The organism is Oceanobacillus saliphilus (assembly GCF_023522835.1).
GTDB classification, from domain to species: Bacteria; Bacillota; Bacilli; order Bacillales; family Amphibacillaceae; genus Oceanobacillus; species Oceanobacillus saliphilus.
The window spans coordinates 1-230,686 of record NZ_JALCZU010000002.1 but is presented as its reverse complement, the minus strand read 5'-3'; the positions used below and the strand labels follow the sequence as shown (position 1 = coordinate 230,686).

Genomic DNA, 230,686 nt, shown 5'->3' with positions numbered 1-230,686 from the left:
AAATGGCATTGCAGATGATATGCTCTCCACTACCTTACTTGCCACTCAGGCCGAAGTTTATATAGCTCCAGCAATGAATGTACATATGTATGCACACCCAGCTGTAATAAAAAACATGAAACAGCTTGAGCAATGGGGATACCATTTTATAGAACCAGGGGCGGGCTATTTGGCATGTGGCTATGTTGGAAAAGGACGTTTGGAAGAACCGGAAAGCATTATTAAAGTAATCGAATCGCATCAGCAGCGTGAACCATTCCTTTCAGGCAAGAAAGTACTTATTTCGGCAGGACCTACAAGAGAACAGATTGATCCCGTACGTTTTTTTACAAATCGATCAACTGGGAAAATGGGCTTCGCACTTGCCGAAGCGGCAGCAGAATATGGAGCAGATGTCACGCTTGTAACAGGTCCTGTTGCAGAGAAAGTGACACACTCTGGAATTAAGATAATCGATGTTACAACTGCTGAGCAGATGTATGATGCTATGCATCTTCATTTCAAGGATCAGGATATCGTTATAAAGTCCGCTGCAGTGGCTGACTACAGACCAAAACACATATATGGTGAAAAAATGAAGAAGCAGGATGGTAACTGGCATATTGAGATGGAACGAACGAAGGATATCCTTCAATCGCTCGGTGAAATAAAATCAGGACAGTATTTGGTCGGCTTTGCGGCTGAGACTACAAATCCTTTGGAATACGGAAAGAAAAAGCTTGTAAAAAAGAATTTGGATGCGATTGTCATTAATGATGTATCTTCTGAAGGGGCTGGGTTTGGAGGAGATACGAACGTCGTTACTTATGTAAATAAATTAATGAAACAAGATGAAGTTGCATTAGCATCGAAAAAGGAAATAGCAGAAAAGATTCTTACATTTATAGACAGGGATATGAAGGATGAAGTGCAGTGAATATAGCTAAAGTTATTGTTGATGTGCCGGCAAGTTCCACGAATCAAACATTTGATTATATGATTCCAGAAAAATTCATGGATATGCTTTCTGTTGGCATGAGGGTGATTGTTCCATTCGGACCTCGTAAAATAATGGGCTTTGTAGTGGATATAACTTCCGAGTCCAGCTTCAGTAAATTGAAAGATATTATCGATGTGCTGGATGTAACCCCTGTATTGACTGAAGAACTGCTTGAACTTGGAAAATGGGTGGCAGAAGAAACATTAAGCCTGTCAATTACCGCATTGCAGGCAATGCTTCCCCAGGTTTTAAAATCACACTATAAGAAAGAGCTGGTTCGTCTTTCGGATGAAAATTTACCCGATGAGATGGAACATCTTTTCGCGGGCAGGGGGTACATCCCTTTTGAGGAATTTGAAGCATCATCAATCAGTTATTACCAGCTTCAAAAACGGATAGAGGCCGGGGATATTTCAATCGAATATCTGGTGAAATCGAGAATTACTAAAAAACAGGTTACAATGGTCAAACCGGCCAAAGAGATTCATTTGTTGGAGGAGGCCGTTGGTGATTTACCCAAATCAGCTAAAAAACAGAAACAACTGCTTTTATTTTTCATTGACTATGAAAAAGAAGTAGAACAGCAGGAATTATTGAAGAAATTAAACACTACTGCAACTACTGTAAAGGCACTCGTTGAAAAAGGTCTTTTGGAGACATCCTCAAAAGAAGTGCTGCGAAATCCCTATAATGATGAAGACTTTCCAAGAACATCACCATTGGAATTAACCAATGAGCAAAGGGAAGCAATTCAGCCAATTAATGAATCGATTGAAACAAATAATCACGATGTCTTTCTGATTCACGGTGTTACCGGAAGTGGCAAAACAGAAATTTATCTGCAGGCAATCCAAAATGTGTTAAATAAAGGGAAAGAGGCAATCGTCCTTGTTCCGGAAATTTCACTGACACCACAAATGGTGAAACGGTTTAAAGGAAGGTTTGGCTCCAATGTTGCGGTCATGCACAGCGCACTCTCTGCCGGAGAAAAGTTTGATGAATGGCGTAGAATTCTCCGTAAAGAAGTGAAGGTAGTTGTGGGCGCAAGATCTGCCATATTTGCTCCCTTTGAAAACCTAGGTATCATTATCATTGACGAAGAACATGAGACAACCTACAAGCAGGAAGACCAGCCTCGCTACCACGCACGCGATGTAGCCATTCATAGAGGACAAAAAAATAGCTGTCCCGTTATACTGGGAAGTGCTACGCCTGCCCTGGAATCGTACGCAAGGGCCAGTAAGGGTGTATATAAGCTTTCCATCTTGAATGAAAGAACGAATGGAAAAGCAATGCCTGAGGTGGAAATCATAGATATGAGAAATGAACTTCATGCAGGTAATCGGACAATGTTTTCGAGAACGCTTAAGGACAAAATCCAGCAATGTCTGAATAAAGGTGAACAAATTGTTCTGATGTTAAACAGAAGGGGCTACTCTACTTTTGTCATGTGCAGAGATTGTGGACACGTTAAAGAATGTCCGCATTGTGATATTGCTTTAACGTTTCACAAAAACAGCAATCAGCTCAAATGCCATTATTGTTCCTATGAAGAAAAAGTTCCGGTTGTATGTCCGGAATGTGAGAGTGATTTAATCCGCTATTTTGGGACGGGCACACAAAAAGTGGAAGAGTCATTGACAAAACTGATTCCTGAGGCAAGGGTCGTACGTATGGATGTTGATACTACTAGAAGGAAAGGTTCCCATGAAAAACTTCTGAAGCAATTTGCCGAAAGAAAAGCGGACATACTATTGGGTACACAGATGATTGCCAAAGGTTTGGATTTTGAAAATGTTACCCTCGTGGGCGTGCTCAGTGCTGATTCTATGCTGCATCTTCCTGATTTCCGATCATCCGAAAAAACATTTCAATTGCTTACACAGGTGAGCGGACGTGCTGGAAGGCATGAACTTCCAGGCGAGGTTATTGTACAGACCTATACGCCTGACCATTACAGCATCGAGCTAGCAAGTGAATATAATTTCACTGATTTTTATAAAAAGGAAATGGCAATGCGGAAAACGTTTCACTATCCTCCATACTTTTATCTGGCTCTCATAACAGTTTCACACGAAAATAATGTGAAAGCTGTTCAAACAACGCAGCAAATAGCACAATTATTGATGAAATCAGTTGGGAATAATACGGTTGTACTAGGTCCGACTCCATCCCCTATACCGCGCATCAAAGATAGATATCGCTATCAATGCATGATAAAATACAGAGATGAGCCGCATTTACGTCATTATATCAATAAAATAAAGAATGTTTTTGCTGATGAAGTAAGGAAAAATGATTTACTGATTACGGTTGATATGCAGCCCTATCACATGATGTAGCTGTATATTTCCGTCAGTAGCGAAAGAAGGTTTTTATGATGAAGCGAATAGTATTTATGGGGACACCGGATTTTTCAGTTCCTATATTACGAACACTTGTTGAATCTGAATATGAAATAGTGCTTGTTGTAACGCAACCAGATCGTCCCAAGGGGAGGAAACGTGTCATCACACCTCCACCCGTTAAAGTCGAGGCAGAAAGAAACAATATACCCGTATTTCAACCCGAGAAATTAAGGATTGATTATGAAGAAATTTTGAAATATGAACCAGATTTGATCGTTACAGCTGCCTATGGGCAATTACTTCCAAACGAAATTCTAGAAGCGCCTGAATTTGGTTGCATCAATGTTCATGCATCACTGCTTCCGGAATTACGTGGAGGAGCACCGATTCATTATGCAATCATGCAGGGCAAAAAAGAAACTGGAATTACCATTATGTACATGGTTGAAAAACTAGATGCAGGAGATATTTTGACGCAATGCTCCGTGCCCATTGAAAAAGGAGATCATGTAGGCAGTATGCATGATAAACTGTCGGCAGCAGGTGCAGAGCTGTTAACCGGGACATTGCCTAAACTCTTCGCAAAAGAACTTCACCCGAAGAAACAAAATGAGTCAGAAGCCACATTTGCCTCCAATATCAAGAGGGAGCAGGAAAAAATAGATTGGAATAAAAGCCACACTGAAATATACAATCATATTCGCGGATTGCATCCATGGCCGGTAGCTTTTACTACTTATGAGGGAAAGGTTATGAAAATCTGGTGGGGAGAACCCATTGAAACGACATATAATGGAATGGAACCTGGCGAAATTGCAACAAAGGATACGAATAATTTCATTGTAGTCTGCGGTGATCAAAAAGGGTTAAAAGTCACAGAAATTCAGCCAGCAGGTAAAAAGAGAATGTCAGTTAAAGATTATTTACAGGCGTCACAGGATCGTATAAAAACTGGGATAATATTAGGTGGATAATATGAAATATCAATTACGAAACACAATTCTGGATTTGCTGCTCCGGATAGAGAAGGATAGTGGATTCAGTCACTTATTGATCGACAGTGAAATAAAATCCAAACGGATCCCTCAGAAAGATGAAGGTCTTCTGACTGAAATCGTCTACGGGACAATCCAGAGACAGATTACTTTGGACTTCTATTTGGATAGCTATGTAAAAAACAGTAAAAAAATGGATCTTTGGGTAAGAATGCTTTTACGAATGTCACTATATCAAATGGTTTATCTTGATAAAGTACCAGATCATGCAATCATTCATGAGGCGGTCGAAATTGCGAAACAGCGTGGACATAAAGGAGTAGCTTCACTCGTCAATGGTGTTCTTCGGAATGTTCAGCGTAATGGTGTAACTGAAACAGATTCAATTGAAGATTCAGTTAAACGGTTGTCAGTTGTAACAAGTCATCCAGAATGGCTTGTGGAACGATGGATTGGTATTTACGGATATGAAACGACGAAGGCAATGTGTGAAGCAAATACCACAAAAAAACGTAGCTCTGTCCGGATTCAACCACTGAAGATTACACGGCAAGAAGCAATGGAAGCATTGCAGAAACAAGGGTTTGAAGTAAGAGAATCCAAATTTTCAGCACAAGGTATCATTATTGACAAAGGCAACATTCTGAATACAGAGCTATTTAAACAAGGTTATGTGACCATTCAGGATCAAAGTTCCATGCTTGTTGGAGAAATGCTTGATGCAAGACCTGGTATGCACATTTTGGATGGGTGCAGTGCACCTGGAGGGAAAGTGACCCATATTGCTGAAAAGATGCAAGATAAAGGTGAAATACACGCCTATGACTTGCATGACAAGAAAGTGAAACAGATTAATGAAAAAGCAGCATTGTTAAATTTGTCCATTATTAACGCGAATGCTTTTGACGCAAGAAAGCTTGATGAAATTCATGAAAATGAAAGCTTTGATCGAATATTGATTGATGCCCCGTGTTCAGGGTTAGGGGTAATAAGAGGTAAGCCTGAGATCAAATACCATAAAAAAGAAGATGACATTAAGCGACTTTCCAAAATTCAATTGGACATTCTTGAGAGCACCGCTCCTTTACTAAAAAAAGATGGTTTATTAATCTATAGCACATGCACAGTAGATGTCGAAGAGAATGAAAATGTTGTCAAGCAATTTCTGGAAAAAAATCACGATTTTCAAGTAGATATGGAGTTTTTTGAAAAACTGCCAACGGAATTAATAAAATCATCTGGCATAACAGAAATTGGACTACAATTATTCCCTCAGGATTATCAGACAGATGGATTCTTTTTGACACGCCTCAAAAAAAATGTATAATTTGGTTCTTTTATTGGCAAAATTGTGCAATACTTTATGTATAGTATGGTATGCAAACAATTAATGAAACAAACGATAACTTGCTAAAGAGCTGGGGGGGAAAAGCATGGAAGGTCATTTTCTGACTGACCGTGGTCAAGTTAGAAGCCATAACGAAGATTCCGGTGGGATATTTTATAACAAAGACAATCAGCTCATAGCTGTTATTGCAGATGGGATGGGTGGTCATCAGGCTGGAGATGTTGCAAGTAAACTTGCAACAGATTTAATCCGTGATAAATGGGAGCCACAATCTGGACTGAATACTTCAGAATCTCTGGAATCATGGTTATCAGCTTCTATTTCTGAGATCAATCAGTCCATCTACGAACATTCTCTTAAAAATAAGGAATGTAAGGGTATGGGCACAACAGTTGTAATTGCAATATGCACGGATGAATTTGTGACAGTAGCACATGTTGGTGACAGCAGGTGCTATATATCAGGAGAAAACGGCTTGAAGCAAATTACAGAGGACCATTCACTTGTAAATGAGCTGGTCCGAACGGGACAAATTACGGAGGACGATGCAGAACAGCATCCAAGAAAGAATGTTCTGCTGAAAGCGATGGGTACAGAACAATCTATTTCGGAAGATATCAAGACCGTGGAATGGGAGAAGGAAAACAGACTGTTACTATGTTCTGATGGATTATCCAATAAATTGAATGTTGAAGAACTGGCCGCATTTACACAGAAGCCTAATCCTTTGGCACAAATAGGACAAGAAATGATAGACCTTGCCAACGAACGGGGAGGAGAAGATAATATTTCTCTGATTCTTATCCAGCATGAATCTTCTTCGGAAGCAGGTGAAAATACATGAACAGTGGTCACCTCTTGAATGAACGCTATAAAATAAAAGCAAAAATTGGCGGGGGTGGGATGGCCAATGTATTTTTAGCCAGAGATATCATTCTGGACCGTGATGTTGCAGTAAAGGCTTTACGGATGGAATACATTAATGACCAGGAATTCATTGCGCGTTTTGATAGAGAAGCACAATCCGCAACGAGTTTATCGCATCCCAATATTGTAAATATCTTTGATGTCGGTGAAGAAGATCAATTACTTTATATGGTTATGGAATATGTGGACGGTATGACTTTAAAAGAATACATACAGCATTATGGACCGATTGATGTTCAGGAAGCTTTGGACTTTATGAAACAAATCAGTTCAGCAATTGCTCATGCGCATGCAAATGACATTGTTCATCGTGATATAAAGCCGCAGAATATTCTGGTTAACAGTTTTGGGCAGGCAAAGGTAACGGATTTTGGTATTGCTATTGCATTAAGTGCGACTTCTTTGACCCAGACAAATTCTATACTCGGATCTGTACATTACTTATCTCCTGAACAGGCAAGAGGTGGAATGGCTACTAAAAAGTCAGATATCTATTCAATGGGTATTGTTTTATTTGAGCTGCTTACAGGACGTCTGCCATTCTCTGGTCAGTCTCCAGTTTCCATTGCTCTAAAACATTTGCAGAGCAATACACCGTCTGTTAGAAGATTTAATCAGGACATACCGCAGAGCGTTGAAAATATAGTGCTGAAGGCAACAGCCAAGGACCCATTCCACCGGTACAACAGTATTTATGAATTGGAAGAGGCAATCGAAACAGCTTTGGATCCAGATAAGCTACATGAAGCCCCCTTTTCACCACCAATCGAAGTGGGTGAAGAAACGAAGGCCATCCCAATCATTACAGATCGTCAAATGGAAGAAGATATGGAACAGGCAACATTGGTCCATCAAGTAAATGAAGGAACCAAAAATTTCCCTGAGGAAAAAGAGGTAAAACAATCCTCCCAAAAGTCAGCAATGCCTGTAAAAAAGCAGCAAAAACAGAAAAAGAAATCAAAACCGGTGAAAGAGAAGAAGGGCAAGAAAAAATGGATAGCAATGTTCATTACGTTGTTTATTTTACTTGTAGCCACTGCAGCCGCACTTTTTCTGATTCCTGGTTTAATACAGCCACAAGATGTTATCGTAGAGGATGTCACAGAGCTGGAATATGAAGAGGCTAAGGAAATACTAGAAGCAAGTAATTTAGTTGTCGAGCGCGAGGATACTTACTCTGAAGATATAGAGGAAGGATTTGTAGTCCGATCGACTCCAAGGGCTGGCAGAACTGCTAGCGCGGGATCCACTGTTACGCTTTTTGTCAGTCAAGGTAAAGAGCGAGTTGCTTTTAATGATTATGTCGGACGGGATATTGGACAAGTAAGCAGACTTCTTGATGAAGCAGGGTTTACAGATGTGACGACTTATGAACAATATTCTAATAGACCAGTCGGAGAAATTATTACACAAATTCAGCCAGCTGCTGGCACTGAAGTGGTGCCAAGTGAAGAAAAGGTTATTTTCGAAATCAGTATGGGACCAGAATTGGTTAACTTGAACAATCTTACGGGAATGACTGAACAGGAAGCGAGATCCTATCTGGAAAATAATAATCTTTCGATGAGAGTTAATCAAGTAAACTCGGAAAATGTTCCGGCAGGATATGTGGTAAGGCAGGATCCAGCAACAGGTACGGAACTGGGAGAAGGCTCGACTGTTGATGTATATATATCGATTGGTCCCGAAGAAAGGCCACCCCGTTCGCATACAATCACTTACTCGGTGACATACAACCCTGAAACTGCTCCTGATGAAGGAAATGAAGAAGAGGGGGAACAGGTGGAACAAGAGGAACCTGTTGAGCAAATTATACGTGTATACATTGATGATGCAGAGAACGATATATCAAATCTATATGACGAGCAAATCATTACGGAAGACACTGATATTACTTTCACATTGACAATTGCTCCTGACAGTACAGCGGAATATATAATCATGAGAGACGATGAAGTCGTCAGAAATAAAACAGTATCCTATGAAGGGGAAGAGGTTGACTAAATGGCAGAAGGCAGAATTGTAAAAGCTTTAAGCGGATTTTATTATGTACAATCGGGTGACAAGATCTATTCCTGTAAAGGAAGAGGAGTTTTTCGTAACAGAAAGATTACTCCGCTTGTAGGTGATTTTGTTCAATTTGAAGAAAGCAATCCTGGTGAAGGATATATCATGGAAATTGAAAAAAGAACAAATGAACTAGTCCGGCCGCCAATAGCAAATATCAATCAAGCCATTATAGTCAGCTCAGCAGTGTCTCCCGATTTCAGTACTTTATTGCTCAATCGGTTTCTAGTGTTGATTGAATCAAAAGATATTGAACCATTAATATTTATTACGAAGATTGATTTAATTTCAGATGAAAAACGAGAGGAAATGGAGAACTATAGGCAGCTATTTGAAAAAATTGGGTATTCGGTTGAATTATTATCCTCAAAACAACCCGATAATATACCAGAACTGGAGCATTACTTTGCGGGTAAAGTGTCTGTTTTTGCAGGTCAATCCGGGGTGGGGAAATCTTCCCTTTTAAATGTTTTGAAACCTTCTCTTCTTTTAAAGACAGCCGAAATTTCAAAAAGCCTTGGAAGAGGAAAACATACAACAAGGCATGTGGAGCTTATGGAGATTAATGGAGGACTGGTAGCAGATACGCCTGGTTTCAGTATCCTCGAATTTAGTGAAATAGAAGCAGAAGAGCTGACAGATTGTTTTCCTGAAATGAGAGCAATAAAGGAGAATTGTAAATTCCGGGGCTGCATGCATCATAAAGAACCGAAATGTGCAGTTAAGGAAGCAGTAGAAAACGAAGAAATTCCGAGGTTCCGATATGAACATTATTTGAGCTTCCTGGAAGAAATCCAAGATAGAAAGCCGAGGTATTAACATATGACAAAGATTGCCCCATCAATATTATCAGCAGATTTTTCAAAATTGGGTGAGGAGATAAAGGATGTAGAAGCAGGTGGTGCGGATTATATCCATGTTGATGTAATGGATGGACATTTTGTTCCAAATATTACAATTGGACCGTTGATTGTAGAAGCAATCAAACCGGTCACTTCATTACCATTGGATGTACACTTAATGATTGAAAATCCCGATCCTTTTATCCCTGAATTCGCAAAAGCTGGTGCTTCCATCATTACGGTACATCAGGAAGCCTGCACACATTTGCATCGCACCATTCAACTGATTAAAGCTAATGGCTCAAAAGCAGGAGTTGTCATTAATCCGGCAACACCGGCAGAAATGATCAAGCCAATTCTTCGGGAAGTCGATCTCGTCTTAATTATGACTGTGAATCCAGGTTTTGGGGGACAAACATTTATCCAAGAAACGCTAGAAAAAATTAGCCAGGTTGATACTTGGAGAAAGGAATTGAACCTTTCATTCGAAATAGAAGTAGATGGAGGGGTCAATACCGATACGGCAAAACTATGCACAGATGCTGGAGCAGACGTGCTTGTAGCCGGTAGTGCTGTTTTTAATCAATCTGATCGACATCAGGCGATTAAAGATATTCTTACATCAACGAAAGGATAGTATGAATGAAATCAGTAGGAATTGTAGGTAATGGACCGGCCAATTTGCTTCCGGATCTCCTTCTATTTAAGGGAAAAATAGATATATGGATTGGAGCAGATCGCGGTGCATATACACTGACTGAGAAAGATATCCCGGTTGAATATGCAGTAGGTGATTTTGACTCCATAACTGACAATGAAAAATTATTAATGGAGCAAAACACAAAATATATGGAGGAATATCCCTCCGAAAAAGATGAGACAGATATAGAAATTGCTTTAAACAAGGCTTTTGAGCTGGAACCTGAGAATATTTATCTGTTTGGAGTCACTGGGGGTAGGATTGACCATGAACTTATCAATATCCAGTTACTGTACTTAATCAGAAATAAAGGAATCAATGGTTATGTTGTTGATAAATCCAACTCAATCGAAATGGCATTCCCTGGCACCCATACAATTTTAAAAAATGAAGCCTATCCATACATTTCTTTTATTCCATTCACAAAAGTGGTGGAAGGTATTAACCTTAAAGGGTTTTACTATCCTTTGGAAAATGCAAACGTCTCTTGGGGGTCTACACGTTGCATCTCGAACAAGCTTCTTTCAAAAAAAGGTACTTTTTCTTTTGAAAAAGGCATACTATTACTAGTAAAGAGTTGTGATACGATTCAAGCATAGTTTGAATTGTAGAACAGGAGGGGTCCCTGCTTATGAAATTTTATACTATTAAACTTCCAAGGTTTGTTGGTGGATTTGTTAGGGTTGTAATTGGGATGTTCAAAAAAGATAAATAATTATTGCCACGCTTTTGTCACAGGTTGACAGAAGCTTTCTTTTTTATGAGCTCTTTTCGTAATCTTTGTTGGTTTATAACAATCGGAGTAGAGATAAACTGCTTCTTTTTATTGGAAAATATTTTCCCAGGCAACCGCTCTGGGAAATACAAAAGCGCAGTGTATACGGGCTGCGGTTGCCGAAGTAACTTGTTCCATTAACAGGGAAGTTACGTCGGAGTTTACTTAAAATGTTGAGGCTTATAAAGTAACATAAATTACGAAAACAGTCTTACCTTTTTCACGTCAGCAAGGTGATTATTAGTGGCTTTCTAAGTTTAACTCAGTTAAATATTTGAACTTATTTTATTGGGACGAAAGTTGCGTTAAGTATATATTAAGGAAATATAAAAAAACACCTGATGCATGCATCGGGTGTTTTTTGGCTCAACAACTAATGTTATTTACGTTATATTAAACGCGCTCTACTTTACCTGATTTAAGGGCACGTGCAGAGACATAAACTTTTTTAGGTTTGCCGTCTACCATAATACGTACTTTTTGCACATTAGCTTTCCAATTACGCTTGTTGGAATTCATAGCGTGAGAGCGTTGGTTTCCACTGCGAGTTTGACGTCCAGTTACAACACATTTTCTAGCCATGTTAATCCCTCCTTACTCTATCATGTGTCATTATTACTTATATAATTTATCATAACTAAGCTTAGAATGCAATGAATGTTTTTCCTGATATCGTTATTTTAGCAGTCTGTATACAGCTTGATAAAGAATAAGTACTTGACAGATGAACCAGTATCGTCCATTGTAATAAGTGGAATTTTTTGTTTCCCTTTATCACTAAATATTAGTAGTTGCTTTTAAATATAATCAGGCTATAGTATAATTTGCTTATATTATGTTTCCGAGTTTAAGAGGAACTTTTGACAGGAATTAAGGAGGATTATGATGTCCATTGAACTTAATACAAATGATGGTCAAGTAACAATTACAAATGAAGTTATTGCTACCATTGCAGGTGGAACGGCAGTAGAGTGTTATGGTATTGTTGGGATGGCATCCAAAAGTCAAATCAAGGATGGTATCGCCGAAATCCTGAGAAAAGAGAATTACTCCCGAGGGATTGTAGTTCGTCAGGAAGAGGAGAAACTGCATATTGATATGTATATAATCGTCAGCTATGGTACAAAGATATCTGAAGTGGCAAACAATGTACAATCACAGGTAAAGTATACGTTAAGTCAATCATTAGGATTATCAATTGACTCAGTAAATATATATATTCAAGGAGTCCGTGTAGCAAAAGATTAATTTTGCTTCAGTTTGGAGGAGGAAATACAGTGACGGTTGTAAAGTTAGATGGAGCAATGTTAACACAAATGATTCTTTCCGGAGCACATCATTTAACAAACAATGCTAAAAAAATTGATGCACTAAATGTCTTTCCGGTACCAGATGGTGATACCGGCACAAATATGAATTTATCGATGACATCAGGAGCGAATGAAGTAAGAAAGCTGACTAGCAATAATGTTTCTGAAGTCGCAAATGCTTTTGCAAAAGGTTTATTAATGGGTGCCAGAGGAAACTCAGGTGTCATACTGTCGCAAATATTCCGGGGCTTTGCAAGAGGTATGGAAAAGAAACAAGAGCTGACAGTAACTGATTTTGCCCAGGCCTTTGATGCTGGAGTGATTACTGCCTATAAGGCTGTTATGAAGCCTGTTGAAGGTACCATTTTGACTGTAGCAAAAGATTCAGCAAAAAAAGCAGTAAGTGAGTCTAAAAATGAAAAAGATGTTATCGCCTTCATGGAAAAGGTATTGGTTGAAGCAAAAGCTTCACTCCGAAGAACTCCAGATCTGCTGCCTGTATTAAAAGAAGTTGGCGTAGTTGATTCAGGTGGACAAGGCCTTGTAACAATCTATGAAGGGTTCTTGGCTGCTCTAAAAGGTGAGGAGCTTCCAGAGGATGCAACTGATGTAAGAATGGAAGAAATGGTTAATGCCGAACATCATAAAGTAACACAGGATTTCATGGACACTTCTGATATTGTCTTTGGATATTGTACAGAGTTCATGGTAAAGTTTGAAGATGAAAAATTGGCAAAGAATCCATTCAGTGAAGAAGATTTTCGTAATGAACTGAGTGAACTTGGCGATTCTTTACTTGTTGTATCTGATGAAGACATTGTGAAAGTCCATGTCCATTCTGAAACTCCAGGAACATGTCTTACACTAGGACAGCGATTCGGAAGTTTGATCAACATGAAAATTGAAAACATGCGTGAACAACATACGGCACTTGTTGGAGATCATCAAAAGAAGTCAACTCCTAAAGACAGAACCGAATATGCCATTGTAACAGTTGCAATGGGAAGCGGTCTTAAATCATTGTTTGAGAGCCTCGGGGCATCAGTGGTCATAGAAGGCGGACAAACAATGAATCCTAGTACACAGGATATTACAGACGCCATCAAAAAAGCGCATGCGAACAACATACTTATTTTGCCAAACAACAAAAATATTCTGATGGCTGCAGATCAGGCTGCAGAACTTGCGGAGGAGAATGTCAAAGTAGTCCCTACCAAGACAATACCTCAAGGAATTAGCGCGATGCTTGCATATCATCCGGAATCTGCTATTGATGAAAACAGAGACAGGATGGATGAAGCCCGCAAGCAAGTGAAAACAGGGCAGATCACTTATGCTGTCAGAGATACACAAATTGATGGCATTACAATTGAAAAAGGCAACTTCATGGGGATTGATGAGGGTAAAATCGTTGCAACCCATAAGGATAAAGCAGAAGCAACAAAATTATTGTTGAAGGAAATTATGACAGATGATGATGAAATACTGACCATTTTATATGGCAATGATGTGAATGATGAAGAGGTTGAAAAACTTGTCTCATTCGTTGAAGAAACATATGAAGACGTTGAAATTGAAGTTCACAATGGCAACCAGCCTATATATTCCTATATCTTCTCTGTAGAATAAGATAAGTGACTATGCGAATAATTGCATAGTCACTTTTTCTTTTTAGCAGATAGGGAAAGTATAAAACTTTCCAAACGTTACAGTCCAGCAATCTTTAAAATAAAACTGAGTAAAAATAAGACCGATATTGCTATTAGTGGTTTGGAGAGGTCCCTTTGTTTACCTAAAGCTGCTTTAACCAGCGGGTAAGCAATGAAACCGAAAGCCATGCCATCACCTATACTGTATGTGAATGGAATCATCACAACAATCAGGAGAGCTGGAATACTCTCCGACAAATTGCTTAACGGTAAGTGACGTATATTTTGCGCCATCAAAAAGCCAACGATAATTAATATAGGGCTTATTGCTGAATTTGGAACGATTGATATCCAAGGAATAATAACGATCGTAGCCAAAAACAATAGACCAGCCGTAATGGCAGCTCTTCCTGTCTTTCCACCTGAAGCAATGACCGCAGCATTTTCCGCTCCGGAAACAGTTGGTGAAGTACCAAAAAATGCGGAAGCGGTAGCAGAAATAGCCGTAATTCGATATGCTTTGTTATAGCTTTTATCCCTGTCCAGCATTTGTAGTTGTCCAGTCAAAATACCCATGTTCTCAAAAATGAGAATTAATGCTAATGGAAATACTGCGACCCAGAAGGAAAATTCCCCTGCTGCGGAAAAAGACGGCATAAAGAGAAGTTCGCTGAAATTTATACTGACTGTAGTCATTTCAGCTTTTGGAAGACCGAAAAGCATTGCAAGTAATGTTCCAACGACCATTGTAATTAAAAAGTTCGCAGGCACATTCTTAACGAATACATAGATGGCAAAAAATAAAGTGAGAAGACTAACAATGACAGTGGTTGATGTAAAATCACCAATCTCAATGATGGTACTTTCCCCACTCGTTATAAGACCGCTATTTTCTAAGCCAATCAGTATCAGGAAAAAACCGAGTCCAACGGTAATTCCGTGTTTCAAAGATTCTGGTATGGAATCTTTTAAGATTACACCAAGTTTGCTGAATGCTGTAAGGATGAAAATAAGTCCAGCAACGAGAACGACAGCTAAGCCTTCCTGAAACGTAAATCCGTTGTTGCCAACGATGGAATAGGCAAATAGAGCGTTGATTCCCATTCCTGGTATTAGTATTAAGGGTAGCTTACCGTATAATCCCATCATCATTGTACCTACGAAAGTAGCCATTATCGTAGCAATCATGCCAGCTTCAAGGGAAATACCCGCATCACTTAGTATCGATCCATTGACGATAACAATATATACTGTTGTGAAATAGCCTATTACTCCAGCAATTATCTCATTTCCTAAAGGGACTCTTTGTTTATCGCCAGGTTGTTTCATCTGAATTCCTCATCTGTTCTTACATCCCTCTCCCACCCGAATATAGAAAAAGCTGTTATATATTTTCAGCTATCAATCATGTACTATTTATTAAAAAGATAGGACAGATTTATAAACAAATGCTAATTCTATAATCCACAAATGATTATTATAGTCTTTTTTGTTATACTTTACAATAGAGTAAGATTTATTCGAAATGAAAAGGCGGTGAGTCGCATGAAATATAATTCAGTCTTTGATATTATTGGTCCGGTCATGGTCGGGCCATCAAGCTCACATACGGCAGGAGCAGCACGGATAGGAAAGGCAGCACGAAATTTATTTGGAAAACAACCAAAATGGGCAAAAATCCATTTATATGAATCCTTTGCCAAAACATATAAAGGACATGGAACAGATTTTGCATTGGCAGGAGGATTATTAGGTTTTGAAACAGACGATCCACGGATGAGCAAGGCATTGGATATTGCCAAAGCCAATGGACTTGAAATCGAATTTTTTGAAGACAGCGCCTCCGTAGATCACCCAAATACAGCCCGTCTTGTTATTGGTGATGAAACAGATCAGCTGGAGCTTGTTGGGATTTCAATAGGTGGAGGAAAGGTCGAAATTACAGAACTCAATGGTTTCGAACTTCGACTTTCCGGTAACCACCCTGCTATTCTGATTATGCATACAGATCGGTTTGGAGCAATCGCTTCTGTTACTCGTATTCTTGCCAAGCATGAAATCAATATCGGTCATATGGAGGTCAACAGAAGAGATGTTGGTAAGGAAGCATTAATGGTCATTGAAGTGGATCAGAATGTGGAAGATACCATTTTAAAGGAACTGGAAGAAGCTGACCATATTATTCAAATTAGTAAAATTGTCAGCTGATACCGGAGAGGAGTTTTATGATGTTCAGAACAGTTGCCGAATTGGTTGAGATAGCTCAAAAGGAAAACATTTTAATTTCTGAAGTGATGATACGCCAGGAAATGGACGTTAAAGAGAAAACGCGTAAAGAAGTATTTGCAGAAATGGAAAAAAACCTGCAAGTAATGGAAAGAGCCATCGATGATGCAATGCAAGGTGTCGAATCGGTTACAGGCCTTACTGGCGGTGATGCAGTTCGCATACAAAAATATATGAAAGAAAAAACACCGTTATCGGGCCATCTTATGATGGATGCGGTAAGTAAAGCAATGGGGACAAATGAAGTAAATGCAGCGATGGGCATTATTTGTGCTACCCCAACTGCTGGGAGTGCAGGTTGTGTACCAGGTACGTTGTTTGCCGTTAAAGAACAGCTTCATCCTACACGTGAACAAATGATACGTTACCTGTTCACGGCAGGGGCCTTTGGTTTTGTAGTAGCCAATAATGCATTTATTTCAGGTGCTGCCGGAGGGTGTCAGGCTGAAGTTGGATCTGCCGGTGCCATGGCTTCAGCAGCAATTGTCGAAATGGCTGGTGGTACACCTCAGCAATCAGCCGAGGCATTTGCCATTACGTTGAAAAATATGCTGGGACTTGTTTGTGATCCAGTTGCTGGTCTTGTTGAAGTACCATGTGTTAAAAGGAATGCAGGTGGCTCGTCTTTGGCAATTGTATCTGCTGACCTTGCCCTGGCAGGGGTCACAAGCAAAATACCATGTGATGAAGTAATTGGTGCAATGTACCGTATTGGTAAACAAATGCCTTCCAGCTTACGTGAAACTGGAGAAGGTGGATTGGCAGATACCCCAACCGGCAGATTGCTAAAAGAAAAAATTTTTGGAATGACTATGTAGAGAGAGTGATTTGCTGTGCTTAGCGAGCCCGTAACAAAGTTAAAAGGAGTGGGACAAAAGGCTGCTGAAGATCTGGCATCGATGAATATTCACACGATTGCAGATCTTCTATACTACTTCCCATATCGATATGATGTATATGAAATAAAGCCACTTAGTGAACTGATACATGATGATAAAGTTACTATTGAGGGAAGGGTGGTTCATGAACCTTCCCTTACTTTTTATGGCAGAAATAAATCAAGGCTATCCTTTACGTTAGAAGTGGAAGGCATAGCGGTAAAGGCAGTAATGTTCAACCGGGCATTTGCCAAAAAGCAAATTATTCCCGATAACATGATTACGCTAACAGGTAAATGGGATGCCCATAGGCTGCAGATTACGGTTAGTAATTATAAATTGGGCCCTGCTGAAGACCAAGCTAATATCAATCCGGTCTATTCGTTAAAAGGAGATTTTACAAACATAAAACTAAAAAAAATAATCAAGACAGCATGGAGCGAACATGGAGATGACATTCATGAACTATTGCCCATTCATTATCTTAAATCCTATAAAATACCAGGACGCAAAGATGCAGTGTTTTCCATGCATTTTCCACAGAACAGAAGCGTACTAAAACATGCACGGCGCAGATTTACATATGAAGAGTTCTTGCTTTTTCAACTGAAAATGCAATTGCTGCGTAAGCTAAAACGTGAATCAACACAAGGCAATACCCAGCATTACGAAGCTGTGAAAGTACAGGAGTTCATAGAGGCATTTCCTTTTTCACTTACAACTGCACAGCAAAAATCACTCAATCAAATACTGGCCGATTTAAAATCCCCTTATCGTATGAATCGACTGCTGCAAGGTGATGTTGGGTCAGGGAAAACAGCGGTGGCTGCAATAAGTCTATATGCTTCCATTACAGCCGGAAAGCAGGGGGCATTAATGGTTCCAACTGAAATCCTCGCTGAACAGCATTATCAGTCTTTAACAGAACTATTTGGAGACCTGGCAACAATTGTCCTGCTAACTGGTTCTGTAAAAGGAAAAAGAAGAAAGGAAATACTTTCGACCATTCAAAATGGTGATGCAGATATTATAGTTGGAACACACGCACTGATTCAGGATGAGGTCATATTCAATGATTTGGGCTTTGTGATTGTTGATGAGCAGCACCGGTTTGGTGTAGAACAGAGAAGAACCCTTCGAGATAAAGGGCTGAATCCCGATGTATTGTTTATGACAGCAACACCTATACCGAGGACGCTCGCAATTACTGCTTTTGGTGATATGGATGTATCCGTCATCGACGAAATGCCAGTTGGCAGAAAAGAAATTGAAACGATTTGGACAAAGGAAAACACGTTTGAAAGAATACTAGATTTTATAGCTAAGCGGGTTGCAGAAGGTGAACAGGCGTATGTCATCAGTCCTTTAATTGAGGAATCGGACAAACTGGATATTCAAAATGCAGTTGATCTTTTTCATCAGCTACAGGAATATTACCCTCCGGAAGTTAACGTCGGTTTAATGCATGGCAGGCTGCCTGCTGCCGAAAAGGATGGGATAATGAAACAATTTGCAGCCAACGATATTCAAGTTCTTGTTTCGACCACTGTTGTGGAGGTTGGTGTAAATGTACCAAACGCAACAATTATGGTTATCTATGACGCGGAAAGATTTGGATTATCACAGCTTCATCAGTTGAGAGGAAGGGTTGGCAGAGGAGACAAGCAAAGCTACTGTATTCTTATTGCAGAACCAAAAGGCGAAGTGGGAAAAGAACGAATGCGGATTATGACTGAAACAGCTAATGGTTTTGAATTGTCAGAACAGGATCTTAAATTGCGGGGACCAGGTGATTTCTTTGGGAAAAAACAGAGTGGGATACCAGAATTTAAGGTGGCTGATATGATACATGATTACCGAGCATTGGAAACGGCAAGAAATGATGCCCAGGAAATCATAGAAATGAACTTGTTAGAAAATGACAAGAATTACGATTCATTAAGGAAGTATTTGGAGCAGGAATTTTCCTTTGTAGATAAACTGGATTGATTGTTAACTTGCATAATTATAGATGGTATTATATATTACTATTAGTACCAAGTCTTAAATAACAAAGATTGTGGATGGTGCCATGATGAGGAAAACAAAAGCGGAGCGTCAGCAACAGTTGAAAGAGCGGATTGAGCAGACTCCATTCATAACGGATGAACAGCTTGCCAAAGTATTTAACGTTAGTATTCAGACGATACGACTTGATCGAATGGAACTCGCCATACCCGAATTGAGGGAACGCATCAAATATGTTGCGACTAATCAATGGAATGAAACCGTAAAAGCATTACCACTCGATGAAGTAATCGGTGAAATAATAGATTTGGAATTGGACAAGCGTGCGATATCTATACTGGATATCACAACAGATCTTGTTTTTTCGAGAAACAAAATAGCTAGGGGACATCATTTGTTTGCTCAGGCCAATTCACTGGCTGTGGCAGTAATAAATGATGAACTGGCTCTAACTGCAAAATCAGAAGTTAAGTTTACCCGTCAGGTTATTGAAGGGGAACGTGTGATAGCAAAGGCGATTATTGAAGGTAAAGATGAAAAAGGACGTACGGTTGTAAATGTGGATAGTTTTGTAGATAATGAGAAAGTTTTTACCGGTCTCTTTTTTATGTATCAATCAAGTGAGAATAAAGGGGAGAATGAAAATGAGATTAGCAATTGATGCTATGGGAGGCGACCATGCTCCAAAGGAAATTGTTCTAGGCGCAATGGACGCAGTGTCAGAAATCGATAATCTGACAATCACTCTTTTTGGTGATGAAAATCAGATTAAACCGCTTCTAACGGATACCAAAAATATAGAAATTATACATACGGATGAGGTTATCACTAGTGATGATGAACCAGTTCGTGCGGTGCGCAGGAAGAAAAATTCCTCACTTGTACGAATGGCTAAAGCTGTTAAAGAAGGCGAGGCAGATGCCTGTATATCAGCTGGGAATACCGGGGCATTAATGAGTGCCGGATTGTTTGTAATCGGAAGAATTCCAGGAATCGACCGGCCGGCATTAAGTCCTACACTTCCAACCATTGACGGCAAAGGTTTTTTGATGCTGGATGTAGGTGCAAATGTGGATGCCAAGGCGAGTCACCTTGTACAATATGCGATTATGGGGTCCATCTATTCCGAAAAAGTGCGCAAGATTTCAAACCCAACTGTTGGATTGCTTAATGTCGGAACAGAAGAAGGAAAAGGAAATGAACTGACAAAAAAAGCGTTTGAACAATTGAAAGACGCCCCAATAAACTTTATCGGAAACGTGGAAGCAAGAGATATTCTGAATCGTGCTGCCGATGTGGTCGTTACGGATGGATTCAGTGGAAATATTGCTTTAAAGACCATTGAAGGTACAGCACAAACTATTTTCACATTGTTAAAAGATACTTTCATGTCATCCACAAAAACAAAAATCGCAGCAGGTCTTGTTAAAAATGATCTGAGAGGGCTCAAAAATAAGCTGGATTACTCTGAATATGGAGGTGCCGGTCTTTTTGGACTTGCTGCTCCAGTCATCAAAGCACATGGATCATCGAACAGAAGGGCAATTTTAAGTGCAATAAAGCAGGCTGATCATATGGTGAAGCATCATGTGACGGACACGATTAAAACAACAGTAGAATCAATTGAATTAGGTAAGGAGTGATTGTATGAAACGGGTGGCATTTATGTTTCCTGGACAAGGTTCACAGGCCGTTGGGATGGGCAAGGAATTTCATGATGAATTCCCATTGGTACAGGAACTTTTCCAAAAGGCGAATGATGTATTAGATAAAGATATAAAGGGAATTATGTTTGATGGCCCTGCAGAAGTACTAACAGAGACTGAAAATGCCCAACCGGCACTTCTATTGACAAGCATCGCTATACATAGATTATTACAACAGGAAAAAGTAGAAGCTGTTATGACAGTCGGTCACAGTCTTGGTGAATATAGTGCACTGGTTGCTGCCGATGCCCTCACCTTGGAAGACGCACTTCCGCTTGTTGCTATCCGCGGTAAGTTGATGGAAGAAGCGTTTCCGAAAGGTCAGGGTACGATGGCCGCTGTTCTTGGCTTGAGTGAACAAGAAGTTTCAGATACGTTGAAGAAGATTACGGATGAAGTGGTGGACCTTGCCAATTTAAACTGTCCAGGCCAGCTAGTTATATCCGGTTCCAAAGAAGGAATCGATGCAGCTTCCGGTTTATTGAAGGAAAAAGGAGCAAAACGCGTGCTTCCCTTGAATGTAAGCGGACCTTTCCATTCAAGATTGATGAAGCCTGCCAATGAGGAGTTTGGGCGCTATTTGGATCAAACACCTATAAAAGACGCAACCATTCCGGTGTTTGCTAATGTATCAGCGGAAGCTGTCACATCAGGCGAGGAAATACAGGAGTTGCTTCTTAAACAGCTTTACTCTCCGGTACGATTTGAAGAGTCGATCAATCATATGATTGAAGCGGGTGTTGATGCATTTGTAGAAGTAGGAAATGGAAAAGTGCTTTCTGGCTTGCTTCGAAAAATCAACAAAAAAGTCCCTACTTTTGCCGTGCAGGATATGAAGTCAATGAATGAATTTATTACATGGTATAGGGAGGATTCATAATGCTGAAAGGAAAAAATGCACTTGTAACCGGTGCTTCACGGGGAATCGGAAGAGCAATCGCTTTGGAACTTGCAAAACAAGGAGCAAACGTAGCTGTTAACTATGCCGGAAGTGAAGCGAAGGCACAGGCAGTCGTTGAAGAAATCCAAGGACTTGGTGTGAAGTCATTTAAGGTTCAAGCTGATGTGGCCGATGAAGCAAATGTAAAAGAGATGGTAAAGCAAGTAATTACTGAATTTGGAAGTCTGGATATTTTAGTGAATAATGCTGGTGTGACAAGAGATAACCTACTCATGCGTATGAAAGTAGAAGAATTTGATCAGGTTATTAATACGAATCTGAAAGGCGTCTTTGTTTGTACAAAAGCTGTCACAAGACAGATGATGAAGCAAAAGTCCGGAAGAATTATAAATGTTGCATCTATTGTCGGAGTCAGCGGCAATCCGGGACAGGCAAACTATGTGGCGGCCAAAGCAGGTGTTATTGGTCTGACAAAAACTACTGCTAAAGAGCTTGCATCTCGGAATATCCTGGTAAACGCGGTAGCTCCAGGATTTATCTCTACTGATATGACTGATGAACTGACCGATGAACAAAAGGAAGGCATGATAGGCCTGATTCCATTGGCAAAACTAGGTACACCAGAAGACGTAGCAAAAGTAGTCCGCTTCCTCGCAACAGATGACGCCAACTACATTACCGGCCAAACGATCCATATCGATGGCGGAATGGTGATGTAAAATTAAAGAAGCGGAACTGTCTGTTGAGGGACGAACAGACTACACTAGAATTCAGAATCAATATCTTTTATACTACTTGAAGGGAGGTGAAGTATGATGGCAGACGTATTTGATCGTGTAAAAGCTATTATCGTAGATCGTCTTGATGTTGATGAATCAAAAATTACCATGGAAGCCTCTTTTAAAGATGACTTGGAAGCAGATTCTTTAGATGTTGTGGAACTCGTAATGGAATTGGAAGATGAATTTGACACCGAAATCGCAGACGAAGATGCTGAAAAAATAAATACAGTTGGTGATGCTGTGAATTACATAAACAGCAAAGCTTAATCTGGTGGAAAATACGCTTTACAGAAAGTCTCGCAAATGCGAGGCTTTCGCTATATATGGAAGAGGAGGTGACAACTATGGATTTGGACCGATTACAGAAACAATTAAATATCAACTTTAACAATCCAGATTTGATAAAGCAGGCATTTACACATTCATCGTATGTGAATGAGCATCGGAATACTGTACTTTCGGATAATGAACGTCTTGAATTTCTCGGTGATGCAGTGCTGGAATTAGGTGTATCACAGTATCTGTTCCTTAAAAATGAAAATATGCCTGAAGGCGAGATGACAAAATTGCGTGCAGCTATCGTATGCGAGCCTTCTCTGATGAACTTTGCCATGGAGCTGAATTTTGGAGAATGTCTTTTGCTAGGAAAAGGTGAAGAGCAAACTGGTGGCAGGCAAAGACCCGCAATTTTGGCAGATGTGTTTGAGGCTTTTCTTGGAGCTCTATATTTGGATCAAGGTTTTGATTCAGCATTGAAATTCCTTGAGGAGCATGTATTTCCGAAAATAAACACTGGTACTTTTTCGCATGCGATGGATTATAAAAGTCAGCTGCAGGAACTGGTGCAGCAGAAAAATGATTCCATCGAATATAGAATTGTAGAAGAAAAAGGTCCTTCTCATAATAGAGAATTCGTTGCCCAGGCAGCTATTAAAGGCAGTATTGCTGGTGAAGGTACTGGGAGAACCAAAAAAGAAGCAGAGCAACGTGCCGCCAAATACGCATTGGATAGCTTACTAAATCAGTAAGCAAAAAGGCTGTACTCAATAGGGAGTTACAGCCTTTGCTTTGTTAGTAAGAAAGTATTAAATTCTTTTGGCAGCAATTAATTCTAACACCTAAACGGCCACGTCCAGCTCCAGCACCCAGGGACTAGCGAGACTTCCCTCACCTCCGTACGATAAGTCAACATCGGCTCTGGTGCTTAAGGAAGGCCGACTAAGAACGGGCTAGGCCCAACGCCGGCATACCCCTACAGTGCAAGGGGCATGTTTCCTTTATCTCCTACGTAGGAATGTTCGACAAGTCGAACCACCCCACAGTTCGGGGTGCAGTCCGTACGTCCTAAACGGGCGCTTGCGCTTTTGTTATGCAATCGATGTTATTTTCTTATAGCTGCAAGCTCCTGTACGAACGCTTGTGTTTCAGATGCACTCAGCTGGCCTTTTTGCACAACCATGTCATACATGAATTTTAAATCATCATATTTACTTAGATCGTAGTCTTCAGGATCCATGATGGAACGATTAACGACATTCAACCGCTGTGCTAATTCATCAAGTATTATTTTCATATTTTCCTCATTTGCATTTTCCAAATTCATCTATTTCCCCCCTTAATCTTCAGAACATTGGAATACTCATGTTTGAAGAGGTTCTGCTCTTCTTTTGTGACTCACTTTATGATAAAATAAATAAGTTAAAAAGCCAAATTATATTATGATATTAATGATAAGGAACATATGATAAGGAAAGGTTTCTTTTTAAAATAGGAGAATGTATATGTATTTAAAACGATTGGAAAGTGTGGGCTTCAAATCATTTGCGGAGCGGATAAATGTAGAATTTGTACCTGGAGTAACAGCGGTTGTTGGTCCGAACGGAAGCGGTAAAAGCAATATAACCGATGCAATACGCTGGGTACTTGGTGAACAATCGGCTAAATCATTACGTGGCTCTAAAATGGAAGACATTATTTTCCAAGGAAGTGATACGAGGAAAGCTTTAAACGTTGCTGAAGTAACACTTGTACTGGATAACGGGGATAAACGGGTACCACTTGACTATGATGAAATCAGTGTCACTCGCCGTGTATATCGTTCTGGTGAAAGTGAATTTTATATCAACAAACAATCCTGCCGTCTAAAAGATATTATTGATCTTTTCATGGATTCCGGTCTGGGACGGGAAGCATTCTCCATCATTAGCCAAGGAAAAGTCGAAGAAATTCTCAGTTCCAAAGCTGAAGAACGAAGGACCATCTTTGAAGAGGCTGCAGGTGTTTTAAAATATAAACAACGGAAAAAGAAGTCTGAATATAAATTAGCGGAAACACAGGAAAACCTGAACAGGGTTGAAGATATCGTACACGAAATCGAACAGCAGATCAATCCATTGCAGGAGCAAGCGGAAACTGCCAAAAAGTATTTGGAATTAAAGGATACATTAAAAAAGCAGGAAATATCCTATCTGATTACAGAAATCGAAGAGCTATACACCGAATGGCAGATGCTTCTAGGTGAGCTGGAAAAAGATAAAGCTGCTGAAGCAAATGGGAAAGCTGCTATACAAAAGAATGAGACTGAATTAGATAAGTATAAGAAAACTGCATTAGAGCTTGATCATGATATGGAGGAACTGCAGGCAACCCTTTTGACTGCAACCGAGCAATTGGAAAAGTATGAAGGAAAAAAACAATTGCTAGATGAACGTTCCAGACATTTTGGAGAAAATAAGGAAAAGCTCCAACAGCAACAAGAAGCGACCGCTGAAAAAATCAGTGAAATGCAATGTGCACTTGTAGAGGGAAAGAAAAAACTGGATGATCTGCAAGCAGAAAGAAAAAGAACGAAGGAAAAGGCGAGTAAGCTGCATTCCCAATTGACAATGAGTAAAGAGAGTATATCGGAACAGATTGAAGAATTGAAATCAGATTATATCGAATTACTTAATCAGCAGGCTGCAAAGCGTAACGAAAAACAATCCATTGCCCAACAATTATTACAAATAAATGGCAAGAAAGATAAACAGGTCGAAAAATTCCAGGATCTTATATCATTGAGGGAACAATTATCGGTAAAACTGGACCAATTGCAAACAGCATCCAGTGAAAAGCAAAAACAGTTTACAGCTAAAGAAAACCTGATAAAAAAAATAAAAAAGGATTTGCAGTCTGAACGTAATCATTTTCAGGATTCCCAGGCAAAATTATATCAAGGTTATCAATATATCGAGAAACTGAAATCTAAGAAAGAAATGCTGGAAGAGATGAAAGAGGATTTTCAGGGATTTTTCCATGGCGTAAAATCAATTTTAAAGGCACGGGAAGAGAGAAGACTTGAAAATATATATGGTGCCGTTATTGAATTGATTGACGTGCCGGCAGATTATATTACAGCAATCGAAACAGTTCTCGGTGGACAAGCTCAGCATATTGTCGTTCAAGATGATCGTTCAGCAAGAAATGCGATCGCATGGCTTAAGAAAACAAATAATGGACGGGCAACATTTTTACCGCTCGGATCTATACAGGAACGATTTATCTCAAAAGACATTTTGCACAATGTTGCAATGCATTCAGGATACATAGGGATAGCCTCTGAACTTGTGAAAACCAGCAAACCTTACCAAAAAGCAGTGAATCATCTAATGGGTCATGTGATTATTGCGAGGTCTTTAAAAGATGCTAATGAAATAGCAGCACTTGTTAGTCGGAGATTCCGTGTCGTTACACTGGAAGGTGATGTTGTAAACCCAGGCGGATCTATGTCCGGGGGAGCTCAAAAGAAAACAAATCAGTCACTTTTTACACGGGAAAAAGATTTGCAGGAAATGACAGATCGGTTGAAAGAGTTTCAGGAGAAGGCACTCCAATTTGAATCGATGGTCAAAAAACGTAAAAACAATGTAAAAGAATTGGAAAACAACCTACTAACTGAAGAAAGTGAAATCACGATGCTTCAGAATGAATTACAAGAACTACGAAGTGAAAATAAGCAAGTGGAGATGAAGTTATCCTCTATAAATGATAATCTTTCCATCTATGATATGGATAAAAAGCAATTTATGCAGGACAGTGAAGAACTTACTAATCGCGAAACGATCTTGACAGATGAATTAGCTAATCTAAAACAACAACTTGAAGCCATTCAGAAAGACATTGATTCGCTTTCAAATCAGGATGCAAAGTATAAAGAAAATAAAGAAATCATGCAAAGTGACTTGCATAAGCTTCAGATTACACTTGCCGAGCAGGAAGAAAGAGTAAAAAATCAACGTGAAAAGACGAAATCTCAAGATCAGGAATTAAGCAGTTTACAGGAACAATACAACAAGTATGATAAAGAAATAAGCAATCTCCTAGAATTCGAGAATTCCGATGAGACAGAAGCTGATATTGATCGAATGATTTTGGCTGCTAAAGGAGAGAAAGAATCTTCCGCTGAAAAAATCCAGCAAAAACGGGATGAAAGATTAAAACAAAACGAGCTCGTTCAGAATATGGAAAAGAAGCTGAAAGAAGAAAAGGAGAATCATCAGCAATTTCTCGAAGCTATTCAGCAAAAGGAAGTAAGAGTTAATCGTCTCGATGTAGATCTTGAAAATCGTCTAAACCATATACAGACAGAGTACACAATGACGTACGAGAAGGCGCAACAACTGTATGAAAAAGTGGAAAATATCGAGGAAGCAAAGGCAATCGTTAGTAATTTGAAGCTTACTATTGAACGCCTGGGAAATGTCAATCTTGGAGCCATAGAAGAATATGAAAGGGTATCGGAACGTTATTCATTCCTGACAGAACAAAGGGATGATTTAGTAGAAGCCAAAGCGGTACTTTATCAGGCCATCGCTGAAATGGATGTAGAGATGGAAAATCGCTTTGGTGCGATATTCACTAAAATAAAAGATGAGTTTGCTGTCGTATTCAAACAATTATTTGGTGGTGGTCATGCAGAGCTTAAGTTAACCGACCCTAAAAACCTATTGGATACTGGTGTTGATATAATTGCGCAGCCTCCTGGAAAGAAGCTGCAGCATTTAGGCTTGCTATCGGGTGGAGAACGAGCCTTGACTGCCATAGCGTTGCTTTTTGCAATATTAAGAGTGCGTCCCGTACCTTTCTGTATATTGGATGAGGTGGAAGCAGCACTAGATGAAGCAAATGTTGCCAGGTTTGCAAAATATGTTAAATTATACAGTGACAACACGCAATTCATCGTGATTACACACAGAAAAGGAACGATGGAAGAAGCTGATGTTCTATATGGCGTAACCATGCAGGAATCGGGAGTATCCAGACTCGTATCTGTAAGGCTGGAGGAGACGAAAGAATTAATAAAATCCTAGGAGGTACACAAGAATGGGTTTCATGGATAAATTAAAGAATAAATTTAAACAAAACGAAAAAACAGAAGAAGTATCCCAAAAATATCAAGAAGGTATGAAGAAAACCCGTAATTCCTTTTCAGGGAAGTTGAATGATCTGATTGCCAGATACCGTAAAGTCGATGAGGATTTCTTCGAAGAATTGGAAGAGGTTCTTATTACAGCAGATGTAGGTGTAACAACCGTTATGGATTTGGTGGAAGAACTCAGAATGGAAGTAAAGAGACAAAATATTAAAGATACGAACGGTATCAAAGATGTCATATCCGAAAAGCTGGTGGAAATTTATTATGGAGATGCCAACGAGGATAGTGAAAAGTTGAATCTGCAGAATGATGGACTTTCCGTTATACTTGTCGTCGGGGTGAATGGGGTAGGAAAAACTACCAGTATCGGAAAACTGGCACATCAATTAAAACAGCAAGGTAAAAATGTAGTATTGGCCGCAGGTGACACCTTCCGAGCAGGAGCTATAGAACAACTTGAAATCTGGGGAGAACGTGCAGATGTTGCGGTTATTAAACAAAGTGCAGGAAGTGATCCGGCCGCAGTGATTTTCGATGGCATTCAGGCAGCGAAATCCCGTAATGCAGATGTGCTAATTTGTGATACAGCGGGGAGACTGCAGAATAAGGTAAACTTAATGAATGAACTTTCAAAGGTAAAACGTGTGATTGAAAGGGAAATTCCAGGTGCGCCGCATGAAGTATTGCTTGTCCTTGATGCAACGACCGGACAAAATGCACTCAGCCAGGCTAAAACATTTTCTGAAAGCACAGATGTTACAGGAATTGTACTGACGAAGCTGGACGGAACAGCAAAGGGCGGCATTGTGCTAGCAATCCGCAATGAACTAAACATCCCTGTGAAATATGTAGGGCTCGGTGAACAGGTGGGAGATTTGCAGGAATTTGATGCAAATGCTTTTGTGTACGGGCTTTTTGCAGACATTGCAATAGAAGATTAGAATTTGTAATTCCTTGACAATTGTAAAGGTCTCTGCCTATGATATTGTAAAGGTAATTCACTTAACAAGGGGTGTGGAACTTGCTGGAAAAGACAACGCGCGTTAACTATCTATTCGATTTTTATCAAGAATTACTAACACCCAAACAGCAGAACTATATGGAAATGTACTATCTGGAAGACTATTCCCTTGGAGAAATATCCGAGTTATTTCATGTGTCAAGGCAAGCTGTGTATGATAATATCAAACGTACCGAAGCAATGCTTGAAACCTATGAAAAGAAATTGCACCTATATAGTAAGTTCGAACAAAGAGCAGCTCTCATTCGACAAATGGAGAAAGTAATTACAGATGAGCCGTTGCTCGAAATGATTAAAAAACTAAAAGAATTGGATTAGGGGGACACCTTCTATGGCATTTGAAGGACTGGCCGACCGTTTACAAAGTACAATCAAAAAAATTACAGGTAAAGGGAAGGTTTCTGAACAAGACGTAAAAGAGATGACCCGTGAAGTTCGATTGGCCCTATTGGAAGCCGACGTTAACTTTAAAGTGGTTAAAGACCTTATTGCACGTATTAAGGAGCGCGCTGTAGGCCAAGAAGTTATGGAAAGCTTAACACCTGGACAGCAGGTTATTAAAGTTGTTAAGGAAGAGCTTACCTCATTAATGGGGGGCGAACAAAGCAAGATTGCTGTTGCAGATCGTACCCCTACTGTCATCATGATGGTAGGTCTTCAAGGTGCAGGTAAAACGACTACTTCCGGCAAGCTGGCAAACCTGCTTCGAAAAAAACATAATCGCAAACCATTATTGGTAGCATGTGATATTTACCGACCTGCTGCAATCAAACAACTTGAGACGCTTGGTGAACAGCTAGAGATGCCTGTTTTCTCAATGGGTACAGAAGCGAATCCGGTTGATATTGCATCAAAAGCTATCGAAAAGGCAAAAGAAGAACATCATGATTATGTCATTATCGATACGGCTGGTCGTTTGCACGTAGATACAGATCTTATGGAAGAACTGCAGCATATAAAAACGGCAGTAAAACCCGATGAAATATTCCTCGTGGTAGATTCAATGACTGGTCAAGACGCGGTAAATGTTGCGGAAAGTTTCAATGAGCAACTTGATATCACCGGTGTAGTCCTTACAAAACTCGATGGTGATACACGTGGAGGAGCGGCGCTTTCCATCAAGGCTGTTACGGATAAGCCTATTAAATTTGCCGGTATGGGAGAAAAGCTTGATCAGCTGGAGGCATTCCATCCTGAACGAATGGCATCAAGAATTCTTGGTATGGGTGATGTCCTGTCGTTAATTGAAAAAGCACAAACAAATGTAGATGAAAAGCAGGTCAAAGAACTCGAAGAAAAGATGCGTACGATGTCGTTTACTTTCGATGATTTTCTTGAACAGATGGGCCAGGTTAAAAAAATGGGTCCACTTGATGATCTGATGGCCATGATTCCAGGTGCAAGCAAAATGAAAGGCCTCAAAAATGCACAATTGGACGACAAGCAGCTATCACATGTTGAAGCGATTATCCAATCAATGACGAAAAAAGAAAGACACGATCCAAGCATCATAAACGGCAGCCGCAGAAAGCGAATTGCAAAAGGTTCAGGAACATCCGTTGCCCAGGTGAACCGTTTAATTAAACAATTTAGTGAAATGAAAAAAATGATGAAACAAATGTCCAGCATGCAAAAAGGAAAAAAAGGCAAAGGCAATATGAAATTCCCATTTATGTAATATCAAAAGCGGAGGCGACTGTTTAGAAACGTACGCATAAGCAAGGGGGACTGTAGTACAGGTGAACTGTCCTGTACGAAATGCCCACTGCTTATGCCGGGAGTTTCTAGTAGCCCTAGCTAGCCGAATCAAAAGCGGAGGCGACTGTTTAGAAACGCACGCATAAGCAAGGGGACTGTAGTACAGGTGAACTGTCCTGTACGAAATGCCCACTGCTTATGCCGGGAGTTTCTAGTAGCCCCAGCTAGTCGAATCAGAAACGAAGGTCTTTGCCAATGGCGAATTTAGCCCCAAATGTCAGCTTTTTTTGCATATTAATCAGTCAATTTTTAACAAAAATATCATTGTAATGTAAAAACACTTTACAGACCTATCTTTTTCTGATAGAATTTAAACTTGTGAAAAACATTTTATTGGAGGTGCAAATAATGGCAGTAAAAATCCGTTTGAAACGTATGGGATCTAAAAGAAACCCATTTTATCGTATCGTTGTAGCTGATTCACGTTCTCCTCGTGATGGACGTTCTATTGAACAAATTGGAACATACAATCCAGTAGTTAATCCAGTTGAAGTTAAAATAGATGAAGAAAAAGCACTTGATTGGATGACAAAAGGTGCAAAACCAAGTGATACAGTTCGTAATCTTTTCTCAAATGAAGGCATCATGAAAAAATTCCACGATCAAAAAAATACTAAATAAGTAGTGTGATATCATGAAAGCCCTAATAGAATCGATTGTTGCCTCGTTAGTTGATTACCCGGAAGACATCGTTGTAACGGAAACAGAAGAAGATGCTAAGATTGTTTACCATCTTACAGTCAATCCAGAGGATGTTGGAAAAGTAATAGGAAAAAATGGACGGATTGCAAAAGCGATTCGTACGGTTGTCTATGCAGCTAAAATAGAAGGTAGTAAACGTATTTATTTGGATATAATGTAAAGGGAAAGCGGACCCCCTTCAAGAGGGTTCTTCTTTCCCTTTTACACATTTTATACTGTTGAGCAGCAGAAAGTTCAATCTCTCTATCAGGTCAGTAGCCGTTGAATGGCATTATAAAAAGATTTTGGCAAGGCTTAGCAAGTATAAACTTACCAAGCCTTACATAAGTGCAACGAAAGCTGTCACCGAAAAGCTTGGTGACAACCAAGTTTTCTAACGGGAGCGAGGAGATCCAGTGAATATCATTAAAAAGGTTCTGATCAAGCAAATAGTTACCGAAAAAAGTAAAGAAAAAATATACAGCAATTTCTATAATCATAAATTGCGGCTTGAACAAGAGTGTCAACAACTCCTATTTGAAAAAAGGAAAATGCAAAATAAGCCAGGTGTCTCCAAGCAGGAAGTTGAACAGCGTTTCCAACAGGAAATTAATAATCGCAAGGAGAAAATCAAGCTCATTGACTTTAAAATAGACCAATTGGAAACACTTGAAATTGGGAGTGAAATTATTGAATCTGAAGTTGAAGCTCTTGTTGAAGTGGAAGTAGGCTCAAACTGGAACGACATTATGGAAGAACAGGCAATCGTCATTAAAGATGATATTATTATAAGAATTGAGAAATAGTAGGTGATATTGTGATTGGAAAAATGTTCAATGTAGGAAAGATAGTGAATACACACGGAATTAAAGGAGAAGTTAAAGTATTGCGAATAAGTGACTTCGAAGAGCGCTTTAATCCAGGAGAAATCGTCTATGTCATGAAAGATGAACAGCCGATTAAGCTGACCATTTCGGGTCATCGAATGCATAAAGGCTTTGACCTCATTCAATTCGAAGGCTACGAGAACATAAATCAAGTGGAATCGTTTAAGGGCTGTAAATTGAAAATACATGAAGATCAGTTGACGGACCTTGCAGAAGATGAATATTATTACCATGAAATCATTGGCTGTGAAGTTTACACCAATGATGATCGGAAACTCGGGAAGATTACAGAGATCTTATCACCTGGAGCGAATGATGTGTGGGTAATTAAGCAGGAGACGGGTAAAGACCTGCTTATTCCTTATATTGATGGTGTAGTTACAGAAATAAATATTGATGAAAAAAGAGTGGTCATCGAGCCGATGGAAGGGTTGCTGGACTGATGCATATTGATATACTGACTCTTTTTCCAGAAATGTTCTCTGGTGTATTTCATTCCTCCATCTTAAATAAAGCAATCGAAAGAGACAAATTCAGTTATGATCTCATTAATTTCCGAGACTTTACAGAGAATAAACATATGAAGGTAGATGATTATCCATATGGTGGTGGAGCAGGAATGGTGCTTACGCCACAACCAGTTTTTGACGCCGTGTCAGCTGTGAAAAAGAAAAGGCAGGCGAACCCCCGCGTAATCCTGATGTGTCCTCAGGGTGAAACGTTCACACAGCAAAAAGCAGAACAACTGGCAAATGAAGACCACCTTATTTTTATCTGTGGCCATTATGAAGGTTATGACGAAAGAATAAGAGAGCATCTTGTTACAGATGAGATCTCTATTGGTGATTATGTGCTCACCGGTGGAGAACTGGGGGCTATGGTCGTGGTCGACAGTGTTGTTCGTTTGCTTCCTGAAGTACTTGGTAATAAAGAATCTGCACCGGAAGATTCTTTTTCTACAGGCTTACTGGAACATCCGCATTACACAAGACCTGCTGATTTCCGCGGCATGAAAGTACCTGATATTCTTATGTCAGGCGACCATGCGAAAATCAGAGGTTGGCGCAAAGAAGAATCATTAAAACGTACTTACAGGCGACGCAGGGATCTTCTGAATAATTACTCACTGAGCAAAGAAGAACAGGAAATCTTAGAAAGAATAAAAGAAAGTGAATAAAAATGATGAAAACTTCCTTTTTCTTGAGGAAATAGAGTTGAACTATTAATTTCAATATGATATATTAATTATTGTGCTTAAGTACGTTTAAGTACATATAAACGATGTTCCGCTGTTCACAAGTAGAATAATGAACATTGGTTTGGAAGGAGTGAAGTAAAATGCAACAACTTATTGCAGACATCACAAAAGATCAGCTTCGTACAGATCTTCCCGATTTTCGTCCTGGTGATACGCTAAAAGTTCACGTTAAAGTAGTAGAGGGAACTCGCGAACGTATCCAGTTATTCGAAGGTGTTGTCATCAAACGCCAAAACGGTGGAATCAGTGAAACATTTACAGTAAGAAAAATTTCTTACGGTGTGGGTGTTGAACGTACTTTCCCAGTACATTCACCAAGAATCGATAAAATCGAAGTTTCTCGTCGTGGTATTGTACGTCGTGCGAAACTATACTATCTTCGTAAACTACGCGGAAAAGCAGCTCGTATTAAAGAACGTCGATAATTCTTTAGGGCTGAATAATAAACGCATTGGAAAGGAGCTTGGCAAAAAAATTGCACAAGCTCCTTTTTATTTGGTTGCTTAGGAGACTATAAAATTTTAATGATGTGGATAACTTAGTTACCGAAACAGCCACGTCCAGCTCCATCGCCCAGGGACTAGCGAGACTTCCCTCACCTCCGTACGATAAGTCAACATCGGCTCCCTTCAGTCGCCGTGTTTCCTTTATCTCCTACGGCTCAGTCCAGTCCGTTCGTCCCTAACCGGGCGCTGGAGCTTTTGTTCTTGGTTATATGGAAAATTGGCATAGTGGTTACTCAAAATATCCTTTTATTTTTATCACACCTTTTTATTTGAGTTGTATGAATGTAAGGTTCTGGCTTACAATAAAATAACATATAGAGTTGGCTCGGAGGGGAATACATGGCAAAAAAGAAGAAAAATGAATGGTTTGACTGGATTAAAGCACTGCTTCTTGCATTTGGATTGGCATTCGTAGTCCGAATGTTCCTTTTTGCACCAATCGTGGTAGACGGACCATCCATGTTGCCGACGCTTCATGATCGAGACCAAATGATTGTAAACAAGTTTGCATATCATTTCCAGGAACCAGAAAGATTCGAAATCGTTGTTTTTCATGCTTCCGCTCAAAAGGATTTTATTAAACGAATTATTGGTCTTCCTGGTGAACATGTAGCAATGGAAGATAATGTGTTGTATATTGATGGGGAAGAAATAGAAGAGCCATTTCTGAATGAACAAAAGGATCAAATAAAGTCCTATCAGACACTGACAAATGATTTTACACTTGAGGAGCTTCCCGGGGGACATGAGCAAATTCCTGAGGGTCATGTGTTTGTTCTAGGAGATAATAGAGGGAATTCGACCGACAGCCGAATGCTGGGTGTGATTCCAATTGATGAGATTGTAGGGAAAACGAGATTGATTTATTGGCCGTTTGACCGTATACAAATTGTTGGAAAGGAGGATTAATGTATTATGACGATTCAATGGTTTCCTGGACATATGGCGAAGGCCAGACGTCAAGTGGAAGAAAAATTAAAACTAGTTGATTTTGTTATGGAATTAGTGGATTCCAGAGCCCCTCTATCCTCGCAAAATCCAATGCTACAACAAGTAATGCAAAATAAATCCAAAATGATCGTCCTTATGAAAAAGGATTTAGCTGATACTCGTGAAACAGACAAATGGATTAATCACTTTAAAGAAATGGAAATTCCTGCTATAGCCGTAGATGTTAATAACAAGTCCGATATTAATCGAGTTATTCAAATGGCAAAAGAACTGGGCCAGGTAAAAATGGAGAAACTGTTGAAAAAAGGGATCCAACCGAGGGCTGCCAGGGCGATGATTGTAGGTATACCAAATGTTGGGAAATCGACACTCATTAACCGTCTGGCGAATAGAAAAGCAGCAAAAACCGGTGACCGTCCCGGAATAACGAAGCAGCAACTTTGGATTAAAGTCAAAAAGGATTTCGAGCTTCTTGATACTCCTGGAATCTTATGGCCAAAATTTGAAGATGAAACAGTCGGTTACCGTCTGGCAGCAATAGGCACCATTAAAGATCAGCTTCTTTCGTTGCAGGACATAACTGCATTTGTCATTAATTATATGAGAGAATATTATCCGGATCAGTTGGAAGAACGATATAATATCGACCGGACAATGGATGATATGCTTGAAATATTCAATGCAATTGGAAAGCAAAGAGGTGCACTGGAAAGTGGGGGTCATGTAAACTTTGATAAAGTATCCGATATCTTTATACGTGATTTACGAACAGGGAAATTGGGAAAGGTAACACTGGAAACACCGGGGGTAAAATAAACATGCATCCATGGATGTGTGTTTTATTTTTTCCTTCTATTATAGTAAATATAGTCCGATATAAGAAAGAGAGTATGGTGGATCTTATGGAGAAACAATCGATTGCAGTCATTAAGAAATTAATAAAGGACGGGGAATTAAGCGAGGAAGTAATTTCACAACTAAAAATGGATGAACGGAAGGGAGTCCAATCATTATTGAAGCGTTACGAAAAGCAAATGATGAAAGAAAAATTGCTTGAAGAAAACTTTTTTAGGATGACAGAGTATGAGCGAATTGCCTATTCAAAGGAATGCAAATATATTGCAGGAATTGATGAAGCTGGAAGAGGCCCGCTTGCTGGCCCCGTAGTCGCTGCTGCTGTCATTCTCCCGGAAGACTTTAGGCTACTTGGGTTAAATGACTCCAAGCAATTGAATGAACAAACGAGAGATAGATTTTGTGCCATTATCAAGGAGAAATCCGTTAGTTATGGGATATCAATTATCGACAATAAAAAAATAGATGAAATCAATATTTTTGAAGCAACCAAACTTGCAATGCGTGAAGCATTTGATAAATTAATACCAGTTCCAGATCATTTGCTCATTGATGCAGTCCATCTAAAGCAATTACCATGTACATCCGAATCTATTATCAAAGGCGATGCCAGAAGCATCTCTATCGCAGCTGCAAGCATTCTTGCAAAAGTAACCCGTGATAACATCATGAAAGCTTTACATAAGGAATTTCCGGATTATGATTTCGCTTCGAATATGGGGTATGGCACGAAACATCATATGGAAAAGCTGCAGGAAGTCGGAGCATCACCATATCATAGAAAATCCTTTGCGCCAGTAAGGGAAGTACAGGTTTAACAAATTATGTGAAAGAGGGGGTACAAGAAGTTGAGTATACAAAAAATGACCGGAGATAGAATGACGAAAATTTTCCAAGCACAGCAAACCTTGAGGCCAGGCCAAATTATTCAAGGCAAAATTTTGAAGATCTATCCCGAAAATAAAGCTCAAATTCTATTAGGTGGTCAAACGTTAGTAGCTCAGCTGGAGGCCTCTCTCTCTATCGAAGGCAAGTATCATTTTCAAGTGCAATCATCAGAAGAGATGATTCATCTGAAAGTTCTTGGCGAGGAATTAAAAGCTCAATCTGGAACCGCTGTCGCTAACCTTATGATCCAGCTTGGAATAAAAACAACGAAGCACAATATGGCTTTTGTTCAAAAGATTGTTCATGAGAATATTCCTTTTGATAGCGTACAATTGAGAAAAGCAATGCAGATTCTGGATAGGTTCAAAAATAAAGAGCAGCCAGCACAAACGTTAACAGAAATGATTGCACGCAAGTTGCCTATAACGGATAATGTGTTCCAGGCATTGCATGCGAATAACAATGGTAGCCTATCCGTTCAAATGTCGGAAATGCTTGAGCAGTTGAAAGCTCGATCCATAAATACAGAGCTTACATTAAGACTGGAACAAATGATAGGAACTCCTCATAATGAAAAGACAGCATTCATCAAACAAATCATAACAACGAATCATACCGGCAAACAGGAGCTGTTCCATGTGTTGAAAGCAATGGGGTTAATAGACAACCGTATTGATTTTATAACATGGAAATCCGAATGGAAACAACTGCAGCCCCTTTTAGCACAAAACACAGTATCAACACCTTTAAGTAAGGACATTAAAATGCCATTCCAGTTAAATCACCATACCGTTTTTCAACTTATGGAAAATTTTAATGTTCATCGACAAGCGTTACTTACACAATCCCAGGAAGTGATGTATACATGGGGAGATAGAATAAGGCAGGCAATTGCTTCTGGTTCTGTATTAGAACAGGGAGAATTTACTGATTTTAAAAAGCAATTGATACAAAGAATCGTTCCGTTTCTCTTACATGAGCAAGGTCAATTTATGAAGTTGCTTTCAAATAATACTAGCCAATTAAAACAGGTGATGCGCATGCTTGATACACTCAGCAATAGGCAAACATATACGCAACTGGATACGGCCCTCGCATCTAATTATTCGGACAAATTATTCATGTCAAACACTTCACCAAAGGAACAATTTTTAAAGCAGGTTGATCATGTTCTGAAACATACTGGTTTATCGTATGAAAATCAAATTGCGAACAGGACATTGGAAGAAAATCAGACGATAAAATCGATGCTGATTCAACTGATGAAACAAGGTGATGGAGCCATACAGGAAAAGGCGGGACAGCTTTTACATTTCATTAATGGTATGCAGCTGAATTCTGTCAATGAATCTGGAAGTTTTATTCACGCTTCCCTCCAAATACCAGCAGAGAAAATTGGACTCAATAAAGATTTGGAACTTGAATTTGAAAGTAGGAAAACAGCCGATGGAAAAATAGACCCCGATTATTGCCGGATTATGTTTTACTTGAACTTGGAATATCTTAAACAAACTGTCATTGATATGAATATTCAGAAGCGATCCGTCTCCATAACGATTTTCAATGATCTGCCAAATCTTAAAGAAAAAACACGAGCGGTTCAACCTGTACTAATACAAGGATTGAAAGCTTTAGATTATCATCTGTCATCCATTCATTTTAAACCTTTGCATGAACAAATTGCTGCAAGTCAACATGCACATGTGAAATCTTACCAGTCTACTTCCTATCAAGGAGTTGATTATCGCGTATGACAGAAAAACGGAAAAAGGCCGCTGCACTTCGTTATGATTTAGAAAAGGATTTCGCACCAAAGATTACCGCAACAGGCAAGGGTCTTGTGGCTGATGAAATACTCAAGACAGCCAAAGAAAATGACGTGCCAATCCTTAAGGACCCATCACTCATTGAACTGCTGGCAGAGCTTAACATAAACGAAACGATACCAGATGAATTATATCAGGCTGTAGCAGAAGTGTTTGCGTTTGTCTATCAATCTGATAAAGAGATGAAGCTGAAAGAGTGATTGTTTCAAGCCAAAAACTATCAAAGGTGAATAACTTTCGCTAAATCTTGTTAATTATTAATTTTTTTAATACAATAGAGTTGCATTTAATTTGATAGGAGGATGGAATATGAACATTCACGAGTATCAAGGTAAAGAAGTTTTACGCCAATTTGGTGTAAAGGTTCCTAACGGCTATGTAGCTTATACAGTTGATGAAGCTGTTCAGGCTGCAGAAAAGCTTGGCACATCTGTAACCGTTGTCAAGGCTCAGATTCATGCTGGTGGCCGTGGGAAAGCTGGAGGAGTAAAAGTTGCTAAGAATCTAGAAGAAGTTCGTACATATGCGGATGAAATTCTTGGGAAAACCCTGGTGACGCACCAGACAGGTCCAGAAGGTAAAGAAGTTAAACGTTTACTTATCGAAGAAGGCTGTGACATCAAGAAAGAATATTATGTAGGTGTCGTTCTTGACCGTGCTACGTCACGTGTTGTATTCATGGCATCTGAAGAAGGCGGAACAGAGATTGAAGAAGTAGCAGAAGCTACGCCTGAGAAAATCTTTAAAGAGGTTATTGATCCGGTTGTCGGTCTATTACCCTTCCAAGCTAGAAGATTAGCATTTAATATTAATATTCCTGATGAATTAATAGGACAAGCTGTTCAATTTATGACTGCTTTATATAACGCATTCGTTGAGAAAGATTGTTCCATCGCGGAAATTAACCCACTTGTAACTACAGGTGATGGTCAGGTTCTGGCATTGGATGCAAAATTAAACTTTGATGATAATGCACTGTATCGCCAAAAAGATATTATCGAACTTCGTGATCTAGAAGAGGAAGATGAAAAAGAAATCGAAGCATCCAAATATGACTTAAGCTATGTATCTTTAGATGGAAATATTGGATGTATGGTAAATGGTGCAGGCCTTGCGATGTCCACAATGGATATTATTAACCATTATGGCGGCGATCCGGCAAACTTCCTTGATGTTGGGGGCAGTGCGACAGCTGAAAAAGTAACAGAAGCATTCAAAATCATCTTGTCCGATCCGAATGTTAAGGGTATTTTTGTTAATATTTTTGGTGGAATCATGAAATGTGACGTAATTGCTGATGGTGTTGTCGAGGCAACAAAACAAGTAGGATTGGAAATTCCGCTTGTTGTACGTTTGGAAGGTACGAATGTAGAAAAAGGTAAACAAATTCTGAATGAATCAGGATTGAATATTACTTCAGCAAGTTCAATGGCTGATGGTGCACAGAAAATCGTTTCCTTAGTCGGCTAATTTTATGAAAAACCATATCTTTAATATAGAAAGGACGGACAAAAATGGGTGTTTATGTAAATAAAGATACAAAAGTAATTGTCCAGGGAATTACAGGTGGGACAGCTAAATTCCATACGAAACAGATGCTTGAGTACGGCACAAAAATCGTTGGTGGAGTAACTCCTAAAAAGGCTGGATCGGAAGTAGAAGGAGTTCCAGTATTCAATACCGTTAAAGATGCTGTGGATGCTACGGATGCGACAGTATCTGTAATATATGTACCTGCACCATTTGCAGCAGATGCAATTATTGAAGCAACAGATGCAGGATTGGATCTTGTCATTTGTATTACTGAACATATTCCTGTATTGGATATGGTTAAAGTGAAACGTTATATGGAAGGTAAGAAAACGCGTCTGATTGGACCGAACTGTCCTGGTGTCATTACAGCTGATGAGACTAAAATAGGGATTATGCCTGGATATATCCACAAAAAAGGGCATATTGGTGTTGTATCAAGATCTGGAACGTTAACGTATGAAGCGGTTCACCAATTAACAGAAGCAGGTTATGGCCAGACATCTGCAGTTGGAATTGGGGGAGACCCTGTCAACGGTACAAACTTTATTGATGTTTTAAGTGCATTCAATGAAGATCCTGAAACGGAAGCAGTTATCATGATTGGTGAAATTGGTGGTACTGCTGAGGAAGAAGCAGCTGAATGGGTAAAAGCCAATATGAAAAAACCAGTTGTTGGCTTTATTGGCGGAGCAACTGCACCTCCTGGAAAGCGTATGGGACATGCTGGCGCAATCATCTCCGGGGGCAAAGGAACAGCTGATGAAAAAATCCGAGTGTTGGAATCATGCGGAATTAAAGTAGCCGAAACTCCTGCAGTAATGGGAGAGACAATGATTAAAGTACTCAAAGAAAACGGTTTGGATGAAAAATGTAAAACACATTAATTGTCAATACCTAAACTGGAGCCTGGTGAATATAATCCCAGGTTCCAAATTTATTTATGAAAGGGTAGATGTTTGGTTGGAAACAGTACGAACAAAATTAGTCCATTTGCATCAATGTCGTGGTATAACCCGAAACTTTATTCGAAATCTCCTACAGTTTGATCCTGCGCTTCATGAAATCTACAACCTTCCTCAAGCAGAAATTATCAGACAATACTCCCTACAAGGAAAAAATACCGCATTTTTCTTTTCAGATCTTCATAATCTAGCTTTAAGACAGAAGGTACTTCGAGATATGGAAAGATTTAAAATCATCACAATAGTTGACGAAAGTTATCCACCTATGTTAAATACAATTAAAGATGCTCCACTGGTTATTTATGCGCTTGGAGATACTTCATTGCTGTCTGATTCTCCTGCATTAAGTGTTATTGGTACAAGAAATCCTTCCCGGGATGCAGGACAAAAGACGGAACTGATTGTGAAACCACTTATAAAAGATAATTGGCTCATTGTCAGCGGCATGGCGAAGGGAATTGATAGCATCGCACATCAAATTGCCCTAAACTCCAATGGCAAAACAATAGCTGTACTTGGTGGTGGTTTTTATCATATTTATCCGAAGAACAATATAAATCTTTTCAAACAAATCGTTAAACAAGGTTTGGTGCTATCGGAATATCCTCCAGACGTGCGCCCTGCCAGGTATCATTTTCCTGAAAGAAATCGGATAATCAGTGGATTAAGTTTTGGTACACTGGTCATCGAGGCTACAGAACGGAGTGGAACCCTGATTACTGTTGACCAGGCACTTGACCAAGGGCGAGAGGTATTCGCTGTTCCTGGGTCCCCACTCCAACCTCAGACTAAAGGATGTCACCGAATGATCCAGGATGGTGCGAAACTGGTCCATGAAGCAGGGGATATAATCGAAGAATGGCTAGGAATTGGCAAGTCGGTACGAAATTAACTTTCATTAATTTATCAGCTCAACTTTCGCTAGTGAGATTGACAAATAAATCTCAATGGAATTAGGAGCCTTGAAGATACACTGCAAAATAAGTTGACTTTTGATTAACGGTTAGGCTATCATCGCATTTGATATAAAATGCGACGTAAGATAATCATCTTCGGCGACCGCTCTGGGAAATACACTGCGCTTTTCGCGGGCGGCTGGTGAGCCATCTTGCGCTAAAGCGCTACGCTGTCTCACCGATGCCTCTGCTCCCGCAGAAGTCTCCGTGTATTTCCCAGAGCTGGTTAGAAGATTGCTACGTAAAATAGCATCATACAGCTCACCAGTCCGGTTGAGGAATTCTTTGTTACTTGTTATAAAAATGTTTGGTGCACTAATAATCGACCCAAAAGTTATTTTTGCTAAGAATTCTATTATTGAAAAATCCATACCAGCAGCCCGTATACACGTAGACTCCTGCGGGAAGAGAGGCATAGGTGAGACACTAAAATGCGTTAGCATGAAGGGGCTCACCAGCCGCCCTAAGGTGCGCGAAGTGTATACGGGCTGCGGTTGCCGAAGTAACTTATTTCCATTACCAGGTCAGAGTCTAACATAGATGGAAGTTATTTCGCAATTCACAGAAAATGCTAGGCTTATAAAGCAACAATAATTACGAAAACCAGCCTTAATTTTTCAAAGCTTAGCAAGATAATTATTAATGGTATTCTAAGTTTAACCCAGTAAAATGGTTCCACTTATTTTATTGGTGCGAAAGTTAAGTAAACAACAACAAAAATGAAAGTAAGTTTGACAAATTTAAATTATAAACTTAGTATTAGGAAAGATTTCCAATCGTAAATTGTTAAACCTCACTCTAGGAGGCACTATCATGTCAGATTATCTGGTAATCGTTGAATCGCCTGCGAAAGCAAAAACGATTGAACGCTATTTAGGAAAAAAATATACGGTAAAAGCATCAATGGGTCACATTCGGGACTTACCTAAAAGTCAAATGGGTGTAGACGTCGATGATAACTATAAACCAAAGTATATTACCATTCGTGGTAAAGGTGATGTACTTAAAGAATTGAGAAAGTCAGCGAAAAAAGCGAAAAAGATTTATCTCGCAGCTGACCCCGACAGAGAAGGGGAGGCAATAGCTTGGCACTTGGCTCATATACTTGATGTCGATGAAAACTCGAATTGCCGCGTTGTATTCAATGAAATAACCAAGGATGCAATACAAGAATCATTTAAAAATCCAAGAGCAATTGACCTCGATCTTGTGGATGCGCAACAGGCCAGGAGAATCCTGGACAGGCTTGTAGGGTATAATATCAGTCCATTACTTTGGAAAAAAGTTAAAAAAGGATTAAGTGCAGGGCGGGTTCAGTCTGTTGCTCTTAAAATGATTCTGGACAGAGAAAAAGAGATTGAAAAATTTGAGCCTGAAGAATACTGGTCCATGGATGCTCTTTTTCAAAAAGATACGGAAGTTTTTGATGGCTCTTTTTATGGAGTCGATGGTAAAAAGAAGGAACTGAAAACAGAAAAAGATGTTAATGAAATAAAAGCAAAATTAGACGGAAATAAGTTCACAATAGACAAAGTAAATAAACGGGAACGCAAAAGAAATCCTGCTCAGCCTTTTATAACATCTTCCCTGCAGCAGGAAGCAGCAAGAAAGCTAAACTTTCGAGCGAAAAAAACGATGATGATTGCCCAGCAACTATACGAAGGAATTGACTTAGGCAGAAAGGCTGGAGGAATAACCGGGCTTATTACGTATATGCGTACAGATTCAACCCGTATTTCGGATACAGCTAAGCAAGAGGCTAAATCCTATATTGTAGAAAACTATGGGGAACAATTTCTTGGCACTTCAAAAGCTGTAAAAAACAAAGAAGGTGCACAGGATGCCCACGAAGCAATACGGCCGACATCAACTCTAAGAGATCCTAAGGTGTTAAAGGACATCCTATCACGTGACCAATTACGACTGTATAAATTAATTTGGGAACGCTTTGTTGCGAGTCAAATGTCTCCAGCGGTCATGGATACAATGACTGTACATCTGCTCAACAATGATGTAGAATTTCGTGCCACAGGTTCAAAGATTAAATTCAAAGGTTTTATGCGGGTATATATTGAAGGAACAGATGACAATAAAAAGATAGAAGATAAATTACTACCGGATTTGTCGGAAGGAATGACTGTTGAATCAAAAGAAATTAAACCAAATCAGCATTTCACCCAGCCACCTCCACGCTATACAGACGCCAGGCTAGTACGAGCGATGGAAGAACTCGGTATAGGTCGACCTTCAACATATGCACCAACATTGGATACCATCCAGCGCAGGGGTTATGTTTCGATGGATAATAAGCGGTTTGTCCCTACAGAACTTGGTACAATCGTTTGTGAATTGGTAGAAGAATTTTTCCCTGAAATCATCGATGCAGATTTTACAGCAAAAATGGAAAATGACTTGGACTCCATCGAAGAAGGCAAAATAGAATGGATGAAAATTATTGATGAATTCTACGGAGACTTCAGTAAGCGACTCGATAGAGCGGAAAAAGAGATGGAAAAAATCGAAATTAAAGATGAACCTGCTGGAATTGATTGTGAAAACTGTGGGAATGAAATGGTTTATAAAATGGGAAGATATGGTAAGTTTCTAGCGTGTTCCAACTTTCCCGAATGTAGAAATACAAAACCAATTTTAAAAGAAATTGGAGTTAAGTGTCCAAAATGCAAGGAAGGGAATGTAGTAGAAAGGAAGTCCAAGAAGCGTAGAACATTCTATGGCTGTGACCAATTCCCGGAATGTGACTTTGTATCCTGGGATAAGCCGATCGCCAGACCTTGTCCGAAATGCGATTCTCTACTTGTTGAAAAGAAAGCCAAAAAAGAGACACAGGTTCAATGCACAAGTTGCGAATACAAAGAAGTAGCACAAAGTTAGCTGTTCATTAAATGGACAGCTTTTCCTTTTGAATCCATTCCTATTAGATAGTTTCAATTGTCTGTCAGAAGGGAAATGCCTACTAAACAAAGGAGGCAATTTAAATGACAGCTAAAAAACATTACTTTGTAGCAGTAGACACGAAAGATATAAGGGAAATCTCCATACAGGACAATCAGGTGGAATATGAGATTATTGCGGATGATAATGATTTATTACAAATAGAGCAGCTATTCCATAAGATGGAGAATGAATCTAAAAACGCAATCGAAGATATTCATGTTAGGCCTTTTGATGAAGCGAAGGTTGAAGAAGAAAGAGATACTTACGAAGGTATGTTAATGAACGTTTATAAAATGATCTATATGCTTGGAACAGATGAGACGAAAGAAAAAATAAAGAAATTGGGAATAATTGATTCGTAATTTGGCTATAAAGATATTAGAGTGTTCACAAAAATTTCATTGTATTCCATTTTTACAAAAACTTTACTATTAGTTTATTGACTAACCTTATTCAAATCGATATAATTACGCTTTGGTAAGTCAAATTACTTGATAGTGTGAATTCAGGGAAGCTATTAGAAAATTGGTCTTGGCCAACAAAGAGTTTCAGGCACTTATCATTTGGTGACTTTTTGAACATCCACTTATAGGTTTTTACTAGTATGATGGGTCATAGCATCATATATCATGACAATTTATTTTGTTATGATATAATAAGTTTGATTACGATTCTGAATTTTGGTACAATTTAGTTAAATTTATTGCTTTCTCTTTTGGAATGTGCTATGATTTATCCGCTGTTCGTCGAGGTGAAATATTGGGTAATTTTGTGAAGTATAGTGAAGCATTTGTAGAGTACTTACAGATTGAAAAAAACGCATCCCCTTACACCGTGAAGTATTATCGGAATGATCTGGAAATTTTTTTTGAGTTTCTCGATCGGGAAGGGATTCGTGACTTGAATGAAGTAGGACAACGAGACATTAGGATCTTTCTTACTAATTTATACGATAAGCAGCTTGGCAGAAGATCTGTTTCAAGGAAGATTTCTTCTTTAAGAAGTTTTTACAGATTTCTGGAACGTGAAGAAATGGTCAACGACAACCCGTTCGTTAACATATATTTACCTAAGGCAAGCAAGACAGTACCTGGTTTTCTGTATAAGGAAGAATTGGAAAAACTGTTTGAAGTAAATGATATGACCAAACCACTCGGTCAGCGTGATCAGGCGATACTTGAATTGTTGTATGGTACAGGGATCAGGGTCAGTGAGTGTCAAGGGCTGTCGCTTCGGGATGTAGATTTTTCTATCGGTACTATATTTGTGAAGGGTAAGGGTCGTAAAGAGCGTTACGTCCCGTTTGGCCGATTTGCGGAAATTGCTTTGGAGACATACATACATGATGGAAGGGTGAAGTTACTGGAAAAAGCGGACACCTCTTCTGAATCGGTTTTTTTGAATGCTCGTGGCAAACCGCTCACAACAAGGGGCATACGTACGATCCTAAATAAAATAGTTGAAAGAGCTGCTTTAACCGTTCATGTACATCCACATAAATTGCGACATACGTTTGCAACACATATGTTAAATGAAGGTGCTGATCTTCGTACGGTGCAGGAATTGCTGGGTCATGAAAGTTTATCCTCAACACAGATATACACGCATGTAACAAAAGATCATCTGCGGGATGTATATATGAAAAGTCATCCAAGGGCAAATGGTAAAAACCTGGATTTGTGAGGTGAAATGAATGACGAATGAAATGCACGCAACTACTATCTTTGCAATTCAGCACAATGGACAATGTGCAATGAGTGGAGACGGCCAGGTCACGCTTGGCAATGCGGTTGTGATGAAACATAAAGCAAAGAAGGTCCGAAAATTGTATAACGGAAAAGTATTGGCGGGATTCGCAGGCTCTGTGGCAGATGCCTTTACATTATTTGAGAAATTTGAAGGTAAACTGCAGGCATTTAATGGAAACTTAACGAGAGCTTCTGTAGAGCTTGCCAAGGAATGGCGATCCGATAAAGTGCTTCGAAAATTGGAAGCAATGCTGATCGTCATGAATAGGGAAAATATGTACTTGGTTTCAGGTACCGGTGAAGTAATTGAGCCGGATGATGGAATTTTGGCGATTGGATCTGGTGGGAACTATGCACTAAGTGCGGGAAGAGCCCTTGTCAGACATTCTGGGGATTTGACGGCAAAAGAAATAGCCCAAACAGCCTTGGAAGTTGCCGGGGAAATTTGTGTTTACACAAACGATCATATTACATTAGAAGTACTTGATTAATGAAGGAGGTTTTTCCTAAAGATGGGAATAAGTTATACTCCAAAGGAAATTGTTGGTCAATTGGACAAATATATTATTGGGCAGCAGCAGGCAAAAAAATCTGTAGCGGTAGCATTAAGAAATCGGTATAGACGCATGCAACTCGATGACGCAATGAAAGAGGAAATTGTTCCAAAAAACATCTTAATGATTGGGCCTACAGGTGTTGGTAAAACAGAAATTGCGAGAAGACTCGCAAAACTAGTAGGAGCTCCTTTTGTGAAAGTGGAAGCGACCAAGTTTACGGAGGTCGGTTACGTTGGCCGGGATGTAGAATCGATGGTTCGGGACCTTGTAGAGATGTCTGTCAGAATGGTGAAAGAAGAGAAAATGAAAGACGTAATGGGAATGGCAGAACAGGAAGCAAATAAAAAACTTGTGAAACTGTTGGTACCTGGTGCAAAAAAACAATCTGGTGTCAAGAATCCTTTTGAAATGCTTTTCCCAAACCAGTCTTCCAATATAGAGTCATCTTCAAATGAACAGGAAAAAGATGACGAGATCAGAACCAAGCGACAACGAGTGGAACATCAATTAGCCTTGGGTGAGCTAGAAGATCACATGGTCACCGTTGACATTGAAGAAATTCCACCATCCATGTTTGACATGTTGCAAGGATCGGGTATGGAGCAGATGGGAATGAATATGCAAGATGCACTCGGTCAATTCATGCCTTCAAAAAAGAAAAAGAGAAGACTTCCAGTATCTGAAGCAAGAAAAGTTCTAACCCAGCAGGAAGCAGGGAAGCTTGTTGATATGGATGAAGTGGCTCAGGATGCAGTCAGACGGGCTGAGGAAACAGGTATACTGTTTATCGACGAAATCGATAAGGTTGCAGGAAAACAGGATTCTACTGCAAATGTATCTAGAGAAGGTGTACAACGCGACGTTCTTCCAATTGTGGAAGGGTCCACTGTTGTAACAAAACATGGTCCTGTCAAAACGGATCACATGCTTTTCATTGCGGCTGGCGCATTTCATATGGCAAAACCATCTGATTTGATTCCGGAACTTCAAGGCAGATTTCCGATTCGAGTTGAACTAGAGAAACTGTCGGTGGACGATTTTAAACAAATCCTCACCGAACCATCCAATGCATTAATCAAGCAATATCAAGCTTTATTGAAAACAGAAGGTATAAATGTTGTTTTTACAGACGAAGCTATAGAGAGACTGGCAGAAATTGCCTATCAAGTTAATCAGGATACGGATAACATTGGTGCCAGAAGACTTCACACGATACTGGAAAAACTTCTGGAAGATTTATCATTTGAAGCCCCTGATATTACGATGGATCAAATAGACATCACAAAAAACTATGTGGACCAAAAACTGAACACAATTGTACAAAATAAGGATTTGAGTCAGTTTATATTATAATTAATTATTGAAATGGAGGATCATCATGGATCTATTAAATCGCGCAAGAAAAATCAACGCAATGTTACAAAAAGCAACAGGTAAGTCAGTTAACTTTAACGAAATGTCTGCATCATTAAGAGACGTAATCAAAGGGAATGTGTACATTGTCAGTAGACGAGGTAAGTTGTTGGGGTTTGCTGTAAACCAGGAAATCGAAAATGAACGCATGAAATCAATGCTTGAAGAAAGACAGTTCCCTGAAGAATATACACAGGGGCTTCACGATATCCGTGAAACAACTGCTAATCTCGATATCAACAGTCCTCATACTGTTTTCCCTGTTGAGAACAAGGAACTATTTAAAGAAGGCCTAACAACAATAGTACCAATCATTGGTGGAGGAGAACGTCTAGGAACATTAATCTTAGGAAGAGTTGACGACGACTTCAATGATGATGATCTGCTTTTGGCAGAATATGGTGCAACAGTTGTCGGAATGGAAATTCTGCATGAGAAAACGGGAGAAATTGAAATGGAAGCCAGAAGTAAAGCAGTTGTACAAATGGCAATCAGCTCACTTTCTTACAGTGAATTGGAAGCAATTGACCATATCTTTGAAGAGTTAAATGGAAATGAAGGTTTACTCGTTGCTAGTAAGATTGCTGACAGAGTTGGAATCACGAGATCAGTAATCGTTAATGCATTAAGAAAACTTGAAAGTGCTGGAGTAATCGAATCACGTTCACTTGGAATGAAAGGTACTTACATTAAAGTTCTAAACGATAAATTCCTTGTAGAGCTTGAAAAACTTCGTTCAAGATAAGTTCTCCATTATAATTTAATCAAAAAGCGAAAGGAAGCTGGCATATGCCAGCTTCCTTTCATTTGCAGTTAGAAACCAACATGGCGGGAGAGAACGGTCCAGCATTGTTGGTTTCCTATGTGCATACGTGTATATAGCTGTCACTGAAAAGTATGATAAGGATTAAGTTGATGTATGGGTATTTGTACTTAGTGGTTAGGAAGGTAAGAATTTACATTTGCACCAAAAATGAAATAGTATTAAAGTATTTTCCATTTTAAATAGTACTTAATTAGTCATATTTACATTTTACCATCCTTTTTTTACATAAAAAGGATAATTGCTGATGATAATAGACTAGTAATTTTTAACTATTTTGTTTTCATATAGGAGAAAATGTCGAAAAGTAATAGACTTTGACAATTTTATAACTTACAATATTCGTAGAAGGAACTGCGTTTATGACTGTTAGATTAAATTTAATTTTAAAAGGAGTTATCATGGATGAATTTATTTGGAGGAACAATTAACAAGTTGGAACGATCACTTGATTATGCAGCTGCAAAAAATAATGCGATATCAAATAATATATCCAATGCAGATACACCAGGTTATAAGGCACAGAATGTTGTCTTTAAAGATGCTTTACATGATGCATTATCACTACAGGCAAAGCAAACCAACGAAAAACACATTCCTTTTAGCACTAGTCATAATTATTCTTATCTTATTACAACAAATTCCAATACTACATATAACCATAACGGAAATAATGTCGATATTGATCGGGAAATGACAGAACTTGCAAAAAACCAGATCTACTATAATGGTTTAGTCGATCGGATTAATGGTAAGTTCGGGAGCCTGCAGACAGTAATAAGAGGAGGTAACTGATAATGTCGATCTTTAACGCCATCAATACTAGTGGAAGTGCCTTAACGGCTCAAAGACTTCGGATGGATGTGGTCTCTTCCAATATTGCCAACGCACAATCAACGAGAGCTGTCTTGAATGAAAATGGCGAATTTGAACCGTATCGTAGAAAAATGGTAGTTATGCAGCAGGCGGACAGCAGTTTTAAATCATTTCTGCAACATGCCCAGAATGCGAATTCGGTATCAGGTGTAAAAGTTGCTTCCATTGTAGAAGATGAGCAGCCGTTTAAACTCGTTTATAATCCAGACCACCCTGACTCCAACGAAGCTGGCTATGTAGAAATGCCAAATGTGGACCCTCTACGTGAAATGGTGGATCTAATGAGTTCAACAAGATCTTATGAAGCTAATATTACGGCATTGAATGCAAGTAAAAGTATGCTTATGAAAGCTTTGGAGATTGGAAAATAGACAATAAGGAGCATCAGTGATGACTATCTCAATGAATGATGTATCACAGGTATTGAATACAGCACAAATGACTACCAGACCTTCTGTTACTCCAGGAGAAGCGCAGGCTTCGTTTGCAGATACACTAAAAGGTGCCATTGAAAATCTTAATCACATACAAAATGAATCTGACAGTAAAACAGTAGCATTGGCCAATGGTGAAATTGATGATCTTCATGATGTGATGATTACAGCCCAGAAGGCAAGTATTACACTGGAGACTACCGTGCAAGTTCAGAAAAAAGTTATCGATGCATATAACGAAATAATGAGAATGCAAGTATAGATCGAAAGCATACATAGTCAACAGAATAATCAGTAGTCGATAACTTATTGCGCTTTGGTGGGGGAAAATATGAAGGAAAATCTTTTGAAATGGAAAGAAAAAGCAACTACTTTTTGGATAAGTCGTTCGAAAAGTCAGAAGGGGATCTTTCTGGGCACAATTATAATAGCAATTTTATTGATTGCGTTTTTATCATTATTAAACACGAATAAACAATTTGTACCACTTTATAATAATTTATCATTACAGGAAGTCGGACAAATCAAAACAGAGCTGGATGCCAGAGGAGTTCCATATGAATTGAATAATGGTGGAACAACAATAACTGTACCGGAGGAACAAGTTGAATCGTTGCTCGTAGATTTGGCTGGGATGGGTTTGCCAAACAGCGGAAATATTGATTATTCGTTTTTTAGTGAAAACACATCATGGGGCATAACGGATAACGAATTTAATATTATGAAGCTCGATGCCATGCAGACGGAGCTTGCCAATCTGATTAAAAGTATTGATGGGATCGAGAATGCACAAGTGATGATTAATATGCCCGAGGATCCCGTATTTGTTAGTGAAACGGTTGGTGAAGCCAGTGCTTCCATTGTGTTGAATACGTTGCCCGGATATCAGTTTCAAGGCAATCAAATAGAGTCGCTTTACCATTTAGTATCAAAAGCGGTACCAAATTTGTCTGCTGATAATATTGTTATTATGAATCAGTACTTTGAATATTTTGACCGCAATAATCAAACAGGATTTGGTTCACAGGATACTTATACATATCAACAAACTGTAAAAAAGGATATCGAGAGGGATATTCAAAGAAGGTTGCAGCAAATGCTTGGAACAATGGTCGGTGCTGACAATGTACTTGTTTCAGTGACAGCTGATATCGATTTCACCCAGGAAAATCGAACCGAAGAACTAGTGGAACCTGTCGATATTGAAAATATGGAAGGCTTGCCTGTTAGTCTAGAAACCATTCAGGAATCCTATAGTGGAGATGGGACAGGCGGTGTAGTGGGAGTTGGTGACGAAGATATCACGAACTACCCAGGAGGTGCAAACGGTAACGGAGAGTATGAACTCGATAAAGAAACAATCAACTACGAGTTTAACCGTATTCGCAGGGAAATTGTTGAAAGCCCTTATAAAGTAAGGGATCTTGGAATTCAGGTTGCAGTAGATAATGTAACCAATAGTAATGGCGACGGTATTGAATATTTGACACAGCAGGAACAGATTGCAGTGGAGGAAGGATTTTATTCTATTCTGGATTCCATCGTTGGTACAACAATTGATGCAGGTTATGGAGAAGTCGTTCCTGAAGAGAAAATATCAATTGTGTTCCAGGAATTCAGTGAAAGTCCGTCATTGATTGAAACAGCTCCATCTCCGGCCATCCCTATATGGATGTATATTGTCGGTGCTGTTCTTTTAATAGTTATCATCGTTTTAATCATTTTATTAATCCGCAATCGAAACACCGAAGAGGAAATAATAGAAGAGACAGTTATAGAACCTGTTATGACTGAAGTTCCAGACATACCTCAGGATGAGGAATCAGAATCGGTTGTTAGAAGAAAGCAATTGGAGAAAATTGCTAAAGAAAAGCCGGAAGACTTTGCAAAATTATTGAGAAGCTGGATCGGAGAAGATTAGGGGGAAATTAAATGGTAAGACAGAGAGCTACATTAACCGGAAAACAAAAGGCAGCAATTCTTTTAATCTCCTTAGGTCCAGATGTTTCAGCTCAAGTTTATAAGTATTTGTCAGAAGAAGAAATTGAAAAGCTGAGCTTGGAAATTTCTTCTGTTAAAAAGGTAGATTCTAGTTTAAAGGAAGATGTAATTGAGCAGTTTCATCAAATTGCTGTAGCGCAGGATTATATTACACAGGGAGGAATTGGTTATGCCAAAACGGTATTGGAAAAGGCTTTCGGTAAACAGGAAGCATCCAATATAATTAACCGACTGACTTCTTCGTTACAAGTGAGGCCATTTGATTTTGCCAGAAAAGCGGATCCACAGCAGGTTCTCAATTTTATACAGGGTGAGCATCCTCAAACAATTGCATTGGTTTTATCCTATTTGGACCCCGAGCAGGGTGGACAAATCCTGTCTTCTTTGCCGCAGGAAATGCAGGCGGATGTCGCCAAAAGAATTGCAACAATGGATTCAACCTCTCCTGAAATTATCAGTCAAGTGGAACAGGTTCTGGAAAGAAATATTTCTGCTTCTGCCACTGAAGATTATACACAAACCGGTGGCATTCAAGCTGTTGTTGAAGTGTTAAATGGTGTCGATCGAAGTACGGAACGAACAATATTGGATGCACTTGAGATTCAGGATCCTGAATTGGCAGATGAAATTAAAAAACGGATGTTTGTATTTGAAGATATTGTTATTCTTGATAATCGTGCGATACAGCGCGTTATTAGGGAAGTTGAAAACGAGGATTTGAGACTTTCCCTTAAAGTTGCAAGTGATGAAGTGAAAGCCGTTGTATTCCAGAATATGTCCCAACGTATGGCAGAAACGTTCAAGGAAGAAATGGAATATATGGGGCCTGTCAGGTTACGGGATGTGGAGGAAGCACAAACAAGAATTGTAGCCATCATCCGCAGGCTGGAGGATATTGGGGAGATTGTTATCGCCAGAGGCGGGGGAGACGATATCATTGTCTGATGCACAATCGAAACAATCAAATCAGAAACTGATTAAAATCAAGCCTTTCGAGCAGTTGCGAAAGGTACAAAATCAGGAACCTGTTCACTTTGAAATGGACAAGGAAGTTATTCAGCAAAGAATCCATGCATTACAGCAAGAACTGACAGATCTAACTAATACAAAACAAACGTTAATAGAACAGACGAATCAAACGATTATGCAGGAAAAAAAGAATTGGGAAACAGAAAAGGAACAATGGATTGAACAGGCTAAAAAGGACGGTTTTACAGCAGGATTTCAACAAGGGAAAAGGGAAGGACAAGCTGAATACGAAGAAAAACTACTGCAGGCAAATCAAATTATTGAGTCCACTACAAAGGACTATCACGCTACCATTGAAAAAAGTGATGAAGCCATATTACAGCTTGCAGTCAGTGTTGCCAGTAAAATATTGAACAGCAACATTTCTGACGATGCTAGTTCTTTTATGGGAGTTGTCAGAGGTGCAATTAAGGAAATTAAAGATCAGTCTGTCATAACCATTAAACTTCATCCAGCTAATTATGAATTGGTAATGCAACATAAAGAAGAGTTGCATCGAAGTCTGGAAAGTGACACAAAGCTTTCCGTTTATATTGACCAGAATCTATCAGAAAATGCTTGTTTGATTGAGCATCCATTTGGACAGATTGATGCAAGTATCGACACGCAATTATCAAAAATCAGGGAAGCGTTACACGACTACCTAATGGAGAACAAATCATGATACTGACAGATTATCTTACCGTCATCGAGAAGGCTGATACATATAAACGATATGGTAAAGTTCTGCGTGTAGTGGGACTGATGATAGAATCGGAAGGTCCAGCGGCTAACATTGGTGAGGTATGCTATATACACGCTTCTTCAAATGACCGAAAACCAATTCTATCCGAAGTTGTCGGCTTTAATAATGAAAAAATAATTCTGATGCCTTATGGAGAAGTGACAGAAATCGGACCAGGCTGTTTGGTTGAATCCACTGGCAAGCCGCTTACTGTTAAAGTTGGACGAGCGCTAATTGGAAAAGTAGTCAACTCTCTTGGTATGCCACTTGATGATGAAGCATCATTACCCAAAGGGTTAACAAGGTATTTGACAGATCAGTCCCCGCCAAATCCGATGACGCGCCCTCCTATAAGGAAAACGATTCAAGTAGGAGTAAAAGCAATTGATTCCTTATTGACAATGGGAGAGGGGCAGCGAATCGGAATATTTGCGGGGAGTGGCGTCGGTAAAAGTACATTACTTGGCATGATTGCCAGAAACAGCAGTGCAGACATCAATGTCATCGCAATGATTGGTGAACGGGGACGTGAAGTCAGAGAATTTATTGAAAATGATCTTGGTGATGAGGGTTTAAAGAAATCGATAGTAGTTGCTGCTACATCTGACCAGCCAGCATTGATGCGGATAAAAGGTGCTTATACGGCAACGGCAATTAGTGAGTATTTCCGTGATCTGGGCTATAAAGTTAATCTCATGATGGATTCAGTTACAAGAGTAGCGATGGCTCAAAGGGAGATAGGTTTGGCAGTTGGTGAACCTCCAACGACAAAAGGATATACGCCATCTGTTTTTTCTATCCTCCCTAAACTACTCGAAAGAACTGGTACAAATTTAAATGGAACAATTACTGCTTTTTATACGGTGCTCGTTGATGGGGACGATATGAATGAGCCAATAGCAGATGCAGTTCGCGGTATTCTTGATGGTCATTTTATCATGGACAGGAAGCTGGCGGAAAGGGGACAGTTCCCGGCAATCAATGTCCAAAAGTCGATCAGTCGTGTAATGAATATGGTTGTAGATCCAGAACATAAGGAAATAGCTCAGCAGATTCGCAAGCTTATCGCTGTTTACGAAGAAAATAGTGAATTGATTAACATAGGCGCATATAAACGGGGGTCAAATCAGGAAATCGATCGGGCAATTTCCTATTATCCGAAAATACAGGAATTCTTAAAACAGGATATATATGAATATAAATCCTTGGAAGAAACGGTTGAATTATTGAAAAACCTGCTTAATGGAGGATTGAGTTAATGGCTAGAACGGTTGCATTATCAAAAATCTTGGATATACGTGAAAATGAGAAGAAAATAGCCCAAAAAGCATATCACCAATCTATGGATTCTTTTGAAAAAATAGCGACAGAATTATACACCCTTCTAAGAAAGAAAGAAAATGCAGAAGTGTCTTATGATCGTTATATTCACTCAACAGCACCAATCGATATGATAAAGGAGCAGGCAGTATATATCGAAAGGCTGAATACACAGATTAATGAGTTGCAAAAGCTTGTGCAAAAAGCAAGAAACGATATGGATTCCAAACAAGTAAAACTTTCGGATGCGCATATAGAAGTAAAGAAGTTTGAAAGAATCATAGAGAATCGAAATGATATCGAAGAAAAATATAGGAAAAAAGTGGAAAATAATTTTATGGATGAAATTTCCATCACGCAATATTTAAGCCACAAAAACAGGTGAAACAAATGAAAGAAAATACGAAAGATCAAAGTAAGAAAATGAATCCTATACTATGGTTTTTGTTTGCAATCGTGATTCCTCTAATTATTGTAGTGATACTTGCAGTTATTATTATGGGAGTTGCCGGCTTTAATGTCATGGATTGGGCAAAAGATAAAGGGAATACTATTCCGATTATTTCCGATATGGTTACGACAGATGACGAGAAAGCTGCAGAACGTGATGAACAGCAAGTCAAGGCGGCCTTGGATAGTAAAGATAATGAAATCATCGAATTAAATCGAAATATCAGTGATTTGGAAGCTACCATCCAATTATTAGAACAAGAGATTTTAAAGCTGGAAAACAGCCAGCAAACCGCTGAGGATGTAGAAGATACGTCAACTGAAGAAAATTCTGAAGATGAGCGAATAGATATCGTTATACGTTCCTATGAAGAAATGAAAAGTAAACAGGCAGCATTAATCCTTCAAAATATGGAAAACGATACGGCTGTGTTGATTTTACAAGGAGTTTCCAATGAAGTTCGGGGGGATATTCTCGAAGCAATGGCCCCAGAGAATGCTGCTGAATTTACACAGCTCCTTCTAACAGAAGAAAATTAAAATGTATCGCTTGAAAGGAGGTGAAAAAATGAACAACGTAGATATGCTTCTACAGGTACTACCTACCCAAGGGTTAATTGGTCATTCAAAACAGGCTTTAAGGGAAACAGCAAATCCTTTTCAAGGCATCTTGAACGAAAAAGAAAATGCAGCACTTCCTGTAACAGTCGGTCAGGAACATCCAGCCATGCCTAGTAAAGAAGCTGTTTACACCATGTTGAACGTAGATGAAATACCCGAAGAACTTCACCATTTACTATTTAATAATCATACGGAGGATACGCACGTGCTGGATGAGCGTCATGAGGAAGAGACAGCCATCATCAAATTATCTGAGCCTGAGCTTGAATCCCTTTCTGAAGAGCTGAAACCATACGTTAATCAAATCACTTCCTCCAAACAAGTTATGACGAATGGAGCAGAAGATGTCGAAACAGATACGAAGGTGAATGAAAATCCTTTCTTACTTCGTGATTTCATTCCTAATCCGATCAAGACGACCTTCAACACGTATGGGATGACTGAAATAGAAAAATATAAGGATTTCTACCAGAAACAGTTTACATCCATGATAGCTCAGGCAGAGGAATTGTTGTCCAACGTTGTGACCCGGGAAGATGTCCGAAAAGCTTCTCCCAAAATGCTGGAATTACTACAGCAATGGCAGGACTTAAGCAAAGGCTCTCTTCATCATTCGCAATCACAGATGCTTGACAAGAATCAAGGAAGCAGTGAACTGGGGATATGGAAAAGTGTATTGGAAACTTTTCAAAAAAGAGAGCATTTTGCTGGGAAACAGTTATACAATGCTGATTCAAAAGTTACTGTCACCGATGTCTCGAAGTGGATCGTTAAAGCAATGGAAGTGGACAAGGCGTCTAATGTGCCAGTCACTTTAAATACTGCCATGCCAATCACGAAATTGGAACAGTTTGTAATTTACATGAACCAGTCGCAAAACATCCAATCTCCAGATGAGCAATTAATGGAACAATTTCAAAAAATCATGAACGCAAACAAGTTATCGACGTTGCCAAATGGAGCCAATCAATTATCAATAGCACTTCGGCCAGATAACTTAGGGGAAATGATGGTTCGATTCACACAGATAAATGGGGAAATAACAGTGAAAATTCTTGTTACATCGGCTGTTGCCAAAGAAATGCTGGAATCAAATATGCATCAGTTGAGAAATATGTTCTCTCCACATCAAGTTGTTATCGAAAGGCAGGATCCAACCGTTCAGTCAGCGAATACGCAGAAAGAACAGGAAAATGGTCAATTAAAAGATCAGACACAGCAACAATCTGGCGAATCAGATCAAAAGGATAACCAGGGCAGCGATAATAGTTTTGAACTGCAATTTGAAGAAATGTTAATGAATGAGAAAGTGTAGGTGAAATCAATGACAACCATTGATCCCTCGTTATATCTAAGTAATTTGCCAAAAACAAGGACACCAAGTTCAACGCTTGGCAAAGATGAATTTCTGAAAATATTAATGACACAACTGCAAAATCAGGATCCGACAAGTCCAATGGATGACCGTGAGTTCATTTCACAAATGGCAACATTTTCCTCATTGGAACAAATGATGAATATGTCGAGTTCCATTGATACGCTCGTCCAGAGTCAATTAATCTCACCAGTCATTCAGTATAGCCATATGATTGGTAAAGAAGTGACCTATCCGTTGAACGATGAAGTAGCAGGCAAAGAAACAGGGCTACATTCCAGTAAGGTAGTAGCTGTTAGCCAAAATGAGGGATGGGCAGTTCTCGAGCTGGAAAACGGTGAAAAAATTTATGCGGATGCAGTTACACAAGTCAGAGATTCGAACCGACCAGAAGAGGCAGGAGAAGCATAATTGAATAAAGGGAGTGCATTGTAATGGATCATCGAATTCATCAAGTCCCACAGCATGCATTACAATACCCATCGCAAGCAAGACAAAAGCAACATGTTACGTCGCGTAATTTTAAGGATGTTTTAGCTGGTGAGCAGCAGCCATTAAAAATAAGTAAACATGCTACACAGCGCTTAACAGAAAGGAATATCCATATCGGTGACCGACAGTGGCAAAAGATTGGAGAAAAAATGCAGCAGGCAAAGCTAAAAGGTGTAACCGATTCACTTGTAGTCATGAACAATGCAGCATTGCTTGTAAACACGAAGAATAACACGGTAGTTACAGCTATGGATCTTAAAGAAGCTACAAGTAGGATTTTTACAAATATAAACGGTACTATTTTAATAGATGAGTAGGCTGGACCCTTATTTATGGGAGGCCAATAATTGCTGTTGACTGACAGATACAGCAATCCAAAATTAAACCTTAAAGGGGATAACAAATATGTTACGTTCAATGTATGCAGGTATTTCTGGTATGAAAAACTTTCAAACCAAACTAGACGTTATCGGAAACAATATCGCCAATGTAAATACGGCAGGCTATAAAAAAGCAACGGTAACATTTCAGGATCTAATGAGCCAAACAACTTCCGGAGCACAGGGAGCAACAGATACACGTGGAGGTATCAATGCCACACAAGTAGGTTTAGGTTCAAAGCTTGGGACCATCAGCAATATCCATACACAAGGATTTCAGCAAACGACGAATAACCCACTTGATTTAGCTATTGAGGGGGATGGAATGTTTGTATTAGAGGAAACAGATGGCGCCACATACTACACTAGATCAGGGAATTTCTATCTGGATGATAATGGTACTATCGTTAATTCAGATGGTCTGTATTTGCAAGGTCTTGCCGGCAACATCACAATTCCGACAGAAGCTCAAAGTTTTAGTATTCAAACAAATGGAACAGTCAATTATATTAATGCAGCTGGTGGAACAGAACAAGCTGGTCAAATTGGTCTTGCTGGTTTTTCAAATCCAACCGGGTTGCAGAAAGCCGGAAGTAACTTATATTTAGATTCACCTAACGCTGGACTTATGGAAGCACTTGTAACTCCAGAAACAGATGGCGCAGCATCAATCGTAAGTGGCTCTTTGGAAATGTCGAATGTGGATCTTGCAGAAGAATTCACTGAGATGATCACTGCACAGCGTGGATTCCAGGCAAATACTAGAATTATCACGACATCTGATGAAATTCTGCAGGAGCTTGTTAACTTAAAACGATAACAGGGAGGTAGGGAGTACTTATTAGTTTATGTACTCCCGCCATATAACTATGATTAATTTAAAAAGGCTGAATGATGAACCATTTACGCTTAATGCAGTTTTAATTGAACAAGTACAGTCCCTACCCGATACTACGATATCGCTCCTGAACGGTAAAAAGATCGTAGTAAAAAATGAGGCTTCTGAGGTCATCAAACTGATAACAGAATATTATCAGTCAATTGGTTTGCAGAGAGTACATAAGGAGGCAGGTGAAGAAGATGAGTAGGTTAGTGAAAACAATGATTACATCATTAGTGATATTATTGATAGGTGCTATCGCAGCGTTGGTAGTTGTACTGAATGTTGCAGGGCAAGGCAATGAAGGCGATGCCCAAACGATCGATGACATTGTGGAATATTCATATAAATCACCTGAAATAACGACAGACTTAGAAGATGGTACTTTTGTCAGAATTCAGTTTCAGATAGTAACCGATGGAAAAAAAGCAAGGCAAGAAATTGAAAAACGCGATTTTCAGCTGAAAAATATTTTAATCAAGGAGTTGGCTACCAAGACGGAGGAAGATTTTAAATCTGGACTTAGTAACTTGGAGGAAGTGGTCATGACTGAGCTGAACGGACTGATGACAGAGGGACAAGTAACAGAAGTATATACGATAAATAAAATACTTCAATAGAATTTATACTCCTACGGGGAGGTGAGTATGGTCAATGGATGAAGTTCTTTCACAAAATGAAATAGATGCCCTGTTATCTGCAATAACTTCAGGAGAAATGGATGCTGAAGATTTAAAGAAGGAAGAACAGGAGAAAAAAGTCCGTGTCTATGATTTTAAACGGGCGTTACGGTTTTCAAAAGACCAAATAAGAAGTATTTCAAGAATTCATGAAAACTATGCCAGAATGCTGACAACGTTTTTCTCTTCACAATTAAGAAGCTATGTAAATATTACGGTTACATCTGTTGACCAGGTGCCATATGATGAATTTATCCGTTCGATACCAAAAATGACAGTGCTAAATGTATATAGTGTTGCTCCATTGGACGGTAACTTGATTATGGAAGTTAATCCGAACATTGCGTATGCATTGCTTGATAGAATTCTAGGTGGTAAAGGAAATACGATAAAGAAAAGTGATAGTTTAACAGAAATTGAAAAATTGCTTTTAAGTCAGATCTTTGAAAAAGCAGTCAGTACGTTGCAGGAAGCATGGAGTTCAGTTATCGACATTGACCCCGTCCTGGAGGAATTCGAGGAAAATCCACAATTTTTACAAATGGTAGCACCTAATGAGACGGTTGTCGTTGTGTCCTTAACAACGGCAATAGGAGAAACAACGGGTATGATTAATATTTGCATCCCACATATTATCCTAGAACCAATTATTCCAAAGCTCTCTGTGCATTATTGGATGCAATCAGCCAAGAAAAGCCGGGATGATCAATCATATACAAAAATGTCGAAAAACCTAAAGCAAGCAGAAGTGGAATTGAGGACAATTCTGGGGGAAACCACGATTTCCGTTAACGATTTCCTGAGGTTCCATAAAGACGATGTCATCGCTTTGGATCAGCAAATAGATATGCCGCTTAAATTGGCCGTTAACAATGAACCGAAATTTTATGTGCAGCCTGGAAAACTCAAAAATAAAATGTCTGTGCAAATTTTAGAAGAAATAAATGGGGTGAATGAAGATGATGAATGATGGAATGCTTTCACAGGATGAAATTGATGCTCTTTTAAATATATCCGATGATAGTGACACATCAAAACCCGCCGACGAGCAGAACTATCTTTCCAGTTTGGAAATCGACGCATTAGGCGAAATTGGCAATATTTCCTTTGGCAGTTCTGCTACAACCTTATCGACACTATTAAATCAAAAAGTTGAAATTACCACTCCTGTAGTAGATGTAATTGAAAAAGATAAACTGGGAGATGAATTCACCTTTGAACCTGTTAGTGTTCAAGTAAATTACATAGAAGGATTTTCAGGGAAAAATATATTCGTAATTAAAGCAAACGACGCTGCAATCATTGCCGATATCATGTTGGGTGGAGACGGTACCAACCCGGACACCGAATTGAATGATATTCATATTAGTGCTGTTCAGGAATCGATGAATCAAATGATGGGTGCAGCAGCGACAAGTATGTCAACCGTTTTTAATAAGCGTGTCGATATTTCACCACCTTCCATATTGGATGGAGAGCTAAGAGATGATGAATCAATTTTTGAAGAAGATGTATATGTAAAAGTTTTCTTTAAGCTGACAGTGGGCAATTTAATAGATTCCAATATGATGCAGCTAATACCGTTACAATTTGCAAAACAATTAGTAGGTCAGCTTCTAGATGTTTCGGATGGAGAAGTCGCAGCGGCCCTGGAGATGGAAATTCCACCTGTAAGCCAGAATGAACCGGTCGCTGCTATACAAGAACCAATATCCAAGTCCTATCACGAAACGTCAAATCCGTACGACACGAACAAGGAAGTATCCCATCCCCACTATATTGGTAATGGAAATATTTCGAAGCAGGCACAAGTACAACAGGCAACCTTCTCTAATTTTGAAAAGGTGGAGCTTACAAACAATGAGCATAGAAACCTGGACATGTTGCTTGATATTCCGTTAAAAGTCACTGTAGAACTCGGCCGCACGAAAAAATCAATCAAAGATATATTGGATCTCTCGTCCGGTTCCATCATCGAACTTGATAAGCTTGCAGGTGAGCCAGTTGATATATTGGTAAATGAAAAGCTTGTGGCTGAAGGTGAAGTTGTTGTAATAGAAGAAAACTTTGGGGTGCGGGTAACAGATATTATCAGTCAATCTGACCGTATCATGAAATTAAAATAAGTGATTAATGGAGGAAATATAAATGGGAAAACGTATTTTAATTGTAGATGATGCAGCATTTATGCGAATGATGATTAAGGATATTCTTACTAAAAATGGATATGAAGTTGTTGGAGAAGCGCAGGATGGTGCACAGGCCATTGAAAAATATAAAGAATTGGAACCAGATTTGGTGACCATGGATATTACAATGCCTGAAATGGATGGAATCACTGCATTAAAGGAAATAAAGAAATTTAATGCAGATGCCAAAGTCATTATGTGTTCTGCCATGGGGCAGCAGGCAATGGTTATCGATGCTATACAGGCCGGAGCAAAAGACTTCATTGTAAAACCATTTCAGGGAGACCGAGTAATCGAGGCAATCCAAAAAGCCTTAAGTTAAGAAACGAGTGAGTAGTTTGAAGAAAAATATTCTATACATTTTTTGTATTAGCCTTTTTGCTATTGCGGTTCTTTTTGTAAGTGAGGTAGCTGCAGTACCTGCAGTACCTGCACCGAATGTTACCGATTGTCTCGCAGGTGAAGCTGACTGTGAAGATGATGCAGTTGTTGATGCCCAAGAAACGAATAACGCGTTATTAACAGAGTCAGAAAGCCCAGGATCATTAATATTTGAACTGATTAAAATGTTTTTTGCTTTATTGTTGATACTCGCCCTAATCTATCTTTTAATCAAGTTTCTGAACAAAAGAAACAAGCTTTTCAATCAGGTTAAAGCATTGGAAAATTTGGGTGGTATATCTGTAGGACAAAACAAGTCCATTCAAATTGTCCGCATTGGAACACAGCTTTACTTAGTTGGTGTCGGTGATAATGTACAAATGCTGCAGGAAATAACAGATGAAGAAATCAAAAAAGATATTATGGCTAGTAAAGAACGAAGCCCTGATGATTTTCCAGGAGGAGCTTTATTGACTTCTCTCACTAAGAAACAGCAAGCAGGAAAAAATGATTCCACCGACAGCAATTTTAAAGCACTCTTTTCGAAAGAGCTGGAAAACTTGAAGCAAAACAGAAAAAAAATGATTAACAAACACAAGGAAGATACACATGAATGAATTTATAGATATGTTTTCCAGTTCTGATCCAGCGAATGTCTCAACGTCTGTTAAATTATTATTGTTATTGACTATTTTTTCGCTGGCTCCAGGAATTTTAATTCTAATGACGAGTTTTACCCGAATCATCATTGTTCTATCATTTGTCAGAACATCATTAGCTACCCAACAAATGCCACCAAACCAGGTATTGGTAGGGATGGCGATGTTTTTAACCTTTTTTATTATGGCTCCGACATTCAGTGAAGTGTATGAACAAGGTTTACAGCCACTGTTCAATGAGGAGATTACACTTGATGAAGCCTATGAAAATGCGAGTGCGCCACTGAAGGAATTTATGGCCAGGCACACGCGGCAAAAAGATCTGGCTTTATTTCTGAATTATACACAGGCAGAAACACCTGAAACTGTTCAGGATATTCCTCTTACAACACTGGTGCCTGCCTTTGCAATCAGTGAGCTGAAGACAGCATTTCAAATGGGTTTCATGATATTTATTCCATTCTTGATTATTGATATGGCTGTTGCGAGTGTTTTGATGTCCATGGGGATGATGATGTTGCCACCTGTTATGATTTCACTGCCGTTTAAAATTCTATTGTTCGTATTGGTTGATGGATGGTATTTGATCACGCAATCATTACTTGGTGGTTTTTAGATGTTATTATAGGATGTTCAAAAAGTCCGGTAAAAATGACACATCGAATTTCTTCGTTAGCTTGCTTTTCCGTTGCTCATGTATTAAAAGCATACATTCCGCTACTCAAAGCTACGCTGCCTCGAACTTTCGACGCACAGGACGTGCTAGTGTCGGCGTTGCAACAAAGCTTTTCGATGGAGCGAGTAATCGCAGCTCCAGGACGTTGCGTTCTTAGCCGACCGGTCCTTTTTATCCTCCTTTTTGAACCGCACTACTAGTGAAGGGAGCATGTTCAAATGAGCAATGAATTCGTATTAACGCTGGCTGAACAAGGAATTTATACGATATTGCTTGTTACAGGACCATTGCTTTTATTGGCTCTTGCTGTTGGTCTTTTAGTAAGTATTTTTCAGGCTACCACACAAATTCAGGAGCAGACACTGGCCTTTGTACCAAAAATTGTAGCTGTGCTTGTTGGTCTTATTTTCTTCGGTCCATGGATGCTTACAACGATGGTGGAATTTACAGCAAATATATTACAAAATATAAATCAGTTTGTAGGGTAAAACATGCTTGAATTAGTTAATATCAATAGTCTTCCAGTATTTTTGCTAATATTTGTCCGCGTTTTGGCATTCTTTGTTACGATGCCATTATTTTCCTATCGGACGGTTCCATTGCAATTCAAAATCGGTTTCAGTTTCTTTTTGGCAATGATTATGTTTTATACCGTTGATTCTACTGGACTTGTCATGAATGAAATGTATATTTTCTTACTTGTTAAGGAAGCTATGGTCGGACTGCTTATAGGTCTGATTGCATTCATCATCGTTTCCGCGCTTCAGATTGCCGGTGGATTTATAGATTTCCAGATGGGATTCGCCATTGCAAATGTGATGGATCCTCAGACAGGAGCGCAGACGCCATTGACTGGTCAATATTTATACATTATTGCCCTGTTATTTTTATTATCGGTAGATGGTCACCATTTAGTAATAGACGGAATAGTTAATAGCTATCATTTTATTCCACTTGATACGTTTATACCTTTTGGGAATAGCTCTATTGCAGATTTTGTCATAACTACATTTAATAGGATGTTTTTGATAGCTTTTCAGATTGCTATACCGATCGTCGGTTGTTTGTTTTTGGTTGACGTTGCAATGGGGATTATCGCACGAACCGTACCGCAGATAAATGTATTTGTTGTCGGCCTTCCGTTGAAGATATTGGTCAGCTTCGCAGCACTTTTAGCATTTCTACCTTTATACATAACGCTAGTACGAAGTCTATTCCATTCAATGTTTGAGGCAATGCGAGTTCTCATGCAACTTTTTGGAGGTGCTTAAGTTGCACTTGAAACTGGATTTGCAATTTTTCGCAGGTGAAAAGACAGAAAAAGCCACTCCAAAGAAGCGGCAGGATGAACGAAAAAAAGGAAAAGTCGCTAAAAGTCAGGACATTAATACTGCTGTTTTACTATTGTTTTGTTTGATTGCTTTATTTGTCTTTGGTGGATTCATGGTGGGGAAAATGACTGGTATTTATCAGCACTCCTTTACCGAATTAATCAATTGGGAACTAACAGAACTAACCGTGCAGCAGATTTTTACAAGTCTGACATTAGAAACCGCAACGATACTTGCGCCCATCATGGTAATAGCCATGATTGGAGGAGTGACTGCAAATTTAATGCAAATAGGCTTTCTCTTTACAACAAAGCCATTGAAGTTTGATTTAAAAAAGATTGATCCCATTCAAGGGGCAAAAAGGATTTTTTCAATTCGGGCTATAGTGGAGCTACTTAAGTCATTATTTAAGATTGTGTTTATCGGTACGATTACATTCACCATCATTTGGATATATAAAGATGAGATGTTGATGATGGCCTTTACGAACGCAGAAAATGCGCTTGGGTTTTTCGGCAGGGTAACCTTCATTATGGGAATAGCATCCATCATCGCATTATTGTTTCTTTCTGTTTTCGATTATACCTATCAGCGTTACGATTTCGAGAAAAATATGCGAATGTCAAAACAGGATATTAAGGATGAATACAAGAATGTTGAAGGAGATCCTTTAATCAAATCCAAAATCAAAGAAAAACAAAGACAAATGGCTACGAGAAGAATGATGAGCGAAGTGCCAAATGCGGACGTTGTTATAACCAATCCAACGCATTATGCTGTTGCTATCAAATATGATGAAGAAAAAGCAAGTGCACCATATATTCTAGCAAAAGGAACAGACAAAACCGCACTGAAAATCAAAGAAATTGCCAAAGCAAATAATATTATAACCGTGGAAAACAAACCACTAGCCAGAGGTCTTTCCAGTGCTGCTGATATTGGTGATGTCATTCCGGAAGAATTTTTTAAGGCGGTCGCGGAAATTTTGGCTTATGTTTACCGTTTAGAGAAAAAAGTTTGAGCAATAGGGAGAGACAGTTATGAAAGCGCGGGATTTATCAGTACTTTTAGCAGTAATTTTAGTAGTAATCATGTTGGTCATTCCGCTTCCTGGATGGCTGTTAAGTTTTTTAATTTTAGTTAATATTTTATTGGCGCTAATTGTGATATTGGTTTCTATGAATACAACAGAGCCACTGCAGTTTTCGGTTTTTCCAACATTAATATTGCTATTGACATTGTTTCGACTCGCGCTGAACGTTTCAACTACAAGATCAATTTTATCCGATGCAGATGCGGGTGGGGTAGTTGATACATTTGGAACTTTTGTAATTGGCGGTAATCCACTTGTTGGATTTGTTGTTTTTATTATCCTCGTTATTATTAACTTCCTTGTGATCACCAAGGGTTCAGAGCGTGTATCTGAAGTTGGAGCACGTTTCTCTCTCGATGCAATGCCTGGGAAACAAATGAGTGTTGATGCAGATTTAAATGCAGGGCTCATTTCAGAGAAACAGGCAAAAGAAAGAAGACAAAAAATTGAAAGAGAGGCTGACTTCCATGGATCCATGGATGGGGCTAGTAAATTCGTAAAGGGTGATGCAATCGCCGGAATTATTATTGTACTAATCAACATCGTTTTCGGTCTTATTATTGGAATGGTTCAGATGGGAATGTCTTTTGAAGAGGCCATTAATACATTTATGAGATTAACTGTTGGTGATGGGCTGGTTAGTCAGATTCCAGCACTTCTAATTTCCACTGCCACTGGTATTGTAGTCACCAGATCTGCCGGTTCGGGAAATCTCAGTTCAGAAGTGACCGATCAGCTACTGCAGTTTCCAAAGATGTTATATATTGCTGCTGGTACGATTTTTCTGCTTGGGTTGACACCTATAAACTTCTTTCTCACTTCATTGCTTGCAGGAATATTAGCGATAAGTGCTTATGTGATGCAAAAGAAATCGGAAGAACCAGAAATTCCCGATATTGAGGAAGAGGATCAGTCGGAAAGCTCAGCCATGAAGGCACCTGAAAATGTCGTCAGCCTCTTGAATATGGACCCTATTGAGTTTGAATTTGGTTATGCACTTATTCCTTTAGCAGACACTAGCCAGGGCGGGGATTTATTGGATCGGATTATTATGATAAGGAGACAATTGGCTATTGAACTTGGTATTGTAATTCCTGTTGTTCGAATACGCGATAATATCCAACTTAACCCAAATGAATACCGATTAAAAATTAAAGGGAATGAAGTGGCATCAGGTGAACTCATGCTTGACCATTATTTAGCGATGGCTCCTGATTTCAGTGATGATGAAATTGAAGGTATTGATACAAAGGAACCCGCATTCGGTTTGCCTGCAAAATGGATTAGTGAAGTGATGAAGGATGAAGCAGAGTTATCAGGGTATACCGTTGTTGACCCACCTTCTGTTGTTTCTACCCACATTACTGAAGTAATCAAAAAGCATGCCCACACACTGTTAGGCAGAGAAGAAACAAAGCAGTTAATCGATCATCTGAAAGAAAGTTACCCCATTTTAGTCGATGAAGTAACACCGGAGCCACTGGCGATTGGAGATATTCAAAAAGTGCTCGGAAAGCTGCTAAGAGAAAATATATCGATACGGAACCTGCCAATTATTTTTGAAACATTAGCAGATTTTTCAAAAATGACGAATGATACGGAGCTGCTTGGGGAATATGTGAGACAAGCTCTTTCATCGCAAATTACCAAACAATATGCAAATGATGACATGTCACTCAAAGTAATCACCGTTTCAGGAAAGGCAGAAAAACGGATTGCTGAAAATATTCAGCAGACAGAACATGGCAATTATCTTTCCCTTGACCCTGAAACACAGCAGGAAATAATCAAGACGATTCATGCAGAAGCAGAAAAACTTGCACTTCAAGAAGAATCTCCTATTATTCTCTGTTCTCCAGCTGTGAGAATGTATTTGAAGCAATTGCTTGATCGATTTCTGCCACAAGTGGTCGTATTATCCTATAACGAACTCGAACCAGATGTTCAAGTACAAAGTGTTGGGGTGGTGAATGTAGCATGAAAGTAAAAAAATATGTAGCACCATCCATGCCGGAAGCTATGAATCTAATTCGGAAAGACCTCGGATCGGAGGCTGTTATTCTCCATTCGAAAGAGGTTGTACAAGGTGGTTTTTTTGGTTTCTTCAAAAAGAAGAATATTGAAGTTGTAGCTGCCATTGATCCACAGCCCCTACCTTCAAGAAAAACACAAAGCGCGAAACCAACTGTACATGAGAAAATTCAATTACGTCCAAAAAATGAAGATAGGGAACTGCTCTACGAAATTAAAAACTTAAAAAAGATGTTTGAACTACAAACTAGACCGGAACATCAAAAATTTCCCTCTCTCTATCAGTTGGCATATGAGCATTTACTAGATCAGGAAGTGGGAAAAAACATTGCAGAGGAAATTATCCAGCAAGTAATCGATGAAACGGATAACTCTGAGAAGGACCTTGATCTCGATTTGATTATGGGCGAGGTTAAGTCGGTTATAGAAAGAAAGCTAAACGATCAACGTTCCCATGGTATGAAATATGATAAGAAGGTCATTCAATTTGTTGGACCGACCGGTGTTGGTAAAACAACAACAATTGCTAAAATCGCAGCAAAAATGATACTGGATGATCAAAAGAAAGTAGCCTTTATCACTGCAGATACGTACCGAATTGGTGCAGTGGAGCAGTTGAAAACCTATGCGCGTATCTTAAACGTTCCGGTTGAAGTAGCTTATACAATTGGTGATTACCATCAGGCCATCGAAAAATTTTCTTGCTATGATGCGATTCTTGTTGATACAGCAGGAAGAAATTACAGGGATAAACAATATATAGAAGAACTTACATCCATGATGGACATGGAAATGATGAAAACGTATCTCGTCTTGTCACTGACAACAAAACCAAAGGATATAACGGAGATTTATGACCAATTTCAGCATCTTTCTATTCGGGATGTTATTTTTACAAAACTGGATGAAACTAGCCAATATGGCACCATGCTAAATATTTCACTGGGAAGACAGGTTAACATTGCCTGTATTGCAAATGGCCAGGATGTACCAGAGGATTTAATGCTGGCAAAACCTGAAAATATTAGCAAACTTTTGGTGGGTGACGGAAAATGAAACATGACCAGGCTGAAGGATTGAGACGTAAACTCAATTCCATACACACACCAAAAGAGGCAAAAACGATCTCCATTATCAGTGGAAAAGGTGGAGTGGGGAAATCCAATTTCGCATTAAATTTTTCCCTAACGTTAATGAGCAAGCAAAAAAAAGTATTGCTGTTTGATTTGGATGTTGGAATGGGCAATATCGATATTCTTATGGGAGTAAGGGCTAATAAGACAATCATCGATATGTTTGAAAGAAAATTATCTGTCCATCAGATAATAGAGACAGGACCAAATGGATTATCCTACATTGCAGCAGGTACGGGATTGACCAATTTTTTTAAGCTGAGTGAGGGCGATAAATCCCATTTCTATGAACAATTTAAGGAACTATTACAGATGTATGACTATATTCTCTTCGATATGGGAGCGGGGGTCACAGAGGATGGGTTGTTCTTTATCCTGGCATCAGATGAATGTATTGTAATTACCACACCTGAACCGACATCTCTAACGGATGCGTATGGAATGATTAAACATGTCATTAACAATCAGAAGACGATGCCGGTTCATATCGTAATGAACCGATCTTCAACTTATCAGGAAGGTCTCAAATCACTTACACGTTTTAAAGAGGTGGTAATAAAATTTTTGGATGTGCAGATTACCCCATTGGGGATTATACCGGATGATAAAGCAGTTACCCAAGCCGTAATTAGGCAAGTGCCGTATGTTTTATACAATGAAAAATCCAAAGCTGCAAAAGCGATAAAAGAACTTACCTTTAATTATCTTTCCAATTCAAAAGAAATTGAGAGAGCCTCGCCCTTTTATTTTGTACGGAAATTAAAACAATTCATAGAGAGGTGATTAGAGATGCAGCCGATCCGGGCTCTAGTTATAGACGATTCAGCATTTATGAGAAAGGTAATTTCAGACATCCTTAATAACGATTCCCGGATTGAAGTCATAGGTACTGCTCGGAACGGTGAAGAGGGAATTAAAAAGGCAAGGGAACTGGCGCCCGATGTGATTACAATGGATATTCACATGCCAATCATGGATGGAATGGATGCATTACAGGAAATTATGAAGGATAATCCAACTCCTGTTGTGATACTTTCCAGTGTTACGCAGGAAGGTACTGCAAAAACGATCCAGGCAATATCGAATGGTGCGATTGACTTTATTACAAAACCCTCTGGTTCCATATCACTTGATATTCAAACCATTGAGGATGAAATCACTTCCAAAGTGTTTACAGCTTCACAGGTAAACATGAACAAAAATAAAAAAATAAAAAAACTGTCCGCTAAAAAGCCCCATTCAATTCTTGAAAGCAGCTATGACAAAACAGTGGTAACCATTGGAACTTCAACAGGCGGTCCGAGAGCGCTTCAGCATGTACTGACTAAATTACCTGCTAGTTTTTCAGCACCAATTTTAATTGTTCAGCATATGCCAAAAGGATTTACAAAGTCATTGGCCAATCGTCTGAATACATTAAGTCATCTTCATGTGAAAGAAGCCATACACGGTGAAATGTTAGAAAAAGGCACTGCGTATATTGCACCTGGAGATTACCATATGACAGTCAAAAAAGTCGGCAAATCGATGGCAATCCACTTAACGGATGATGCACCAATTAAAGGTCACCGCCCAGCTGTCGATGTCCTGCTTGATTCTCTAGCAACTGTGAAACAAGTCAATAAAATTGCTGTTATTTTGACTGGTATGGGAAGTGATGGTTCAAAAGGATTAATAAAAATGAAAGAAACAGATTCTAAATCCACCGTTATTGCTGAGTCTGAAGAAACATCTATCGTATATGGAATGCCAAAATCTGCTGTTCATACAGGATATGTGGATTACCAATTACCAATACATGAAATAGCCGAATTGCTTGTTAAGTTAATGAAATAACTTGAAGGTGGGTTCAGGAACACATAAATGTAAATGAAAGAGGAGGAGATTAGAATGGAAAGCGTCCCTACAGCAACAAGAAAAATGATTATTTTTCAATTGGATGAAGAGGAATATGCGATACCAGTAAATCAAATTGGATCTATAGAAAGACTTATGCCAATTACAAGAGTTCCTCAAACTGCCCCTTTTGTAAAAGGCGTTATCAATTTGCGAGGAGTGGTTATTCCTGTCATTGATTTAAGGCTGAGATTTAACCTGCAGGATTCGGATTTGGATGGGAATAAGCGAATCATTATCGTTAACATTCATGACATGGAAGTGGGGCTGATCGTTGATTCGGCAAATGATGTAATCGATATAGCTGAGGATAAGATAGAACCAGCACCAGAAGTCATCGATACGGTTGATGTGGGGTATATTGATGGCGTTGCGAAAATAGAATCTCGTTTATTAATTTTATTAAATTTGCATAAAATTCTATCCTTACAGGAACTAAATGAAATGCACGCACTGGAAGGTTAGAATATGGACTACAATAAATTGACCTTTAAACAAAAAGATGTTCTAAGGGAAATCGGCAATATTGGTGCAGGAAATGCTGCAACATCTCTATCAACATTACTGAATAAAAAAATAGAAATGAACGTTCCTTCAGTAAACATTATTGGCTATGATGAGATTATGGAACTAATAGGTGGTCCTGATGAGGTAATCGTCGGCCTGATGTTCCGTATTCACGGGGAAGCCCCTGGCACCGTTTACTTCATTTTAAAAGTGGAAGAGGCAGAATATCTCGTAAGGCAGCTTACCAATGATCCAAATTTTTCATTGTTTGATGATATAGAAGATAAGGAAATGGCATTCTCTGCACTGCATGAAATTGGTAATATTGTCACAGGCTCCTATTTAACTGCATTATCAGATTTCACGAAGATTAATATGCAGCCATCTGTACCATATTTGGGAATCGATATGGCTGGTGCGATTCTTACAGTAGGACTTTTGGAAATATCACAGTTAACAGATTATGCAATTATTATAGATACTGAAATCAAGGGAGAGAAGCAATCAAAAGAAGGAATTAAAGGGAATTTCTTTTTATTGCCAGATCCTGAATCATTCTCCAAAATCTTTAAAGCATTGGGAATAAACGATTATGAGTGATAAAAGCAATATTATTAAAGTGGGGATCGCTGATTTAAATATAGTGAAAGCTCCGGACAAGATAAGAACATCAGGGCTTGGTTCATGTGTGGGAGTTGTCATTTATGATGCTTCCAAAAAAATCGCTGGATTGTCACATGTCCTGCTTCCTGATTCAAGCGCCACCAAGCAGGTTAAATTAAATCAGTATAAGTATGCGGACACCGCCATTCCATCACTGGTAGATTTACTTCTTGAAAATGGTGCGAGAAAATTTGCCCTAAAAGCGAAAATAGCAGGCGGAGCCCAAATGTTTCAATTCAATTCTGGTTCCGACATTATGCGAATTGGTCCAAGAAATACCGAAGCAGTCGAACAAAAACTGATGGAACTGAAAATACCAATAATTGCTTTGGATGTAGGTGGTAATGTAGGGAGAACAATTGAATTTGATCCGGAAACCTGTGATTTAAATATAAGAAAAGTCAATAAAGAAGCATTTATTATTTGAGAAGTAAATGACCTTATACGGAAGGGGGAGCACAATTATATGAATTCAAAAAGCACTCCTCTTGAACAGGAGCTTTGGAATGATTGGATTACAAATAAGAGCAGTGAGGCTGCCAATGAATTGATCTCCAATTATATGTATCTTGTAAATTTTCATAGTGAGCGAATTTCAAGTCACCTTCCAAGCAGTGTCAGTAAGGACGATATTAAAAGCTTCGGCCTTTTGGGGCTTTATGATGCTCTCAAAAAATTCGATCCGGCTCGTGATCTAAAATTTGATACGTATGCTTCTTTTAGAATTAAAGGATCGATTATTGACGGCCTTAGAAAAGAAGACTGGCTGCCAAGATCCATCAGAGAAAAGACGAAGAAAGTGGAACAGGCTGCAGAACGTTTTGAGCAGAAAAATCAAAAAGAAGCAACTGCCAAGGATATAGCTGAAACGATAGGAATGACCGTAGAAGAAGTAGAAACTACCATGAAGGATTCTCTTTTCGGAAATATTCTTTCTATTGAAGAAAAACCAAAGGGAAGTCATAGCGATCTGAAAGAAGGGATTGGTTACTCGATTCCAGATGAATCAGCGATTCTGCCAGATAGGCATATCCTGCAGAATGAAATAAAAGGGGAACTTATAGAAGGTATAAAATCTTTAAATGAAAAAGAACAGCTCGTGATCAGCCTTTTCTATAATGAAGAATTGACTTTTACCGAAATAGGCCAAATTATTGGTTTAACTACTTCAAGAATTTCTCAAATTCACAAACGATCTATTTTCAAGTTAAGAAAAACATTGAATAAAATGCAAGTTTTATATTAGTATTTATCTAAAGTTATGTCATACGTCCAGCGGGGGAAAAGCCATGAATCAACTAGAAGATTACTTTCACATTGAACTATCCCATGATCAAATGTCAGCTCAATTGCATTATAAAGAAAGCTATGAAGAAAGAGACATGTCACTAGACGAGTCTACTTTCAGAAGTTTTCTGGATGCTCATCATATTGTCTATGGAATCGTACAGGAGAAAGTAGCTCAGCTGCTCTCCAATCTAATTGAATTGGAATTCCCACTAGTGATTGCAAATGGACTTCCGGTAATAGACGGAGAAGATGGTAAGATACAATATGAGCTTAATTTAAACACGAAATTGGAAAAAACATCAGATTGGGATTTCCGTAATGTAATGCGGATACCAAGTGTTGTTAAGGGACAGAAATTAGCTACTATTTTCGCACCAACAGAAGGTGTGGAAGGAATTAATGTAAAAGGCAACCCGGTACCGGCAAAACCAGGGAAGCCGGTCGCAGTAAAAGCAGGCAAAAATGTAGTGTTCCGTGAAGAAAACATGTCTTTCTATGCTGCAACAGACGGTCAAATCAGTATTGTAGGCAACTATATTCATATTCAGCCAGTCTATCAAGTTCCGGAAACGTTATCAATGAAAACTGGCAATCTGGATTTCACTGGAACGGTAATTATTCATGGGGACGTGCCCACAGGGTTTCACGTAAAAGCTGACGGAGATGTTAAAATTTTTGGAATGGTAGAAGCAGCGGAAGTAATTGCAGGAGGGTCTGTCTATGTATCCGAAGGGATGGCAGGACAGGGAACTGGATTTATAAAGGCAGGAGAAAACATTACAATCGGGTATATTAACCAAGGGAATGTGCATGCAGAAAATGATCTCTATGTAGAAAATTCAATTTTACATAGTGAATGTGTTGCTGATGGGCATATATTTTGTCAAAAGGGAAACATAATTGGAGGATCCTTGTCTGCTGGGAAAGCGGTTGAAGCAAAAGATATAGGCAATCGCCTTAGCACAAAAACAGAAATTATCTTTGGATTAAATAAGAAAATCTCCAACAAGGAAGATGAATTATTAGCTAAACAAAAAGAACTGAAAGAAACCCTACGTAAACTTGCATTAATCGGCAGTAAACTGGAAAAACAGGATATGGTCTCAAACCCCAAATTACGAATATCATTTCTCCGGCAGAAAAACTCCGTTAGAAAGACAGAAGGAAAATTAGAAATGATTGAAGGAATTCTAGAAAAAATGAATTCCAGTATCGGCAGTGAAAAAGAAGCATACCTAATAGTCAGAAATTTCATTCACCAAAATACGATTGTAGCTTTTGGTAAATATCAAAAGAAAATTACCTCTAGTCACCATTATGTTAAGATGAATCTAGTAAATAATGAAATTAAGATACATCCTTTATTTGATTAGTAAAAAGGAGATGATCTTTCTGACCTGGAAATCCATTGAAATGCAGGTAGCACTCCCAAGGGTACAGGATGCCGGAAAAGTTCAGGAAAATATCATGAAGCAGGGTCAGCATTTTCAGGAATCGTTGGGACAAATACAGATGAAACAAGAAGAACGAAAGCGAAAAAAGGTAAATGAATCTGAAGAAACAACGAAAATCAATGCAGATAAAGAAAATTCTGAATCAAAGGTTGAACGTAACTCGAAGCGAAGCGATAAAGAAATTGAAATCGATCATCCCTTTCTGGGGAAGCAAATCGATTTTAATGGTTAGAGGAGAAATTACATGGTATCTTTCTTATTAATAATCAGTTTTTTACTGCATTTGACGGCATTGACAGCAATATATAAACTACATCAGCAGCTTGATTCAGTTAAATCACAAGACTCAAAGGAAATAGAAGGTTTATTTGAAGCTTATTTGCAGGAAATCAAGAACGAAAATAGCCGCTTGCAGGCCCAACTGCAAACGGTAGAAGATAACAACTCTAAAAGATTAGTTTCTGAGGAACCTGCCAATAAGCAAGAAGGGAATTCCGCTGATTGGACCGAAGCATATCAAGATCTACCGATCAATGTGGGCGAAGCAAAAGATACAATCGAAGCTTCCCTAGAATCAAGAGTCCTTCAGTTGCATCGTGAAGGGTATCCAAACAGCGATATTGCACGTAGACTAAATTGCGGAAAAACAGAAGTGGAAATTATTCTAAAATTACATAACGCAACATTCGCATAGTGAAAGTGACAAATTATCGTATAAGCAACAAAAAATACGAAAAGCAACCTTACTTTTTTCAAAGCTTAACAAGTCGATTATTAATGGCCTTTTAAGTTTAACCCAGTTATACAGTTGTACCTATATTAATGGTGCAAAATGTTGTGTCACATAAAAAATAATGGAAATACTTGCTTACAGTATTTCAATGTGGTATAGTAACTTTTGGTGTAAATACTATGTTCACATCGATTTGGATGGAACAGGTCTATAAAAACACACGTCCAGTGATTTGTATATGTGGTGCTGTTCTTATTGGATAGTCTATATGCAGAAATGACCCGGACGGAGGAAAAAAACCATTAGGAGGAATTATTCATGGGAGCAATATCAATGAAACAATTGTTGGAAGCTGGTGTACATTTCGGACATCAGACACGCCGTTGGAACCCAAAAATGAAGAAATATATCTTCACTGAGCGTAACGGCATCTACATTATCGACCTGCAAAAAACGGTTAAGAAGGTTGATGAAGCATACAACTATGTAAAAGAAATCGCAGCAAACGGCGGTACAATTCTTTTCGTAGGAACAAAAAAACAAGCACAGGATTCAGTAAGGGATGAAGCAATTCGCTCTGGTATGTACTATGTTAACCAACGTTGGTTGGGTGGCACACTTACCAATTTCCAAACAATCCGCAAACGTATCAGCCGTTTGAAATCCATCGAAAAAATGGAACAGGATGGTACTTTTGAAGTACTACCTAAAAAAGAAGTTGTTAACTTAAACAAAGAAAAAGATCGTTTAGTTAAATTCCTTGGTGGAATTAAAGAAATGACTAAACTACCTGATGCTTTATTCGTAGTTGATCCTCGTAAAGAGCGTATTGCAATTGCTGAAGCACACAAATTAAACATTCCTATCATTGGAATTGTAGATACGAACTGTGATCCAGATGAAATTGACTATGTTATCCCAGCGAACGACGATGCAATTCGTGCCGTTAAACTTTTGACTTCAAAAATGGCAGATGCTATTTTAGAAGTGAAACAGGAAGAAGAAACGGAAGAAGTAGAAGTACAAGCAGAAGAATCATCTGAAGAAGCTGCTGAATCAACTCAAGAGTAATCTTAAAAAGGTGAGGGTGATAAGAGGATATGAACCTTTTATCACCTTTTTTAGCAGATAAGAAAGTTTAAAAATTTCAATCTGCATAAGTGCAACTAAGGCTGTCACCGAAAGTCTTGGTTAAACCATCGTTTTCTAAAAACAAAAATGACTTTTGCTTAACTATTCAAAGGAGGATCTCTAAATGGCTATTACTGCTCAAATGGTTAAAGAACTACGTGAAAAAACTGGCGCTGGTATGATGGATTGTAAAAAAGCACTTCAAGAAACAGATGGCAACATGGATGCTGCTATCGATTACCTTCGTGAAAAAGGTATTGCAAAGGCTGCTAAAAAAGCAGACCGTATTGCTGCAGAAGGATTAACACATATTGAAGTTGATGGCAATAAAGCTGCAATTATTGAAGTGAACTGTGAAACAGATTTCGTTACGAAAAACGAACAGTTTAAAAATCTTCTATCTGACTTAGGTAAACATATTGTAAGTCAACAACCAACAACCGTTGAAGAGGCATTACAGCAAAAACTAAACGGTGAGGGAGAAACTGTTGATACAGTTATCAACTCTGCAGTGTCAACAATTGGAGAAAAAATCTCACTTCGTCGTTTTGCGACAATGGAAAAAACAGATAACGATTCATTTGGTGCCTACCTGCATATGGGTGGACGTATCGGTGTGTTATCTTTACTTGAAGGAACTACGGACGAGCAAGTTGGAAAAGATGTTTCCATGCACGTTGCAGCAGTGAACCCTCGTTATGTATCTCGTGATGCAGTATCAGAAGAAGAAGTAAATCATGAGCGTGAAGTTTTGAAATCACAAGCATTAAATGAAGGTAAACCTGAAAAAATCGTTGAGAAAATGGTTGAAGGTCGTCTTGGTAAATTCTTTGAAGAAATCGTTCTTTTGGAACAAAGCTTTGTAAAAGATCCAGATCAAAAAGTGAAAAAATACGTGGCTGATAAAGGTGCTTCGGTTAAAGCATTTGTTCGTTACGAAGTCGGCGAAGGAATGGAAAAACGCCAAGAAAACTTCGCTGAAGAAGTTATGAGTCAAATTAAAAAATAAGGTATTCCATCCTGTAAATAGGGAACATTCATTTGTTCCCTATTTTACAACCATTCTGAATAAATCTCTGTATCTACAAGACAACGTTTAAAAATATAAAATTTCTATGGAGGTTATTATGACAACAGCACGGTACCGTAGAATTGTGTTAAAATTAAGTGGAGAAGCTCTAAGTGGTGAACAAGGTTATGGCATAGACCCGAAAGTCATCAAATCAATCGCCGAACAAGTGAAAGAAGTAGCGGAATTAGGTGTAGAAGTAGCTATTGTTGTCGGTGGAGGAAATATATGGCGTGGTAAAGTTGGAAGTGAAATGGGAATGGATCGTGCTTCTGCTGACTATATGGGTATGCTGGCTACAATCATGAATTCACTTGCACTGCAGGACGGTTTGGAGACGATCGGAATTCAAACGAGAGTACAGACATCTATCGAAATGCGCCAGGTCGCTGAGCCATACATAAGGAGAAAAGCAATTCGTCATTTAGAGAAAAAGCGTGTTGTCATTTTCGCAGCCGGTACAGGGAATCCTTATTTTTCAACAGACACAACAGCAGCACTCCGAGCAGCAGAAATTGAAGCGGAAGTTATATTGATGGCTAAAAATAATGTTGATGGTGTGTATACGGATGATCCGAAGCTTAATAAAGACGCAAAGAAATACAGCAGTCTGACTTATATGGAAATGCTTAATGAAGGTTTGGGAGTAATGGATTCTACAGCTTCTTCATTATGCATGGATAATAATATCCCATTAATTGTATTTTCTATTACTGAAGAAGGCAATATTAAACGAGTTGTCGAAGGTGAAACGATCGGCACAACAATAAGGGGGAAATAATGATGTCTGAAGCAATTATGAATCAAATGCAGGAAAAAATGGAACAGGCAGTACAAGCTTTTTCTAAGAACTTAGCATCAGTAAGAGCAGGCAGAGCAAATCCAAGCCTATTGGATAGTATATATGTCGATTATTATGGTGCATCTACTCCATTGAATCAGCTGGCCACTATTGGCGCTCCGGAAGCGAGACTACTCACTATTACACCTTATGATAAAACAGCGCTTTCTGATATTGAAAGAGCTATTCAGATTGCAAATCTAGGATTAACACCGTCAAATGATGGAAATATGATTCGAATCAATATACCAGCTCTAACAGAGGAAAGACGTAAGGATTTAGTTAAAGTGGTAGGTAAATATGCAGAAGAATCCAGAGTTCAAATACGTAATATCCGTCGAGATACAAATGATAGCTTGAAGAAGATGGAAAAAAGTGGAGATATGACGGAAGACGATTTACGTGGATTTCAGGATGATGTCCAAAACGCAACGAATGAAAATATTTCAAAGATTGATGACCTTGCTAAGAATAAAGAAAAAGAAATAATGGAAGTCTAAGAATAAAATTATACAATTCTTTATACATTAAATGTCTCAGCGGTTCATATATTGCAGAGTAAGATGCAAAAGCCCTCTTATTTAAAGGGGGCTTTTGTAATCTATAGCAATAATCGTTATAATAAGAAAGTATTATCATGATATAATGTAGATTCATCCTGTTGGGGATAAGGCTTTCAATCCTTGACCATAAAAGAACTACGTTAAAGAGGTTGATCAAAAAGACCGGTAAAAATAGCGCATTGATTTTCGAACGAAGGCTTGCTTTTCCGCTGCGGGGAGCTATGTCGCTTCGAACTTAACTTTCGACGCACAGGACGTGCTAGTATCCACGTAGCAACAAAGCTTTTCGGTTGTGCGAGTAATCACATCCGGGATGTTGTGTTCTTAGCCGACCGGTCTTTTTTATCCTCCTTTTGAACACGCACGTAAAGGATTGCAAGTCAACAACATTTCGGGGGACAGACTATGTCGATGAAAATTCCTTTTTTTAATTATAAACAAACAAAAGAGCTTGAGGTGCAAAGGGTGGAAAACACTCCGGACCATATTGCGATTATAATGGATGGAAACGGACGTTGGGCGCAGAAACGTGGGTTACCACGAATAGCAGGACATAAAGAAGGTGTCTCAGCAGTCAATAAAGTCGTTAAAGCCGCAGTGAATTCAAACGTTAAGATTCTTACTCTATACACGTTTTCAACGGAAAACTGGAAAAGGCCGAAGTCGGAGATTGATTTTATTTTACGATTGCCTAAAGAGTTTCTACATATTTACTTGCCGGATTTGATTTCCAATAATGTCAGAATCGAGACGATTGGTGATTTTGATTCTCTTCCGAGTTATACAAGAGAAGCTGTTCAGTATGCAATTGATAAAACAAAAGATAATGATGGTCTTTTACTGAACTTTGCACTGAATTATGGAAGCAGACTGGAAATTGTCCACGCTGTAAAGCAAATAATCAGCGACATCGATAATTCCAAACTGTCGATTGACGCGTTAGATGACAGCCAGTTTTCTAACTATTTATTTACGAATGGTTTATCTGACCCCGATCTGCTTATCCGAACCGGTGGTGAACAAAGATTAAGCAATTTCCTGTTATGGCAGCTTGCATATACCGAGTTCTGGTTTACAGATGTATTGTGGCCTGATTTTACTGAAGAGAACTTTTTGAGCGCCCTTGAGGAATATCAACAGAGGAAAAGACGGTATGGAGGTATTTAAGGTGATGATAGGCTTATGAAACAGCGAACGATAACAGCATTACTTGCATTAATAGTATTTCTGCCCTTCGTCATTATAGGAGGACTTCCATTTACAATACTGATTTATGCCATAGCTACTATAGGGCTGTTGGAATTAATCAAAATGAGGGGTATTGGGAAGTACATCTTACCTAATATATTGGTGATTATTTTATTATGGTTGTTTTTAATACCAAGCACATCTTCCATTTTGAATCACAGCTGGTTTACGAAATTTGAGATGATTGCCCTTATCATTCTTTTGCTGTTAACATATACAGTACTGGTCAAAAATAAATTTACTTTTGACCATGTTGGTTTTATTCTTTTGGCGGCTTTTTATGTAGGGCTTGGATTTTTTTATCTGCTGGAAACAAGAGCAGGAAGCAATGCACTCAGTAATATTCTTTATGCATTTTTCATCATTTGGGCTACTGATACCGGTGCATACTTTTTCGGGCGAGCATTTGGCAAGAAAAAATTATGGCCTACTATCAGTCCAAATAAAACGGTTGAAGGCGCCCTCGGTGGAATAATGCTCGCGATTGCTGTCGGAATTGTTTTTCACTTGGTGAGTCCATTCCCTCATTCCTTATTGGCTGTTATTGTAGTAACTATTCTAGCATCCATATTTGGTCAGATAGGTGACCTGGTTGAATCCGCATTTAAACGGAATTATGGTGTAAAGGATTCGGGTAAATTACTTCCGGGACATGGAGGAATTTTGGACAGGTTTGACAGTTTACTGTTTGTTCTGCCATTGCTTCACCTCATCAATTTCATCTAACTATGTTGTGGTCGCTACCCACTTACAACAAAAATACTTGAACATATTATTATAAACAGGTTAAACTTATTTAAAGTTTGAATATAATTTTATCGGGGTACACGCTTACGTTTAATTCACTAGACAATACCTGCTTCAATAAAAGGAAGGTGTTTTTATTGACCACTGTAATCGCATTTATTTTTATGTTTGGGTTGCTCGTCTTTATTCATGAGTGGGGCCATATGATATTTGCAAAACGCGCAGGTATGCTTGTTCGTGAATTTGCAATTGGTTTTGGTCCAAAGGTATTCTCATTTACGAGAAACGAGACATTGTATACCATCCGCCTAATACCGGCAGGTGGATATGTGAGGGTTGCTGGAGAGGACCCGGAAATTATTGAATTAAAACCAGGACATCATATTGGGCTTGAATTTAATGATGCTGGCAAGGTCTCTAAAATAATCGTAAATAACAAATCTAAACATCCAAATGCCAGAGTCATTGAAGTTGAACATGCTGATCTTGATCATGAGCTTCTAATTGAAGGCTATGAAATTGACGAAGAAGACAATAAGTTGCGGTTTGATATTGATCGTAAGGCGTTTTTCGTTATGGACGAACGGGAAACGCAAATTGCACCATATGACCGCCAATTTGCTTCCAAAACAGTAGGACAACGGGCAATGCAATTATTTGCCGGTCCAATGATGAACTTCTTCTTGGCTATTGTCATCTTTATTATTTTAGGGTTGGTACAAGGTGTTCCCGTTGAAGAGGCAAAAATGGGTGAAATCCAACCTGACACACCGGCAGAAGAAGCAGGATTCCAGCCGGATGACGTCGTTATTCAAATCGGGGACAATTCCATTTCAACATGGGAAGAATTTACTTCAATCATAAGAGCGAATCCCGGTCAGGAATTGAATATGGTTGTTTTGCGAAATGGTGAAGAACAGCCAATCTCCGTTGTCCCAGGTGCTGCTGAATTGGTAGACCCACAAGGTGAGCCAATTACAATAGGTCAAATTGGCGTATATCAAGGATTTGAAAAATCAGTCATAGGAACTTTTACATATGGTTTTGAACGAACATATGAAACGACCAAACTGATTTTAACAAATCTGTTGATGCTCGTTACCGGTCAAGTCTCTATCGAAATGCTTTCGGGTCCTGTTGGTATTTATGACGCGACAGACCAGGTGGTTCAGACCGGATTTATGAATTTAATGTTATGGACCGCGATGCTAAGTATAAACTTGGGGATTATTAACCTGGTACCACTGCCGGCACTTGATGGAGGAAGATTAGTGTTCGTAGGAATTGAAGCATTGCGTGGGAAACCAATTGCTCCGGAAAAAGAGGGTATATTTCATTTCGTGGGATTTGCATTTCTGATGCTATTAATGATTGTTGTCACATGGAATGACATTCAGCGTTTATTCCTTTAAGCTTTATAGTTAGAAAGCAATGCCCTTGTCTTATAACTGACAAGGGCTTGCATTATTATTGCATTTTTTTAGACGCAGGAGGTGTAAAAATGGACATATCCAAAAAAGAAAAGATGGATTTGTTATTGAAACAGCTAGAAATTCCGAATGAACAGATAACGAATTATTTCAATGGTAGTTACTTAGAAAAACTGGAAATCTTTAAAAATACAAAAGTTTGGCATTTTCATATACATGTGAAATCTATACTTCCTATTGATATTTACCAACAGTTTATCTCAAAACTTCAGCAAGCTTTTCAGCAGATTGCCAATGTGGAACTGACAATTAAAGCTGAGGACAAAACGTGTAATGATGAAACGATTCGTGGTTACTGGAAGCATTTTATTACATCACTCAATCAATTATCTCCTGCCTACAGAGACTTAGTCCATAACCAGATTCCTGAAGTGAACAATAACAAGATTATGTTAACAGCGAGAAATGAGGCTGAGGCAAGTGCTTTGAAAAAAAGGCTTGAGGCAGATTTCAGACATTATTGCGACAAAATCGGTGTACTTGCTTATGGTTTGGATATCCATGTCAAAACGGATGCAGCCGACATTCAAAAATTTAGAGATCAAAAAGCACTGGAAGATCAGCAACTTGTTTTAAAAACAGTACAGGAAAAAGAAAAGCGGGATAAAGAAAAATCAAGTCATGAAAATAGACCGCTATCGATTGGATATAAAATACCGGAAGAAGCAATCACGATGGATCAAATTCTTGAGGAAGAGCGAAGAGTTACTGTCCAGGGTTACATATTTGCTTCAGAGGTTAGAGAACTGCGCTCAGGCAGAAGTCTTTTGATTATAAAAGCTACTGATTATACAGATTCCCTGCAGATTAAAATGTTTTCTAAAGGTGATGAAGATGCAGCTAAATTTGCGGGTGTGAAAAAAGGAATGTGGATCAAAGCCAGGGGAAGTATACAAACAGATATGTATACCAATGAGCTGGCAATGATGGCAAATGATATTCATGAAATAAAGGTAGCCAGCCGTATGGATGAAGCCCCTGAAGATGAAAAACGGGTTGAGCTTCATGCCCATACGACGATGAGCCAGATGGATGCTGTCGTTTCCCCAGAAGTTCTGGTGACACAGGCTGCAAAATGGGGACATAAAGCTGTTGCAATTACAGACCATGCCGGTGTGCAAGGTTTCCCAGACGCTCATGCTGCAGGTCAGAAGCATAATATCAAAGTGTTGTACGGTGTGGAAGTAAACTTAGTTGATGATGGTGTACCAATCGCCTTTAACGAGGCCGATCGGAAACTGGAAAATGAAACATATATCGTCTTTGATGTGGAGACAACCGGACTTTCTGCAGTATACGATACGATTATTGAACTGGCAGCTGTCAAGATTCATCAAGGTGAAATTATTGACCGTTTTGAAGCATTCGCAAACCCTCATCATCCATTATCACAAACTACAATTGATCTAACCGGCATTACGGATGATATGGTAAAGGATGCGCCAGAAATTGAAGAGGTATTAAGGGATTTCCGCGAATGGATGGGAGACGATATTCTAGTAGCTCATAATGCAAGCTTCGACATGGGATTTCTAAATCAGGGATTTAAGCGTTTCGGTTATGAAAAGGCGAAAAATCCCGTTATAGATACATTGGAACTTGCCAGATTCCTGATTCCGGAGTTGAGAAACCATCGACTTAATACGCTATGTAAACATTTGGATATTGAATTGACACAACATCATCGAGCTATTTATGACGCTGAAGCTACTGGTTATTTACTATGGAAGCTTGTCCAAAAGCTTTTAAATAGAGAAATTAAGAACCATAATGAATTAAACAATCATATGGGAGAAGGTAATGCTTTTCAGCGTTCCCGTCCATATCATTGCACTCTGATTACGCAAACACAGGAAGGATTAAAAAATCTGTACAAGCTCGTCTCAAGTGCTCATATTGATTATTTCTACCGTGTACCGCGAATTCCAAGATCACTTCTGAAAAAACTCCGTCAAGGGATACTTGTTGGAACTGCTTGCGATAAAGGAGAAGTATTTGAGACAATGATGCAAAAATCAGCGGAAGAGGCTGAACAGGCAGCGGAATTCTATGATTATATAGAAGTACAGCCCCCTGCGAATTATGTACATTTAATCGAGAAGGATTTAGTGCAAAATGAATCGCAAATCTTGGATATTATAAAAAAATTAGTAGAACTTGGTAAGCGAATGAATAAGCCGGTCGTTGCAACAGGCAATGTACATTATATTGATGATCGTGATAAACAGTATCGTCAAATTTTGATTGGAGCACAAGCCGGAAACCCATTAAACAGGCAGACACTTCCTGACACGCCATTCCGTACTACAAATGAAATGCTAGAATGCTTTAAATTTCTCGGTAAAGATGTGGCATATGAAATTGTTGTAAAAAACACAAATGCTATTGCGGATGCCGTGGAAGAAGTATCTCCTGTTAAAGATGGTCTATTTACTCCAACTATTGAGGGTGCAGAACAGGAGATGCGTGATTTATGTTACAACCGCGCGAAAAAAATATATGGTGAACCAATCCCAAAGATTGTCGAGGATAGACTTGAGAAAGAACTGGACAGTATCATCGGAAATGGATTTTCAGTCATTTACCTTATCTCTCATAAACTTGTTAAAAAATCTCTGGATGACGGGTACCTGGTTGGTTCTAGGGGGTCAGTCGGATCGTCCTTTGTAGCAACAATGACTGAAATTACGGAAGTAAACCCGTTGGTTCCACATTATGTTTGTGAAAAATGCCATTATAATGAATTTATAACAGACGGTTCCGTTGCCAGTGGGTTTGACTTGCCAGATAAAAATTGCCCTGAATGTCATGCGGAATTGACAAAAGATGGACAGGATATTCCATTTGAAACGTTCCTTGGATTTAAAGGGGATAAAGTTCCTGATATTGATTTGAACTTTTCCGGTGCATATCAGCCAAGAGCGCATAACTATACAAAGGAACTGTTTGGAGTCGATTATGTATATCGTGCAGGAACAATTGGAACCATCGCAGAGAAGACCGCCTATGGGTATGTCAAAGGCTATGCATCGGATAAACAGCTTGTGTATAAAAATGCTGAAGTTGATCGTCTAGTTCAAGGGTGTACAGGTGTCAAGCGAACAACCGGTCAGCATCCTGGTGGGATCATTGTTGTTCCGGAAAATATGGAAATTTATGATTTCACACCAATACAATTTCCAGCAGATGACCGGAATAGTGAATGGCGGACAACTCATTTTGACTTCCATTCCATTCATGATAACTTGCTGAAACTTGATATTCTTGGACATGATGACCCAACTGTAATCCGCATGCTGCAGGATTTAAGTGGTATAGACCCAAAAGATATTCCGACCGATGATCAGGAAGTTATGAAAATATTCTCTGGTACAGAGTCATTAGGCGTAACTCCCCAACAAATCAATTGTAAAACAGGGACCTTAGGTGTTCCAGAGTTTGGAACCAAATTTGTTAGGCAAATGCTTGAGGATACAAAGCCAAGCACTTTTGCTGAACTATTAATCATTTCGGGTTTATCCCATGGTACCGATGTATGGTTGGGAAATGCACAGGAATTAATTAATGATGGGATATGTGAATTACCGGATGTTATTGGTTGCCGGGATGATATTATGGTTTATTTAATGCATAAAGGACTGGAACCATCACTTGCATTTAAAATTATGGAATTTGTTCGTAAAGGAAAAGGACTTCAAGAAGAATGGATTATCGAAATGCGGAAACACAATGTACCGGATTGGTATATTGAATCCTGCAAAAAAATCAAATATATGTTTCCAAAAGCTCATGCTGCAGCCTACGTATTAATGGCAGTGCGGATTGCTTACTTTAAAGTCCATTATCCAATACTTTTCTATGCGGCATACTTTACGGTTAGAGCGGATGATTTTGATTTGGACACAATGGTCAAAGGTTCAAGTTCAATTCGAAGCCGAATTGAAAGCATTTCAGTAAAAGGCAATGAGGCATCACCTAAAGAAAAAAGCTTGCTAACAGTTCTTGAACTTTCTCTTGAAATGTGTGAACGTGGATTTCATTTCAAAAAAGTGGACTTGTATAAATCAAGTGCAACGGAATTCATCGTGGATGGCAATAGTTTGCTCCCTCCTTTCAATGCAGTCGATGGATTGGGAACAAATGCAGCACTTAACATTGTAAAAGCTCGTGAGGAAGGTGAATTCTTGTCTAAAGAAGACCTTCGCGAAAGAAGTAAAATATCAAAAACTGTTCTCGAATTTTTGGATAATCACGGATGTCTGGATGGAATGGCTGAGAAAAATCAATTATCATTATTCTAATTTAGCTCAGCATGAACGGATATGTTGACCCCCACTTCACAATTTGAAAGGAAAAGAATAGGAACTGGGGAGTCAACTTCCCGAAAAAGGCTAATTCTGTTTAAGTGGTTCTGGTTCGGGTAATAACTTGAGTGGAAGTTTTCTAAATGATTAAGGCACGCTTGCATTTTTGTTCTGTAAAGCAATGTTATCGGTGCAGATAAACGCGATATTATACTATAATAGTATTAGTTTTTTAAAAAATAATTTCTTATTTTATTATTTAGGGGATGATTTCATGCAGTTGCATTATGATGGAGATCAAGGGATGAAAGAATTTATTATAGATAATAGAAAACAATTCGAGCAGCTGCTTCTTGATGAGGCGGTACAGGTTCGCGATAAAATTGAGCAGATAAAATTGATTGGGAATATTAATTTGCTTGATAATGCATATAACCTTGTATTAAGTGTTGTGCAAAATAGAAGGGAAGACGTGACGGCCCTTGGTACAAGAGAAGGTATCGCCTGGGCCGGCCATAGTCTCACACTCGCTTTTAAACTGGAGTGGATTCAGGCAATCCGGAAAACACTTTGGGAATTTATTTATAAATATGATAGATTGGGTGGGGAACTGGGAGAAAAGGAAGAATTTCACAAGCTGCAAATTGAAATTAATAGTCTTGTTGATGAATTTTTCCGTTCCTTCTTCTTAAGCTATTCATCGTATAAGGATAACCTGCTTGAATCAAAAAACGAGTTGGTAGAGAGTCTCTCTGCTCCAATCATCCCAATTACAGAAAAAATCAGCATTTTACCGTTGATCGGTATGTTGGACGAGTTTCGTGGAAACATTATTGAGGAGAAAGTTTTGAATGATATTAGTAATAAAGGTGTTCAAACCTTGATATTGGATCTTTCAGGCCTAGCCCAATTGGATGACAATGCATTTCAATTGTTCAGGAAACTTATAGACGGCATAACGATGATGGGCTGTAAAGCAATCATCACAGGTATGCGTCCGGAAGTAGTAGCACACTTTATTGAACATGAGCACCCCTTCGGTAATAACATAAAAACAAAGGGAACACTTCAACATGCATTAAGAGAATTTATTCATGAAAAGTAGGTAATCAGTACATATCTTGCACTGGGAATGCTTTTATGGTATACTTTTTTTTGGAAAGTAACGATACGGACGGTTGAAAGAGTGGGTTCTTGCCCACTCTTTCTTCATACTGTTTTCGATTTTAAAAAGCTTCCCCTAGCCACAACATCCGGCAGGGGTTTTATATTGATTAAGGGTGTGCAAAATTAAAATGTGCATGTTGGTTTATAATAAGAAATAAATACTGTTATTTAAAGGAGGACGAATTTTGAGCTCCCATGTAATTAAAATTGCAGAAGAATTAGTAAATCCCATCTTAGAGGCAAAGAATCTGGAACTTGCAGATATCGAGTATGTTAAAGAAGGGAAAAATTGGTTCCTGAGAGTTTATATTGACAAAGAAGGCGGAGTCGATATAGTTGAATGCGGTGAAGTTTCCGAACAATTAAGTGAGAAATTGGATGAGACCGATCCGATTAAAGAGCCTTACTTTCTGGAAGTTTCCTCACCTGGAGTGGAACGACCACTGAAGTCAAAAGAAGATTTCATAAAAAATATTAATAATAATGTTTTCGTGAAACTGTATGAACGTATTGATGGTGAAAGGGAATTTGAAGGAATCCTTAAAGCATTTAAAGATGATACGGCAACAATTGAATACAAAATTAAAACAAGAAAGAAGACAGTGGAAATTCCATATGACAAGATAGCTAAAGCTAGACTTGCTGTTATGTTTTAATTAAAGGGGGAAAATAAAAGTGAGCAGTCAGTTGTTTGACGCGATTGATAATTTGGCAAAGGAAAAAGGGATTGATAAGGACATTCTAATGGAAGCTTTGGAAGCCGCCCTAATTTCTGCTTATAAGAAAAACTTCAAATCTGCAACAAACGTCAGGGTCGAGCTTAATGAAGCAACCGGGAAGATGAGCGTCTTTTCCAGAAAGGCTGTTGTGGAAGAAGTGGAAGATATCCAACTTGAAATTTCGTTGGAAGAAGCAAAAAAAATAGACCCGAATTACGAACTGGAAGATATTATCGAAGTCGAAGTAACACCTAAAGATTTCGGGCGTATTGCAGCCCAGGCAGCAAAACAAGTTGTTACACAACGAGTACGTGAAGCTGAACGCGGTGTTATATTCTCAGAATATATTGATCGTGAAGAAGATGTGATGACAGGTATCATTCAACGCAAAGATCCACGGTTCGTATATGTCAATCTAGGGAAAATAGAAGCGAAGCTAGCTGAAGCCGAGCAAATGCCGGCAGAGGAATATAATGTTCATGATCGTTTGAAGGTATTTGTTACAAAAGTGGAAAACACGAGTAAAGGACCACAAATATATATTTCAAGATCACATCCAGGTTTGTTAAAACGCCTATTTGAAATGGAAGTTCCTGAGATTTTCGATGGAACAGTTGAAATAAAATCAGTTGCGAGAGAAGCTGGAGACCGATCAAAAATCTCTGTCTTTGCACAAGATCCTGAGGTTGATCCGGTTGGTTCATGTGTTGGCCAAAGAGGACAGCGGGTCCAGGCAATTGTCAATGAATTGAAAGGCGAAAAAATTGATATCGTAGAATGGTCCCAAGACCCTGTTGTTTACGTATCAAATGCATTAAGCCCTTCTAAAGTGGTTGATGTTCTCGTAAAAGAAGAAGAAAAAGCAACGACTGTCATCGTTCCAGATTATCAATTATCACTTGCTATTGGTAAACGTGGTCAGAATGCAAGACTTGCTGCGAAACTTACAGGTTGGAAAATAGACATAAAGAGCGAAACCGAAGCAAGAGAAGAAGGACTATTAACAGCAGCATCTGAAAACGACGAATCCCATTCTAACAATGATGACGATCTGTTTGAATAAGGGGGGCTATGAATGGTTCAAAAAAGAAAGGCACCTGAACGTAAATGTGTCGTAACCAATGAAATGAAACCGAAAAAAGAGCTAATCCGCATCGTGCGCAACAAAGAAGGAGTGGTCTTTGTTGATCCGACGGGTAAGAAAAATGGTCGGGGTGCATACTTATCCCGTGATTTGGATGTCATTACAAAGGCGGAGAAATCAAACGTACTTAATCGGACATTAAATGCAGAAGTGGATGCTTCCATTTATGAAGAATTAAAGCAGATTATTAGTGGTAAGACACATGAAAAGTAATTATTTAAATATAATCGGACTCGCTTATCGTGCAGGTAAGTGTACCCTTGGAGAAGAGTCTATCTTAAAGGACATTCGTTCAAACAGGGCTAAACTAGTAATACTTGCAAATGATATTGGTCCACAGACGAAGAAAAAACTAACGAACAAATGTATCTACTATGAAGTACCTTTTATAATCGCAGATGACAGAGAAACATTGTCAAATGCAATTGGAAAATCCCATAGAGTAGCTATTGCTATCTTGGATGCAGGTTTTGCTACTAAGATTGAGTCGTTACTCGGGTAATCAAATTCGGGGGTGAACGTATGAGTAAAATGCGTGTATATGAATATGCAAAATTAAACAATACGACAAGTAAAGATGTAATTAATTTTTTAACAGAACAAAATGTGGAAGTTTCCAACCATATGTCAACGATTTCTGATAATATGGTGAAAAAATTAGATGAGAAATTCAAAGCCAAGCCCGTACAATCAAATGCAGAAGCTCCAAAGTCTGTGAATAAAAGCAATCCTAATAATGTATCCAACAATCCGAAAAAACAGAACAATCAGGCCAAAAATGGCAATCAAAATGCCGGATTCAGAAACAACAATCAGCAAAACAGACCGAACAACAATAAGAGGCAAAAAGGTCCTAAAAAAGGGAACCAACAAGCTCCAAATCAACAAAAGGTAGTAAAAGAAACCCCTAAAAAAATCACATACAGTGATACATTGACAGTACACGATCTAGCTTTAAAATTGAATAAAGAATCAGCCGAACTTATTAAAAAGCTTATGTTTATGGGAGTTATGGCTACTAAGAATCAGGATTTGGATGACGATGCAGTAGAATTAATCTGTTCTGAGTATGATGTTGAAGTAGAAAAAGAAATCATTTTGGAAGATACAGACTTTGATAAGTATGTTCAAGAAGAGAAAGAAGAAAACCTGATTGAAAGACCGGCTGTTGTTACCATTATGGGACATGTTGACCATGGTAAAACAACATTGCTTGATTCGATTCGCCATACGAAAGTAACAGCAGGAGAAGCTGGTGGTATTACACAGCACATCGGTGCATATCAGGTTGAAAATGACGGCAAGAAAATTACATTCCTGGATACACCTGGCCATGCTGCATTTACAAGCATGCGTTCCCGTGGTGCACAGGTTACAGATATTGCTATTCTTGTAGTTGCAGCAGATGACGGTGTTATGCCACAGACTGTAGAAGCAATTAATCATGCGAAAGCGGCAGAAGTACCGATTATCGTTGCTGTCAATAAAATGGATAAAGAAGCGGCAAATCCCGATCGCGTTATGCAGGAACTGACAGAATACGAATTGATTCCTGAGGATTGGGGTGGATCTACCATCTTCGTAAACATTTCCGCCATCAAAAGTGAGGGAATTGATGATTTACTGGAAATGATCTTGCTTATAGCAGAAGTTGAAGAGTTAAAAGCAAATCCAAATGCCAATGCATCCGGTACAGTAATTGACGCACAATTGGACAAAGGAAGAGGATCTGTTTCCACATTACTGGTACAAAATGGTACATTACATGTCGGAGACGCTATCGTAGTCGGTAATACGTTTGGCCGTGTTCGTGCTATGGTGAATGATATTGGTAAACGTGTAACGGAAGTTGGTCCTTCTACCCCAGTTGAAATTACCGGATTACATGATGTACCACAGGCCGGAGACCACTTCCTCGTCTTTAATGATGAGAAAAAAGCCCGTCAAATTGGTGAGGCACGTCAACAGAAACACATTGTTGCAAGCCGTGGAGAACAGTCTAAAGTCAGCTTGGAAGATCTTTTCGATAAAATTAAACAAGGTGAAATGAAAGAGTTGAATATCATTGTAAAAGGTGATGTTCAAGGTTCGGTCGAGGCACTTGCTGCTTCCCTACGTAAAATCGAGGTCGAAGGTGTTAACATCAAAATCATCCACACAGGTGTAGGTGCAATTACTGAATCGGATGTTATTCTTGCTTCAGCTTCGAATGCAATCGTTATTGGTTTCAATGTCCGCCCGGATGTGAATGCAAAAAATGCTGCTGACTCAGAAAAAGTCGATATTCGTCTTCACAGAGTCATTTATAATGCGATTGAGGAAATAGAGTCAGCAATGAAAGGCTTGCTTGATCCTGTGTTCGCAGAGAAAGTAATTGGGCAGGCAGAAGTTCGTGAAATATTTAAAGTATCTAAAATTGGTACGATTGCAGGAAGCTATGTAATTGACGGCAAAATAACTCGTGATTCCAAGGTTAGACTCATTCGTGAAGGTGTAGTTCTCTATGAAGGTGAATTACTGGCACTTAAACGTTTTAAGGATGATGTTAAAGAAGTTGCACAAAACTATGAGTGTGGTATAACAATTGCCAACTTCAACGATATTAAAGAAGGCGACGTTATTGAAGCATTCGTTATGGAAGAAATTGAACGCAAATGATTGTATATGCTGAAGTAGAGTGTCTCCTCTATGAGGGGCATTCACTTAAGGCAAAGCGTTCCGTCATAAAAAAGCTATTAGCGAAATTGCACCATAATTTTAATGTTGCGGTTACAGAAATTGCGTATCATGATTTGTGGCAACGGACTAAAATAGGTATCGTGGCAATTTCCACAGATTATGTCCATGCAGAAAAAATAATTAATCGTGCATTGAAAACAATCGATGGATTTACAGAGCTTGAACGCACCATAACAAATGTGGAGCGGTTATAAAACTCTCATTTTAACTGAGGTGAATAAAATGGCTGAATTAAGGGCAAACAGGGTAGCTGAACAAATGAAAAAGGAATTGAGTGATATCCTGACTCGAAAAATAAAAGACCCAAGAGTGGGGTTTGTTACCGTTACGGATGTAGAAGTTACCGGTGATTTGCAACAGGCAAAAGTTTATATCTCTGTTTTGGGTGATGACAAGAAACGGCAGGATACACTGATGGGTCTTGCTAAAGCGAAAGGATTTATACGTTCGGAAATTGGAAGTCGAATCCGTCTTCGCAAAACACCCGAATTGACTTTTGAGTTTGATGAAGCATATGAATATGGAAACCGCATCGAATCCATTCTTAAAGATTTAAATAAATAGATGCATGAGAATCTGACCTGTTTATCAAGTATAAAAGTGGGTCAGATTTTTCATACACTCATTTACATCATATCTACCCATTGGAGGCTAGTTAAATGGATGGAATTTTACCATTATGGAAGCCAAAAGGATTTACATCACATGACTGTGTCATGAAATGCCGAAGATATTATAAAACAAAAAAAGTAGGGCATACCGGAACGCTTGATCCCGAAGTTGAAGGAGTGCTACCTATCTGTATCGGACAAGCAACGAAAATTGTCCCTTTTCTTACAGATACGAAAAAAACATACATTGCTGAATTAAAGCTCGGTTCAGCGACAGATACGGAAGATGCTCATGGTAGTATGGTTGAGCAGAAAGACGTTCGTGAAATGCCCCAGGAAGCTGAAATTGATTCGGTACTCCAGTCATTTAAAGGGAAGATTGTGCAAATTCCCCCAATGTACTCCGCTGTGAAAGTTAACGGTAGAAAGCTCTACGAATATGCAAGGGCGAATGAGAAAGTCGAACGGCCGAAGCGGGAAGTGACTATCCATGAACTCGATAAATTATCCGTTAATATGTCGAACCATACGATTCGTATGAGAGTTGTCTGTTCAAAAGGTACATATATTCGAACATTATGTGTGGATATTGGAAAACAATTAGGCTATCCAGCTCATATGTCTGGACTAGTTCGGACAGAAACCGGTACATTTTCTGAGAAAAATACCGTAACTTTTGATACTATAGAAGAAGCTGTTGAAAAAGGTGAACAGAATCAATTGCTGCGACCAATAACGGAAGGATTGAATCATCTTGATACACTTCAAGTTAATCATGAAGTAAAAGGCAGAGTTCTGAATGGACAGAAGCTTCCATTGCCTACGGAGAGACTTCATACGGATCCTTTTGTTATGATGTATAATGAGCAATTATTAGCAATCTATCAACAACACCCTGATAACCCCGAACAAATTAAGCCGGTTCGAGTTTTCAGCGAATGAATGATAAAAAGTGCAGGTGAGTGATTATGAGGACAATTGAATTGACATATCCACATACGTTAGGATTAGAAGAACTGCCAGAGACAGTTTGTGCTATTGGTTTTTTTGATGGTATACATAAAGGACATCAACGAGTTATCAAGACTGCTGTGGAAGAAGCAGGGAAAAGTAATATCGATAGTGCAGTAATTACATTCCACCCTCATCCATCCGTAGTATTGAAAAAAGGTGTACAGCACGTAAAGTATATAACCCCAATGAAACAAAAACAGGAATTGCTGAAGCAAATGAATGTGGATCGTTTATATATAATTAATTTCAATGAGGAATTGTCCAAGCTGTCACCACAGGAATTCATCGATCATTTTATTATCGGTCTGAATATAAAACATCTTGTAGCAGGATTTGATTATTCTTTTGGGCATAAAGGCAAGGGAAACATGGAGAATATTCACCAGTATTCCCGTAACAATTTCGATTTCACAACAATAGATAAAGTTACCATGCAAGATGATAAAATTAGTTCCACAAAAATTCGCCAGCTTTTGAAAACCGGAAAAGTTGACGAAGCAAATGCTCTACTTGGCCGGCCATTAGTAACTGGCGGGATTGTAATCAGAGGCGATCAACGAGGAAGAGAATTGGGATATCCAACTGCAAACCTCGGTTTACATGATGATGTACTGCTTCCGAGGAAAGGTGTTTACGCAGTAAAAGTCATATATAAAAATGAAATTTACGAAGGCATGGCAAACATTGGAACCAATCCCACTTTTACTGAAGATAGAGAGGATCTATCTGCTGAAGTAAATATATTCGATTATAATAATGATTTGTATGGGGAAGAATTGCTTGTAGAATGGCATAAATATATTCGCGATGAAGAGAAATTTGACAGTGCACAAGCATTGATAGAGGAAATGGAAATGGATGAGAGAATTATCCGAGCATATTTTTCTGAGCAAAGTTAAATGTAAATTTCCCAGAGAGATTGCCGAAGTTGCTTATCAAACGTCGCAGTTTATGTCAAATGCGAGAAAGCATAACAGTTAATTTAAAGTAACTTGAGCAGTAATCTCTAGATCTCCTAATTGTACCAATGGCTATTTGTCAATTTAACTATGCAAAAGTTGTATGAAAATGTATTGTGGGACTTGATTTTTTTCAGCGGAAGCGTTATGCTTGTAAACGTAAAACCATCCCTTGGCAAATCGTAACTCCGACGTTTGCTAGGAGATAGGGGCTATAATTATATTACCAGGAGGTGCGCCACATGGCTATTACACAAGAACGTAAGAATGAAATCATCAATGAATACAAGGTTCATGAAACTGACACTGGATCTCCGGAAGTACAAATCGCTGTACTTACTGAAGATATCAATGCATTGAACGAACATTTGCGTGTTCATAAAAAAGATCACCATTCACGTCGTGGTCTTTTGAAAATGGTTGGTAAACGTCGTAACTTGCTTACTTACTTACGTAACAATGACGTTACTCGTTACCGTGAACTAATTAAAAAACTTGGCCTACGCCGATAATTTTTTTTCAAAAAGCAGGAGAAATCCTGCTTTTTCTAATATCATTAATTATTCAGACTTACATAGTATACTTCTATCACGCATTAATAGGCTGTAATATCCCCACTGAATGAAGTTTCACTTGATCCTGCATGCACAGACATGTTGAACTCCTATTCAAGTGGAGGATTGACTGTCCTTAGATAGTCCGATTCTACTAAAGGTGCCTTTAGGACATACCTATATCACTGAAATTACGAAGCGGTATATACCTGAAGTTTGATTCCTGTACGGCTATCGTTTATTCTATAATAAGGAATTCATGTGTATAACCAAGCGGGGTAGAATTTACATATAGTTTTATAAACTATAAAATGAAAATAGAAAGTTGTAATGAAAGGAGCACTATTACTAATGGCAGAAGAAAAACAAGTATTCTCCACAGAAATTTCAGGACAGAAATTTACGATAGAGATTGGAGAACTGGCAAAACAGGCAAATGGTGCATGTATGGTACATTATGGAGATACGTCTGTATTGTCTGTAGCGACAGCATCGAAACAACCAAAGGATTTACCGTTTTTTCCATTAACCGTTAATTATGAAGAACGTTTGTATGCTGTGGGTAAAATTCCTGGAGGGTTTATTAAACGTGAAGGACGCCCAAGCGAAAAAGCTATTCTTTCGTCTCGTTTGATTGACCGTCCAATCCGACCACTATTTCCGGATGGTTTCAGAAATGAAGTACAAGTAATCAGTACCGTAATGAGTGTTGATCAGGACTGTCCTTCCGAAATAGCGGCAATGATTGGATCATCAATCGCACTCAGCATTTCCAATATTCCTTTTGCTGGGCCCATTGCAGGCGTAAATGTTGGACGGGTTGATGGGGAGTTTATCATTAATCCTACCATTGAACAGGAAGCAAAAAGTGATATAGAGTTAACTGTTGCTGGAACAAAAGATGCTATTAACATGGTGGAAGCTGGAGCAGATGAAGTAGCTGAAGAAGTGATGCTTGAAGCGATTATGTTTGGCCATGAAGAAATAAAACGTCTTGTTGCATTCCAGGAAGAGATTGTGAAAGCTGCGGCAGTGGGAAAATCGGATATCATCTTATTCGAGCTTGATGAAGAATTGACTGTTAAAGTAGAAGCTGAAGCAAAAGATAAATTAATTGAAGCAATCCAAGTTCAGGAAAAGCATGCTAGAGAGGAAGCAATTTCCGATGTGAGAGAAGCAGTACTTGAAGCATATGAAGAAGCTGATCCAGAGGAAATCAAACAAGTAAAGTCGATTTTGGATAAAATGGTAAAAGAAGAAGTACGTCGTTTGATTACAAAAGAGAAAATCCGTCCAGATGGTCGTAAACCGGAGGAAATCCGTCCACTTTCCTCACGTATCCGCGTACTGCCAAGAACACATGGATCTGGATTATTTACACGTGGACAAACTCAAGCCTTGAGTATATGTACATTAGGGGCTTTAGGAGATGTTCAGATTTTGGATGGTTTGGATCTTGAAGAGTCCAAACGATTTATGCACCATTATAATTTTCCGCAATACAGTGTAGGGGAAACAGGACCAATCAGAGGACCAGGGCGTCGTGAAATTGGCCATGGTGCATTGGGTGAACGTGCACTTGAAAAAGTTGTTCCTAATGAAAAGGATTTCCCTTATACGATTCGTCTAGTATCTGAAGTGCTCGAATCGAACGGTTCCACTTCTCAGGCAAGTATTTGTGCAAGCACCCTGGCAATGATGGATGCAGGTGTACCGATTAAAGCTCCTGTAGCAGGAATAGCTATGGGTCTTGTGAAATCAGGGGAGGACTATACGATTCTCACCGACATTCAAGGAATGGAAGATGCTTTGGGTGATATGGACTTTAAAGTTGCGGGAACTTCTGAAGGAGTAACTGCTCTTCAAATGGATATAAAAATAGATGGTTTATCAAGAGAAATCCTTGAAGAAGCATTGACACAAGCAAAAAAAGGGCGTATGGAAATCCTTGATTCCATGCTTGCTACGATAAACGAGCCTAAAGCCGAGCTGTCGGAATTTGCACCGAAGATCCTGACAATGTCCATCAATCCGAATAAAATCCGCGATGTTATCGGACCGAGCGGTAAACAAATCAATCAAATCATTGATGAAACTGGGGTTAAAATTGACATTGAGCAGGATGGCAGTGTGTTCATATCGTCTACAGATCCATCCATGAATGAAAAAGCGAAGAAAATTATCGAAGATCTCGTTCGTGAAGTTGAAGTTGGTCAAATGTATCTCGGTACGGTTAAACGTATTGAAAAATTTGGTGCCTTTGTTGAATTATTTAAAGGAAAAGATGGTTTGGTACACATATCCGAACTTGCTGAAGAACGTACAAACAAAGTTGAAGACGTTGTTTCCATTGGTGATCAGATCATGGTCAAAGTTAAAGAAATCGATCGTCAAGGGCGCGTTAACCTTTCTCGTAAAGTTGTATTGGCTGAAGAAAAGGAAAGAGCTGAAAAAGCTAAACAACAATAACAACTACATTTTAAAAAGAAACTGATTTCCAGTTTCTTTTTTTCTTTTAAATTAAAACATACTTGTCCTTCCTTTGCATAAATTGTAAGGGGAGGGGTACGTATGGGCAAATACCGAAAGTATGTTAATTTATGTGTTTTTTTATTACTTGTTGCGATGGTATATGATGTTGAATATAATCCTTTTGATATTAATTCAGAGACAATGGGAATACAGACTGTGAATCAAAGTGATACATTATACATGGAAATCAGGGAAAAAAGTGAAGATTTATTTGAGGAACCCCAAAATGCTTATATTGATGAGGTATGGAAGAAGACAGCGGGAAGAAATGGTTTAAGAGTAAATGTCGAAAAGTCTTATGAAAAGATGAAAAAAGAAGGGATCTTTGACGCGTCTTTACTCGTTTATGAACAAGTTCCACCTGAGGTTAAATTAAAAGATTTGCCTGCTTCTCCGATATACCGTGGTCATCCGGAAAAAGAAATGGTTGCATTTTTAATCAATGTTTCATGGGGGGCAGAATTTATCCCGGAAATGTTACGTATATTAAAAGAAAATAAAGTTAAAGCTACCTTTTTCATTGAAGGTAAATGGGCTAAGGACAATGCTGAGCTTGTCAAGATGATCGATGAACAGGGTCATCTGATTGGAAACCATGCGTATAACCACCCGGATATGGCAAGATTGTCTGATCAGGAAAATATCGATCAAATCGATCAAACAAATCAGATCCTTAAAGCAATTACTGGTGAAAAACCAACATGGTTCGCTCCACCGAGTGGAAGTTTCAATGATCGGGTTGTACAGGCTGCAAGTAATCTTGAAATGGAGACGATTCTATGGACTGTCGATACGGTTGATTGGAAGAATCCCTCCGTTTCTGTTATGATTAACCGGGTAAAAGGAAAAATCCACCCGGGCGCAACGGTGCTTATGCATCCGACATCTTCCACTGCAAATGGGCTGGACCAACTCATAAAATTAGTTAAAGACAGCGGATACAGAATAGGAACGATTGATTTACTTCTCAGTGAAGAGCGATAATATGTAAAAGCCTGGATTCATTTACTTTAGGAGGAAAAATTTTGATAGAAAAGCATACGAGCAAAAATGGATTGCGTATTGTATTAGAAAAAATACCTGCAGTTCGATCCGTGACCATTGGTATATGGGTATTAACCGGTTCAAGAAATGAAACCGTAGAAAATAATGGAATTTCCCATTTCTTGGAGCATATGTTTTTTAAAGGAACGAAGACACGCTCCGCACAGGATATAGCTGAAGCTTTCGATTCTATTGGTGGGCAAATTAATGCCTTCACATCAAAAGAATATACGTGTTATTATGCAAAGGTATTGGATACACATAAGGATTATGCTTTGGAAATTCTCGCTGACATGTTCTTTAATTCCACATTTGACGAAGAGGAATTAGAGAGGGAAAAGAAAGTAGTTTATGAAGAAATAAAGATGTACGAAGATACACCTGATGATATTGTGCATGACTTATTGGCAAAAGCATCCTATGGCAGTCATCCGTTAGGCTATTCTATTCTTGGGACGGAAGAGCATTTAAAGACGTTTAACCCAACAATACTTAGAAATTATGTGAATCAACGCTATACTCCTGATAACGTAGTAGTCTCGGTTGCTGGAAATGTGGAAGAGTCCTTTATGCGTACTGTTGAAAGTTATTTTGGAGGGTATGAAGCCCTTTCAGATAACAGTCAAATTATAAGACCTTCTTTTCTTGCCGACTCCATTGAGCGCAATAAAGATACAGAGCAGGCACACCTTTGTTTAGGGTTTGAAGGTCTGCCGCAGGGCGATGAAAATATTTACAGCCTTGTTATAATGAACAATGTTCTCGGTGGCAGTATGAGTTCCAGGTTGTTTCAGGATGTCCGAGAAAAGCAGGGACTTGCTTATTCTGTTTTCTCATACCATTCCACATTCCTTGACAATGGATTGCTCACTATCTATGCAGGTACTGGTAAAGACCAGCTCGCGTTGCTCAGGGATACAATTAAGAAAACAGTAGACACACTGATTAAAGATGGCCTTTCTGACAAAGAACTGCGAAACAGCAAGGAGCAACTTAAAGGAAGTTTAATGCTCAGCCTGGAAAGCACGAACAGCAGAATGTCGAGAAACGGAAGAAATGAACTGCTGCTTCAACGGCACCGAACACTGGATGAAATCATTCGTGAAATCGATGCAGTTAATCATGATTCCATTCAGCAAGTCATTAAGCAAGTTTTCAATAATCCTGCATCAAGTGCCTTAATTGCGCCGGCACATACAAACTAAACTAACCAATAAAAGCAAGCCAAACCAGCAAAGGTTCAGGGCTTGCTTTTTAATTTGGACAGTATTGTTCTTCATACATAGGTTTTAAAAGCCTTACATATATATGTAGTATACAAATTGGCAGGAGGTAGAAAAATGCGATTTAGAGATATGAGTGATAAGGAAATCATCAATGTCAATGAAGGTACAAGACTTGGAATACTTGGGCAGACGGACTTGGAAATTGATGAGAGTACCGGACAAATCGAATCTTTTATCATTCCTAACTATAAGTGGTTCGGATTGGTAAAAGAAGGCGAAGAAACAAAAATCAGATGGAAGTCTATAAAGAAAATAGGCGAAGATATGATTATGATCGATACAAATCTTTCTGAATAAAACATATTTGAAAAGGCAAGTGTCACTGTTGTGATACTTGTTTTTTCCTTTTTTTAGGATATTTTCAAAAAGATTCCGAATCCCGCACGGATCGTACGAACAAAAATGCAGTTTTGAACGTTAATCTGTAGACTGCGACATAACTGATATTTACCGTAGACCTGCAGACGATACTGGAGCAAGTTACTTCCGCTACCGCTCTGGGAAATACACGCAGGAACATGGGTGGCTGCCGAAGTAACCTGTTTTCATAACCAGTTCTACATGTCTTACCCAGTTAGAAGTTACGTCGCAATTTATATCAACTCCAATGATAAAAGCAGCAAACATTTTGAAAAGGGCTATTTTTTTAAAACTGACAATCACTCCTAGGGTACTATCACATAAGCTATAAAGAAAATGAATAAAGGTAATGGATGTCTGGAGGGTAAAAACAAGAATGAGTCAATTAATAGCTGTGATTGGTGGAGATGCACGTTATTTGGAACTAATCAGGCAACTGAAAAAATTACCTGACACTAGAATTATTCTCGTTGGGTTTGACAAGCTGGAACAGGGATTTACTGAGTTGAATCAAGTCGACCTGGAAGAATTGGATCAATCCAAGTTAGATGCAATCATTCTGCCGATTACAGGTACGGATATGGTCGGTAACCTTGAAACGGTATTCTCGGTAAGAAAAGCAAATCTTAGTAAAGCATGGTTTAAAAAACTAAAGAAGTCTTCCATTATTTTTACTGGTATAACCAATGATTATCTATCGTCTGCGGTAAAGGAAGCTGAAGTTACATTAATTCCTTTACTCGACCGGGATGATGTCGCCATTTATAATTCAATACCTACTGCAGAAGGAGCCATAATGATGGCATTTGAACAAACAGATCATACGATACATTCTTCACGGGTAATAGTGACAGGATTCGGGCGGGTAGGAAACACTGTTGCAAATAAATTCTCTGCCTTGGGAGCGAAAGTATCTGTATGTGCAAGAAGCATTAGAGACTTGGCCAGAATTACAGAAATGGGCCTTCATGCTATCCCAATGGAAAAACTGTCTGAGCATACCCATAACTGTGATGTTCTCATTAATACAATACCGGCTCCTGTTGTAACGAAGGAAGAAATTCAGAATCTACCGACGAATGGTATCATCATAGATTTGGCATCAAAGCCTGGTGGAACAGATTTTGACTATGCCCAGAAACGTGGCATAAAAGCAATACTGGCGAGGAGTTTACCTGGAATTGTTGCTCCAAAAACGGCAGGTAAAATATTGGCCGATGTGATTACACAAATTTTAGAGGAAAAGAGGGAGTCCGTATGAGTCTGGCCGGAAAACGAATCGGTTTTGGGTTGACAGGATCCCATCATACCCATAGTCAGGTGTTTCCGCAGATAGAAAAATTGGTAGCTGAGCAAGCTGAAGTCATTCCAATCGTTTCCTATACGGTCCAAAACACAGATACGAAGTTTGGCAGAGCTTCTGAACATATGGAAAAGCTGGAAAGCATCACAGGTAAAAAGGTTATAAGAACCATTCCGGATGCAGAACCCTTCGGACCAAAATATCCTCTCGACTGCATGGTTATCGCACCATTAACCGGAAATTCATTAAGTAAATTGGCAAATGCACTTACCGATAATCCTGTATTGATGGCAGCTAAATCCACGATGCGAAATCAGAGTCCGGTTTTGCTTGGTGTAACGACAAACGATGCACTAGGTTTAAACGGTTCCAATTTAATAAAGCTCATGAACAGTAAAAATATTTATTTTATACCATTTGGTCAGGACAATCCATATACCAAGCCTAATTCGATGGTTGCCAAGTTGGATTATTTAGTTGAAAGTGTAGAATTTGCTTTAGAGGGTAAACAATTACAACCAATTATTGTTCCTTATCACCCTAAAAATATGTTAAAATAATAAATTAGAAGCTTAATTTTTTCCATATTGAAGGGAGTTATTACAAATGACACAAAAAACAGCTTACAATATAGCAATAGTCGGTGCAACAGGGGCAGTTGGTCAAAAGATCATGCAACTATTAGAAGAAAAGAATTTTCCTATAAATGAATTGAAATTACTCTCTTCCAAGAGGTCTGCAGGGAAGAAAGTATTATTTGGAACAAAGGAAATAACGATTGAGGAAGCAAAACCTGAAAGTTTTGCGGGAGTGGACATTGCGTTATTTTCTGCAGGCGGCTCTGTTTCCAAGGAGCTGGCACCGGAAGCAGTGAAACATGGTGCAGTAGTGGTGGACAATACAAGTGCATACCGAATGGATGAGAATGTTCCACTTGTTGTTCCAGAAGTAAATAATGAAGACATTGCAAATCATAAAGGAATTATTGCCAATCCAAACTGCTCAACGATTCAAATGGTTGCTGCACTTAAACCAATTAAGGATACGTTTGGAATAAATCGAATTATCGTATCAACCTATCAGGCTGTATCAGGTGCAGGCGCACAAGCAACAGAGGAGCTTAAAGCACAGGCACAGCAATTTTTAAATGGGGAAGAAATGGAGGCAAATCTGCTTCCGGTAACAGGTGATAAAAGACATTATCCAATAGCTTTCAATGCACTTCCACAAATCGATGTTTTTGGAGAAAATGGATATACCTTCGAAGAAATGAAAATGATCAATGAAACTAAAAAAATTATGCATGATGAGAAACTATCTGTAGCGGCTACATGTGTTCGGTTACCTTTCTTTACGTCACATGCAGAAAGCGTCTATATTGAAGTCGATAAAGATGACGTAACTGTAGCTGACTTGTGGAAAGTATTGGAAACTGCTGATGGAGTTGTACTTCAGGATGATCCGGGAGCTCAACTCTATCCAACACCTTTAAGTTCTGCAGATAAAGAAGACGTTTTTGTTGGCCGTGTTCGCAAGGATCTTGATAACCCTAGAGGATTCCACTTATGGGTTGTATCTGATAATCTCCTTAAAGGAGCTGCGTGGAATACGGTACAGATTGCACAATCATTAATTAAAAATAATTGGCTATAATAGGATGTTTATAAAGGGAGCACATGGGTTTCCTTTATAAACATACAGTATCCGGTAATAATAGAGGTGTTATGATGCAAGTGTTGGTTCAAAAATTCGGTGGAACCTCCGTTCAAACTGAAGAAAATAGGGAACATGTAATAAAACACATTAAAGATGCCTTGGTTAAAGACTATAAGCTAGTTGTAGTCGTATCTGCATTAGGAAGAAAGCCTGATCCATATGCAACGGATACTTTGTTAGGTCTTGTAGATTATCCCGCAAATCAGAACTCTGCACGTGAACTGGATATGTTAATGTCTTGCGGGGAAATAATCTCTGCAGTGGTTCTGTCAAATGAACTTCAAAAGAACCATATAGCTGCAACAGCATTAACCGGAGCACAGGCAGGTTTTTTGACAACTGATGATTTCAACAAGGCTAAGATAAAAGAAGTAAATCCAACTAGGATCTTGAAAGAATTTGAGAAGCATGATGTTGTCGTTGTTGCTGGTTTTCAGGGTGTGAGTGAATCAGGTGAGATGACGACTATTGGTCGAGGTGGCAGTGATACGAGTGCTGCCGCGCTTGGTGTAGCATTGGCTGCAGAGCGGATTGAAATTTTTACAGATGTTAATGGTATTATGACAGCAGATCCGAGAGTAGTTAAAACTGCTCGCCCATTGGATATTGTCACATATAATGAGATCTGTAATTTGGCATATCAGGGTGCAAAAGTAATCCATCCACGTGCAGTAGAGATTGCGATGCAAGGAAAAATACCAATGCGTATAAGGTCAACCTATTCTCAGGAACTTGGTACATTGGTTACTTCCTCGCGGCTTCTTGAATTAGGGATGGATATTCCTGACAGAATGATTACTGGGATAGCACATATGTCATCGATTACCCAAATTAAAGTTCAAACAAAAGAATCTGCCTATCGTCTTCAGTCTGAAGTTTTCAAGGCAATGGCTGAAGCCGGAATATCAGTGGATTTCATTAATATTTCCCCTACAGGAGTAGTGTATACAGTTCCTGCTTCTCTTACTGAAAGAGCGGTCCATATTCTTGAAGTTCTCGGATTTAATCCAGAGATTACGGAAGGATGTGCGAAAGTTTCTGCAGTAGGAGCCGGAATGACTGGTGTACCTGGAGTTGCCTCAAAAATTGTTCAAGCATTAACGAATGCAGGGGTGCAGATATTGCAATCTGCTGATAGTCATACTACAATCTGGGTCCTGGTCCATGCTAATGACTTAATTACTGCAGTAAATGCTTTGCATGAAGTATTTGGGTTAAGTGATATAAATGAGCCGTTGTGATCAAGAGCCTTAACGAAGGTGTTCAGAAATCCCTGAACACACGTATAGAAGAAAGGTGATTATGTATGAATTTTGGGCAAGTCCTGACCGCTTTGGTCACTCCATTTGATAATGAAGGAAAAATAGATCTTGAACGAACGAGCATTTTAATTGAATATTTACTTGATAATGGAACGGATGGTTTGGTGGTAGCAGGAACAACCGGGGAATCACCGACACTGACAAACGAAGAAAAGGTCGTCCTGTTTACACATGTTGTAAAGCAAGTGAATAAGAGAGTACCTGTTATAGCTGGAACTGGAAGCAATGATACAGCCGCATCCATACAACTTACAAAAGAGGCCGAAAGATGCGGTGTGGATGGAATTATGCTGGTAGCCCCTTATTACAATAAGCCAAGTCAGCAGGGAATGTATGAGCATTTTGCGGCAATTGCGAAAGAAACTAATTTGCCAATTATGCTTTATAACATCCCTGGTCGCTCGGCTGTAAATATGACAGCAGAAACAATCATTCAGTTGAGTATGCTTGATAACATTGTTTCTGTGAAAGAAGCAAGCGGAGATCTTGATCAAGTTTCAGAAATTATCAACAGCACAGCGGATGATTTCAGTGTATACAGTGGAGACGATGGATTAACATTACCGATGCTTGCACTTGGTGCGGATGGTGTCGTTTCTGTAGCTTCCCATATTATAGGGAATGAAATGAAAGCAATGGTCAACCATTTTCTTAACGGCAATACAAGGGAAGCTGCCACCATTCACCGAAATATGCTTCCAGTGATGAATGGACTCTTTACAGCGCCAAATCCTAGCCCGGTCAAAGCTGCATTGCAAATGAAAGGGATTGAGACAGGTGGTGTAAGGCTGCCTCTCGTCAGACTTACGGATGAAGAAATGGAGAAATTAAAGCTTCTTCTTGAAGGGTAGAACCATTTATGACCTAGCCTAGAACACTCGTCACTTAGCTGCGAGATGTTCAGACTAGGTCAGTCCAACTTCTTATATGTCTATATAAAATGTTATCGTAGTAACCGCAAAAATATCGGCTGTTTTCAGCCGGTATTTTTTGTGTATTTACGTTCATACTACGTTTATAGTCATTTGAAATAAAGGAGGTCCGTAAATGAGCAATAATTCAGAGCAGAAAGAAGAACAGCAACAGGATAATCAACCAAATTCATCAGCCCTTGTAGAAAGAATTCAGCAGCTGGGACAATCCAATATTCCTCAGGCACCTGATTCTAACATTCATGTTCTTTCCATAATTGGACAAGTGGAAGGTCATTTGCAACTTCCACCACAAAACAAAACAACAAAATATGAGCATTTATTGCCACAGTTAATCGCTATTGAGCAAAATCCGAAAATTGAGGGACTAATCATCCTGTTGAATACGGTCGGTGGAGATGTCGAGGCAGGGCTTGCACTTTCGGAGATGATTGCATCTATTTCAAAGCCAACTGTATCCATCGTACTTGGTGGAGGTCACTCTATTGGAGTGCCAATTGCAGTAGCAACGAAGCATTCATTCATTGTACCGACTGCTACAATGACGATTCATCCTATACGACTGACAGGACTGGTAATCGGGGTGCCGCAGACTTTTGAATATCTGGATAAAATGCAGGACAGAGTCATTCAATTTGTTGTGGAGCATTCAAATATTAAAGAAGAAAAATTTAAGGATCTAATGTTTGCAAAAGGTAACCTGACGAGAGATATCGGGACAAATGTTATCGGGAAAGATGCTGTAGCGTATGGTTTGATAGATGAGGTAGGCGGCGTTAAAGAGGCGATGAATAAATTGAATGAATTTATAGGTCCAAAGGTGTCACCTGAAAGTGGTGTTGTCCAATGATCCTCTATACTCCTATGGCCCATAGCGATATTTTCCCCGTGGAGATGGATAGTTACTCTAATTTAGAAAGTGTTTCCTATAAGGGCAGAACAGTATATGCAGAAAGAATGCCGGATGGTTCCTATCAAATTCAGCAATTACTCTCATCAGATCCAAACGATTTTTTAAACGCAGAATTTTCCCCTGGAAGAATCTTATCGTGAATCAATAATTTACCATGTTTTATGATATAATTGCATGTAGTAATAAAACCCTTGCCAATATGTAGGCAAGGGTTTACTATTCGTATATGCTGGTAAGAGATAGAGGTGATAAGAATGGCTAGAAAAAGAAAATCGAAAAGAACAAGTGCAAAACAAACAAAACTATTAAAATTTGAATTACTGGGACTATTATTTATTTTTCTATCTATATTCGGAAGTGGGACAAGTGCCATTAGTGATGGAGCAATACCAGGATGGCTCGAACATTTTTTCCAACTATTTCTTGGTATCTGGTACTTTGTTGCCTCGGTATTCCTCCTGATAACTGGCGTGTTGTTACTCGTCAAACGTAAGTTTCCCAATTTCCGGAGCAGGAAAATGGTAGGCTTTTATATTTTGTTTGCGGGAATATTGCTCTTCACCCATATTCAGACATTTGAAAGCCTACTAGTTTCGGCAGAGAATGCTTCTATTATTGGAACAACATGGAATAATTTCCTGGGCTATGCAAACGGAACAGGCACAGTAGTGCAGACTGGTGGAGGGATTCTTGGAGCGATTATATTCGCATTCTGCTTTTATATGTTCTCATTGGCAGGTTCGAAAATAGTGGCTGTTTTCTCCATGTTAATTGGTCTGATATTTATAACCGATTTATCAGTGGGAGATATTTTTTCCAAGTTATTTTCTAAGATGAAACAGATTACTACGAAACAAGCTGCAAGGTGGAAAGAAGCAAGAGCTGACAGAAAGCAACATAGAAAAGAAGAAGTAATCATTCCGGAAGATACGGCTGTAGAGGATCTCAAGCTTCAGCATGAGGAGCCATTTATAAATGACTTCACGGAAGTTGCCTATGCAACGGATGAACTGGAAACAGTAGTTAAACCAAAGGCAAAATCATCTCCCGAAACAGAACAGACGGAGGAAGATATTGACCAACCAATGCCAATGACGGCCACCGAAAACTATGATTATGTATTACCTTCACCTGATTTATTGGCAGAACCTGCACACAACTCTCAAACGCAGGAAAAATCACAAATTCAGGCAACTGTAAGAAAGCTAGAGCGTACTTTTAAGAGCTTTGGTGTCAAAGCGAGAATTACGAAAGTACATGTAGGACCAGCCGTAACGAAATATGAAGTTTATCCGGAAGCTGGCGTTAAAGTAAGTAAAATCGTAGGGCTACATGATGATATTGCACTGGCACTTGCTGCCAAGGATATTCGAATTGAAGCACCGATTCCTGGAAAATCGGCTGTTGGCATTGAAGTGCCTAACCAGGAAATTGCCATGGTATCACTGCGGGAAGTGCTGGATAAAACGTGGAACAATAAATCTTCCAAACTACTATATGCTTTAGGAAGGGATATATCGGGTGAAGCGGTAGTGGGGGAATTAAATAAAATGCCGCATCTGTTAATTGCCGGTGCAACTGGCAGCGGTAAAAGTGTCTGTGTAAATGGGATCATTACAAGTATTTTAATGCGTGCGAAGCCTCATGAAGTTAAAATGATGATGATTGATCCCAAAAAAGTAGAGTTGAATGTCTATAACGGAATTCCACATCTGCTCGCACCAGTTGTCACCGATCCGAAAAAAGCATCAAGAGCTTTGAAAAAGGTCGTATCAGAAATGGAAAGAAGATATGATCTGTTTTCGGATACTGGTACACGAAACATAGAAGGATATAATGAATATATTAGAAAATATAACGTTAACTCCGATGAAACGCAGCCGAATTTGCCATATATTGTAGTATTGGTAGACGAGCTGGCTGATTTAATGATGGTAGCTTCCAATGATGTGGAAGATTCGATAACCAGATTGGCTCAAATGGCCAGAGCTGCTGGAATACACTTGATTATTGCAACCCAAAGACCTTCTGTAGACGTCATTACTGGTGTAATCAAAGCCAATATCCCATCAAGAATTGCTTTCAGTGTTTCTTCTCAAACCGATTCAAGAACGATTCTTGACTCCGGCGGGGCAGAGAAATTACTTGGAAGAGGAGATATGCTGTTTATGCCGGTAGGTTCATCAAAGCCTACCCGTGTTCAGGGAGCATTTTTGTCAGATGAAGAGGTTGAACGAATTGTGGATCATTGTATCGACCAACAAAAAGCTTCTTATCAGGAAGAAATGATACCTGAAGATACAAATGAAGTTGTGGAAGAAGTTGATGACGAACTATATGATGATGCAGTACAGATGATAACAGAATTACAGAGTGCAAGTGTTTCCATGCTTCAGCGGAGATTCAGGATTGGCTATACGCGGGCAGCACGATTAATAGATGCGATGGAAGCAAGAGGAATTGTGGGTCCTTATGAAGGAAGTAAACCAAGGACAGTATTGGTATCCAAATCAACGGAAGAGCAAACAACCTAAGTCGCTGGAAGCTATTAGAGTGTGCTGGCAAAGGATAGTTTATAAGAGGCAGGCATATATGATGATATATGCCTGCCTCATTGTGTCTATATTTGTCATTTAAGAATGACTTTTTTAAGAAATTTATCCTAATTCTATTTATTTATTTTATTAATAATGGTAATATTAATGACGGACAAATAGTCATACGTCAGAGGTCAGATCTCTTTAAAGCAGCTAAAGGGAAAAGGGGGAATTTTGTGTCGATTAAAACGGATTCTAGGCACCTATATTTACGGGTCATCGATGAAATTACAAGAGATATTGAAAATGGCACATACAGTGAGAATGAGAAATTGCCATCCGAATATCAGTTGTCTAAGGACTTGGGCGTTTCCAGAGCTACGTTAAGAGAGGCTTTGCGAATTCTTGAGGAAGACAATATTGTAACTAGGCGACATGGTGTTGGTACCTTTGTTAATTCGAAACCGATTTTTTCATCAGGGATTGAAGAACTGAAAAGTGTCACACAAATGATTGAAGAATCTGGCAAAATTGCCGGTTCCCAGTATTTGTCGGCAGAATTAGTAGAAGCAACCGATGAAGATAAAGCAAAGTTTTCCCCTAGAAAGATTGATACCTTGGCAAAAATTGAAAGAGTTCGAACTGCTGATCATAAACCTGTAGTATTTTGCATTGACAAGGTGCCTGCAAAATTGATACCGCTGGACCATGTGCATGAAGAAGACTCTATCTTCGACCTATTAGAAGAATATGCAAATAAGAGGATTTCTTATGCCGTTACCTTTATCGAACCAATAAGTTACCATGACCGAATATACAGTATATTAAATTGTGTGGCGGATCAATCACTTCTCTTATTGAAACAGGTCCACTACACAAATGAAGATGAAGCTGTACTATATTCTGCTAATTATTTCCGCTCAGATGTTTTTAGTTTTCACGTTTTGAGAAAACGCGTTTAAGAGCTGGAAATAATCGAAGTCGACAGGTACATAAAAAGATTCTATGGGTTTATAGTGATTCTTTTGTCAGAATAAGTAACAATAAATGATGTTAAGGGGGGCTTTTAAATGAGAAATCGTAAATTTATTTTATTGTTTGCGTTATTGTTGACTCTTGGATTGGTTTTAGCAGCTTGTGGTGGAGCCGATGAAGAGGAAACAACGGATACGAATAACAATGCAGATGATTCCGGAGCTGAAGACGAAGGATCTGCAGATTACAGCATCGCGATGGTTACAGACCAGGGTGGTGTAGATGATAAATCATTTAACCAATCTGCATGGGAAGGTATCCAAGCATGGGGTGAAGAAAATGGTTTATCAAAAGGAAATGGCTTTGACTATGCACAATCATCGTCTCAAGCAGATTTCATGCCGAACATTACGCGTCTCGTTCGTGATGATTACAATTTAATCTTTGGTACAGGATTTCTTTTAAAAGAGGATATTCAAAAGGCTGCTGAACAATTCCCTGATACGTATTTTTCAATCGTTGATGATATTGTTGAGGCACCAAATGCATTGAGTGTTACGTTTAAAGAGCATGAAGGCTCATTTTTAGCAGGTGTCGCTGCTGCAAACAAAACGAAAACAAATAAACTTGGTTTTATTGGTGGAATTGATTCTCCGTTAATCACTAAATTCGAAGTTGGATTCATTGCTGGTGCAAAATCAGTTAATCCTGCTATCGAAATAGATGTTCAGTATGCTGAAACATTTGATGATGCATCAAAAGGGAAAATCATTGCATCGAATATGTACGGAAATGATATTGACATCATTTACCATGCTTCTGGTGGAACTGGTAACGGTGTGTTTAACCAAGCAAAAGATATTAAGCAAAATGATTCAGATCGTGAAATTTGGGTAATCGGTGTTGATGCAGATCAACACGAAGAAGGAAAAATTGGAGATCACAATGTAACATTGACTTCGATGATTAAACGTGTAGACGTAGCTGTAAAAGATGTTGCTCATATGCTTCAAGATGGTGAGTTCCCTGGTGGAGAACATTTACAGTTTGGAATTGAAGAAGATGGAATCGCTATTGCTGAAACAAATACGGAAGCAATGACCGAGGACATTGTTAATGCTGTTAATGAATGGAAAGAAAAGATTCTTAATGGTGATGTGGAAGTCCCGCAAACACGTGATGACCTAGAAAATTATTTAGATTCACTTTAAGTGAGGGAAGAAGGCTATCCTTTTAGCCTTCTTCAATCATGTTTATAACATCTTCAACTAAAGAGGATCTGGATCATCCGGTCCTTTTTATTTGGTGATTTTATTAAAAAACGAAGGTTTAACCAGCCTTTTAGTGACAACTTTAGTTGCACTTATGTAGATTGGTAAGTTTATATTTTACTGCCTGCTAAAAATAAACACTTGCAGTGAAGATAACTAGATAAAGGGGTGGATACCGGTGGAATACGTGATTGAAATGTTGAATATACGAAAAGAATTTCCAGGAATCGTAGCAAACGATAACATTACAATCCAGCTTAAACAAGGTGAAATCCATGCACTTTTAGGAGAAAATGGTGCAGGGAAATCAACTTTGATGAATGTTTTATTTGGTTTGTATCAACCGGAGCAAGGTGAAATCCGTGTCAAAGGAAAAAAGGTTAACATAACGAATCCAAATATTGCTAATGAATTAGGGATTGGAATGGTGCATCAGCATTTTATGCTTGTCGAACCTTTTACGGTAACGCAAAATATTATCCTTGGAAGTGAACCGACAAAGAAGACAGGCGTTATAAATGTTGAGAAAGCTAGAAATGAAATTAAAGAGATTTCGGATCGATATGGTCTGAAAGTTGATCCAGATGCGAAAATCAGCGATATTTCTGTTGGAATGCAGCAGCGTGTTGAAATTTTGAAGACATTATACCGTGGTGCAGAGGTACTCATTTTTGATGAACCAACTGCGGTGCTGACACCCCAAGAGATACATGAATTGATTGGGATAATGCGCTCGCTGGTTAAAGAAGGAAAGTCAATTATTTTAATTACACATAAGCTAAAGGAAATAATAGAAGTTTGTGATAGATGTACAGTTATTCGTAAAGGTAAAGGTATTGGAACCGTAAATGTTGCGGAAAGCAATTCAAATGAACTTGCATCGCTTATGGTTGGTAGAGAGGTTCATTTTAAAACAGAAAAAACGATAGCGCAGCCGAAAGAAGTCGTTTTAACGATTGAAAACTTAGTTGTTAAGGATACTAGGAAGGTAGACTTAGTGAAAGGGTTAAATCTCGAATTACGTGCTGGAGAAATCGTAGGAATTGCCGGTGTTGATGGTAATGGACAATCGGAATTGATAGAAGCTATCACAGGTCTCCGTTCAGCCGTATCTGGAAAGATTAAACTTAACAATAAAAATATCACGAATAAAAGTCCAAGAAAGGTAACGGAGAGCGGGGTCGGTCATATACCTCAGGATAGACACCGATATGGTCTTGTATTGGATTACTCAGTAGGTGAAAATATTGTTCTTCAAACCTATTATAAAAAGCCGTATTCAAAAGCGAAAGTATTGAATTATAAAGCGATTTATGACAAAGCTGAAAAAATAATCCAGGAATATGATGTACGTACACCGAGTGTATTTACGAAGGCGAGAGCATTATCTGGAGGAAATCAGCAAAAAGCAATCATTGGTCGTGAAGTAGATCGTTCACCGGATTTATTAATTGCTGCACAGCCTACTAGAGGTCTTGACGTAGGTGCAATTGAATTTATTCATAAGAAATTGATCGAGGAACGAGATAAAGGAAAAGCGATTTTATTAATTTCTTTTGAATTGGATGAGATTATGAATATTAGTGATCGAATTGCTGTCATGTTTGACGGGAAAATAGTTGCTGAAGTGAAGCCGGAAGAAACAAGTGAACAGGAGCTCGGATTGTTGATGGCAGGAAGTCAGGTTAAGGAAGGTGATCCGAATGTCATCGAATAAATTATTTACGTTGCTTGTGCCAGTTATTTCTGTTGTCATGGGTTTGCTTGCTGGTGCAATTATCATGTTGGTTTCTGGTTTCAATCCAATAGAGGGATATACGGCTCTGTGGAATGGTGCATTTGGAGATTCCTACACGGTAGGGGAAACAATTAGAAGGTCGACACCTTATATTCTGACGGGTCTATCCATTGCATTCGCCTTTCGCACTGGATTGTTTAATATTGGTGCAGAGGGTCAAGTAATTGTAGGCTGGCTTGCGGCAGTTTGGGTTGGCGTTGCAATTGACGCACCAATGTATATCCATTTACCTCTTGCAGTTATTGCGGCAGGTATCGCAGGAGGGTTATGGGCATTTATTCCTGGTATTTTAAAGGCGAAGCTTGGAGTACATGAAGTAATTGTCACGATTATGATGAATTATATTGCTTTATTTACAACAAACGAAATCATTAGAAAAGTATTAACGAGTGGTCAAACAACAACGGAATCAATCTCTCCATCTGCTTCATTGGCGTCAGAATGGATGCAAAGTATGACGTTTTACTCTCGGGTCCACTACGGAATTTTTATTGCATTATTTGCTGCGGTTATCATGTGGTTTATTATCCAGAGAACGACGGTTGGGTATGAGTTGAAATCTGTTGGCTTCAACCAACACGCATCGAACTATGCAGGAATGAATGTAAGTAAAAATATTGTTTTATCTATGGTTATTGCAGGTGCGTTTTCAGGATTAGCAGGTGCAATGGAAGGCTTGGGAACCTATGGGAATATTTCAGTCATGGCAAGCTTCTCGAATTTAGGATTTGATGGAATCGCTGTTGCCCTACTTGGTGCTAATACTGCGTTAGGGGTTGTTTTTGCGGCATTCTTGTTTGGGGCTCTGAAAGAGGGAGCAGGCGAAATGCCAACCGGAGCAGGGATCCCAACCGAGCTTGTAGACATTATTATCGCATTAATTATTTTCTTTGTAGCATCTAGCTATATGATTCGATGGGTAATTCTTCGCTTTAAAAAGGAGGGGAAATAAATGATTGATATATTGCAATCTGTCATCCCTACAGCTTTATTTTATTCCGCTCCTCTAATTTTTACAGCATTAGGCGGCGTATTTAGTGAGCGTTCTGGTGTTGTAAATATTGGTCTAGAAGGTTTAATGGTGATGGGCGCATTTGTAGGTATTGTATTTAATTTGACTTTTTCAGATGTATTTGGTGCATGGACACCTTGGGTCTCTATAATAGTTGCTATGGTTGTTTCTGCTATTTTCTCGATTATTCACGCAGTTGCATCGGTTACTTTTCATGCAAGCCAAGTTGTTAGTGGTGTAGCAATCAATATGCTTGCTTTAGGTGTCGGGGTTTATTTGACAAAACAGTGGTACGGAAAAGGACAAACAGATATGGTTGATCAACCTTTCTATACAACCAATTTCCCGTTCCTATCAGATATTCCAGTTCTGGGACCGATCTTCTTCCAAGGAATATATATCACATCCTATTTGGCAATTTTTGTTGCATTTATAGCTTGGTTTGTTCTGTATCGTACCCCATTTGGTTTAAGGTTACGAGCTGTCGGTGAACACCCGATGGCGGCAGATACAAACGGAATCAATGTAAGTAGAATGCGTTATATCGCTGTTATCCTGTCAGGAGCACTTGGCGGATTAGGTGGTTCCGTATTCGCACTTACCATTGCTTCTAACTTCTCACATTCAACAATTGTTGGCCAAGGGTTTATGGCATTGGCTGCAGTTATTTTTGGAAAATGGCATCCGCTTGGAGCAATGGGGGCAGCATTATTTTTCGGTTTTGCACAAAGCTTAAGTGTTGTTGGCTCTAGTATCCCGATTCTTCAAGGTGTTCCACAAATTTTCCTATTAATCGCGCCTTATGTGCTAACGATTCTTGCTCTTGCAGGTTTCATAGGTCGCGCTGATGCACCACGAGCAAATGGTGTTCCGTATATTAAAGGAAACAGATAAAAAGTTTTTGAAAGTGAAGGTTGATGATCAGCGGACTTGCTTATAATAGCAAGTCCGTTTTTTTTGCCGTATAATGGATGACAACTGGTAAAATTGTGCAAAATACATGTGAAGAACCAATATTACATCGTATCGGAGGATATATATGGATACCATTCAGGGAAAGCAAGAAAATGAAAACGGCCTAAACTTACATTTTATTCAGAGTAAAAAATACAAAACGATAAACATTGTCGCAAAATTAAGGGCGCCACTTGAAAAAGATACGATTACAAAAAGAGCATTACTTCCATATATTTTGAAGCAGGGTACTAAAAATTATCCAAGCAGAAGTGAATTTCAATTAAAATTGGATGATTTATATGGTGCCGTTCTATCTGTTGATGGTGGGAAAAAAGGGGAGAACCACATTATTACCGTTCGATTGGAATTTGCCAATGAGAAGTTTATTCCCCAAGAGTCATCCATTATAGATGATGCAATTAGCTTATTCCATGAAGTTCTGTTTCAGCCGAATGTGAAGGAAAATGGTTTTGATGAATCTATATTTAAGCGTGAAAAAGATACATTGAAGCAAAAAATTAATGCGATCCAGGACGACAAAATGAGCTATGCGAATATGCGCCTTATCGATGAAATGTGTGAGAATGAACCGTATCAGCTTCATGTACATGGTTATGAGGAAGATTTGAATAAGATGACCAATGAGAATCTGTACGATTATTATAAAAATATGATACAGCAGGATGACATGGATATTTATGTACTTGGAGATTTTGATGAAAAGACGATAAAAGAAAAAATCACTTCCGAAATGAAGCGAGATCAATCAAATTCAATCCAATATAATGCTTCAAAGGCAAAAAAATCTGCAGGTGAATCAAAAGAGATTATCGAAAAGCAGAATGTTCAACAGGCTAAGCTTCATATAGGCTATCGTACGAATATCGTATTTCAGGACGAAGATTATTTCGCATTACAAGTATTTAATGGATTATTTGGCGGTTTTCCAAGCTCCAAGCTATTCATTAATGTAAGAGAGAAGAACAGTCTGGCTTATTATGCTTCATCCCGTGTGGAAAGTCATAAAGGGCTGTTGTTTGTATTCAGCGGAATAGCTCCAGAGGATTTTGAAAAAGCGAGGGATATCATTCGCGTTCAAGTTACTGCAATGAAGGACGGAGAATTTTCAGAGGATGAATTGACTGAAACAAAGGATCAAATTGTTAATCAATTTAAAGAAACAATGGACCACCCACAGGGGCTTATTGAAATGATGTACCAGCAAGTAGTTGGAAATAAGAAGTTAACGCCCAACCAATTAGTAGAGGGAATACGGAATGTTACGAAAGAGGATGTTATTCAGGCTGCCAGCAAAATAGAAGAGGATACGGTGTACTTATTAACGAGTGAAGGAGGGTCAAAAGATGAATAAGCAGACGTACAAGAATATAAATGAAACAATCTATTCGGAAAAGCTGGCTAATGGATTAACGGTGTTTTTGTTGCCAAAACCGGAAATGGCGAAAGCATATGGGATATTTTCAACAAATTATGGATCGATTGACCAGACCTTTGTCCCAATAGGTGAATCCGAGGAAATTAATGTGCCAGAAGGGGTGGCTCATTTTCTCGAACATAAGCTTTTCGAAAAAAAAGACCGGGATGTGTTTGCTGATTTTGGAAAACAAGGAGCTTCTCCAAATGCATATACATCGTTTACCAAAACAGCTTATTTATTTTCTGCAACAACTAACATCGAACAAAATGTTGAGACATTAATCGATTTCGTACAGGAGCCATATTTCTCAGAGCAGTCAGTGGAAAAGGAGAAAGGCATTATTTCCCAGGAGATAAAAATGTATGATGATCAGCCTGATTGGCAATCGTTTATGGGTACAATCAAGAGCATGTTCAAGAACCATCCAGTGAAAATCGATATAGCCGGAACCGTTGAATCAATTACATCTATTACAAAGGATGATTTATACACCTGTTATCATACGTTTTACCATCCGGAAAACATGTCATTATTTGTTGCGGGGAATTTCGACCCTGAGACAATGATGGATATGATTACGTCCAATCAGCAGAAAAAGAGCTTTAAAGAAATGGAAGAACTGAAGCGTAATTTTCCAAAAGAGCCGGAAGATGTAGCAATGAAAGAAAACAAAATTACAATGCCTGTTTCGATTCCTAAATGTACAATCGGGATTAAAGAGTCAAGTGTCGAATTAAGCAAAGAAGCGTTTCTCCGCAAAGATTTGCTTGGGAGTATGGTTATCAGTCATTTCTTTTCCACTGGTGGAGAATTCTATCAAGAACTGTACAAAAGCAATCTGATTGACGACAGTTTTTATTTTGAGACAAATCTGGAGAAAAACTTTGGCTATTCTATGATTGGCAGCAATACAGATAACCCGGATGAATTTTCAAAAAAAGTGATGGAACAATTGCTTTCCACGAATGACATTCAGCTTACCGAAGAAGTTTTTTCGCGAATGAAGAAAAAGAAAATCGGTCAGTTGCTTCGGTCGATGAACTCACTTGAATTTATTGCCAATAAGTATACGTCCTATCATTCAATGGGCATTAATTTATTTGAGATTATTCCTGAGATTCAAAAATTAACAGTGGATGATGTCAACAGTTTTATAAAAAGTTGGATTAGTGAGAATCGCCTGGCGGTCTGTACGATTTCAGCGCAATAAGGAGATAGATATGGGGAATAACGTTCTAATCATAGGTGCCAGCGGAGATATCGGTCTTGCTATCTCAGAACGCCTTGTTAACGATGGTTTCAATGTTTTGCTTCACTACAATGAAAACAGGGAAAAAATAGATGCATTTAGAAACAAATTAAACGGGGAAGCAGTTCTTGCCGTCATGCAGGCAGATTTAAGCAATAATGATGAAATTAAAAGATTTCTTGCGGAGCTTGTCTTACCTGTAGACAATATTGTTTTTGCAAGCGGGGCTGGACATTATGGATTATTGCAGGATACATCGGAAATGGTAATGGATGCCATGCTGACATTAAATGTGAAAGCACCTTGGATGATTACAAAACATCTTCTGCCTCGTATGATACAAAATAGAAACGGAAAAATTGTCTTTATTACCTCTATATGGGGCAGTTCCGGCGCGAGCTACGAAGTAATATATTCATCTGTAAAAGGTGCTCAGAACAGCTTTGTCAAGGCATTGGCAAAGGAAGTAGCGCCTTCAGGCATTACAGTAAATGCAGTAAGTCCAGGATATATTGAAACGAAAATGAACAGTCACCTGTCAATGGATGAGAAAGTGGCAATTTTAGCTGATATTCCAGTAAACAGGGCTGGCCTCCCAACCGAAATAGCGCATTCCGTCAGTTTTTTGCTTGATGACAGATCGAGCTATATTCAGGGCGAAATAATTAATATTACCGGCGGTTGGTAAGAAACTCTAATGTTTTCTGCATAAATAATTTTTAAAATCAAATACTATGCAGGATAAAATGAATAGAGGAGGCATGCCAATGTCAGTTCTTGATAATTTTGAAACATGGAAAGGTTTCTTGGCTAATCGACTTCAACAGGCACAACAGCAGGGGATGGATCAACAAACCATTTCAAATGTAGCTGCTGAGGTAGGCGATTATCTGGCTCAAAGCGTAGAGGCAAAAAACGGTGAAGAAGCTGTTTTAAAAGAGCTATGGAATGCTGCAACTGAACAGGAACAGCAAGCTATAGCCAATATCATGGTGAAACTTGTTCAAAATAAGTAAATAGCGGTTTTAAAAAATGTACATTGTAAAAAGCTGTATAGGATACTCTATGCAGCTTTTTACAATGATTAAATAAATTTAATGGAAACATACGGTAATTCCTATTTAGAAAAATAAAAAATATGTTATATTACTAGTAGAGGTTCATGCACTAGCAAATTTTTTAAAAACGGATAAATAAATCCAAACGGGTATTTAATTGCTTAATATGTATAAAGTATGTAAAATTAAGGAGTTAACTATGGAGAGAACAGAATGGTATTTGGAATATGAGATTCAAATGAACCGTCCCGGATTATTAGGCGACATCTCTTCTTTATTAGGTATGCTTTCAATTAATATCATTACAATCAATGGAGTAGAAAATTCCAGAAGGGGAATGCTGCTTCTTTCTAAATATGATGAAAATATTATGAGGTTAAAATCAATTCTTCAGACAATGGATACGATAAAATTGTATAAATTGAGAAAGCCTAAGCTAAGGGATAAGATGGCTGTTCGACATGGGAAGTATATACACACCGATAGTGATGATCGAAAGACAATTCGCTTTGTGCGGGATGAATTAGGGCTCCTTGTTGATTTCATGGCTGAGCTCTATAAACAGGAAGGACATAAGCTGATTGGTATACGTGGCATGCCGAGAGTTGGAAAGACGGAATCGGTTGTAGCTGCCAGTGTATGTGCCAATAAACGGTGGTTGTTTGTTTCAAGTACAATGATTAAGCAGACGGTACGGAGCCAATTGATTGAAGGAGAATATAATCCAGACAATATCTATATTATTGATGGTGTAGTTTCCAAAAGAAAAGCGAATGAGAAACATTGGCAATTGATTCGTGAAATTATGCAGCTTCCTTCGATAAAGGTAGTGGAGCATCCGGATATTTTCGTGCAATCCACAGAATATAGTATGGATGATTTTGATTATATTATTGAGTTACGTACAGATGAAGATCAGGAAATAACGTATGAGTCAGTAGAAAAACAGCAGTTTAGCGAACAGGGCGGTTTTTCTATGTTTGATTTCTAAAATGGAAGGTGTTATTTATGGATGTAGGGGCGAAGCTGAAGGAAGCACGTCTTGCGAGCGGGTTATCGCTGGACAGTCTGCAGGAAACAACTAAAATACAAAAGAGATACTTAGTAGCAATTGAAGAAGGTAATTTGCATATTTTACCCGGGAAATTCTATGCGCGTGCATTTATAAAGGAATATGCCAATGCAGTTGGAGTGGATTCCAGTGAACTACTGGAAGAATATAAAGAAGAGATACCCAATTCATCAACAGAAGAAAATGTACAGTATACCAGAATCCAGCGGACAAGAAAAGCGAATAATGCAGAAAAAGGATCTGGTTTTGCTTCTTTTATCCCATCTATTATAGTAGTTTTACTTATAATTGGTATTCTGTTTGTTGCATGGTGGTTCATAAGAGCCAACATGACAGAGGAAGGCAATGTTCCTGTTGAAGATCCTCAGGATAATGTCATTATAACGAATCCGAATGACATTGGATCTGGAGCACCTGAAGCTGATCAGAATCAGGATGAGGAAGATGGTTCCAATCAAGGAGATTCCGAAGAAGAAGGAAATACGGATGAATCTGAAGAGGAAGGGCAGCCAGAAGTGGAAATATCTGTAGTTGAAGAAGGAACTGGTTCAACTCCTGAATCAACTTTGGAAGTGAGCAATGCTGGTGATGAGATCATTATTACACTAGAATCAACTGAAGTGGGCAGGAATACATGGCTCGAAGTTAGGGACGTTGATAATAATGCAGCCCTTTATAATGGAAGCTTTGATGAAGGTGCGTCTCCGGTCGAAATTGATGCGAGTGGGACGGAAACGGTTTATTTCAATATCGGATATGCTCCGGCATTAAGAATTTTAATTAACGGAGTCGAACTGGAATATCCCGTTGAGGCTACGACAGTACATCAGAAATTGTATTTAAATATCAATGAGACTGAATAAATGCGTACAGTCGGAAATGATAAACCCTTCCCTTTACTTTCTTGGAAGGGTTTTGTCTCATTCTAATGCAAACCACACATAGGAGGAAAAATACCCATGAATTTACCAAACAAATTAACATTATCACGAATATTTATGATTCCTATTTTTATCATTTTATTATCCATTCCCTTTGATTGGGGCACATGGGATATCGGAACAACTGAGCTACCTGTAGCACATTTTGTTGCAGCGATGATTTTCATTATTGCTGCAGGTACCGATTGGGTAGACGGATACTATGCAAGAAAATACAATCTTGTAACCAATCTCGGGAAATTTATGGACCCATTGGCAGATAAGCTGCTTGTGTCCGCAGCGCTTATATTGCTGATTGAAATGGGTCTGGCTCCTGCCTGGGTTGTCATTATCATCATCAGCCGTGAATTTGCCGTAACAGGGCTCCGTTTAGTCGCAGCGGGGGAAGGAATTGTGCTTGCAGCGGGTAAGATGGGAAAACTGAAAACTGCCACCCAAATGATTGCCATTGCTGTTCTGCTTTTGCATAATTTCCCCTTCTCCTATATTGATTTTCCATTTGGGACAATCATGCTTTATCTTGCATTATTCTTTACTGTAGTGTCGGGTGTAGATTACTTTGTTAAAAATTGGCACGTAATGAGGGATTCAAAGTAATGAGAGAATATAAAGCGGAAATTGTTGCTGTCGGGACAGAATTATTGCTTGGGCAAATAGCGAATACAAACGCACAGTGGCTATCACAGCAGTTAGCCTTGTATGGAATCAATGTATACAATCATGCTGTTGTCGGCGATAACCTGGAGCGGGTTGAAGAAGCTTTCACCCTGGCTCAAAAAAGATCGGATATTATTATCGTTACCGGTGGGCTTGGGCCTACTGAAGATGATTTGACAAGGGAAGCTTTTCAGCTTATTAGTGGAATGGAAATGGAAGAACATAAGGATTCAATGGATAAGATTAAGTTATTTTTCACAAACCAAAAGAGGGAAATGACTCCGAATAATCGAAAACAGGCACGAATCTTTAAAGGGTGTACAGTCCTTGTCAATAATGCTGGCATGGCTCCAGGTATGAAAATGGAGCTTGATGGAAGGATATGGTTTTTCCTTCCGGGAGTACCAAGAGAAATGAAACAAATTGCAGCCGATGGAGTTATACCTTACATTAATGAATTGACTGGAAATAAACAAATGATTAAATCGCTCGTACTGAAGTTTATCGGAATCGGTGAGTCAACCCTCGAGCATACATTGAAGGATCTTATACAGGCACAGAGCAACCCAACGATTGCCCCACTTGCTCAGGAAAATAACGTTGTGATTCGATTGACTGCAAAAGAAGCGTCTGAAGATAGACTTGATGCCTTATTGAAAAATACAAAATTGAAAATTCTCGATAGAGTAGGAGATTATTTTTTCGGAGAAGATGATCAGGTAATTGAACAGGTTGTCGTCGATCTGCTTAAAAAGCGAAGTATGACATTGGCAGCAGCCGAAAGCTTAACAGGTGGGATGTTTACTGAAAAAATAGTTTCTGTGGATGGGGCTTCTGAAATTTGTCCTGGTGGAATTGTTTGCTATGACACAGCAATCAAGCGGGATGTATTAGGTGTATCTGGAAAAACAATTCAATCCAAAGGAACGGTCAGTAAGGAATGTGCACTTGAAATGGCTGATCAGGTAACAAAATTATTTGGCTCCCAGGTTGGAATCTCTTTTACCGGTGTTGCCGGACCAAAGGAAATAGAAGGGGAGCCTGTAGGAAAGGTATTTATTGCCATAAGAGATGTAAAAGGATATCAGCAAGTAGAATCCTTTTTATTTACAGGTAACCGCAATACGATTAGAAAAAGAGCCTGTCTAAAAGGATTGGAAATGATTTATAACTATTTAAAATAATAGTATCTACCACAGTTTTCTATGTAAAATTGGTTTATGTGGTATTTATTCTACCGGAAACTACTATTTTTGGATAATTTAAGCTTTGAAAATATAAGAACATCTATTCGTTTTTTTCTTGTTAAATCTTATAAAACAATGTATGATATAGATAGATAATTTAAGGAGGTAGTTTCTTTGAGTGATAGAAAACAAGCTTTAGATATGGCTTTGAGACAAATAGAGAAACAGTTCGGTAAAGGTTCGGTTATGAAACTCGGTGAAACTCCAATGCAGAAATTGGACACGATTCCCAGTGGTTCACTGGCTCTTGATGTCGCGCTAGGTATTGGCGGTTACCCTCGTGGGAGAGTCATCGAAATATATGGTCCTGAGTCTTCAGGTAAAACAACTGTTGCGCTTCATGCCATCGCAGAAGCACAGAAAAAAGGCGGACAGGCAGCGTTTATCGATGCGGAACATGCTTTGGATCCAAATTATGCAAAGGCATTGGGTGTAAATACGGATGAATTGCTTTTATCCCAACCGGATACTGGTGAACAGGCGCTTGAAATTGCGGAAGCACTTGTTCGAAGTGGTGCAGTAGATATTTTGGTTGTCGATTCAGTTGCAGCCTTGGTTCCTAAGGCTGAAATTGAAGGTGACATGGGTGACTCTCATATGGGCTTACAGGCACGCCTTATGTCACAAGCTCTGAGGAAACTTTCCGGAGCTATCAACAAGTCACACTCAACGGCAATTTTCATTAACCAGATCCGTGAAAAAATCGGGGTTATGTTCGGTAATCCAGAGACTACTCCTGGTGGACGTGCCCTTAAGTTCTACTCTTCAGTAAGACTTGAAGTGCGCCGCGCCGAAACATTAAAACAGGGTAATGAGATGATCGGTAACAGAGCAAAAATCAAAGTTGTTAAAAATAAAGTTGCCCCGCCGTTCAAACAGGCGGAAGTAGATATTATGTATGGTAAGGGGATTTCCAAAGAAGGAGAAGTCCTTGATATTGCTGCAGAACTTGATATTGTAGAAAAAAGCGGCGCTTGGTATTCTTATAAGGGTGAACGTCTTGGACAGGGACGTGAGAATTCAAAAATCTTCTTGCGTGAGAACGAAGAGATTTTGGAGGAACTTCATAGCGCCATCCGCGTTCATTACAATTTGGATGGTGAAGCGGAAGCTGATGAACCAAAAACCAAGAATGAAGAAAAAAATGTTCAGGATTCCCTTGACGTATAATTGCTGTTTTTAGTAAAAGACCTTTCCGGCTCGTTACCGGTAAAGGTCTTTTACATTTTATAAGGTTAGAGAAGAGCCCCTGCACTTCCCACGACTTCATGATTAGAAAGCAAAGAATAGCCTCTAGGAGTTTATCATGGAGCCCATAGGACGTGGCGATTTTAGGCGAACTTGTATTTTACGTGAGGTGATCAAGGAACTTGCACGTTTGTACTTGCAAATAATTGTGACGTTTCCTTGACATTACAGGTTTTGGCAATTAATATTAAAAGTGTATAATTTTATAATTTTTATTATGAAATTAATTGGTATTTTATGCATTCAGAAATGTTACATGCCGACAAATAATGAATTGTACAATTTTATAGCAATGGGAGGTGAAATCATGGACATTATACTCTTAATCATCTCCATTTTGCTTGCTCTGATCGTCGGTATTGTTGTTGGTTATCTAATACGTAAATCTATTGCAGAAGCTAAAATTTCAAGTGCGGAAACCTTGGCAAAACAGATTGTGGAAGAAGCACATAGAAATGCAGATGCAGCTAAAAAAGAAGCGCTTCTTGAAGCAAAAGATGAAAATCACAAGCTTCGCCAGCAGACAGAAGATGAATTACGTGAGCGACGCATGGAAGCTCAAAAGCAAGAAAACCGTCTGATGCAAAAAGAAGAAAATCTGGACAGAAAAAGTGAAACATTAGACAAACGTGAGTCTTCGTTAGAGAAGAAAGAACAATCTCTAACAGACAAACAACAACAAATTGAAGAAATGAAAAGCAAAGTGGAAGCTATGAAAGAAGAGCAGCAAACTGAGCTTGAGCGCATTTCAGGATATACATCTGACCAGGCAAAACAAATTATTTTAGAACGAATCGAAAATGAAATCAAACATGAATCTGCTGTAATGATTAAAGAAGCTGAAAATCGTGCAAAAGAAGAGGCTGACAAAAAGGCTAAGAATCTCCTTTCTCTTGCATTGCAACGATGTGCCGCGGATCATGTTGCAGAGACAACTGTATCTGTTGTTAACTTACCTAATGATGAAATGAAAGGCCGTATTATTGGTCGTGAAGGACGAAATATACGGACATTAGAAACGTTAACAGGTATTGATTTAATCATCGATGATACACCGGAAGCGGTAATTTTATCCGGTTTTGATCCAATTAGACGGGAAATTGCCCGTATGGCATTAGAGAAACTGGTACAGGATGGACGAATTCACCCTGCAAGAATTGAGGAAATGGTGGACAAGGCCAGACGTGAGGTTGATGAATATATACGGGAAGTTGGAGAAGAAACGACATTTGAAGTTGGTGTACATGGACTGCATCCGGATTTAGTAAAAATACTCGGTCGTCTAAAATATCGTACAAGCTATGGCCAAAATGTACTGAAACACTCAACTGAGGTTGCTTACTTGTCAGGATTGCTTGCTGCTGAACTTGGTGAAGACGTAACATTGGCAAGAAGAGCTGGATTACTTCATGATATCGGGAAAGCAATCGATCACGAAGTGGAAGGCAGTCACGTTGAAATCGGTAAAGAGTTGGCAACGAAATACAAGGAGCATGAGGTTGTAATCAATTCGATTGCTTCCCACCATGGCGATGAAGAAGCTACCTCTATCATTTCGGTTCTTGTTGCTGCAGCTGATGCTTTATCTGCAGCCAGACCAGGTGCCAGAAGTGAGACTTTGGAAAATTACATCAAGCGATTGGAAAAACTTGAAGAAATTTCCGAGTCATTTGAAGGAGTAGAAAAATCATTTGCCATTCAGGCTGGAAGAGAAATCAGAATTATGGTTAGACCTGATGAGATTGATGATATAGAATCCGTTCGTATCGCTCGTGATATAAGAAAGCGTATCGAAGGAGAGCTCGATTATCCTGGTCATATTAAAGTAACAGTAATCAGGGAAACAAGAGCAGTTGAATATGCAAAATAGAACAAAAGCGGTCATTGATCGCTTTTGTTTTTTTGGTTATATGTATAGGCTATTGTTTGAGACATCAAGCTCTCTTATACATAGAGAACTTTGACAATCCGATAGCAATATGAAAAACTGATAGTATACTAAACGATAGGATGATAGGACAATGAAGATACTTTTTATAGGTGATGTGGTTGGGTCCCCGGGACGTGATATGGTACAGGAGTATCTGCCCCGATTAAAGGATAAATACAAACCAAATATGACAATTATTAATGGTGAAAATGCAGCAGCAGGTAAAGGAATTACAGAAAAAATTTATAAACAGTTTCTTGAATGGGGTGCCCAGGTTGTTACGATGGGAAACCATACATGGGATAAAAGGGAAATATTTGAATTTATTGATGATGCTAAGTATATGATACGTCCTGCCAATTTTCCTCGGAATAACCCTGGCAAGGGAATTGTATATATCAATATAAATGGAATGGAAGTGGCAGTGATCAATCTCCAAGGTAGAACATTCCTTCCCCCTGTGGATGATCCTTTTCAGAAAGCGGATGTACTGATTGAAGAAGCAAAAAAAAGAACAAATATAATTTTTGTTGATTTTCATGGGGAAGCAACGAGTGAAAAGCAAGCGATGGGTTGGTATCTTGATGGCAGGGTAAGTGCAGTGGTCGGCACACATACACATACCCAAACTGCTGATGAGCGAATTTTATTGAATGGAACGGCGTATATTTCTGATGTCGGTATGACCGGTCCATATGATGGGATACTGGGTGTTGATCGTGACGCCGTAATAAAACGTTTCCTCACTTCACTTCCTGTCCGTTTTGAACCTACTAAAGAGGGAAGAACACAATTGAACGGAATAGTGGTTAGAGTCGATGATAAAACGGGTAAAGCAACTATGATAGAGCGAATCATCATTAATGATGACCACCCCTTCTTCAGTTGATTAATTGAATTGTTCGAATCTTTGTTGCATAATAGGGAATAAGCTAACATCTCCAGGAATATAGTAGCAATATAACTACAATAGCGCATGAGGAGGTACTAGTAATGGACGTATTAAAAGTTTCAGCAAAATCAAATCCAAATTCGGTAGCAGGTGCACTTGCGAATGTTTTACGAGAGCGCGGCACAGCAGAAATCCAGGCGATTGGTGCGGGTGCATTAAATCAGTCTGTTAAAGCAGTAGCCATAGCACGGGGGTTTGTTGCACCAAGTGGGGTAGATTTAATTTGTATTCCTGCGTTTACGGATATTTTAATTGATAATGAAGAACGAACGGCCATTAAATTAATCGTTGAACCTAGATAATATGCAACATATCAGGAACCTTCCTATCTGAATGATAGGGAGGTTTTTTGTTTGCGATAAGGCTACAAGTATTGTTAAATTTAAAGAGAAGCTTTATACTGTACTATTGTATACCTATACATATAATTTAAGCTTATATAGAGAGGGGATTACTGATGAACGAAGAACAACGCAAACAGCAAGCGCAAATAGAGCAACCTGATAATTTTGATCGTATTAAAAATACATCAAGTGACGATATGATCGCTAAATATTTCCAAACAAGCTATGAACCTCAATCACCTGATATAAAAAAAGCAAGGAAGCGCCGCAAGGAAGATATTCAATTTCATTATGATTTCTCGATTCCTGAGGATGTGGCTACCATTGGCAAGGGTAAGAAATTCCTTATTCGTACCTATGGTTGCCAGATGAATGAGCATGATACCGAAGTAATGGCAGGGATTTTAACCGAAATGGGTTATGAATCAACCTCCAGCACAGATGATGCAGATATCATCTTATTGAATACGTGTGCAATCCGCGAAAACGCTGAAAATAAAGTGTTTGGAGAGATTGGCCATTTGAAGCCATTAAAACTGGAAAAACCGGATTTGATTATTGGGGTTTGTGGATGTATGTCCCAAGAAGAGTCTGTCGTAAACCGAATTCTCAAGAAACATCAACACATTGACCTGATTTTTGGAACGCATAATATTCACCGTTTGCCACAACTTGTGAAAGAAGCTCTGTTCGGCAAAGAAATGATTGTGGAAGTGTGGTCCAAGGAAGGTGATGTCATTGAAAATCTTCCAAAAGTACGAAAAGGGAAAATAAAAGCATGGGTTAACATTATGTACGGCTGTGATAAGTTCTGTACGTACTGTATCGTGCCAATGACGCGTGGTAAAGAACGAAGCCGACGTCCGGAAGATATTATTCAGGAAGTACGTCATCTCGTTGCACAAGGATATCAGGAAGTGACATTGCTTGGCCAGAATGTAAATGCGTATGGCAAAGACTTCGAGGATCTTGAGTACGGACTTGGTGATCTAATGAACGATATCCATAAAATAGACATTCCGCGTGTTCGCTTTACAACTTCACACCCAAGGGATTTCGATGATCGTTTAATTGAAGTTCTTGCGCAAGGTGGGAATTTACTTGATCACATTCATTTACCAGTACAATCTGGCAGTACCGAGATTCTTAAGAAAATGAATCGTAAGTATACAAGAGAAGAGTATTTGGAATTGGTCCATAAGATTCGAAAAGCGATGCCGAATGCTACATTGACAACGGATATTATTGTAGGTTTCCCGAATGAAACGGAAGAGCAATTTGAGGAAACAATGACATTAATGGAGGAAGTCGGCTTTGAAGCGGCTTACACCTATATTTATTCACCACGTGAAGGTACACCGGCAGCACGTAAAAAAGATGATGTTCCTGACGAAGTTAAAAAGCAGCGTCTATATCGGTTGAATGAGTTGGTAAACAAACAATCTGCTGAATCCATGAAAAAATATGATGGCAAAACAGTAAAAGTGCTTGTCGAAGGGGAAAGCAAAAAAAATCCCGATGTACTTGCCGGGTATACCGAAAGAAACAAACTGGTAAATTTCAAAGGTCCAAAATCATCTATCGGTAAAATTGTAGAAGTTAAAATAACTGAAGCCAAAACATGGTCCTTAAATGGTGTGATGGTGGAAAGTACAGTTGAGGTGAACTAACATGGCAGAATATAGCCGTAAAGAAGTATTGGATGAAGCAAAAAAACTAGCAAGTATGCTTGCTAGTACAGAAGAAATTGACCGTTTTAAACAGGTTGAAGCAAAAATTAATGAAAACAAAAAAGTTCAAAGCTTAATACAAAAAATCAAAACGCTCCAGAAGCAAGCTGTTAATTTCCAGGCTTATGATAAAAAAGAGGCCTTGACCCGTGTCGAAGAAGAGATTGATCGTCTCCAGGCGGAAATCGATGATATCCCTATCGTACAAGAATTCAAGGAAACGCAAATCGTTGTAAACGATGTGCTGCAGCTCGTTTCCAAAACAATTGCCCGTGAAGTAACAAACGAGGTAATTGAATCAACTGGCGGTGACGTATTGGCCGGTGAAACTGGTTCTAAGACTAAAAACAAATCTGGATGTACACACTAACATAAAAACCGGGCAGGAAAGCTGCCTGGTTTTTATTTTTATTAGAAAACATGCACGTCGTTGTAACAAACCTTTCGATGACAGTCTTTGTTGCACTTCTGTAGAGAGGGAAGCAATATATTCCTACCTGCAAAAAACCTTCATGACACTTATCCCGACTTCTTTTCTGGAAAGCTATGCACTTTAGGTATTTGTCTTGCATAAAATGACTATGAAAAAAGAGGAGGTAAAAGTAATCATGACTTTTCTTGATAAAGAATATAGAGAAATCATAACGAAAGCTGTTTGTGGTAAAGGACGAAAGTTTTCAAAGGAATCCCATTCCATCTCTCCGTCACATAGGCCTTCAAGCATTTTAGGGTGCTGGGTGATCAATCATTTATATAACGCTAAGAAAAAATCTGAAGACACAGTCGAGATTAACGGCAGTTATGATGTGAACATCTGGTATTCCTACAATGATAATACAAAGACAGAGGTGGTTACCGAAAGAGTAGCATACACGGACATTATCCCACTATCCGTGAAAGATGATAACTCACTCAATGACGAATATGATGTTATTGCAAAAGTTATTCAACAGCCGAATTGCCTAGAATGCAAAATTGCAGGCAGTGGAAGCAAAGTCACTGTAGAAATTGAACGTGAATTTGTTGTCCAGATTATTGGTGATACAAAAGTCTTTGTAAGAGTTAATCCAAAATGGGAAAAAGATGACGAAGACGATGACGATGCATGGGATTACAAGTTGACAGACGATGAAGTTAAAGATGTCAAGCCGGATTTCATCCATAAAAAAGACTAGATAATGAACGAGGGTTTGTTTACTCTCGTTTTTTCTTTTAAAGCGGATGTTCTAACAAATTCAATCATACCCTTGTGGTACTAACAATCAGTGGGGGAGAAGAACCCTCCCCACTGATTGAAATTTTACTTTATGCTATAATTAGAGAAGAATTCTTACGGTAGTAGTTGGGGGAAAAACAATGACGAAGCTTACACCAATGATGGAACAATACATAAAAATCAAAGCGGAATACAAAGACGCATTTCTATTTTACCGATTAGGTGATTTCTATGAAATGTTTTATGATGATGCAATTAATGCTTCAAGAGAACTGGAAATCACGCTAACTAAACGAGGGGGATCAAAAGGTGATCCGATACCGATGTGTGGGATACCTTATCACTCTGCTGAAAATTACATAAAGACATTAATTGAAAAAGGTTATAAAGTAGCAATTTGTGAGCAGGTGGAAGATCCTAAAACTGCAAAGGGAGTTGTCAAGAGGGAAGTTGTTCAGCTAATTACGCCCGGTACAGTAATGGAAAGCAATATGTTAAAAGAGAGTGAGAATAACTACATTGCGAGCCTTTCCCATTTTAACGATGGTTCCTATGTAATTGTCTATAATGACTTGTCAACCGGTGAGAATCACTTAACACTGATAAACCATGGATGGGATGCAGTCATCCATGAGTTATACAATCAGCCGATAAAAGAAATTGTTATTTCTTCCAATCTCCCGGATGAGCTGCAGTTGCAACTGCAGGAACGTTTGAATGTGACACTATCCTATCAGGATGAAGTAACCTTTCATGCTGAATTTCGTGGCTTGAGTGAGAACCTGAACGATGAACGCCTCATGAAGGCCTTCAGCCGACTGCTAAATTATATTCAGCTTACACAGAAACGGTCACTTGATCACCTTCAAAAGGCAGAGGTCATTCAACTTAATCAATATTTATCATTAGATATGTATTCTAAACGAAATTTGGAGCTTACAGAAACCATTATCAAAAAAGGAAAACATGGGAGCTTATTATGGGTTCTAGACAAAACAGCTACAGCGATGGGTTCCCGTATGCTGAAAAAGTGGCTGGAAAGGCCGTTGCTCAATGAAAAACTGATTGAAGAGCGTCTTCAGGCAGTGGAAGGTTTCTATCATGGTTTTATGGAGAGAGATACGTTACGTGAAATTTTAAAGTCAGTCTACGATTTAGAACGTTTGGCCGGGAGAATCGCTTTCGGAAACGTGAATGCAAGAGATTTAATCCAGTTAAAACATTCCTTACAGAGAATTCCCGATCTGAAGCGTACATTAAATCAATTTGGCTCGAAAGAAATAAGCAGATTGGCAGATGAGCTGTATTCACCAGCGCATGTTGTAGATTTACTAGATGAGAGTCTTGTAGAAGAGCCTCCAATTTCGATAAAAGAAGGAGCCATTATAAAAGATGGCTATAATGAGCAGTTGGATAAGTATAGGTTTGCAACTAAAAATGGGAAAAAATGGATAGCTGAACTTGAACAAAAAGAAAAAAGAGAAACAAATATTAAAACGTTAAAGATCGGATTTAATCGTGTCTTTGGCTATTATATTGAGGTAACAAAAGCAAATCTTCATTTATTACCTGAAGGAAGATACGAACGAAAACAAACGCTGACCAATGCCGAACGCTACATTACTCCGGAACTGAAAGAAAAAGAAGAACTTATTCTGGAAGCAGAGGAAAAAAGTGTGGATCTCGAATACAAGCTGTTTATTGAAGTTAGAGAGAAGATAAAGGAACATATTCCCGAGTTACAGCACCTTGCTGATGTTGTTAGCAAGGTTGATGTATTGCAAGGGTTCGCTACAGTCAGTGAAGCAAACAATTATAAGCGGCCACAATTTGTGAAAAGCAAATTAAATATAAAAAATGGGCGTCATCCTGTTGTTGAACAAGTGATGAGAGATGGATCGTTTGTGCCGAATGATATTGTCCTGGATGAGAACAAAAATATATTACTGATTACCGGTCCAAATATGTCAGGGAAGAGTACGTATATGAGGCAACTCGCTTTAACGGTAATTATGGGTCAGATTGGCTGCTTTGTCCCGTGTGATGAAGCGGAATTGATTATATTTGATCAAATCTTTACCCGTATCGGTGCAGCAGATGACCTTGTTTCCGGGCAAAGTACATTTATGGTCGAAATGCTTGAAGCAAATCATGCGATTGCGAATGCAACAGACCGAAGTCTTATTTTACTTGATGAAATAGGCCGTGGGACAAGCACATATGATGGGATGGCACTGGCACAGGCTATTGTAGAGTATATTCATAATAATATTCATGCCAAGACTCTATTTTCAACCCATTATCATGAGTTGACGGCATTGGAGGACACGTTATCCAATTTAAAGAACATTCATGTCCGAGCGGAAGAACATGAAGGAAATGTCGTTTTTTTACATCAAATTAAAGAAGGTGCAGCGGATCAGAGTTATGGTATCCATGTCGCAAAACTTGCTGAACTTCCAGACGCTTTGATCGAAAGGGCAGCGGAAATTCTGAAGCAATTGGAAAATGATGATAAACCCGCACCGATTACTGACAAAATAGAAGCGGGTCAGCTGTCCTTCTTTGTCGATGAAAGTAAAAAGGTAAAGAATGAAAAGCAACCAGCCAATAATGAAAAAGTAATTAACGATCTGAAGGAAATGAATTTATTCGAGATGACTCCAATGGAAGCTATGAATGAATTATACCGTCTTCAGAAACGGATAAAGCATTAGTATGAAAGGAAGGGATTGTTTGCATGAGTATCATTCAGATGTCAGATGCGCTGGCAAATAAAATAGCTGCTGGGGAAGTTGTTGAACGCCCCTCATCTGTAGTAAAGGAACTTGTCGAGAATAGTATTGATGCAAACAGTACGTGGATTAAAATTGACATCGCAGAAGCTGGATTACAGTCCATCAGGATCACAGATAATGGTGATGGTCTGTCAGAAGAGGATACGGATAAAGCTTTTCTGAGGCATGCAACAAGTAAAATTAGAAATGAAACAGATTTATTTCATATAAGGACACTGGGGTTCCGAGGAGAAGCATTAGCAAGTATCGCATCTGTAAGCCGACTGACAATCAAGACGTCCCAAGGTGACAGTGCTGGTACCTATTTATCTTTGGAAGGTGGAAAAGTACTCGAGAAAAAGAAAAGTGATGCGAGAAAGGGAACGGAGATTACTGTTGAAGATCTTTTCTTCAATACACCCGCCAGACTAAAATATATGAAAAGCCTGAACACGGAATTAGGCCATGTCACCGATCTTCTGAACAGGATGGCTCTCTCTCATCCGGAAATACGATTTGAGGCGACACATAATGGAAAAGGCTTATTTAAAACGTCAGGCACTGGAGATTTGTTGCAGGTCATCTCACAAATCTACGGAATGAATGTAGCTAAAAAGATGTTGCCGGTAAAACATAAAACCCTTGATTTTTCAATTGAGGGCTACATTGCCAAGCCAGAAATCACAAGGGCGTCGAGGGCATATGTATCTACCATTATCAATGGCCGCTATATTAGAAATGTTGCATTGACCCAAGCAATCCTTCGCGGGTATCATACACTGCTGCCAATTGGACGGTCACCCATTGTCGTTCTCGCTATTGATATGGACCCCATACTGGTGGATGTCAATGTACATCCGGCAAAGCTCGAAGTCCGCTTCAGCAAGGACAGGGAATTGTATGCAGCCATCGAACGAACAATTAAAACAAAATTTCGGGAAATTACTCTGATCCCTGAACTGGAACAAAAACCGAAACTAAAAGAAAAAACATTTCAGAATACATTGGACTTTGATAGACCAATCAAGAAAGACTCATTTGAAGGGGAAGGATGGCAGGAAAATCATAACGTGATTCATGAGGATACAGGTGATAATACAGTTCAGTGGAGTGAAATTCCTGCTTCTGATGATAGTGGAAGTATCACAGAAGAAACAACTCCTTCCATCAGCGGAAATAATGAGATGGCCAATGTACAAGCTCAATCAGATCTACCGGAGGAAATGGCTAAACCCCGTGTACCTACCTTGTATCCGATTGGACAGCTGCAAGGTACTTATATCATGGCACAAAATGAAAATGGCCTTTATATGGTTGACCAGCATGCTGCACAGGAACGAATCAAATATGAATTTTTCAAGGAAAAGCTAGGTAGACCAACCAATGAATCTCAAGAACTGCTATTGCCGATGACGTTTGAGTTTTCCAAACAGGAGTCACTTTTTATTGAAGAATATAAGGAAGATCTTGAAAAAGTAGGTTTATATTTGGAGCAATTCGGTAATCAGACCTATATTATTCGGTCCCATCCAAACTGGTTTCCAACCGGATTCGAGGAGGAAGTAATCCGGGAAATGATTGATCAGATTATGAATGAGGAAAAAGTGAATGTGGAATCAATCAGGGAGGAAGCTGCAATCCTAATGTCCTGTAAACGTTCGATTAAAGCAAACCATTATTTGAATCAGGATGAGATGTTTCGATTACTGGAGGATTTACGCAAAACAACGGACCCATTTACATGTCCGCACGGAAGACCGATCATTGTCCATTTCTCCACATATGAACTGGAAAAAATGTTCAAACGGATTATGTAATAGATGTATAAAATTTCCATATACCGCCGAAAATAGTTCTATAAACGATAGGGATATACGGTTGAAAATATCTTTTTCGTTTTAAAAATGCGAGGTGTGGAAATTGGATAACCAGAAACTGATCAATTTTTTAAATCAAATGCTTTCCAATTACTTTGTTTTGTATGTTAAATTACATCGCTATCACTGGTTTGTACAAGGCAGGAACTTCTTCATTCTGCATGAAAAATTTGAAGAAATGTATACTCGTTTCGCAGCAGACCTCGATCAAATAGCCGAGAGAATCTTAATGATTAATGGTAAACCACTTGCAACGATGCGTAAATATCTAAAGGAATCCACCTTGGAGGAAGCGAATGCCGATGATAAGGAGATGGAAATCATCGCACAGCTGTTACAGGACTTTGAACAAATCGTTTCAGAAATCAATAAATTGGGAATTCCACTTGCTGATGAAGCAAAAGATGACCCGACTGCAGATATGCTCACAAATCTAAAGGGAAGTCTCGAGAAGGATATTTGGATGTTAAAAGCGTATTCTGCATATGAATAAAAAAGAGATATAGGGGAATACTAAACTAATGAAAAAAAAAGTAATTGCTATTGTGGGACCAACCGCTGTCGGAAAAACAAAACTGAGCATTGAGCTTGCAAAACGATTCAATGGTGAAATCATCAGTGGGGATTCCATGCAAGTATACAAAGGATTTGATATAGGGACAGCAAAGATCAAACCGGTTGAGATGCAGGGGATTGAGCATCATATGATTGATATCAGAGATCCGAATGAGGAGTTCTCTGCTGCTGATTTCAAAGAAAATGTACAAACATACATAACTGAAATTACATCACGTGGCAAACTGCCGATTATTGTTGGTGGAAGTGGTCTTTACATCCAGTCCACACTTTATGATTATAATTTCTCCACAATGAAAAGGGATCATGATTTAACGAGGGAAATGGAGGAAAGCATTGCCTCTAGTGGAATAATGCCCTTATATAACCGTTTGGTGAAGATTGACCCTGAACAGGCTAATAAAATACACCCGAACAATCACAGGCGAGTAATCCGTGCGCTTGAAATCTATGAATCAACTGGAAAGACAATGACGGAGTATCAGAAAGCCCAAACGATCGAATCCCCTTATGAACCGATGTTACTTGGATTGGAAATGGATAGGGACCTCCTATATAATCGAATTAATGAACGCGTAGATGTCATGATGGCGGAAGGTTTATTAGAAGAAGTCAGAGATTTGTATGAAAAAGGATATCATGCATGTCCATCGATGAAAGCGATTGGGTATAAGGAGTTCATTCCCTATTTTGAAGGCGTGCAAAGCCTTGATGAAACAATTGAATTATTAAAACGTAACTCAAGAAGATATGCCAAAAGGCAGTTTACCTGGTTCAAAAATAAAATGGATGTAACCTGGTATTCCGTAACACCTGAGACAATTAATGAAAAATTTGGAATTATTTTTGAAGATTTAGCAGGAATTTTGAAATAATGGTAGAATTACTTTAATACAGATAGAAAAGAGGAGGAACGTAGTAATGGCTCAAACAGTAAATATCCAGGACCAGTATTTAAACCAATTAAGAAAAAATCATATCTCGGTTACTGTCTTTTTGACAAATGGATTTCAATTAAGGGGTATTGTGAAAGCTTTTGATAATTTTACAATCTTACTGGAAACAGATGGAAAACAGCAGCTTATTTTTAAACATGCTATTTCAACATTTGCACCGGTTAAAAACGTAACTCTTGAAAAAGAATAATTATATAACACGGGCGCTTATAGAGCGTCCGTTTTTAAATGATTAAACTTTCGCACCAGTATAATAGGTTAAACCTAGGAGGCCATAATCGCTCTGCATTTTAATAAAATAAGGCTGGTTCTCGTAATTATTGCTTTATCTGCTAAGCATTTTTTGTGAACTCCGAAGTAACTTAATTAATTACAATTGGGTTTGATATAAGCTGCGACGCGGGATAAGTAGCTTCGGCTACCGCTCTGGGGAATAAACTACGCTTTTCGCGGGCGGCTGGTGAGCCAACTTGCGCTAAAGCGCTGCGCTGTCTCACCGATGCCTCTGCTCCCGCAGAAGTCTCCGTTTATTCCCCAGAGCTGGTTAGAAGATTGCTGCCAATTACTCCTACGCGTCCGCCTAAAGCAATATAGGAATAGTGAAGGTAATGATTCAATAGATCTTTAAGCTTGTTATAAAAATGCTGGATTCAATTAAAGTAGATCCAAAAGCTTCAATCGTTCTTGTTGAGATTTCTTTTTTGAAAGAACTACCATATCAGCAGCCCGTATACACGTAGACTCCAACGGGAGGAAAGGCATAGGTGAGACACTGAAATGCGTGATTCTTGAAGGGGCTCACCAGCCGCCCGTGGAAAGCGAAGTGTATACGGGCTGCGGTTGCCTGAAAAACTATTTTCCATTACAAGTGCTTTACATTTAACATTGAAGTTATGTCGCATTTTATATCAACTGCGCTGAAGCCTAAGCGTTAATTCAAAGTCAACTTATGCAGTGTATTTCCAAACCGCCTAATTTTACCAAGGTTTATTTGTCAATATCACTATGCGACAGTAGAGTAAATTACATAAACTAGAAATGATTTTTACACCTGGGCATTTGTCACCCCTTTATAGGCTTTTGCGTATACTGTGGAAGAATGAGGGGTGATTTTATAATGGCACAGGTTCATGGATATAAGAATGGGAAAATCAATATTGTATTACAAGAACGCGAGAATGTTGATTTTCAGCAAAAAAGCAAGGTTCACTCTACTGAAAACAGTCCATTCAAACATATTGATCATGAATTTTCTTCATTTGTAGGTATGACTAATTTGAAAAACTCGATAAAAGAGATTTACGCAAGCCTCTTAATAAACGAAAAGCGTAAAGAGATGGGTTTAAAAGATTCCAAACAGGTGCTCCATATGCTTTTTAAAGGAAATCCAGGTACCGGGAAGACTACTGTAGCAAGGAAGCTGGCCAGCATTTATTATGAAATGAACATTCTTTCCAAAGGTCATTTTATCGAAGCGGAAAGAGCTGATTTGGTTGGGGAATATATAGGTCAAACAGCGCAAAAAACCCGCGCCATTATCCAAAAGGCAATGGGGGGAATTCTATTTATCGATGAAGCCTATTCCTTGGCTAGGGGTGGGGAAAAAGATTTCGGAAAAGAAGCGATTGATACACTTGTCAAACATATGGAAGATAATCATGAAGATTTTGTCCTTATACTTGCTGGTTATCCGTCTGAGATGAATCGTTTTTTGACATTTAATCCCGGATTGGAGTCACGTTTTCCTTTTATTTTGGAATTTGATGATTATGAAGTTGACCAGTTGATGGAAATTGCTAATCGAATGGCTGCGGAGAGAGAATATAATTTGTCAAAGGAAGCGGAATGGGAGCTAAGAAATCATCTTTACAAGAAGGTACAGCATAAATCAAGGAACTTCTCCAATGCAAGGTATGTGAGGAATGTTATTGAGCGGGCGATACGTATGCATGCTGTAAGACTCTTAAAACAAAACAGCTATTCTTCCAAAGACCTTGTTCTATTGACAGGAAATGACTTGCAGCTTGACCGCGACCGGACGAATAGTTAGTGTTATTTTATTTCAAAAGCATTATTTGTTATGATTAGCTTAAGCTTAAATGTGGCATAAATCGCATTAGATGAAGGAATGGAACTTTAGGACTTTCGTTTCATAACGTCTTTAGAATGCAATATAGAAAGAGGTCTGTCCATGTCCCTAGAAAAAATACTTATCATTGCAGTAAAGCGAAACAATCAAACGGAAGATCGATTTCAATCTTCCCTGGAGGAGCTAATTTCATTAGGAAAAACGGCAGGAGGAACGGTGGAGCTCGTCGTGACACAAAAGAGAAACAGAATCCATCCTGCTACTTATATTGGCGAGGGTAAAATCGCTGAGATAAAAGAAATGATTGATGAAGAGGATATTGATCTTGTTATATCAAATGATGAACTTTCTGCAGGTCAAATGAGGAATCTTACTGACCATTTAGGTGTAAGAATTATTGATAGAAGTCAGCTCATTTTAGATATTTTTGCAATGCGTGCAAGAACAAAAGAGGGTAAGCTGCAGGTTGAGCTTGCCCAATTGGAATACATGCTGCCAAGACTCCATGGTCAAGGTGTTGCAATGTCAAGACTTGGAGGCGGCATTGGGACAAGGGGACCTGGTGAAACTAAATTGGAATCGGACAAGCGCCATATAAGCAGGCGGATTTATGATATTAAACGAAGACTGAAATTGGTTGTAAAGCAAAGGGAACAATATCGTAAACGCAGGAATAATAATGATGTATTCCAAATCGCTATCGTTGGTTATACCAATGCAGGGAAATCAACATTGTTTAATCGGCTAACAAACAGTGATTCTTTGGAGGAAAACCTTTTATTCGCAACACTGGATCCTCTGACAAGAAAAATCAGAATGTCTTCAGGTTTTGAGTGTCTCGTAACAGATACAGTTGGTTTTTTGCAGGAACTGCCGACGTCGCTAATCGCTTCATTCCGGTCTACGTTGGAAGAGGTGACAGAGTCGGATTTTCTGTTGCATGTGGTGGACGGGTCCCACCCGGATCAGGCACAGCAGCAAGATACGGTCAATCGGCTGCTCGAAGAACTGGACGCCCAGAACCTGCCTATGCTTACCTTATACAATAAAAAGGATTTAATAAAGGATGATTTTATTCCAATAAATCATCCCTATATGCTGATGAGTGCTTTTGACAAAAATGATATTCAAGCAGTTTTGCAGCGGATAGAAGAAATTCTAAAGGAAGATTGGGATTCGTTTACGATTGTTCTGAATCCAGAAGAAGGAAAATTGATTAATAAGATCAGTTCAGAAACAATCATAAAAAATAAGGCTTTTAATGAAGAAGAAAACAACTATGTTATAAGTGGTTATATTAGAGAAAATCATTCATTGAACAGTTTACTAAAGGAGCAATAATCTAACATGATTGAAACATTGATAAGCCAGGCTGAATCAGATTGCAGAGAACAGCATCAATTAGTAAATACCATTGTGGAAACAAACCAGAAAAGAGTTCTTGATGCATTTATTAAAAACAGAATCAGTGACAGCCATTTTCAGTCCACGAGCGGATACGGATATGATGATCTAGGACGAGAAGCATTGGAAGCAGTTTATGCGGATGTTTTTGGAGGTGAGGACGCACTGGTGAGACCCCAGATTGTTTCCGGAACACACGCAATTACGACAGTGTTGTTCGGTCTTTTGCGTCCGGATGATGAACTGATTTATATTACAGGAAAGCCTTATGATACGTTAGAGGAAGTAATTGGAAAGCGTGGAAGCAATACAGGCTCATTACGTGATTTCCAGATTAAGTATCATGAAGTTGCGTTAAGGGAAGATGGTTATGTGGATTATCCGCAAATTAAAAATTCCATTAATGAGCAAACGAAGGTCATTGGAATCCAGCGTTCGAAAGGATACGATAGCAGACCATCTTTTACGATTGATGAAATCGGAGAAATGGTCCGATTTATTAAAGAAATAAATAAAGACATCATTATTTTTGTCGATAATTGCTATGGAGAATTTGTTGAAGTTAAGGAACCGCTTCATGTTGGTGCTGACATTATCGCTGGTTCGTTAATTAAAAATCCAGGTGGGGGCATCGTAAGGGCGGGCGGTTATATTGTAGGTAGTCATGAGCTGATTAACCAATGTGCAAACCGACTCACTGCTCCGGGTCTTGGCAAAGAAACCGGCGCCACACTTAACATGCTTCAAGAAATGTATCAGGGATTTTTCCTCGCACCCCATATCGTCGGGGAAGCACTTAAAGGAGCCATACTAACAGCAAGATTTCTGGAATTGACTGGGTTTACCACCTCTCCAGGGTACATGGAAAAACGTACAGATTTAATCCAGTCGGTGACTTTTGAGGAAGCTGATCAAATGATAGCGTTTTGCCAGGCGATACAGCAAAATTCTCCCGTGAATTCCTATGTGACCCCATATCCGAGTGAAATGCCTGGATATGAAGATAAAGTCATTATGGCTGCTGGAACTTTCATACAAGGTGCCAGTATCGAGTTGTCCGCCGATGGGCCGATTAGGGAACCGTATACTGCATTTGTGCAAGGTGGACTTACATATGCCCATATCAAAATCGCATTGCGGGAATCTGTCAAAATGTTACTGGAAAGAGGTTTCCTCAAAAGATAAAAAGGGTACACCTTTATAGTCAGAAGATGTCATAAAATTATATGTGAGATAAGCTAACATATGATTGACATATAACCTTACATAATTTATAATTTATTTTAACAAGTAAGAAATGATATACTTCCTTACTTGCATAAGTGGAACGAAGGCACTTGCTCAAAGGCTTAGACAGTTGCCAAGTTTTCTAATCAAGTACGAGGGGGTTATTTTTTGAATGATCAGGATCGTCGTTCGATGCCCTTGTTCTCAATCGGTACCGTTATGAAGTTGACTGAACTGACGGCCAGACAAATTAGATATTATGAAGAAAATGAACTGATTACACCAGAACGAACTTCCGGAAATCAGCGTTTATTTTCCTTCAATGATGTTGACAAGCTACTTGAAATTAAAGATCTGCTTGATAAAGGTCTGAATATGGCCGGCATAAAACTCTTGCTCGCAGAAGAAATAAAAGTAGAAAAAAGTAAAGTGAGCAATTCCGATTTATCCGACAAGGAGCTAAGGTCAATTTTGCGAAATGAACTAAATGAGGCTGGCAGATTGGGAAGAACAAGTTTAAGACAGGGTGAACTTTCAAGATTTTTTGTTAATAATGGATAAAGTATTAGAAAAACAAACCTTCATCAATCATGTAAGGCAGCGTTTTTCTGAATTAAATACTTATTAAAAATTTTAGGAGGAAACGGAATGGGAGAGAAATTTACAAGAGAAGCAATCATTCAACAAATTAAAGAGGAGAATGTAAGGTTTATCCGCTTGCAGTTTACGGATATGCTGGGCAATATCAAAAACGTGGAAATCCCTCTAAGCCAACTTGATAAAGCGTTGGACAATAAAATGATGTTTGACGGTTCCTCCATCGAAGGATTTGTGCGTATTGAAGAATCGGATATGCATTTATACCCTGACCTAGATACATTTGTAGTATTTCCGTGGACATCTGAAAAAGGTAAAGTAGCACGTTTTATCTGTGATATTTACAATCCGGATGGCACTCCATTTGAAGGTTGCCCAAGATATAACTTGAAACGTAACTTGAAAAAAATGGAAGAGCTTGGATTTGATGCTTTTAATATTGGAACCGAACCTGAATTCTTCCTATTTAAACTGGATGAAAAAGGAAATCCGACGCTTGAATTGAATGACCATGGTGGATATTTCGATTTGGCACCTACTGATTTAGGTGAAAATTGCCGCCGTGATATTGTTCTTGAACTTGAAGAAATGGGCTTTGAAATTGAAGCGTCTCACCATGAAGTTGCTCCAGGACAGCACGAAATTGACTTTAAATATTCGGATGCCGTTAAGCATGCAGATGATATTCAAACGTTCAAACTCGTCGTAAAAACAATCGCCAGAAAGCATAATCTGCACGCGACATTTATGCCAAAACCATTGTTCGGTGTGAACGGGTCAGGAATGCATGTGAACATGTCCTTGTTCAGAAATGGAGAAAATGCATTTTTCTCTGAAAATGGAGAAATGCAATTGAGTGATACAGCGTTCAGTTTTCTTGCGGGAGTTCTAAAGCATGCGACAAACTTTACGGCTGTAACGAACCCGATAGTTAATTCATATAAGCGTCTGGTACCTGGATACGAAGCTCCGTGCTACGTTGCGTGGTCTGGTTCTAACCGTAGTCCTTTAATCCGAGTACCTAGCTCCAGAGGCATCAGTACTCGTATTGAGGTGCGCAGTGTGGATCCTGCCGCAAATCCATACATGGCATTGGCTGTATTGCTGGCTAGTGGGCTAGATGGTGTACAGAACAAAATGGAAGCACCGGAGGCAATTGATCGTAATATTTATGTAATGGATAAAGCTGAACGTGAAGCAAATGGCATTCAGGATCTGCCATCAACCCTTATGGAAGCTTTAAATTTATTACAGAAGGATGAAATTATGGTGGAATCTCTAGGGGAGCATTTATTTGAACACTTTATCGAAGCAAAAGAAATTGAGTGGGATATGTTCCGTACTACTGTACATCCGTGGGAACGTGAGCAGTATTTGACGAATTACTAAGCTTGGTGTGATAGGGTTTGTGCTGGGGGTGCTATCCATAATTAGTGACTATTTAATTGATCCACTCCCAAATCACCCCCAAAAAAGAGTAAAAAAATTTATTTTAAAATATCGTCCAGATATGCTTCAAATTGGGCGGTATTTTTTTGTTCCATTTTATTTGAAACATGGCAATAGACGTCGGCCGTAATTTGATAGCTTCCATGTCCTAATCTCGTTTAAACATATTTCATATCAGCACCCGATGAAGTGAAATAATTACGTGAATCTAAAAACTTTTGAATTAAATGTCGTTGTTTTAATAATCTGAAAATATTTACTATTTGTTATTGACATATAAAACAAAATAATATAATCTATTAATTGAGAACAATACTACTGTTAACAATTCGAAAATTCAAAATAAAGGAGACGAATTACAAATTAAAAACTTTAAAATATAAAGAAGGTGATGGTGACAAATTCCTTATATTTGAAACCTAGATAATAGGGGTTTTATATTAGGTTTTAAGTTTAAAAATATGAATATTAGATATTAAGAATGATATAGGGGTAGATAACATTGGAAATTTGGAAAAAGCCTAAACGCCCACAAAGTCTTCGTAATCAAGTGATAGAACAAGTTGTCTATGCAATTGCAAATGGACATTTAAAACCTGGAGAAAGAATTGTAGAGGCTGAACTTGCTCAAGCATTAGATATAAGCCGTGGACCGGTTCGTGAAGCCTTGAGTACACTGACGCAAGAAGGTTTAGTTAATAATATACCTTATAGAGGTACGTTTGTAATGGATCTAAATCATAAAGAAATATGGGAAGTATGTACTCTACGGGCGACTCTTGAAGAATTTGCTGTTAGAAGAGTCATTGAGTTTTTTAAAGAGGAAACTATGGAAAGGCTCTGGTCTCATTATGATGAGTTAGTAGAAACAGTGAGATCATGTAATGCGCTGAATATTGCAGAAATGGATATGAATTTTCATGAACAACTTGTTCGTGCAGCTGAACATGAATATTTGTATAGAGCCTGGAGTCCGCTGAAATACCGTGTTTTGGTCTATTCATCTTTTACTATTGAGAAACGTTATAAAAATTATGATTCATTAATTCAATTGCATGCAGACTTAATCCGAACGATAGAAGAAGGTGATGCAAATATAGCAGCAAGTGAAATTAAAAAACATATCCACGAATCTGGAGAGGAATTATTACGGCACATAAAGGTAGTTGAAGAGAATAATCCTATATAGTTTTATTATATTTTTCTTATGAATCAGATAAGTGGAATTAAATTGAGAGTCGTAGCATCATCTGTTTATCAATTTTTAAGCTTAATGAAAGCGCTTGAAAAATATGAATGATTAGTTATCAATGTCTTGGAAAGTTCGCTTATTAATTTAAGACATTTAAGGTAATTAAAAAAATTAGAAAACTGAGTTGAAGTTAAAGTTGTCGTTAAGAAGAATAATCTAGAATAGCAATGTTGAAATATATCTTATTAATTAGAGGTGAAACTATGTCAAACAGTAAAGTGGATCAACGTCGACTCGGTATTACAAAGAGAGATGAGTTAATAGTTGAAACAACACAGGATTTAAACATAACTTGGAATGCTGGTGTTAAAGGAGAAAAAATTTGGATGGGAAGTATCGTAGCAGAACCAGGTGCCGAATCTGCAGCACTCCATCATAATGAATCTGATACCGCCCACTATGTATTGAAAGGAAAGGCTCTTCTATTATATGGTGGAAACTTTGAAGTGTCTGTAGAAGTTAATGAGGGAGATTTTATTCATATACCACCTTACCATCCGTATATCTATAAAAACTTAAGTAGTAACGAAACGCTTGAGTTTGTCACCTTCATGGTTCCATCTATCCAAGTGGTATACGTTGATACAGACGAAAAGGTCGAAATTCCTCAAAGTACTGAGGGGGACCAAGGAATTTCGATAGTTAAAGCATCAGAATTAGACGATTCAACTAACCAAACACGAAACATGCCGAGAAGAACCGGCATTCAATCGACTAACTTTTGGATTGGACGTGTAACAGGTCATCCCGCGATGGATTCGGGGGCACACACTCATGGTATTGCTGAAACAGGTGGTTTCATAATCAGCGGTAAAACTCGGATTCTTTTCGGAGATGATTATGAGGAGTATGAAGAATTTGGTCCTGGGGACTTTGTGCGTGTACCCCCGTTCTTGCCACATATTGAACGTAATGAAAGTGACACTAATACAGTTGAGTTTGTTACGGCCAGGAACCCCGGTAATATTGTTATCAATCTTGATGATTAATGATAAAGGAACGCTGCAATTTCATAAGATAATTTAAAGGGGTGGAACAATGAATAAAAATGAAACCTTAAAAATTGAGGGCTTTGAGGCAGTTGAATATTTTTCGGGTAAGAATGGACGCATAATGGTAGGAAACTCACTCACTTCCTTTGAAAAGGGACTTTGGACAAATGATGTTGTCCTTGGAGCCTCTTTTGCCGGTGTTCCGACTGGAGTTCTTCCTTTACGCCAAGGTGCCAAAGGATGGATTGCCCATGAAGCTGGACCTGGAAAAGATGAAGCGGGCATTGGTGGGCTTATGATTGCGGATGAATATAGCGTCCCTGCTGCAGCAATCGCTACAATGGAAGCTCGTGTTGGTGATGGAGCGACATTGCTTACTGGGAGTGTAAGCCGTTGTAATAATGCTGCAAAAGCATTAGGAGTAACTCCAGGGCAAAGTGGTGAGGAGGCCGCACACCTTATGCTTAAAGGAAAACCCGGAAGACAAATTGATCTTAGTAATCGGGTGGACGAAGAAACGCATAGTGTAGATACACCAGATGGCAAAGTCTGCTTGTGTTGGTCTACATCCCGTGTTGTAGGAGAACATCCAGACGACGTATTCTGCGTGGCTTCGCACGGTGGAAAAACGATGGCGCTTTATGCATTGGAGATTAATCCGAAGGGAGTAATTTGCAATGACGCAGGAAAAGGGAAGGACAATTCAGGGGTTGAAGGACTGTGGGAATTAGATAACCACGGAATTATGGCTGCTACGGTTTCTACGGATTCAGCACGCATCGGGTATCCGATGGAAACATATGAAAACGGTGTTATTTCCGCCGTGAATAAAACTGCTGAAGCAAAAGGAATACAAGTCGGACAAACAGCAAAAGAAGCTGCGAAGCTAATGTTAAAATCATAGGGTTATGAAAATATAAAAATTTAGCTAAGCTGACAATAATCTTTCTATGAATTGAAAAGATTATTATTAAAAACCATCATTCCATGAAATAATAGCAGGTTAATAAAAAGGAGAGTTTATATGGTTAACGTATCCCGAATCTCACGACCTTTACCACATATCGAAGAAAATAAATTGTATGGCCCGTATTTTAAAGGACTTCAAGAAAACAAGTTAATGGTACAGAACTGTACTGAATGCGGGCACGTTCAGTGGCCGCCACGGGATTTTTGTTACAAATGCCAAGGTAATTCATTAGATTGGAAGGAAGTACAACAATCTGGAAAAGTTTTCACCTATTCTATTATGTATCGGGCATTTGATCCGTGGTTTAAAGACAAGCTCCCATATGCGGTTGTCGCTGTCGAGTTAGAGGATGGAGTTCGAATGTTGGGAAGTTATTTTGCTGATGATGTGGAGTCAATAGAGGTAGATATGCCAATGAAGGCATCCTTTAATCATGAGAATAAAGACGTATCGGTATTAACCTGGGTAAAAGATAATACTAAATAATTGCGCAAATATGGGGGTGTTAAGAATGGGGAATATAACAGATAAGGCTGTGGTACTTGGAATTGGTGAAACGGAGTATGTGAGAGGAACAGATAAGAGTGAAAAACAGCTTATTTTAGAAGCAGCAAAATTAGCTTGTGATGATGCTGGGATTGAATCACAATCAGTAGATGGTGTAATTATGGCTGTGAAAAAGGACAAACCTACCAATGAGGATTTTATTGGAGCGTTGGGAATCCGTGATTTGAAATTCCATTCTCATATACACATAGGTGGAGCAAGTTCTGTGTCCGGGGTAATGCAAGCAGCCGGACTAATTGCTGCTGGTATAGCTGAAAGGGTGATTGTAGCAACAGGATGGACGGGTTATTCTGGAACTGTAAAATCTGATCCATCGGAAAGATTGGTACGTATGCCTGCGACAGAAATCCGGAGAGATTTAGAGTTTCCAGCAGGACTTTTAGTACCAATACAATGGTATAGTACGCAAGCCACTCGCTATTTTCATGAAACAAAAGCGGATCCAAAGGGAATGGAGACAATTGCGCTAACGACTCGTGAACATGCTCATTTAAATCAAAACGCAGTAATGGGAGGAAGACCGTTAACGAGTGAGCAGTATCGTTCTTCACCAATTTTGGCATCGCCATTTCATTTATTTGACATTAGTTTGCAAACAGATGGAGCAGCAGCAGTTCTCGTTACAAAAGCAGGAATAACTGGAAATCATAAACCAGTTTATATAGCAGGAGGTGCCGAAGGGCATGCCGATGTGCCTGATGATATAACTAGTCGCCCTGATATGCTCCATATGGGAATTTCTAAGGCGGCTCCTCGTGCGTTAGAAATGGCAGGTGTTACTCTAAATGAGATAGATTTTGCCGAAATCTATGATTGTTTTACAGTTACAGTTCTTCGGCAGCTTGAAGAAATCGGATTTTGTGCGAGAGGAGAGGCCCCGGATTTTGTTAAAGATGGTCGTATCTCTCTGGGGGGAGAACTGCCAGTAAACACTCATGGGGGCTTGTTATCTCAAGCACACGTCCTAGGAATGAACCACGTTGTGGAGACTGTCAGACAACTACGAGGTGACGCTGGTAAAGCCCAGGTTAAGGATGCTCATATTGGTCTTGTTACAGGCTATGGCGACTTCGGTGATGGCTCCATAAGCATTTTACACAATTAAGAAGTATTGTATCATTCAAAAAAAGGAGCAATATAGAAAAATAATTAATATAAGTTAGGACTTTCTGAAGAAGGTCAAAACGCTGCCATTTTTAGTAATATAACAAAAAAGATGGAAGTGCTCCCTATTTCAAGGAGGTAAAAAATGAATTTTCAATTGACGGAAGAACAATTAGCTTGGCAACAAGAAGTTCGTAGTTTTATAAAAGAAAATGTGACACCAGAACTTCTTGCTGAAGTTAAAGAAAATGACGATAAACAACCTGGTCCATTGGAAAAAGCCTATTTACAAAAAGTTATTAAAAAAGGTTGGCAAGGACTGAATTGGCCAAAAGAATATGGTGGTTTAAATAAGAGTGCCATTGACAGACTTATTTTTATTGAAGAAATGCGATACAATCATGCTCCTGATCAGGAGCTGAAGTTTATGGAATATGCTGCAAACGCCATTATAAAAAAAGGTACAGAGGAAAATAAAAAAACATGGTTACCTAAATTTATGAATGGTGAAATCATACCATCTATGAGTTATTCTGAGCCTGATTCAGGGACAGATCTTGCCAGTCTTCGTACCCGTGCGGAACTTGACGGGGATGAATGGGTAATAAATGGTCACAAAATTTGGAATACGAGAGGTCACCGTGCGACACATCAATGGTTGGCTGCTCGAACAGACCTAAATGCTCCTAAACACAAAGGCATTTCCATCTTTGTTGTTCCTATGAATACTCCTGGTATTACAGTAGTCGAGATAAAAACTTGGGATCACCGAGTAAATGAAGTGTTTTTTGAAAATGTACTTATTCCAAAAGATTTTCTAATAGGAGAAATGAATCAAGGCTGGAATATTATCACCTCTGCACTCAATACGGAACGCTTTACTATAGGCATAGGTTCACATATTTGGCGGCTATATGACGAATTAGTAGAATATTGTAATCGAACAGAGCGTGACGGAGAGTTATTAATTAATCGATCTGAGGTAAAACAACGACTTTCTGAGCTTAAAATGGAAATTGAAATAGCACGCTTATTCAGTTTTAAAGCTGCTTGGATGCAGGATGTTGGTCAGGATATTTCTTCATTTTCATCTATGTCTAAAATCTATACTACAGAATTGTCTGCAAGAGTTGTGGACTATGCAACTCAGATATTTGAATTATATGGTCAGTTGAATGATGACGAAACGGATCCTCTCTATAAGACAATTGCAGGATTCTACCGTGCAGTACCGCTGCGTCGCTTTGGGGGAGGAACTAATGAAGTCATGCGAAATATAGTAGCACAACGTGGCTTGAGTCTGCCACGTAAATAAGATGTTTTAAATATGGTTTGGTTTAAAGGGGGTATCATTTTATGGATTTGAATTTTACGGAAGAACAATCCATGTTGCAAAAAACAGCTCGAAATTTCTTTGAAAAGGAATTTACGTTTGATTTAGTGAATGAAGAACAGCATTCCATTATCTCGAAGCATTCAGCGGATGTGTGGAAGAAGATATCTGATATGGGATGGCTAGGTGTTGTAATTGATGAACAATATGGTGGTATTGGCGGCTCGCTGTTTGATTTGGGGATTATTTATGAAGAAGCTGGAAGGGCATTACTTCCGACAACATTTTATAGCACCGTTTATGCATCCCTGCTGATTGAACAACTTGGTAATGAGGAGCAGAAGGAATCAATTCTCTCACAGATTGTTGAAGGCAGCATAATGGGTACCATCGCATTTGCCGAGCCTGACGCTATAAACAAACCTGAATACTTTCAAACTACGGCGAAGAAATTACAGGATCGTTGGGTACTGAATGGAACAAAAGCATTTGTTAGCAATGCAGATACAGCTGATATAATCCTAGTCATCGCTCGTAAAGAGGATGATTCGAGGGGCGAAGGTCTCATGACTTTTATTGTCCGTCCAGAAGACCACGGTGTAACCTTAAAGTCGATGAACACATTTGGAAATGACTCTCAAAGTGTAGTGAATTTTAATAATATTGAGTTAGATGATAGCAAAGTATTAGGAGACGGTATTGAACAGACCGAAACGATAGCCCAAAGTATTGAGATTGCTAGAAAAAAAGCAACAGCGTTACAATGTATGGAGATGGCTGGTGGTGCACGAAAAGTTTTGGATATGACTGTCGATTATGTCTCTGAACGAAAACAATTCGGCGTTCCTATAGGAAGTTTTCAGGCAGTTCAGCATCATTTAGCAAATATGCTAGCAGAAGTAGAAGGTTCGCAATTAGCAAGTTATCAAGCAATATGGATGCTATCTGAAGGGTTAGAAGCAGAACAGGAGTTAGCTATTGCGAAAGCGTTTGTGAGCGAGACATATAAATCAACCACATTAATGGCACACCAACTATGGGCTGGTATGGGATTTGCATTAGACTCTGGATTGTATCTGTATTCAAATCGTTCGAAAGCAACAGAGTTATCATTTGGTACGTATGATTATCATCTAAAAAGACTTTCTGAACTGATTACACCTGTAAAAGAAACATTGAAAGTGAAATCAGAGAATAGCAATCTATATAGAAACACTATTTTCAGAAAAATCGATATATATGATGTGTAAAAAAATATTGAAATCAGAATAAATTTCAATATTATATATTTAAATAACTTATAAATATCAAAACTATCAATACGGAGGGATTATAATGTCATTAATAGTTGAGAAGAAAAATCATATTTTATACGTTACAATCAATCGTCCTGAGGCCATGAATTCATTAGCTCCCGAAACAAAAGATGAGTTACATGCAACCTTCGATGAATATAATAAAGACGATTCGTTAAGAGTTGCGATTCTAACTGGAGCAGGCGATAAAGCCTTCTGTGCAGGAGCAGATTTAAAAAAGTTGGTTCCTAAGATGTCGAGTGGTGAACGTCCTATAGAAGTTAGTGACCAACGTTGGTTTTCAAATGTATATAAGCCGATCATCACTGCAGTAAACGGCTGGTGTTTAGCAGGTGGAGTAGAAATGATGAATGGGACAGATATTAGAGTTGCAGCGGAACATGCCCGTTTTGGTTTATCAGAAGCTAAATGGTCACTTTATCCGGCAGGTGGCTCGGTAGTTAGATTAGTTAGACACTTACCATGGGCTCGTGCAATGGAAGTCATTTTAACAGGAGATCACTTTACTGCTCAAGAAGCTTATGAGATGGGATTAATTAATAAGGTTGTCCCTAAAGAGAAGTTAATGGAAACTGCTGAAGAATACGCTGAAAAAATTGCCAATAATGGTCCACTTGCTGTTCGAGCGATAAAAGAAATGGCTATTCGTTCTCTGGATTTACCTATGAGTCAAGCATTTTACTGGGATTCTTATCTATCCGCCAGAATATTCAGTACAGAGGATGCAAAAGAAGGACCTAAAGCCTTTGCAGAGAAGCGAAAACCTAACTTTAAAATGAAATAAATAGCAACCATTGAAAAAAGTTGATGTTGGAGAATGGGGAAGTATCTTTGGACAGAAGAGAGAATATATAATCAATACTTACCAAGGATTATTGATTATCCCGAATTTCCAGTTGGGGCAATTTTGAAAGATAGTGCAAATCATTTTAGTAGTCATGCTGCCTATATTTATGAAGGCCATAGAATTACGTTTGAAAAACTCAATCATAAATTAGTTCTTTTTGCGAATGCACTGCACATAACGGGCCGCTTGCTGTTCGAGCGATAAAAGAAATGGCTATTCGTTCTCTGGATTTACCTATGAGTCAAGCGTTTTACTGGGATTCGTATTTATCTGCCAGAATATTCAATACAGAGGATGCAAAAGAAGAACCGAGGGCCTTTGCTGAAAAACGTGAGCCAAACTTTATTGGAAAATAAAATACAATCGTTAATATAAAGTCTGGATGAAAGTAAAATAGTAGGTGGAATTGAAGGTATTGTGAAAGCAGTTAACAGCTTTGGAATTGCCAGCAAAAAAAGCAACAAGTATTACAGTGTATGAAAATGGTTGGTGGTATGCGGAAGGTATTAGAAATGACAGTCAAGTATGTATCCGTATGGGAACAATTCGAAGTTAAATTTGAAGTTTTCAAGCAGTTAAACATCATTTAGCATTCTATAAAGGCTCAAAATTATCATCTTATCAAAGGTTATGGTTACTATCTGAGGGACTATGAACTGATCAAGATGGCAATTGCCAGGGCATTTACGAGTGAAGCATACAAATCGGTAACAATTATTGCACATATGATTACTGCTTAAACGAACCCTTTGAATGGGTTAATTCTTAAAACTATAATGTAACCCGTTGCTCGGTTAAAGAAAGAGTTATGTCGTAATGAAAATCCAAACTTTATCGAGAAAGAAGTAATTGACTGTTAAAATGGTACCACATCCAAATTGGAATTCCATTTTATAGTTACTAATTACCACTAAAAGTACATTCAATATATTTAAGATTAATATAGGGTGGGAGATAATTATGAATTATGGGAATGTCCATTCAGGTCTAAGAGTTCATGCGAAAAACAAACCTAATGAAATTGCGGTTGTGTATGGTAATGAGTCTTTGACGTTTCGCGAACTTTATCATCGTGTAAGTGTTTTAGCAAATGCTTTATTAGATATGGGCGTTGAAAAAGGAGATCATATTGCTATTTACATGCGAAATCGTTTAGAGATGGTAGAGATTCTCTATGCAATTTCTGTTTCTGGCGCAGTGGCAGTCCCGATAAATTATATGGTAGAAGGTAGGAACCTTTCTGAACTTGTTAATAAATCAGATGTAAAGTATATGTTTGTGGAAATAGAACAGTTGCAGAAGTTTGAGCAGACTATGGAACAATTTAATGAGATCAGTCCTACAGCAACCATTGTCATAGGTTCTCAATCGGACAAACCTTTTGTTCAATATGAGGAACTTATAAAGAGTTATTCAAATATAGAACCTCAAGTTGAAGTAAATTCTAACGATTTATTTGCTATTCTTTTTTCATCGGGGACAACATCAAGCCCTAAAGGTAGCATGATTACACATGGTAAACAAATATATCGTACTATTCGTTCTGCAGTTTTCTGGGATATAACTATTAAAGATACGATGCTGATTACAGTGCCTATATACCATTCAACAGGTTTTATTCTTGTATTTAGAACATGTATCTTAGGATCTAAAATAGTAATTACACGTGATTTCAATCCAGAAAAAACACTACAAGTAATCGAGGATCAACAAATTTCTCAGTCCTTTTTCGTCCCTACTCAATATAGCAGAATGTTACAAGTTTCTTCATTTGATCAATACAACTTGTCGTCATTAAAATTATTACTTTCAGCTGGTGCACCTGCATCGAAAGAACTGAAAATACAGATTGTAAACAAGTTTAAGTGTGATTTTTTAGAGTTTTTTGGTTCGACAGAAGCTGGAACCTATATTATGTTACAACCTGATAAGGTGTTAGAAAAAGCATCTAGTATTGGGCAACAGATTAGTGACATGGAAGTTCGCCTTATTGATGAAGATGGGAATGATGTTAAGGTCGGAGAAGGGGGTGAATTTGCTATTCGTGGTCCAATTATGTTTGACGGTTACTATAAACTTCCCGAGGAGATGGAAAAATCCTTTATAACTGATGGTTGGTTCCGTACTGGTGATATGGGAAAAATGGATGATGATGGATTCTATTATCTGCTTGATCGCAAGAAAGATATGATTATCAGTGGTGGAGTAAATGTTTATCCAAAAGATATTGAACAAGTAATTAATTTACATGATGCTGTTTTGGAATCAGCGGTTGTTGGTACACCAGATCATAATTGGGGAGAAGTACCAATGGCTTACGTTGTTTTAAAAAAGGGACGAGAGATATCAGAACAAGAAATTATTGAATACTGTAATCAAAACTTAGCAAAGTACCAACAAATTAAAAAATTAGATTTTCTACCGTCGTTACCCCGCAATCCATCAGGTAAAATTTTAAAATATGAATTGAGAAGAAGTCCAGAAATAAATGTGAAGTATTAAATGCCATAAAATCATTACTTTATTAGTATATGGGCAATATAATTTTCCTGATTTATTGATTATTCATAAATAATTAAACGGAGAAAGAGGTTGATGTTTTTATGAAGAACTTAGAAAACAAGGTTGCAATAGTAACAGGTGCAGGTCGCGGAATTGGACGTGAAATTGCAATTTTAATGGCAAAGGAAGGTGCAAAAGTCGTTGTAAATGATCTCGGTGGTGGAGTCGATGGAGAAGGTAATGATACAAAAGTAGCTGATGAAGTCGTCGGAGAAATTGAAGCTGCCGGTGGTGTTGGAGTAGCGAATTATGATTCTGTAGCACAGTATAATGACGCAGAAGGAATCGTTAAGACTGCAATTGATACTTTTGGTCAAATTGATATCGTTGTCAATAATGCAGGCAATCTAAGGGACCGTATGATTTTTAAGATGAGTGAACAAGAATGGGATGCTGTTATATCTGTCCATTTGAAGGGGGCTTTTAATGTAACGAGGGCCGCTGCTCCATTTTTCAAAGAACAAAAAAGTGGAAGATTTATTAACATGACTTCAACATCAGGACTGATAGGTAATATTGGTCAAGGAAACTACGCCGCTGCAAAATTAGGTATTTGGGGACTGACAAATGTGACTGCATTAGATATGGCTCGATACAATGTAACAGCAAACGCAATTGCTCCATTTGCTTGGAGTCGCCTCGTTGGTACAATCCCAACAGAAAGTGATGAAGATCAGGAAAGAGTTGAAAGAAGTAAGAGATTATCTCCAGCTCATATTGCGCCTCTAGTTGCCTACTTGAGTTCTGAAGATGCCGCTGATGTAACATCTCAAATTTTTGGTGTTAGAGGAAAAGAAATCATGGTATTTTCTCAACCCCGTCCGATTCGGTCTGTTTATAATTCGGATGGCTGGACAGTGGAAAAAATTGCTTCTATTAAGGGTGCACTTAAATCTAGTTTTACACCACTTGAAGTGAGTGCAGATGTATTTCCGTATGATCCGTTAGCTTGAGAACTTGATACTGTCATTAAAGGGGATGAAAATATGTCAAACGTAAAGGAGTTAATTGGAATAGAGTATGACCCTTATAGCTTTGAAGTTGAAAAAGGTAAAATAAAAGAATTCGCAATGGCAATAGGAGATGATAATCCAATATATTATAATCTCGAATCTGCCCAAATTGAAGGCTTCAAGAGGATTCCAATACCGTTAACTTATCTAACAGTCATTGATTTATGGGGAGGTTATGGCTTTCAAGAAAAAATGGAGAAACTCAAACTAAACGTAACAAATATATTACATGGTGAACAGGAATATGAATTTTTAAAAGACGTTTATGCAGGTGATATTTTAACAGTCACTGCAAAGGTTACAAAAGTTGAAACGAAAAAAGGAACTTTAGGTGGTATGGATTTAATAACAACTGAGAGCAAGTACACTAATCAAAATGGGGAGTTGGTAGCGATATCAAAAAATGTCTTAATCCAATTGCATTAATTTAGGAGGAGTATAAATGTATTTTGAGGAAATAAAAGTAGGCCACAGTTTTCCGAATATAAAAAAGGAAGAGATTACTAGAATCCAATTAGTAAAATATGCAGGTGCTTCAGGAGATTTTAATCCTCTGCATACCGTGGAAGAAGCTGGTGAACAGGCTGGAACAGGAATCATAGCCCATGGAATGCTTATAATGGGGATGACTGCTCAAGGAATAACCAGTTGGATTCCAAGAAAATATGTAAAAAAATTAAATGTTCGATTTAAGAAAATGACCTTTCCAGGTGAAGTGATTCAGATTAGCGGAAGAGTGTTAGAAAAAAAAGAAAATAAATTGGTGGTCTGTGAAGTGTTTGCTAAAAATAGTGAAGGTGAAGTAAAGGTTTCGGGTACATTTGAGGCAATACTCCCTTCAAAGGAAAAAGTTAGTTAGGAGGGGAAAAGGTGAAGGGTATTATTTCATATGGAGCTTATATCCCATACAACCGACTACAACGGAGTAGAATAAAAGAGTTCTTTGGAACATCAGGATTAAGTGGGGAGAAATCAGTAGCTGGCTATGATGAGGACAGTGTTTCTATGAGTGTCGAAGCAGCTATCGATTGTTTGCAAGGATTTAATGCAGAACAAATAGATTCAGTATTTTTTGCGACAACTACAGGTCCCTACACAGAGAAGTCTTCGATTCCTACGATTTCAAAAGCACTTGATCTTCGTGCTGGTGTAAAGGGAATTGAAGCAGCGCAATCTTTGCGAGCAGGATCGTCTTCATTACTTGTAGCGTTAGATCAAGAAGGAACTACACTTGTATTAGCATCAGATCATCAATTGAGTGGTCCAGGGGGTACTAATGAACAGCTTTTTGGAGATGGTGCTGTTTCGTTTATTGTAGGAACCGGGGAAGATGTGATTGCAAAAGTTGTTGATACTACTAGTGTGCAAGTAGAAATCATAAAACAATGGCGAAATGAAGGAGATCCATTTGTACAAAACTGGGAGGATAGGTTTGCTTCTTCAGTCTACACAACAAAAATATATGAATCGGTATTGGAATTTCTAGATAATAATAATCTATCAATTTCTGATATATCTAAAGTCGCTATTTCTGCACCTGGAACAAAAGGTTATTTGAAAATTGCCAAAAGTCTGGGAGTGAGTAAAGAACAAATTCAGGATCCATTATTTGACCAAGTAGGTCAAACTGGAAGTTCTCATTCAGGCTTAATGCTAATATCTGCCCTCGAAGAAGCAAAGCCGGGGGATACCATATTAGTTGTAAATTTTGCAGAAGGAACGGATATTATGTTGTATCAAGTAACAGATTCTATTGCAAAATTGTCCAAACGTAGAGGAGTCAGGGATTATATAGAAGTTAAAAATAATGAACTTTCATATGCAGACTACCTTAAGTGGAAAGAAATTATCAAAATGGAACCGCCAAGAAGACCAGCTAAGGAACGACCATCAGCACCAGCTTTGTATAGAAATTACGACCAAAATTTGGGGTTTTATGGTTCCAAATGTCAAGTATGTAATACCCCGCAATTCCCGAAGCAACGAGTTTGTGTCGAATGTCAAACTAAGGATAAAATGGAAGACTATCGTTTCTTCGGACGTACTGCTGAAATCGTTACTTTTACTCTAGACTACCTTGCACCTACACCAGCGTCTCCAGCGCTTGTGGCTGTTATTGACTTCGAGGGTGGGGGCCGCATAATTTCTGAAGTCACCGATTGTGACCCAGCAGAAATTAAAATTGGCATGGACGTAGAATTAACTTTCCGTCGTCTTTACGAAGCTGGGGGTATTCATAATTACTTTTGGAAAGTTAGACCCAAAAGATAAAAGGAGCTGTAAAAGATGGGTAAACAAGGTATACGAGATAGGGTAGCCGTTGTTGGTATGGGTTGCACTCGTTTTGCAGAACATTGGGATAAAAGTGTTGATGATCTACTCGTTGAAGTAGCATATGATGCGCTAGATGATGCAGGTATTTTGCCTACTGATATAGAGGCTGCTTGGTTAGGAACTATGAATTCTGGTGTTGCGGGAATTACACTATCTGGGCCATTAAAAACTAAATATATTCCGGTAACAAGGGTTGAAAATATGTGTGCGACAGGATCAGAAGCTTTTAGAAATGCTTGTTATGCTGTTGCATCTGGTGTATTTGATGTGGTACTGGCTATCGGGGTTGAGAAACTGAAGGATTCGGGTTATAGCGGACTTGTTAGTAATAGACCTCCTTCCGATGGTACCTCACCAAACATTACAGCGCCTGCAAGTTTTTCATTTCTTGCTCCCGCTTATTTTAATAAATATGGACTTGATCCCAAACAAGGAAAGAAAGTATTATCACGAATTGCCTGGAAAAATCATAAAAATGGTTCTTTAAATCCAAAAGCACAATTCCGTAATGAAGTCTCATTAGAACAAATTGAAAAATCACCCATAATTGCTTCCCCATTAGGGATTATGGACTGTTCTGGAGTAGCGGATGGGGCTTCAGCTGCAGTTATTGTTAGGAGCGAGGATGCTCATAAATATCGAAAGTATCCAATGTATGTGAAAGCGCTGTCAACTGTAGCTGGTCCTGGAGATGGACGAATCAAGCAAGACTTTGATTTCACTTCTATTCGTGAAAATATTGTAGCTTCTAATGCAGCTTATAAGGAAGCTGGTATAGAGAATCCGAGAGAGGAAATAGACATGGCTGAAGTACATGATTGTTTTACACCGACTGAACTCGTTATTTATGAGGACCTGGGTTTTAGTGAACGAGGACAAGCATGGAAAGACGTACTGAATGGTGATTTTGATCTGGATGGAAGACTTCCGGTAAATCCTGATGGTGGTTTAAAGTCATTCGGTCACCCAATTGGGGCAACCGGATTACGGATGTTGTATGAAATGTATCTTCAATTCCAAGGTAAAGCAGGAAAACGTCAGCTTGATAATCCAAAGATAGGGCTTACCCATAATCTTGGAGGAAACCCATGGCAGTGTGTATCTTTCGTCTCAATTGTCGGTAAAGAGATTTCTTAAGACGATGTGACATATACCTATGTAGAAAAAGTTATTATTGAAGAATAAATAATTTAAAATTAAAACCAATTTTAAGAAAGATTAGATTGTACTTTAAGTGACATATAATACAGATATATTCCGACTTATTGGAAGGATTATTTTATTTAAACAATGGAGGTTAACTAGATGGATATATCATATTCCAAGGAACATGAAGAATATAGAGAAAAGGTACGTCACTGGTTACTGGATAATATTCCGGAAAGTAATAATGGTAGGTACACGTATCAACAACGATTGGATTGGGAGAAAGTTTTATTCAATGGAGGATATTCTGCTACCACATGGCCTCCCGAGTATAATGGACAAGGGAAGGATCAGGTATTTCAGGTAATATTTAATGAGGAAAGTGCCAGACTAAACTCCCCGCGTGGAGCAAATTTTGTAGGAAAAGTAATAGTTGGACCGACCTTACTTGAATTCGGTACAGAGAGTCAAAAGAATCGTTATTTATCTAAAATAGCTAGCGGGGAGGAAAATTGGTGTCAGTGTTTTTCTGAGCCAAATGCAGGTTCTGATTTAGCCTCTCTACGTACAAAAGCAGAGTATAAAAATGGAAAGTGGATAATAAATGGTCAAAAGATTTGGGCAAGTAATGCTAAGTTTGCAGATTACGGTATTTTACTAGCAAGGACTGATAGTGATGCACCTAAGCACAAAGGAATAACTCTTTTTATCTTACCAATGAATACGGAAGGTATTACCATCAACTCATTAAAGCAAATGAGTGGAGAAGAGGATAGTTTCTCAGAAGTGTTTTTTGACGATGTAGTTCTTGAAGGTGACTGTGTAGTTGGTGGAGTGAATAATGGTTGGAACGTGGCCATGAGAGCATTCTCTTATGAACGGGGTGGAGACACCATTGAGAAGGCAGCTGCATTTCATCAAGAATTACTAGACTTGATTGAAATATCAGGAGAGTTGGAAAGTAAAAATGATAGAACAATTAAAAGTAGTTCATATTTTAGACAGAATATTGCGAAGATGTATACAGAGGTTATGGTTTTAAAATACCTGGGTCTGAAATCAGTTAATAAATTAATTAATAATGAAAAAATCACAACTGAATCTTCAGTTAACAAGTTATATTGGAGTGAGTACCACAAAAGATTTGGGGAACTTGCAATGGAAGTTTTAGGTTGTGAATCCCCGTATTGGGGAGAAGAAGATGTAAAATGGGGGGCATTTCATCATATCTTCATCAAGTCGCGATCTGAGACAATTTACGCGGGTACCTCTCAAATACAAAAAAACATTATTGCAGAGAGAATATTAGGTATGGAGAGGTAATGAATTTAATGTATAGACCCAAAAATAATAATGATACAAAAGGAGAAGGCAAATGAATTTTGATTATACAAATGATGAAAAAATCTTACAAGCATCCGTTAATAGAATGTTTAAAGAATATGTTTCTATAGATAAAGTAAGAGGATTCTTAGAAAACGGTAATTTACCAGATTCACTCATAGAGATCCTTTCTTCTCAAGGGTTATTAAGTACTATCAGTTGGGAAGAAAAATCAGAATCAATTGAAGGTATTACGTATGCTGTTTTAACCTCAATAGAAGCTGGAAGGGTTTTGTTACCATTTCCACTCTTAGAGAATTCAGTTGCATCATACATTTTACAAAAATACGGCTCGAATAGTATATATGAAGAAATATTAACCTGTGAAGAGTTATGTACAATTGCTTGGGAATCTTATAACGGAAGTATGCGAAAAAGCCATGAGGGCTTTCAATTAACTGGGAAATACTCGTTCGTTCCATTTGCAGAAAATGTTAATTACATGTTAACCAAAGTAGAGCTTGAAGGTAACAATGATGCGATTGCTATTGTTAATTTGAGTGACGATAGTGTATCCGTAAAGAAAAGAAATTCAATAGACGAAACATACCCTCTTTACGATGTGATATTAAGTGAATACAATGTCACAACTGAAAACCTTTTAATTAACAATGATGAAGAAAGTAGTATTCACAAGGATATTGAGACTCTTGGAAGAATATTAATTTGCGCTGAAATGGTTGGTCTTAGTGAGGAAATTCTCAATAAAACTGTTGCCTATTCGAATGAAAGAAAACAGTTTAATCAATCAATCTCAAAGTTTCAAGCATTAAAACATATGGCTGCTGAATCTTATTTATTATTGGAAGGAAGTAAAGCGGCTTTAGATTATGCTACAGCTGTAATCGATTCTAATGAGGATGAGGATATAGTTAAAATAACTTCTATAGTTAAATCCTATGTATCCGACGCTAGTAATGAAATTACAGGAACAGCAATTCAAATGCACGGAGGAATTGGTTACACATGGGAAAGCGACGTCCATCTCTATTTCAAGCGATCAAGGAGAAGTGCAACTATGTTAGGCGATGTTTATTTTCATAGAGAATTAATCTCCCGCTTATTACTGGATGAGAAGGTTAAAGTTTCTATTTAAGTCCTAAAAAAGTAGATTACTATTGAAGTTGTAATGCTAATAAACCTTATCTTCAGGGATATAAGAAAACTTAACTTATCTATTGTTTTTAGTAATAGATAAACCCACCTACTATGTATTTCTCTGGAAGTATTAACTTAGATTCTACTTTTTCTACTAGGATAACTACGTGAATGGGAGAATTACTGTTGAATTCAAAAATAAGGAGGGAAATAATATGCTTTTGAAAAAACAATCGGTATTAACTAGCTGTTTAATATTATTATTTTTAATTTTATCAGGCTGTAGCTCTGCGTCAGAAGGTGTAGGTTCAGAAACTAGTAATAATACGAGTGGCCAAAAGGGTATAGAAGTTAATAATGATGTAATCAGACTAAAGCTAGCAACATGGAATTCAGCAGAGACTTTTCTTGTTACGGAATTTCTAGAACCTTTTATGGAAAGGGTAACCGATTTAACTGAGGGACAGGTTCAGTTTGAGTTTTATCCTGGTCAACAACTTGGGAATGCTGCTGACTCATTAAGAATGGTGCAAAGCGGGATAGCAGACATTTCCCATTTCACTCCTCCTTTTACGCCATATGAAATGCCTTTATCAGTGATGTTAAGTAGTATGCCTGGATTATACGAAACAACTACCCAAGGTGCAAAAGCTTATAATAAAGTAGCACGACAAGAGCCGATATTTGAAAATGAATTTTTAAATCATGGCGTAAGACCTTTGTCTCTGGCTTTTATTCCTGTATACGACATGATGACGGACGGGAAAGAAGTTAAAGTTCCAGAGGATTTGAAAGGATTAAAAATAAAAGCGACGGGTGATATTTTTAGTGGAATGGTTACCGACCTCGGAGCTACTCCAGTATCATTAAGTCCATCTGATTTCTATACTGCTTTTAATACAGGGGTTGTAGATGCGTTTCATTTTCCTTATGCTTCTGCAGAAAAATATGGAATTCTTGAATTGGTAGAATATGCAGTACTAGGTCTTAATATGGGGTCTACAGTAGAAGGATTAATTATAAATGAAGAGGTATATCAAAGTTTACCATCAGACATTCAAGAAATTCTTCTTCAAGAAGGTGAAGAGTTAGGGATTAAATTGACTGAATATCAAGAGTCCCTAAATTTTGAAATTTTCCAAGATTTAGTGGAATCGGAAGGGGTTACCACACATGAATTAACAGAAGATGAAAAGGATCAGTGGAAGAACTATTATGACGAATTTAATAGATCTTGGATTGAGAAACTAGATAATGAGGATGCAAAAAAAGTGTTGGAAATGTTTCAGAAAGAAGTAGAAAAATAAACATGTGAAGTCCATCTTTAAAAAATACTGGAAAAAGTGAAGAGAAAATGATGTCACTCGTTGAAACAATAAAATTCATGAAAGTATCTTCGAGTGACTTTGTTTTTTATTTTGCTAGGGAGGGCGGACATGAATCTGTTAAATAGATGGCTAGATAAGATTGATGACTATTTGACTTATATATCTGCGGGAACTATTTTTTTGATGATGTTCTGGATTTTTGCGGATGCTTTTATGAGATATGCTTTTAATAACGCAATTGCTGGGACAATGGAGTTAACTGGAGAATATTTATTGGTTATTATTGTTTACTTTGCTATTAGTTACACACAGAAACATAACGGCCATGTAAATGTTAATTTTCTATATCGTAAATTTTCAAAAAGTACAAAGAGGGTTGTCGGGCTGATTAGTAATGTATTAACTTTAACTGTTCTTGTTATTTTAGGCATAGAAAATTTTCATGAAGGACTGAGATATCTTACAAATAATATACAGTCTATTGGACCACTTAAAGTTCCCTTAGCTCCTGCTTTGATGATCATTACTTTAGGCATTTTTATACTGTGTCTACGCCTAATAATTGATTCAATTAATATAATACGAAATAAAAAGGAATTTGAGTAATAGCCTGCCTTACAAGTATTTAAATTACAGGGAACAGAGGTGAAAGGATGCTCCTTTTTAGTATTGTTTTATTGTTAGTTTTATTATTTATAGGAATGCCAATTGGTTTTGTGTTGCTTTTTGTTGGTTCGTTCGGAATATTTTTTTCGGAAGGATATAACGTTTTACATGGTATATTAGCAACAACAGCCTATCGGAGTGTTAATAATTTTACCTTCAGCGCAATTCCTTTATTTATCGTAATGGCACATTTTATTTCAAAAAGTAAAGTTGCAGATGACATATTTGATAGTATGTTAAAATGGGTCGGTCACACACCTGGTGGAGCGGGAGTTGCTACAGTTTTAGCAAGCGGTGGTTTTGGTGCCCTGACAGGAACCAGTATAGCTGCCACTGCGGTTATGTCACAAATAGCGGTGCCTAAGATGATACAGGCAAGATATCCAGAATCAATAGCATCGGGATTAGTAGCTACATCAACAGGTACATTAGCAGCATTAATTCCACCAAGTGTTCCTTTGATTTTATACGGCATACAGACGGAAAATTCAATTGGACAACTGTTGGTCGCAGGGATATTACCAGGATTGCTACTTGCCTTTTTATTATGCATAACAGTTGTGGCGATAGGTCTTAAAAACAACATAAAAACTGAAAAATATACATGGAAGGAAAGATGGATGTCATTAAAAACTATCTGGCCAGCTATTCTATTAATCGTTCTGGTTTTGATTGTTATCTATTTTGGTATAGCGACAACCACAGAGGCAGCAGCCTTTGGTGCTGTTGGTGCACTTGTTATTGGTTTGGCATTAAAACGATTAAATGCTAAACAAATTATTGATTCATTAATGACAACGGCCAGACAAACTGCGATGATTTTCACTATTATCGTAGGAGCTCATGTTTTTTCCTATTATATTGCAATGACAAGAGTAGGGAATGATATATTGAACGCAATTTCTTTAAGTGGCTTTTCTCCATTAACTGTTTTATTACTAATTTTTCTTATGTATCTAATTTTAGGGATGTTTATGGATTTAATTGGGACTATGTTACTAACATTGCCACTTGTTTATCCTTTAATTGTTGGGCTTGGCTATGATCCGATTTGGTTTGGGGTTGTTTTGGTTCTTCTTCTTGAGATTGGTTTAGTTACTCCGCCTGTTGGAATGAATTTATTTATCACGAATCAGAATTCGGGGGTTCCAGTTAATAAGGTATTAATCGGTTCGATTCCTTTTATTATTGTTTTATTACTTTTGATTTTAATATTGGTTATTTTCCCACAACTTGCAACTTATTTACCTTCACTAATGTGAAATTTTAGAAATACAACCGAATTCTAAAAGAGGTGATTTCAATGATTTATGAACTAAGGGAATATTACATTGCTCCGGGTAAAGCTGCTGCCTTACATGAACGGTTTCAGAGATTAACAGAGCCTTTATTTGAAAAACACGAAATTAATGTAATAGGATATTGGAATGTATTAATTGGTGAAGCACCAAAGCTAGTTTATCTATGTGAGTTCAAAGACCTTGCTCACCGTGAACAATCTTGGACCTTATTTTTAAATGATCCTGAATGGGTTACAGGGCGTCAGAAATCTGAAGAGAATGGCGTATTAACATTACGTATTATGAATAGTATTATGACACCAACTGAATATTCAGCGTTAAAGTAGAGCATATCTTCAACCGGAATTGAAAGCGGTACGATTAGCAAGATACTGAAATGCTCATATATAAAAGAAAGGAATGGTTATTAATTTGAATGCAATTATGCCTTTAAAAAACATTAGAGTACTTGACTTAACAAGACTTTTACCAGGTCCCTACTGTACTCAACTTTTAGCAGACTTTGGTGCAGAAGTTATTAAAGTTGAAGAACCAGAGTTAGGAGATTATGCAAGGTGGGGAGAACCAAAGATTGGTGAATATAAAGCGATTTTTTCATCCATCAATAGAAATAAGAAGAGCATTACATTGAATTTTAAAAAAAGCGAGGATAAGGAATCCTTTATAGAAATAGTCAAAACGTCTGATGTTCTTGTGGAATCTTTTCGTCCAAATGTAATGGAAAGATTGGGGCTTGATTATGAAACGTTAAAAAAAGTTAATCCCAGACTTGTTTACTGTGCCATTACGGGTTTTGGCCAAAATGGTCCTTATAAAGATAAATCAGGACATGATATTAACTATTTAAGTATTGCTGGTCTCTTACAATTCAGTGGTGAAAAAGGGAATAAACCAATACCCCCTCCAACACAAATTGCAGATATTGGAGGCGGCTCTCTAATGGCAGCGGTTGGTATCCTAACAGCATTATTGGGAAGAGATCAAACCGGTAAAGGGCAATTTGTCGATATTTCGATGACCGATGGCGTTTTATCCTGGATGCAGACGATTCTCCCAGACTATTTAGCTGGACTGGATAAACATAAAGGTGAGCTAAGGTTGTCAGGTGGAAAAGCAGCCTATAGTGCGTATGAGACAGCTGACAATCGGTATCTTGCTGTAGGGGCACTTGAGTCTAAGTTTTGGAAGGAATTTTGTCAAGGTATTGAGCGTTTAGATTTCATTCCCTTACTAGAGGCACCTTTCGAAGAACAACAGAAATTAAAGAGAGAAATTGAGCAGATTATTAAGAAGAAAACTTTAGATGATTGGATGGAAGTGTTTGGTCTCTTAGATGCTTGTGTCTCTCCAGTCTTGTTACTAGAGGAAACACTAAATCATCCACAAATTAAAGCGCGTAACATGATTATAGAAACACAAGATAACGAGTTAGGTAAATTAAAATATATTGGAATTCCAATAAAACTGTCAGATACACCTGGCCAAATCCGTTCAAGGGCTCCTAAACTTGGAGAACATAATGAAGAAATACTTGGTAAATTGTGAATCTGTGTCTAATTGGCGGTGGATGATATTAATCTTTTAAATCATATAGGCATAGTTGTCAGAAATATTGACGAAATGATAAAAAAATATCAAAGAATCTTTGATATAAAAGTTGACGGCCCTATAGTGATGGAAAAATTCCAAGTGAAGGTTGCTTATATTGTTTTTAAAAATATTGAATTGGAATTAATCCAACCATTAAAGAAGAAAGGTGACTTTTATCACTTTCTTGAAGAAATGGGTGGTTTACATCACATTTCGGTTGAAATAGAAGATGTGTACCAAATAATGGAATTATTAAAAAAGCAAGACGTCAAATTAAACTCTGACAAACCTTTAGAAGGCGCACGAAATAGTCTAATGGTTTTTGGGAATAAGGAAAGTTTAAATGGTGTGACAGTCGAATTTAAACAATTAAGAAGGTAAAGGTAAGTATAATAGGTTCATATTAAAAAATATTATATGAATATTTCGTGTTTATATTAAGTGAATAATTAGTTGGTTGTAAGGAATTTTAGAAGAGAGGGATTAAAATGGAAAATTTAGAATGGAATCAATCATTTGATACCATTGTCGTCGGATCAGGTGCTGCTGGGTTAATGTCAGCACTAGTTGCTTCACTCAACGGGCAGAAGGTTGCTGTGTTGGAAAAATATAACAAGTTTGGTGGTACCACGAGTATTTCTGGTGGGCAAATTTGGGCTCCCAACAATAGTAAAATGAAAGATTTTGGTTTGTCTGATTCAAAGGAACAAGCATTAATATATTTAAAGGAGGTGGTTGGAACAGGAACAAGGGAAGAAGTATTAAAGGCGTTTCTCGATTCTATACCAGAAGCTATTGAATATATTGAAACCTATACACCATTAAGATTCCAATGTATTCCTAATTTACTTGATTATCGTCAAGAACTATCCGGGGCATCCAAAGGTGGTCGTACTCTTGATATTAAACCCATATCAGCAAATGTGTTGGAAGACATGGCAGATGATGTTTATCTTGCATCGTCTTTTGTACCTATGACTTATTCTGAATCGGAGAATTGGAATGCCTTTGCTTATCCGAAATACATTGATCAAGATTTAATCAAACAGAGACAAAAAGAAAATATACGAACTATTGGAAATGCTCTAGTTGTCGGTTTGCTAAAAGGTTGTATAGATGCAGGTGTTGTATTCATAAAAAATGCAGAAGTAAAAGAACTTATTAAAAACGAAAGAGTAGATGGAGTCAAGGTAAAAATTGATGATAAAACACTAAATTATCAAGTGAAAAATTATGTTGTTTTAGCTACTGGTGGATTTGAGTGGAATAAAAAGTATAATCTAAGATTCTTAAGAGGTCCTTTAACTTCTCCAGCCAGTCTACCACTAAGTACTGGTGATGGTCTGAAAATGGCAATAAAAGTTGGAGCGGATTTGTCAAATTTAAATGAAGCATTTTGGGTTCCAACCGTAAAAGTTGAAGGGGAAGAATTTGAAGGGGTTCAACTCTATCGGATGACGCGAGGGGAACGCTCGCTACCTGGTAGTATAATGGTTAATAGTAAAGGGAAACGATTTGTCAACGAGGCAGCAAATTATAATGATACTTCTAAGGCATTCCATTATTTTGATGCTGGTGAGTATGGATACATTAATTTACCCGCATGGATTATCTTTGATAGTAAATTTAAATCAAAATATACTGTAGTGACGAGCTTACCAGGAGATGAAGATCCAGATTGGCTATTTAATGGTGACTCTCTAATAGACCTTGCAAATAAAATTAATGTTGATCCAGAGGCATTAAAAGAAACAGTCAGATCCTTTAATCAACATGCCAAAGATGGAAAGGATCCTGAATTTCAAAGAGGAGAAAGTGAGTATAACTGGTATTATGGAGACCCTGAACATCCTGTGAACCCAAGCGTAGGTACGATTGAAAAAGGTCCATTTTATGCTTTACCTATATACCCTGGGGCAATAGGGACGAAGGGCGGGGCTGTTATCAATGAAAATGGACAAATTCTAGATGTAGATGAAAAACCAATATCAGGGCTTTATGGAGCAGGAAATGTTGTTGCAAGTATTATGGGACCTGGTTATCCAGGAGCAGGTAGTACATTAGGTCCAGCTTTAGCATTTGCGTATCTTGCTGGAAAACATGCTGCGCAAAATATTGTTCACGATAGGTGAGCGCTCATCACTTAAATAAGAAAGCTAACATTAATAATCATAGTAACTATATCACTTTGAAAAGTATAAGAAAGTGTTGTAGCTATTAATCATCAAGAAAGTAAGCTTACGGATATTTAATGATTTGCATAAAGTTCGAACTAGGTAAGAATTAATTTCTATAATCCCAGAAAGTTCGTCGAAAACATATTGGAGGACTTCAAATGAAGTTAGTGACATATCGTAAAAATAATCAAGTTTGTTTAGGAACAATGATTGAAGATAAGGTAGTTGACATTTCCAATCTACACAAAGATATGAACGATCTCATCAAAGATGGAGATTTAGCTATTATAGAAGAATATGCAAAGTTACAATCCAATAAAGCTATCAAAATAGAAAATATAGAATTACTTTCACCGATCACTAGTCCTATACGGAACATTATTTGTATTGGGTGGAATTACTTAAAACATTTTGAAGAAAGATATCAACAGCATATTGAATTATCAGACAAACCTACTGTTTTTACCAAAGCGACAACTACCGTAGCGGGTCCATACAGAGAACTCGTTTATTCAGATGAATACACGAAAATGTTTGATTATGAAGCAGAATTAGCTGTTGTTATTGGGAGAGAAGGTAAAGGAATTTCTGAAGAAGAGGCACTAGATTATATATTTGGATATATGTGTGCCAATGATCTATCTGCTAGAGATATACAACAACAACACGGTGGTCAGTGGTTTATGGGGAAAAGTATAGATGAATCTTGTCCATTAGGTCCTTGGTTAGTAACAAAGGATGAGATTGAAGACATTCAAAACTTAGATATTACCTGTAAAGTAAATGGTGAAGTTGTCCAAAAGAGTAACACAAGTGCAATGATTTTTCCAGTTGCCACGATTATATCAGAATTATCCATGGCTATGACTTTGCTTCCCGGGGACATTATTTTAACAGGTACCCCTTCTGGTATCGGTGTTAAGCGTAAACCGCAATTGTTATTAGGTGAAGGTGATGTCGTGGAAGTGGAAATTGAAAACATCGGAAGTATTAAAAATACGATCAGAATTAAAAAAGAGCTGAGAGTGAGAGGATGATACAATAAAAATAGAATTGGTTCGACCAAACGGATTGACTAACCTTAGAAATGTCTCTTTAAACTAAGGATAATTGGAGTTTAATGATGAGAGACTTTGTTAATTTAATACTAGATATAGTTTAAATGATAATTAGAAACCATTCAGTGTTTAAATCATATTGGAAAAGTTGTAAGAAATATTGAGGAGATGAAAAAAGTATCAAAGAATTTTTGATATAAAGATTGATGATCCTGCAGTACCATGGAACAACACCCACGAAAATTTGATAGAGGAGAATAACATTTGCAAGGTTGATTATTAAAATGTAGTCTTAAAGCCAATCTTGAAATATTATTAGTCTCTACTATAGTATAGTACAGAATCCGTACGACTGTACATCCGTAGGAACGTGAGCAGTATTTGACTAATTACTAAGCTTGGTGTGATAGGGTTTGTGCTGGGGGTGCTATCCATAATTAGTGACTATTTAATTGATCCACCCCCAAATAAGAGGAAAAAAATTTATTCTAAAATATCGTCCAAGTATTTTTCAAACTGGGCGGTATTTTTTTGTTTCATTTTCTTTGACACATGGGAATGGACAGCAGATGTAATTTGATAGCTTGTCCTAATAACTCCTGTACCTAATTAGCGTGAAAAAGTAGATTATTGGTAAGTGATTATTGCGGATGAATAGAGCCACTTGTGCGGAGTTTTGAGCCAGTCATTGCGGAAAAAAGAGCCACCGTTTGCGGAACACTGAGCCACAAATAGAATTACTGAATTATGGAATAGAGTCAGAGCCACAGCGTAGCTGCTTGCCATTTACTGTAACGCCCGATTCTTTGCATTCACTGGAAGGTGACGGGGCCCCGCCAGTGAATGCAAAGAATCGATTTGTCCGTGTTATCATATTTGAGCAGGTGTGCCTCTTAGGTATTATTTATGCAACGCCTGCAATAGTTCCACTACACGGACAAAAGTTATAGTCAATGGTGGTGGACTACCAGAATAGCACAATCTTAGGCATGTATAGCGGGCTTTTGATAGTGGCTCTCTTACACGCATTCACTGGCTCTCTTGTCCGCAATACTCAGTAAGTGAGTTACTCATCGAATATGATATACGATTTGGATTATAGTTTTTGTTATTCACAGATTTATTTTACTAACGGTTCCGTTTCCAATAAGAATCGTTAAAATAGTAATGTAAAACAGCTATCAATATTCATACTAGTTGATAGCCGTTTTATGTTGGTATATTTTTCGTTTTTATATCCATTTAAATCGTATTGTAATCTGTACCCCAATCTGCTAGGTAACAATAATAGCGGGTTACAAATGTTTTTTAATTTGTGTTAGAACTTCTGTGGCTAGTTTGTTTGTATCTTTAAAATCTCTTGAATCGATGGGATCAGAGTAATGGACAGAAACTTTAGCCGGTGTATTCTTGCCCTTCTTTCCTATCAATTTGTAAGAATCCTTGAAGGTCACAGGAACGACTTTAACCCCAGATTTAATCGCCATTCGTAAACTACCCGATTTAAAGTTTCCAATTTCAGGACCTTTACTTCTAGTTCCTTCTGGAAAAACGGCTATTGAATTACCTGCTTTTAAACTTTCTATTGCTTGGTTAATAGCTTTTAGGGAACTACGAGCGTTATCCCTGTCGATAAACACGCATCCTCGTTCTTTCATCCAATAACCCAACAATGGAATTTTCTCCATTTCTTTTTTAGCGACAAAAGCCATCGTTTGAGGGGCTGTTGAATATAAAATTGGTATATCCATATTACCTTGATGGTTGCCGACATATAATACAGGTTCATCTAAAGGAATATTTTCTGTTCCAGTTATTATAAGGTTGGCACCTGAAATTTTAATTAAATTGTTTGTACATTTTAGAATGATTTTATCCATTAGTTCTAGTTTTTCTTTGTTCTTACCTGCCTTATTTAATTTATTGATAGTAAATGATTTATTTGCTTTACTTAAAATATAACCCCACATGTATCCTTGAAATAATAAAGTACGCATATTTATTCCTCTTTTCAATCATATTTAATCTATTACAATAATAAAAGATAGGAACAAATTAAATAAGTGATAAATGTCACATACTTGATATGGAGTATGTCACAAGTTCAAGGGGAATATAGGTTACTTTTTTGAACAAAAGCGCAAGCGCCCGTTAAGGGACGTACGGACTGCGCCCCGTACTTTGGGGTGGTTCAACTTGTTGAACATTCTTACGTAGGAGATAAAGGAAACACGGCGACCATAGGGAGCCGATGTTGACTTATCGTACGGAGGTGAAGGAAGTCTCGCTAGTCCCTGGGCGCTGGAGCTGGACGTGGCCGTTTATGTGTAAGAATTAATTGCAGCCAAAATTTTATACTTTCTATATGTCTAGAAAGACTTTTAATAAGCAAAAAAAGATAAGGAGAAAAACAATGTTCCTTTATTTTGATATTTATGGAGGATCCTTCCAAAAGATAATTGGATATTTCTATCAAAATAGATGGAGATTATGAAATTGGTGCACATAAACTCTAGAGTGAGTTTCTATAATAAAATCTTACTATCCGAATGCTCTGCTAACATTTGCACCTAAAGAGAAATTAGAATATCGTGTATAAAACTAAGGTCAGTCCCCGCAACGTCTTAGCGTTGCGGGGACTTTCAGATTTCAAATGAATGCAATTTAGAAGAAGGCACTTTACATTCCGGTATGTTTATCATTTTGCTTCATAGCACGAGGGAAGTGATAGGCCACCCCTTATTAAGCTGGCCATACAAATAGATGTACAATTGTAACCATGATGGCACAAGTGATGAACAACAAAATGACTAGTGGGAACATAAATCTGGCCCATTTAAGCCACGAGATTCCTGCAATCGCTATTCCAGCCATTAATCCGCCGTTTGTTGGATAAAAGGCGTTTGTGAATCCATCCCCAAACTGGAAGGCAAGAACAGCAGTTTGTCTACTTACCCCTACTAAATCTGCTATCGGCGTCATAATTGGCATGGATAACGCAGCTTGTCCACTTCCTGAATTGACAGGCAGATTTAATAAGAATTGACCCAGAAACATACCAAAGGCTGCAAAACTGGAAGGAAATTGACCAGCTAAATTCGTTAAACCATATACGATGGTGTCTATTATATTACTATCTTGCAAGATAACAACAATCGTATAAGCAAATGAAACTGCTAGCGCACCTTCCATTAAGTTCTTACATCCGTCTGTAAAGGAGGCCGCCATTTCATTCACGTTCATTCTTGAAATGATACCAACGATAACGCCCATTAAGAGGAACACCCCTGTAATTTCTTTGAAGTACCATCCATAATTAATAATGCCAAACGGTAATGAGACAAATGTTGCGGCAAGGCAGATTAATATTAAAATATGTTTTCCTGTTAAGCGAGTAACGATAACCTCTTTGTTGTCATCTAAATTTTTATGTTGATCTTCATCGTATACTAAACTCTTTTCTGGGTTCTTTTGAATTTTTCTGGCATAGAGTGTAATGTACGTGCCACTAACGATGAGAAGAACAATCCAGCAAATGATTCGTACACCCATCCCTGAAAACAGTGGCAATTCGGCAATCCCATGTGCAACACCAACATTGTATGGGTTTAGAAAGCCACCTGCATATCCGATAGCTACACCAACCATTGGGACTGCAACGGCAATAATGGAGTCAAAGCCTGCTCTTAAAAGGAGTGGCAACAGGATAATAATGTAAACCATCGCTTCTGAACCCAAACCAAAACTTGCTCCAGCTAAAGAAAAAATAGCAAATAGAACAGGGATTAGAATAACTTCTTTACCGTGCATTTTTTTAATGACATGATGGAGGCCACTTTCAACCGCCCCGGTTTTACCTAAAATACCAAATACACCACCGGTAATAAATAGTAAGAATAGTATACCAGATGCTTGAGACATACCATCATAAAGGGAATTGAAAAAATCTAAAAACCCTGTAGGATTCCCTGTGGTTTGCTCATAAGTACCGTTAACTACAATCTCTCTTCCATCTTCATTTGTTGTTCGTTCATATTCTCCGGCTGGAACAAAGTAAGTGACCACAGCGGTTATAATCATCATACAAAACAAAATGACAAGTATGTGGGGAGGTCTTTTTCGTTTTTTCTTTTGCTCTGTTGTATTTACATTGTTGTGCTTATTAACTTTCATGTAACTAAATCCCCTTTTATATTAATTAAGTATACATTTTCATTAGTGAAATCGAATTAACGATTTTTGGCATACTCACCGAGTTGATGAATGACATGGCAAGTACATGTAATCCCGTCAAAGAAATTATCCCCTTTTATATTTTCATTTGGGGAATGATTTCTTTGATCAAAATTTGCATAAGGCACGATAATGGATGGCGTTTTTAAAATGTTTGTCCATACATAAACAGGAAGCGAGCTCCCTAAACTAGGCTGAATAAGAGGTTCTTTTTGATAAGAATCGCAAACTGCATTTGTTACCACTTTTACAGTATCTAGATCTGCAGGAGTCCTTGATGGTTCCATGGATACTAAATGTGTCACTTCAATACCTGGATCATGTTTTTCAACGTGCCTGCAGATTTTGTTGTAAATATCTTCAGGATCTTGGTCCACGACTAGACGAACATCCAATTTGACGGTTGCAGTAGAAGGGATGATCGTTTTAACGCCTTCCCCTGAATAACCGCTATGGATTCCTGCGATATTAAAGGTTGGTTCCATTGTTAACTTGTGATAATAGGTTTTGCCGTCCATGTCTAGCCCAGGATAGCCTATTTTTTCTCCAATATCATCCTTATCAAAAGGCAATGTTTGAAGTAGCTCCTGTTCTTTTGCTGAAGGCTCTCGGATATTGTCATAAAACCCTTCTATTAACACGTTTCCATTCTGATCACGCATTGTCTGCAGTAAATCGATTAATCTCCAAGCTGGATTTGGCACAATATTGCCTGTATTCCCGGAATGATTATCCCATTTTGCTTCAGTCGCTTTTAGTTCTAACTGGAGAGACCCCCTTGCTCCTAATAAAAGAAGGGGAGAATCGCTATTATGAGAAGAACCATCCGCTGTATAAACAAGATCTGCTTTCAGAAGTTCTTTATTCTTTTCAACAAAGGAGGCTAAATGAGGACTTCCATTTTCTTCTTCTCCCTCGAATATAAATTTTATATTAATGGGCAAGTCTTCAAAAATATCGATATACGTTTTAATTCCAAGAAGCGTGGCCATTAGTTGACCTTTGTTGTCTCCTGCCCCTCTGGCGTAAATTCTCCCATCACGAATGGTAGGTTCAAATGGTGGAGAAAGCCATTCATCCATTGGATCTGGCGGCTGTACATCATAATGTCCATAAAAAAGCAGTGTGAAGGCATTTTCATTCTTCAACATTTCACCATAAACAACAGGATGCCCGTTCGTTTTCATGATTTTGGTGTTAATCCCGATTTCTACCATTATATTTTTAAGAAGTTCGGCACATTCCGTAATCCCGTCGTTTTGTGTGCTAATACTTTTTTGGCGTAAAAGAACGAATAATTGTTCCAGGTATTCCTCTTTTTTGTCAAATAGGATAGATTGGATCTTTCCTAGAGGCATATAAATCCCTACTTTCTTTGAATAACAAAACAAAATAAATAGTAATCAAGGTGATATTTCATATTTTATAAAATAGAGAAGAACTCTATAAGTATATTAGTTATCACTTTAAAGTAGTAAAGAACTAAATGAGTACAGTAACTAGAATTATATATTAATAGAAATTTTAAAACAAGAAGTTTTTGGAGGGAATTATTGAGGGAAGGCCGATTTCTAAACTATTAAAATACTTTCTTGAAAAGCTAGTGAATTTGTATTATTGTAAAGTAATAAAAAGTATTTGAAAAACCGAATTCTTTTTAATAAGTATATTATATATAGTAAGTAGATTTGAAAGAGAGAAGGTGAATCTTTGAGTGCTGTTCAGACAACAGAAGTAGATGTAAACAACGAGAATCAAGGAGCAGTTAGAAAGTACGTTGGTAAAACAGCATTTTTAATATCAGTGTTAGCCATTATTTGGTCTATATTCCAATTATATGCAGCGGGGACTGGAGAACTAGATGCGATGCGCCTGCGAGCCTGGCATATTATCTTTCTACTGATGATGGCCTTTTTACTATATCCAGCTCGGAAAAAGAAAAAGGAAGTTATTAAATATCCGAAAATCTTTGATGTAATATGCATTATTTTATCGTTGGTATCTTTTGGCTATTTTCTAATGAATTATAATGTTATTGCATTAAGAGGCGGTTTCTTATTAAACCAGGATTACATATTTGGTGCGATTGGGATAATAATGGTATTTGAAGCAGCGAGAAGAGTAGTTGGGAATTTAGCAGTTCTTGCCCTTATTTTCCTTCTTTATAACTTCTTTGGTTACTTGGTACCTGGTATTTTCGGCCATAGTGGCTTTAGCATAAATCGGGTCATTGATCATATGTTTTGGGGAAGTCAGGGAATCTTTGGTATAGCTATTGGTGTTTCAGCTACGTTTGTTTTTCTTTTTATTTTATTCGGGGCATTTCTTAGAATAAGTGGTTTTAGCCAATTTATTAATGATCTTGCTTTAACGATTGCTGGCCGCTCACCTGGAGGTCCTGCAAAGGTTGCTGTTCTAGCCAGCAGTTTAATGGGAATGATTAATGGTAGTGCCCTTGCAAATGTTGCTACCACTGGTACGATAACCATTCCTATGATGAAGAAAAACGGTTATAAAGCAAGGTTTGCAGCCGCAGTAGAAGCTGTTGCATCTACTGGTGGACAATTTGCTCCACCTATCATGGGAGCTGCTGGTTTTGTTATGGCCGAGTATCTGGGTGTTTCTTATACAGTTGTCATGGTAGCAGCAATCGTACCAGCTTTACTGTACTATTTAACACTTATTTTAGTTGTACACTTTGAAGCAAAAAGATTGGGACTGAAGGGGATTTCAAAAGAAAATATACCGAATATTGTTAATGTCCTTAAAAGGCAAGGACATCTTTCTATTCCACTCATTGTATTAATGGGGCTGTTATTTATGGGGTATACACCACTCTACGCGGCAGTATTTTCTATTCTTTCCTGTGTTGTAGCAAGCTGGATACGTCCTGATACAAGAATGGGTCTTAAAAAGATTCTCAGAGCATTGGAAGAAGGAGCAAAGGGTGCTGTTGGTGTAGCGGCGGCCTGTGCAATCATTGGAATTATTATTGGAACTGTTTCATTGACAGGACTTGGACTATCTTTTGGTTATAGTATTATGGAATACACGAATGAAAGTATTCTCATTGCAGCATTTCTAGTCATGATCATGAGCATTATTCTAGGGATGGGAGTTCCTGGAGTGGCTGCTTATGTTATTGTTGCAACCGTTGCAGCACCAGTACTTGTTGAACTTGGGGTTCAGCCGTTAGCTGCGCATATGTTTGTATTGATTTATGCTTGTCTGTCCAATGTTACGCCACCTGTCGCACTTGCGTCATTTGTTGCAGCAGGTATCGCTAATACGGATCAAACGAAAGTATCTTTAACGGCGGTGAAGCTTGCTTTAACTGGATTCATTTTGCCATTCTTTTTCATATTTGAACCAGCATTATTGATCAACATGGAAGCACCATTGGAAAGTGTTTTTCCTGTAATTACTGCTTCTATTGGAGTAATCGCATTTGCTTCCGGTTTGCAGGGCTGGCTGATTACTTTAGCAACGCCTATAGAGAGAATATTACTTGTCATAGCCGGGGTTTGCATGATTGCGCCAGGTCTTGCACTTGACCTTGTAGGAGTAGGAATAATCCTTATTTGTATTGTTTGGCAATTAGCAAAGAAAAAGAAAATTCAAAGGGAACAGGACAATTTCTCTGAAACAATTAAAATCACAAAATAATAAAGTAACCGTGGTAGGAAAGGAAGACAAATAGTATGAAAACATCATTTAAAAAACTGTGGAAAATTGCAATATTAATCGGGTTAGCACTAATCATAACCGCGTGTGGTAGTAATAACGCAAACGAGGGAAATGATGAAACATCTTCAGGAAATACAGAATTGAACTTTCCAACAGCAAGTACAACTGGAACCATCTACCCATTAGGTGCGGCGATGGCGAATATCTGGAATAATGAAGTGGATGGAATTCGTGTCAATGCTCAAGGTTCGAATGGAGGCGTAGAGAACCTGAATCTATTAAAAGAAGGGGAAGGTCAGATTACGTTTGCTACTGCTGGTATTGTCTGGGAAGCATATAATGGTGAGCGTGGATTTAAAGACCGTGCATACGAGGATGTTCGTGTCATGGCTGGTCTTTATTATAATCCGAATCAATTTGTTATTCGAGAGGATTCCGGAGTAGAAACTGTTGCAGATTTAGAAGGACGCAGATTTGCTCCAGGTGCTATAGGAAGTACACCGGAAGTGGAGTCTAGCATTATTTTACCTGCATATGGAATCGCCTATCCGGACGGCATTAAAGAAAACTTTATTGGATTTACAGAAGCGATCGATTTGATGAGAAATAATCAAATCGATGGAGCTTTAATTCAAGCAGGAGTTCCTACCGCTGCAGTTACAGAAATGACTGCTACAGCTGGTGGAAAGCTTATAGGCATTGAAGATGAGGTGCGTAAATCGTTAATAGATGAGTATCCTTGGTATTCGGATGTAACCATTCCAGCAGGCACATATGATAACCAAGATGAAGATATAAATACGCTGGGTATAAAAATGCTATTGTTAGTTGATGCATCGTTGGATGATGACCAAGTCTATGAGATGACGCAAGTATTTTGGGATAATCTTGAACAATTAGAAGAGACACATCCTATTGTAGAACAAATTGATATCAATGAGGCTACAGTAGATCTTTCCGGTATTCCGCTTCATGAAGGTGCAAAACGCTATTATGAGGAAGAGGATGTGCTAGTGGAAGAATAAAACATATATTTGTTTAGGTATATTAAGTAAAAAATTGGCGACCTACATTGTGGTGGTCGCCAATTTTTAATAGGGATAATTTTTTGTTCAGACCAAAAGAGGAAACTGGGACAAAACCCCAGTAAATTAAAAAAGCGTGGTACTCACCATTATGTAATGGTGAAGGTACTACGCTTTTTTTGCACGAGAAAGATGATACATTTTACCTGTCCAATTGGAAAAAAGGTTATTTAGCCACGTACCCAATCGAACAGATAAATACGGGTCTACACGAACATTTAAAGTCTACGAGTGAGAGGTCTGTTCAGGAAAAAGTCCCTATATTGAAAACATATTGACAAAATAAAAGTAAGCGATTACAATGTATTTAATAATCGTTAACTGTTAAGTGTTAACAAATATGAATATTATGTTAATTATTCTAGAAGGAGCCTGTGTTATTAATGAATATTAAAAAAAATCATGTAAGTGAGCAGGTTCTTACTTATTTACGGAAAAAGATAATGTTGAATGAATTAAAGGAGGGTGACCACTTAAAAGAATCCGAACTATCAAAGCGATTGAATGTTAGCAGGGGACCTATACGCGAGGCTATAGCAAAGTTAGAAGCTGAGAGATTAGTTGAAACGCCTTCAAATGGTAGAACAGTAGTTGGAAAATTTGATGTTAGGGCGATTAAAAATCTTTATGATAGTCGTATTTTATTAGAGAAGCATGCATTAACACAGATTGATTCGGAATCTTTAACTAAACATATTGATACATTAAATTTGTACATCAAGCAAATGCAGGACTCTCATACTGATGGAATAAGAGACGTCGAATCAGATATGGCTTTCCACGGTTTACTTGTAAAAATGACAGATAATCAAACACTCATTCAGTTATGGAATTCGTTAAATGGTTTGATTGAAACATTAATTGAAGTTACATCATCTTATATTTCCATACATCAGCAAGAGATTATTGAAGAGCACCAGGTTGTTGTTGATGCATTGAAAAAAGAAGAAGTTGAAAAAGCGCAAGAGCTACTAGCCATACATCTAGAGAATGCCTCTGATTATTACTGTCAAGCTATTAAGGAATTAAATTTAAAAGGAGTGAAGTAAAATGGCAACCGAAAAAGTAAAGTGTGCGATTATTGGATCAGGAAATATTGGTACAGACTTAATGTATAAGTTATTAAGAAGTGACAAACTGGAACCAACCGTAATGATTGGGATTGACTCAAATTCAAAAGGGTTAGCATTAGCTAAAGAACATGGATTAGTTCCTATATATACTGGGATAGATGGATTTGCAGAGCAAGCGCATTTAGCTGATATTGTGTTTGAAGCTACTTCTGCAAAGGCGCATACATATAACGCACCTATTCTTAAAAGACTAGGGAAGAAGGCAATTGATTTGACTCCAGCAGCTGTTGGACCGTTTATGGTACCTTCTGTAAGTTTAGATACTCATAATATTGAGGAATTGGATAACGTTAACATGGTTACATGTGGAGGACAAGCAACTGTTCCTATGGTCAAGGCAATTTCGGATGTAGTCGAAGTAGAATATGCGGAAATTGTTGCATCTATTTCAAGTAAAAGTGCTGGACCAGGCACTCGTCAAAACATTGATGAATTTACGGAAACCACTGCCAGGGCTTTAAAAGAAGTTGGTGGAGCAAAAGAAGGAAAGGCAATTATAGTTTTAAATCCTGCTGAACCTCCTATTTTAATGAGAAATACAATTTACGTAAAAATATCGGAATACTCTGATGAGATACATCAAAATATCTTGCAAAGATTAAACGACATGCTTGAAGTTGTACAAAGCTATGTGAAAGGATATCGCTTTAAAGCAGATCCAGTTATAAAAGATAATATTGTAACTGTTGCAGTCGAAGTAGAAGGAAACGGAGACTTCCTTCCGAAGTACTCAGGTAACTTAGATATCATTACATCTGCTGCGGTAAAGACAGCTGAAGTTATGACGGATTCGATGGTAACGAAAGGAGTATCACAATGACACAATCAAACAAAATAGTTTTTAATGATGTAACATTACGTGATGGAATGCATGCCATTTCCCATCAATATTCAGTAGAGCAAATTGCCCAACTAACAAAACTAATTGACGATGCAGGTGTTGATATTATTGAAGCCACACATGGAGATGGATTAGGCGGTAGCTCCATTCAATATGGTTTCTCTAAAGAAACAGAAAAGGACATTATTACCACCGCAGTGAAAAATGCAAAAAACGCAAAAATTGGAGTACTTTTAGTTCCTGGAATAGGTACAATCGAACACTTAAATAATGCAAGAGAATGGGGTGCATCAGTAGTTCGTGTAGCAACACATTGCACAGAAGCAGATGTTTCTGAACAACATATTAAAGCAGGAATAGATTTAGGGATGGATACAGTTGGATTTTTGATGATGTCACATCGTACAAAGCCTGAATTATTACTTGAAGAAGCTAAAAAAATGGAATCATATGGAGCAGGAACTATTTATGTAGTGGATTCTGCGGGTGCATTAACAATGGATGATGTAAGAAGTAGAGTATCGTTATTTAAAGAAAACTTACATACAAAAGTTGGTTTTCATGCACACAATAACCTCTCACTCGGTGTAGCCAATTCAATTGTTGCAATAGAAGAAGGAGCAGATAGAATAGACGCTAGCTTAGCCGGAATGGGTGCTGGAGCTGGGAATGCCTCTCTAGAGCAACTTGTTGCAGTAATGAATAAATTAGATATTCCACATGCAGTAGATTTATATAAAGTGATGGATGCTGCTGAATATGTGATGAAACCAATGATGAAAAGACCAGTTCAAATTGATCGATTAAGTCTGACACTTGGATATACAGGCGTCTATTCTAGCTTTCTCCTATTTGCAGAAAGAGCTGGAAAAGAATATGGTGTAGATCCACGTGACATCTTAACAAAAGTTTCAGAGATGGGTGCAGTTGGTGGACAAGAAGATTGGATTATCGGGGTAGCACAGGAATTGGCTAAAGAAAAAATAAACAAGAGCTAAGGGGGAAGTTTAAATATGAAAAAGATACTCTTTTTAATCATGGTAGTAGGTATGTCGGTTATGATTGCAGCTTGTTCAAGTGAAACTTCTGGAGATAATGGCGCTGAAGCAAGTGATGGTGAAACATTTGTGATTAAAGCAGGTCACGCAGCTTCACAAGATAACTTTCAAAACGCTTCGTTCGAAAAGTTTAAAGAGTTAGTTGAGGAAAATAGTGATGGTCGTATTGAGGTTGAAATCTATCCGAACAGCCAGCTTGGTGGAGAGAGAGAAATGATAGAGGCAATTCAATTAGGTAACCTAACAATGGCAGCGCCTTCAAGTGCGCCATTAGCATCATTTTCAAATGAAATGCTTTTATGGGATCTACCATATTTATTTCCAGATGCAGAAACAGCTCATCGTGTTTTAGATGGAGAAGTCGGGCAAAAAGTATTAGATTCATTAGAGGAAAATGGCTTAAAAGGTTTGGTATATTGGGAGAATGGATTCCGTCACTTTACAAATAATGTAAGACCTGTCTCATCTACTGATGATTTGGGTGGTATTAAAATGCGTACATTGGAAAATCCATTACAGGTTGAAGCATGGAATGCAGCAGGTGTAAATGCAACACCAATAGCATTTAATGAGCTTTATTCTGCATTACAGCAAGGTACAGTCGATGCACAAGAAACACCATTAGCATTAATGTATAACATGAAATATTATGAAGTACAAGATTACTTGACATTAACTGAGCATATGTATTCTCCATGGCCAGTAATTATTAGTCCAACTTTTTATGATAGTTTACCAGAGGATTTACAACAAGTTGTATTCGATGCAGCATTAGAGTCACGTGAATATAACCGTCAATTATCTGCAAATGATGAAGCGGCGGCACTTCAGTTATTAGTAGATGAAGGAATGGAAGTCGTTGAATTGACTGAAGAAGAAAAAGCTGGTTTCAAATCTAAAATGGAAGTCGTTTATGAGGAAATTGCTGAAAAAGCAGGTCAAGAACTCTTTGATGATTTAATGGGTGAATTAAATCAATAACCTAAGGATAACTAGGTAGTAAACGACTGCCTAGTTATCTTCATACATAGGATGGATGGTGAAAATCTATATGAGATACCTTAAGTCAATTCTAAATCATTTTGAAAAAGTGTTGATAACACTAAGTATGATTATCATGGTGGTATTAATTTTCATACAGGTATTTACAAGGTATGTAATGGGTGATGCGATGACTGGGACGGAGGAAGCGGCAAGGTATTTATTTATTTGGTTAATCTTTTTATCTATTGGGATTGGATTTTCAGATAAAGCCCACATAAGTATTGATATTGTGATAGATAGGCTCCCGATAGCAACACAAAAAGCATTAAGACAATTTGTATATATTTTGCTGTTTGGAATTTTTATTTTCTTTACATATCAAGGGTATTTATTAGTGGATAATATGATGGGCTTTGGTCAAAATTCAGCTACACTCCAAATCCCGATGTGGGTTGTATATTTATCATTGCCTATAGGTTTCCTCTTTGCATCTTTACGATTAATTCAAACATCGCTCAATCTATGGAAAGAAGATGATAAGGAGATGGAAGAGGAGGGACCAATACTATGAGTCCATCAATTATATTGTTTGGAACTTTAATTATTTTGCTATTACTATCTGTACCGGTAGGATTTGCACTTTTAATTGCTAGTTTATTTACGGTTCTAGTTAGTGACATTTCAATGCCTATTAACCTAATAACACAGGTTTTAATAACAGCAAATGATTCCTTTCCATTAATGGCTATTCCTTTCTTTATTTTAGCTGGTGCATTAATGGGGAGAGGTGGGATTTCTGAGCGCTTATTTAAGATTGCAAGTAGTTTTGTAGGGCATTTCCAAGGTGGATTTGCAATTGCAGCAATCCTGACAGCAATGTTTTTTTCAGCTATTTCTGGATCAGGTCCTGCCACAGTAGCTGCAATTGGAACCATTATGATTCCAGCAATGGTTTCTAGGGGATATAGTAGAGTTTTTTCTACTGCACTAATAGCTGCAGCGGGTACGATTGGTATTGTTATTCCTCCTAGTATTCCATTGGTAGTTTATGGTGTATCTGCTAACGTATCAATTGGTAATTTGTTTATTGCTGGTATTGTGCCAGGTATCATGATGGGGCTAAGTCTCATTATATGGGCAGTTTTTCATTCTAAAAAGAATAATTTTGCTGTTTCCGAGAAATCATCATGGAAAGAGCGTCTTAAAATGTTGAATCAAGGTAAAGGTGCTATTCTAATGCCTGTTATGATTTTAGGTGGTATCTATGGTGGCGTTTTCACACCAACTGAAGCAGGGGTAGTAGCTGTGGTTTATGCATTTGTTCTGAGTGGATTGATTTATAAGGAATTAAAATGGAGAGAAATGTTTTCTGTAATTTATCAGGGATCATTGACTACTGGTTCAATTATGATTATTGTGGCGGCAGCGGCTGTATTTGGACGTATTTTAGCATTGGAACAAATACCAAATCAAATTGCAACAACTATTATGGGTATTACCGAAAATCCAATTATATTTTTACTTTTAATAAATATATTATTACTTATTGTAGGTACATTTATGGAAACCATTGCTGCGGTAATTATTTTGACTCCGATTCTATTGCCATTGGCAACTGGATTAGGGATTGATCCTATTCACTTTGGTATTATTATGATTGTTAACTTAAGTTTAGGGTTTATTACACCACCACTTGGGTTAAATTTATTTGTTGCTTCGAGTATCTCAAAATTAAAAATTGAGAGGTTATCGATAGCGATCATTCCACCTTTTATTATCCTAATCATAACACTATTACTTATAACTTATATTCCAAGTTTATCTTTATTTCTCATATAACATGGTGAACACAAGGAGGAGAAAAAATGACAACACCATTTAAAGTAACGATAATTGATCACGAATGGGAAGATACAAATATAGAAGAAGAAATTGTAGCCTCATATACAACTAGTGAACAACCAATAGAGTTATCAATTTTACAATCACATGATAAATCTAAAATTGTAAATGCTGCTAAAAATTCAGATGCAATAATCATTATGTATGCAAATATTGACAAGGAAATATTAAAGGAAGCACCGAATTTGAAAATAGTTTCACGTTATGGTATCGGAATAAATATGGTTGATGTTGATGCAGCTACCGAAGCAAATACGATGGTTGCAAATGTAAATGATTATTGTGTTGATGAGGTTTCTGATCATGCGTTAGCCAGTATTCTTTCAGCTGCACGTCGCTTGATACCATATAATTATATGACAAGAAAAGGACAGTGGGACTTTAAACAAGTAGCTATTCCACTTCGCTCTAGTAAAGCATCTGTAGGATTACTAGGTTACGGAAAAATTCCTAGGAGACTAGCTGAGAAACTAAATGTAATTGGATATCAAGTGTATGCATATGACCCATTTGTAGATGGGGATACAATGAAAAGGGATAAAGTAGTTAAAGCAACTGTAGAAGAGATTATGAGGAATTGTGATTTTGTTTCAGTTCATGTTCCATTAATTGAAGATACTTATCATCTAGTAGGTGTAGAAGAACTGAATATGATGAAAAGAAATGCCTATATTATAAATACTGCTAGAGGTCCAATCATTGATGAGGTGGCACTGATTGAGGCATTAAAAGAAAACAAGATAGCTGGGGCATTCCTTGATGTAACAGAGAAAGAACCACTTCCATCTGATCATATATTAAGAACTTTAGATCAAGTAGTTTTAACCCCACATGCAGCTTGGTATTCAGAAGATGCATTTAAGGAAATCAGACAAAAAGCAATAATGAATGTAATTGAAGTTGCTCAAGGTAAATTACCAACCTATCATATTAACAAAAATGTATTAGTGAAATAATTGATTGCTAGAAGAGCGATGTCTATATCAAAAGGGATTTCGTGCTTCTTAATTAGATTAAACTAATGGACTGCCTAAAGTGCAACTAAGGATTAGAATGAAGGCCTCTCTGATAGTAGGTCAGTTTTAGGCTAGCATTCCACCCGGTACATTCAACGAGGCTCCTGTAATAGTGATTGCGAACTGCAGTAGCTCCTACTTCGGATAGTTCAAGCAGTCGTTTCATGGTTGTTTTCCAATATGCTTTTGCATAGCTTCTTGCTCCGTGTACTTGAAATATAATTCTTTATTGACAATATAATATATGGAGCAGCGCTTCTCGTTATTGTTCAAACCAAAAGAGAGGATTTACCAATAAATGGTGAAGCCTCTCTTTTTATTAATGAATATTTCTGTACAATCCAATTACTTTCCCCAATATAGTCACATTTGAGTATATCAGCGGTTCCATTGTGGCATTTTCCGGTTGCAGCCGGATGTGACCTTTCTCCTTGAAGAATCTTTTAACGGTTGCCTCATTATCTTCAGTCATAGCGACAACAATATCACTGTTATCGGCGGTGTTTTGCTGTTTAACAATTACCATATCGCCATCAAGAATTCCTGCTTCTATCATACTCTCACCATCAATTACAAGGACAAATAGATTGTCATCAGGACCGGCAGTGGAGCTGGGCAGTGGAATGAACTCTTCAATATTTTCAACAGCCGTAATTGGAATACCGGCAGTAACTTTTCCAATCACCGGTGCGTAGCGTGCCTCTTCTTTAGGGGTGTGGTTATCATCATTCTGGTCGATAATTTCGATTGCTCTTGGCTTGGTAGGGTCTCTGCGTATAAACCCTTTGCTCTCTATTCTTTCAAGATGGCCATGAACGGTCGAACTGGAAGCAAGACCGACAGCGACTGCTATTTCCCGGACGGATGGTGGATAACCCTTTTGTTTAACTTCACTTTTTATAAAATCAAGAATCATTTGTTGTCTTTTTGAAAGTTTTGTCATCTATTAATCACCTCTCACATAGGATTTACTAATGATAGTTTACCATTATATTCATCAAGAAGCAAACATTCGTTCTGAAAATTGTTGACAAGACCATATGTTCGATAGTATACTTTTGGTAAGCGAACAATAGTTCTAAAAAATGTAAGGAGGACTATAACATGTTTGAAAAAATTTCAAAAACGGATGCTTTTTATTTGGTTGCTTTTGCGTTATCATTAGGTTTTCTATACTTTTCGATTATCATAACCGCATAACTTTATTACATTTATAACGCGCGGGCTAAGCAAGAGGAACCAAAACGGGAAGATTGGGATAAACATCCCATAAATTTATAATCCTGCCCGACACCATCCAGTAGGGGAAAAGAACCTCGACTGGATGAAGTTTTCACTTTACAAAGGGGGCCTTGATTTGAACGCCATCATATACTGTCGTGTCAGCACGGACAAAAAGACACAGGAAACTTCATTGGCCCGGCAAAAGCAGGAATTACTGCGACTAGCGGATAAATATCATCTCAATGTCATTGAATGCATCGAAGAGCAGGTCAGCGGTTATGAAATTGATCGTGATGGTATTTTTGAAATGCTGGATTATTTTTCGAATAATAAAGCACAATGCTTACTTATCCAGGATGAAACAAGACTTGGAAGAGGAAATACAAAGATAGCCCTTTTTCATCAGCTTCAAAAATTAAACATTTCCATCTATACTGCGATACATGAGGGGGAACTCGAACTGGCTGAATCTGACTCCATGGTGCTTCAGATTGTGGGAATTGTAGAAGAATATCAGCGGAAAATTCACAATATGAAAATCAAAAGGGGCATGAAAAAGGCTATAAGCGAAGGGTACAATCCTAGACAAAATTTATCCAATATCAATCAAGCTCCGGGCAGGGAACGTATTTCCTTTCCAATCGAAGAAGTCGTTCGATTACGCAGCAATAACCTGACATTTGACGAGATTACAAAAACGCTGAATGGATTAGGGTATAATGTTTCCAAAGCAACCGTTCACCGGAGATACAGGGAATTTCAAAATACTTGAATATCCCATGGCGGTAGAGTAGGATAAAAAGGCAGGAAGATATCATTCCAGCCTTTTTAATTTTGGCTAAAAAAGTATAGACTCACCAACCTGCTTTCATGTAACTAAGGCTGTCACGGAAAGGCTCGGCTAAACCTTAGTTTTCCAATTAAATTTACCTGGAGGGTAATAAATGCTAGCAAAAGAAAAACTGGAGCGAATAAATATATTGGCAAAAAAAGCAAAAGATGTAGGCTTAACAGATAATGAAAAAGAGGAACAAAAAAAACTGAGACAGGAATATTTGAATAACGTCAGAAGTTCTTTCAAAAATCAGTTTAAAGGGATGACAGTTATTGATCCTGAAGGAAAAGATGTTACACCGCAAAAAGTACGAGATCTACAGGATAGAAATAAAAAACATTAGGAGATACTAATATAAATGAGTGATTAATGAATTATAATTAATTTGGGTGAAAAACTAATTAAGCTAAATCACTTGTTGCAAACGCTGTTTCATAATAGAATGTAAGTGGATACTTTATTTCCTTAAAATGAAAGGAGCAACAACTATGTCAGAAAAGATCGAACAGTTATCAGTTAATACGATTCGTACATTGTCTATTGATGCAATAGAAAAAGCAAATTCAGGTCACCCGGGATTACCTATGGGTGCAGCACCAATGGCATATACGCTTTGGACAGATTTTATGAATCACAATCCGAAAAGTTCAAAATGGTTTAATAGAGATAGATTTGTACTATCTGCTGGACATGGATCCATGCTGTTGTACAGCTTATTGCACTTATCCGGCTATAATGTCACAATCGATGATTTGAAAAACTTCCGTCAATGGGATTCAAAAACACCTGGACATCCTGAAGTAAACCATACAGATGGTGTTGAAGCGACAACTGGACCACTTGGACAAGGTATCGCTATGTCAGTCGGTATGGCTATGGCTGAAGCTCATCTTTCAGCTAAATTTAACAAAGATGACATGGCTGTTGTGGACCATTATACATATGCCTTAGTCAGTGATGGAGATTTGATGGAAGGCATCTCACACGAAGCAGCTTCATTAGCTGGACATTTAGGTTTAGGAAAATTAATTGCATTATACGATTCAAATGATATCTCGCTTGACGGTGAATTAAACCGTTCCTTCTCTGATAATACAGATCAACGTTTTAAAGCTTATGGATGGCAGGTCATTCAAGTGGAAGACGGCAACGATCTGAATGAAATTAGAAAAGCAATTAAAGAAGCACAAGCAAATACAGAACAACCTACTTTGATTGAGATTAAAACAATCATCGGTTATGGTTCGCCAAATAAATCTGCTTCCGCTTCCTCTCACGGTGCTCCACTTGGATTGGATGAAGTGAAGTTGACAAAAGAGTATTACAAATGGACACATGAAGATTTTCATGTACCTGAAGAAGTTTATGATGACTTCAATGAAAAAATCGTAAAAAATGGTGCTGAAAAAGAAGCTCAATGGAATTCATTAGTTGAGAATTATAAAGAAAAATATCCAGAGCTTGCCCAAGAGTTTGAACTTGCATTGAAAGGCGAACTTCCTGCTGGTTGGGAAAAAGACCTTCCAGTTTACCAGCCGGAAGATAAAGCGTTGGCAACTCGTGCATCTTCAGGAGAGGTTCTCAATGCGATTGCGAAATCAGTACCTAATTTCTTTGGAGGAAGTGCTGATTTAGCAGGTTCCAATAAAACAACAATGAACGGTGAAGCTGATTTCTCCCGCAAAGATTATTCAGGCAGAAATATCTGGTTTGGTGTACGTGAGCATGCTATGGGCGCAGCCTTGAATGGGATGGCTTTACATGGTGGATTAAAAGTATTTGCTGGTACTTTCTTTGTATTCAGTGACTACTTAAGACCTTCAATCCGTTTAGCTTCTATCATGAATGTTCCTGTAACCTATGTGTTTACACATGATTCTATTGCTGTAGGGGAAGATGGCCCAACACATGAACCAGTGGAACACTTGGCAGCTTTACGTGTCATCCCAGGCTTATCATTGATTAGACCTGCAGATGGAAACGAAACACAAGCAGCTTGGAGACTTGCTGTAGAATCCAAAGATCAGCCAACTGCTTTAGTCTTGACAAGACAAAATCTGCCTAATCTTGAGGGTACAAAAGAGAATGCGTATGAAGGTGTTAAAAAAGGTGCTTATGTTGTAAGTGCATCTGAAAAAGAAACCCCAGATGCATTATTACTTGCTACAGGTTCTGAAGTACAGCTTGCTATAGAATCGCAAAAAGCCCTGAAAGAGAAAGGAATCGATGTAAGAGTAGTAAGCATGCCTTCATGGGATCGTTTCGAACAACAGGATGAGTCATACAAAAATGAAGTGATTCCACCGCAAGTTAAAGCACGTGTGGGTATTGAAATGGCTTCATCATTTGGATGGGCACGTTATGTTGGAGATCAGGGTGCAATCATTGGAATTGATCGTTTCGGCGCTTCAGCGAATGGTGAAAAAGTAATGGAAGAATATGGGTTTACCGTAGAAAATGTAGTAAACCATGTAGAAAAAGTACTAAACTAAAAATACAGATGGTTCCCAATGGGAGCCATCTTTTATGTTGGTGACGATGATATTTCCCTAGAAGCTCGCCGTCAATAAATATATCTCTTCTCAATCGACAAAAGTAGTTAAAATTTGCATTAAAATATGACAAGTTTTTGTTGAATCAATCCTTATAATAGAAGGTATGAGAGGAGAGATAGAAATGGATGAGTACTCTATTTATTGGGTAAAAGAAGAAGTAGCGAGAAATTACTTTCACAAAAGTGATATCCTTTTTCGTTTTTTGAAAGAATATGAAGCTGACCCGGCCAGAAGGGATCTGAAATCCCAATATTTATACATTACTCGTCAGGTTCAATTTCATGAAATAATGTCTTTCTTAAATAAAAATAAAGTAAAAAATATAACTGTCCATTCAGTAGGGCAAATGATATATATCAAAAGGAAAGATCAGGTCATTCTGCTTCAGGTTGAAAACGGATTACTGAATTTTAGTTGTAATAACTTGCAGGAGGCTGTTATGCTTTTATTTCCGATGCTTCGCGAATTTCATCCCTATTTATTCGTACAAGGAAAAAATGTGCCAAATTATGGCTGGATTTCCCCCATCTTACAAAAATCGCGCGCCCAGGTAAGACAAGTATTGTATTCTTACCGTTAATTTAATATACTATAAAAGAGACAACACGAAGGAGGAAGTTCTAGAAATGAGCACTATTTGGGTCGTACTAATTGCTATAGCAGCGTTAATCGCTGGTGTTGCTCTTGGGTTTTTTATTGCAAGAAAATATATGATGAACTACTTGAAAAAGAATCCACCAATTAATGAGCAAATGCTTCGAACATTAATGATGCAAATGGGACAAAAACCATCCCAGAAGAAGATCAATCAAATGATGCGTGCAATGAATAATCAATCAGGTAAAGAATAGTCATTATATTAATTACAATGATAAATAAATGATTGCACAACACCTCTACGTCCTAAAACTGGAGGTGTTTTTATTTGAGGATGGTAAGATAGTAAGTTGAAATTAAATATTCTGCATATTTTACCATAAGAATAATATTCAGCTTTTTGTCAAAAACAATTCGTTTCTTTTATCCTGTTATCTGTTAGAATAGGACTGATAGGAGGATTTATATGTCAGAAATAAATATTTTTCTCGCATTTGGGGCTGGATTCTTATCGTTTATTTCCCCTTGTGTATTGCCACTATATCCAGTGTTTTTATCTTATATAACTGGCATGAGCGTAAGTGAAATAAAAGATGATAACAAAAAGGTCAACAAAAAAGCAATAATACATACCATCAGTTTTCTAATCGGTTTCTCCAGTATCTTTATCATGATAGGGTTTACTACTACCTATATTTCAGAATTTCTGATGACTTACCAGGATTTAATCAGACAGATCGGGGCAATTTTAATTATATTCTTTGGCCTTGTTATAGTCGGTGTCTTAAATTTTGAATTTCTGATGAAAGACAGAAAAATACATTTCAAAAACCGACCAGCAGGATTTTTTGGCTCCTTTATTATCGGGATGGCTTTTTCCTTGGGATGGACACCATGTACAGGACCGATTTTAGCAATAGTCCTTTCTTTGGCAGCTACCAATCCAGATATCGGCATGGTTATGATGATCAGTTATATTTTAGGTTTCTCGATTCCATTCCTGCTCTTATCCCTATTTATCGGGAAGCTAACGTGGATCAAGAAACATAGTGCTCGAATCGTTAAAATTGGCGGATGGGTCATGATATTTATGGGGATCGCGCTGTTCTTTGACTGGATGACAAAACTTACTGCATTTCTGGCAGGGTGGTTTGGATTCTACGGATTTTAATGGTGTAACGTAATAAATTATCATAAGCAATTCAATAAAAGAAAAATATTATTATAGGTGGGATCTAGCTTGGCGAAAATTCTTATTGTCGACGATGCTAAATTTATGAGAAATAACCTTACTGTAATTCTGGAAAAAAACCAGCATGCTATAGTAGGAGAGGCCGAAAATGGTAAAGATGCTATCGCGTTATATAAACAGCATCAGCCTGATTTGGTGACAATGGATATTACAATGCCAGTGATGAACGGTATCGATGCTATCAAGGAAATCAAGTTAATAGATCCTGATTCAAAAATTATCGTATGTTCGGCTATGGGGCAGCAAAAGGTTGTCGTGGAAGCTATCGAAGCAGGAGCACAGGATTTTATTGTGAAGCCCTTCGATGAGAATCGTGTAATGGAAACCGTTAACAATGTTCTGACAAAGCTTATCGATTAACAGATTAAAGATAGATGTTTATGAGAGAGTGATTCCTATGTTTTGGTTAGTGGCAAGTACAGCTGTTGCTGCATTTATGGCGGCAGTAATGATTGTTGTCCGTATAAGGGCGTCAAAAAAACCAGCTACAGTAAAAAAAATAATTTTGCCACCTCTTTTTATGAGTACTGGTGCGCTGATGTTTCTATTTCCTGTATTCCATATTTCCTGGATACAAATGATGGAGGCATTTCTGCTTGGAATGATTTTCTCTATATTTCTTATCAAAGCATCCAGATTTGAAATTCGCGGTAATGATATTTTTATGATTCCTTCAAGGGCTTTTCCATACATACTGTTTGGCCTTTTACTAGCAAGAATCATCATTAAGTTAGTTATAGGCAGTTACATATCGTTTGGGGAAACGAGTGGGATGTTCTTTATGCTTGCATTCGGCATGATTATCACCTGGAGGATAGCGATGCTCTATCAATTCCTTCAATTAAAAAATGCGCTTAACATAGGTTAAGCGCATTATTTTTGCCTATATTTAGTTTCCCAGTTTTCAGTATAGTCCGCTCTAGATAAGTCAAATAGATGTTTATAAGGCGTGATGTCTATTTCTTTTTGGTTTAACTTTTTTATTAGGAATTTATGATCCCTTTTTGGTGTGGCCAGAATATATCCTTCAATTAAGGTAGACTGAGTAATCTGATCCATTTCTTTTTTTAAAGCAATTTCACCAATTTTACTGGCTATTCTGTGTCTTGCTACATCCCTGAACAGTTCGGGTACTGGAGATACTAATTCTTCCAATAGTTCTTTTTCTTCATCCTTCCATAGATGTCTGCTCTTTTCCATATAGTATTCTTCCCAGTCCATAACGGATTTACCGTCATCTTTTGGCAATTTTTTCAAAAACTTACGAAACATGAAGTAACCACCGATTGCCATCAGACTAATTAGAAAAAATCCCCACAATACGATCAATACTGACATTTTTTCACCTAATTCTAATTTGTAATTAAAAAAATTTTTATGAAAATTGCTTAATATTTTAATAATGAATGTATTTTTTCAGAGTTTTATAGTAAGATTACTAGTGATTATTAATTATTACCTATCCTTTTATTATAATGTCAAAGAAGCGCATAAACAAGTATCATATTTTTTTCGTTACCTACATATTATATAGAAAATAGACTTTAGGAGGGGAACAAGCTATGGAAATAAACAATAGTGATGAGAAATCTCCAAAATTCGATAAGAAATCTGATAGTCAGCTGCTTCATATTGAGAGTTTTGCGGAACTCCCCCTTGAATTTCTTAAATGGATTGAAAGGAATACTGATGGCGTATTTGTCTTGGCGAATGAAGAAGGACTTTTGTTATATGTAACTTCATCCATCGAGAAGGTACTAGGTTATAAGGCATCGGATCTAATCGGAACATACTGGTATGAAAAAGCATTTGAGAAGGACGTTAACTATGTAAGAAAAGAAGTAATGGAAAATATGAAGAATGGTAAAAATTTACATTTAAATGTTCTCAATAACGATGGAAAGGTAAAAGTACTGGAGTGCACGATTGACAAATACGTTGACAATGAAAGTGGTAACCGTTATGTACTTGTTTATCTAAGTGACGCAACTTATAAGAAGGAAACAGAGGAGATGATGATACGTTCGGAAAAGATGAATATTGCCGGCCAATTGGCTGCAGGCATAGCGCATGAAATTCGTAACCCACTAACCTCACTAAAGGGCTTTCTACAGTTACTTCAGGCTGGGGGAAGTCATAAGGAAGAGTATTTTAATATCATGATTGATGAAATTGATAAGATAGAATCCATAACATCAGAACTGTTATTTATATCCAAACCATTAACCGAAGTCAAAAATACCAATAGTATCGAGCGTATGATTGATGATGTAGTTGTACTGTTGGAACCACAGGCAAAATTAAAAAATATTGAACTTGTCATTAAAAAACCGATTCAAGGAGAAATTGTCTGTGACCGTTCACAGATTAAGCAAGTTTTGATTAATTTAGTTAAGAATGCGATTGAAGCAATGGATGAAGCTGGTAAAATCACACTTTCTGCAGAAGATTTTCCGGATAAAGTGGAAGTTTGTATTAGTGATGAAGGCGCTGGTATACCGGACGAGATTCGCAACAAATTATTTGAGCCATTTTTCACGACGAAGGCAAACGGTACAGGGCTTGGTCTTTTAATTACAAAACAAATTCTAGAAACGCATGAAGCTCACATGGTTATTAAAACAAATAAAGACAGGGGAAGTACATTTCAACTCGTGTTTCGTAAATCGGATTCAAAATAACTATTGATAACTTGTTTTTAAGAGCTTTTTGTTTTCATATAAGTAAAAGTTATCATTTTACATAAGTTTTTTATATAGGGCTAATACTCGCCAATCATTTGTTTTATCTCATAGAATCCTATATTATTAGAATTGAGGTTTAGATTAATTATTGTTGTAATGAGAGAGTTTTGTGAAACGGGAAAACTATGTCGAAATGTCGCCTCACATGGAGTAGGCATTTGACAGTAAGAAGCAAATGAAAGGGGTAACAATATGAGTGACAGCAACGTGTACAATTCAAAGAAACAGTTTAATTTAAACGGCAATACATACAACTATTACCGTTTAAAAAGCCTTGAAGAAGCTGGTGTCGGTAAAGTAGGGCGATTGCCATTTTCAATCCGTGTTCTTCTGGAATCTCTTTTGCGTCAGCATGATGGTCGTCAAATTAAAGATGAACATGTAGAAGCATTGGCAAAATGGGGCACAAATAAAGGAAGAGCTTTAGATGTTCCGTTTAAACCTTCCAGAGTAATTTTACAGGATTTCACGGGTGTACCAGCTGTAGTTGACCTTGCATCGTTAAGAAAAGCAATGGTTGATCTAGGTGGAGAACCGAACAGAATTAATCCTGTAGTGCCAGTTGATCTTGTCATTGACCATTCCGTACAGGTAGATCAATATGGTACAGCAAATGCACTTAAAGCGAATATGGACTTGGAATTCGAACGTAATGGCGAGCGTTATGAATTTTTAAACTGGGCCCAAAAAGCGTTTGATAATTATCGCGCTGTTCCACCTGCAACTGGAATTGTCCACCAGGTAAACCTGGAGTATATAGCAAATGTTGTTCATGGAGTTGAGAATGAATCTGGCGAGTATGATGCATTTCCAGATACATTGGTAGGTACTGATTCCCATACAACAATGATTAATGGTTTAGGCGTTCTTGGATGGGGTGTCGGTGGTATCGAAGCAGAAGCTGGAATGCTTGGACAACCATCCTATTTCCCTGCACCGGAAGTTATTGGAGTGAAGTTTACTGGGAAATTTCCAAATGGAACAACAGCTACTGACTTAGCACTGAAAGTAACACAAGTACTTCGTGAACAAAACGTTGTTGGAAAATTTGTAGAGTATTTTGGTCCTGGACTCAAAGATATGCCACTGGCAGATCGTGCTACTATATCCAATATGGCCCCTGAATATGGAGCTACTTGCGGATTCTTCCCTGTAGATGAAGAATCATTAAGCTATCTTCGTCTGACTGGTCGTAGTGAAGAGCAAATCAACTTAGTGGAAACGTATTGTAAAGAAAATGATTTATGGTATTCACCAGATCAAAAGGATCCTGACTATACGAAAGTAATCGAAATCGATCTTTCCCAATTGGAACCAAATCTTTCCGGACCAAAACGTCCACAGGATCTAATTGCTTTATCAAATATGAAAAAAGAATTTAATAAAGCAATTACAGCTCCTGAAGGAAATCAAGGTTTTGGAATGAAAAAATCTGAATTTGATAAACAAGTAATCATTCAGCATCCTGAGGGCAATACATCAACAATGAAAACCGGTGCACTCGCCATTGCAGCCATTACATCCTGCACGAATACATCCAACCCATATGTTATGCTAGGAGCGGGCTTAGTAGCTAAAAAGGCTGTAGAAAAAGGTCTGAAGGTACCTGATTATGTTAAGACTTCATTGGCGCCAGGTTCCAAAGTTGTTACCCGATATCTGGAAGATGCAGGGTTACAGACGTATCTTGATCAATTAGGATTCAATCTTGTTGGTTATGGTTGTACAACATGTATTGGTAACTCTGGTCCACTACGTGAAGAAATCGAAAAAGCGATTGTGGACAGTGATCTAATTGCTTCATCTGTTTTATCAGGAAACCGTAACTTCGAAGGCCGTATTCACCCATTAGTGAAAGCTAACTATTTGGCATCACCTCCACTCGTTGTAGCATATGCATTGGCAGGTACGGTGGATATTGATTTGACAAAAGAGCCACTTGGGACTGATGCAGATGGTAATGAAGTTTACATGAATGATATTTGGCCAACAATGGAAGAAATCAAACACGAGGTTCAGAGTGTAGTTACTCCGGAAATCTTCCGTAAAGAATATGAAAATGTATTTGACTCAAATGAAAAATGGAATGCTATTGATACAACAGATGAACCTATATTTGAGTGGGATAGCGAATCAACATATATTCAAAATCCTCCATTTTTCGAAGGTTTGGAAACAGAAGCAGGAAAAGTTGAACCATTAAACAACTTGCGTGCAATTGGATTATTTGGAGATTCCGTTACAACAGATCATATTTCACCAGCAGGAGCCATCGCGAAAGATATGCCGGCAGGTAAGTTCCTACAGGAAAAAGGAGTTTCTCCAAGGAACTTTAACTCCTATGGTTCCCGCCGTGGTAACCATGAAATAATGATGCGTGGTACGTTTGCGAATATCCGTATCCGCAACCAGCTTGCACCAGGCACAGAAGGTGGTTACACTACTTACTGGCCTACTGGTGAAATTATGCCTATCTATGATGCAGCAATGAAATACCAGGAAAATGGTACTGGCCTTGTTGTTATGGGTGGAAAAGATTATGGAATGGGATCTTCCCGTGACTGGGCAGCCAAAGGTACGAACCTATTAGGAATCAAAACAGTTATTGCTGAAAGTTTTGAGCGGATCCATCGTTCAAATCTCGTCATGATGGGTGTTCTTCCATTACAATTTGAAAAAGGACAAAGTGCTAAAAAACTTGGCTTAACTGGTAAGGAAACTTTCAATGTGGAAATTGATGAAACTGTATCTCCACAAGACATTGTCAAAGTTACTGCGACAGATGAAAATGGAAAAGTAACCGAATTTAACGCTGTGGCACGCTTCGAGAGTGAAGTTGAAATTGATTATTATCGCCATGGTGGTATATTAAGAATGGTACTCCGTGAAAAATTAAAAGCATAAATAAAACTTGTAATAATACTCCGTGCAGCTTTGCCGGAGTATTATTTTTGTGGATATATGTAATAAAAAATTTTTCTGACCGTTATTATGTAGGATGTTTACTTAGGGGACAAATAACAAATGACAATTTTAGTAACAATAAGCTTTTTCTCTTTACAAATTCCTCATTAATACATACGATTAATAGGAGAATTCTTTCAAATAAATGTTCTTTAATGGGGGACAAGATATTGTTTAAAAAGATGTTTGGATTAACAATATTATTAGTTTTAGTTGGAATTGTAATCGGAAATTTTATTGAAAATCAGTATGAGAATAAATCAACAGAGCCTAATATATATAATGTTACTGGTGACCCGAATGCACAAGGTGGTGCAATTGCTTCTCCGGAGAGTGTAGGTATAGAGCCGGGAGAGGTAGCTCCTGATTTTGAACTGGAAACGCTTGATGGAAGTCTGATTAGGCTTTCTGATTTACAAGGTAAAAAAGTAATCCTCAACTTCTGGTATACATGGTGTCCACCATGCAGAGAGGAAATGCCTGAAATGCAGAAGTTTTATGATGAATATGGTGATGATGTTGAGATAGTTGCAGTAAATTTGACTGAAATGGAAAAAAGCGAACAGGATATACATGATTTTATTGATGAGTTTTCATTTACCTACACCGTTCCATTAGATCGGGACTCGAATGTATCGGATCAATATAAAATATATGCGGCACCAACTTCCTATTTTATTGGTACAGATGGAATTGTTCAACAGCCAAGATGGATTGGTCCAATGGAATATGAGTTTATGGAAGAAATGGTAAACGGATTAAATTAATTCAATCTATTATAAAATTTAAAGTTTTTGGCAATACTCTTTTTAAAAAGGGTGAATTGTCATGTCTCTAAAGAAGAAAATGAGTTTTGATGAATTGGTTGCCGAAAACAGAAAACAAATTTTGCAGGATCGCATACTGATGGAGAAAATTGAAAATAATATGGATATGCGAATGCAAAAGACGATAAAGAAAACGAATGAGAATTAATTAGAAATGGCTGCCTTCCATTATATTGGAGGTAGCCGTTTCTTTGTATAGGAATTAAATTTAAAGCAAAAATAAGCATATTCCATGATAGAAAGGAGTTATAATATGCCTGATAAAAACTATCAGCCAAAACCTGATGATCGTAGTGACAATGTAGAAAAACTGCAGGATATGGTACAAGACACCATTCAAAATATTGAAAAAGCCCATGAAACAATGCAATTCTCAAGTGGTCAGGAAAAAGAGCAGATTGCTGCCAAAAACAAGCGAAGAGAAGAAGCGATTGAAGGGTTTCGAGAAGAAATTAAAGATGAATATCATCATAACCAAAATGATTAATCATAGAAACCTCAAATCATTGTGCTGATTTGGGGTATTTTATTTGCAGATAGGAAAATCGACATGGCGACTGAGACGGAGACCCGATCTAATTGAAATAGTTAAAAATTAACCCAAATAAATCGATTGCAATCGCTCTTATCAAACGGCTTGCTGGTAGCCAAGTTTTCGATTAGCTCTACTGAAGCTAATTTAGCTATTATTTATTCATTTTATGTTACGATAAAAAAAGTACAGAAAATAGGGGGAAGTACCATTGCTGAAATTGAGAACACCAATTGAAGTCAGATATCAGGAAACAGATCAAATGGGAGTTGTCTATCATGCTAACTATTTAGTTTGGTTTGAGATTGGAAGAACTAAATATATTGAAGAACTAGGTTTTAGCTATGCAGAGATGGAAAAACATAATGTTGTGTCTCCTGTTCTGGATGCACAGCTCACTTATAAGAAACCGGTTCGGTATGGTGATGAAGCGTACGTAGAAACATGGCTAGAATCATATGATGGTATTCGAACAGTATATGGCTACCATATACTGGATGCTGAAGGAGAAATCGCTGTAAGTGGATCTACAAAGCATACAGTCGTCAAAAAAGATTCTTTTCGACCAATATCTTTAAGAAAATCATTTCCTGAATGGCATCATGCTTATCTCAGACAGATCGAAGGAGAATAGCTATGGCTTTTGGATTGAAGAGAAGTGAATTACTTGCATGGAAGAAAAACGTGGAAGATGGAAAAATAGACTTTTTGACCCATTACTGGCTTGATGACCGATTTCCCGGATGCAAGACGGTTACAAAGGTAGGCTGCAGTGATCTGGATAAACTGAAAGCATGGGGGAAAGGTTATGGCCTAAAGGAACAATGGATTCACATCGATGAGAAATATCCACATTATGATTTATTTGGTGAATCTCAGAAGTCGATACTAAAAAAGGAAAATAAGTGGGATCAAATAGAAAGGTTTAGATTATAAAAAGGCGTCTGCTTAGACGCCTTTTTATTGCTTAGGAAACTATAAAATTTTAATGATGTGGATAACTTAGTTATCGAAACAGCCACGTCCAGCTCCAGCTCCCAGGGACTAGCGAGACTTCCCTCACCTCCGTACGATAAGTCAACATCGGCTCCCTTCAGTCGCCGTGTTTCCTTTATCTCCTACGGCTCAGTCCAGTCCGTTCGTCCCTAACCGGGCGCTTGCGCTTTTGTTCATCAAACATATTTTAAAACCGGTTCTTCACGAACATCATCAAACCCTATCTCTAAATCGCTCTCTTCAAAATACCATAAATCGGAATCCTCAATAAAAAATGTTATGCCTTCGACGGTTGAAGAAGTATGAACCGAAAGTGGTTGATCCTTCTTAATCCCGAGAGAAAATCCAGGGATTTTGCCACCGACTCCTCCATATCTAACAAAAAAGCGTAATTCTTCGGCATCTTCAATGTCCAGTTCCTCTTTATACCAATTGGCTGCTTCACTACTGATATCAAGTTTCATTTGAGCAACTCCCTTTTAAGTTTTAAAATCACTTGTTGCGTTTATTCGTTTTTTCGGGAACAAAATCCACGCCACCAGGGTGAAGCGGGTGGCATTTGCTGATTCTTCTTATGGTTAAATAAAATCCTTTTATTGCACCAAATCGTTTGAATGCTTCGAGTCCATATTCCGAACAGGTTGGATAAAATCTGCATGTTGAAGGTGTAAAAGGACTAATTGCTGCACGATAAAATTTGATAAGGCCAATAAATAGATATTTCATCTTTCAACTACTCATTTACTGGTGCTAATTTATCGTATTTTATTGAGGCGATGGCATCATGCATGTGGATGGATTCTTCATTTCTGCATGACACTTGAAATTTTGTCACAAATGGCATTTCGTATAGATCGGCAGCAACAAGGCGAACGATATCTTCGACAAAGCGGGGATTTTCATACGCGTGTTCCGTTACCATTTTTTCATCCGGTCGTTTAAGCACAGGGTGCAGTCTTGCGCTTGCATTACTTTCAGCCGCTTCAAGTAGTGCTTCTTTCCAATCTATCTTCTTCTCATCAAACTCATCGGCTAAAGAAATTTCCATCATTACTTCACCGCGCTGATTATGAGCACTATACTCACTGATTTCCTTGGAGCATGGACATAAGGTAGTTATGAGGGCGGACAGGGAAACAGTCGCTGAATAACCTTTTGATTGATCATAGCTTACACGAATAGTAGCTTCAGCATGATTAAGACCTGTCAGTCCTGAGCTCGGACCTTTCCTTTCAAAGAACCAAGGAAAGGAAACTTCTATTACTGCATCTTTTTGTTCAAGCCGTTCAGCCAATTCTTTTGTAAATTTATTCAGATTTTCTATCGTGACAGTAAAGCCGTGTTCATGATAGTTATTCAATTGCTCCATAAAACGGCTCATATTCGTACCTTTACTTGTATTCGTTAGACTGGACGAGAATTTGAAAGTCCCTATACTTGTCTGGAACGCTGGATTTATATTACTTTCGATTGAAATTGGATATTTAACATTTGATATGCCAACAACATCTAGATGAAATAAAAAATCTTTCTTCGTATTTTGTAAGTCAGCCATTCGACTTTTCTCGATTGGCTTCGTCTTTTCAGCAGGCTGCACAGAGCCGAATAATTTATGTCTTTGTTCTTTTGCAGGTAATTGTTTTAGCGGGAATACTTTAGTTTGCTGCATACCATAGGCCCCTTTCCACAGGTGAAATGCTAACCATAGCCTATGCTGATGGTTATATGATTAATCTTCAGTATACTGAATGAACTATTATTATTCAATTTATTGAATTTTATTGATGAAAATCTACATCCATTTTATTTTTGGTTCGGTTCCATTTTTAATTCGTTTAATATTTTCTTTATGACGGTAAAAGACGAATGTAGTCAGCAATGAAATAACGATTATTAGTCCAATATCATTTAAAAATAAGGATATTACGACGGTTACAACACCTGTAATCATCGATGATAGAGATACATATTTTGAAAAATACAAAGTGACCAAAAATGTAGCAATCGTAATGATAAACAGCAATGGGTAGATTCCTAAAATAATACCAGCTGATGTCGCAACCGCCTTTCCTCCTTTAAATTTTGCAAAAAGAGGGTATGTATGGCCAATAACTGCGAAGACACCAATTGCCAGTGTGTAAACATCAGCACCAAAAAACAGGGGAATCAATGTAGCGATGGTACCTTTTAAAATATCTGCCACTGTAACGATAATGCCTGCTTTGATTCCGAGCACCCTAAATGAATTTGTTGCTCCTAGATTTCCACTTCCATGCTCCCGTATATCAATTTTGTATCCAATCTTTCCAACGATTAAGCCCGATGGTATGGATCCTAATAAGTATGCAATGATAGCGAATAGAATATAATCCATTGTTCTTCCTACTTTCAATAATAATTAGATACTTCACATTTAATAGGTATGAAAAGCTCTACCGCTATTTTAGCATGAACTACCAAGATAAAGAACCAAAAATATTTAGTAATAAGTTACATTACGAGCCATCTTACTTTATTTGGTTTATTATTTGATAGAGAGGGTATTTTTTAAAAAATAGGGAGGCCGGAAATGATTGAATTTAAAAATGTGACTAAAATATATGACGATGGTACAGAAGCAATTAAGGATTTTTCTCTGGAAGTAAGAAAAGGGGAAATCATGACAATAATTGGTCCAAGTGGCTGCGGGAAAACGACAACGATGAAAATGATTAATCGGCTGATTGAGCCGACATCAGGATCTATATACATAAACGATAAAAATATCAAGGATTATAATATACATGAATTACGATGGAATATTGGGTACGTTCTCCAGCAAATTGCTTTATTTCCACATATGACGATTGAAGAAAATATTTCTATCGTTCCTGAATTGAAAAAGTGGAGTAAAAAAGATATCGAAAGAAGGAGTCATGAATTATTGGAAATGGTTGGGTTGGATCCGTCCATTTACAAACAAAGAATGCCGAGCGAGCTTTCCGGTGGGCAGCAGCAGCGTATCGGGGTCATTCGCGCCCTGGCCGCAGATCCTGATATTATCGTAATGGATGAGCCCTTCAGTGCACTCGATCCTATAAGCCGGGTACAGTTACAGCATGATATTAAAAAATTGCAAAAAGAAATCAAAAAAACGATTGTCTTTGTAACCCATGATATTGATGAAGCACTTAAATTAGGAGATCGTATCTGCTTCATGCAAAAAGGTAGAATTGTGCAGTTGGATGAGCCAGAGCAATTAGTTATGAACCCAGGGAATGAATTCGTCAAAGACTTTCTAGGAGATCGAAAGTCCCCATGGCAAATTAGTGTTGACAGTATTTTAGATCAACATACAGCTTATATTATTCCAACCGCCGATGATCATACGAATATCTACCCTACAGAAGGAACTTTTGTATTGGAGGATGAAAACAAATACTATAAAGGATTTATAGTAAACGGGAAAATGATTAATGCGAGAACACTTGAAAGTAAAATGACATTGTATGATGCTGCTGAAATCCTAAGTAGCAGTGACCAAAATCTATTTCCGGTCTTAGAAGGTGAAAAATTAGCTGGTGTATTAACTTATCAAAGAATAATTGAATATTTAAGAAGCAAAACAGGTAAGGAAAACGGGGTGATTCGTCAATGAATGAATTTATAACCGTTTTTCAGAATAGGCAGGATATGCTTTTGGAATCAACTCTGGAACATTTGCAAATCTCGATGATATCACTGATTATCGCCATCATTATTGCTGTTCCTCTTGGTTTGTATTTAACCAGGTATCCAAAAGCAGCTGAACCAGTAATCGGCACTTCAGCTGTACTGCAGACCATTCCGAGCCTTGCAGTGTTGGCATTTTTAATACCTTTTTTCGGCATTGGTACGACACCAGCAATTATTGCTCTCGTTTTATACGGCCTGTTACCTATCCTTAGAAATACGTATACCGGGATAAAAGAAGTAGATCCAGCTTTGAAGGAAGCGGCAACGGGGATGGGAATGAATTTTCTTAAACGATTGACAAAAGTGGAGCTTCCAATTGCGATGCCAGTCATCATGGCAGGTATTCGGACTTCCATGGTGCTCATTGTCGGGACAACAACCATTGCTGCGCTGATTGGAGCAGGTGGTTTGGGAGATATCATTCTTTTGGGCCTGGATCGTGGAGCTGATGTTAATTTAATTTTACTTGGTGCTATTCCTGCTGCATTACTGGCAATCCTTTTAGATCTAATATTGAGATTGTTTGAAAAAATATCCAGGAAAGCCGGAATTAAATCATTTATAGCGATGCTTATTATAGCCGTACTTATTGTATTAACTCCCTTTATGTTTAATGATTCCAGACAGCCTGACCTTGTAATTGGTGGAAAGATGGGATCGGAACCTGACATATTGATCAATATGTACAAATTATTAATCGAGGAAGAAACGGGTCTCCATGTTGGTCTAGAACCAAATCTCGGAAAAACCGCATTCGTTTTCAGTGCACTTCAGCAGGGGAGCATCGATATTTTTCCTGAGTTTACTGGGACAGCCATTGTCACTCATTTGGAGGAACAGGCCCAAAGCAATGATGCACGAGATGTATATGAACAGGCTAAGCAGGGAATGAAAGAAGAATTTGGCATGGAACTCCTCGAGCCAATGGATTTCAATAATACGTATGCGGTAGCTACTACAGAAGAAATGGCGGAGCAGTATGGCCTCCAGGAAATTGGAGACCTGAAGCAGATTGAGAATGATATAACTGCAGGTTTTACACTTGAATTCAATGACCGTTATGATGGATATGTAGGCATGCAGGAAGTTTATGATTTGGATATTGCCGATATTAAGACGATGGAACCGGGAATCAGGCAAAATGCTTTGTCAAATGGTGAAGTGGATGTGATCGACGCTTATGCAACCGACAGTTATATGATAGAATTGAATCTAGTAACACTGGATGACCCGGAAAATCTTTTCCCGCCTTATCAGGGCGCTCCATTAATGAGGGATGATACACTTGAGGAATATCCTGAACTGGAAGGTATTCTTAATCAACTCAGTGGAAAGATAACAGATGATGAAATGCGACAAATGAATTACCAGGTGGATTATGAGGACAGATCTCCAAATGAGGTGGCAAGAGAGTATTTAGTAAATGAAGGTTTACTTGATAACTAAAGGAGGATGATAATATGGCTTGGCAAAACCCTGAAAAGGATGAAATGAAGCGTGTTTTGGAATCTGCGAAAACAATTGCTGTAGTTGGCTTATCAGATAATCCTGATAAAACATCCTATCAGATATCCAAGGTTATGCAGCAAAGTGGTTATCGAATCATACCGGTTAATCCGACAGTTGATAAAGTACTGGGGGAGAAAGCATACCCAACCCTGAAAGATGTGCCTGATAAAATTGATATTATTAATGTTTTCAGAAGACCTGAGCATCTACCAGCTGTAGCAAGGGATGCTGTAGAAACAGATTGCAAGGTATTTTGGGCACAGCAGGGAATTTCAAATCAAGAAGCATATGATTATTTGAAAGAGCGAAATTTCACCGTGATTATGGACTCATGTATTAAAGTAGTGCATGCTGTACTTGTAAAATAACAACAACTTATTTTATAGGATGCAAGAAAAAGAATGCCGTAATGATGGCATTCTTTTTCGTGTCCTCTTCTGAAGAAATACCGTTTATTATTTGGAATTAAACTTTTACTTTTTCATAGTGAAATTGACAAATTAGGCTTGGTAGAATTAGGAGATTGGAGATACTCTGCTTAAGATTAAATGTTACGATTTTATCGCAATTGATATAAAATGTGATGTAACATACATCTATGCTAAATCTATCTGTAGGGATTGCCAATGGAAACAAGTTACTTCGTCAATCGCAGCCCGTATACACTGCGCTTTCCACGGGCGGCTGGTGAGCCCCTTCATGCTACGCATTTCAGTGTCTCACCGATGCCTTTCCTCCCGTTGGAGTCTCCGTGTATACGGGCTGCTGGTATGGGAGTTTTTCAATAACTATCAATGATTTGGGATAACTGTCCAAAACCCATAATTTTATAAAAAAGACATTTTTTTACGAAATTAGCTATATAGCCCTATTGCATATGAAATAATTAAAAGCAATCTTCTAACCAGCTCTGGGGAATAAACGGAGACTTCTGCGGGAGCAGAGGCATCGGTGAGACAGCGTAGCGCTTTAGCGCAAGTTGGCTCACCAGCCGCCCGCGAAAAGCGCAGTTTATTCCCCAGAGCGGTAGCCGAAGCTGCTTATCCTGCGTCACAGCTTATATCAAATCCAATGTTATTGAGTTACTTCGGAGTTCACAGAAAATGTGAGGTTTTTAAAGGTCAAAAATTATGAAAACCAGCCTTATTTTTGTCAAGATCTAAGTTTAACCGAGTTAAACGTTTGAACTTATTTTATTGGTGCGCGCAAGTTGAGTTTGGTACAAATAGTGCAAAAAGGCTTATATATTAATGTTTTTATGCAGATAATCGGCAATTATAGTATACTTAGTAACATATTCTGCGTTATTATGATTTTTGTATAAGCTTAGTTTAAACGGAAACTATCGATTTACAACAACGAACAATTGTTCTAATATATTAGATAGCTTATGATTTTGTTACGTTAGGGAAGGAGAAGATGATCTATTGGCTAATGAATATCAATATTCGGATGATTCCATCCAGGTACTGGAAGGCCTGGATGCTGTAAGAAAAAGGCCGGGTATGTATATAGGGAGCACGGATACCCGTGGTTTACACCATCTTGTCTTTGAAATAGTAGATAATGCTGTTGATGAAGCTTTGGCGGGCTATGGAAATGAGATAAAAGTAACGATACACAAAGACAACAGTATTTCTGTACAGGACAGTGGTCGTGGGATTCCGACAGGTATGCATAGTACGGGCAAACCAACAACTGAAGTTATCTTTACGGTGTTGCATGCAGGAGGGAAATTCGGACAAGGTGGCTATAAAACGAGTGGAGGACTTCACGGAGTTGGTTCCTCTGTTGTGAATGCTTTATCTGAATGGCTTGAAGTAACTATATACCGTGATGGTTTTACATATTATCAGCGCTTTGAAAATGGAGGAAATCCGGCTACAACGCTTGAAAAAAAAGGAGCAACACGAAAAAAAGGAACATTAATTCATTTTAAACCGGACGAAACCATTTTTTCGACGACGGTTTACAATTTTGAAACCATCTCAGAGCGTCTGCGCGAATCGGCATTTCTGTTAAAGGGTCTGAAAATAGAAATAATAGATGAACGAAATGATGAGAAGGAAATGTTTGAATTCCCTGATGGTCTTGAATCATTTATAGGTTATTTGAATGAAGAGAAGGATGTATTGCATCCAGTCGTTTCGTTTGAAGGGCAAATCCAAGGATTGGAAGTAGATTTTGCGTTTCAATTTAATGATGGATATGCAGAAAGTATGCTCTCTTTTGTAAACCACGTTCGTACAAAGGATGGTGGAACACATGAAATGGGTGCACGTTCTGCCATTACGAGAACGTTTAATGAGTATGCTAGGAGAATCGGGTTACTGAAGGAAAAAGATAAGAATCTGGAAGGCGCCGATATTCGTGAAGGATTAACAGCAATTGTATCTGTTAGAGTTCCTGAAGATAAGCTCCAATTTGAAGGACAGACAAAAGGGAAATTGGGAACTACTGAAGCTCGCTCTGTTGTCGATTCTGTTATTTCTGAGCATCTGAATTATTTCTTGGAAGAGAATCCCGATATATCTGGCATGCTTGTCAAAAAATCAATCAAAGCGAAGGAAGCACGGGAAGCAGCAAGAAAAGCGCGTGAGGATGCTAGGTCAGGCAAGAAGCGGAAAAGAAAAGATATACTGAGTGGAAAGCTTACACCTGCGCAATCGAAAAATCCTAAAAGAAATGAGCTTTATCTTGTAGAGGGTGATTCAGCCGGTGGTTCTGCAAAACAGGGAAGAGATCGTAAATTTCAGGCTGTACTTCCTTTGCGCGGTAAAGTAATAAATACAGAGAAGGCCAAATTACAGGACGTATTTAAGAATGAAGAGATTTCTACTATTATTCATACAATAGGTGCCGGTGTCGGTGGAGATTTTGATCTTGAAGACGTTCAGTACGATAAAATCATCATCATGACAGATGCCGATACAGATGGTGCGCATATCCAGGTTCTTCTGTTAACTTTCTTTTATCGTTACATGCGTTCCTTAGTGGAAACAGGAAAAGTATTTATCGCATTGCCACCGCTTTTTAAGATTTCAAAAGGGAAGGGCAAGACCGAGAAAATTGTTTACGCTTGGGATGAAGAAGAGATGAAAAAAGCTCTCAAAGAATTTAAAACTGGCTATACCATTCAGCGTTATAAAGGTTTAGGTGAAATGAATGCTGATCAGTTATGGGATACAACGATGAATCCAGAAACACGGACTCTAATTAGAGTGACTATAGATGATTTTGCAAGAGCAGATCGTCGGGTAACGACTTTAATGGGTGATAAAGTTGAGCCGAGAAGAAAATGGATAGAAGGGAATGTTAAATTCGGGCTGGAAGAGGATACGAACATACTGGAAAATGAAAAAATACAATCTGAAGAATAAAGCTTCTATTTTAATAACATAATGATGGAACAGCAACGATCCCAAAAGCATAATGAGATGGATATAAGTGAGGGGGGATTGATTTGTCACAAACAGAAAAGTTTTTAGATCTTCCATTGGAAGAAGTAATCGGTGACAGATTTGGGAGATACAGTAAATATATTATTCAGGATAGGGCGCTTCCCGATGCAAGGGATGGTCTGAAGCCTGTGCAGCGAAGAATTTTATATGCGATGCATGTAGAAAAGAATACATTTGACAAGCATTTCCGTAAGTCAGCTAAAACAGTTGGTGTAGTTATCGGTAATTACCATCCACATGGTGATTCTTCGGTATATGAGGCAATGGTTAGATTGAGTCAGGACTGGAAAGTAAGGAATGCATTAATTGAAATGCACGGGAATAACGGGAGTATGGATGGTGACCCACCGGCAGCAATGCGTTATACCGAAGCAAGGCTTTCCAAAATATCATCGGAACTATTACGCGATATTGATAAGGAAACGGTAGATTTTATTCCCAATTTCGATGAAACAACATCTGAGCCCGTCGTTTTACCTGCGAAATTTCCTAATTTACTTGTAAATGGATCAACAGGAATCTCTGCAGGTTACGCAACAGATATTCCACCGCATAATTTGGAGGAAGTAATTGATGCTGTAATCATGAAAATTGATAATCCGGAAGTTACCGTTCAGGATTTGATGAAAGTAATCAAAGGTCCTGATTTTCCCACGGGAGGAATTATTCAAGGTGTCGATGGAATTAAAAAAGCATATGAAACTGGACGTGGAAAAGTAATTGTCCGTGGGAAGGCTGAGATTGAAACATTGCGCAGTACCCGTGAGCAAATCGTGATCACTGAAATCCCATATGAGATCAATAAAGCTACCATGGTCAAAAAGATGGATGAGCTGCGTCTTGATCGTAAAGTCGAAGGCATTGCAGAAGTAAGGGACGAGTCAGACCGTACAGGATTGCGAGTTGTCGTTGAGCTAAAAAAAGAAGCTAACAGTGAAGGTGTCCTGAATTATCTGTATAAAAATACAGATTTGCAAATAACCTATCATTTCAATATGGTGGCCATACAGGACAAAACACCTAAACTTCTATCCCTCCCACAAATGCTTGATGCGTATATTAATCATCAAAAAGATGTTGTTACGAAACAGTCTAAATTTGATTTGGAGAAAGCTAAGAGTCGAGCACATATTGTCGAAGGCTTAATCAAAGCAATTTCAATCTTGGATGAATTGATTGCAACGATACGTGCATCGAAAGATAAAGCTGATGCAAAACAAAGAATTATTGCAGCATATAGTTTTACGGAAGCTCAGGCAGAAGCGATTGTTACCCTCCAATTATATAGATTAACAAATACAGACATTACACAATTGGAGAAAGAAGCGGCTGAACTGAGAAAGACAATTGACGAACTGGAAGCAATCCTTGGCAATGAGAAAAAACTGTTCCAGACAATTAAAAAGGATTTAAGACAAATTAAAAAGGCGTTCATCGAGCCACGACGCACGATGATTAAAGCTGAAATTGAAGAGTTGAAAATAAATATTGAAGTGACGGTTGCCAGTGAAGATGTACTTGTATCTATTACAAGAGACGGCTATATTAAACGTACAAGTCTCAGGTCCTATGGTGCCTCGAACGGTGAGAATCTCGCATTGAAGGAAAATGATTATCCGATTGGTTTACTAGAAGTCAATACGACTGATAAGCTGTTGCTTTTCACCAATAAAGGTAAATATATCGTTTCTTCAGTGCATGAACTACCAGATATTCGCTGGAAAGATAATGGTATGCATGTCTCTAACATTGTTCAGCTTGAAAAGGATGAACATTTAATCCAATGCATTCCGGTGCGTGACTTTAAAGATACAACAGATTACTTACTGTTCTTCACGAAAAATGGCATGGTTAAACGAAGTGAATTCAAGCTGTATGATGCCCATCGACGTTCAAAAGCATTAATTGCCCTTAATTTGAAAAATGATGACCAGGTCGTAAATGTTTGTCAAACGAATGGGAATTCAGATGTGTTTATTGCATCCAATAAAGGTTTCGGGCTATGGTACCATGAGAGTGAGATTAACGTAGTTGGTCAACGCGCAGCAGGTGTAAAAGCGATATTGTTAAAAGATGATGAATATGTTGTAAACGGACAGGTTTTTGATGATTTATCAGAGCCTTCACTTGCCGTCGTTACACAGCGTGGTGCCTGTAAACGGATGAAATTACAGGAGTTTGAAAAAACATCCCGTGCAAAACGAGGCCTCGTTATGTTAAGGGAACTAAAAAGTAAACCACATCAAATTAGAGGATTCTTTGTACTTAATGAGAATGACACAATATGTTTCCAAACTGCCAATGGCGATACACATCGTTTATTTCCTTTGGAACTTTCCAGCAGTGACAGATACAGTAATGGCTCATTTATTATTGATAGTGATACCCATGGGGAAGTTACTGAAGTATGGAAGGAAGCCAAATACAGGAAACCATTCAGTGAACTTTAATATAAAATAGGAGAGGGTTATTATAGTAACGGGTTCCGTTATCTATCGCAAACATTAAAAATGTAACATAAAATGACTACTAAATTGTATATCAATTTGTAGTCATTTTTTTATGGATATAAAGCTATTTTGGTAAATTACCTATGTGTATTAATAGTGTTAATTTATCTAATTCGTACATATGATACGGGGACAGTGACCTTGGCACGTTATGAGTCGGGTAGCAACAAAAACAACTAGTAACATTGACCAAACAGCTATAGCAGCCTTTTAAACTAAGATAAACATAGGTTTTAATATATATAGGCGTTCTTAAGATGTTATAACCCGATATATGCCGTTATATGGGGTTAGGTAATAGATAAAGGTAGTGATATACTATTATAGTTATTCGTTTTTAAAAAGGACAATGGGCCGGTCCCGTGTCCAACAAAGTAATGGAAGGAAGTTGATATTTATGAGATCTGGTGAAGTTGCAGATCGCAGAGTTACAAAAGAGATTAGTGATGATTACTCACTAGAAAAAGTCCCTCGTGACAAAAGGAATATGAGTTGGTTAAGTGTTACAAATATTACTTTTGGTATAGCTACGGCAATTTTTTATTTGCAAATGGGCAGTGTCATGGCGCTACAATTCGGTGCTATTAATGCAATCATTTCAGCTGTTTATGCTATTATTGTTGCTGGTATATTGGGAACAACTATTGCATATTTATCCGCTAAAGCCGGTATGAATGTAAATTTATTATCGAGAGGTGGTGGATTTGGTTATATCGGTGCCTCATTAACATCTTTAATCTACGCATCAAACTTTATCATGTATTGTGCCTTTGAAGGTATGATATTGGTTGCTGCAGTCAATGCATTTTTCCCCGCTGTCCCAATTTGGATATGGATTGTATTCTTCGGAACAATCATTATACCTCTCAATTGGTTTGGAATTAAACAATTAGATAAATTACAAAAATGGACACTACCGGTCTTCGGTATTTTTTTAATTGCAGCTATAGTGGTGACATTGAATACGCCATCTGTTTATGGAGGCAGTTTCTGGACATATATGCCAGAGGGTGTACAAATTGGTGGAACAGCTTTACTGCTTTGCATCGGTATGCAGCATGGCATCATGGGTCTGACAGCATTAATCGCTTCAGACTATGCTAGATATCTTAAACCAGAAGACATCAAAATAGGTTCCGTAGTAATCGGATTTATCCCTCAAATATTCTGTTTTGGTGTTATGGGTGGTCTTGGGATCTGGTTTGGAGTTCGTTTAGGGGAAGGAAATCCAGGTATCTACATAGTATTTCTATTAGGTCTTGGAGGAGCCCTCTTTACAATGCTCACACAAGTAAGAATTAACATTACAAATATCTACAGCAGTTCTTTATCCCTATCCAACTTTTTTGAGAATGCCTTTAATTTTAAACCGGGAAGACGCTTTTGGGTCGTCGTTTCAGGTATCCTGGCAATCATCTTAATGCTTGGTGGTATTGTAGATCATTTAGGTGCTATGATGACATTTCAAGGTGTCTTTCTACTAGCATGGGCAGCAATATTAGTAGCAGATGCTTTAGTTGTGAAAAAATGGATGAAAATCGGTCCGGCTTATTATGAAGATAAACAAGAGAAATTGTTTAAATGGAATCCGGTTGGCGTTCTACCATTAGTCCTTGCGAGTGGATTGGGAACATTCGCTGCATTAGGTTATATGGGAGAATTTCTACAAAGTACTGCAGCATTCTTTGCAGCATTTCTTGCAGCGATACTAACTATCATTACTGCAAAAATAACCAATGGAAAATACTATCTTAAACAAGAAGCAGAGGCCAGAAAAGAACATACTGCATAATGATTATCACGCAGAGCACAAGCTTTCCAATATTGGAGAGTTTGTGCTTTTTTATTTTAAATAATAAATGAGCGTTGCCTAGAAACTCACGTAATAAGCCGTGGGACATCCCAAGCGTGAAAATCATAAGCTTTCATAGTCCCTTTAATGAAGCGTACGTTTCTACGCAGTCACCTTCGCTTTTGAACGTTAGCGCAAGTGAAACACCTTATTTTTGGGGTTAAGGCACCTGTGTTTTTTTATCTAATTTTTAAAAATATAAAAGACTTTATTTATTCAGATTAATATGGTAATGTGAAAGTAAATTTAACGAAGGAGGGTTTCCGACGGACTTACGAAAAAAAATTATTCAGTCGTCTTTGCTTTTATTTGAAAAACATGGCTTTCACGGTGTTTCCGTGAATCAGATTATTGAGGACGCTGGCACCTCCAAAGGGGGTTTTTATCATCATTTCACCTCTAAGGATGAATTACTATTTGTTATTCATGATACGTTCATAACACATGTGCTGGAGAAAGCAACCGCTGCAAATAAATTGTATCAGTCACCAACGAAAAGGCTCCAGGCAATTGTAAAGGATTTTGTTAGCGTATTTGATCTTTATAAAGCTCATCTTTCAGTTTTTTATCAGGAGAGCATTTATTTGAAACCACAACATGAAGTGGTTGTTAAAGAAAAGCGTCATCAATTTAAACAAATCATTAAACAGGCAATCAGGGATGGGAAAGACTCTGGGGAATTTCGCGAAACTCTTTCAGTCGATATAACCACAATGGCTATTTTGGGTATGGTTAACTGGACATATAAATGGTATCAAAAATCTGGGATCAACACGATTGAAGAGATTGGAGATATGTTTGTTGATTTAATACTGCATGCAGTGCTCAAGCCAGATCTTAGCTTCATGAACGAGGAATTGCTTTTAAAATGACCATTCTTCTCGATGCTTGCAAAAAAATGATGTTCCGAATAAGACGGACCAACTAGTCGGTCTCAACTAAACTATGGGAGGAATACAATGAATTTTGAATTAACGAAAGAACAGTCGATGGTTAAAAAAATGGTTCGTGATTTTGCAGAAGAGGTCATCAGGCCAAGAGCAATTGAAATCGATATAAAAGCTGAATTTCCTGTAGATATCTTTGATCAAATGGGAGAACTTGGGTTAATGGGCATACCATTTCCTGAGGAATTTGGTGGATCGGGTGGAGATACGTTATCTTATGCCCTGGCTGTGGAAGAAATCGGACGTGTTTGCGGAAGTACGGGGTTGAGCTATGCTGCTGCGGTTTCTCTAGGAGTAAGTCCGGTGAATTCCTTTGGTACGCAAGAACAAAAAGAAACATTTCTGAAACCGCTTACTCAAGGGAAAATGCTTGGTTCCTTTGGTTTAACAGAACCAAATGCCGGATCAGACTCAGGTGGAACAAAGACAACTGCGGTAGTCGATGGGGATGATTACGTGATAAACGGTGAAAAATGTTTTATCACAAATGCAAGTTTTGCAAAAATCGTCATTGTAACGGCTGTTACTGGTAAAAGTGACAAGGGTAAAAACCTGATATCTTCCATTATCGTACCAACCGATACAGAAGGGATCAAAATAACGAGTAACTACGATAAGATGGGTGTACGTGGCTCGGACACTGGAGAGATTGTACTTAACAATGTTCGGGTTCCAAGAAAAAATGTATTAGGCGAAGAGCATAAAGGTCATAAACAGTTTCTTTATACATTGGATGGAGGCAGAATCTCTATTGCAGCTTTAGGTTTGGGAATTGCTCAAGCTTCGCTGGAAAAAGCATTGGAATATGCAAAGCAGCGAAAGCAGTTTGGAAGAACCATTTCGTCCTTTCAGGCAATCCAATTCAAACTTGCGGATATGGCAATGGAAGTGGAACTTGCCAGGAATATGGTCCATAAAGCGGCTTGGTTGAAAGATCAAGGAAAGCCATTTGGTAAAGAAGCGGCATATGCAAAGCTGTTTGCTACGGAAACGGCATTTCGCTCAGCTAACCAAGCAATTCAAATCCATGGTGGTTACGGTTACATGCGTGAGTATGAAGTGGAAAGATATTTAAGGGATGCAAAACTATTGGAAATCGGCGAAGGAACGTCTGAAATTCAAAGACTTGTGATTGCTAGAGAACTAGGCTGCCAGTGAAAATGAACAAGGAGGAAATTCATGTCACTTTTAACGCTAACAGTTGGTGAATTGCTGGAGGAACAGGTTAAGTTAAATCCCAATCATGAAGCATTTGTCTATCCGGAGTTGAATTTACGAAAAACGTATCAGGAATTTGATGAATTGGTTGATCAGGCAGCGAAGGGGTTCATGTCCTTAGGTATTGAAAAAGGGGAAAATGTTGCAATATGGGCTGATAATAAACCCCAATGGTTAATCAGTCAATTTGCAACTGGAAAAATGGGCGCTATTCTTGTAACGGTAAATACCAATTACATGGCGAATGAATTGGAATACCTGTTAAAACAATCGGAAGCAACTACGATTATTATGGCGGAAAACGTTAAAGGTACTTCTTACATCGATATATTAAAAAAAGTTTGTCCAGAACTGGAAACTTCTCCAAAGGGGGCTTTAGTCTCCGGATCATTACCTAATTTAAAAAATGTAATCGTTATCAGTGAGGAAAATTATCCGTATGCTTATAACTGGAATGAGGTAATTAATAATGGAAATACTGTCAGCTCTGAAGATTTAGTCAGGCGGAAACAGTCATTACATCATCATGATGTCATCAATATGCAATATACATCAGGAACTACTGGTTTTCCAAAAGGCGTTATGCTGACACACTACAATATTGTAAATAACGGGAAACAGATTGCTGATTGCATGAAGTTGTCCTATGAAGATAGATTATGCATCCCTGTTCCATTTTTTCATTGCTTTGGCTGTGTATTAGGTGTGCTGGCTGCCGTTTCCCAAGGAACGACAATGGTAATTCTAGAACAATTCAATGCGGAAAAGGTTTTGCAGGCTGTAGCGGATGAAAAATGTACGGCACTTCATGGAGTTCCGACAATGTTTATTGCTGAGTTAAATCATCCGCGTCTGGATGAGTTTGATTTATCGCATTTACGAACTGGTATTATGGCTGGCTCCACTTGTCCAATGGAAGTGATGACAAGCGTCATGAATAAAATGGGTGTTGTCGAAATTACTATTGCTTATGGACAGACAGAATCTTCTCCGGTTATCACACAAACGAAAACAGATGATCCGATTGAATTAAAGGTGAGTACAGTCGGAAAGCCCCTTCCTCATGTGGAAGTGAAAATCGTCATTCCGGGAACGAATGAAGAACAGAAAACAGGAATCCCCGGTGAATTACTTACCCGTGGTTATCATGTCATGAAGGGTTATTATAACAACCTTGAAGCAACGAATAAAGCAATTGATGAAGCTGGCTGGCTTCATACGGGAGATATAGCAGTCATGTTTGAAAACGGATATTTGGAAATAACAGGAAGGATTAAGGATATGATCATCCGTGGCGGTGAAAATATTTATCCACGGGAACTTGAAGAATTTATATACCAGCACCCGGATGTACTCGATGTTCAGGTAGTGGGTATACCTAATTATAAATTTGGGGAAGAAGTTATGGCCTGGATCATTTTAAAAGAAAATAAACAAACCACAGCAGAGGATATAAGAGCTTTCTGTGAAGGGAATATATCAAGACATAAAATACCGAAGTATATTGAGTTTATTGATGAATACCCTATGACGGCGAGTGGGAAAATCCAGAAATTCAAACTGAAAGAAATGGCATCTCAACAATTTCATTTATAGGAGAGAGTTTATGATTAAGAAAATTCTTATTGCAAACCGGGGAGAGATCGCTGCCCGGATTATTCGTACATGCAAACGAATGAACATTGATACTGTTGCCATATATTCAGAAGCCGATGAGGGCTCACCATATGTTTCGATGGCGGATGAAAGCTTCTTAATTGGTCCACCAAGGGTAAATGAAAGTTATTTAAATATGGATAAAATTTTTGAAGTCGCAAAAGAAGCGAAGGTGGATGCGATTCACCCTGGTTATGGTTTTCTGAGTGAGAATGATCAATTTGCTAAGATTTGTACCGAAATGGGTATTGTTTTTATCGGACCAAGCAGCAATGTGATGAAACAGATGGGCAGTAAGATTTTGGCGAGAAAATCTATGGAACAAGCAGGGTTGCCAGTCGTTCCTGGAACAGACGGCGCTGTATCAACCGCAGATGATGCCTTAGCAGCTGCTGAGGAAATCGGTTATCCAATTATGCTGAAAGCTTCAGCTGGAGGTGGAGGCATCGGGATGCAGGTTGTCTATTCGGATGCTGAGTTAGTGAAAGCGTTTGATAGTAATTCAAAAAGAGCCTTAACCTTTTTTGGTGATGGGTCGATGTTCCTGGAAAAGAAAATTGAAAACGCTCGTCATATCGAATTACAGATTTTGGCTGACCACCATGGGAACGCGATTCATTTGTTTGAACGTGAATGTTCCATCCAGCGACGTAACCAAAAGGTCATTGAGGAAGCACCCTCCACGTTCATAACAGAGGAAACTCGTAAATCGATGGGAGATGCAGCGGTCCGGGCAGTAAAAATGCTAGGTTACACGAATGCAGGTACGATTGAATTTCTCGTAGATGAGCAGGAAAATTATTACTTTCTTGAAATGAATACAAGAATTCAAGTGGAACATCCCATCACGGAAGAAATTACTGGGATTGACCTTGTCGAACAGCAAATAACGATTGCAAATGGAAAGGAATTAAGCTTGAACCAGGAAAATCTCGTCATTGATGGGCATGCAATAGAGGCTCGGATTTACGCTGAAGATCCTGTTTCTTTCTTTCCATCGCCAGGACGTATTTCTCTTTTCGTATTGCCTGAAGGCCAGGACATCCGTAATGAAACTGCAGTAAAAGAAGACTATCTTGTTACTCCTTTCTATGACCCTATGATTGGCAAGCTGATTGTAAAAGGAAATACGAGAGACGATGCAATTGCTTTATTGAAGCATGCACTCTCAGATTACAAAGTAGAAGGTATTAAAACAAATATCCCGATGCTATTAAATATAGTGGATCACGAACAGTTTCTCTCTGGCAACACAACAACTGGATTTGTCGAGACTTATTATTTAACTCAATTTAATAAATAGTATGGAGGTATTATTATGGAAGAAGTAAAAGCAAGTATGGCAGGAAGTGTTTGGAAAATAGTTGCTAATCAAGGTGATTCTGTGGAAGAAGGTCAGGATATTGTAATACTTGAATCGATGAAAATGGAAATTCCGATTCCAGCAGAAGCGGCAGGTACAGTAAAGGAATTAAAAGTGGCTGAAGGTGATTTTGTGAATGAAGGCGATATTATCGCAATTGTAGAATAATTCCCTTTTAATAGAAGTCGCTTTAGTTATAATTAACGTTCACCAACATTCAGTAGGGGGAGAGAGTTACCCCCTACTGGATGAAGTGTCACTTTAAAAGGAGGCAATCATGACGGAACAGATAACGTTGGATATTAAGGATGAACATATAGCTATCATTACGCTCAATCGTCCAGAAGCAGCTAATGCATTATCAAAAACCATGCTGGATGAATTAAATGAGGTCATTCGCAAAATTAATGGGGATAGTTCCTTGTATTGTACGATCATCACTGCTGCAGGTAAGAAGGTATTTTGTGCTGGAGCTGATCTAAAGGAACGCAGGGGAATGTCAGAACAACAGGTAATCGATACGGTACGCTACATAGGAGAGACAATGACAGCAATAGAAGAGATGAAAATGCCGGTGATCGCAGCTATTAATGGATCCGCTTTTGGCGGTGGATTGGAATTGGCATTGGCATGTGACCTAAGGATTGCAGCAGAGGATGTAAAACTTGGGTTAACGGAAGCATCGCTGGCAATCATTCCTGGTGCTGGAGGAACCCAGCGTTTACCACGTTTAATAGGGTTAGGTCACGCAAAACGGTTAATCTTTACAGCAAAACCGATCCATTCACAGGAAGCACTTTCGATTGGCTTAGTGGAGCAGTCAGTAGATGGAGATGATTTACAGGCTGAAGCATATTATTTGGCAAAAACGATAGCAGCCAATGGTCCGATTGCTTTGATGCAAGCGAAGAAAGCGATTAACGCAGGTATGCTGACGGACCTTTCAACAGGGCTGGAGCTAGAGCATTTACACTATAAAGAGACGCTTCCTACATCTGACAGAATCGAAGGGTTACAAGCTTTTAAAGAAAAAAGGAAACCTGTCTACAAAGGGAAATAGACCATGAAGGAGGATGAGAAATGTCAAATCTTGAAGAACTAGAGGAAAGAATCCGTAAAATAGAAAAAGGGGGGAAGGAAAAATATCATAAGAGTAATGAAGAGAAAGGGAAACTGTTTGTGCGGAAAAGGTTGGATTTGTTATTTGATGAGGCAATGGACATTGAAGACGCTTTTTTTGCCAATTGCATGGAAGATGAACTCCCCTCGGATGGTGTAGTTACTGGAATCGGTAAAATTAATGGCCAGGACGTTTGTGTGATGGCTAATGATTCAACCGTTAAAGCGGGATCATGGGGTAAACGTACGGTAGAAAAGATTTTGCGGATTCAGGAAACAGCTGAAAAAATGGAACTGCCGATGATCTATCTCGTTGATTCCGCTGGAGCAAGAATTACCGATCAAATCGAGATGTTTCCAGGCAGAAGGGGCGCGGGCAGAATTTTCCATAATCAGATAAAATTATCCGGACGTGTACCCCAGGTGTGTCTGCTATTTGGTCCTTCTGCTGCAGGAGGTGCCTATATCCCTGCATTCTGTGATGTAGTTGTCATGGTCGATGGAAATGCATCCATGTATTTGGGATCACCTAGGATGGCTGAAAAGGTAATTGGCGAAAAGGTTACACTCGAAGAAATGGGTGGTGCGAATATGCATTGCACGGTTTCAGGCGTTGGAGATGTATTAGTGAAATCAGAGGAAGAGGCAATTCATTACGCCCAAAGATATTTGAGTTATTTTCCGCCCAATTTCAGATTAAAGCCAAAAGCAATGGAGGCAAAGGGCGTGAAACCCTTTGAAAAGTCAATTTCTGATATTATTCCTAAAAACCAAAATGCCCCATTCAATATGTACGACCTAATTGATCAAACGATTGATGAAGGAAGTTTTTGTGAAATTAAAAAGAAGTTCGCACCCGAATTAATTACCGGGCTTGCGAGAATGGAAGGCAATTCAGTCGGTATCATTGCAAATCAACCTCGGGTAAAGGGGGGTGTCTTGTTTACAGATTCTGCAGATAAAGCCGCCAAATTTATTCAATTATGTGATGCTTTCAATATTCCACTACTATTTCTTACAGATGTTCCAGGATTTATGATTGGTACAAAAGTGGAGCGCCAGGGAATTATTAGACACGGAGCCAAAATGCTTTTTGCAATGAGTGAAGTTACCGTGCCAAAGATTTCGGTAATTGTCCGCAAAGCCTATGGTGCAGGACTTTATGCCATGTCAGGACCAGCGTTTGATCCGGATTGCTGTCTTGCCTTTCCCAATGCCCAAATTGCAGTGATGGGACCAGAAGCGGCAGTAAATGCAGTGGAAGCAAACAAAATTGCTCAATTACCTGAAGAGGAACGGGTGGGTTACATTAAACAGAAACAAGATGAATATAAAGAAAATATTGATGTTTATCGACTGGCATCCGAAATGGTGATTGATGCTGTTATTGATCCAAATAGTTTAAGAGAAGAACTAATCAAACGTTTATCCATATATGCAGCTAAAAATATTACGTTTACGGAACGAAAACACGGTGTATACCCGGTATAGAACAAAAGCGCGGGGCGCCCGTTTAGGGACGTACAGACTGCGCCCCGTACTTTGGGGTGGTTCAACTTGTTGAACATTCCTACGCAGGAGATAAAGGAAACACGGTGAGGGACGAACCGATGTTGACTTATCGTGTCATGAGGTATGGGAAGTCTGATAGTCCCTGGTCCGCTTGCGCTAGACGTAGCCGTTCCGATAATAAAATTATCCACAACCGAAAAAATCTATAATTTCCTAGACAAGACCGATAGAATGGCAGATTCTCGATTGCCATTCTATTTAATTTACTATAATTATATTATGTAAACTAATAGCCGTATTCATTATCTTTTCATTATGACTTGTCTGAAATCGTTTTTAGAAAACTTGGTTGTCACCAAGCCTTTTCGGTGACAGCCTTAGTTGCACTTATGCAAGTAAGAAAGTTTTATACTTTCCTACTTGCCAAAATAGGTGGAAAACAACACTTTATTTCCGTATAATAGATTTAAAATTGGGATGTGGGAAAGGAACTGAATATCATGATCGTACAGGAAAGGATGCAAACTGTTCATTCAGACCATCTTGCCGCGATTTATAGGCAAATAAAAGATAATGGCGACAGGGCAAACGCCGTTAAGATTGTGGATATATTTGAAAAGATGGAGAAGCAGGAATTAATCATTAGTTTTGCCGGACATTTTTCTGCCGGTAAATCCTCGATGATCAACACATTATTGGGCAAAGAAATTTTACCGAAAAGCCCCATACCTACAAGTGCAAATGTCGTGAAAATAAATTCCGGTGAAGGTGTTGCACGGGTGTATTTTACGAGTGAACAGCCGGTAGAATATAAGGAACCCTACGATATCGATATGATTAAGGAATACTCCAAAGATAAAGAAGCGATTAAAAAGATTGAAATCAGCACAGGGGAACAAATTATTCCTGTAGGATGTGCAATTATCGATACTCCTGGAATTGATGCGGCGGATGATGCGGATCGGATTATGACGGAAGCATCGTTACACCTTGCAGATGTACTGCTTTATATAATGGATTATAACCATGTACAATCCGAAGTTAATCTGCAGTTTTTAAAATCCATTCAGGAAAAAAGGCTCCCCTATTATGTCGTAATTAATCAAATTGATAAGCATGATGAGCGAGAGCTAACTTTCGAAGCTTTTCAAAACAATATTAAACAAACGTTTGATCAATGGGATTTAAAGCCGGAAGATATCTACTATAGTTCTTTGGTGGATGCATCCGCAGCTCATAATCAAATTGACAAAATCAAGCAAAAATTGTCTGTCATCATGGGAAATCGTGAACAGTTTTTCAATACCGTCGAGTCAGTCAACCAAGTTATGGAAGATCATAAGTATTTTCTTCAAAACACATATGAGACGATGAAGCGTGATTTGTTCCATGATCAAGGACAAATTACTTTCTCAGACCCTAGTGAATTGGAAATGACAAAAAAGTTAGTTTCACGTTTGGAAAATGAACCAATCCAATTTGAAAATGATTACATGGGGGAATTGCAGCAAACCCTTAATAATGCTTATTTAATGCCGGCCAGTCTTAGAGATAAAGCTAAACTTTACCTGGAATCCCAGCAACCAGATTTTAAGATAGGGCTGTTTGCTTCCAGGAAAAAAACGATGGAAGAAAAAAATACAAGGGCATACGATTTTCTTTCTGCCTTAACGGAAAACATACATGCATCCATTCAATGGAAGCTACGTGATAAATTGAATATCCTTTTAAAAAAGTATGTTGTAAATGATTCAGCCCTTCAAAGCAAGGTAAATGAATTGCAAATCACCTATGACCTAGAGCATGTAGAGAAGCTGATTAAACCAGGTGCAAAAATGAATGGTGATTACGTTTTGAATTATACAAACGATGTTTCGGCAGATGTAAAAAGTAAATTCAAGCAGAATGCAAGAACAATTTTAAATTTAGTTAAGGAATCGATAAAGAAAAGAAATAAAGCGGATAAAGATAAATACCTTCATAGAGTTGCTGAATTAAAAAAAGAAAGAGATGTAGAGAAGGAACTAATTAGGATAGAGGATGAAGAGAAACAAGCTTATGAACAGTTGGATAGCCAATTAATCGACCCGAAAGTTGACGCGTCCTTATTGGAGCTTATAAGGAACGAACTGAAAAACAAGCCGAGGCCGGTAAGGCTGGAAAGCAAGCCATTGGAACACACTGTTTTTTCAAAACAGCAAGAGCAAATAACCAAACAGCCTGAGCTTAAACGTTCTAACCAAACATCATCAGCTAATAGTGTATTGAAAAGCATTGATTTAACGATAAATCTGATTAAAGAGTTACCAGGATTTGAATCTTTGCTAAACGATTTAAAACAAAAAGAATATCGCTTAAAGAACCGTTCCTATACGATTGCCTTATTTGGAGCCTTCAGTGCAGGTAAATCCTCTTTTGCCAATGCATTAATGGGAGAGAAAGTATTGCCGGTTTCCCCAAATCCAACAACGGCAACGGTTAACCGTATTCGCCCAGTCGACGAAGAAAACAGGCATGGATCAGTTGTCGTAACATTAAAGAGCGAAGCGTCGTTATTTAATGATTTACGGATGATTACAAAGAAACTGGAGCCAAAAGCAATTACTTTTAACGAAATGATGGAATGGTTACAATCCAATCGAATTGATAAGCATGACAAGCTAAATAAAATGTTCCAGTCTTATTTACACGCAATGATTGCAGGTTATGGGGAAATGAAGCGTTACATAGGTAATCGAATTACAATAACGTTAGAAGAATTTGAAAACTATGTGACGGATGAAAAGAAAGCATGCTATTTTGAATCCATTGATCTTTATTATGACTCCGAATTGACAAGGCAAGGTATTACGCTCGTGGATACCCCTGGTGCGGATTCAGTTAATGCAAGACATACAAATGTTGCATTTGATTACATTAAACATGCAGATGCAATTTTGTATGTCACCTATTACAACCATGCATTATCCCGTGCCGATAAAGATTTTCTGATGCAGCTTGGTCGTGTCAAGGAAGCATTTCAACTGGATAAAATGTTTTTTATTGTGAATGCAGCAGATTTGGCTCAGGACGAAGCTGAATTGAAGTTAGTAACTGATTATGTACAGGAACAATTACAGCAATTAGGGATACGACTTCCAAGGCTTTATCCAGTATCAAGTAAATCTTCATTAGCAGAAAAAATACAGAAAAAGCCTATCAACAGCCAAATGCATCGATTGGAGTCTGATTTTTACCAGTTTATTCATCATGACCTGGCTGCATTGACAATAGACTCAGCCATATGGGATATGAAAAGGACCCGTCATGCAGTAGATAACTACATTCAATCAATGACAATGGATAATGATGAAAAACAACATAGGAAACAGGATCTTTCGGCAAAAATAGAAAGACTATCTCAGGAAATCAACACGATTTCAACCGATGGACATAAAGAGCAAATCATCCAGAAAGTCGAAAAACAGTTATTCTATGTCATGGAAAGATTATCTATCCGCTATCATGATATGTTCAAGGAAATGTTCAACCCGACAACAATCACAGAGCCGGGAAGGAAAGGACATATGCAACTTAGAACTAGCTTGGACAACCTTTTAGAATACATTGGCTATGAGCTGCATCAGGAACTGCAGGCTGTTTCATTAAGGGTCGAAGCGTCTATTCAATCTCAGCTCAAAGAGGTGCATCAAATTCTGGCTGAAAAAAGTACAAAAACAGATCAGTTATTCGAAATGCCTGAAATGGATCCAGTTAAAATGGAAACCCCTGATTATAGGCAAGGATTGGATTCAGCCGATTTGAACGAATTTGACCGGATTCTTTCTAAATATAAAGGAACAAAAGCATTTTTTGAGAAAAATGAAAAGGAATTTATGAAAGAAGAGATGTATGCTATAATAGAAACTTATGCTAAACAGTATGTTCACGTCAACAAGTCAATTATGTTACATGCATATATGGAACAATGGGATGAGCATGTTGATCAACTAATAAAGCAAGTCGAACAAAATATTGACTTGCAAATGAATAATTATCTAGAGGTTCTCGTTTCGACGGTCGATCTATCCTTGTTGATGCAAAAGCAGGAACAGTTAGGTGACATTATAAAGCAGTATGATATAGAGGAAGTGTATTAAATGAAGAAAAATAATGTACTATTGGTAGATGGAATGGCATTATTGTTCCGAGGTTTCTTTGCAACATCTTTTCGAGGTAATTTTATGATCACAAGCAAAGGGATACCAACAAACGGTGTCTATCAATTTATGAGATACTTCCTGGATGCAGTCGATACTTTTGAACCGACCCATGTAGTATGTTGCTGGGATATGGGGAGCAAAACTTTCCGTACACAGATGTACGCGGGCTACAAAGCAAACAGGGATGCTCCGCCAGTGGAACTGGTTCCTCAATTTGATTTAATAAAAGAAGTAGTGGAAGCATTTAACATGCCTAATATCGGTTTGGAAAATTTCGAGGCTGATGATTGTATCGGGACGCTCGCTAATAGCTATCGTGAAGAGAATGATGTCACGATACTTACTGGAGATCAGGATATATTACAACTGGTTGATGAGAAAATACGTGTTGCCATCATGAGAAAAGGTCAAGGTAATTACGAAGTGTTCGATCATGATAACTTTTATGAAAAGAAAGGGATATATCCAACACAGGTGATAGACTTAAAAGGTCTGATGGGAGACTCTTCCGATAACTATCCTGGAGTTAAAGGGATAGGAGAGAAGACAGCACTAAAACTCCTGCAGGAATATGAAACCATTGATAATCTTTTGGATAATATCGATCATTTGCCAAAAGGTGTTCAAACGAAAATCAGCAATAATTTGGATATGCTGCATCTATCAAGGTCTCTAGCTCGAATTAAATGTGATGTGCCGGTCAGTTGTGAGCTAGATCAAGCACTATGGAAATATGACAAAGCAACTGTCACTTCGAAATTTGAGGAATTGGAATTTAAAAATTTGGCTAAATTAATATAGTTACCATATAAAAATTCCCTGTAAATCATCTACAGGGAATTTTTACTGCGTTTAGTACTTTTGTATAGGGGGTGTGGGTATATACATATACGGGTATAATTGGCAATTGGAAAATTGCGAGTTTGCAACGTCCGAAAAGCAAATGTATAATTTTTGTATAGGTATATATTTTATTGAGAACGAACGGTATTCTTAAATTAGGGGAGGCGTGGATGTTGAACAGGGTATTTGTATATGGAACATTGCGAACGAATGAAGGGAATCATAAGTATTTGGAAGGCGCCAAGTGTTTGCGAGGTCAAGCGTGGATATACGGGGAGTTATTCGATACAAACAAAGGTTATCCAGTAATGAAAGAAAGCAATACAGAAAAGGTTTGTGGCGAACTGTTTGAAGTTACTGATCGACAATTAGCTGCAATCGATCGATTGGAAGGATATCGCGGGGAGGCTTCAGACAATCTGTATGAAAGAAAAAGGGTAACTGTTTTTGATGATTCAGGTTCTGTAATGGAAGCGTTCACTTATGTTGCAGGCAAATCTCAGGATGGGTCGACAGATGTGATTCCGTTTGGGGATTGGAAAGTTTATCGGTATTTGCGACAAGGTGAAATCTACTATTTTGCTTATGGATCATGTATGGACAATAGGAGATTTAAACTTGCTAAGGTAGATCATTATTTTTGTAATAATATAGGTAGCGGAAAATTAGCCGAATATGGTTTCCGTTTCAGCAGGAGTACAAAGGATGGTGGAAAGGCAGATATTATTGTATCTTCGGATGAACATGTAGAAGGTGTAATCTACCGGGTTCCTATGGAGGCTGTTGATTACTTGTATGAACGAGAAGGGGTTTATGTACAGGCCTATCGTCCGTTGATTGTTTCTGTAAGTACCAATGAGGGCAAAGTCATAGACGCGCTGACGTTTATGGGAGTGACCAAAAGTGATGAAACAAAGCCAACGGTTATATATGCCGGTGAAATCTTAACAGGTGCAAAGAAGTTTTTGAGTACATCTTATATAGAAGGGCTGCAAAAGAAAATCGACCTATTAATGTAACCTTCTTATGGAAGGGAGACTTAAAATCTTGGTAAAGACAGGGAGAAATGTCTATAATGATTTTTATAGGAAAAGGAATTATTCATTGCTATACAGGAGGAGAATAAATGTACTTCCCGTCTAAGAAAGATAAATGGATAACCGTTATTGTGTGGGTAATTCCTCTGTTGGGTGTTATCGCGCCTTTAGTAAAAGGTGAATTTACAGCTGCGTTCATTATGTTACTTTTGGGTTTATTTTTACTCTGGTTTTGGTTTAAGACCGGTTATAAAATAGACGGAGATAAAATCAGGATTTTTTATGGTCCGATAAGACAAACTGTACATATTAAGGAAATAGAAGTTATCGTTAAGTCGAAAGCTCCTTTAACTGCGCCCGCGCTTTCGATGGATCGCATTCAAATCAGATGTGGAAGATACGATGTCTTCTCGATTTCTCCTGAAGATCAACAGAAGTTTCTGGATATGCTAACAGACATCAATCCGGAAATATCGCTGGATACGAGACTGGATCCAAATAAATGATGGAAGGTAGGTTCTTTATGAGAGTAGTGCAGGATATTACCGAGCTTGTCGGTAATACACCGTTAGTAAAAATAAATAAAGTTGTTCCTGAAGGTGCAGCAGACATATATATTAAAATGGAAATGTTTAATCCAAGTAAGAGTGTGAAAGACCGTGCAGCGTATAATATGATTCGGGTAGCAGAGGAAGAAGGATTACTAAAACCTGGAGACACAATAATAGAACCTACGAGTGGAAATACTGGTATTGGTCTTGCTATGATAGCTGCGGCGAAAGGTTACAAAGCTATCTTAGTGATGCCCGATAATAGCACAATGGAGCGAAGAAACATCCTGAAAGCTTATGGTGCGGAAATTGTGTTAACACCAAGTGAAGAGAAAATGCCGGGTTCCATAAAGAAGGCTCTGGAATTGCAAGAAGAAATTCCAGGAAGTTTTATACCGCAACAATTTGAGAATAGTGCAAACCCTGATATCCATAGAACTACCACTGCCTTGGAAATTATCGAACAGACGAATGGCAACTTGGATGCTTTTGTGTGTACTGCTGGAACTGGTGGTACTGTAACAGGGACTGGCGAAACATTAAAAGAAAAAATTCCAGGAATTTATGTGGCGGTTGTAGAGCCAAAGGGTTCTCCTGTTTTGTCAGGAGGTAAACCCGGCAAACATAAACTGGTTGGTACCAGTCCTGGATTCGTGCCGGACATATTGAATACAGATGTATATGATGAAATCATTCAGATCAGTGATGAGGACGCAATTGGTCTATTAAGGAAACTTACCCGTGAGGAAGGGATTTTTTTGGGTCCATCCGGTGCTGCTGTGGTATATGCTGCGATTGAAGTGGCTAAAAAGCTTGGGCGAGGCAAGAAAGTAGTTTGTATTGCTCCTGATACTGGGGAGCGATATTTAAGTATGAATCTTTTTGATGAAGTATAACAAAAAATGTTGTTGAGTTAGCCTGATTGCGATATAACTCGACGTGAAGTGGCCAGCACACATCCCTAGTAATGTGTGCTGGCTTTTATTGATAGTTGTATTTACGCGGGGTCTTAGATTAGTATAATTTACCAGTGAAATTGCATTGACTTTTTAGTGGTGAGAGAGTAATATATTAATTCCCGCTAGACGTTACCTTGCATTTAAAAAGGCGGCTGTCGTGGGAGCTAATTATAGTATGTGGTTCTATATGGGCTGCTACAATAATAGCAGCTAAAAAAAGTTGTTGACATTTAGATTGATAATTGATATGATATAAAAGTTGTCGAAAAAATAAGTTGAATCTACTTAAAAGTTTTCGTTGACATTCAATATCGAAATATGGTATATTAATAAAGTCGCCAATTTGATAAACGGCTAACGAATTTGCTCTTTGAAAACTGAACAAAACAACCAGTATGTCAGAAAGAAAACACTGTTTTCTTTCGAAACAAGTAACAAACAGAAGCTAGTCTTCTGACTAAGCTAATTCAAACACTTTTATGGAGAGTTTGATCTTGGCTCAGGACGAACGCTGGCGGCGTGCCTAATACATGCAAGTCGAGCGCGGGAAGCTTTTCTAATCTCTTCGGAGTGAAGAAAAGTGGAACGAGCGGCGGACGGGTGAGTAACACGTGGGCAACCTGCCTGTAAGATTGGGATAACTCGCGGAA

221 protein-coding genes and 1 rRNA gene (1 of these 222 cut by a window edge) are annotated in these 230,686 nt (G+C 38.3%); 209 read left to right on the top strand and 13 right to left on the bottom strand.

Annotated elements, in window-relative coordinates; translation table 11 throughout:
* From coaBC to spoVM, 10 genes are all read left to right on the top strand, one after another.
* Positions 1–916, top strand: partial view of a bifunctional phosphopantothenoylcysteine decarboxylase/phosphopantothenate--cysteine ligase CoaBC gene (gene coaBC / locus MN204_RS04210; protein WP_249869834.1) — the 3' portion only. It extends 293 nt beyond the left edge of the window; 916 of the gene's 1,209 nt are visible here — the last part of the coding sequence; its start codon lies off the left edge, out of view; it ends in the stop codon at positions 914–916.
* Positions 913–3,321 carry a primosomal protein N' gene (gene priA / locus MN204_RS04205; RefSeq protein ID WP_249869833.1) on the top strand — a complete coding sequence of 803 codons (2,409 nt, stop codon included), beginning with the start codon at positions 913–915 and terminating at the stop codon, positions 3,319–3,321. Before coaBC ends, priA begins: the two co-directional genes overlap by 4 nt.
* A gap of 38 nt (positions 3,322–3,359) precedes the next feature.
* Positions 3,360–4,301 (top strand): methionyl-tRNA formyltransferase, encoded by a 942-nt coding sequence (gene fmt, locus MN204_RS04200; RefSeq protein WP_249869832.1) that lies wholly within the window; start codon positions 3,360–3,362, stop codon positions 4,299–4,301.
* 1 nt (position 4,302) lies between these two features.
* A complete protein-coding gene (gene rsmB / locus MN204_RS04195; protein ID WP_249869831.1) occupies positions 4,303–5,649 on the top strand; it encodes a 16S rRNA (cytosine(967)-C(5))-methyltransferase RsmB in 1,347 nt (448 codons plus the stop codon).
* A 106-nt stretch (positions 5,650–5,755) separates the two neighbouring features.
* Complete coding sequence (locus MN204_RS04190; RefSeq protein WP_249869830.1) at positions 5,756–6,514, top strand: Stp1/IreP family PP2C-type Ser/Thr phosphatase; 759 nt, start codon at positions 5,756–5,758, stop codon at positions 6,512–6,514.
* Positions 6,511–8,601 (top strand): Stk1 family PASTA domain-containing Ser/Thr kinase, encoded by a 2,091-nt coding sequence (gene pknB / locus MN204_RS04185; protein ID WP_249869829.1) that lies wholly within the window; start codon positions 6,511–6,513, stop codon positions 8,599–8,601. The genes MN204_RS04190 and pknB overlap by 4 nt, the downstream gene beginning before the upstream one ends.
* Positions 8,602–9,483 carry a ribosome small subunit-dependent GTPase A gene (gene rsgA, locus MN204_RS04180; RefSeq protein ID WP_249869828.1) on the top strand — a complete coding sequence of 294 codons (882 nt, stop codon included), beginning with the start codon at positions 8,602–8,604 and terminating at the stop codon, positions 9,481–9,483.
* A 3-nt stretch (positions 9,484–9,486) separates the two neighbouring features.
* Complete coding sequence (gene rpe, locus MN204_RS04175; protein ID WP_249869827.1) at positions 9,487–10,143, top strand: ribulose-phosphate 3-epimerase; 657 nt, start codon at positions 9,487–9,489, stop codon at positions 10,141–10,143.
* A gap of 5 nt (positions 10,144–10,148) precedes the next feature.
* Positions 10,149–10,805, top strand: coding sequence for a thiamine diphosphokinase (locus tag MN204_RS04170; RefSeq protein WP_249869826.1), 657 nt, complete (start codon positions 10,149–10,151; stop codon positions 10,803–10,805).
* A gap of 32 nt (positions 10,806–10,837) precedes the next feature.
* The gene (spoVM, locus tag MN204_RS04165; RefSeq protein WP_249870233.1) at positions 10,838–10,921 is read left to right on the top strand and encodes a stage V sporulation protein SpoVM; all 84 of its coding nucleotides are present in this window, start codon (positions 10,838–10,840) and stop codon (positions 10,919–10,921) included.
* Between the two features lie 453 nt (positions 10,922–11,374).
* Here the strand turns inward: spoVM and rpmB are convergent, their stop codons facing one another.
* Positions 11,375–11,563 carry a 50S ribosomal protein L28 gene (gene rpmB, locus MN204_RS04160; protein ID WP_010649390.1) on the bottom strand — a complete coding sequence of 63 codons (189 nt, stop codon included), beginning with the start codon at positions 11,561–11,563 and terminating at the stop codon, positions 11,375–11,377.
* Between the two features lie 303 nt (positions 11,564–11,866).
* On the opposite strand from rpmB, the gene MN204_RS04155 reads away from it, so the two are divergent.
* Together MN204_RS04155 and MN204_RS04150 are read left to right on the top strand one after the other, a co-directional pair.
* Entirely contained in the window at positions 11,867–12,229 is a 363-nt protein-coding gene (locus MN204_RS04155) for an Asp23/Gls24 family envelope stress response protein (protein ID WP_249869825.1), read from the top strand.
* Positions 12,230–12,258: 29 nt separating this feature from the next.
* A complete protein-coding gene (locus tag MN204_RS04150) occupies positions 12,259–13,920 on the top strand; it encodes a DAK2 domain-containing protein (RefSeq protein WP_249869824.1) in 1,662 nt (553 codons plus the stop codon).
* A 77-nt stretch (positions 13,921–13,997) separates the two neighbouring features.
* Here MN204_RS04150 and MN204_RS04145 read toward each other — a convergent pair whose 3' ends face one another.
* A complete protein-coding gene (locus tag MN204_RS04145) occupies positions 13,998–15,269 on the bottom strand; it encodes an NCS2 family permease (protein WP_249869823.1) in 1,272 nt (423 codons plus the stop codon).
* A gap of 216 nt (positions 15,270–15,485) precedes the next feature.
* Between MN204_RS04145 and sdaAB the strand changes: the two genes are divergently transcribed.
* The 9 genes from sdaAB to rnc all read left to right on the top strand — a co-directional run bounded on the left by sdaAB (position 15,486) and on the right by rnc (position 23,528).
* On the top strand, positions 15,486–16,148 hold the full coding sequence (sdaAB, locus tag MN204_RS04140) for an L-serine ammonia-lyase, iron-sulfur-dependent subunit beta (RefSeq protein WP_249869822.1): 663 nt from the start codon (positions 15,486–15,488) through the stop codon (positions 16,146–16,148).
* Positions 16,149–16,168: 20 nt separating this feature from the next.
* The gene (gene sdaAA / locus MN204_RS04135; RefSeq protein WP_249870232.1) at positions 16,169–17,044 is read left to right on the top strand and encodes an L-serine ammonia-lyase, iron-sulfur-dependent, subunit alpha; all 876 of its coding nucleotides are present in this window, start codon (positions 16,169–16,171) and stop codon (positions 17,042–17,044) included.
* 15 nt (positions 17,045–17,059) lie between these two features.
* On the top strand, positions 17,060–19,093 hold the full coding sequence (recG, locus tag MN204_RS04130; protein ID WP_249869821.1) for an ATP-dependent DNA helicase RecG: 2,034 nt from the start codon (positions 17,060–17,062) through the stop codon (positions 19,091–19,093).
* An 85-nt stretch (positions 19,094–19,178) separates the two neighbouring features.
* On the top strand, positions 19,179–19,772 hold the full coding sequence (gene fapR / locus MN204_RS04125) for a transcription factor FapR (protein WP_249869820.1): 594 nt from the start codon (positions 19,179–19,181) through the stop codon (positions 19,770–19,772).
* Positions 19,756–20,754 carry a phosphate acyltransferase PlsX gene (plsX, locus tag MN204_RS04120; protein ID WP_249869819.1) on the top strand — a complete coding sequence of 333 codons (999 nt, stop codon included), beginning with the start codon at positions 19,756–19,758 and terminating at the stop codon, positions 20,752–20,754. The genes fapR and plsX overlap by 17 nt, the downstream gene beginning before the upstream one ends.
* 4 nt (positions 20,755–20,758) lie before the next feature.
* Entirely contained in the window at positions 20,759–21,697 is a 939-nt protein-coding gene (gene fabD / locus MN204_RS04115; protein ID WP_249869818.1) for an ACP S-malonyltransferase, read from the top strand.
* Positions 21,697–22,437, top strand: coding sequence for a 3-oxoacyl-[acyl-carrier-protein] reductase (gene fabG / locus MN204_RS04110; protein WP_249869817.1), 741 nt, complete (start codon positions 21,697–21,699; stop codon positions 22,435–22,437). The genes fabD and fabG overlap by 1 nt, the downstream gene beginning before the upstream one ends.
* 96 nt (positions 22,438–22,533) lie before the next feature.
* Positions 22,534–22,767, top strand: a complete 234-nt coding sequence (acpP, locus tag MN204_RS04105) for an acyl carrier protein (RefSeq protein WP_249870231.1) — start codon at positions 22,534–22,536, stop codon at positions 22,765–22,767.
* 77 nt (positions 22,768–22,844) lie between these two features.
* Entirely contained in the window at positions 22,845–23,528 is a 684-nt protein-coding gene (rnc, locus tag MN204_RS04100) for a ribonuclease III (protein WP_249869816.1), read from the top strand.
* A 353-nt stretch (positions 23,529–23,881) separates the two neighbouring features.
* Here rnc and MN204_RS04095 read toward each other — a convergent pair whose 3' ends face one another.
* Positions 23,882–24,103, bottom strand: a complete 222-nt coding sequence (locus MN204_RS04095; protein WP_249869815.1) for a DUF1128 domain-containing protein — start codon at positions 24,101–24,103, stop codon at positions 23,882–23,884.
* A 178-nt stretch (positions 24,104–24,281) separates the two neighbouring features.
* On the opposite strand from MN204_RS04095, the gene smc reads away from it, so the two are divergent.
* From smc to dprA, 18 genes are all read left to right on the top strand, one after another.
* The gene (gene smc / locus MN204_RS04090; RefSeq protein ID WP_249869814.1) at positions 24,282–27,848 is read left to right on the top strand and encodes a chromosome segregation protein SMC; all 3,567 of its coding nucleotides are present in this window, start codon (positions 24,282–24,284) and stop codon (positions 27,846–27,848) included.
* 13 nt (positions 27,849–27,861) lie between these two features.
* Positions 27,862–28,854: a signal recognition particle-docking protein FtsY gene (gene ftsY, locus MN204_RS04085; RefSeq protein ID WP_249869813.1), complete on the top strand. Its 993-nt coding sequence runs from the start codon at positions 27,862–27,864 to the stop codon at positions 28,852–28,854.
* 80 nt (positions 28,855–28,934) lie between these two features.
* A complete protein-coding gene (locus MN204_RS04080) occupies positions 28,935–29,252 on the top strand; it encodes a putative DNA-binding protein (RefSeq protein WP_249869812.1) in 318 nt (105 codons plus the stop codon).
* Between the two features lie 13 nt (positions 29,253–29,265).
* Positions 29,266–30,612, top strand: a complete 1,347-nt coding sequence (gene ffh, locus MN204_RS04075; protein WP_249869811.1) for a signal recognition particle protein — start codon at positions 29,266–29,268, stop codon at positions 30,610–30,612.
* Between the two features lie 428 nt (positions 30,613–31,040).
* Positions 31,041–31,313, top strand: a complete 273-nt coding sequence (rpsP, locus tag MN204_RS04070; RefSeq protein WP_249869810.1) for a 30S ribosomal protein S16 — start codon at positions 31,041–31,043, stop codon at positions 31,311–31,313.
* A 13-nt stretch (positions 31,314–31,326) separates the two neighbouring features.
* Positions 31,327–31,554, top strand: a complete 228-nt coding sequence (locus MN204_RS04065; protein ID WP_249869809.1) for a KH domain-containing protein — start codon at positions 31,327–31,329, stop codon at positions 31,552–31,554.
* A 235-nt stretch (positions 31,555–31,789) separates the two neighbouring features.
* Entirely contained in the window at positions 31,790–32,179 is a 390-nt protein-coding gene (locus tag MN204_RS04060; RefSeq protein WP_249869808.1) for a YlqD family protein, read from the top strand.
* A gap of 14 nt (positions 32,180–32,193) precedes the next feature.
* Positions 32,194–32,703 (top strand): ribosome maturation factor RimM, encoded by a 510-nt coding sequence (rimM, locus tag MN204_RS04055; protein WP_249870230.1) that lies wholly within the window; start codon positions 32,194–32,196, stop codon positions 32,701–32,703.
* Positions 32,703–33,437, top strand: coding sequence for a tRNA (guanosine(37)-N1)-methyltransferase TrmD (trmD, locus tag MN204_RS04050; RefSeq protein ID WP_249869807.1), 735 nt, complete (start codon positions 32,703–32,705; stop codon positions 33,435–33,437). The genes rimM and trmD overlap by 1 nt, the downstream gene beginning before the upstream one ends.
* 161 nt (positions 33,438–33,598) lie before the next feature.
* Positions 33,599–33,943: a 50S ribosomal protein L19 gene (gene rplS, locus MN204_RS04045; RefSeq protein ID WP_249869806.1), complete on the top strand. Its 345-nt coding sequence runs from the start codon at positions 33,599–33,601 to the stop codon at positions 33,941–33,943.
* 420 nt (positions 33,944–34,363) lie between these two features.
* On the top strand, positions 34,364–34,933 hold the full coding sequence (lepB, locus tag MN204_RS04040; protein ID WP_249869805.1) for a signal peptidase I: 570 nt from the start codon (positions 34,364–34,366) through the stop codon (positions 34,931–34,933).
* A 6-nt stretch (positions 34,934–34,939) separates the two neighbouring features.
* The gene (ylqF, locus tag MN204_RS04035) at positions 34,940–35,791 is read left to right on the top strand and encodes a ribosome biogenesis GTPase YlqF (RefSeq protein WP_249869804.1); all 852 of its coding nucleotides are present in this window, start codon (positions 34,940–34,942) and stop codon (positions 35,789–35,791) included.
* Positions 35,792–35,877: 86 nt separating this feature from the next.
* Positions 35,878–36,648, top strand: a complete 771-nt coding sequence (gene rnhB / locus MN204_RS04030; protein ID WP_249869803.1) for a ribonuclease HII — start codon at positions 35,878–35,880, stop codon at positions 36,646–36,648.
* Positions 36,649–36,678: 30 nt separating this feature from the next.
* On the top strand, positions 36,679–38,472 hold the full coding sequence (locus MN204_RS04025; RefSeq protein ID WP_249869802.1) for a TP0910 N-terminal domain-containing protein: 1,794 nt from the start codon (positions 36,679–36,681) through the stop codon (positions 38,470–38,472).
* The gene (locus MN204_RS04020; protein WP_249869801.1) at positions 38,469–38,744 is read left to right on the top strand and encodes an EscU/YscU/HrcU family type III secretion system export apparatus switch protein; all 276 of its coding nucleotides are present in this window, start codon (positions 38,469–38,471) and stop codon (positions 38,742–38,744) included. Before MN204_RS04025 ends, MN204_RS04020 begins: the two co-directional genes overlap by 4 nt.
* Positions 38,745–38,853: 109 nt before the next feature.
* On the top strand, positions 38,854–40,014 hold the full coding sequence (sucC, locus tag MN204_RS04015; protein WP_249869800.1) for an ADP-forming succinate--CoA ligase subunit beta: 1,161 nt from the start codon (positions 38,854–38,856) through the stop codon (positions 40,012–40,014).
* Positions 40,015–40,058: 44 nt separating this feature from the next.
* Entirely contained in the window at positions 40,059–40,961 is a 903-nt protein-coding gene (sucD, locus tag MN204_RS04010; protein ID WP_249869799.1) for a succinate--CoA ligase subunit alpha, read from the top strand.
* 295 nt (positions 40,962–41,256) lie between these two features.
* Complete coding sequence (gene dprA, locus MN204_RS04005; protein WP_249869798.1) at positions 41,257–41,931, top strand: DNA-processing protein DprA; 675 nt, start codon at positions 41,257–41,259, stop codon at positions 41,929–41,931.
* Positions 41,932–42,042: 111 nt separating this feature from the next.
* Here dprA and MN204_RS21235 read toward each other — a convergent pair whose 3' ends face one another.
* Positions 42,043–42,174 carry a hypothetical protein gene (locus tag MN204_RS21235; RefSeq protein ID WP_306798582.1) on the bottom strand — a complete coding sequence of 44 codons (132 nt, stop codon included), beginning with the start codon at positions 42,172–42,174 and terminating at the stop codon, positions 42,043–42,045.
* A 634-nt stretch (positions 42,175–42,808) separates the two neighbouring features.
* On the opposite strand from MN204_RS21235, the gene topA reads away from it, so the two are divergent.
* From topA to MN204_RS03370, 127 genes are all read left to right on the top strand, one after another.
* On the top strand, positions 42,809–44,887 hold the full coding sequence (topA, locus tag MN204_RS04000) for a type I DNA topoisomerase (RefSeq protein WP_249869797.1): 2,079 nt from the start codon (positions 42,809–42,811) through the stop codon (positions 44,885–44,887).
* A 104-nt stretch (positions 44,888–44,991) separates the two neighbouring features.
* Positions 44,992–45,312 (top strand): hypothetical protein, encoded by a 321-nt coding sequence (locus MN204_RS03995; RefSeq protein ID WP_249869796.1) that lies wholly within the window; start codon positions 44,992–44,994, stop codon positions 45,310–45,312.
* Positions 45,313–45,709: 397 nt separating this feature from the next.
* Positions 45,710–46,633, top strand: coding sequence for a tyrosine recombinase XerC (xerC, locus tag MN204_RS03990; protein WP_249869795.1), 924 nt, complete (start codon positions 45,710–45,712; stop codon positions 46,631–46,633).
* Positions 46,634–46,643: 10 nt separating this feature from the next.
* A complete protein-coding gene (hslV, locus tag MN204_RS03985) occupies positions 46,644–47,189 on the top strand; it encodes an ATP-dependent protease subunit HslV (RefSeq protein WP_249869794.1) in 546 nt (181 codons plus the stop codon).
* 21 nt (positions 47,190–47,210) lie between these two features.
* On the top strand, positions 47,211–48,608 hold the full coding sequence (gene hslU, locus MN204_RS03980) for an ATP-dependent protease ATPase subunit HslU (RefSeq protein WP_249869793.1): 1,398 nt from the start codon (positions 47,211–47,213) through the stop codon (positions 48,606–48,608).
* Positions 48,609–48,633: 25 nt separating this feature from the next.
* Positions 48,634–49,413: a GTP-sensing pleiotropic transcriptional regulator CodY gene (gene codY / locus MN204_RS03975; RefSeq protein WP_249869792.1), complete on the top strand. Its 780-nt coding sequence runs from the start codon at positions 48,634–48,636 to the stop codon at positions 49,411–49,413.
* A gap of 483 nt (positions 49,414–49,896) precedes the next feature.
* Positions 49,897–50,286, top strand: coding sequence for a flagellar basal body rod protein FlgB (gene flgB, locus MN204_RS03970; RefSeq protein ID WP_249869791.1), 390 nt, complete (start codon positions 49,897–49,899; stop codon positions 50,284–50,286).
* A gap of 2 nt (positions 50,287–50,288) precedes the next feature.
* Positions 50,289–50,738: a flagellar basal body rod protein FlgC gene (gene flgC, locus MN204_RS03965; protein WP_249869790.1), complete on the top strand. Its 450-nt coding sequence runs from the start codon at positions 50,289–50,291 to the stop codon at positions 50,736–50,738.
* Positions 50,739–50,757: 19 nt separating this feature from the next.
* Positions 50,758–51,063 (top strand): flagellar hook-basal body complex protein FliE, encoded by a 306-nt coding sequence (gene fliE, locus MN204_RS03960; RefSeq protein ID WP_249869789.1) that lies wholly within the window; start codon positions 50,758–50,760, stop codon positions 51,061–51,063.
* 69 nt (positions 51,064–51,132) lie between these two features.
* Positions 51,133–52,722 carry a flagellar basal-body MS-ring/collar protein FliF gene (gene fliF / locus MN204_RS03955; protein WP_249869788.1) on the top strand — a complete coding sequence of 530 codons (1,590 nt, stop codon included), beginning with the start codon at positions 51,133–51,135 and terminating at the stop codon, positions 52,720–52,722.
* Between the two features lie 11 nt (positions 52,723–52,733).
* The gene (gene fliG, locus MN204_RS03950) at positions 52,734–53,747 is read left to right on the top strand and encodes a flagellar motor switch protein FliG (protein ID WP_249869787.1); all 1,014 of its coding nucleotides are present in this window, start codon (positions 52,734–52,736) and stop codon (positions 53,745–53,747) included.
* Positions 53,740–54,495 (top strand): flagellar assembly protein FliH, encoded by a 756-nt coding sequence (fliH, locus tag MN204_RS03945; RefSeq protein WP_249869786.1) that lies wholly within the window; start codon positions 53,740–53,742, stop codon positions 54,493–54,495. Before fliG ends, fliH begins: the two co-directional genes overlap by 8 nt.
* Complete coding sequence (gene fliI / locus MN204_RS03940) at positions 54,492–55,814, top strand: flagellar protein export ATPase FliI (RefSeq protein WP_249869785.1); 1,323 nt, start codon at positions 54,492–54,494, stop codon at positions 55,812–55,814. Before fliH ends, fliI begins: the two co-directional genes overlap by 4 nt.
* On the top strand, positions 55,814–56,260 hold the full coding sequence (fliJ, locus tag MN204_RS03935; protein WP_249869784.1) for a flagellar export protein FliJ: 447 nt from the start codon (positions 55,814–55,816) through the stop codon (positions 56,258–56,260). Before fliI ends, fliJ begins: the two co-directional genes overlap by 1 nt.
* 5 nt (positions 56,261–56,265) lie before the next feature.
* Positions 56,266–56,865 carry a MotE family protein gene (locus MN204_RS03930; protein ID WP_249869783.1) on the top strand — a complete coding sequence of 200 codons (600 nt, stop codon included), beginning with the start codon at positions 56,266–56,268 and terminating at the stop codon, positions 56,863–56,865.
* A gap of 28 nt (positions 56,866–56,893) precedes the next feature.
* Entirely contained in the window at positions 56,894–58,261 is a 1,368-nt protein-coding gene (locus MN204_RS03925) for a flagellar hook-length control protein FliK (protein ID WP_249869782.1), read from the top strand.
* Positions 58,262–58,270: 9 nt separating this feature from the next.
* The gene (gene flgD / locus MN204_RS03920) at positions 58,271–58,732 is read left to right on the top strand and encodes a flagellar hook assembly protein FlgD (RefSeq protein ID WP_249869781.1); all 462 of its coding nucleotides are present in this window, start codon (positions 58,271–58,273) and stop codon (positions 58,730–58,732) included.
* A gap of 23 nt (positions 58,733–58,755) precedes the next feature.
* Positions 58,756–59,130: a TIGR02530 family flagellar biosynthesis protein gene (locus tag MN204_RS03915; protein ID WP_249869780.1), complete on the top strand. Its 375-nt coding sequence runs from the start codon at positions 58,756–58,758 to the stop codon at positions 59,128–59,130.
* Positions 59,131–59,218: 88 nt separating this feature from the next.
* Positions 59,219–60,013, top strand: coding sequence for a flagellar basal body rod protein FlgG (gene flgG / locus MN204_RS03910; protein ID WP_249869779.1), 795 nt, complete (start codon positions 59,219–59,221; stop codon positions 60,011–60,013).
* Positions 60,014–60,041: 28 nt separating this feature from the next.
* Positions 60,042–60,281, top strand: coding sequence for a flagellar FlbD family protein (locus MN204_RS03905; protein ID WP_438804683.1), 240 nt, complete (start codon positions 60,042–60,044; stop codon positions 60,279–60,281).
* A complete protein-coding gene (fliL, locus tag MN204_RS03900; protein WP_249869778.1) occupies positions 60,274–60,693 on the top strand; it encodes a flagellar basal body-associated protein FliL in 420 nt (139 codons plus the stop codon). The genes MN204_RS03905 and fliL overlap by 8 nt, the downstream gene beginning before the upstream one ends.
* A 34-nt stretch (positions 60,694–60,727) precedes the next feature.
* The gene (gene fliM / locus MN204_RS03895; RefSeq protein WP_249869777.1) at positions 60,728–61,723 is read left to right on the top strand and encodes a flagellar motor switch protein FliM; all 996 of its coding nucleotides are present in this window, start codon (positions 60,728–60,730) and stop codon (positions 61,721–61,723) included.
* Positions 61,713–62,879 carry a flagellar motor switch phosphatase FliY gene (fliY, locus tag MN204_RS03890; protein WP_249869776.1) on the top strand — a complete coding sequence of 389 codons (1,167 nt, stop codon included), beginning with the start codon at positions 61,713–61,715 and terminating at the stop codon, positions 62,877–62,879. Before fliM ends, fliY begins: the two co-directional genes overlap by 11 nt.
* A 22-nt stretch (positions 62,880–62,901) precedes the next feature.
* Positions 62,902–63,264: a response regulator gene (locus MN204_RS03885; RefSeq protein WP_249869775.1), complete on the top strand. Its 363-nt coding sequence runs from the start codon at positions 62,902–62,904 to the stop codon at positions 63,262–63,264.
* 16 nt (positions 63,265–63,280) lie between these two features.
* On the top strand, positions 63,281–63,940 hold the full coding sequence (locus MN204_RS03880) for a flagellar biosynthetic protein FliO (protein ID WP_249869774.1): 660 nt from the start codon (positions 63,281–63,283) through the stop codon (positions 63,938–63,940).
* Positions 63,933–64,598 (top strand): flagellar type III secretion system pore protein FliP, encoded by a 666-nt coding sequence (fliP, locus tag MN204_RS03875; protein WP_249869773.1) that lies wholly within the window; start codon positions 63,933–63,935, stop codon positions 64,596–64,598. The genes MN204_RS03880 and fliP overlap by 8 nt, the downstream gene beginning before the upstream one ends.
* 278 nt (positions 64,599–64,876) lie before the next feature.
* Positions 64,877–65,146: a flagellar biosynthesis protein FliQ gene (gene fliQ / locus MN204_RS03870; protein WP_249869772.1), complete on the top strand. Its 270-nt coding sequence runs from the start codon at positions 64,877–64,879 to the stop codon at positions 65,144–65,146.
* Between the two features lie 3 nt (positions 65,147–65,149).
* On the top strand, positions 65,150–65,929 hold the full coding sequence (fliR, locus tag MN204_RS03865; protein WP_249869771.1) for a flagellar biosynthetic protein FliR: 780 nt from the start codon (positions 65,150–65,152) through the stop codon (positions 65,927–65,929).
* Between the two features lies 1 nt (position 65,930).
* Positions 65,931–67,010, top strand: coding sequence for a flagellar biosynthesis protein FlhB (gene flhB / locus MN204_RS03860; RefSeq protein ID WP_249869770.1), 1,080 nt, complete (start codon positions 65,931–65,933; stop codon positions 67,008–67,010).
* A 19-nt stretch (positions 67,011–67,029) separates the two neighbouring features.
* A complete protein-coding gene (flhA, locus tag MN204_RS03855) occupies positions 67,030–69,063 on the top strand; it encodes a flagellar biosynthesis protein FlhA (protein ID WP_249869769.1) in 2,034 nt (677 codons plus the stop codon).
* Positions 69,060–70,169, top strand: coding sequence for a flagellar biosynthesis GTPase FlhF (gene flhF, locus MN204_RS03850; RefSeq protein WP_249869768.1), 1,110 nt, complete (start codon positions 69,060–69,062; stop codon positions 70,167–70,169). Before flhA ends, flhF begins: the two co-directional genes overlap by 4 nt.
* Positions 70,166–71,029: a MinD/ParA family protein gene (locus MN204_RS03845; RefSeq protein ID WP_249869767.1), complete on the top strand. Its 864-nt coding sequence runs from the start codon at positions 70,166–70,168 to the stop codon at positions 71,027–71,029. The genes flhF and MN204_RS03845 overlap by 4 nt, the downstream gene beginning before the upstream one ends.
* A 6-nt stretch (positions 71,030–71,035) precedes the next feature.
* The gene (locus tag MN204_RS03840; protein ID WP_249869766.1) at positions 71,036–72,082 is read left to right on the top strand and encodes a protein-glutamate methylesterase/protein-glutamine glutaminase; all 1,047 of its coding nucleotides are present in this window, start codon (positions 71,036–71,038) and stop codon (positions 72,080–72,082) included.
* Positions 72,083–72,136: 54 nt separating this feature from the next.
* Positions 72,137–72,607 (top strand): chemotaxis protein CheW, encoded by a 471-nt coding sequence (locus tag MN204_RS03835; RefSeq protein ID WP_249869765.1) that lies wholly within the window; start codon positions 72,137–72,139, stop codon positions 72,605–72,607.
* A gap of 3 nt (positions 72,608–72,610) precedes the next feature.
* A complete protein-coding gene (locus MN204_RS03830) occupies positions 72,611–73,249 on the top strand; it encodes a chemotaxis protein CheC (RefSeq protein ID WP_249869764.1) in 639 nt (212 codons plus the stop codon).
* Complete coding sequence (locus tag MN204_RS03825) at positions 73,242–73,739, top strand: chemotaxis protein CheD (RefSeq protein ID WP_306798581.1); 498 nt, start codon at positions 73,242–73,244, stop codon at positions 73,737–73,739. The genes MN204_RS03830 and MN204_RS03825 overlap by 8 nt, the downstream gene beginning before the upstream one ends.
* 39 nt (positions 73,740–73,778) lie before the next feature.
* Positions 73,779–74,558, top strand: a complete 780-nt coding sequence (locus MN204_RS03820; protein WP_249869763.1) for a FliA/WhiG family RNA polymerase sigma factor — start codon at positions 73,779–73,781, stop codon at positions 74,556–74,558.
* A 43-nt stretch (positions 74,559–74,601) separates the two neighbouring features.
* A complete protein-coding gene (locus tag MN204_RS03815; RefSeq protein ID WP_249869762.1) occupies positions 74,602–75,975 on the top strand; it encodes a flagellar assembly protein A in 1,374 nt (457 codons plus the stop codon).
* A 40-nt stretch (positions 75,976–76,015) separates the two neighbouring features.
* Complete coding sequence (locus tag MN204_RS03810; RefSeq protein WP_249869761.1) at positions 76,016–76,288, top strand: hypothetical protein; 273 nt, start codon at positions 76,016–76,018, stop codon at positions 76,286–76,288.
* A 12-nt stretch (positions 76,289–76,300) separates the two neighbouring features.
* A complete protein-coding gene (locus MN204_RS03805) occupies positions 76,301–76,750 on the top strand; it encodes a helix-turn-helix domain-containing protein (protein ID WP_249869760.1) in 450 nt (149 codons plus the stop codon).
* Positions 76,751–77,107: 357 nt separating this feature from the next.
* Complete coding sequence (rpsB, locus tag MN204_RS03800; RefSeq protein WP_249869759.1) at positions 77,108–77,860, top strand: 30S ribosomal protein S2; 753 nt, start codon at positions 77,108–77,110, stop codon at positions 77,858–77,860.
* Positions 77,861–78,044: 184 nt separating this feature from the next.
* On the top strand, positions 78,045–78,929 hold the full coding sequence (gene tsf / locus MN204_RS03795; protein ID WP_249869758.1) for a translation elongation factor Ts: 885 nt from the start codon (positions 78,045–78,047) through the stop codon (positions 78,927–78,929).
* 118 nt (positions 78,930–79,047) lie between these two features.
* Positions 79,048–79,770, top strand: coding sequence for a UMP kinase (gene pyrH, locus MN204_RS03790; protein WP_249869757.1), 723 nt, complete (start codon positions 79,048–79,050; stop codon positions 79,768–79,770).
* A gap of 2 nt (positions 79,771–79,772) precedes the next feature.
* A complete protein-coding gene (frr, locus tag MN204_RS03785; RefSeq protein ID WP_249869756.1) occupies positions 79,773–80,330 on the top strand; it encodes a ribosome recycling factor in 558 nt (185 codons plus the stop codon).
* A 468-nt stretch (positions 80,331–80,798) separates the two neighbouring features.
* Positions 80,799–81,560 carry an undecaprenyl pyrophosphate synthase gene (gene uppS, locus MN204_RS03780; protein ID WP_249869755.1) on the top strand — a complete coding sequence of 254 codons (762 nt, stop codon included), beginning with the start codon at positions 80,799–80,801 and terminating at the stop codon, positions 81,558–81,560.
* Positions 81,561–81,575: 15 nt separating this feature from the next.
* A complete protein-coding gene (locus MN204_RS03775) occupies positions 81,576–82,367 on the top strand; it encodes a phosphatidate cytidylyltransferase (RefSeq protein WP_249869754.1) in 792 nt (263 codons plus the stop codon).
* Between the two features lie 158 nt (positions 82,368–82,525).
* Complete coding sequence (gene rseP, locus MN204_RS03770) at positions 82,526–83,800, top strand: RIP metalloprotease RseP (RefSeq protein ID WP_249869753.1); 1,275 nt, start codon at positions 82,526–82,528, stop codon at positions 83,798–83,800.
* Positions 83,801–83,889: 89 nt separating this feature from the next.
* Positions 83,890–88,179 carry a PolC-type DNA polymerase III gene (locus MN204_RS03765; protein WP_249869752.1) on the top strand — a complete coding sequence of 1,430 codons (4,290 nt, stop codon included), beginning with the start codon at positions 83,890–83,892 and terminating at the stop codon, positions 88,177–88,179.
* 277 nt (positions 88,180–88,456) lie between these two features.
* On the top strand, positions 88,457–89,287 hold the full coding sequence (locus MN204_RS03760; protein ID WP_249869751.1) for an STAS domain-containing protein: 831 nt from the start codon (positions 88,457–88,459) through the stop codon (positions 89,285–89,287).
* Positions 89,288–89,534: 247 nt separating this feature from the next.
* On the top strand, positions 89,535–90,005 hold the full coding sequence (rimP, locus tag MN204_RS03755; protein ID WP_249869750.1) for a ribosome maturation factor RimP: 471 nt from the start codon (positions 89,535–89,537) through the stop codon (positions 90,003–90,005).
* A 19-nt stretch (positions 90,006–90,024) separates the two neighbouring features.
* Positions 90,025–91,131, top strand: coding sequence for a transcription termination factor NusA (nusA, locus tag MN204_RS03750; protein ID WP_249869749.1), 1,107 nt, complete (start codon positions 90,025–90,027; stop codon positions 91,129–91,131).
* A gap of 12 nt (positions 91,132–91,143) precedes the next feature.
* Positions 91,144–91,425: an RNase P modulator RnpM gene (gene rnpM / locus MN204_RS03745; protein ID WP_249869748.1), complete on the top strand. Its 282-nt coding sequence runs from the start codon at positions 91,144–91,146 to the stop codon at positions 91,423–91,425.
* On the top strand, positions 91,415–91,714 hold the full coding sequence (locus MN204_RS03740; protein WP_249869747.1) for a L7Ae/L30e/S12e/Gadd45 family ribosomal protein: 300 nt from the start codon (positions 91,415–91,417) through the stop codon (positions 91,712–91,714). Before rnpM ends, MN204_RS03740 begins: the two co-directional genes overlap by 11 nt.
* 20 nt (positions 91,715–91,734) lie before the next feature.
* Positions 91,735–93,870, top strand: coding sequence for a translation initiation factor IF-2 (gene infB, locus MN204_RS03735; protein WP_249869746.1), 2,136 nt, complete (start codon positions 91,735–91,737; stop codon positions 93,868–93,870).
* Positions 93,867–94,145 (top strand): DUF503 domain-containing protein, encoded by a 279-nt coding sequence (locus MN204_RS03730; RefSeq protein WP_249869745.1) that lies wholly within the window; start codon positions 93,867–93,869, stop codon positions 94,143–94,145. The genes infB and MN204_RS03730 overlap by 4 nt, the downstream gene beginning before the upstream one ends.
* Positions 94,146–94,173: 28 nt before the next feature.
* Positions 94,174–94,515 (top strand): 30S ribosome-binding factor RbfA, encoded by a 342-nt coding sequence (rbfA, locus tag MN204_RS03725; RefSeq protein WP_249869744.1) that lies wholly within the window; start codon positions 94,174–94,176, stop codon positions 94,513–94,515.
* Positions 94,516–94,610: 95 nt separating this feature from the next.
* A complete protein-coding gene (gene truB / locus MN204_RS03720; protein WP_249869743.1) occupies positions 94,611–95,504 on the top strand; it encodes a tRNA pseudouridine(55) synthase TruB in 894 nt (297 codons plus the stop codon).
* A 26-nt stretch (positions 95,505–95,530) separates the two neighbouring features.
* Positions 95,531–96,475, top strand: coding sequence for a bifunctional riboflavin kinase/FAD synthetase (locus MN204_RS03715; RefSeq protein WP_249869742.1), 945 nt, complete (start codon positions 95,531–95,533; stop codon positions 96,473–96,475).
* A 302-nt stretch (positions 96,476–96,777) separates the two neighbouring features.
* Positions 96,778–97,047, top strand: coding sequence for a 30S ribosomal protein S15 (rpsO, locus tag MN204_RS03710; RefSeq protein ID WP_249869741.1), 270 nt, complete (start codon positions 96,778–96,780; stop codon positions 97,045–97,047).
* A gap of 393 nt (positions 97,048–97,440) precedes the next feature.
* Positions 97,441–99,558 (top strand): polyribonucleotide nucleotidyltransferase, encoded by a 2,118-nt coding sequence (locus MN204_RS03705; protein WP_249869740.1) that lies wholly within the window; start codon positions 97,441–97,443, stop codon positions 99,556–99,558.
* 102 nt (positions 99,559–99,660) lie between these two features.
* Complete coding sequence (locus MN204_RS03700) at positions 99,661–100,605, top strand: polysaccharide deacetylase family protein (RefSeq protein ID WP_249869739.1); 945 nt, start codon at positions 99,661–99,663, stop codon at positions 100,603–100,605.
* 41 nt (positions 100,606–100,646) lie between these two features.
* Positions 100,647–101,870: a M16 family metallopeptidase gene (locus MN204_RS03695; RefSeq protein WP_249869738.1), complete on the top strand. Its 1,224-nt coding sequence runs from the start codon at positions 100,647–100,649 to the stop codon at positions 101,868–101,870.
* Positions 101,871–102,005: 135 nt separating this feature from the next.
* Positions 102,006–102,248, top strand: a complete 243-nt coding sequence (locus MN204_RS03690; RefSeq protein ID WP_249869737.1) for a YlmC/YmxH family sporulation protein — start codon at positions 102,006–102,008, stop codon at positions 102,246–102,248.
* Between the two features lie 439 nt (positions 102,249–102,687).
* Complete coding sequence (dpaA, locus tag MN204_RS03685; RefSeq protein ID WP_249869736.1) at positions 102,688–103,572, top strand: dipicolinic acid synthetase subunit A; 885 nt, start codon at positions 102,688–102,690, stop codon at positions 103,570–103,572.
* Entirely contained in the window at positions 103,569–104,174 is a 606-nt protein-coding gene (gene dpaB / locus MN204_RS03680) for a dipicolinate synthase subunit B (RefSeq protein WP_249869735.1), read from the top strand. Before dpaA ends, dpaB begins: the two co-directional genes overlap by 4 nt.
* 46 nt (positions 104,175–104,220) lie before the next feature.
* A complete protein-coding gene (asd, locus tag MN204_RS03675; protein ID WP_249869734.1) occupies positions 104,221–105,267 on the top strand; it encodes an aspartate-semialdehyde dehydrogenase in 1,047 nt (348 codons plus the stop codon).
* Positions 105,268–105,341: 74 nt separating this feature from the next.
* Positions 105,342–106,571, top strand: coding sequence for an aspartate kinase (dapG, locus tag MN204_RS03670; protein ID WP_249869733.1), 1,230 nt, complete (start codon positions 105,342–105,344; stop codon positions 106,569–106,571).
* Between the two features lie 65 nt (positions 106,572–106,636).
* Positions 106,637–107,503 (top strand): 4-hydroxy-tetrahydrodipicolinate synthase, encoded by an 867-nt coding sequence (gene dapA, locus MN204_RS03665; RefSeq protein ID WP_249869732.1) that lies wholly within the window; start codon positions 106,637–106,639, stop codon positions 107,501–107,503.
* A 196-nt stretch (positions 107,504–107,699) separates the two neighbouring features.
* The gene (locus MN204_RS03660) at positions 107,700–108,434 is read left to right on the top strand and encodes a ClpP family protease (protein ID WP_249869731.1); all 735 of its coding nucleotides are present in this window, start codon (positions 107,700–107,702) and stop codon (positions 108,432–108,434) included.
* Positions 108,431–108,637, top strand: coding sequence for a YlzJ-like family protein (locus tag MN204_RS03655; protein ID WP_306798580.1), 207 nt, complete (start codon positions 108,431–108,433; stop codon positions 108,635–108,637). The genes MN204_RS03660 and MN204_RS03655 overlap by 4 nt, the downstream gene beginning before the upstream one ends.
* Before the next feature lie 114 nt (positions 108,638–108,751).
* A complete protein-coding gene (locus tag MN204_RS03650; RefSeq protein ID WP_249869730.1) occupies positions 108,752–111,031 on the top strand; it encodes an FtsK/SpoIIIE family DNA translocase in 2,280 nt (759 codons plus the stop codon).
* Between the two features lie 239 nt (positions 111,032–111,270).
* Positions 111,271–111,996, top strand: coding sequence for a GntR family transcriptional regulator (locus MN204_RS03645; protein WP_249869729.1), 726 nt, complete (start codon positions 111,271–111,273; stop codon positions 111,994–111,996).
* A 108-nt stretch (positions 111,997–112,104) separates the two neighbouring features.
* Positions 112,105–113,220 (top strand): BMP family lipoprotein, encoded by a 1,116-nt coding sequence (locus MN204_RS03640; protein WP_249869728.1) that lies wholly within the window; start codon positions 112,105–112,107, stop codon positions 113,218–113,220.
* 238 nt (positions 113,221–113,458) lie between these two features.
* Positions 113,459–114,997, top strand: coding sequence for an ABC transporter ATP-binding protein (locus tag MN204_RS03635; RefSeq protein WP_249869727.1), 1,539 nt, complete (start codon positions 113,459–113,461; stop codon positions 114,995–114,997).
* Positions 114,984–116,030 carry an ABC transporter permease gene (locus MN204_RS03630; protein WP_249869726.1) on the top strand — a complete coding sequence of 349 codons (1,047 nt, stop codon included), beginning with the start codon at positions 114,984–114,986 and terminating at the stop codon, positions 116,028–116,030. Before MN204_RS03635 ends, MN204_RS03630 begins: the two co-directional genes overlap by 14 nt.
* Positions 116,031–116,984, top strand: a complete 954-nt coding sequence (locus MN204_RS03625) for an ABC transporter permease (RefSeq protein ID WP_249869725.1) — start codon at positions 116,031–116,033, stop codon at positions 116,982–116,984.
* A 145-nt stretch (positions 116,985–117,129) separates the two neighbouring features.
* Positions 117,130–118,419: an EF-P 5-aminopentanol modification-associated protein YfmF gene (gene yfmF, locus MN204_RS03620; RefSeq protein ID WP_249869724.1), complete on the top strand. Its 1,290-nt coding sequence runs from the start codon at positions 117,130–117,132 to the stop codon at positions 118,417–118,419.
* A complete protein-coding gene (gene yfmH, locus MN204_RS03615; RefSeq protein WP_249869723.1) occupies positions 118,412–119,695 on the top strand; it encodes an EF-P 5-aminopentanol modification-associated protein YfmH in 1,284 nt (427 codons plus the stop codon). Before yfmF ends, yfmH begins: the two co-directional genes overlap by 8 nt.
* Before the next feature lie 10 nt (positions 119,696–119,705).
* A complete protein-coding gene (gene ymfI, locus MN204_RS03610; protein WP_249869722.1) occupies positions 119,706–120,422 on the top strand; it encodes an elongation factor P 5-aminopentanone reductase in 717 nt (238 codons plus the stop codon).
* Between the two features lie 79 nt (positions 120,423–120,501).
* Positions 120,502–120,750 (top strand): DUF3243 domain-containing protein, encoded by a 249-nt coding sequence (locus tag MN204_RS03605; protein ID WP_249869721.1) that lies wholly within the window; start codon positions 120,502–120,504, stop codon positions 120,748–120,750.
* 241 nt (positions 120,751–120,991) lie between these two features.
* Positions 120,992–121,783 carry a DUF3388 domain-containing protein gene (locus MN204_RS03600; protein ID WP_249869720.1) on the top strand — a complete coding sequence of 264 codons (792 nt, stop codon included), beginning with the start codon at positions 120,992–120,994 and terminating at the stop codon, positions 121,781–121,783.
* A 17-nt stretch (positions 121,784–121,800) separates the two neighbouring features.
* Positions 121,801–122,727 carry a helix-turn-helix domain-containing protein gene (locus MN204_RS03595; protein ID WP_249869719.1) on the top strand — a complete coding sequence of 309 codons (927 nt, stop codon included), beginning with the start codon at positions 121,801–121,803 and terminating at the stop codon, positions 122,725–122,727.
* A 96-nt stretch (positions 122,728–122,823) separates the two neighbouring features.
* Positions 122,824–123,402 (top strand): CDP-diacylglycerol--glycerol-3-phosphate 3-phosphatidyltransferase, encoded by a 579-nt coding sequence (pgsA, locus tag MN204_RS03590; RefSeq protein WP_249869718.1) that lies wholly within the window; start codon positions 122,824–122,826, stop codon positions 123,400–123,402.
* Positions 123,402–124,646, top strand: a complete 1,245-nt coding sequence (locus MN204_RS03585; protein WP_249869717.1) for a competence/damage-inducible protein A — start codon at positions 123,402–123,404, stop codon at positions 124,644–124,646. The genes pgsA and MN204_RS03585 overlap by 1 nt, the downstream gene beginning before the upstream one ends.
* A gap of 177 nt (positions 124,647–124,823) precedes the next feature.
* Positions 124,824–125,879 (top strand): recombinase RecA, encoded by a 1,056-nt coding sequence (gene recA / locus MN204_RS03580; RefSeq protein ID WP_306798579.1) that lies wholly within the window; start codon positions 124,824–124,826, stop codon positions 125,877–125,879.
* 385 nt (positions 125,880–126,264) lie between these two features.
* A complete protein-coding gene (gene rny / locus MN204_RS03575; RefSeq protein WP_249869716.1) occupies positions 126,265–127,827 on the top strand; it encodes a ribonuclease Y in 1,563 nt (520 codons plus the stop codon).
* Positions 127,828–127,978: 151 nt separating this feature from the next.
* Entirely contained in the window at positions 127,979–128,776 is a 798-nt protein-coding gene (gene ymdB / locus MN204_RS03570) for a 2',3'-cyclic-nucleotide 2'-phosphodiesterase (protein ID WP_249869715.1), read from the top strand.
* Positions 128,777–128,880: 104 nt separating this feature from the next.
* Positions 128,881–129,141, top strand: coding sequence for a stage V sporulation protein S (locus tag MN204_RS03565; protein ID WP_010649201.1), 261 nt, complete (start codon positions 128,881–128,883; stop codon positions 129,139–129,141).
* A 155-nt stretch (positions 129,142–129,296) separates the two neighbouring features.
* Complete coding sequence (miaB, locus tag MN204_RS03560) at positions 129,297–130,853, top strand: tRNA (N6-isopentenyl adenosine(37)-C2)-methylthiotransferase MiaB (protein ID WP_249869714.1); 1,557 nt, start codon at positions 129,297–129,299, stop codon at positions 130,851–130,853.
* Between the two features lies 1 nt (position 130,854).
* Positions 130,855–131,283: a YlbF/YmcA family competence regulator gene (locus MN204_RS03555; RefSeq protein ID WP_249869713.1), complete on the top strand. Its 429-nt coding sequence runs from the start codon at positions 130,855–130,857 to the stop codon at positions 131,281–131,283.
* 238 nt (positions 131,284–131,521) lie between these two features.
* Entirely contained in the window at positions 131,522–132,088 is a 567-nt protein-coding gene (locus tag MN204_RS03550; protein WP_249869712.1) for an outer spore coat protein CotE, read from the top strand.
* Positions 132,089–132,269: 181 nt separating this feature from the next.
* A complete protein-coding gene (gene mutS, locus MN204_RS03545; protein WP_249869711.1) occupies positions 132,270–134,846 on the top strand; it encodes a DNA mismatch repair protein MutS in 2,577 nt (858 codons plus the stop codon).
* A gap of 23 nt (positions 134,847–134,869) precedes the next feature.
* Complete coding sequence (gene mutL, locus MN204_RS03540; protein WP_249869710.1) at positions 134,870–136,723, top strand: DNA mismatch repair endonuclease MutL; 1,854 nt, start codon at positions 134,870–134,872, stop codon at positions 136,721–136,723.
* A 103-nt stretch (positions 136,724–136,826) separates the two neighbouring features.
* Positions 136,827–137,276: a Dps family protein gene (locus MN204_RS03535; RefSeq protein WP_249869709.1), complete on the top strand. Its 450-nt coding sequence runs from the start codon at positions 136,827–136,829 to the stop codon at positions 137,274–137,276.
* A 28-nt stretch (positions 137,277–137,304) separates the two neighbouring features.
* Positions 137,305–138,234 (top strand): tRNA (adenosine(37)-N6)-dimethylallyltransferase MiaA, encoded by a 930-nt coding sequence (gene miaA, locus MN204_RS03530; RefSeq protein ID WP_249869708.1) that lies wholly within the window; start codon positions 137,305–137,307, stop codon positions 138,232–138,234.
* Between the two features lie 46 nt (positions 138,235–138,280).
* The gene (gene hfq, locus MN204_RS03525) at positions 138,281–138,505 is read left to right on the top strand and encodes an RNA chaperone Hfq (protein ID WP_067730166.1); all 225 of its coding nucleotides are present in this window, start codon (positions 138,281–138,283) and stop codon (positions 138,503–138,505) included.
* A gap of 927 nt (positions 138,506–139,432) precedes the next feature.
* Complete coding sequence (spoVK, locus tag MN204_RS03520) at positions 139,433–140,365, top strand: stage V sporulation protein K (protein WP_249869707.1); 933 nt, start codon at positions 139,433–139,435, stop codon at positions 140,363–140,365.
* 141 nt (positions 140,366–140,506) lie between these two features.
* A complete protein-coding gene (gene hflX, locus MN204_RS03515) occupies positions 140,507–141,745 on the top strand; it encodes a GTPase HflX (RefSeq protein WP_249869706.1) in 1,239 nt (412 codons plus the stop codon).
* A gap of 6 nt (positions 141,746–141,751) precedes the next feature.
* A complete protein-coding gene (locus MN204_RS03510) occupies positions 141,752–142,993 on the top strand; it encodes a methionine gamma-lyase family protein (protein ID WP_249869705.1) in 1,242 nt (413 codons plus the stop codon).
* Positions 142,994–143,227: 234 nt separating this feature from the next.
* A complete protein-coding gene (locus MN204_RS03505; protein WP_249870225.1) occupies positions 143,228–143,596 on the top strand; it encodes a MerR family transcriptional regulator in 369 nt (122 codons plus the stop codon).
* A gap of 87 nt (positions 143,597–143,683) precedes the next feature.
* On the top strand, positions 143,684–145,021 hold the full coding sequence (gene glnA, locus MN204_RS03500; protein WP_249869704.1) for a type I glutamate--ammonia ligase: 1,338 nt from the start codon (positions 143,684–143,686) through the stop codon (positions 145,019–145,021).
* A 562-nt stretch (positions 145,022–145,583) separates the two neighbouring features.
* Positions 145,584–146,270, top strand: a complete 687-nt coding sequence (locus MN204_RS03495; RefSeq protein WP_249869703.1) for a GntR family transcriptional regulator — start codon at positions 145,584–145,586, stop codon at positions 146,268–146,270.
* Between the two features lie 266 nt (positions 146,271–146,536).
* Entirely contained in the window at positions 146,537–147,322 is a 786-nt protein-coding gene (locus tag MN204_RS03490; protein ID WP_249869702.1) for a cupin domain-containing protein, read from the top strand.
* Between the two features lie 49 nt (positions 147,323–147,371).
* On the top strand, positions 147,372–148,229 hold the full coding sequence (locus tag MN204_RS03485) for a hypothetical protein (RefSeq protein WP_249869701.1): 858 nt from the start codon (positions 147,372–147,374) through the stop codon (positions 148,227–148,229).
* A gap of 120 nt (positions 148,230–148,349) precedes the next feature.
* Positions 148,350–148,781 carry a Zn-ribbon domain-containing OB-fold protein gene (locus MN204_RS03480; RefSeq protein ID WP_249869700.1) on the top strand — a complete coding sequence of 144 codons (432 nt, stop codon included), beginning with the start codon at positions 148,350–148,352 and terminating at the stop codon, positions 148,779–148,781.
* A gap of 25 nt (positions 148,782–148,806) precedes the next feature.
* A complete protein-coding gene (locus MN204_RS03475) occupies positions 148,807–149,967 on the top strand; it encodes a thiolase C-terminal domain-containing protein (protein ID WP_249869699.1) in 1,161 nt (386 codons plus the stop codon).
* 144 nt (positions 149,968–150,111) lie between these two features.
* Positions 150,112–151,281 carry an acyl-CoA dehydrogenase family protein gene (locus MN204_RS03470; RefSeq protein WP_249869698.1) on the top strand — a complete coding sequence of 390 codons (1,170 nt, stop codon included), beginning with the start codon at positions 150,112–150,114 and terminating at the stop codon, positions 151,279–151,281.
* Between the two features lie 41 nt (positions 151,282–151,322).
* Positions 151,323–152,549 (top strand): acyl-CoA dehydrogenase family protein, encoded by a 1,227-nt coding sequence (locus tag MN204_RS03465; RefSeq protein ID WP_249869697.1) that lies wholly within the window; start codon positions 151,323–151,325, stop codon positions 152,547–152,549.
* A gap of 85 nt (positions 152,550–152,634) precedes the next feature.
* Positions 152,635–153,399, top strand: a complete 765-nt coding sequence (locus MN204_RS03460) for an enoyl-CoA hydratase/isomerase family protein (protein ID WP_249869696.1) — start codon at positions 152,635–152,637, stop codon at positions 153,397–153,399.
* Positions 153,400–153,432: 33 nt separating this feature from the next.
* Positions 153,433–153,666 (top strand): hypothetical protein, encoded by a 234-nt coding sequence (locus tag MN204_RS03455; protein ID WP_249869695.1) that lies wholly within the window; start codon positions 153,433–153,435, stop codon positions 153,664–153,666.
* A 5-nt stretch (positions 153,667–153,671) separates the two neighbouring features.
* A complete protein-coding gene (locus MN204_RS03450) occupies positions 153,672–153,818 on the top strand; it encodes a hypothetical protein (RefSeq protein ID WP_249869694.1) in 147 nt (48 codons plus the stop codon).
* 604 nt (positions 153,819–154,422) lie between these two features.
* Positions 154,423–155,964, top strand: a complete 1,542-nt coding sequence (locus MN204_RS03445) for a class I adenylate-forming enzyme family protein (protein ID WP_249869693.1) — start codon at positions 154,423–154,425, stop codon at positions 155,962–155,964.
* Between the two features lie 101 nt (positions 155,965–156,065).
* Positions 156,066–156,977 (top strand): SDR family NAD(P)-dependent oxidoreductase, encoded by a 912-nt coding sequence (locus tag MN204_RS03440; protein ID WP_249869692.1) that lies wholly within the window; start codon positions 156,066–156,068, stop codon positions 156,975–156,977.
* A 33-nt stretch (positions 156,978–157,010) separates the two neighbouring features.
* Positions 157,011–157,463, top strand: coding sequence for a MaoC family dehydratase N-terminal domain-containing protein (locus MN204_RS03435; RefSeq protein ID WP_249869691.1), 453 nt, complete (start codon positions 157,011–157,013; stop codon positions 157,461–157,463).
* Between the two features lie 16 nt (positions 157,464–157,479).
* Positions 157,480–157,896, top strand: a complete 417-nt coding sequence (locus MN204_RS03430; RefSeq protein WP_249869690.1) for a MaoC/PaaZ C-terminal domain-containing protein — start codon at positions 157,480–157,482, stop codon at positions 157,894–157,896.
* An 11-nt stretch (positions 157,897–157,907) separates the two neighbouring features.
* Positions 157,908–159,308 (top strand): OB-fold domain-containing protein, encoded by a 1,401-nt coding sequence (locus tag MN204_RS03425; protein WP_249869689.1) that lies wholly within the window; start codon positions 157,908–157,910, stop codon positions 159,306–159,308.
* A gap of 15 nt (positions 159,309–159,323) precedes the next feature.
* Positions 159,324–160,508, top strand: coding sequence for an acetyl-CoA acetyltransferase (locus MN204_RS03420; protein ID WP_249869688.1), 1,185 nt, complete (start codon positions 159,324–159,326; stop codon positions 160,506–160,508).
* Positions 160,509–160,676: 168 nt separating this feature from the next.
* Positions 160,677–161,840, top strand: coding sequence for an acyl-CoA dehydrogenase family protein (locus MN204_RS03415; protein WP_249869687.1), 1,164 nt, complete (start codon positions 160,677–160,679; stop codon positions 161,838–161,840).
* A gap of 52 nt (positions 161,841–161,892) precedes the next feature.
* Positions 161,893–162,996 (top strand): acyl-CoA dehydrogenase family protein, encoded by a 1,104-nt coding sequence (locus tag MN204_RS03410; RefSeq protein WP_249869686.1) that lies wholly within the window; start codon positions 161,893–161,895, stop codon positions 162,994–162,996.
* 217 nt (positions 162,997–163,213) lie between these two features.
* Positions 163,214–164,305 (top strand): TRAP transporter substrate-binding protein, encoded by a 1,092-nt coding sequence (locus MN204_RS03405; RefSeq protein WP_249869685.1) that lies wholly within the window; start codon positions 163,214–163,216, stop codon positions 164,303–164,305.
* Positions 164,306–164,434: 129 nt separating this feature from the next.
* Positions 164,435–164,932 (top strand): TRAP transporter small permease, encoded by a 498-nt coding sequence (locus MN204_RS03400; protein ID WP_249869684.1) that lies wholly within the window; start codon positions 164,435–164,437, stop codon positions 164,930–164,932.
* Between the two features lie 47 nt (positions 164,933–164,979).
* Positions 164,980–166,254 carry a TRAP transporter large permease gene (locus tag MN204_RS03395; RefSeq protein WP_249869683.1) on the top strand — a complete coding sequence of 425 codons (1,275 nt, stop codon included), beginning with the start codon at positions 164,980–164,982 and terminating at the stop codon, positions 166,252–166,254.
* A gap of 41 nt (positions 166,255–166,295) precedes the next feature.
* Positions 166,296–166,619, top strand: coding sequence for an NIPSNAP family protein (locus MN204_RS03390; protein ID WP_249869682.1), 324 nt, complete (start codon positions 166,296–166,298; stop codon positions 166,617–166,619).
* Positions 166,620–166,704: 85 nt separating this feature from the next.
* Positions 166,705–167,838: a CaiB/BaiF CoA transferase family protein gene (locus tag MN204_RS03385; protein WP_249869681.1), complete on the top strand. Its 1,134-nt coding sequence runs from the start codon at positions 166,705–166,707 to the stop codon at positions 167,836–167,838.
* Positions 167,839–167,856: 18 nt separating this feature from the next.
* Positions 167,857–168,264, top strand: a complete 408-nt coding sequence (locus MN204_RS03380; protein ID WP_249870224.1) for a VOC family protein — start codon at positions 167,857–167,859, stop codon at positions 168,262–168,264.
* Between the two features lie 107 nt (positions 168,265–168,371).
* Positions 168,372–170,015 carry an FAD-dependent oxidoreductase gene (locus MN204_RS03375; RefSeq protein ID WP_249869680.1) on the top strand — a complete coding sequence of 548 codons (1,644 nt, stop codon included), beginning with the start codon at positions 168,372–168,374 and terminating at the stop codon, positions 170,013–170,015.
* Positions 170,016–170,218: 203 nt separating this feature from the next.
* On the top strand, positions 170,219–171,097 hold the full coding sequence (locus tag MN204_RS03370) for a fumarylacetoacetate hydrolase family protein (protein ID WP_249869679.1): 879 nt from the start codon (positions 170,219–170,221) through the stop codon (positions 171,095–171,097).
* A gap of 1,316 nt (positions 171,098–172,413) precedes the next feature.
* On the opposite strand, the gene MN204_RS03365 is transcribed toward MN204_RS03370, so the two are convergent.
* The 3 genes from MN204_RS03365 to MN204_RS03355 form a co-directional block, all read right to left on the bottom strand.
* Complete coding sequence (locus MN204_RS03365) at positions 172,414–173,115, bottom strand: lysophospholipid acyltransferase family protein (protein WP_249869678.1); 702 nt, start codon at positions 173,113–173,115, stop codon at positions 172,414–172,416.
* A 745-nt stretch (positions 173,116–173,860) separates the two neighbouring features.
* Positions 173,861–175,291, bottom strand: coding sequence for a YfcC family protein (locus MN204_RS03360; protein WP_249869677.1), 1,431 nt, complete (start codon positions 175,289–175,291; stop codon positions 173,861–173,863).
* 56 nt (positions 175,292–175,347) lie between these two features.
* Positions 175,348–176,709: a M20/M25/M40 family metallo-hydrolase gene (locus tag MN204_RS03355; RefSeq protein WP_249869676.1), complete on the bottom strand. Its 1,362-nt coding sequence runs from the start codon at positions 176,707–176,709 to the stop codon at positions 175,348–175,350.
* A 352-nt stretch (positions 176,710–177,061) separates the two neighbouring features.
* On the opposite strand from MN204_RS03355, the gene MN204_RS03350 reads away from it, so the two are divergent.
* From MN204_RS03350 to MN204_RS03310, 9 genes are all read left to right on the top strand, one after another.
* Positions 177,062–179,017, top strand: coding sequence for a TRAP transporter permease (locus MN204_RS03350; protein WP_249869675.1), 1,956 nt, complete (start codon positions 177,062–177,064; stop codon positions 179,015–179,017).
* Positions 179,018–179,052: 35 nt separating this feature from the next.
* Complete coding sequence (locus tag MN204_RS03345; protein ID WP_249869674.1) at positions 179,053–180,063, top strand: TAXI family TRAP transporter solute-binding subunit; 1,011 nt, start codon at positions 179,053–179,055, stop codon at positions 180,061–180,063.
* Positions 180,064–180,506: 443 nt separating this feature from the next.
* Positions 180,507–181,172: a GntR family transcriptional regulator gene (locus tag MN204_RS03340; protein WP_249869673.1), complete on the top strand. Its 666-nt coding sequence runs from the start codon at positions 180,507–180,509 to the stop codon at positions 181,170–181,172.
* Between the two features lies 1 nt (position 181,173).
* On the top strand, positions 181,174–182,076 hold the full coding sequence (locus tag MN204_RS03335; protein WP_249869672.1) for an acetaldehyde dehydrogenase (acetylating): 903 nt from the start codon (positions 181,174–181,176) through the stop codon (positions 182,074–182,076).
* Positions 182,073–183,095, top strand: coding sequence for a 4-hydroxy-2-oxovalerate aldolase (gene dmpG / locus MN204_RS03330; protein WP_249869671.1), 1,023 nt, complete (start codon positions 182,073–182,075; stop codon positions 183,093–183,095). Before MN204_RS03335 ends, dmpG begins: the two co-directional genes overlap by 4 nt.
* Before the next feature lie 15 nt (positions 183,096–183,110).
* The gene (locus MN204_RS03325) at positions 183,111–184,136 is read left to right on the top strand and encodes a TRAP transporter substrate-binding protein (RefSeq protein WP_249869670.1); all 1,026 of its coding nucleotides are present in this window, start codon (positions 183,111–183,113) and stop codon (positions 184,134–184,136) included.
* A 70-nt stretch (positions 184,137–184,206) separates the two neighbouring features.
* A complete protein-coding gene (locus tag MN204_RS03320; RefSeq protein ID WP_249869669.1) occupies positions 184,207–184,710 on the top strand; it encodes a TRAP transporter small permease in 504 nt (167 codons plus the stop codon).
* Positions 184,707–185,978, top strand: a complete 1,272-nt coding sequence (locus tag MN204_RS03315) for a TRAP transporter large permease (RefSeq protein WP_249869668.1) — start codon at positions 184,707–184,709, stop codon at positions 185,976–185,978. The genes MN204_RS03320 and MN204_RS03315 overlap by 4 nt, the downstream gene beginning before the upstream one ends.
* Positions 185,979–186,004: 26 nt before the next feature.
* Positions 186,005–186,997 (top strand): C-terminal binding protein, encoded by a 993-nt coding sequence (locus tag MN204_RS03310; protein ID WP_249869667.1) that lies wholly within the window; start codon positions 186,005–186,007, stop codon positions 186,995–186,997.
* Between the two features lie 379 nt (positions 186,998–187,376).
* Here the strand turns inward: MN204_RS03310 and lexA are convergent, their stop codons facing one another.
* Positions 187,377–188,000, bottom strand: a complete 624-nt coding sequence (gene lexA / locus MN204_RS03305) for a transcriptional repressor LexA (RefSeq protein ID WP_249869666.1) — start codon at positions 187,998–188,000, stop codon at positions 187,377–187,379.
* A gap of 414 nt (positions 188,001–188,414) precedes the next feature.
* Between lexA and MN204_RS03300 the strand changes: the two genes are divergently transcribed.
* The 8 genes from MN204_RS03300 to MN204_RS03265 all read left to right on the top strand — a co-directional run bounded on the left by MN204_RS03300 (position 188,415) and on the right by MN204_RS03265 (position 194,388).
* Positions 188,415–189,053: a YneB family resolvase-like protein gene (locus tag MN204_RS03300; RefSeq protein WP_249869665.1), complete on the top strand. Its 639-nt coding sequence runs from the start codon at positions 188,415–188,417 to the stop codon at positions 189,051–189,053.
* A 172-nt stretch (positions 189,054–189,225) separates the two neighbouring features.
* The gene (locus tag MN204_RS03295; protein WP_249869664.1) at positions 189,226–189,459 is read left to right on the top strand and encodes a DUF896 domain-containing protein; all 234 of its coding nucleotides are present in this window, start codon (positions 189,226–189,228) and stop codon (positions 189,457–189,459) included.
* A gap of 145 nt (positions 189,460–189,604) precedes the next feature.
* Positions 189,605–191,608 carry a transketolase gene (tkt, locus tag MN204_RS03290; RefSeq protein ID WP_249869663.1) on the top strand — a complete coding sequence of 668 codons (2,004 nt, stop codon included), beginning with the start codon at positions 189,605–189,607 and terminating at the stop codon, positions 191,606–191,608.
* 184 nt (positions 191,609–191,792) lie between these two features.
* Positions 191,793–192,251 carry a sporulation inhibitor of replication protein SirA gene (sirA, locus tag MN204_RS03285; RefSeq protein WP_249869662.1) on the top strand — a complete coding sequence of 153 codons (459 nt, stop codon included), beginning with the start codon at positions 191,793–191,795 and terminating at the stop codon, positions 192,249–192,251.
* 46 nt (positions 192,252–192,297) lie between these two features.
* Positions 192,298–192,522 carry a YneF family protein gene (locus tag MN204_RS03280; RefSeq protein WP_067728923.1) on the top strand — a complete coding sequence of 75 codons (225 nt, stop codon included), beginning with the start codon at positions 192,298–192,300 and terminating at the stop codon, positions 192,520–192,522.
* Between the two features lie 212 nt (positions 192,523–192,734).
* Positions 192,735–193,439 carry a cytochrome c biogenesis CcdA family protein gene (locus MN204_RS03275; protein WP_249869661.1) on the top strand — a complete coding sequence of 235 codons (705 nt, stop codon included), beginning with the start codon at positions 192,735–192,737 and terminating at the stop codon, positions 193,437–193,439.
* Positions 193,440–193,508: 69 nt separating this feature from the next.
* Positions 193,509–193,880: a response regulator gene (locus MN204_RS03270; protein ID WP_306798577.1), complete on the top strand. Its 372-nt coding sequence runs from the start codon at positions 193,509–193,511 to the stop codon at positions 193,878–193,880.
* A gap of 37 nt (positions 193,881–193,917) precedes the next feature.
* A complete protein-coding gene (locus MN204_RS03265) occupies positions 193,918–194,388 on the top strand; it encodes a CcdC family protein (protein WP_249869660.1) in 471 nt (156 codons plus the stop codon).
* 5 nt (positions 194,389–194,393) lie between these two features.
* Here the strand turns inward: MN204_RS03265 and MN204_RS03260 are convergent, their stop codons facing one another.
* Positions 194,394–194,858 carry a DUF2621 family protein gene (locus MN204_RS03260; RefSeq protein WP_249869659.1) on the bottom strand — a complete coding sequence of 155 codons (465 nt, stop codon included), beginning with the start codon at positions 194,856–194,858 and terminating at the stop codon, positions 194,394–194,396.
* A gap of 224 nt (positions 194,859–195,082) precedes the next feature.
* Between MN204_RS03260 and MN204_RS03255 the strand changes: the two genes are divergently transcribed.
* From MN204_RS03255 to MN204_RS03225, 7 genes are all read left to right on the top strand, one after another.
* Positions 195,083–196,201 carry an ATP-binding protein gene (locus tag MN204_RS03255; protein ID WP_249869658.1) on the top strand — a complete coding sequence of 373 codons (1,119 nt, stop codon included), beginning with the start codon at positions 195,083–195,085 and terminating at the stop codon, positions 196,199–196,201.
* Positions 196,202–196,456: 255 nt separating this feature from the next.
* Positions 196,457–199,168 carry an aconitate hydratase AcnA gene (acnA, locus tag MN204_RS03250; protein WP_249869657.1) on the top strand — a complete coding sequence of 904 codons (2,712 nt, stop codon included), beginning with the start codon at positions 196,457–196,459 and terminating at the stop codon, positions 199,166–199,168.
* Positions 199,169–199,398: 230 nt separating this feature from the next.
* Positions 199,399–199,995, top strand: coding sequence for a TlpA family protein disulfide reductase (locus MN204_RS03245; RefSeq protein ID WP_249869656.1), 597 nt, complete (start codon positions 199,399–199,401; stop codon positions 199,993–199,995).
* Positions 199,996–200,056: 61 nt separating this feature from the next.
* A complete protein-coding gene (locus MN204_RS03240; protein WP_249869655.1) occupies positions 200,057–200,203 on the top strand; it encodes an FbpB family small basic protein in 147 nt (48 codons plus the stop codon).
* Between the two features lie 105 nt (positions 200,204–200,308).
* Complete coding sequence (gene tlp / locus MN204_RS03235) at positions 200,309–200,542, top strand: small acid-soluble spore protein Tlp (RefSeq protein ID WP_249869654.1); 234 nt, start codon at positions 200,309–200,311, stop codon at positions 200,540–200,542.
* A gap of 256 nt (positions 200,543–200,798) precedes the next feature.
* Positions 200,799–201,221 (top strand): acyl-CoA thioesterase, encoded by a 423-nt coding sequence (locus MN204_RS03230; protein WP_249869653.1) that lies wholly within the window; start codon positions 200,799–200,801, stop codon positions 201,219–201,221.
* Positions 201,222–201,223: 2 nt separating this feature from the next.
* Complete coding sequence (locus MN204_RS03225; protein WP_249869652.1) at positions 201,224–201,523, top strand: hypothetical protein; 300 nt, start codon at positions 201,224–201,226, stop codon at positions 201,521–201,523.
* A gap of 236 nt (positions 201,524–201,759) precedes the next feature.
* Here the strand turns inward: MN204_RS03225 and MN204_RS03220 are convergent, their stop codons facing one another.
* The 4 genes from MN204_RS03220 to plsY all read right to left on the bottom strand — a co-directional run bounded on the left by MN204_RS03220 (position 201,760) and on the right by plsY (position 203,957).
* Entirely contained in the window at positions 201,760–202,047 is a 288-nt protein-coding gene (locus MN204_RS03220) for a HesB/YadR/YfhF family protein (RefSeq protein WP_249869651.1), read from the bottom strand.
* Between the two features lie 28 nt (positions 202,048–202,075).
* Positions 202,076–202,309 (bottom strand): membrane protein insertion efficiency factor YidD, encoded by a 234-nt coding sequence (gene yidD, locus MN204_RS03215; protein ID WP_249869650.1) that lies wholly within the window; start codon positions 202,307–202,309, stop codon positions 202,076–202,078.
* 7 nt (positions 202,310–202,316) lie between these two features.
* Positions 202,317–203,252 carry a GTP cyclohydrolase FolE2 gene (gene folE2 / locus MN204_RS03210; protein ID WP_249869649.1) on the bottom strand — a complete coding sequence of 312 codons (936 nt, stop codon included), beginning with the start codon at positions 203,250–203,252 and terminating at the stop codon, positions 202,317–202,319.
* Between the two features lie 123 nt (positions 203,253–203,375).
* Positions 203,376–203,957, bottom strand: coding sequence for a glycerol-3-phosphate 1-O-acyltransferase PlsY (plsY, locus tag MN204_RS03205; protein ID WP_249869648.1), 582 nt, complete (start codon positions 203,955–203,957; stop codon positions 203,376–203,378).
* 195 nt (positions 203,958–204,152) lie between these two features.
* On the opposite strand from plsY, the gene MN204_RS03200 reads away from it, so the two are divergent.
* The 19 genes from MN204_RS03200 to MN204_RS03110 all read left to right on the top strand — a co-directional run.
* Complete coding sequence (locus tag MN204_RS03200) at positions 204,153–205,220, top strand: ABC transporter ATP-binding protein (RefSeq protein ID WP_249869647.1); 1,068 nt, start codon at positions 204,153–204,155, stop codon at positions 205,218–205,220.
* Positions 205,217–206,743, top strand: a complete 1,527-nt coding sequence (locus tag MN204_RS03195; RefSeq protein WP_249869646.1) for an ABC transporter permease/substrate-binding protein — start codon at positions 205,217–205,219, stop codon at positions 206,741–206,743. The genes MN204_RS03200 and MN204_RS03195 overlap by 4 nt, the downstream gene beginning before the upstream one ends.
* A gap of 14 nt (positions 206,744–206,757) precedes the next feature.
* Positions 206,758–207,174: a CoA-binding protein gene (locus tag MN204_RS03190; protein ID WP_249869645.1), complete on the top strand. Its 417-nt coding sequence runs from the start codon at positions 206,758–206,760 to the stop codon at positions 207,172–207,174.
* A 1,059-nt stretch (positions 207,175–208,233) separates the two neighbouring features.
* Positions 208,234–210,186, top strand: a complete 1,953-nt coding sequence (gene parE / locus MN204_RS03185) for a DNA topoisomerase IV subunit B (RefSeq protein ID WP_249869644.1) — start codon at positions 208,234–208,236, stop codon at positions 210,184–210,186.
* 83 nt (positions 210,187–210,269) lie between these two features.
* Positions 210,270–212,717, top strand: a complete 2,448-nt coding sequence (gene parC, locus MN204_RS03180) for a DNA topoisomerase IV subunit A (protein WP_249869643.1) — start codon at positions 210,270–210,272, stop codon at positions 212,715–212,717.
* A gap of 457 nt (positions 212,718–213,174) precedes the next feature.
* Positions 213,175–214,569, top strand: a complete 1,395-nt coding sequence (locus MN204_RS03175; protein ID WP_249869642.1) for a purine-cytosine permease family protein — start codon at positions 213,175–213,177, stop codon at positions 214,567–214,569.
* Positions 214,570–214,967: 398 nt separating this feature from the next.
* Positions 214,968–215,501 carry a TetR/AcrR family transcriptional regulator gene (locus MN204_RS03170; protein ID WP_249869641.1) on the top strand — a complete coding sequence of 178 codons (534 nt, stop codon included), beginning with the start codon at positions 214,968–214,970 and terminating at the stop codon, positions 215,499–215,501.
* A gap of 87 nt (positions 215,502–215,588) precedes the next feature.
* The gene (locus MN204_RS03165) at positions 215,589–216,734 is read left to right on the top strand and encodes an acyl-CoA dehydrogenase family protein (RefSeq protein WP_249869640.1); all 1,146 of its coding nucleotides are present in this window, start codon (positions 215,589–215,591) and stop codon (positions 216,732–216,734) included.
* A 21-nt stretch (positions 216,735–216,755) separates the two neighbouring features.
* A complete protein-coding gene (locus MN204_RS03160) occupies positions 216,756–218,390 on the top strand; it encodes an AMP-binding protein (RefSeq protein WP_249869639.1) in 1,635 nt (544 codons plus the stop codon).
* Between the two features lie 10 nt (positions 218,391–218,400).
* A complete protein-coding gene (locus MN204_RS03155; RefSeq protein WP_249869638.1) occupies positions 218,401–219,753 on the top strand; it encodes an acetyl-CoA carboxylase biotin carboxylase subunit in 1,353 nt (450 codons plus the stop codon).
* A 15-nt stretch (positions 219,754–219,768) separates the two neighbouring features.
* Positions 219,769–219,981, top strand: coding sequence for an acetyl-CoA carboxylase biotin carboxyl carrier protein subunit (locus MN204_RS03150; RefSeq protein WP_249869637.1), 213 nt, complete (start codon positions 219,769–219,771; stop codon positions 219,979–219,981).
* Positions 219,982–220,090: 109 nt separating this feature from the next.
* The gene (locus MN204_RS03145) at positions 220,091–220,873 is read left to right on the top strand and encodes an enoyl-CoA hydratase (RefSeq protein ID WP_249869636.1); all 783 of its coding nucleotides are present in this window, start codon (positions 220,091–220,093) and stop codon (positions 220,871–220,873) included.
* A 20-nt stretch (positions 220,874–220,893) separates the two neighbouring features.
* The gene (locus tag MN204_RS03140; protein ID WP_249869635.1) at positions 220,894–222,423 is read left to right on the top strand and encodes an acyl-CoA carboxylase subunit beta; all 1,530 of its coding nucleotides are present in this window, start codon (positions 220,894–220,896) and stop codon (positions 222,421–222,423) included.
* A 521-nt stretch (positions 222,424–222,944) separates the two neighbouring features.
* Positions 222,945–226,583, top strand: a complete 3,639-nt coding sequence (locus MN204_RS03135) for a dynamin family protein (RefSeq protein ID WP_249869634.1) — start codon at positions 222,945–222,947, stop codon at positions 226,581–226,583.
* On the top strand, positions 226,584–227,447 hold the full coding sequence (locus MN204_RS03130) for a 5'-3' exonuclease (protein WP_249869633.1): 864 nt from the start codon (positions 226,584–226,586) through the stop codon (positions 227,445–227,447).
* Positions 227,448–227,662: 215 nt separating this feature from the next.
* Positions 227,663–228,508, top strand: coding sequence for a gamma-glutamylcyclotransferase family protein (locus MN204_RS03125; protein ID WP_249869632.1), 846 nt, complete (start codon positions 227,663–227,665; stop codon positions 228,506–228,508).
* A gap of 107 nt (positions 228,509–228,615) precedes the next feature.
* Entirely contained in the window at positions 228,616–229,032 is a 417-nt protein-coding gene (locus tag MN204_RS03120; RefSeq protein ID WP_249869631.1) for a PH domain-containing protein, read from the top strand.
* A 17-nt stretch (positions 229,033–229,049) separates the two neighbouring features.
* Positions 229,050–229,973, top strand: coding sequence for a cysteine synthase A (gene cysK / locus MN204_RS03115; protein ID WP_249869630.1), 924 nt, complete (start codon positions 229,050–229,052; stop codon positions 229,971–229,973).
* A 539-nt stretch (positions 229,974–230,512) separates the two neighbouring features.
* Positions 230,513–230,686: ribosomal RNA gene (locus MN204_RS03110) — 16S ribosomal RNA — on the top strand; the annotation flags it as partial.

Excerpts from the sequence above, each read along its gene's own strand:
- fmt (WP_249869832.1), top strand. The coding sequence starts at position 3,360 with ATGAAGCGAATAGTATTTATGGGGACACCGGATTTTTCAGTTCCTATA.
- rsmB (WP_249869831.1), top strand. The coding sequence starts at position 4,303 with ATGAAATATCAATTACGAAACACAATTCTGGATTTGCTGCTCCGGATA.
- MN204_RS04190 (WP_249869830.1), top strand. The coding sequence starts at position 5,756 with ATGGAAGGTCATTTTCTGACTGACCGTGGTCAAGTTAGAAGCCATAAC.
- pknB (WP_249869829.1), top strand. The coding sequence starts at position 6,511 with ATGAACAGTGGTCACCTCTTGAATGAACGCTATAAAATAAAAGCAAAA.
- rsgA (WP_249869828.1), top strand. The coding sequence starts at position 8,602 with ATGGCAGAAGGCAGAATTGTAAAAGCTTTAAGCGGATTTTATTATGTA.
- rpe (WP_249869827.1), top strand. The coding sequence starts at position 9,487 with ATGACAAAGATTGCCCCATCAATATTATCAGCAGATTTTTCAAAATTG.
- MN204_RS04170 (WP_249869826.1), top strand. The coding sequence starts at position 10,149 with ATGAAATCAGTAGGAATTGTAGGTAATGGACCGGCCAATTTGCTTCCG.
- spoVM (WP_249870233.1), top strand. The coding sequence starts at position 10,838 with ATGAAATTTTATACTATTAAACTTCCAAGGTTTGTTGGTGGATTTGTT.
- rpmB (WP_010649390.1), bottom strand. The coding sequence starts at position 11,563 with ATGGCTAGAAAATGTGTTGTAACTGGACGTCAAACTCGCAGTGGAAAC.
- MN204_RS04155 (WP_249869825.1), top strand. The coding sequence starts at position 11,867 with ATGTCCATTGAACTTAATACAAATGATGGTCAAGTAACAATTACAAAT.
- MN204_RS04145 (WP_249869823.1), bottom strand. The coding sequence starts at position 15,269 with ATGAAACAACCTGGCGATAAACAAAGAGTCCCTTTAGGAAATGAGATA.
- sdaAB (WP_249869822.1), top strand. The coding sequence starts at position 15,486 with ATGAAATATAATTCAGTCTTTGATATTATTGGTCCGGTCATGGTCGGG.
- sdaAA (WP_249870232.1), top strand. The coding sequence starts at position 16,169 with ATGTTCAGAACAGTTGCCGAATTGGTTGAGATAGCTCAAAAGGAAAAC.
- fapR (WP_249869820.1), top strand. The coding sequence starts at position 19,179 with ATGAGGAAAACAAAAGCGGAGCGTCAGCAACAGTTGAAAGAGCGGATT.
- plsX (WP_249869819.1), top strand. The coding sequence starts at position 19,756 with ATGAGATTAGCAATTGATGCTATGGGAGGCGACCATGCTCCAAAGGAA.
- fabD (WP_249869818.1), top strand. The coding sequence starts at position 20,759 with ATGAAACGGGTGGCATTTATGTTTCCTGGACAAGGTTCACAGGCCGTT.
- fabG (WP_249869817.1), top strand. The coding sequence starts at position 21,697 with ATGCTGAAAGGAAAAAATGCACTTGTAACCGGTGCTTCACGGGGAATC.
- acpP (WP_249870231.1), top strand. The coding sequence starts at position 22,534 with ATGGCAGACGTATTTGATCGTGTAAAAGCTATTATCGTAGATCGTCTT.
- rnc (WP_249869816.1), top strand. The coding sequence starts at position 22,845 with ATGGATTTGGACCGATTACAGAAACAATTAAATATCAACTTTAACAAT.
- MN204_RS04095 (WP_249869815.1), bottom strand. The coding sequence starts at position 24,103 with ATGAATTTGGAAAATGCAAATGAGGAAAATATGAAAATAATACTTGAT.
- smc (WP_249869814.1), top strand. The coding sequence starts at position 24,282 with ATGTATTTAAAACGATTGGAAAGTGTGGGCTTCAAATCATTTGCGGAG.
- ftsY (WP_249869813.1), top strand. The coding sequence starts at position 27,862 with ATGGGTTTCATGGATAAATTAAAGAATAAATTTAAACAAAACGAAAAA.
- ffh (WP_249869811.1), top strand. The coding sequence starts at position 29,266 with ATGGCATTTGAAGGACTGGCCGACCGTTTACAAAGTACAATCAAAAAA.
- rpsP (WP_249869810.1), top strand. The coding sequence starts at position 31,041 with ATGGCAGTAAAAATCCGTTTGAAACGTATGGGATCTAAAAGAAACCCA.
- MN204_RS04065 (WP_249869809.1), top strand. The coding sequence starts at position 31,327 with ATGAAAGCCCTAATAGAATCGATTGTTGCCTCGTTAGTTGATTACCCG.
- trmD (WP_249869807.1), top strand. The coding sequence starts at position 32,703 with ATGCATATTGATATACTGACTCTTTTTCCAGAAATGTTCTCTGGTGTA.
- rplS (WP_249869806.1), top strand. The coding sequence starts at position 33,599 with ATGCAACAACTTATTGCAGACATCACAAAAGATCAGCTTCGTACAGAT.
- lepB (WP_249869805.1), top strand. The coding sequence starts at position 34,364 with ATGGCAAAAAAGAAGAAAAATGAATGGTTTGACTGGATTAAAGCACTG.
- ylqF (WP_249869804.1), top strand. The coding sequence starts at position 34,940 with ATGACGATTCAATGGTTTCCTGGACATATGGCGAAGGCCAGACGTCAA.
- rnhB (WP_249869803.1), top strand. The coding sequence starts at position 35,878 with ATGGAGAAACAATCGATTGCAGTCATTAAGAAATTAATAAAGGACGGG.
- MN204_RS04020 (WP_249869801.1), top strand. The coding sequence starts at position 38,469 with ATGACAGAAAAACGGAAAAAGGCCGCTGCACTTCGTTATGATTTAGAA.
- sucC (WP_249869800.1), top strand. The coding sequence starts at position 38,854 with ATGAACATTCACGAGTATCAAGGTAAAGAAGTTTTACGCCAATTTGGT.
- sucD (WP_249869799.1), top strand. The coding sequence starts at position 40,059 with ATGGGTGTTTATGTAAATAAAGATACAAAAGTAATTGTCCAGGGAATT.
- dprA (WP_249869798.1), top strand. The coding sequence starts at position 41,257 with ATGGAAAGATTTAAAATCATCACAATAGTTGACGAAAGTTATCCACCT.
- topA (WP_249869797.1), top strand. The coding sequence starts at position 42,809 with ATGTCAGATTATCTGGTAATCGTTGAATCGCCTGCGAAAGCAAAAACG.
- MN204_RS03995 (WP_249869796.1), top strand. The coding sequence starts at position 44,992 with ATGACAGCTAAAAAACATTACTTTGTAGCAGTAGACACGAAAGATATA.
- hslV (WP_249869794.1), top strand. The coding sequence starts at position 46,644 with ATGACGAATGAAATGCACGCAACTACTATCTTTGCAATTCAGCACAAT.
- hslU (WP_249869793.1), top strand. The coding sequence starts at position 47,211 with ATGGGAATAAGTTATACTCCAAAGGAAATTGTTGGTCAATTGGACAAA.
- codY (WP_249869792.1), top strand. The coding sequence starts at position 48,634 with ATGGATCTATTAAATCGCGCAAGAAAAATCAACGCAATGTTACAAAAA.
- flgB (WP_249869791.1), top strand. The coding sequence starts at position 49,897 with ATGAATTTATTTGGAGGAACAATTAACAAGTTGGAACGATCACTTGAT.
- flgC (WP_249869790.1), top strand. The coding sequence starts at position 50,289 with ATGTCGATCTTTAACGCCATCAATACTAGTGGAAGTGCCTTAACGGCT.
- fliE (WP_249869789.1), top strand. The coding sequence starts at position 50,758 with ATGACTATCTCAATGAATGATGTATCACAGGTATTGAATACAGCACAA.
- fliF (WP_249869788.1), top strand. The coding sequence starts at position 51,133 with ATGAAGGAAAATCTTTTGAAATGGAAAGAAAAAGCAACTACTTTTTGG.
- fliG (WP_249869787.1), top strand. The coding sequence starts at position 52,734 with ATGGTAAGACAGAGAGCTACATTAACCGGAAAACAAAAGGCAGCAATT.
- fliI (WP_249869785.1), top strand. The coding sequence starts at position 54,492 with ATGATACTGACAGATTATCTTACCGTCATCGAGAAGGCTGATACATAT.
- fliJ (WP_249869784.1), top strand. The coding sequence starts at position 55,814 with ATGGCTAGAACGGTTGCATTATCAAAAATCTTGGATATACGTGAAAAT.
- MN204_RS03930 (WP_249869783.1), top strand. The coding sequence starts at position 56,266 with ATGAAAGAAAATACGAAAGATCAAAGTAAGAAAATGAATCCTATACTA.
- MN204_RS03925 (WP_249869782.1), top strand. The coding sequence starts at position 56,894 with ATGAACAACGTAGATATGCTTCTACAGGTACTACCTACCCAAGGGTTA.
- flgD (WP_249869781.1), top strand. The coding sequence starts at position 58,271 with ATGACAACCATTGATCCCTCGTTATATCTAAGTAATTTGCCAAAAACA.
- MN204_RS03915 (WP_249869780.1), top strand. The coding sequence starts at position 58,756 with ATGGATCATCGAATTCATCAAGTCCCACAGCATGCATTACAATACCCA.
- flgG (WP_249869779.1), top strand. The coding sequence starts at position 59,219 with ATGTTACGTTCAATGTATGCAGGTATTTCTGGTATGAAAAACTTTCAA.
- MN204_RS03905 (WP_438804683.1), top strand. The coding sequence starts at position 60,042 with ATGTACTCCCGCCATATAACTATGATTAATTTAAAAAGGCTGAATGAT.
- fliL (WP_249869778.1), top strand. The coding sequence starts at position 60,274 with ATGAGTAGGTTAGTGAAAACAATGATTACATCATTAGTGATATTATTG.
- fliM (WP_249869777.1), top strand. The coding sequence starts at position 60,728 with ATGGATGAAGTTCTTTCACAAAATGAAATAGATGCCCTGTTATCTGCA.
- fliY (WP_249869776.1), top strand. The coding sequence starts at position 61,713 with ATGATGAATGATGGAATGCTTTCACAGGATGAAATTGATGCTCTTTTA.
- MN204_RS03885 (WP_249869775.1), top strand. The coding sequence starts at position 62,902 with ATGGGAAAACGTATTTTAATTGTAGATGATGCAGCATTTATGCGAATG.
- fliP (WP_249869773.1), top strand. The coding sequence starts at position 63,933 with ATGAATGAATTTATAGATATGTTTTCCAGTTCTGATCCAGCGAATGTC.
- fliQ (WP_249869772.1), top strand. The coding sequence starts at position 64,877 with ATGAGCAATGAATTCGTATTAACGCTGGCTGAACAAGGAATTTATACG.
- fliR (WP_249869771.1), top strand. The coding sequence starts at position 65,150 with ATGCTTGAATTAGTTAATATCAATAGTCTTCCAGTATTTTTGCTAATA.
- flhA (WP_249869769.1), top strand. The coding sequence starts at position 67,030 with ATGAAAGCGCGGGATTTATCAGTACTTTTAGCAGTAATTTTAGTAGTA.
- flhF (WP_249869768.1), top strand. The coding sequence starts at position 69,060 with ATGAAAGTAAAAAAATATGTAGCACCATCCATGCCGGAAGCTATGAAT.
- MN204_RS03845 (WP_249869767.1), top strand. The coding sequence starts at position 70,166 with ATGAAACATGACCAGGCTGAAGGATTGAGACGTAAACTCAATTCCATA.
- MN204_RS03840 (WP_249869766.1), top strand. The coding sequence starts at position 71,036 with ATGCAGCCGATCCGGGCTCTAGTTATAGACGATTCAGCATTTATGAGA.
- MN204_RS03835 (WP_249869765.1), top strand. The coding sequence starts at position 72,137 with ATGGAAAGCGTCCCTACAGCAACAAGAAAAATGATTATTTTTCAATTG.
- MN204_RS03830 (WP_249869764.1), top strand. The coding sequence starts at position 72,611 with ATGGACTACAATAAATTGACCTTTAAACAAAAAGATGTTCTAAGGGAA.
- MN204_RS03825 (WP_306798581.1), top strand. The coding sequence starts at position 73,242 with ATGAGTGATAAAAGCAATATTATTAAAGTGGGGATCGCTGATTTAAAT.
- MN204_RS03820 (WP_249869763.1), top strand. The coding sequence starts at position 73,779 with ATGAATTCAAAAAGCACTCCTCTTGAACAGGAGCTTTGGAATGATTGG.
- MN204_RS03815 (WP_249869762.1), top strand. The coding sequence starts at position 74,602 with ATGAATCAACTAGAAGATTACTTTCACATTGAACTATCCCATGATCAA.
- MN204_RS03810 (WP_249869761.1), top strand. The coding sequence starts at position 76,016 with ATGCAGGTAGCACTCCCAAGGGTACAGGATGCCGGAAAAGTTCAGGAA.
- MN204_RS03805 (WP_249869760.1), top strand. The coding sequence starts at position 76,301 with ATGGTATCTTTCTTATTAATAATCAGTTTTTTACTGCATTTGACGGCA.
- rpsB (WP_249869759.1), top strand. The coding sequence starts at position 77,108 with ATGGGAGCAATATCAATGAAACAATTGTTGGAAGCTGGTGTACATTTC.
- tsf (WP_249869758.1), top strand. The coding sequence starts at position 78,045 with ATGGCTATTACTGCTCAAATGGTTAAAGAACTACGTGAAAAAACTGGC.
- pyrH (WP_249869757.1), top strand. The coding sequence starts at position 79,048 with ATGACAACAGCACGGTACCGTAGAATTGTGTTAAAATTAAGTGGAGAA.
- frr (WP_249869756.1), top strand. The coding sequence starts at position 79,773 with ATGTCTGAAGCAATTATGAATCAAATGCAGGAAAAAATGGAACAGGCA.
- uppS (WP_249869755.1), top strand. The coding sequence starts at position 80,799 with ATGTCGATGAAAATTCCTTTTTTTAATTATAAACAAACAAAAGAGCTT.
- MN204_RS03775 (WP_249869754.1), top strand. The coding sequence starts at position 81,576 with ATGAAACAGCGAACGATAACAGCATTACTTGCATTAATAGTATTTCTG.
- MN204_RS03765 (WP_249869752.1), top strand. The coding sequence starts at position 83,890 with ATGGACATATCCAAAAAAGAAAAGATGGATTTGTTATTGAAACAGCTA.
- MN204_RS03760 (WP_249869751.1), top strand. The coding sequence starts at position 88,457 with ATGCAGTTGCATTATGATGGAGATCAAGGGATGAAAGAATTTATTATA.
- rnpM (WP_249869748.1), top strand. The coding sequence starts at position 91,144 with ATGGTTCAAAAAAGAAAGGCACCTGAACGTAAATGTGTCGTAACCAAT.
- MN204_RS03740 (WP_249869747.1), top strand. The coding sequence starts at position 91,415 with ATGAAAAGTAATTATTTAAATATAATCGGACTCGCTTATCGTGCAGGT.
- infB (WP_249869746.1), top strand. The coding sequence starts at position 91,735 with ATGAGTAAAATGCGTGTATATGAATATGCAAAATTAAACAATACGACA.
- MN204_RS03730 (WP_249869745.1), top strand. The coding sequence starts at position 93,867 with ATGATTGTATATGCTGAAGTAGAGTGTCTCCTCTATGAGGGGCATTCA.
- rbfA (WP_249869744.1), top strand. The coding sequence starts at position 94,174 with ATGGCTGAATTAAGGGCAAACAGGGTAGCTGAACAAATGAAAAAGGAA.
- truB (WP_249869743.1), top strand. The coding sequence starts at position 94,611 with ATGGATGGAATTTTACCATTATGGAAGCCAAAAGGATTTACATCACAT.
- MN204_RS03715 (WP_249869742.1), top strand. The coding sequence starts at position 95,531 with ATGAGGACAATTGAATTGACATATCCACATACGTTAGGATTAGAAGAA.
- rpsO (WP_249869741.1), top strand. The coding sequence starts at position 96,778 with ATGGCTATTACACAAGAACGTAAGAATGAAATCATCAATGAATACAAG.
- MN204_RS03705 (WP_249869740.1), top strand. The coding sequence starts at position 97,441 with ATGGCAGAAGAAAAACAAGTATTCTCCACAGAAATTTCAGGACAGAAA.
- MN204_RS03700 (WP_249869739.1), top strand. The coding sequence starts at position 99,661 with ATGGGCAAATACCGAAAGTATGTTAATTTATGTGTTTTTTTATTACTT.
- MN204_RS03690 (WP_249869737.1), top strand. The coding sequence starts at position 102,006 with ATGCGATTTAGAGATATGAGTGATAAGGAAATCATCAATGTCAATGAA.
- dpaA (WP_249869736.1), top strand. The coding sequence starts at position 102,688 with ATGAGTCAATTAATAGCTGTGATTGGTGGAGATGCACGTTATTTGGAA.
- dpaB (WP_249869735.1), top strand. The coding sequence starts at position 103,569 with ATGAGTCTGGCCGGAAAACGAATCGGTTTTGGGTTGACAGGATCCCAT.
- asd (WP_249869734.1), top strand. The coding sequence starts at position 104,221 with ATGACACAAAAAACAGCTTACAATATAGCAATAGTCGGTGCAACAGGG.
- dapG (WP_249869733.1), top strand. The coding sequence starts at position 105,342 with ATGCAAGTGTTGGTTCAAAAATTCGGTGGAACCTCCGTTCAAACTGAA.
- dapA (WP_249869732.1), top strand. The coding sequence starts at position 106,637 with ATGAATTTTGGGCAAGTCCTGACCGCTTTGGTCACTCCATTTGATAAT.
- MN204_RS03660 (WP_249869731.1), top strand. The coding sequence starts at position 107,700 with ATGAGCAATAATTCAGAGCAGAAAGAAGAACAGCAACAGGATAATCAA.
- MN204_RS03655 (WP_306798580.1), top strand. The coding sequence starts at position 108,431 with ATGATCCTCTATACTCCTATGGCCCATAGCGATATTTTCCCCGTGGAG.
- MN204_RS03650 (WP_249869730.1), top strand. The coding sequence starts at position 108,752 with ATGGCTAGAAAAAGAAAATCGAAAAGAACAAGTGCAAAACAAACAAAA.
- MN204_RS03640 (WP_249869728.1), top strand. The coding sequence starts at position 112,105 with ATGAGAAATCGTAAATTTATTTTATTGTTTGCGTTATTGTTGACTCTT.
- MN204_RS03630 (WP_249869726.1), top strand. The coding sequence starts at position 114,984 with ATGTCATCGAATAAATTATTTACGTTGCTTGTGCCAGTTATTTCTGTT.
- MN204_RS03625 (WP_249869725.1), top strand. The coding sequence starts at position 116,031 with ATGATTGATATATTGCAATCTGTCATCCCTACAGCTTTATTTTATTCC.
- yfmF (WP_249869724.1), top strand. The coding sequence starts at position 117,130 with ATGGATACCATTCAGGGAAAGCAAGAAAATGAAAACGGCCTAAACTTA.
- yfmH (WP_249869723.1), top strand. The coding sequence starts at position 118,412 with ATGAATAAGCAGACGTACAAGAATATAAATGAAACAATCTATTCGGAA.
- ymfI (WP_249869722.1), top strand. The coding sequence starts at position 119,706 with ATGGGGAATAACGTTCTAATCATAGGTGCCAGCGGAGATATCGGTCTT.
- MN204_RS03605 (WP_249869721.1), top strand. The coding sequence starts at position 120,502 with ATGTCAGTTCTTGATAATTTTGAAACATGGAAAGGTTTCTTGGCTAAT.
- MN204_RS03600 (WP_249869720.1), top strand. The coding sequence starts at position 120,992 with ATGGAGAGAACAGAATGGTATTTGGAATATGAGATTCAAATGAACCGT.
- MN204_RS03595 (WP_249869719.1), top strand. The coding sequence starts at position 121,801 with ATGGATGTAGGGGCGAAGCTGAAGGAAGCACGTCTTGCGAGCGGGTTA.
- pgsA (WP_249869718.1), top strand. The coding sequence starts at position 122,824 with ATGAATTTACCAAACAAATTAACATTATCACGAATATTTATGATTCCT.
- MN204_RS03585 (WP_249869717.1), top strand. The coding sequence starts at position 123,402 with ATGAGAGAATATAAAGCGGAAATTGTTGCTGTCGGGACAGAATTATTG.
- rny (WP_249869716.1), top strand. The coding sequence starts at position 126,265 with ATGGACATTATACTCTTAATCATCTCCATTTTGCTTGCTCTGATCGTC.
- ymdB (WP_249869715.1), top strand. The coding sequence starts at position 127,979 with ATGAAGATACTTTTTATAGGTGATGTGGTTGGGTCCCCGGGACGTGAT.
- MN204_RS03565 (WP_010649201.1), top strand. The coding sequence starts at position 128,881 with ATGGACGTATTAAAAGTTTCAGCAAAATCAAATCCAAATTCGGTAGCA.
- miaB (WP_249869714.1), top strand. The coding sequence starts at position 129,297 with ATGAACGAAGAACAACGCAAACAGCAAGCGCAAATAGAGCAACCTGAT.
- MN204_RS03555 (WP_249869713.1), top strand. The coding sequence starts at position 130,855 with ATGGCAGAATATAGCCGTAAAGAAGTATTGGATGAAGCAAAAAAACTA.
- MN204_RS03550 (WP_249869712.1), top strand. The coding sequence starts at position 131,522 with ATGACTTTTCTTGATAAAGAATATAGAGAAATCATAACGAAAGCTGTT.
- mutS (WP_249869711.1), top strand. The coding sequence starts at position 132,270 with ATGACGAAGCTTACACCAATGATGGAACAATACATAAAAATCAAAGCG.
- mutL (WP_249869710.1), top strand. The coding sequence starts at position 134,870 with ATGAGTATCATTCAGATGTCAGATGCGCTGGCAAATAAAATAGCTGCT.
- miaA (WP_249869708.1), top strand. The coding sequence starts at position 137,305 with ATGAAAAAAAAAGTAATTGCTATTGTGGGACCAACCGCTGTCGGAAAA.
- hfq (WP_067730166.1), top strand. The coding sequence starts at position 138,281 with ATGGCTCAAACAGTAAATATCCAGGACCAGTATTTAAACCAATTAAGA.
- spoVK (WP_249869707.1), top strand. The coding sequence starts at position 139,433 with ATGGCACAGGTTCATGGATATAAGAATGGGAAAATCAATATTGTATTA.
- hflX (WP_249869706.1), top strand. The coding sequence starts at position 140,507 with ATGTCCCTAGAAAAAATACTTATCATTGCAGTAAAGCGAAACAATCAA.
- MN204_RS03510 (WP_249869705.1), top strand. The coding sequence starts at position 141,752 with ATGATTGAAACATTGATAAGCCAGGCTGAATCAGATTGCAGAGAACAG.
- MN204_RS03505 (WP_249870225.1), top strand. The coding sequence starts at position 143,228 with ATGCCCTTGTTCTCAATCGGTACCGTTATGAAGTTGACTGAACTGACG.
- glnA (WP_249869704.1), top strand. The coding sequence starts at position 143,684 with ATGGGAGAGAAATTTACAAGAGAAGCAATCATTCAACAAATTAAAGAG.
- MN204_RS03490 (WP_249869702.1), top strand. The coding sequence starts at position 146,537 with ATGTCAAACAGTAAAGTGGATCAACGTCGACTCGGTATTACAAAGAGA.
- MN204_RS03485 (WP_249869701.1), top strand. The coding sequence starts at position 147,372 with ATGAATAAAAATGAAACCTTAAAAATTGAGGGCTTTGAGGCAGTTGAA.
- MN204_RS03480 (WP_249869700.1), top strand. The coding sequence starts at position 148,350 with ATGGTTAACGTATCCCGAATCTCACGACCTTTACCACATATCGAAGAA.
- MN204_RS03475 (WP_249869699.1), top strand. The coding sequence starts at position 148,807 with ATGGGGAATATAACAGATAAGGCTGTGGTACTTGGAATTGGTGAAACG.
- MN204_RS03470 (WP_249869698.1), top strand. The coding sequence starts at position 150,112 with ATGAATTTTCAATTGACGGAAGAACAATTAGCTTGGCAACAAGAAGTT.
- MN204_RS03465 (WP_249869697.1), top strand. The coding sequence starts at position 151,323 with ATGGATTTGAATTTTACGGAAGAACAATCCATGTTGCAAAAAACAGCT.
- MN204_RS03460 (WP_249869696.1), top strand. The coding sequence starts at position 152,635 with ATGTCATTAATAGTTGAGAAGAAAAATCATATTTTATACGTTACAATC.
- MN204_RS03455 (WP_249869695.1), top strand. The coding sequence starts at position 153,433 with ATGGGGAAGTATCTTTGGACAGAAGAGAGAATATATAATCAATACTTA.
- MN204_RS03450 (WP_249869694.1), top strand. The coding sequence starts at position 153,672 with ATGGCTATTCGTTCTCTGGATTTACCTATGAGTCAAGCGTTTTACTGG.
- MN204_RS03445 (WP_249869693.1), top strand. The coding sequence starts at position 154,423 with ATGAATTATGGGAATGTCCATTCAGGTCTAAGAGTTCATGCGAAAAAC.
- MN204_RS03440 (WP_249869692.1), top strand. The coding sequence starts at position 156,066 with ATGAAGAACTTAGAAAACAAGGTTGCAATAGTAACAGGTGCAGGTCGC.
- MN204_RS03435 (WP_249869691.1), top strand. The coding sequence starts at position 157,011 with ATGTCAAACGTAAAGGAGTTAATTGGAATAGAGTATGACCCTTATAGC.
- MN204_RS03430 (WP_249869690.1), top strand. The coding sequence starts at position 157,480 with ATGTATTTTGAGGAAATAAAAGTAGGCCACAGTTTTCCGAATATAAAA.
- MN204_RS03420 (WP_249869688.1), top strand. The coding sequence starts at position 159,324 with ATGGGTAAACAAGGTATACGAGATAGGGTAGCCGTTGTTGGTATGGGT.
- MN204_RS03415 (WP_249869687.1), top strand. The coding sequence starts at position 160,677 with ATGGATATATCATATTCCAAGGAACATGAAGAATATAGAGAAAAGGTA.
- MN204_RS03410 (WP_249869686.1), top strand. The coding sequence starts at position 161,893 with ATGAATTTTGATTATACAAATGATGAAAAAATCTTACAAGCATCCGTT.
- MN204_RS03405 (WP_249869685.1), top strand. The coding sequence starts at position 163,214 with ATGCTTTTGAAAAAACAATCGGTATTAACTAGCTGTTTAATATTATTA.
- MN204_RS03400 (WP_249869684.1), top strand. The coding sequence starts at position 164,435 with ATGAATCTGTTAAATAGATGGCTAGATAAGATTGATGACTATTTGACT.
- MN204_RS03395 (WP_249869683.1), top strand. The coding sequence starts at position 164,980 with ATGCTCCTTTTTAGTATTGTTTTATTGTTAGTTTTATTATTTATAGGA.
- MN204_RS03390 (WP_249869682.1), top strand. The coding sequence starts at position 166,296 with ATGATTTATGAACTAAGGGAATATTACATTGCTCCGGGTAAAGCTGCT.
- MN204_RS03375 (WP_249869680.1), top strand. The coding sequence starts at position 168,372 with ATGGAAAATTTAGAATGGAATCAATCATTTGATACCATTGTCGTCGGA.
- MN204_RS03370 (WP_249869679.1), top strand. The coding sequence starts at position 170,219 with ATGAAGTTAGTGACATATCGTAAAAATAATCAAGTTTGTTTAGGAACA.
- MN204_RS03365 (WP_249869678.1), bottom strand. The coding sequence starts at position 173,115 with ATGCGTACTTTATTATTTCAAGGATACATGTGGGGTTATATTTTAAGT.
- MN204_RS03360 (WP_249869677.1), bottom strand. The coding sequence starts at position 175,291 with ATGAAAGTTAATAAGCACAACAATGTAAATACAACAGAGCAAAAGAAA.
- MN204_RS03355 (WP_249869676.1), bottom strand. The coding sequence starts at position 176,709 with ATGCCTCTAGGAAAGATCCAATCTATCCTATTTGACAAAAAAGAGGAA.
- MN204_RS03345 (WP_249869674.1), top strand. The coding sequence starts at position 179,053 with ATGAAAACATCATTTAAAAAACTGTGGAAAATTGCAATATTAATCGGG.
- MN204_RS03340 (WP_249869673.1), top strand. The coding sequence starts at position 180,507 with ATGAATATTAAAAAAAATCATGTAAGTGAGCAGGTTCTTACTTATTTA.
- MN204_RS03335 (WP_249869672.1), top strand. The coding sequence starts at position 181,174 with ATGGCAACCGAAAAAGTAAAGTGTGCGATTATTGGATCAGGAAATATT.
- dmpG (WP_249869671.1), top strand. The coding sequence starts at position 182,073 with ATGACACAATCAAACAAAATAGTTTTTAATGATGTAACATTACGTGAT.
- MN204_RS03325 (WP_249869670.1), top strand. The coding sequence starts at position 183,111 with ATGAAAAAGATACTCTTTTTAATCATGGTAGTAGGTATGTCGGTTATG.
- MN204_RS03320 (WP_249869669.1), top strand. The coding sequence starts at position 184,207 with ATGAGATACCTTAAGTCAATTCTAAATCATTTTGAAAAAGTGTTGATA.
- MN204_RS03315 (WP_249869668.1), top strand. The coding sequence starts at position 184,707 with ATGAGTCCATCAATTATATTGTTTGGAACTTTAATTATTTTGCTATTA.
- MN204_RS03310 (WP_249869667.1), top strand. The coding sequence starts at position 186,005 with ATGACAACACCATTTAAAGTAACGATAATTGATCACGAATGGGAAGAT.
- lexA (WP_249869666.1), bottom strand. The coding sequence starts at position 188,000 with ATGACAAAACTTTCAAAAAGACAACAAATGATTCTTGATTTTATAAAA.
- MN204_RS03295 (WP_249869664.1), top strand. The coding sequence starts at position 189,226 with ATGCTAGCAAAAGAAAAACTGGAGCGAATAAATATATTGGCAAAAAAA.
- tkt (WP_249869663.1), top strand. The coding sequence starts at position 189,605 with ATGTCAGAAAAGATCGAACAGTTATCAGTTAATACGATTCGTACATTG.
- sirA (WP_249869662.1), top strand. The coding sequence starts at position 191,793 with ATGGATGAGTACTCTATTTATTGGGTAAAAGAAGAAGTAGCGAGAAAT.
- MN204_RS03280 (WP_067728923.1), top strand. The coding sequence starts at position 192,298 with ATGAGCACTATTTGGGTCGTACTAATTGCTATAGCAGCGTTAATCGCT.
- MN204_RS03275 (WP_249869661.1), top strand. The coding sequence starts at position 192,735 with ATGTCAGAAATAAATATTTTTCTCGCATTTGGGGCTGGATTCTTATCG.
- MN204_RS03265 (WP_249869660.1), top strand. The coding sequence starts at position 193,918 with ATGTTTTGGTTAGTGGCAAGTACAGCTGTTGCTGCATTTATGGCGGCA.
- MN204_RS03260 (WP_249869659.1), bottom strand. The coding sequence starts at position 194,858 with ATGTCAGTATTGATCGTATTGTGGGGATTTTTTCTAATTAGTCTGATG.
- MN204_RS03255 (WP_249869658.1), top strand. The coding sequence starts at position 195,083 with ATGGAAATAAACAATAGTGATGAGAAATCTCCAAAATTCGATAAGAAA.
- acnA (WP_249869657.1), top strand. The coding sequence starts at position 196,457 with ATGAGTGACAGCAACGTGTACAATTCAAAGAAACAGTTTAATTTAAAC.
- MN204_RS03240 (WP_249869655.1), top strand. The coding sequence starts at position 200,057 with ATGTCTCTAAAGAAGAAAATGAGTTTTGATGAATTGGTTGCCGAAAAC.
- tlp (WP_249869654.1), top strand. The coding sequence starts at position 200,309 with ATGCCTGATAAAAACTATCAGCCAAAACCTGATGATCGTAGTGACAAT.
- MN204_RS03225 (WP_249869652.1), top strand. The coding sequence starts at position 201,224 with ATGGCTTTTGGATTGAAGAGAAGTGAATTACTTGCATGGAAGAAAAAC.
- MN204_RS03220 (WP_249869651.1), bottom strand. The coding sequence starts at position 202,047 with ATGAAACTTGATATCAGTAGTGAAGCAGCCAATTGGTATAAAGAGGAA.
- yidD (WP_249869650.1), bottom strand. The coding sequence starts at position 202,309 with ATGAAATATCTATTTATTGGCCTTATCAAATTTTATCGTGCAGCAATT.
- folE2 (WP_249869649.1), bottom strand. The coding sequence starts at position 203,252 with ATGCAGCAAACTAAAGTATTCCCGCTAAAACAATTACCTGCAAAAGAA.
- plsY (WP_249869648.1), bottom strand. The coding sequence starts at position 203,957 with ATGGATTATATTCTATTCGCTATCATTGCATACTTATTAGGATCCATA.
- MN204_RS03200 (WP_249869647.1), top strand. The coding sequence starts at position 204,153 with ATGATTGAATTTAAAAATGTGACTAAAATATATGACGATGGTACAGAA.
- MN204_RS03195 (WP_249869646.1), top strand. The coding sequence starts at position 205,217 with ATGAATGAATTTATAACCGTTTTTCAGAATAGGCAGGATATGCTTTTG.
- MN204_RS03190 (WP_249869645.1), top strand. The coding sequence starts at position 206,758 with ATGGCTTGGCAAAACCCTGAAAAGGATGAAATGAAGCGTGTTTTGGAA.
- MN204_RS03175 (WP_249869642.1), top strand. The coding sequence starts at position 213,175 with ATGAGATCTGGTGAAGTTGCAGATCGCAGAGTTACAAAAGAGATTAGT.
- MN204_RS03165 (WP_249869640.1), top strand. The coding sequence starts at position 215,589 with ATGAATTTTGAATTAACGAAAGAACAGTCGATGGTTAAAAAAATGGTT.
- MN204_RS03160 (WP_249869639.1), top strand. The coding sequence starts at position 216,756 with ATGTCACTTTTAACGCTAACAGTTGGTGAATTGCTGGAGGAACAGGTT.
- MN204_RS03155 (WP_249869638.1), top strand. The coding sequence starts at position 218,401 with ATGATTAAGAAAATTCTTATTGCAAACCGGGGAGAGATCGCTGCCCGG.
- MN204_RS03150 (WP_249869637.1), top strand. The coding sequence starts at position 219,769 with ATGGAAGAAGTAAAAGCAAGTATGGCAGGAAGTGTTTGGAAAATAGTT.
- MN204_RS03145 (WP_249869636.1), top strand. The coding sequence starts at position 220,091 with ATGACGGAACAGATAACGTTGGATATTAAGGATGAACATATAGCTATC.
- MN204_RS03140 (WP_249869635.1), top strand. The coding sequence starts at position 220,894 with ATGTCAAATCTTGAAGAACTAGAGGAAAGAATCCGTAAAATAGAAAAA.
- MN204_RS03135 (WP_249869634.1), top strand. The coding sequence starts at position 222,945 with ATGATCGTACAGGAAAGGATGCAAACTGTTCATTCAGACCATCTTGCC.
- MN204_RS03130 (WP_249869633.1), top strand. The coding sequence starts at position 226,584 with ATGAAGAAAAATAATGTACTATTGGTAGATGGAATGGCATTATTGTTC.
- MN204_RS03120 (WP_249869631.1), top strand. The coding sequence starts at position 228,616 with ATGTACTTCCCGTCTAAGAAAGATAAATGGATAACCGTTATTGTGTGG.
- cysK (WP_249869630.1), top strand. The coding sequence starts at position 229,050 with ATGAGAGTAGTGCAGGATATTACCGAGCTTGTCGGTAATACACCGTTA.